The 230,686-nt window shown below is 62.4% G+C and carries 180 protein-coding genes and 1 pseudogene (1 of these 181 cut by a window edge); 69 read left to right on the plus strand and 112 right to left on the minus strand.

Annotated elements, in window-relative coordinates; translation table 11 throughout:
- Positions 1-123 precede the first annotated feature (123 nt).
- From hutU to IPM84_08630, 3 genes are all read right to left on the minus strand, one after another.
- The gene (gene hutU / locus IPM84_08620) at positions 124-1,785 is read right to left on the minus strand and encodes a urocanate hydratase (protein ID MBK9092824.1); all 1,662 of its coding nucleotides are present in this window, start codon (positions 1,783-1,785) and stop codon (positions 124-126) included.
- Between the two features lie 28 nt (positions 1,786-1,813).
- Positions 1,814-2,350: a hypothetical protein gene (locus IPM84_08625; protein MBK9092825.1), complete on the minus strand. Its 537-nt coding sequence runs from the start codon at positions 2,348-2,350 to the stop codon at positions 1,814-1,816.
- Positions 2,351-2,525: 175 nt separating this feature from the next.
- Complete coding sequence (locus tag IPM84_08630; protein ID MBK9092826.1) at positions 2,526-3,494, minus strand: hypothetical protein; 969 nt, start codon at positions 3,492-3,494, stop codon at positions 2,526-2,528.
- 425 nt (positions 3,495-3,919) lie between these two features.
- Between IPM84_08630 and IPM84_08635 the strand changes: the two genes are divergently transcribed.
- On the plus strand, positions 3,920-7,261 hold the full coding sequence (locus IPM84_08635) for a hypothetical protein (GenBank protein MBK9092827.1): 3,342 nt from the start codon (positions 3,920-3,922) through the stop codon (positions 7,259-7,261).
- A 140-nt stretch (positions 7,262-7,401) separates the two neighbouring features.
- Here IPM84_08635 and IPM84_08640 read toward each other — a convergent pair whose 3' ends face one another.
- Together IPM84_08640 and IPM84_08645 are read right to left on the minus strand one after the other, a co-directional pair.
- Positions 7,402-7,644 carry a hypothetical protein gene (locus IPM84_08640; protein ID MBK9092828.1) on the minus strand — a complete coding sequence of 81 codons (243 nt, stop codon included), beginning with the start codon at positions 7,642-7,644 and terminating at the stop codon, positions 7,402-7,404.
- 101 nt (positions 7,645-7,745) lie between these two features.
- Complete coding sequence (locus tag IPM84_08645) at positions 7,746-8,036, minus strand: hypothetical protein (protein MBK9092829.1); 291 nt, start codon at positions 8,034-8,036, stop codon at positions 7,746-7,748.
- A gap of 285 nt (positions 8,037-8,321) precedes the next feature.
- Here IPM84_08645 and IPM84_08650 point away from each other — a divergent pair, with 285 nt between their 5' ends.
- Both IPM84_08650 and IPM84_08655 read left to right on the plus strand, forming a co-directional pair.
- Entirely contained in the window at positions 8,322-9,491 is a 1,170-nt protein-coding gene (locus IPM84_08650) for an AAA family ATPase (protein ID MBK9092830.1), read from the plus strand.
- The gene (locus IPM84_08655; protein ID MBK9092831.1) at positions 9,485-10,084 is read left to right on the plus strand and encodes a DUF4276 family protein; all 600 of its coding nucleotides are present in this window, start codon (positions 9,485-9,487) and stop codon (positions 10,082-10,084) included. Before IPM84_08650 ends, IPM84_08655 begins: the two co-directional genes overlap by 7 nt.
- A gap of 115 nt (positions 10,085-10,199) precedes the next feature.
- Here the strand turns inward: IPM84_08655 and IPM84_08660 are convergent, their stop codons facing one another.
- The 3 genes from IPM84_08660 to IPM84_08670 form a co-directional block, all read right to left on the minus strand.
- Positions 10,200-10,676, minus strand: a complete 477-nt coding sequence (locus IPM84_08660; GenBank protein MBK9092832.1) for a restriction endonuclease — start codon at positions 10,674-10,676, stop codon at positions 10,200-10,202.
- Positions 10,677-10,739: 63 nt separating this feature from the next.
- Complete coding sequence (locus IPM84_08665) at positions 10,740-12,632, minus strand: DEAD/DEAH box helicase (GenBank protein ID MBK9092833.1); 1,893 nt, start codon at positions 12,630-12,632, stop codon at positions 10,740-10,742.
- A gap of 13 nt (positions 12,633-12,645) precedes the next feature.
- Positions 12,646-13,200 carry a hypothetical protein gene (locus IPM84_08670; protein MBK9092834.1) on the minus strand — a complete coding sequence of 185 codons (555 nt, stop codon included), beginning with the start codon at positions 13,198-13,200 and terminating at the stop codon, positions 12,646-12,648.
- 520 nt (positions 13,201-13,720) lie between these two features.
- Here IPM84_08670 and IPM84_08675 point away from each other — a divergent pair.
- The 3 genes from IPM84_08675 to IPM84_08685 are packed head-to-tail and all read left to right on the plus strand — an operon-like array spanning position 13,721 to position 16,654.
- Entirely contained in the window at positions 13,721-15,034 is a 1,314-nt protein-coding gene (locus IPM84_08675; protein MBK9092835.1) for an alpha-glucosidase/alpha-galactosidase, read from the plus strand.
- An 11-nt stretch (positions 15,035-15,045) separates the two neighbouring features.
- The gene (locus IPM84_08680) at positions 15,046-15,390 is read left to right on the plus strand and encodes a hypothetical protein (protein ID MBK9092836.1); all 345 of its coding nucleotides are present in this window, start codon (positions 15,046-15,048) and stop codon (positions 15,388-15,390) included.
- A 22-nt stretch (positions 15,391-15,412) separates the two neighbouring features.
- Positions 15,413-16,654 (plus strand): alcohol dehydrogenase catalytic domain-containing protein, encoded by a 1,242-nt coding sequence (locus IPM84_08685; GenBank protein ID MBK9092837.1) that lies wholly within the window; start codon positions 15,413-15,415, stop codon positions 16,652-16,654.
- A gap of 49 nt (positions 16,655-16,703) precedes the next feature.
- Here IPM84_08685 and IPM84_08690 read toward each other — a convergent pair whose 3' ends face one another.
- The 15 genes from IPM84_08690 to IPM84_08760 all read right to left on the minus strand — a co-directional run bounded on the left by IPM84_08690 (position 16,704) and on the right by IPM84_08760 (position 29,909).
- The gene (locus IPM84_08690) at positions 16,704-17,897 is read right to left on the minus strand and encodes a HAMP domain-containing histidine kinase (protein MBK9092838.1); all 1,194 of its coding nucleotides are present in this window, start codon (positions 17,895-17,897) and stop codon (positions 16,704-16,706) included.
- 10 nt (positions 17,898-17,907) lie between these two features.
- Positions 17,908-18,423 (minus strand): GTP-binding protein, encoded by a 516-nt coding sequence (locus IPM84_08695; protein ID MBK9092839.1) that lies wholly within the window; start codon positions 18,421-18,423, stop codon positions 17,908-17,910.
- Between the two features lie 136 nt (positions 18,424-18,559).
- Positions 18,560-20,029 carry an SH3 domain-containing protein gene (locus IPM84_08700; protein MBK9092840.1) on the minus strand — a complete coding sequence of 490 codons (1,470 nt, stop codon included), beginning with the start codon at positions 20,027-20,029 and terminating at the stop codon, positions 18,560-18,562.
- A 26-nt stretch (positions 20,030-20,055) separates the two neighbouring features.
- Positions 20,056-20,451, minus strand: a complete 396-nt coding sequence (locus IPM84_08705) for a hypothetical protein (protein ID MBK9092841.1) — start codon at positions 20,449-20,451, stop codon at positions 20,056-20,058.
- Between the two features lie 53 nt (positions 20,452-20,504).
- On the minus strand, positions 20,505-21,227 hold the full coding sequence (locus IPM84_08710; protein ID MBK9092842.1) for a response regulator transcription factor: 723 nt from the start codon (positions 21,225-21,227) through the stop codon (positions 20,505-20,507).
- A 174-nt stretch (positions 21,228-21,401) separates the two neighbouring features.
- On the minus strand, positions 21,402-22,505 hold the full coding sequence (locus tag IPM84_08715) for an aminopeptidase (protein ID MBK9092843.1): 1,104 nt from the start codon (positions 22,503-22,505) through the stop codon (positions 21,402-21,404).
- A gap of 482 nt (positions 22,506-22,987) precedes the next feature.
- Complete coding sequence (locus tag IPM84_08720) at positions 22,988-23,491, minus strand: DsrE/DsrF/DrsH-like family protein (protein MBK9092844.1); 504 nt, start codon at positions 23,489-23,491, stop codon at positions 22,988-22,990.
- Between the two features lie 127 nt (positions 23,492-23,618).
- Complete coding sequence (locus IPM84_08725) at positions 23,619-23,939, minus strand: TusE/DsrC/DsvC family sulfur relay protein (protein ID MBK9092845.1); 321 nt, start codon at positions 23,937-23,939, stop codon at positions 23,619-23,621.
- 118 nt (positions 23,940-24,057) lie between these two features.
- On the minus strand, positions 24,058-24,750 hold the full coding sequence (locus IPM84_08730) for a DUF1641 domain-containing protein (GenBank protein MBK9092846.1): 693 nt from the start codon (positions 24,748-24,750) through the stop codon (positions 24,058-24,060).
- A 10-nt stretch (positions 24,751-24,760) separates the two neighbouring features.
- Complete coding sequence (locus tag IPM84_08735) at positions 24,761-26,011, minus strand: NAD(P)/FAD-dependent oxidoreductase (protein ID MBK9092847.1); 1,251 nt, start codon at positions 26,009-26,011, stop codon at positions 24,761-24,763.
- 30 nt (positions 26,012-26,041) lie between these two features.
- Positions 26,042-26,854 carry a PocR ligand-binding domain-containing protein gene (locus tag IPM84_08740; GenBank protein ID MBK9092848.1) on the minus strand — a complete coding sequence of 271 codons (813 nt, stop codon included), beginning with the start codon at positions 26,852-26,854 and terminating at the stop codon, positions 26,042-26,044.
- Between the two features lie 362 nt (positions 26,855-27,216).
- Positions 27,217-27,777 (minus strand): lysophospholipid acyltransferase family protein, encoded by a 561-nt coding sequence (locus IPM84_08745; protein MBK9092849.1) that lies wholly within the window; start codon positions 27,775-27,777, stop codon positions 27,217-27,219.
- A gap of 153 nt (positions 27,778-27,930) precedes the next feature.
- Entirely contained in the window at positions 27,931-28,920 is a 990-nt protein-coding gene (gene mgrA, locus IPM84_08750) for an L-glyceraldehyde 3-phosphate reductase (protein MBK9092850.1), read from the minus strand.
- A 96-nt stretch (positions 28,921-29,016) separates the two neighbouring features.
- Entirely contained in the window at positions 29,017-29,493 is a 477-nt protein-coding gene (locus tag IPM84_08755; GenBank protein ID MBK9092851.1) for a virulence RhuM family protein, read from the minus strand.
- A 98-nt stretch (positions 29,494-29,591) separates the two neighbouring features.
- A complete protein-coding gene (locus IPM84_08760) occupies positions 29,592-29,909 on the minus strand; it encodes a DUF2442 domain-containing protein (GenBank protein MBK9092852.1) in 318 nt (105 codons plus the stop codon).
- Positions 29,910-30,157: 248 nt separating this feature from the next.
- Here IPM84_08760 and IPM84_08765 point away from each other — a divergent pair, with 248 nt between their 5' ends.
- Positions 30,158-30,346, plus strand: coding sequence for a DUF1059 domain-containing protein (locus IPM84_08765; protein MBK9092853.1), 189 nt, complete (start codon positions 30,158-30,160; stop codon positions 30,344-30,346).
- A 191-nt stretch (positions 30,347-30,537) separates the two neighbouring features.
- The gene (locus IPM84_08770; protein MBK9092854.1) at positions 30,538-32,493 is read left to right on the plus strand and encodes a hypothetical protein; all 1,956 of its coding nucleotides are present in this window, start codon (positions 30,538-30,540) and stop codon (positions 32,491-32,493) included.
- Between the two features lie 13 nt (positions 32,494-32,506).
- On the opposite strand, the gene IPM84_08775 is transcribed toward IPM84_08770, so the two are convergent.
- Positions 32,507-34,069, minus strand: coding sequence for a glycosyltransferase (locus IPM84_08775; GenBank protein ID MBK9092855.1), 1,563 nt, complete (start codon positions 34,067-34,069; stop codon positions 32,507-32,509).
- Positions 34,070-34,276: 207 nt separating this feature from the next.
- The gene (locus IPM84_08780; GenBank protein ID MBK9092856.1) at positions 34,277-34,717 is read right to left on the minus strand and encodes a DUF3054 domain-containing protein; all 441 of its coding nucleotides are present in this window, start codon (positions 34,715-34,717) and stop codon (positions 34,277-34,279) included.
- 212 nt (positions 34,718-34,929) lie between these two features.
- Between IPM84_08780 and IPM84_08785 the strand changes: the two genes are divergently transcribed.
- The 3 genes from IPM84_08785 to IPM84_08795 all read left to right on the plus strand — a co-directional run bounded on the left by IPM84_08785 (position 34,930) and on the right by IPM84_08795 (position 41,771).
- A complete protein-coding gene (locus tag IPM84_08785) occupies positions 34,930-38,619 on the plus strand; it encodes a DEAD/DEAH box helicase (protein MBK9092857.1) in 3,690 nt (1,229 codons plus the stop codon).
- Positions 38,620-39,609: 990 nt separating this feature from the next.
- A complete protein-coding gene (locus tag IPM84_08790; protein ID MBK9092858.1) occupies positions 39,610-41,025 on the plus strand; it encodes a sensor histidine kinase in 1,416 nt (471 codons plus the stop codon).
- A gap of 86 nt (positions 41,026-41,111) precedes the next feature.
- Complete coding sequence (locus IPM84_08795; GenBank protein ID MBK9092859.1) at positions 41,112-41,771, plus strand: response regulator transcription factor; 660 nt, start codon at positions 41,112-41,114, stop codon at positions 41,769-41,771.
- A 70-nt stretch (positions 41,772-41,841) separates the two neighbouring features.
- Here IPM84_08795 and IPM84_08800 read toward each other — a convergent pair whose 3' ends face one another.
- Together IPM84_08800 and IPM84_08805 are read right to left on the minus strand one after the other, a co-directional pair.
- Positions 41,842-42,183: a hypothetical protein gene (locus tag IPM84_08800; protein ID MBK9092860.1), complete on the minus strand. Its 342-nt coding sequence runs from the start codon at positions 42,181-42,183 to the stop codon at positions 41,842-41,844.
- A gap of 31 nt (positions 42,184-42,214) precedes the next feature.
- On the minus strand, positions 42,215-42,745 hold the full coding sequence (locus IPM84_08805; protein MBK9092861.1) for a hypothetical protein: 531 nt from the start codon (positions 42,743-42,745) through the stop codon (positions 42,215-42,217).
- A 443-nt stretch (positions 42,746-43,188) separates the two neighbouring features.
- Between IPM84_08805 and IPM84_08810 the strand changes: the two genes are divergently transcribed.
- The 6 genes and pseudogenes from IPM84_08810 to phnC all read left to right on the plus strand — a co-directional run bounded on the left by IPM84_08810 (position 43,189) and on the right by phnC (position 51,257).
- The gene (locus tag IPM84_08810; protein ID MBK9092862.1) at positions 43,189-44,223 is read left to right on the plus strand and encodes an ABC transporter permease; all 1,035 of its coding nucleotides are present in this window, start codon (positions 43,189-43,191) and stop codon (positions 44,221-44,223) included.
- Between the two features lie 132 nt (positions 44,224-44,355).
- Positions 44,356-45,366, plus strand: coding sequence for an ABC transporter permease (locus tag IPM84_08815; GenBank protein MBK9092863.1), 1,011 nt, complete (start codon positions 44,356-44,358; stop codon positions 45,364-45,366).
- 12 nt (positions 45,367-45,378) lie between these two features.
- Positions 45,379-46,959, plus strand: a complete 1,581-nt coding sequence (locus tag IPM84_08820; GenBank protein ID MBK9092864.1) for an ABC transporter ATP-binding protein — start codon at positions 45,379-45,381, stop codon at positions 46,957-46,959.
- A 426-nt stretch (positions 46,960-47,385) separates the two neighbouring features.
- Positions 47,386-48,468 (plus strand): annotated as a pseudogene (locus tag IPM84_08825) (BMP family ABC transporter substrate-binding protein).
- A gap of 865 nt (positions 48,469-49,333) precedes the next feature.
- Positions 49,334-50,386 (plus strand): phosphate/phosphite/phosphonate ABC transporter substrate-binding protein, encoded by a 1,053-nt coding sequence (locus IPM84_08830; GenBank protein ID MBK9092865.1) that lies wholly within the window; start codon positions 49,334-49,336, stop codon positions 50,384-50,386.
- 106 nt (positions 50,387-50,492) lie between these two features.
- On the plus strand, positions 50,493-51,257 hold the full coding sequence (gene phnC / locus IPM84_08835) for a phosphonate ABC transporter ATP-binding protein (protein ID MBK9092866.1): 765 nt from the start codon (positions 50,493-50,495) through the stop codon (positions 51,255-51,257).
- Positions 51,258-51,357: 100 nt separating this feature from the next.
- Here phnC and IPM84_08840 read toward each other — a convergent pair whose 3' ends face one another.
- The 3 genes from IPM84_08840 to IPM84_08850 form a co-directional block, all read right to left on the minus strand.
- Positions 51,358-52,167 (minus strand): DUF1670 domain-containing protein, encoded by an 810-nt coding sequence (locus IPM84_08840; GenBank protein ID MBK9092867.1) that lies wholly within the window; start codon positions 52,165-52,167, stop codon positions 51,358-51,360.
- A complete protein-coding gene (locus tag IPM84_08845; protein ID MBK9092868.1) occupies positions 52,164-52,991 on the minus strand; it encodes a DUF1670 domain-containing protein in 828 nt (275 codons plus the stop codon). Before IPM84_08845 ends, IPM84_08840 begins: the two co-directional genes overlap by 4 nt.
- Before the next feature lie 635 nt (positions 52,992-53,626).
- Positions 53,627-54,022, minus strand: coding sequence for a DUF433 domain-containing protein (locus IPM84_08850; GenBank protein ID MBK9092869.1), 396 nt, complete (start codon positions 54,020-54,022; stop codon positions 53,627-53,629).
- Between the two features lie 917 nt (positions 54,023-54,939).
- Between IPM84_08850 and IPM84_08855 the strand changes: the two genes are divergently transcribed.
- The 5 genes from IPM84_08855 to IPM84_08875 all read left to right on the plus strand — a co-directional run bounded on the left by IPM84_08855 (position 54,940) and on the right by IPM84_08875 (position 61,831).
- Positions 54,940-56,079: an ABC transporter permease subunit gene (locus IPM84_08855; protein ID MBK9092870.1), complete on the plus strand. Its 1,140-nt coding sequence runs from the start codon at positions 54,940-54,942 to the stop codon at positions 56,077-56,079.
- 198 nt (positions 56,080-56,277) lie between these two features.
- Entirely contained in the window at positions 56,278-58,944 is a 2,667-nt protein-coding gene (locus IPM84_08860) for a hypothetical protein (protein ID MBK9092871.1), read from the plus strand.
- Between the two features lie 177 nt (positions 58,945-59,121).
- Positions 59,122-59,790, plus strand: a complete 669-nt coding sequence (locus IPM84_08865) for a protein-L-isoaspartate(D-aspartate) O-methyltransferase (protein ID MBK9092872.1) — start codon at positions 59,122-59,124, stop codon at positions 59,788-59,790.
- A gap of 200 nt (positions 59,791-59,990) precedes the next feature.
- Positions 59,991-60,872 (plus strand): dTDP-4-dehydrorhamnose reductase, encoded by an 882-nt coding sequence (gene rfbD / locus IPM84_08870; GenBank protein ID MBK9092873.1) that lies wholly within the window; start codon positions 59,991-59,993, stop codon positions 60,870-60,872.
- Positions 60,869-61,831, plus strand: coding sequence for a glycosyltransferase family 2 protein (locus tag IPM84_08875; GenBank protein ID MBK9092874.1), 963 nt, complete (start codon positions 60,869-60,871; stop codon positions 61,829-61,831). Before rfbD ends, IPM84_08875 begins: the two co-directional genes overlap by 4 nt.
- A 17-nt stretch (positions 61,832-61,848) precedes the next feature.
- Here IPM84_08875 and IPM84_08880 read toward each other — a convergent pair whose 3' ends face one another.
- Complete coding sequence (locus tag IPM84_08880; GenBank protein ID MBK9092875.1) at positions 61,849-62,808, minus strand: hypothetical protein; 960 nt, start codon at positions 62,806-62,808, stop codon at positions 61,849-61,851.
- A gap of 147 nt (positions 62,809-62,955) precedes the next feature.
- Here IPM84_08880 and IPM84_08885 point away from each other — a divergent pair, with 147 nt between their 5' ends.
- From IPM84_08885 to IPM84_08900, 4 genes are all read left to right on the plus strand, one after another.
- Entirely contained in the window at positions 62,956-63,690 is a 735-nt protein-coding gene (locus tag IPM84_08885; protein MBK9092876.1) for an NUDIX hydrolase, read from the plus strand.
- A 215-nt stretch (positions 63,691-63,905) separates the two neighbouring features.
- Positions 63,906-64,124 (plus strand): hypothetical protein, encoded by a 219-nt coding sequence (locus IPM84_08890; protein ID MBK9092877.1) that lies wholly within the window; start codon positions 63,906-63,908, stop codon positions 64,122-64,124.
- A 174-nt stretch (positions 64,125-64,298) separates the two neighbouring features.
- A complete protein-coding gene (locus IPM84_08895; GenBank protein MBK9092878.1) occupies positions 64,299-64,994 on the plus strand; it encodes a response regulator transcription factor in 696 nt (231 codons plus the stop codon).
- 11 nt (positions 64,995-65,005) lie between these two features.
- Positions 65,006-65,851 (plus strand): class I SAM-dependent methyltransferase, encoded by an 846-nt coding sequence (locus IPM84_08900; GenBank protein MBK9092879.1) that lies wholly within the window; start codon positions 65,006-65,008, stop codon positions 65,849-65,851.
- A 710-nt stretch (positions 65,852-66,561) separates the two neighbouring features.
- Here the strand turns inward: IPM84_08900 and IPM84_08905 are convergent.
- Both IPM84_08905 and IPM84_08910 read right to left on the minus strand, forming a co-directional pair.
- Positions 66,562-67,053 (minus strand): hypothetical protein, encoded by a 492-nt coding sequence (locus tag IPM84_08905; protein MBK9092880.1) that lies wholly within the window; start codon positions 67,051-67,053, stop codon positions 66,562-66,564.
- Positions 67,050-67,253 (minus strand): hypothetical protein, encoded by a 204-nt coding sequence (locus tag IPM84_08910; GenBank protein ID MBK9092881.1) that lies wholly within the window; start codon positions 67,251-67,253, stop codon positions 67,050-67,052. The genes IPM84_08905 and IPM84_08910 overlap by 4 nt, the downstream gene beginning before the upstream one ends.
- A 524-nt stretch (positions 67,254-67,777) precedes the next feature.
- Between IPM84_08910 and IPM84_08915 the strand changes: the two genes are divergently transcribed.
- From IPM84_08915 to cax, 6 genes are all read left to right on the plus strand, one after another.
- Entirely contained in the window at positions 67,778-68,956 is a 1,179-nt protein-coding gene (locus IPM84_08915) for an amino acid ABC transporter substrate-binding protein (GenBank protein MBK9092882.1), read from the plus strand.
- Positions 68,957-69,033: 77 nt separating this feature from the next.
- Positions 69,034-70,224, plus strand: coding sequence for an ABC transporter permease subunit (locus tag IPM84_08920; GenBank protein ID MBK9092883.1), 1,191 nt, complete (start codon positions 69,034-69,036; stop codon positions 70,222-70,224).
- A gap of 3 nt (positions 70,225-70,227) precedes the next feature.
- Complete coding sequence (locus tag IPM84_08925) at positions 70,228-71,433, plus strand: amino acid ABC transporter permease (GenBank protein ID MBK9092884.1); 1,206 nt, start codon at positions 70,228-70,230, stop codon at positions 71,431-71,433.
- 32 nt (positions 71,434-71,465) lie between these two features.
- Positions 71,466-72,227, plus strand: coding sequence for an amino acid ABC transporter ATP-binding protein (locus IPM84_08930; protein MBK9092885.1), 762 nt, complete (start codon positions 71,466-71,468; stop codon positions 72,225-72,227).
- A gap of 54 nt (positions 72,228-72,281) precedes the next feature.
- Positions 72,282-73,415, plus strand: a complete 1,134-nt coding sequence (locus IPM84_08935; GenBank protein MBK9092886.1) for a tetratricopeptide repeat protein — start codon at positions 72,282-72,284, stop codon at positions 73,413-73,415.
- Positions 73,416-73,438: 23 nt separating this feature from the next.
- Positions 73,439-74,482: a calcium/proton exchanger gene (gene cax / locus IPM84_08940; protein ID MBK9092887.1), complete on the plus strand. Its 1,044-nt coding sequence runs from the start codon at positions 73,439-73,441 to the stop codon at positions 74,480-74,482.
- 58 nt (positions 74,483-74,540) lie between these two features.
- Here the strand turns inward: cax and IPM84_08945 are convergent, their stop codons facing one another.
- On the minus strand, positions 74,541-75,350 hold the full coding sequence (locus tag IPM84_08945) for a hypothetical protein (protein MBK9092888.1): 810 nt from the start codon (positions 75,348-75,350) through the stop codon (positions 74,541-74,543).
- A 105-nt stretch (positions 75,351-75,455) separates the two neighbouring features.
- Between IPM84_08945 and IPM84_08950 the strand changes: the two genes are divergently transcribed.
- Both IPM84_08950 and IPM84_08955 read left to right on the plus strand, forming a co-directional pair.
- A complete protein-coding gene (locus IPM84_08950) occupies positions 75,456-77,138 on the plus strand; it encodes a sulfatase (protein ID MBK9092889.1) in 1,683 nt (560 codons plus the stop codon).
- Between the two features lie 2 nt (positions 77,139-77,140).
- On the plus strand, positions 77,141-78,310 hold the full coding sequence (locus IPM84_08955; protein ID MBK9092890.1) for an aminotransferase class V-fold PLP-dependent enzyme: 1,170 nt from the start codon (positions 77,141-77,143) through the stop codon (positions 78,308-78,310).
- A 172-nt stretch (positions 78,311-78,482) separates the two neighbouring features.
- Here the strand turns inward: IPM84_08955 and IPM84_08960 are convergent, their stop codons facing one another.
- From IPM84_08960 to IPM84_09015, 12 genes are all read right to left on the minus strand, one after another.
- Positions 78,483-86,225 carry an RICIN domain-containing protein gene (locus IPM84_08960; protein ID MBK9092891.1) on the minus strand — a complete coding sequence of 2,581 codons (7,743 nt, stop codon included), beginning with the start codon at positions 86,223-86,225 and terminating at the stop codon, positions 78,483-78,485.
- A gap of 5 nt (positions 86,226-86,230) precedes the next feature.
- Positions 86,231-86,404: a hypothetical protein gene (locus IPM84_08965; GenBank protein ID MBK9092892.1), complete on the minus strand. Its 174-nt coding sequence runs from the start codon at positions 86,402-86,404 to the stop codon at positions 86,231-86,233.
- A gap of 183 nt (positions 86,405-86,587) precedes the next feature.
- Positions 86,588-86,905, minus strand: a complete 318-nt coding sequence (locus tag IPM84_08970; protein ID MBK9092893.1) for a HigA family addiction module antidote protein — start codon at positions 86,903-86,905, stop codon at positions 86,588-86,590.
- Positions 86,906-86,987: 82 nt separating this feature from the next.
- Positions 86,988-87,446 (minus strand): ATP synthase F1 subunit epsilon, encoded by a 459-nt coding sequence (gene atpC, locus IPM84_08975; protein ID MBK9092894.1) that lies wholly within the window; start codon positions 87,444-87,446, stop codon positions 86,988-86,990.
- 12 nt (positions 87,447-87,458) lie between these two features.
- Positions 87,459-88,871 (minus strand): F0F1 ATP synthase subunit beta, encoded by a 1,413-nt coding sequence (atpD, locus tag IPM84_08980; protein ID MBK9092895.1) that lies wholly within the window; start codon positions 88,869-88,871, stop codon positions 87,459-87,461.
- Between the two features lie 42 nt (positions 88,872-88,913).
- Positions 88,914-89,828 carry an ATP synthase F1 subunit gamma gene (gene atpG / locus IPM84_08985; protein MBK9092896.1) on the minus strand — a complete coding sequence of 305 codons (915 nt, stop codon included), beginning with the start codon at positions 89,826-89,828 and terminating at the stop codon, positions 88,914-88,916.
- A gap of 77 nt (positions 89,829-89,905) precedes the next feature.
- Positions 89,906-91,417, minus strand: a complete 1,512-nt coding sequence (locus tag IPM84_08990) for a F0F1 ATP synthase subunit alpha (protein MBK9092897.1) — start codon at positions 91,415-91,417, stop codon at positions 89,906-89,908.
- A gap of 76 nt (positions 91,418-91,493) precedes the next feature.
- Entirely contained in the window at positions 91,494-92,024 is a 531-nt protein-coding gene (atpH, locus tag IPM84_08995; GenBank protein ID MBK9092898.1) for an ATP synthase F1 subunit delta, read from the minus strand.
- On the minus strand, positions 92,021-92,521 hold the full coding sequence (atpF, locus tag IPM84_09000; GenBank protein MBK9092899.1) for a F0F1 ATP synthase subunit B: 501 nt from the start codon (positions 92,519-92,521) through the stop codon (positions 92,021-92,023). The genes atpH and atpF overlap by 4 nt, the downstream gene beginning before the upstream one ends.
- Positions 92,522-92,541: 20 nt before the next feature.
- On the minus strand, positions 92,542-92,784 hold the full coding sequence (atpE, locus tag IPM84_09005; protein MBK9092900.1) for an ATP synthase F0 subunit C: 243 nt from the start codon (positions 92,782-92,784) through the stop codon (positions 92,542-92,544).
- 151 nt (positions 92,785-92,935) lie between these two features.
- Complete coding sequence (locus IPM84_09010; protein ID MBK9092901.1) at positions 92,936-94,012, minus strand: F0F1 ATP synthase subunit A; 1,077 nt, start codon at positions 94,010-94,012, stop codon at positions 92,936-92,938.
- 75 nt (positions 94,013-94,087) lie between these two features.
- Positions 94,088-94,327: a hypothetical protein gene (locus IPM84_09015; GenBank protein ID MBK9092902.1), complete on the minus strand. Its 240-nt coding sequence runs from the start codon at positions 94,325-94,327 to the stop codon at positions 94,088-94,090.
- A 204-nt stretch (positions 94,328-94,531) separates the two neighbouring features.
- Between IPM84_09015 and IPM84_09020 the strand changes: the two genes are divergently transcribed.
- Together IPM84_09020 and IPM84_09025 are read left to right on the plus strand one after the other, a co-directional pair.
- Entirely contained in the window at positions 94,532-94,828 is a 297-nt protein-coding gene (locus IPM84_09020) for a BrnT family toxin (protein MBK9092903.1), read from the plus strand.
- Complete coding sequence (locus tag IPM84_09025) at positions 94,815-95,141, plus strand: hypothetical protein (GenBank protein MBK9092904.1); 327 nt, start codon at positions 94,815-94,817, stop codon at positions 95,139-95,141. Before IPM84_09020 ends, IPM84_09025 begins: the two co-directional genes overlap by 14 nt.
- Before the next feature lie 71 nt (positions 95,142-95,212).
- On the opposite strand, the gene IPM84_09030 is transcribed toward IPM84_09025, so the two are convergent.
- The 5 genes from IPM84_09030 to IPM84_09050 form a co-directional block, all read right to left on the minus strand.
- On the minus strand, positions 95,213-96,166 hold the full coding sequence (locus IPM84_09030; GenBank protein MBK9092905.1) for a flippase-like domain-containing protein: 954 nt from the start codon (positions 96,164-96,166) through the stop codon (positions 95,213-95,215).
- A gap of 32 nt (positions 96,167-96,198) precedes the next feature.
- Positions 96,199-97,164, minus strand: a complete 966-nt coding sequence (locus IPM84_09035) for a glycosyltransferase (protein MBK9092906.1) — start codon at positions 97,162-97,164, stop codon at positions 96,199-96,201.
- A 212-nt stretch (positions 97,165-97,376) separates the two neighbouring features.
- The gene (locus IPM84_09040; GenBank protein MBK9092907.1) at positions 97,377-97,736 is read right to left on the minus strand and encodes a hypothetical protein; all 360 of its coding nucleotides are present in this window, start codon (positions 97,734-97,736) and stop codon (positions 97,377-97,379) included.
- Positions 97,737-97,809: 73 nt separating this feature from the next.
- Complete coding sequence (locus IPM84_09045; protein MBK9092908.1) at positions 97,810-100,050, minus strand: right-handed parallel beta-helix repeat-containing protein; 2,241 nt, start codon at positions 100,048-100,050, stop codon at positions 97,810-97,812.
- Positions 100,051-100,264: 214 nt separating this feature from the next.
- Positions 100,265-100,648 (minus strand): cytochrome c, encoded by a 384-nt coding sequence (locus tag IPM84_09050; GenBank protein MBK9092909.1) that lies wholly within the window; start codon positions 100,646-100,648, stop codon positions 100,265-100,267.
- 208 nt (positions 100,649-100,856) lie between these two features.
- On the opposite strand from IPM84_09050, the gene IPM84_09055 reads away from it, so the two are divergent.
- The 7 genes from IPM84_09055 to IPM84_09085 all read left to right on the plus strand — a co-directional run bounded on the left by IPM84_09055 (position 100,857) and on the right by IPM84_09085 (position 109,539).
- On the plus strand, positions 100,857-102,674 hold the full coding sequence (locus tag IPM84_09055; GenBank protein ID MBK9092910.1) for a hypothetical protein: 1,818 nt from the start codon (positions 100,857-100,859) through the stop codon (positions 102,672-102,674).
- A 177-nt stretch (positions 102,675-102,851) separates the two neighbouring features.
- Positions 102,852-103,634 (plus strand): SAM-dependent chlorinase/fluorinase, encoded by a 783-nt coding sequence (locus IPM84_09060; GenBank protein ID MBK9092911.1) that lies wholly within the window; start codon positions 102,852-102,854, stop codon positions 103,632-103,634.
- Positions 103,635-103,650: 16 nt separating this feature from the next.
- Positions 103,651-104,946: a UDP-N-acetylglucosamine 1-carboxyvinyltransferase gene (murA, locus tag IPM84_09065; GenBank protein ID MBK9092912.1), complete on the plus strand. Its 1,296-nt coding sequence runs from the start codon at positions 103,651-103,653 to the stop codon at positions 104,944-104,946.
- A gap of 625 nt (positions 104,947-105,571) precedes the next feature.
- The gene (locus IPM84_09070; protein ID MBK9092913.1) at positions 105,572-105,916 is read left to right on the plus strand and encodes a recombinase family protein; all 345 of its coding nucleotides are present in this window, start codon (positions 105,572-105,574) and stop codon (positions 105,914-105,916) included.
- Entirely contained in the window at positions 105,909-106,697 is a 789-nt protein-coding gene (locus IPM84_09075) for a recombinase family protein (GenBank protein ID MBK9092914.1), read from the plus strand. The genes IPM84_09070 and IPM84_09075 overlap by 8 nt, the downstream gene beginning before the upstream one ends.
- Positions 106,685-107,155: a hypothetical protein gene (locus IPM84_09080; GenBank protein MBK9092915.1), complete on the plus strand. Its 471-nt coding sequence runs from the start codon at positions 106,685-106,687 to the stop codon at positions 107,153-107,155. Before IPM84_09075 ends, IPM84_09080 begins: the two co-directional genes overlap by 13 nt.
- Before the next feature lie 143 nt (positions 107,156-107,298).
- The gene (locus IPM84_09085; protein MBK9092916.1) at positions 107,299-109,539 is read left to right on the plus strand and encodes a 6-phosphofructokinase; all 2,241 of its coding nucleotides are present in this window, start codon (positions 107,299-107,301) and stop codon (positions 109,537-109,539) included.
- A 401-nt stretch (positions 109,540-109,940) separates the two neighbouring features.
- Here IPM84_09085 and IPM84_09090 read toward each other — a convergent pair whose 3' ends face one another.
- The 6 genes from IPM84_09090 to IPM84_09115 all read right to left on the minus strand — a co-directional run bounded on the left by IPM84_09090 (position 109,941) and on the right by IPM84_09115 (position 115,383).
- Positions 109,941-110,936, minus strand: coding sequence for a ketoacyl-ACP synthase III (locus tag IPM84_09090; protein MBK9092917.1), 996 nt, complete (start codon positions 110,934-110,936; stop codon positions 109,941-109,943).
- Between the two features lie 22 nt (positions 110,937-110,958).
- Positions 110,959-111,747: an alpha/beta hydrolase gene (locus tag IPM84_09095; GenBank protein MBK9092918.1), complete on the minus strand. Its 789-nt coding sequence runs from the start codon at positions 111,745-111,747 to the stop codon at positions 110,959-110,961.
- A gap of 182 nt (positions 111,748-111,929) precedes the next feature.
- A complete protein-coding gene (locus IPM84_09100; GenBank protein ID MBK9092919.1) occupies positions 111,930-112,376 on the minus strand; it encodes a universal stress protein in 447 nt (148 codons plus the stop codon).
- Positions 112,377-112,438: 62 nt separating this feature from the next.
- Positions 112,439-114,007 (minus strand): long-chain fatty acid--CoA ligase, encoded by a 1,569-nt coding sequence (locus tag IPM84_09105; protein MBK9092920.1) that lies wholly within the window; start codon positions 114,005-114,007, stop codon positions 112,439-112,441.
- A 14-nt stretch (positions 114,008-114,021) separates the two neighbouring features.
- Entirely contained in the window at positions 114,022-114,315 is a 294-nt protein-coding gene (locus IPM84_09110; GenBank protein MBK9092921.1) for a Dabb family protein, read from the minus strand.
- Between the two features lie 60 nt (positions 114,316-114,375).
- Complete coding sequence (locus tag IPM84_09115; GenBank protein MBK9092922.1) at positions 114,376-115,383, minus strand: aminopeptidase; 1,008 nt, start codon at positions 115,381-115,383, stop codon at positions 114,376-114,378.
- Positions 115,384-115,674: 291 nt separating this feature from the next.
- Here IPM84_09115 and IPM84_09120 point away from each other — a divergent pair, with 291 nt between their 5' ends.
- Together IPM84_09120 and IPM84_09125 are read left to right on the plus strand one after the other, a co-directional pair.
- A complete protein-coding gene (locus IPM84_09120; protein MBK9092923.1) occupies positions 115,675-116,697 on the plus strand; it encodes a LysM peptidoglycan-binding domain-containing protein in 1,023 nt (340 codons plus the stop codon).
- Positions 116,698-117,311: 614 nt separating this feature from the next.
- Complete coding sequence (locus tag IPM84_09125) at positions 117,312-121,397, plus strand: hypothetical protein (GenBank protein ID MBK9092924.1); 4,086 nt, start codon at positions 117,312-117,314, stop codon at positions 121,395-121,397.
- On the opposite strand, the gene IPM84_09130 is transcribed toward IPM84_09125, so the two are convergent.
- Entirely contained in the window at positions 121,375-121,575 is a 201-nt protein-coding gene (locus IPM84_09130) for a hypothetical protein (protein ID MBK9092925.1), read from the minus strand. The two genes, IPM84_09125 and IPM84_09130, sit on opposite strands and share 23 nt — an antisense overlap.
- Here IPM84_09130 and IPM84_09135 point away from each other — a divergent pair.
- Both IPM84_09135 and IPM84_09140 read left to right on the plus strand, forming a co-directional pair.
- Entirely contained in the window at positions 121,562-122,365 is an 804-nt protein-coding gene (locus tag IPM84_09135) for a hypothetical protein (protein ID MBK9092926.1), read from the plus strand. The genes IPM84_09130 and IPM84_09135 overlap by 14 nt on opposite strands.
- A 174-nt stretch (positions 122,366-122,539) precedes the next feature.
- Positions 122,540-124,021 (plus strand): hypothetical protein, encoded by a 1,482-nt coding sequence (locus IPM84_09140; protein MBK9092927.1) that lies wholly within the window; start codon positions 122,540-122,542, stop codon positions 124,019-124,021.
- A gap of 156 nt (positions 124,022-124,177) precedes the next feature.
- On the opposite strand, the gene IPM84_09145 is transcribed toward IPM84_09140, so the two are convergent.
- The 12 genes from IPM84_09145 to IPM84_09200 all read right to left on the minus strand — a co-directional run bounded on the left by IPM84_09145 (position 124,178) and on the right by IPM84_09200 (position 138,160).
- Positions 124,178-124,903 (minus strand): amino acid ABC transporter ATP-binding protein, encoded by a 726-nt coding sequence (locus IPM84_09145; protein MBK9092928.1) that lies wholly within the window; start codon positions 124,901-124,903, stop codon positions 124,178-124,180.
- A gap of 41 nt (positions 124,904-124,944) precedes the next feature.
- Positions 124,945-125,787: an amino acid ABC transporter permease gene (locus tag IPM84_09150; GenBank protein MBK9092929.1), complete on the minus strand. Its 843-nt coding sequence runs from the start codon at positions 125,785-125,787 to the stop codon at positions 124,945-124,947.
- Positions 125,788-125,871: 84 nt separating this feature from the next.
- Positions 125,872-126,396, minus strand: coding sequence for a thiol peroxidase (tpx, locus tag IPM84_09155; GenBank protein ID MBK9092930.1), 525 nt, complete (start codon positions 126,394-126,396; stop codon positions 125,872-125,874).
- A gap of 30 nt (positions 126,397-126,426) precedes the next feature.
- Positions 126,427-127,356 carry an ABC transporter permease gene (locus IPM84_09160; protein ID MBK9092931.1) on the minus strand — a complete coding sequence of 310 codons (930 nt, stop codon included), beginning with the start codon at positions 127,354-127,356 and terminating at the stop codon, positions 126,427-126,429.
- A gap of 11 nt (positions 127,357-127,367) precedes the next feature.
- Positions 127,368-128,444 carry an ABC transporter permease gene (locus IPM84_09165; protein MBK9092932.1) on the minus strand — a complete coding sequence of 359 codons (1,077 nt, stop codon included), beginning with the start codon at positions 128,442-128,444 and terminating at the stop codon, positions 127,368-127,370.
- Between the two features lie 273 nt (positions 128,445-128,717).
- A complete protein-coding gene (locus IPM84_09170; GenBank protein MBK9092933.1) occupies positions 128,718-129,491 on the minus strand; it encodes a basic amino acid ABC transporter substrate-binding protein in 774 nt (257 codons plus the stop codon).
- Between the two features lie 167 nt (positions 129,492-129,658).
- The gene (locus IPM84_09175) at positions 129,659-131,353 is read right to left on the minus strand and encodes a peptide ABC transporter substrate-binding protein (GenBank protein ID MBK9092934.1); all 1,695 of its coding nucleotides are present in this window, start codon (positions 131,351-131,353) and stop codon (positions 129,659-129,661) included.
- Positions 131,354-131,445: 92 nt separating this feature from the next.
- The gene (locus tag IPM84_09180; protein ID MBK9092935.1) at positions 131,446-132,162 is read right to left on the minus strand and encodes an ABC transporter ATP-binding protein; all 717 of its coding nucleotides are present in this window, start codon (positions 132,160-132,162) and stop codon (positions 131,446-131,448) included.
- Positions 132,159-132,986 carry an ABC transporter ATP-binding protein gene (locus IPM84_09185; GenBank protein MBK9092936.1) on the minus strand — a complete coding sequence of 276 codons (828 nt, stop codon included), beginning with the start codon at positions 132,984-132,986 and terminating at the stop codon, positions 132,159-132,161. Before IPM84_09185 ends, IPM84_09180 begins: the two co-directional genes overlap by 4 nt.
- 12 nt (positions 132,987-132,998) lie before the next feature.
- The gene (locus IPM84_09190) at positions 132,999-134,405 is read right to left on the minus strand and encodes a branched-chain amino acid ABC transporter permease (protein MBK9092937.1); all 1,407 of its coding nucleotides are present in this window, start codon (positions 134,403-134,405) and stop codon (positions 132,999-133,001) included.
- Between the two features lie 17 nt (positions 134,406-134,422).
- Positions 134,423-135,424 carry a branched-chain amino acid ABC transporter permease gene (locus IPM84_09195; GenBank protein MBK9092938.1) on the minus strand — a complete coding sequence of 334 codons (1,002 nt, stop codon included), beginning with the start codon at positions 135,422-135,424 and terminating at the stop codon, positions 134,423-134,425.
- A gap of 336 nt (positions 135,425-135,760) precedes the next feature.
- Entirely contained in the window at positions 135,761-138,160 is a 2,400-nt protein-coding gene (locus IPM84_09200) for a branched-chain amino acid ABC transporter substrate-binding protein (protein ID MBK9092939.1), read from the minus strand.
- A 681-nt stretch (positions 138,161-138,841) separates the two neighbouring features.
- Here IPM84_09200 and IPM84_09205 point away from each other — a divergent pair.
- Both IPM84_09205 and IPM84_09210 read left to right on the plus strand, forming a co-directional pair.
- Positions 138,842-139,693 carry a DMT family transporter gene (locus tag IPM84_09205; protein ID MBK9092940.1) on the plus strand — a complete coding sequence of 284 codons (852 nt, stop codon included), beginning with the start codon at positions 138,842-138,844 and terminating at the stop codon, positions 139,691-139,693.
- 13 nt (positions 139,694-139,706) lie between these two features.
- Positions 139,707-140,006: a hypothetical protein gene (locus tag IPM84_09210; protein MBK9092941.1), complete on the plus strand. Its 300-nt coding sequence runs from the start codon at positions 139,707-139,709 to the stop codon at positions 140,004-140,006.
- A 26-nt stretch (positions 140,007-140,032) separates the two neighbouring features.
- Here the strand turns inward: IPM84_09210 and xseB are convergent, their stop codons facing one another.
- The 3 genes from xseB to IPM84_09225 are packed head-to-tail and all read right to left on the minus strand — an operon-like array spanning position 140,033 to position 142,804.
- On the minus strand, positions 140,033-140,266 hold the full coding sequence (gene xseB / locus IPM84_09215; protein MBK9092942.1) for an exodeoxyribonuclease VII small subunit: 234 nt from the start codon (positions 140,264-140,266) through the stop codon (positions 140,033-140,035).
- Positions 140,256-141,473, minus strand: coding sequence for an exodeoxyribonuclease VII large subunit (gene xseA / locus IPM84_09220; GenBank protein ID MBK9092943.1), 1,218 nt, complete (start codon positions 141,471-141,473; stop codon positions 140,256-140,258). Before xseA ends, xseB begins: the two co-directional genes overlap by 11 nt.
- 17 nt (positions 141,474-141,490) lie before the next feature.
- Positions 141,491-142,804 carry a nodulation protein NfeD gene (locus IPM84_09225; protein ID MBK9092944.1) on the minus strand — a complete coding sequence of 438 codons (1,314 nt, stop codon included), beginning with the start codon at positions 142,802-142,804 and terminating at the stop codon, positions 141,491-141,493.
- A gap of 225 nt (positions 142,805-143,029) precedes the next feature.
- Between IPM84_09225 and IPM84_09230 the strand changes: the two genes are divergently transcribed.
- The 3 genes from IPM84_09230 to IPM84_09240 are packed head-to-tail and all read left to right on the plus strand — an operon-like array spanning position 143,030 to position 145,010.
- Complete coding sequence (locus IPM84_09230) at positions 143,030-143,515, plus strand: nucleotidyltransferase domain-containing protein (protein ID MBK9092945.1); 486 nt, start codon at positions 143,030-143,032, stop codon at positions 143,513-143,515.
- 57 nt (positions 143,516-143,572) lie between these two features.
- Complete coding sequence (locus IPM84_09235) at positions 143,573-143,779, plus strand: DUF951 domain-containing protein (protein MBK9092946.1); 207 nt, start codon at positions 143,573-143,575, stop codon at positions 143,777-143,779.
- A 46-nt stretch (positions 143,780-143,825) separates the two neighbouring features.
- Positions 143,826-145,010 (plus strand): aminopeptidase P family protein, encoded by a 1,185-nt coding sequence (locus IPM84_09240; GenBank protein ID MBK9092947.1) that lies wholly within the window; start codon positions 143,826-143,828, stop codon positions 145,008-145,010.
- Between the two features lie 154 nt (positions 145,011-145,164).
- Here IPM84_09240 and IPM84_09245 read toward each other — a convergent pair whose 3' ends face one another.
- The gene (locus tag IPM84_09245; protein ID MBK9092948.1) at positions 145,165-146,319 is read right to left on the minus strand and encodes a hypothetical protein; all 1,155 of its coding nucleotides are present in this window, start codon (positions 146,317-146,319) and stop codon (positions 145,165-145,167) included.
- 250 nt (positions 146,320-146,569) lie between these two features.
- Here IPM84_09245 and rocD point away from each other — a divergent pair, with 250 nt between their 5' ends.
- From rocD to IPM84_09260, 3 genes are read left to right on the plus strand one after another with little or no spacing between them, the layout of a single operon-like run.
- Positions 146,570-147,805: an ornithine--oxo-acid transaminase gene (gene rocD / locus IPM84_09250; GenBank protein ID MBK9092949.1), complete on the plus strand. Its 1,236-nt coding sequence runs from the start codon at positions 146,570-146,572 to the stop codon at positions 147,803-147,805.
- Positions 147,806-147,844: 39 nt separating this feature from the next.
- Positions 147,845-148,819 (plus strand): UV DNA damage repair endonuclease UvsE, encoded by a 975-nt coding sequence (locus tag IPM84_09255; protein MBK9092950.1) that lies wholly within the window; start codon positions 147,845-147,847, stop codon positions 148,817-148,819.
- A gap of 24 nt (positions 148,820-148,843) precedes the next feature.
- Positions 148,844-149,674: a hypothetical protein gene (locus IPM84_09260; GenBank protein MBK9092951.1), complete on the plus strand. Its 831-nt coding sequence runs from the start codon at positions 148,844-148,846 to the stop codon at positions 149,672-149,674.
- Positions 149,675-149,728: 54 nt separating this feature from the next.
- On the opposite strand, the gene IPM84_09265 is transcribed toward IPM84_09260, so the two are convergent.
- The 17 genes from IPM84_09265 to IPM84_09345 all read right to left on the minus strand — a co-directional run bounded on the left by IPM84_09265 (position 149,729) and on the right by IPM84_09345 (position 191,064).
- Positions 149,729-151,927: a carboxypeptidase regulatory-like domain-containing protein gene (locus IPM84_09265; protein ID MBK9092952.1), complete on the minus strand. Its 2,199-nt coding sequence runs from the start codon at positions 151,925-151,927 to the stop codon at positions 149,729-149,731.
- Between the two features lie 163 nt (positions 151,928-152,090).
- Positions 152,091-153,302 carry a hypothetical protein gene (locus tag IPM84_09270; GenBank protein MBK9092953.1) on the minus strand — a complete coding sequence of 404 codons (1,212 nt, stop codon included), beginning with the start codon at positions 153,300-153,302 and terminating at the stop codon, positions 152,091-152,093.
- 90 nt (positions 153,303-153,392) lie between these two features.
- Positions 153,393-154,088 carry a hypothetical protein gene (locus tag IPM84_09275; protein MBK9092954.1) on the minus strand — a complete coding sequence of 232 codons (696 nt, stop codon included), beginning with the start codon at positions 154,086-154,088 and terminating at the stop codon, positions 153,393-153,395.
- Positions 154,089-154,251: 163 nt separating this feature from the next.
- Positions 154,252-155,337 (minus strand): hypothetical protein, encoded by a 1,086-nt coding sequence (locus tag IPM84_09280; protein MBK9092955.1) that lies wholly within the window; start codon positions 155,335-155,337, stop codon positions 154,252-154,254.
- Complete coding sequence (locus IPM84_09285) at positions 155,267-155,941, minus strand: hypothetical protein (protein MBK9092956.1); 675 nt, start codon at positions 155,939-155,941, stop codon at positions 155,267-155,269. Before IPM84_09285 ends, IPM84_09280 begins: the two co-directional genes overlap by 71 nt.
- Complete coding sequence (locus IPM84_09290) at positions 155,874-157,073, minus strand: peptidase S8 (GenBank protein ID MBK9092957.1); 1,200 nt, start codon at positions 157,071-157,073, stop codon at positions 155,874-155,876. The genes IPM84_09285 and IPM84_09290 overlap by 68 nt, the downstream gene beginning before the upstream one ends.
- Positions 156,977-157,393, minus strand: a complete 417-nt coding sequence (locus IPM84_09295) for a hypothetical protein (GenBank protein MBK9092958.1) — start codon at positions 157,391-157,393, stop codon at positions 156,977-156,979. Before IPM84_09295 ends, IPM84_09290 begins: the two co-directional genes overlap by 97 nt.
- A complete protein-coding gene (locus IPM84_09300; protein ID MBK9092959.1) occupies positions 157,279-158,025 on the minus strand; it encodes a hypothetical protein in 747 nt (248 codons plus the stop codon). The genes IPM84_09295 and IPM84_09300 overlap by 115 nt, the downstream gene beginning before the upstream one ends.
- 154 nt (positions 158,026-158,179) lie before the next feature.
- The gene (locus IPM84_09305) at positions 158,180-158,434 is read right to left on the minus strand and encodes a hypothetical protein (GenBank protein ID MBK9092960.1); all 255 of its coding nucleotides are present in this window, start codon (positions 158,432-158,434) and stop codon (positions 158,180-158,182) included.
- A complete protein-coding gene (locus IPM84_09310) occupies positions 158,410-158,967 on the minus strand; it encodes a hypothetical protein (protein MBK9092961.1) in 558 nt (185 codons plus the stop codon). Before IPM84_09310 ends, IPM84_09305 begins: the two co-directional genes overlap by 25 nt.
- A complete protein-coding gene (locus IPM84_09315; GenBank protein ID MBK9092962.1) occupies positions 158,897-162,067 on the minus strand; it encodes a S8 family serine peptidase in 3,171 nt (1,056 codons plus the stop codon). The genes IPM84_09310 and IPM84_09315 overlap by 71 nt, the downstream gene beginning before the upstream one ends.
- 2,019 nt (positions 162,068-164,086) lie before the next feature.
- On the minus strand, positions 164,087-167,455 hold the full coding sequence (locus IPM84_09320; GenBank protein ID MBK9092963.1) for a hypothetical protein: 3,369 nt from the start codon (positions 167,453-167,455) through the stop codon (positions 164,087-164,089).
- Between the two features lie 5 nt (positions 167,456-167,460).
- On the minus strand, positions 167,461-173,556 hold the full coding sequence (locus tag IPM84_09325; protein MBK9092964.1) for a DNRLRE domain-containing protein: 6,096 nt from the start codon (positions 173,554-173,556) through the stop codon (positions 167,461-167,463).
- A gap of 1,097 nt (positions 173,557-174,653) precedes the next feature.
- Positions 174,654-178,502, minus strand: a complete 3,849-nt coding sequence (locus IPM84_09330; protein MBK9092965.1) for a hypothetical protein — start codon at positions 178,500-178,502, stop codon at positions 174,654-174,656.
- Between the two features lie 25 nt (positions 178,503-178,527).
- Positions 178,528-181,254 (minus strand): hypothetical protein, encoded by a 2,727-nt coding sequence (locus IPM84_09335; protein MBK9092966.1) that lies wholly within the window; start codon positions 181,252-181,254, stop codon positions 178,528-178,530.
- An 838-nt stretch (positions 181,255-182,092) separates the two neighbouring features.
- Positions 182,093-187,249: a hypothetical protein gene (locus IPM84_09340; protein MBK9092967.1), complete on the minus strand. Its 5,157-nt coding sequence runs from the start codon at positions 187,247-187,249 to the stop codon at positions 182,093-182,095.
- A 320-nt stretch (positions 187,250-187,569) separates the two neighbouring features.
- The gene (locus tag IPM84_09345; protein ID MBK9092968.1) at positions 187,570-191,064 is read right to left on the minus strand and encodes a hypothetical protein; all 3,495 of its coding nucleotides are present in this window, start codon (positions 191,062-191,064) and stop codon (positions 187,570-187,572) included.
- A gap of 522 nt (positions 191,065-191,586) precedes the next feature.
- Here IPM84_09345 and IPM84_09350 point away from each other — a divergent pair.
- Positions 191,587-192,924: an alpha-amylase gene (locus IPM84_09350; protein MBK9092969.1), complete on the plus strand. Its 1,338-nt coding sequence runs from the start codon at positions 191,587-191,589 to the stop codon at positions 192,922-192,924.
- Between the two features lie 19 nt (positions 192,925-192,943).
- On the opposite strand, the gene IPM84_09355 is transcribed toward IPM84_09350, so the two are convergent.
- From IPM84_09355 to IPM84_09370, 4 genes are read right to left on the minus strand one after another with little or no spacing between them, the layout of a single operon-like run.
- Entirely contained in the window at positions 192,944-193,894 is a 951-nt protein-coding gene (locus IPM84_09355) for a hypothetical protein (GenBank protein ID MBK9092970.1), read from the minus strand.
- A gap of 47 nt (positions 193,895-193,941) precedes the next feature.
- Positions 193,942-194,349, minus strand: a complete 408-nt coding sequence (locus IPM84_09360; GenBank protein MBK9092971.1) for a hypothetical protein — start codon at positions 194,347-194,349, stop codon at positions 193,942-193,944.
- Complete coding sequence (locus IPM84_09365) at positions 194,346-194,756, minus strand: HNH endonuclease (GenBank protein ID MBK9092972.1); 411 nt, start codon at positions 194,754-194,756, stop codon at positions 194,346-194,348. The genes IPM84_09360 and IPM84_09365 overlap by 4 nt, the downstream gene beginning before the upstream one ends.
- Complete coding sequence (locus tag IPM84_09370) at positions 194,756-195,106, minus strand: hypothetical protein (GenBank protein ID MBK9092973.1); 351 nt, start codon at positions 195,104-195,106, stop codon at positions 194,756-194,758. The genes IPM84_09365 and IPM84_09370 overlap by 1 nt, the downstream gene beginning before the upstream one ends.
- 1,256 nt (positions 195,107-196,362) lie before the next feature.
- Here IPM84_09370 and IPM84_09375 point away from each other — a divergent pair.
- Positions 196,363-198,024, plus strand: a complete 1,662-nt coding sequence (locus IPM84_09375) for a DEAD/DEAH box helicase (protein ID MBK9092974.1) — start codon at positions 196,363-196,365, stop codon at positions 198,022-198,024.
- 56 nt (positions 198,025-198,080) lie between these two features.
- Here the strand turns inward: IPM84_09375 and IPM84_09380 are convergent, their stop codons facing one another.
- Both IPM84_09380 and IPM84_09385 read right to left on the minus strand, forming a co-directional pair.
- A complete protein-coding gene (locus IPM84_09380; GenBank protein MBK9092975.1) occupies positions 198,081-199,451 on the minus strand; it encodes an MFS transporter in 1,371 nt (456 codons plus the stop codon).
- A 9-nt stretch (positions 199,452-199,460) separates the two neighbouring features.
- The gene (locus tag IPM84_09385) at positions 199,461-199,847 is read right to left on the minus strand and encodes a hypothetical protein (protein ID MBK9092976.1); all 387 of its coding nucleotides are present in this window, start codon (positions 199,845-199,847) and stop codon (positions 199,461-199,463) included.
- A 195-nt stretch (positions 199,848-200,042) separates the two neighbouring features.
- Between IPM84_09385 and IPM84_09390 the strand changes: the two genes are divergently transcribed.
- From IPM84_09390 to IPM84_09400, 3 genes are all read left to right on the plus strand, one after another.
- A complete protein-coding gene (locus tag IPM84_09390; GenBank protein MBK9092977.1) occupies positions 200,043-200,780 on the plus strand; it encodes a hypothetical protein in 738 nt (245 codons plus the stop codon).
- A 450-nt stretch (positions 200,781-201,230) separates the two neighbouring features.
- Positions 201,231-201,692: a hypothetical protein gene (locus IPM84_09395; protein MBK9092978.1), complete on the plus strand. Its 462-nt coding sequence runs from the start codon at positions 201,231-201,233 to the stop codon at positions 201,690-201,692.
- Positions 201,692-203,767: a hypothetical protein gene (locus tag IPM84_09400; GenBank protein MBK9092979.1), complete on the plus strand. Its 2,076-nt coding sequence runs from the start codon at positions 201,692-201,694 to the stop codon at positions 203,765-203,767. Before IPM84_09395 ends, IPM84_09400 begins: the two co-directional genes overlap by 1 nt.
- Before the next feature lie 57 nt (positions 203,768-203,824).
- Here the strand turns inward: IPM84_09400 and IPM84_09405 are convergent, their stop codons facing one another.
- Positions 203,825-205,363, minus strand: coding sequence for a YifB family Mg chelatase-like AAA ATPase (locus IPM84_09405; protein MBK9092980.1), 1,539 nt, complete (start codon positions 205,361-205,363; stop codon positions 203,825-203,827).
- Positions 205,364-205,589: 226 nt separating this feature from the next.
- On the opposite strand from IPM84_09405, the gene IPM84_09410 reads away from it, so the two are divergent.
- The 5 genes from IPM84_09410 to IPM84_09430 all read left to right on the plus strand — a co-directional run bounded on the left by IPM84_09410 (position 205,590) and on the right by IPM84_09430 (position 213,450).
- Positions 205,590-207,074 (plus strand): hypothetical protein, encoded by a 1,485-nt coding sequence (locus tag IPM84_09410; GenBank protein MBK9092981.1) that lies wholly within the window; start codon positions 205,590-205,592, stop codon positions 207,072-207,074.
- Between the two features lie 6 nt (positions 207,075-207,080).
- The gene (locus tag IPM84_09415; GenBank protein MBK9092982.1) at positions 207,081-208,694 is read left to right on the plus strand and encodes a Na+/H+ antiporter; all 1,614 of its coding nucleotides are present in this window, start codon (positions 207,081-207,083) and stop codon (positions 208,692-208,694) included.
- A 146-nt stretch (positions 208,695-208,840) separates the two neighbouring features.
- Complete coding sequence (locus tag IPM84_09420) at positions 208,841-210,760, plus strand: glycosyltransferase family 39 protein (GenBank protein ID MBK9092983.1); 1,920 nt, start codon at positions 208,841-208,843, stop codon at positions 210,758-210,760.
- A gap of 222 nt (positions 210,761-210,982) precedes the next feature.
- On the plus strand, positions 210,983-211,552 hold the full coding sequence (locus tag IPM84_09425; GenBank protein MBK9092984.1) for an NUDIX hydrolase: 570 nt from the start codon (positions 210,983-210,985) through the stop codon (positions 211,550-211,552).
- Positions 211,549-213,450, plus strand: coding sequence for a hypothetical protein (locus tag IPM84_09430; protein ID MBK9092985.1), 1,902 nt, complete (start codon positions 211,549-211,551; stop codon positions 213,448-213,450). Before IPM84_09425 ends, IPM84_09430 begins: the two co-directional genes overlap by 4 nt.
- 9 nt (positions 213,451-213,459) lie before the next feature.
- Here IPM84_09430 and folD read toward each other — a convergent pair whose 3' ends face one another.
- The 3 genes from folD to IPM84_09445 all read right to left on the minus strand — a co-directional run bounded on the left by folD (position 213,460) and on the right by IPM84_09445 (position 215,334).
- On the minus strand, positions 213,460-214,344 hold the full coding sequence (folD, locus tag IPM84_09435; GenBank protein ID MBK9092986.1) for a bifunctional methylenetetrahydrofolate dehydrogenase/methenyltetrahydrofolate cyclohydrolase FolD: 885 nt from the start codon (positions 214,342-214,344) through the stop codon (positions 213,460-213,462).
- Between the two features lie 66 nt (positions 214,345-214,410).
- The gene (locus tag IPM84_09440) at positions 214,411-214,833 is read right to left on the minus strand and encodes a CBS domain-containing protein (protein ID MBK9092987.1); all 423 of its coding nucleotides are present in this window, start codon (positions 214,831-214,833) and stop codon (positions 214,411-214,413) included.
- A gap of 201 nt (positions 214,834-215,034) precedes the next feature.
- Positions 215,035-215,334 (minus strand): hypothetical protein, encoded by a 300-nt coding sequence (locus tag IPM84_09445; protein MBK9092988.1) that lies wholly within the window; start codon positions 215,332-215,334, stop codon positions 215,035-215,037.
- A gap of 148 nt (positions 215,335-215,482) precedes the next feature.
- On the opposite strand from IPM84_09445, the gene IPM84_09450 reads away from it, so the two are divergent.
- Positions 215,483-217,738, plus strand: a complete 2,256-nt coding sequence (locus tag IPM84_09450) for a DUF2142 domain-containing protein (GenBank protein ID MBK9092989.1) — start codon at positions 215,483-215,485, stop codon at positions 217,736-217,738.
- Positions 217,739-217,755: 17 nt separating this feature from the next.
- On the opposite strand, the gene IPM84_09455 is transcribed toward IPM84_09450, so the two are convergent.
- From IPM84_09455 to IPM84_09465, 3 genes are read right to left on the minus strand one after another with little or no spacing between them, the layout of a single operon-like run.
- Positions 217,756-218,799, minus strand: a complete 1,044-nt coding sequence (locus IPM84_09455; protein ID MBK9092990.1) for a LysM peptidoglycan-binding domain-containing protein — start codon at positions 218,797-218,799, stop codon at positions 217,756-217,758.
- A 45-nt stretch (positions 218,800-218,844) separates the two neighbouring features.
- Positions 218,845-219,693, minus strand: a complete 849-nt coding sequence (locus tag IPM84_09460) for a hypothetical protein (protein MBK9092991.1) — start codon at positions 219,691-219,693, stop codon at positions 218,845-218,847.
- A gap of 39 nt (positions 219,694-219,732) precedes the next feature.
- On the minus strand, positions 219,733-219,987 hold the full coding sequence (locus tag IPM84_09465; GenBank protein ID MBK9092992.1) for a hypothetical protein: 255 nt from the start codon (positions 219,985-219,987) through the stop codon (positions 219,733-219,735).
- A gap of 155 nt (positions 219,988-220,142) precedes the next feature.
- Here IPM84_09465 and IPM84_09470 point away from each other — a divergent pair, with 155 nt between their 5' ends.
- From IPM84_09470 to IPM84_09480, 3 genes are read left to right on the plus strand one after another with little or no spacing between them, the layout of a single operon-like run.
- Positions 220,143-221,300, plus strand: a complete 1,158-nt coding sequence (locus IPM84_09470) for a PD40 domain-containing protein (GenBank protein ID MBK9092993.1) — start codon at positions 220,143-220,145, stop codon at positions 221,298-221,300.
- Positions 221,301-221,317: 17 nt separating this feature from the next.
- On the plus strand, positions 221,318-221,971 hold the full coding sequence (locus tag IPM84_09475; protein MBK9092994.1) for a response regulator transcription factor: 654 nt from the start codon (positions 221,318-221,320) through the stop codon (positions 221,969-221,971).
- The gene (locus IPM84_09480) at positions 221,968-223,719 is read left to right on the plus strand and encodes a Cache 3/Cache 2 fusion domain-containing protein (GenBank protein MBK9092995.1); all 1,752 of its coding nucleotides are present in this window, start codon (positions 221,968-221,970) and stop codon (positions 223,717-223,719) included. Before IPM84_09475 ends, IPM84_09480 begins: the two co-directional genes overlap by 4 nt.
- Positions 223,720-223,745: 26 nt before the next feature.
- Here the strand turns inward: IPM84_09480 and IPM84_09485 are convergent, their stop codons facing one another.
- The 8 genes from IPM84_09485 to IPM84_09520 form a co-directional block, all read right to left on the minus strand.
- Entirely contained in the window at positions 223,746-224,231 is a 486-nt protein-coding gene (locus IPM84_09485; GenBank protein MBK9092996.1) for a DUF1801 domain-containing protein, read from the minus strand.
- A gap of 160 nt (positions 224,232-224,391) precedes the next feature.
- A complete protein-coding gene (locus tag IPM84_09490; protein ID MBK9092997.1) occupies positions 224,392-224,661 on the minus strand; it encodes a type II toxin-antitoxin system YafQ family toxin in 270 nt (89 codons plus the stop codon).
- Positions 224,661-224,921, minus strand: coding sequence for a type II toxin-antitoxin system RelB/DinJ family antitoxin (locus tag IPM84_09495; protein ID MBK9092998.1), 261 nt, complete (start codon positions 224,919-224,921; stop codon positions 224,661-224,663). Before IPM84_09495 ends, IPM84_09490 begins: the two co-directional genes overlap by 1 nt.
- A 430-nt stretch (positions 224,922-225,351) precedes the next feature.
- The gene (locus IPM84_09500; GenBank protein MBK9092999.1) at positions 225,352-225,846 is read right to left on the minus strand and encodes a DoxX family membrane protein; all 495 of its coding nucleotides are present in this window, start codon (positions 225,844-225,846) and stop codon (positions 225,352-225,354) included.
- A 201-nt stretch (positions 225,847-226,047) separates the two neighbouring features.
- Positions 226,048-226,812 carry a heliorhodopsin HeR gene (gene heR, locus IPM84_09505; GenBank protein ID MBK9093000.1) on the minus strand — a complete coding sequence of 255 codons (765 nt, stop codon included), beginning with the start codon at positions 226,810-226,812 and terminating at the stop codon, positions 226,048-226,050.
- Positions 226,813-227,099: 287 nt separating this feature from the next.
- On the minus strand, positions 227,100-228,368 hold the full coding sequence (locus IPM84_09510) for a glycosyltransferase family 1 protein (GenBank protein MBK9093001.1): 1,269 nt from the start codon (positions 228,366-228,368) through the stop codon (positions 227,100-227,102).
- 62 nt (positions 228,369-228,430) lie between these two features.
- The gene (locus tag IPM84_09515; protein MBK9093002.1) at positions 228,431-229,009 is read right to left on the minus strand and encodes a hypothetical protein; all 579 of its coding nucleotides are present in this window, start codon (positions 229,007-229,009) and stop codon (positions 228,431-228,433) included.
- Positions 229,010-229,026: 17 nt separating this feature from the next.
- Positions 229,027-230,686, minus strand: partial view of a S8 family serine peptidase gene (locus IPM84_09520; GenBank protein ID MBK9093003.1) — the 3' portion only. It continues 1,268 nt past the right edge of the window; 1,660 of the gene's 2,928 nt are visible here — the last part of the coding sequence; its start codon lies beyond the right edge, outside the window; the stop codon is at positions 229,027-229,029.

Here is a 230,686-nt window from a genome sequence, read left to right on the forward strand (position 1 = left end):
CACGGGGCGGTGTATCAGACCGTGAATTCATTCACGGGGCGGTGTATCAGACCGTGAATTCATTCACGGGGCGGTGTATCAGACCGTGAATTCATTCACGGGGCGGTGTATCAGCCCGTGAATTCATTCACGGGGCGGCATCATCGGCAGACGGATGCCGTGGCGGCGGGCCGCATCCTGGGCCTGGGCATAGCCGGCATCGGCGTGGCGCGCAATGCCCATGCCAGGATCGCTGGTCAGCACGCGCTGCAGGCGCCGGGCCGCCTCCGGGGTGCCGTCAGCCACGATCACCTGGCCTGCGTGTTGACTGTAGCCGATGCCGACGCCGCCGCCATGGTGGAAGCTGACCCAGGTGGCGCCGCCGGCCGTGTTGATCAGCGCATTCAGAATGGGCCAATCGGATATGGCGTCGGAGCCATCCAACATGCCTTCGGTTTCGCGGTTGGGCGAGGCCACCGAGCCGCAGTCGAGATGATCGCGGCCGATGACGATCGGCGCCCTGACCTCGCCCCGCGCCACCAGGTCGTTGAAGGCCAGCCCAGCCCGCGCCCGCTCACCGTAACCCAGCCAGCAGATGCGCGCAGGCAAGCCCTGGAACGCAACCCGCTCACGCGCCAGGCGAATCCAGCGCGCCAGGTGCTGATTTTCGGGGAACAGTTCCAAAATGGCCTGGTCCGTGCGGTAAATGTCTGCGGGATCGCCGCTCAGGGCCACCCAGCGAAACGGCCCCTGCCCTTCGCAGAAGAGCGGCCTCACGTAGGCCGGTACGAAGCCCGGATAGGCGAAGGCATCGCTCACGCCCTGGTCGAAGGCGCGCTGGCGCAGGTTGTTGCCGTAGTCGAAGACGATGGCGCCGGCCTTCTGCATGTCCAGCATGGCCTGCACGTGCGCGGCCATCGAAGCCAACGCCTGGCGCTGGTACCCGGCCGGATCGCGCTGGCGCAGGCTGGCCGCCGCCGCCAGGCTGAGGCCGGCCGGTAAGTACATCAACGGATCGTGCGCGCAGGTCTGATCGGTGACGACGTCGGGCGTCACCCCGCGGGCCACCAATTCGGGCAGCACAGTGGCGGCATTGCCGATCAGCCCGATCGAGCGCGGGACACCAGCCTGCACGGCCTCTTCGACGCGGGTCATCGCCTCTTCCAGGTCATCCACGACTTCGTCCAGGTAACGCGTGGCCAGGCGCCGCGCGGCGCGCGCCGGATCCATCTCGACGATCAGCGCGACCCCTTCGTTCATCGTCACCGCCAACGGCTGCGCGCCGCCCATCTCGCCCAGGCCGGCCGTCAGCACGAATTTTCCCTTCAAACTGCCGCCAAAATGCTGGCGCGCCAGCACGCCCAGCGTCTCATAGGTGCCTTGCAGGATGCCCTGCGTGCCGATGTAAATCCAGGAACCGGCCGTCATCTGGCCGTACATGATCAACCCTTCCGCCTCCCAGCGGTCGAAGTTGGCCTGCGTGGCCCAGGCCGGCACGATGTTGGAGTTGGCAATCAGTACGCGCGGGGCATCGGGGTGGGAGGGAAAGACGGCCACCGGCTTGCCGCTTTGCACGAGCAGCGTTTCGTCGCCGTTCATGCTGGCGAGGGTCTGCAGGATCGCGTCGAAGCATTCCCAGTTGCGCGCCGCTTTGCCGCGGCCGCCGTAGACGATGAGGTTGTCCGGATCCCAGGCCACCTCCGGGTCGAGATTGTTCTGCAACATGCGATAAGGGGCTTCGAGGAGCCAGTTCTGGCACGTCAACTGCGTGCCGCGCGGGGCGCGGACGATTCGCTGCGGAGACATCGTTGTCACCTCCCAAGAAGTAAGAGGCCTAGCGCCGCAAGAAGCTGCCGCCCAAGACAGCGACGCCAACGATGATGAGCAGGAAGGGCGCGATGATGCGCACCACCGTGCCGCCAAAGAAGCTGCCGAACAGCACAAAGAAGAAGAGGCCAATGGCTCCCACGACGACGCTGCTCCAGAGCAGGCCGCTACTGCGAGTTTCCGGCTGGCCCAGCGCGTACATGGCAAACAGACCCAGGCCCACAGAAAACGGAATCAGGGACCAGGCGTAGGTCCAACTGCGCCAGTCATCGCTCAAACTCTGATAGAGAAAAAGCAGGCCGAGCACCAGGAAGATGGACGCAGGCACGGCCAGGCCGATGACCTTCGTGCGCTGGCGCCACCAGATGAAGATGGGCGCCCAGAACGCCGCCGACAAGAACAGGATGATCAACGGCCAAAACCGCCAGGCGTTGAATTCGATGCCCATACGGACCAGCAGCCAATCGGCCGTGGTGAACAGCAAGAAGACGATGCCGAGCAGAATCAACATCGTGCCGGCGTACAGCGTACCTCTATTTTGCATGTTGCCCCCTTAGGCGCCGGTCTCCTGACCAGCGCAAACACTGTCCCTGTGCCTATCTTGCAGGCTGCCGAATGAATTCGGGGCGAAGGGGCGTTCCACCGCAGGGCCAGCCTGCGCTGGCCGGCGCCGCGTCCCCGCAGGTGAACGCCTGGCGGTACTCCCTTTAGGTGCGATTTCAATCGCCGGCTGGTTGATCGCCGCCAGCGGAAGCGACCGACGACGCGGCCGCGCACCGTGCAGCCACCAGGTCGTACAACTGCTGGCGGTGGGTCACATTCCATTCGCCCGTCATCAACTGCTTGACCTCTTCCAACTCCAGGAAGAAGATATCGCTCGCCTCGCGCAGGCGCTGATCGGCCAGGGCTTCCTGCGCCGCGGCCAGGAGCCACACACGAGTGGCGGCCAGCCAATGGGCGCGGGCATCATCGGCTTGATCGAGCAGTTCGCCATAGCGCCGGCGCGCCTGCAGCAGGGCCTCGACACTGCGGCGCCGCAAGAAACGCAGGTGTTCCAGTAGTTTTTGTTCGGCCTGCGCCAGGCGAGCGGCGGGGTCCTGCCCCGGCGGCGTCAGGTAAGCCGCCAGCTTCACGCTCAATTTCGCGGGGTCTTCGCGCCAGCGTGGGCTGGACAACTCCGGCTCGTCAACGCCACGATGGCCGAAACGACCGATGAGCGCCTCATGGCTGTCTGTCCCACGCGCCACGCGACCCAGAGCCAGGTCATAGCCGGACACCGGCGTCATCAAATCCGCTACCTCCGCGGCTGACGCATCGCTCCACGCCTCCTTCTGCGCCAGGAGCACCTCCTGGCTGCTCTCCTGCCAGGCCAGATGCATCTGCTCCCAGGTTGTCAGCGCCAGGATGCCCTGCGGCTCGATCTCCTCCATCACCTGCAAGAGGTCGGCCTGCCCCCAGCGGGTGTCGCGCACACGCACGTACCAGCGCTGCACGCGTTGACAACGATCAGCCGCGGCCGCGGCCGCGGCGGTCAGCGCTTTGCTGCTGCGGCCGCCCAGGCCCACCTGAGCCAGCAGCCCACCGCGTCCGGCCGCGTCCGTCAGTGGGGCGGCCGCGGTCCGTCGCCGCTGGTAGGGGCAGCCCTCGACCAACTGCCAGAGCGCCCCGTCGGGAAGCTCCGTCTTCATGACCCCGGCCGTTTGCCGCTGCGGCCTCCAGCACCGGCACCACCACCGACCAGGTCAATGGCATGGGGTGCAGCGGCACCAACTGATTGTCACTGACCGGCTCCCAGACCGTCAGGTCTACATGACTCTCTGCCAACCGTCCTACTCCTTGCACACAGGCTCGACAGGCGTCGCGGGTGCGTCTGCATGTCTCATTCTAACAAACAACGCGCAGACGGTCAAGCGGGTTGCGCACCTGCCGACATCGAGGTGCTTCCTGCGCTTTTGTCCTGACCCATCCTTGCGCGCACCCTGATCACGTTTCTTTTCCTATCCCACCAGCGTCTTGATTCATACAGCCATACAGCCAGCCTGATTGCCCTTCATCAGCGCGGGCCTTTCGTGATGCCACCGTAAGCAACGGAGCTATGAACGGAGGTCATCTCATGATAGCTCAAAAATCACAGCCGCCGGCGCTGCGCCGGCTCATGCCTCGCACGATTCTGTTGATTCTGCTGCTTTCCCTGCTGACGATTCCTGCCCTGGCCCACCACGCGACGCAAGATTCACCGCCGCCTGCTGACCCGGCTGGCGAGCCGGTCGCGGCACCAGACACTCGCACCTTTCCCAACATTCCATCTCCCAATGGCCTGGCAATCGCCCCGCTCACCCAACGGCTGTATGTGACCAGCCGCAACAGCAACCAGGTCCTGATGCTGGACGCTCAGACCGGCGCCGTTCTGAAGCAGGCGGCCGTCGGCGTCCTACCCTGGGGCGTTGCCGTCAACCCGTCCAACAACCGGCTCTATGTCGCCAACTTCACCAGCGGCGACCTGTATGTCCTGGACGCCACGACCCTGGCGAGGATCACGATCGCCTCGCTCGGCAGCGGCGCAGAGCCGGCCTTCATCGGTGTTCATCCCGATTCCGGTCGCGTGCTGGTGGCCGGCCACGGCCGCAATCAGCTCTGGGTCCTGACGCCCGACGGGGTCATCGAGCACAGCATCCCAACTGGCGGAAACGGAGCCTGGGGCCTGGCCGTGCATCCTTACCTCAAGCGCGCCTATGTCGGCCACCGGGACAGCGCCAACGTCATCACCTTCGATGGCAACAACAACTGGCAGCCCATCGCCGGCCAAAGCATCACCCCGTGCGGGGTCACAGGCCATCCCTTCGCGTTGAATTTCAACCCGGTCAATGATCGCCTCTACGTCGCCTGTGCGCCGGATCAGAACGTCTCGCAGGTGAAAGTCTATCGGGCCAGCAGCGGTGGGTTGACCCTGGTGGCCAGCCTGGCCGCAGGCTCCGGCGGGCCTGATGGCGGCGGCGGTATCGCGATCAACACGGCGACCAATAATGTCTTCTTCACCAACTCGACCAGCCGGTCGGTGACGGTGATTGGCAGCAACCCAGACCGCGTGATTACGACGGTCCAGGCTGGCGCCGATCCGTTTGGCGCGGTGGCTGACGCTTTTACCGGCAATATCTACATCGGGAACCGGGCCGGTAACACCGTCACGGTCATCACCGACAATGCCTATGGCGCGGATGCAACGGCACCCAAGCTGACGTTGTCACAGCAGGATGGCTGCGAGGGGCTGCAGATCACAGTGACCGGCCGCAATTTCCCGGTCACGCCGCCGCGCGGCACGGGTCATGTCTGGTTACGCTTCAATGGTGTCCACGTGGGCGCCGTGGCGCCGAATGGGCAGGGATCGTTCTCGACCACGTTCACCATTCCGGCCAGTCGCGGCGGAACCAATTACGTGGTCGCCGCGGACCTGTTGACCAACTGGCTGCAGGTGGGCGCACCCCTGCGCACCCCGCGCACCGACGGTCTGCCCATCATCTTCATCCCCGGCGCGGGCGGGTCCGAACTGAGGGCTGAGGAGACGTTCACCTTCTGGAGCGGCCTGATTGAGCAGCACACCTTCTTCGAGAACAGCATCCTGTGGCTCGATGGGTGGGCCGTGTGGGCCAACCTGACCGGCGATCCGGAATACATGGACGCGCTGGCCCTGGACCTGGACGGCGATTCGGCGCACCCCGATTTCTTCGGCGGCCGGCCCAGTCGTATCAAGGTTGGAGGGCCAGTCCGCCAGGTTCAAGTGGCCTGGATCGTGCAGGATGTCTACCAGGGGATGATCAACAAGCTGGAGTCGCTGGGTTACCTGGAAAATGTGCTCTTGTTCTACTACCCGTATGACTGGCGCAAGGACTGGGCGCATACCGACAGCGACCTGGCGGCCACGATTGACGCCGTGCTGCAAACCACGCAGATGGACAAGGTGGTTCTGATGGCGCACAGCACGGGCGGCCTGGTCGCGCGCAACTATCTGCTCCATTACGGCGCCGGCAAAGTGGATCAGCTCATCACCATGGGCACCCCTTACCTCGGCTCACCGATGATTGCCAAGTACCTGGAGGCCGGCGACGACATGAAGGCCCATCTGCAGCCTGCGGAAACCTGGTGGCTGGCGCAGAACTTCCTGGGGCTTTACCAACTGCTGCCCCAACCCACCTGGTTTGCGGCCGCGGCGCAGGATGGCATCTTCCCCTACTACCTGGTGCGAACCCGCGTGGACGCCAACCTGGGCACCGTCTACGACCCACTCAATTACGCCGATAGCGAAGCATTTCTAGCCAGCCGGCACAATCAGCTGCTGCTTGAAGTCAGCGAGACCGTGCGCGAGTCCGCGGTGGGCAACATGTCTGTGCTGACGGACCAATACTTCAATCAACGGATTATGGGCACAGGGATCGCGACACCCGGCATGATTCTTTTCACGCCGCACCAGGAATGTGCCGAGCATTGCGGCTGGTTCGGTGGACCCTGCACGATCAAGTGCAAAGACAAACGGGAAGTGCCGCTACCCCAACTCAGCCTGTGGGGTGATGACTCTGTACCCGAGACCAGCGCGCGCGGGGCCAATCGGCCCGCCGTTGATGATCGTTTTTACCCGGTGGCGGGAGTCAATCACGGAAAGCTACCCCTGGACACCACGGTGCAAGGTTGGCTCGAACAGATGCTGGCGGGACGTTTGTGTAGCAATACGCAGGTGCTGTCCGCAGAGGCGGCCACGGTCGAGCCGCAGCAGGTGACCGGGACCCAATTCACCCTCTTCGGCGACGCGCGTCTGCGTTTCTTCGATACCCAGGGACGACATACCGGCCCTCGCCCCGATTCTGGATTCGTGGTCGAATACGGGATTCCCGGCCTGAGTTACGTGGAGACACGTGGTGCGGCCGTGGCCATGATTACCGGCGGTGGCCCCTACACCGTGACCGTGACCGGTACGCAGGCGAACGACGCCGCGCTGTTGCAGGTCACCCAGATGGTCAATGGGGTCAGTGAACAATCCACCGTCTACACCAGCATCGCGATCAGCGGTACAACGGTGGCGACGCTGACGATCGCGGGGCCGAGCGCCGTGCCATCACCCCTGCAAGTCACCTATGCCCCGGACTGGCCCATCCAAACCATGCCCGGCGCCACGTTGACCGGGGATGCGGCCAACGATGTGGCCGCGCCCACCGGCATCTTGTCGTTGGACCTGCGCACACGCACCGTAACGGTCGCCGCGCGTGACGAGGCAGATGGTTCCGGCCTGGCATCCATTCTCTACAGCCTGGAGACGCCTCCGGTCAACTACCAGGTCTACACCGGCCCCTTCGTGCTGCCGCCCGGCGCTGGCAGTGTCTCCGCAGTGGCAACCGATCGCGCCGGCAACAGCGGGCCGGTCGGGCAGGCGCATCTGCGGTGGTTTCCGATCATCAAGCGCCATTGAGGAGAGTGTTGCAGAATTGAGATCAAGCGGCGGGGGTCAAGCCCAACCTGCGCTCAACACCCGCCGCTTTGGACATCGTGGCTGCAAAGCCGCCGATGATCATGTAGGGCGCGCCGATCCGTTCGAGAGTGCGCAAGATGTCAAGAAAGAGGCTGAGGTCGGGCCTGTCTTCGCTCGGCACGTTCGATCTCCTCCAGAACCTTCAGGTTGAGTTCGTACAGCGTCAGCTCGGGGTAGCGTCGCCGGAGACGGCCGCGGATGGCGCCGACGACCCATTCACGCGCCGCCAGCATCGCCTGCAGACGCTCACCGGGTGACAGTCGCCCGCGCAAGCGCATGAATTGATGATCTATCGGGTCAAAGCGATACCTCTGTACGTCCATCTTGATACCATCCCTTCATTCGCATTCCAAACCCGCCAGGTCTCTCTGATGCTCGTCCGCCCCGATTCGATACGCCACGTTTGGGTCGTTGGGAGAGCCAGTCAATTGAAGGCGGCCTTCCTCCACCACCACGCTTCACGGCCATCGGCGTCCCCCTCGCTAACGCGCAGCGCCTCGGCGCCGGCGCTGACCTCGGCAAACTCGCTGGCCTCGCCGGCATAGAAGCGATAGCCTTCCGCGGCCAGGCGCGTCTGTTCCTGCGCTTGCGCTGCAGTCAGCGCTTCACTGATGACCTGGCTGCGGCTGAGTCGCGCTTGACGGGCGCGGTGATCGGCGTAATCCAGCAGGTTACCGGGTAACGAAATCGTGATCTTGCGGTACTGGGCCGTCATGACGCACCTCCTGATTAGAGATGCTTTCAGTATATCTCTACCTGGGTGCTTCCGCAAGTCACATCATGGGAATGACCCAGACGGCTGCCGATTCGGCATACCGCCATGATCATTCCGCGCCGCGCCGGCCAGCAGTCTGGCGGCCGCGCCACCAGGGCCAGTCGCTGCGGGCTTGAAAGCCGGTTCAACCATCACGGCCGCGCAGCAGCATTCAATTGTCATTATCTTGATTCGATGCTACAATTCCGCAGCTTGTAGATTTGGCTGCTTGATCGAGGAAGGCCGATGACCACACCGTTTCTCCGTCAACTTACGTTGCGCAACCTGCTTTCATTTGGACCAAAAACTGAGCCGCTTCAGCTCGGCTCGCTCAATGTGTTGATCGGGCCAAACGGCTCAGGCAAGTCCAACTTCATCGAGGTCCTTTCGCTGCTGCGTGCCAGTGCGCGCGATCTGCGCAGCGGCCTGAAAGGAGGTGTCAGCGATTGGATATGGAAAGGCGACCCCAAAGGCGTGGCGAGCCTTGAGGCGATTCTTGCCAACCCACACGGACAAGAGCGCCAGGGCTTGCGCCATCGCCTTGCTTTCCGCGCTGAGCAGCAAACGTTTCAACTCGAAGACGAACGCATCGAGAACGAAGCCCCCTATGCTCACCAGTCCGAGGTCTACTTCTACTATCGCTACCAATACGGGCAGCCCGTGCTCAACATCAAGAACGGCCAGCGCCGCCTGACGCGTGAGAATGTCGAACTGAATCAATCCATCCTGCCGCAGCGGCGTGACCCCGAAACCTATCCAGAAATCTCGTATCTTGCCAGCATGTACGAGCGCATTCGCCTGTATCGGGAGTGGTCGTTTGGACGCAGTACGATCTTCCGCGCACCGCAGCAGACCGACTTGCGCAGCGACCGGCTGGAGGAGGACTTCTCCAACCTCGGCATGTTTCTCAACCGGCTGCGGCTCAACCCCAAGGCCAAGAGCAGCCTGCTCAACGCGCTGCGCGACCTGTACGATGGCTTGACCGATTTCGAGTTGAGCATCGCCGGCGGCACGGTGCAGGTCTTCTTCATCGAGGACGCCTTCACGATTCCGGCCACGCGACTTTCCGACGGTACACTGCGCTATCTCTGCCTGCTCGCCATCCTGTGCGATCCTGAACCGCCGCCCTTGATTGCCATCGAGGAGCCTGAACTGGGCCTGCATCCCGACATTCTGCCCAAAATTGCCGACCTGCTCATCGCCGCGTCTGCGAGGACCCAGCTTGTCATCACCACCTATTCCGATATGTTGGTGAACGCGCTCACCGAACACCCTGAAACCATTGTCGTTTGCGAAAAACAAGCCGGGCAGACGGTGATGCAAAGGCTGGATGCCGATCAGCTGGCGCACTGGCTGCAAGACTATCGGTTGGGTGAACTGTGGATGCGCGGCGAGTTGGGAGGAACACGTTGGTAAGCGCTTATCTTTACGTGGAAGGCGGCGGAGACAGCAAAGACCAACAAGCGCGGTGCCGTGAGGGCTTCCGCAGGCTTTTGGAGAAGGCTGGTTTTAGCGGCCGAATGCCACGCATTGTGGCCGGCGGCGGGCGGAGCGCAACCTATAAACAATTCAAAGCGGCCCTGCGCGATCCTGGAAAAATCGCACTTCTATTGGTAGATAGTGAAGAGCCGGTGACGCAGGCACCTTGGGCACACTTGCAAGCGCGAGATGGCTGGGAACGCCCCGCCGCTGCTGTTGATGATCAGGCGCAGTTCATGGTCACCTGCATGGAAACGTGGGTGATGGCCGACCACACGGCGTTGCGTGCGTTTTTTGGAACCTGTTTGAATGAGGAATCGCTTCTCCCCCTGGCCGATTTGGAACAACGCCCTCGCAACGAGGTGCAAGCGGCGTTGGCGCAAGCCACTCGCCCATGTGGACGTGACCGGCAATATCAAAAAGGCAAACGCTCATTCCAGGTCTTAGCCAGTTTGAGCCCAACAACACTGGACCGGTATCTGCCCTATTTTCGGCGCCTGATGGAGACTCTCAATATCTATCTCGCATGAGCCATACGCACCGATGCAGCGTCTCCCACAAACTCCACCGCAAAAAAGGGCGAGTAGTATGAAAAACGCCGACAGCTCGGAAGGCTACCGCACATCCTCCGATCGAGAAGCCCTTTCAGTCAACTGCATAGCGCCTAAGCAACCCTTCCAAATAGACTCCGTCCACCAGATCGATGCGCTCCTTTTTCGCAAGCTCGAGAGCGCCGCTGCTGAAGCGCCCAGTGGTAACAAGAATCGCTCGTGTAGCTTCGCGATGCGAGTGCCACGTGCCGATCAGATCACGAACGGTAGGCTCACCAATGACGCCATCTGGCCAATGTTTGCATTGAATAATCAGGTGTTCGCTTCCTATGTCGCTTAGTCGGCGCGCTACTACGTCGACACCGCCATCACGTGACATTGGCGTCACTTGAGTAGTAAACCCCATCTTGTTGTACAACCTGGCCACCAGTTGCTCAAACTCGCCTGGGCTTATCGTGTGCAATTTGACTCTTGGCTGAGGCAAGGGTACGGATGAAGTGAAAGTTGTCTGGGTAGTCTTTGCACTGGTGGGGGGCAGATCGAACAAACCGAACAACTCCTCGTCTGTCATCCACTTCTGAACATCCTGCGTGGATAGATCGTCAAACAGTGTCGAACAAATGCTGCTTATGTGCTAACAGATCGTGGATTTTTTCCTCAATGGTATTGGCGGTGAAAATATCATACACAAACACCGTTTGCTTCTGTCCTCGACGATGTGCCCTGGCTTCGGCCTGCCGTGCGACAGCCGGGTTCCACCAATGATCAAAATGAAAACATGATTTGCACGGGTCAAAGTCAATCCTAGCCCACCGGCTTTAACAGACATCAGCAACACACGTGGATGCTCTTGTGTTTCAAATTGAGTCATTGCGATCTCTCGAGCGGAATCGCTTAGGGTCCCGTCAAATACATCAGCCACAAATGACGAAAGGCGAGGTTCGATCTTGCGTAACGTTTTTTTGGGGAACTGGGAGAAAACCAGTGCCTTCTGACCATTCTCAATGATGCTCTCAAGTTGATCTTCGAGATAATCCAGCTTAGATGATGACCCAGAGCGGGGGTCCATGTTGCATATTTGTTTGAGCTGAGTTATCAAGCTAAAAACATGAATGCGGCTGGCACCTGGCTTTGAAAGCTCCGCCCGGCCTTCCCGATAGGCTGATTCGTAGGAGGAGCGCTGGTCATCGTTTAGATCTAGCCATATCTCATCAGAAACTTTCTCTGGCAACTCATGAAGAACATCGGCCACGCGACGACGTAGGAAGTAGGGTGCGATGCGATCCTTGACCATCTTCTCTTCATATGGAGGCCAAGTATGTTGGAACACTTTCGGGTTGATAAACCTAAAGATTGAGACTACGTCATCAATACGATTCTCAAGAGGCGTACCCGATAGCCCCCAACGGTAGACAGGCTGCAATCGCCGGACTGCCTGCGAGATGCCCGCATCGGGATTCTTAATCTTCTGAGCTTCATCCAGGATGATCGCTTGAAAGCGGTGGGTAAGGTCAAGACCCTGTTCCGTATCTTGACGCAGTGTCTCATAAGTGGATAGAAATACGTTGGCCGGAGACTCCCAAAGAAGCCTACGGCTTTCTCTATCGCCGCGAACTTTGATCACGTAGAGTTCCGGCGACCACTCCTCCAGATGTCGCTCCCAAGTGCCCAGGAGTGAGCGGGGGCAGAGTATCAAGGCGTGATGGATCTGGCCCTGTCTAAAAAGCCCTTGCAGACTGATAACGGCCTGAACTGTCTTGCCCAGACCCATTTCATCACCGAGAAGCGCTGACGGATGGGACAATAGGAATCGGATACCCTGAACCTGGTAAGGATCGGGTCGGCGATCCGGCGGAAAGAGCAAGGGTTGAGCCAACAACGATTCAAGGGGCGGCTGCAAATAAGCCAAAAGAATATCGAAAACGTCGATCGTGGGCTGTTTCGGCCTAGTTGAGGGTGCTGTCTGATGCCAGGAATACGATTTCTTTTCATTCGCGCAGAAATCACAGGTACTGCGCAACACCCCATGTTTGCAGCGATCTTGCCATGGCGGCAACCTCGCTGAAAAATCCTGCAACGGATCAAACAAGGACGCAGGTTTGCTTTCCGTGATTCTGTCATCCAGTCCATAGGCTTTTCCTGCACGATCAGGAGGATTCAATCGCTTGAAAAGATCATGAATGGGTGGGGAAAACCATAACGGAAACCCGGATAACCCATAATGCTCTGGTTTGAAGAGCTCAGAAATGCCAAACCATAGTGTTTGAGGAAACGCTCTGGCGAGCGACATGTCTGGGGAGCAAGTCGGTGCTTTATATAGCACGAAGTCGTCGGAGGCTGTCGTTACGAGTGACTCAAGGCAATTTGGGCTGAGCATGGGAGAGCTAACGCTTGGCAACGCCATTTCGCTCACCCGTGCAGGGATTGCGAGGCCAGCGAGGAGATCATCCAGACCTATTTCAACAACCTGTGGACTTCTTAGCGGAAACCGTGTCTGTCCCCACTGCTTCAGTTGCTCAAACGCCATTGGTGTAGACCTCTCAGCGGAATTTCTCATCCTGGGCAGCCAACGCCTTTGCCGCAGCATCAATCCGAGTGAAAGGCTCCAAGAGATCAATACTCACAAAGAATCGACTCAACTGGGCAAGAACCTCGGCTTGACGTTGGTCGTTATAATCAGTAGGGTAGGTCACTGCAAGTGGCTGGAAACGCGCCGATGTTGACTGCAGCTTGACGGGTGTCTGCCGATTGACATCTGAACTGCTGGCAACCTTGAACGTTTCGCCCAATCGCTCTACGTGCGCGACGAGGCTGGCGACGGAAATCGAGAGTGGCAGGAATTGTGTATCACCGACCAATACCAGGACTGGCTTGATTTTGAGCGCCTGATAGAGCGGCTCTCCACAGAGCTCGATCCCGATGTGTGGCACCATAGAATCGCCGTAGAGCTGTTTTTGCAGTAAAGTCGGCTTTACGGGATAGGTGACTCGGAATTCAGTAGGCTTGCCCAGATCATCAGTCACCAACAGCGCGCCAAGATAGCCTTTGCCGTCCTGGGTTGGAAGGAGAGAATAGAATCCGATAGTATCATTCATCACTTTGCCTATGTTGCCTTTTCGTGTTTAGCAAGTGAATGGTCATATTCACGTGAAAACATCTGATCAGGGGAGTGCCACAGCGTAACAGGGTTGGCGTTCTCGGCGCCAGGGAGGAAAACGGGAATAACCCGGACGCTGCAGGTGCGCCCGTAGCGCTTGACCGCTTGGAACTGCTGTCGAAGAAGAGAATGTCGTACTGAGTGACTGCGTCGGTCATACCGCCATCCACTGCCGATGTTCCAAATAGAGAAACCGCATTATCGAATGCAATTGTAACACATACCGGCAAATTGCATAATTCGTGCAAAGCGACCACCCCTCGATGTTAGGAGGTTCCCAGGTCAATGTTCAAGATCGTTAGGCAGATTTGTTGGAAGTGTAAGATACAGGCAGAGAACAATGGCTCGTTTGCCTGATTTCCGCGTCATTGTGCTAAAATTTCTCTCGGCTTGAAGTCCTCTGACCCCAGATGCCTCTCCGTCTTCCTGGGCGGATACCCTTATTCTGTGGAGTGCCTATGTCTGACCCTCACATCGTTCTAATCGGAGCCGGCAGCGCCGGCGTGGGACTCGATACCCTGTGCGATCTGTTCGCGCACCGCGATGATCTGGCCGGGGCGACCATTGGCCTGGTGGATGTGGATGCGCCGGCGCTGGCGAAGGTGGAGCGCCTGGCCCAGCGCCTGAACGCGGCCAGTGGCGCGCCCTTCACGATCCAGGCCAGCACGGACCGACGGGCGCTGTTGCCCGGTGCGGAATTTGCCATCATCGCGGTCGAGGTCAACCGCCTGCCGCTCTGGCGCCTGGACTGGGAAATCCCCCGGCGGCATGGCGTGCGCCACATCCTGGGCGAAAATGGCGGGCCAGGCGGGCTGCTGCACGCGCTGCGCACCGTGCCCCTGGTGCTGGAGATTGCGCGGGATATCGAAGCGCTCTGCCCGGACGCACTGGTCATCAATTTTACCAACCCCCTCTCCCGCGTCTGCCTGGCTCTCAGCCGCTACACGCGTCTGAACGTCATCGGCCTCTGCCACCAAATCGGCGCCGGCCTGGCCAACGTCGCGCAGACGCTCGACCTGGACGAAACCGAGATTGATCTGCAGGCCGTTGGCATCAACCACTTCACTTGGATCACCGCGCTGCGCCATCGCCGCAGCGGTGCTGATCTCTACCCGACTTTCCGCACGCGGCTGGCGCTGCGCCCGCCGACCTTCGAACCGCTCTCGCGGCGCCTGTACGACGCCTTCGGCCTTTTCCCCGCGACCGGCGACGATCACCTCGGTGAGGAAATCGGCTGGGCCTGGGAGACTGATCCCCTGGCCGCGGACACGGCGGCCGCGGTCGAACCGGCTCTTTTCCGCAGCCAACAGGGACTCAAGGAAATGACCGCCGCCGCCCTGGATGAAGCCTTGCACGATGATGACGCGCTGGCCGCGCTGCTCGACCATCGTTCGGACGAACGCATCGTGCCGGTCATCTGCGGGGTCCTGCACAACCGCCTGCAGCTCGAACTGGCCGTCAATGTGGTCAACCACGGCGCGGTGCATAACTTGCCTGACTGGATGGTGGTCGAGACGCCGGCCGTGGTCAGCCGTGCCGGGGTGCAGCCGCTGGCCGTGGGCGATCTGCCGGCCGGCTGCGCCGCCCTGCTCCAGCAGCGCAGCGCCATCGCCAGCCTGACCGTGGAGGCCGCGGTGCATGGCGACCGCCAGGCGGCCCTGCAGGCGCTGCTGCTCGATCCGGTGGTCAACAGTTACACGGCTGCCGCGGCTCTGCTGGATGACCTGCTGGCGGCGCAGGCGGGCTATCTGCCGACCTTTGCGCCCACCTGAGGAGCCGGAAGATGCCCAAGAGCTGGCTGATGATCGCACTAATTGCCGTCAACGTGGTCAGCACTGGCCTTTCCGTGGTCGCGTTCAAACATGCCGGCATGGCCCTGGAGCCACGCGGTTTTCTCTGGCAGCAGATTCAGGGCAACTTTTGGGGTTTCGTCAGCGTGCTTGCCTTCACGTTCCTGACGCGGCACCTGGCGCTGAACGTGGCCTACCCGCTGACGGTTGGGCTGGCGGTCTTGCTCGTTCAACTGGTCTTTGCCCGTCTCTTTTTTGGCGAAGCGCCCACCCCGACCCAAATCACCGGCGCGCTGCTCATCGCCGCGGGCATTGTGTTGGTGGCCAGCCGGCGGTAGCTGGACACCACAGGAGGTTTCTATGCAAGCCATCGTCTTTCGCTACAGTCTGCCGCGCTTTGCCCTGGCGACGGTGCTGGGCGCGCTGACGCCGCGTGCCTACACCGGCCCGCTGGCGCCGACCTCCCTCTTGGACGTACCCGAACCGACGTTGCCGGCCGACGATTGGGCCATCGTGCGCACCGCGCTGTGCGGCATCTGCGGCAGCGACACCAAGCAGATCTACCTCGATGGCGCGTTCGACAACCCGCTGACCTCGCTCATCTCGTTCCCGCACATCCTGGGCCATGAGGTCGTGGGCGTCATCGAAGCGGTGGGGCCGGGCGTCAGCACACGCCGGGTGGGCGAGCGGGTGGCGGTCAATCCGTGGCTCTCTTGCGGCCCGCGCGGCATCCAACCGCCCTGCGCGGCGTGTCAACAGGGCCAGGTGACGCTGTGCGAGCATTTCACTGAAGGACACCTGGCGCCGGGGATTCACCTGGGTAACTGCCGCAGCGCGGGTGGTGGCTATGCGCCGCGCCTGGCCGGTCACGAGTCGCAGTTGATGCCCATTCCCGACGCGGTCAGCCCCGAGCAGGCGGTCTTCGCCGATCCCTTTGCGGTCAGCCTGCACGCAGTGCTCAAGGCGCGGCCCGCGCCCGGCGCCGCAGTGCTGGTTTATGGCTGCGGCACGTTGGGACTGCTGGCGATCACCATCCTGCACGTCCTTTTTCCAACCGCGCAGATCATCGCCGTTGCCCGCTATGCGCACCAGGAGCAGATGGCGCGGGCGCTGGGCGCACAGCGGGTGATCCGCACACGCCGGGCTGACCAGATCATCGAGACCGTGGCCGGCCTCACCGGCGCGCCCATTCTGCGCCCGCGCCAGGGCCTGCCGTGGCTGCGCCAGGGCGTGGACATCATCTACGACATGGTTGGTTCGCCGGAATCGTTGGAGGTGGGCGTGCGCGTGACCAACCCGCGCGGGCGCATCGTCATCAGCGGGGTGGATCGGCCGGCGCGCTTCGAATGGACGCCGCTCTACTTCAAGGAAGTGCAGTTGATCGGATCGAATGCGTTTGGGGTGGAAGAATGGGACGGGGTGCGCCAACATGCCATGGCGTTCTATCTGCAATGGGCGGCCGAGGGCCGGTTCGACCTGGCGCCCCTGCTCACGCATCGTTTTCGCCTGGCGCAGTACCGGGACGCGTTTGTCACCGCGCAGCGCAAAGGCAGCCAGCAGGCGGTCAAAGTGGTGTTCGATTTGCGTGCAGAGGATGCCTGACGACTGGGACTCGTCGCGCTGCCTGCGGTGTGCAAACGACCGCTGACGATCAGGTCGGTTCTTCGTCGGCGATGGGGAATGTCACAAAAAAGGTGCTGCCCTGACCCAATTGGCTCTGCAGCCAGATGTGGCCGCTGTGAAGTTCGACCAGACCGCGCGTGATGTGCAGGCCCAGCCCGGCGCCGGTTTCACCGGTCAGATGGGCATTTTCCCCGCGAAAGAAGCGATTGAAGATGCGCCCCTGGTCGCTCTCCGGAATGCCAACGCCATTGTCGCTGACAGCCATCTGCACAAATCCAGACTCTGCCGCCAGGGTCAGGCTGACAGTGATGCGGCCGTGGTGACCGGTGTACTTGACGGCATTGCCAAGCAGGTTGCCGATGATCTGGGTGGCGCGCGTGCGGTCACACAGAACCGGCGGTAAGTCCGGCGCAACGTCGAGAGTGAACTGCTGCTCCCTGGCTTCCATCTGCGGCATCATCTCGGTGGCAACTGCACGGACCAACCGCGACAAATGGGCCGGCACCAGAACCAACTCAACCCGGCCCGCTTCCAAACGCGTAGCGTCCAACAGATTGCTGGAGATGGACAGCAGGCGCTGCACGCCGCTTTCGACGATATGCAGAATTTCCGTTTGTTTGTCAGACACGACGCCGAACATGCCATCCAGGAGCATCTCGACGTAGCCGGTGATCGAAGCGAGCGGCGAACGCAGCTCATGCGCCGCGATGGAAACGAACATGGACTTCATCTCATCCAGCCGTTTCAGCTCGGCATTGACAGAAGCCAGGCTTTGGTTCTGATGCAGCAGCTGATCGCGCAGCAGACGTAACTCATTGCGCTGCTGCACCACGCGTTGGCCCAGTTCGCCCTTCGAGGTGCTGTCTTCCATGAGATGCACTACCCCCGTGATGCGCTGCTCGGCATCATGATGCGGCAGGTTGATCAGATTGAGATAGGTTGTGTGATCGGCGTCCGCGCCGCGATTCAGCCATGAAAGCTCGAACCGCGGCAGTTTTCCGGCCATAATAGCGGCCATCTCCCCCTCGCTGCCGATCAATTCTGGCACCAGGTCGTAAATGGATACGCCCACGCCGCTCTTGTCGGCGCATTCGAACAGCGCCGCAACGCCGCCGATCTGTTGCACCTGCAGTGCTGCGTTTGTGATGGCATAGGCCAGGCGGCGCTCTTGAAACAACAAGAGCGCCACCGTCACCGTCATGTTCAGATCATCATTGGTCATTTTGTGCTGCCTATGCCAGCAGGGCGCGACCCAAATGGCGAAAAACGGTTTCGACCTCATCACCGTTGCGCGCGCTGGTCAAATACCACTGAAAGTTATGCTCGGTGGCAAAGGCTTCGATCTGCGCTGCCGCCAGTTGACGTTGATCGAGCAGATCACGCTTGTTGCCGGCCAGCACGATGCGGGCATGCGGGCTGATGGAGCTGAGGTCACGCAGATAGGAGCGCAGGCTGTCCAGCGTCGAGGGTCGGGTCAAATCGCACACCAGGATGGCGCCAGCCGTGCCGCGCAGATAGCTGGCCCGCACACGATCGAATTCCTCGCTGCCGGCCAGGTCCCACAGCATCATGGTCATCTCGACCATGTCATCCTGGTGGGGCACCATGACGGTTTTGCGGCTGACTTTGACGCCGACCGTGCTGAGGTAGCGGTCGTCGAACAGGTCGTAGACAAAGCGGCGCACCAGGCTTGTCTTGCCGACGCCGAAATCGCCGAGAAGGCAGATCTTTTTGCTCACAGCTATCATGGTGATTGTTCCCAAATTCCTTTCAGAGAGTCTGCGGGGTCATGCCTTTCTGATGATTTTTCCCGTCAACTTCTTGACAAAGCGCAGGAGTTTTTTTGCCACGAATTACACGAAGACAAATAAGCGCACTTGCACATCATGGGGGAGATGCAGGGGTCAAGACGGGGACGCGCTCTGCCGCAGGCGCCTGGGATGATTCCTGGACTGTTGACCCAGCGCCGGTTGTGACGAAAACGAGCAGGTCGCCAAAAACCCAGCCGGGCAGCCCATCGGTTGAGCAACAAACGTAGTACCATGTGCGGGCGTCGTTGCGTCCGGTGATTTCCACACGCTGAGTCGTGCCGATGTTGCCGATGACCGCGTAGTCCAGGCCAGGCCCGCGGCGCAGATTCAAGCGCACCACGGTGGGCCTGGCGAACACAGGCGGCGTCGGCGTCGGCGTGACTATGGGCGTTGGCGTGGTCGTCGCTGTCGCCGTTGCTGTCGCCGTCGGTGTGTGAGTGGCCGTTGCGGTGGCCGTGGGCGACGGCGTCGGCGACGTGGTGGCCGTGGGCGGTGGCGTCGCCTCGACGTAGATCACGACCGGCTTCGATAGGTTGTTGGCCCACTGCACGACGCTGCGAGCCGCGAGACAGGTGAGCAGCAGACACAAGAACAGGCTGGCGGCCACCCCAATCAGGATGCGTTTCTGGCCGGCAGTCAGTCCCTGCGGCGCTGCCGGCGGCGATTCACGCCGGGCCAGCAGGTCGCGCATCTGCGCCTCCACGGCTGCCAACGGGGCAGGATTGCCATCGTAGTCACGCAGCACCGGTTCATACTGGTTCTGAGTGTCAATAATCAAGCCGCGCAGCGTGGCGCGAAACCCTGGCGGTTCGACGCCATCCACCACGACGGCCAGGTAGGCGTGCTGCGCCGCTTCGATCACAATGCGGCGCTCGCCATACTGAATCTCATCCAGTTCGTCTTCGCTATCGCCGCCGAAGGCATCCTGGGTAAAGTCGCGGATGGCCGTCAACATGCCGCTGATCACGTCCGAATCGCGTGTCTCGGCCGGTTGTGACGACACATACCAGAGCAGCAGACCGCTGGGTCGCTGAATGAGAAAGACCTCAGCCACGGCAAAGGGCAGCGCCTGGCGCAGCATCATTTCGCCTTCAGACACGCCGCCGAGACGCCCGCGCAGGCGCTGCCACACCGACTGTGGCGTCAATGACGTGCGCATCTGGGCATCCACGCTGCGCGCCAGATCACGAATCGCCTCGCTGACCGCGCGCACCACAACCTGCCCGATGATCGGATAGAGCGCCTCGACCATCTCCTCGCGTGCGTCACGGATTTTTTGGCGCAGAACGTCGCCCAACACCGGCATGAGGAGCGCAATGAGCGCGTCCTTGTCGGTGACCTGGCGCTCCAGGTCGGCTACCTGTGCGTGCAGGTCGTCGGTGCGCTGCCGGTCGCCGCGCAGGAGAATCTCGCGCAGAAGGTCAGCCGACGTATCCGCTGCCAGCTCTACTTCGTCAGGCGTCGAACTGCTGGCCTGCGCCGGTTCGGTGGGCGCGGATTCGCTCGACAGGTCACCAATGTCCTGCTCAGACCAAGCGGCCATCGCCGGCCGTGCTGACGGGGTTGGCATTACTCACTGGGCACGAGGCCCGTCAAGAGATCGGCCAATGAGCCACCCGTCTTCAGATGCGTACCCAGGTTGACGAAAAGCTCACCCAGGGAGAAACGATCCACCTTCTCGAACGACAGTGCCTGTGCGGTCTGGCGCAGCTCGGTGCGCAGATCGTCATCACCCTGACGCAGGTCGCGACGCACGGCCTGCAGGCGCTTGTTTTGTTCTGCGTCCTGTTCCGTCAACTCTTCATGCATACGGTCAAGTTCCTGCTGCAGCCGTTCCACATCGCGCTGCAGAGACTGAAAGCGCTGTTCGTACTCGCGAATTTGGGGGCCGAAGATGATGTCGCGGATACGATCTGCTTCTTGGGGGGTACTGGCGGCGGTCGGCTGGCTTGCTTTCTGCGTCATGAGATTCTCCCGTGGCTAAGATAAAGTATGGACACCGAATCTAACGAAAACGATTACGCGGAGGTGTGCGTTTGCAGGAAACTGTAGCCCTGCCCGCGATCGGTCACAATGTACATTGGCTTGGTGGGATTGGCTTCGATCTTCTGGCGTAAGCGATAGATATGCACACGCAGGGTGTCTTCGAAGACTTCGTCCAGCGGCCACAAGCGGCGCAGGAGAAAATCGGTGGAGACCGTGTGCCCGGCGTTGCGCATCAGGATGAAGAGGAGCTTGGTTTCTGTTGGGGTCAGGCTGTTGACCTGGTTCTCGACTGTGACCTGTTGATGAGCGAAATCAATCGCCAGGCGCTCATCAATGCGAATGAGGGGATCGAGCGCATAGGCGAAATCACCGATGCGTCGCAGCACGCGTTCGACGCGCGCCACCAGTTCGCGCGGGCTGAAGGGCTTGGTGACGTAGTCTTCGGCAAAATACTGAATGCCGCGGATGATCGTTTCTTCTTCATCCACGGCGGTCAACAGGATCACCGGAAAATCGGTGAACTGCTGCACGGCCTTGCAGAACTCGAAGCCATTCATGCCCGGCATGTTGATGTCAACGATGGCAAGATGAGGCAACCCGCGTTGGGCAATGACCTCAAGTGCAGACTGTCCTGAGGTTGCCGCGACCACTTCGTAGCCGGCATACTCCAGGCGGTCCTTGACCAGGCGCAGAATGGCCGGATCATCATCAACGACCAGGATGCGTTGCGTGCGGTCGAGTGAACGCTCTTCCATGATGGTTCCTTCAGCGGTCTTCCTTCAGCGGTCTTGCTTCAGCGGCCCTGCTTCGGCGACCTTCTCTGAGCGTATGTGCGCAGCCCGGTAACCAAACAGGCCAACATATCATCATTTTAACATGTCAACCCCAGTTGGGCAATTCACTTCCGAAGGCCGCGCCCGCCATTTTTCTCACACCTGGAACTCACCGTTCTTGTAGAAGAGATCGCCGTCCACCCAGATTTCGCTTTGCTGGCGCATGTCGCAGATGAAATCCCAGTGGATGGCCGAGATGTTGCGGCTGCCCGCCTCGGGAAATCCGCGCCCTACGGCCATGTGCATGGTGCCGCCGATCTTCTCATCGTAGAGGATGCTCTTGGTGAAGCGTTTGATGCGGTAATTGGTGCCGATGGCCCACTCGCCCAGGAAGCGGGCGCCGGCGTCGGCGTCGAGCTGACTGAGCAGAAAGGCTTCGTTTTTGCGCGCTGTCGCCTTGACGATCTTCCCCTGTTCGAAGTAGAACTCCACATCCTCCACCTCGCGCCCCTCGCGAATGGCGGGGTAGGAAAAACGCACCCAGCCGTTGACCGAATCCTCGACCGGGCTGGTGAAAAGTTCACCGGCCGGCATGTTGTGGCGGCCGTAGTCGTTGATGAAATCGCGGCCGGCGATGGACAGAGTCATCTCTGCGTTCGCGCCTTTGATCACTATCTGCTGGCGACCCCTGAGCCATTCAACCCAGTGTTGCTGGCGGTTGAACACCTCACGCCAGGCCTGCACGGGGTCGGTCTGGTCGGCGAAGGTGGTGCTGTAGACGAAATCCTCATACTCATCCAGGCTCATGTCGGCCTCTTGGGCCAGGGCCGGGCAGGGGTATTGGGTGCCAACCCAGCGCAGGGAGCCATCGGCCGAGCGCTGCATGTAGGTTCCCATCAGCTCACGCCGCGCCCGCTGCTGTAACTGCTGTCGCAGGGGATCCACCCCACTGAGCGCGCGCGTATTGTCAGTGGCGCCGAGCACGATCAGGGCATCGGCATTTTCCAGGGTCATGCGCTCCATGGGCGAGATCCATTCGAGCTGCGCGTCGTTGGCCCCGCGCAGCAGGATTTCGCCCAACTGGCTGTCGCTGAGGACCGCGGTGGGGTTGCCGCCGGCACGCAAGATGCGCCGCGTCACGGCGTGCAACAGCGGCAAGGCCAGGATGTGACTGCGTACAACCACCCAGTCTCCCGGCTGCACGTCAATCGAAAAGTCTACCAGGATCTCGGCCAGTTTCTCGACTCGCGGATCTGCCATGCTTGTGTCTCGCTTTCGTCTTATGGAGTGGAGAGGAGTCTACACGGGAAAGGGGTTTCGTGTCAAATGGCGCTGCGAACCGAGAGACCGGGTGCGAGCGGCCTCACCTCAACCCCCGGCCCCTTCTCCTCTCCGCACAACGGAGAGGAGAAGGGGGGAAGAGGGCGGCCTCACCTCAACCCCCGGCCCTTTCTCCTCTCCGCACAACGGAGAGGAGAAGGGGGGAAGAAGGCGGCCTCACCTCAACCCCCGGCCCTTTCTCCTCTCCGCACAACGGAGAGGAGAAGGGGGGAAGAGGGCGGCCTCACCTCAACCCCCGGCCCCTTCTCCTCTCCGCACAACGGAGAGGAGAAGGGGGGAAGAGGGCGGCCTCACCTCAACCCCCGGCCCCTTCTCCTCTCCGCACAACGGAGAGGAGAAGGGGGGAAGAGGGCGGAACGGGGTTGGCGGGGATGTTGTTTTCAGGTCAGGTCAGCGTCGGGTCAGATGAAGATGATCTGTGCGCCTTCGGTCATGTCCATGAAGTCGCTGGCGGTGACGATGTCAATCACGCCATCCACGAAATCTTCTTTTTTCAGCCCCATCATGTCCACCGACATCTTGCAGGCGTAGAGCTTGGCGCCGCCATCCACGAGCATCTGCAAGTATTCGCCCACCGGCGGCGCGCCGACTCCGGCGATCTTCTTCTTCATGATGCTCGTGGCAAAGGCGGTCATGCCGGGCAGCATACCAAGAATGTTGGGAATGCCCAGGTTGCCGGTCTTGAGGCCCATCATGCTCATCTTCATGCTGGTCTTGCCCACCGGGGCCAGTTCCAGCCGGCCCTGCCGGCTCTTGGTAATCATATCCATCCCCCAGAAGGTGAAGAAGATGGTGACATCAATGCCGTTGCCCAAGGCGGCCCAGCCCATGACGAGGGCCGGGTAAGCCATGTCGAGATCGCCCTTAGAACAAATAAACGCTACTTTACGAGTTTCGTCAGCCATGGTAAATTCTCCTTGATTTTCAGTCACGTGAGTAATGCAGTCCCTGATTTTTAGCCACGAATTTCACGAATTGACACGAAGAGTCCCTGAAATTCGTGCTGATCGGTGAAATCCTTGATTTTGCTTTTCAGACGCAGCCCTCAGGCTTGCCCAGGCCGGCGATGCGCGCCACCTTCTTGGCCGGGCCTTTGGGAAACAGGGCGAACAGTTCCTTGGTGGAAACGCCGGTGCCCGTGGTGATCTGGCGCAGCGTGGGCGACTTGCCGCCCAGCTTGGCGGCGCTCTCACGGCAGAAGTCAATCACCTTCCAATGGGCCGCCGTCAGATCGGCAAACCCCTCTTCAACCGCAATCGCGAGCGCAATCTCCTTGTTCCATTCGGCGGAGTTGGTCATGAATCCTTCATCGTTGACCTGGACGGTCTTACCAGCAATGGTACGCGTCGCCATACATCTTTCTCCTTTGTCTCTTTGCACACGTGGTGCGCATGAATTCACTCTGGCCGGTTCTCGACCGGGCCGTTTTTCTGCATTCGAATACTTCTGCGAGGTCGCAGATGCCTGATGTTCAATTGACGCTCTGTCCTGCCGGGGACATCTGCTGACCCAGGCTGTGCAGTACCCGCATCGTCAGGGCCAGGCCCCGGCGCACGTTGGGGTCGCGCATCTGACCGAACAGCGAACGGTAGGAAATGCTCACCTCCGCGGCGCTCTCGCTCTCGATGGACGAGACCATGTTGCGGGCGAAGTTCATCACCTCGGGCTGGGTCATCTCTTTGATCGTCCGCAGGATGAGCACGACGTTGTTGCCCAACTGACGCACGTCGTCCTCGCCAAACGAGGTCACGATGTTGTCCATAATCTGCCAGCCGCCCTTGGCAAAGGTGAAATAGCCCTTCCGCTCCAGCGTGGCTAACTCGGTGACGGCCCGGCCGAACGCGGCATCGCTCAGAGGCACGATCGTTTCCGCCAGGTCCATCACGCTTTCCAGTTGGTCGAGCATCTTCTCGATGTTGCGCCCATTGCGCGCCAAGCGCTTGACCAGGCGCAGCAGGTCGTCCAGGCTGACATACTGCTCGACTTCCTCCAACTGCTCGACCGTCAGCCGGTAGACATCATTGACGATCGGCGTCAGATCGCGCATCAGCTCAGTGCGCGACTCGCGCTCACGTTCTGCGCGTTGGGTTTGTTCGGTCAGATAGGCCACCTGGTTCGTCAGGCGGTCCAGTTTTTCGTTCAATGCAAGCAAAGCCTGATCCATGCCGCCCTCCTCAGTTGGACGCGCCGTTGCCGTCCCACTTACCCGCCATGCTCATGCGCGCCGGCAGGGGCAAAGGCTGCCCCTTGAGCAGCAGGTTCCAGTACATCCAGCGGAACATCACCTTGCCCCAGTGGTTCATCTCCGATTCCTGCAGGAGCGAGAAGGGGCCAATCCCGGGCAGCGGGTACTTGCCAGGCAACGGTTCCACATCGTAGTTGAAGTCAATCAGCAGCCCCTTGCCAAAGCCGGATTCGATGAAACAGTTGGCGTGACCATCGAACGTGGGCAGCAGCTCCAAGCCGTCTACATAACGCACGAAGTTCTCGGTGAAGACCTCTACCGCGAAGTGAGCCACGGACCCGGCCTTGGACGCCGGCACGTTCGTGGCATCGCCGAGAGCAAAGATGTTGGGGTAGGCATCGGCCAGGAAGGTGTGTTTGTTGACCGGCACGTAATTCAGATCATCCCCCAGGCCAGAGCGAGCAACGACATCGCTGCCCATGTTGAGTGGAATACTGACCAGAAGATCATAGTTCACCTCCTGCTCGTCGTAGGCGACAATCTTCTTGGCATCGGTGTCCACATGCTCGATCAGAAAATCGGGCACGACCTTGATGCCCTTCTGCTCCAGGATGTCGCCCAGGTATTTGGATGCAACCGGCTTGGTGAATGCGCCCGGCAGCGGCGTGACCAGGGTCAATTCCACGCGGTCGCGCAATTTGTGCTCGTGGAAGAACCAATCGGCCAGCATGATGAACTCCAGCGGCGCCACAGGGCATTTGATCGGGTTATCCACGATGTTGAGGACCAGACGGCCGCCCGGCCAGTTGCGCAGGAAGCGCGCCAGGGCCACGGCGCCATCCACCGTGTAGAAGTCGTGGATGGACTTGTGCCATTCATCCTCGTGCAGGCCCGGTGTCTGCTCCGGACGAATGTTGGTGCCGGTCGCGATGATCAGGAAATCGTAGTTCAGATAGCGATTGTCCCTGCTGATACGCACCCGGTTGTGCTCTGGCTCGATCAGCTCGATGGGCGAGATAATCATCTCCACGTTGCTCGGGATGAAATCACGCTTGGGCTTGATCACATCGCTCTTGCTGTACATGCCAAACGGGATAAAGAGGAAGCCCGGCTGGTAGTAGTGGGTTTCGTTTTGATCCACAATGGTGATCTTCCACTCGTCGGGGTCCAGCTCACGGCTCAGTTTGTTGGCGGCCATGGTGCCGGCGGTGCCGGCGCCGAGAATGAGTAGTTTCTTCATAGCTCTGCAAATCTCCTCAAGCCAGGGGGCTTATAGGGCGCACAGCGCGCCGATGGCCTGCAAACGGCCGGTGAGCGCCTGGCGGTCTTCAAGGATATGGGAAAAGACATCGGCGATGCGCTGTACAAATTCCAGCGTACGCTCCTGGGCGGGGCGATCCAGGCGATAGACATCGTTCACGTTGGCGGTGATGGAGGCCGGTTCCACATCCAGGCTGGCGGCCAGGGCATTGATTTCCTGGGGCGTGGGCGGCCAGGGCGAGGGCGCAATGCCGCCGATGAAAACCATGCCTTTGAGTTCGTTGCCGGCGCGAATCAGGCCGCGGGCGCAGAGGAGTCCCAGTTCACTGGCCGAAAACTTGGGCTGCAGCGTGGGCGTGCCGGCCAGGTGTTGCCAGGTGCGCACACAGTGCGCCACCCCTTCGGCGTCCTGGATGACTGCGCGGTAGAGGCCGCACGCGTTGCTGACCTGGGTGATGGGCTGGCCCTGCATGTCGGTGATGACCATCATCACGCCCAGGGCTTCGGCGAAGGTGTCCTGGATCATCTGCGCGCAGGCCAGCGGCAGCAGATCGGCCAGGCCCGCCTGGTGATTGTGGCGGCCGGTGGTGGGCAGGGGCGCCGCCGGGTCGGGTGGCGTGGGGATGACGGCCAGCGTCTGGCGATTGGGCACGCCGGCCCGGGGCGCTTTGTGCAAGAGGTGGTCAATGTCCGTCTGCGCAAAACGCCACTGCTTGCCCACACGCACCGCGGGCAGTTGCCCATTCTCAACAAAGCGGTAGATCGTGGTGCGATCCAAGTGCAGCATCTCTTGTACTTGCCTGGTGGTCAGCAGGTCGGCCATGCGCTTGCTCCATATTTCACAATATGAGGCAAGAATACCGCAAGTTCGTTTTGATGTACATGACGCAAATCATACGCATCGAAAGCAGATCAAAGGCTATTCATGGAACTGTTCTTGAGGTATTCGCTGTATCTGATGCATCTGTAGCGTGGTGTTCGTGGGGCGCGGCCATGCCTGGAGAGGGACGCCTCGAACTGAAGTTCAGGCTGTTATGGGGGAGGAGTGCGGTGGCTTGAGCGGCGGCGCTGTGGCGCGGAGTGGGGTATTAGCGCGGGCGCGAATTGAGTCGGCAGAAACGTCGGCCAGTATGAACGCTGTAGATTGTTACTGGAAAACTGCTGCGACAGGGATGGGCGCCGGCCCTACTTCAGCGCAATCTGTGCCGTTTCGTGGGGATACTTGCCGGTAGCAGAGCTGAAGTAGGTGCGAATTTGCGCCATGTCGGCGTCTATGTCGCCGCTGGGCGTTATCACCGGGCCAAAGCCCACAACCTTACGGCCGTAATCCATGGATACGAGGGCCAACGGCACTTGGGCGCCGCGGGCAATGTAGTAGAACCCGCTCTTCCACGTCTGCAGCTTCTTGCGCGAGCCTTCGGGTGGAACGACCAAGATCAATTTATCGCGACGATTGAAAACGTCTACCAACTGGGCCACCAGGCCATTGGCTTGGCGGCGGTCCACTGGAATTCCGCCCAGCCAGCGAAACAGGCGACCGAAGGGCTGGCGAAACAGGGTATGTTTGCCCAACCAGTGCGCCTCCAACTGCACGGTGAAGACGACGCCCAGCATCACCAGGAAATCCCAGTTGGACGTGTGCGGTGCACCCACAATGACATATTTGGCTAGCGCGGGGGGGCGTCCCTCGACCCGCCAACCGGCCCTGTGCATGAAAAATGTCGCCGGACGCGCCAACGATTTCATCAAGAACGAATTCCCATACAAAGTTCGCTGCATTGCGTGATCTCCCTCTTATGTAATTTGGTCAGTATAACACGCACCCGCTCACCCTACAAGTTTGTGTGTCACCAACCGGCAAGCCGGCAAGACACGGGTTGAATTCTAAACTCATTCGTGTTACAGCAGTGATTCGATCTGCGCCAGCTCTGTTTCGCTGAACGTGAGGTTGTCGAGCGCGGCCACGGCCTCTTCGATCTGACGGACCTTGCTGGCGCCGATCAGGGCCGAGGTCATCTGCGAGTGACGCAGCACCCACGCGATCGCCATTTGGGCCATGCTCTGCCCGCGTGCCTGAGCTAGTTTGTTTAGTTGGCGCACCGTGGCCACGCGCGCCGCGCTGACGGTGTCGCCCCAATTGAAGCGGCCGCTGAGCTTTTCCGCACGCGAACCGTCGGGGATGTCCCGCAGGTATTTGTCGGTCAAAATGCCCTGATCCAGCGGCGAAAAGGCGATGCAGCCGATACCTTCGTCCGCCAGCGCGTCCAGCAGGCCATCCTCGATCCAGCGGTCGAACATGTTGTAGCGCGGCTGGTGGATCAGGCAGGGGGTGCCCAGACTGCGCAGGATGCCGGCGGCTTGACGGGTCTGTTCTGGGCTGTAGGTGGAGATGCCGGCATAGAGGGCGCGGCCGCTGCGCACGATAAAGTCGAGCGCGCCCATCGTCTCCTCCAGGGGCGTGTTGGGATCGGGCCGGTGGCTGTAGAAAATGTCCACGTAATCCAAGCCCATGCGTTCGAGGCTCTGATCCAGGCTGGCGACCAGGTATTTGCGTGAACCCCATTCGCCGTAAGGGCCGGGCCACATGAGATAGCCGGCCTTGCTGGAAATGACCAACTCGTCGCGGTAGGGGGCCAGGTCTTGGGCCAGGATGCGGCCAAAAGTCTCCTCCGCGGAGCCGGGCGGCGGGCCATAGTTGTTAGCCAGATCGAAGTGGGTGATGCCCAGGTCGAAGGCGCGATGGATCATGTCCCGGCCGTTTTCGATGGAGTCAACGCCACCGAAGTTGTACCACAGGCCCAGCGAGACCGCGGGCAGCAGCAGGCCGCTGCGGCCACAGCGGCGGTAAGTCATCGAATCGTAACGGGTGCTAGCAGGTAGGTAGGTCATTGTTTGTTTCCATCTCTCTTACCAGACGAGCCGTTCGTTTTCAGCATCGTCAGTTTCATCGCCCAGGCAAGGCGAGGCATCAAAAACAGGTGCTCATTAGTCAGTGACCAGGGCGTGCGCGGTCAGCGTGCGTGCCAGCAACCCCACGGCCTGTTTGAGGTCTTCGATCCCACGCTCCCGCAGGCTACGCTCGTGGAGTGTGTAACCGCGAATCAGATGTTCCTTCAGGGTGCGCGTGGCCCAGATACGGAACTGGGTACCGCGTTTGGAATTCACGCGATAGCCAACGGAAAGGATGGCGTCAAGGTTGAAATACTCAACCTGGTAGGTTTTTCCATCCGCTGCAGTTGTTGCAATTTTTGCAACAACTGCCTCTCGCTCAAGCTCTCCAGTGAAATAGACATTGTGCAAATGCCGCGAAATCACCGACTTGTCCCGCGCGAAAAGGTCAGCAATCTGGTTCAATGAAAGCCAAACGGTCTCCTGTTCCAGGCGCACGTCAATCTGAACATCTCCCTCGGGCGACTGGAAGAGAACAACCTCGCCGCCCGGCGCCGTAGTTTGTTGCGTCATTTCACGCCTCTCCGTTGATCTCGGCTCACTGTTCGCACTCCTCCAAGAACCGCGCGGCCTCTCGCACCCGTTCGTGCTATCTCTCTTTGGCGCCGTTGTCAGATCGGCACGGAACGCGCCCATAGCGTCTCCGGCGCGATGTCAATGTTTCCCGGCCAGGTCACCGTTCCATAGTGGATGGACGCCTTGAAAAAAATCGGGGAATTGCGGAGTCTGTCGAATGGCTTTCTATCGAGAAACGGATTCATATCGAACAGTCGTTTCTCATCATTCTCGAAAACAAGCTCCAGGGTATAATCATCGTGAGCCTTGACGCTGATGATGTCGAGCAATTCTCCGACCGGTTCGGCGTCAACATCGGTGTCAACGTAATCATCGTGAGTCTGTACCGAGACGATATCGAGTAAAGTATCCATATCGCGATTTTACCGCGATTGGACAAAAACTCCAACATTTTCGTGCCAGACCCCAGGCCGGAAGCCGGTTGACAGCGGTCAACCTGGCTGCTAGAAGAGGCACTGCGCACGGCGGTGGAATGGTATCAGACATATGGCTATGCAACGCACATTGTGCTACAATAGGCCAGCCATGGTCCAACACATGGTGTCGTTGTTTCTTGGTTTTCCCTTGCAGGGAAGATCGCACTGTCAGCAGGAGGTTCAAGATGCTCGAGCTTGCTTGTCGTGATTTGGGAATGGATTGTGATCATGTCGTACATGGCGAATCTGTGCCAGAAGTAAAACAGAAAGCCATGGTCCACGCCGCCGAAGTGCATGCGGAGATACTCAAGACGATGTCGTCACCAGAACAGCTTGCCGACATGGATAAGCTGATCGAAGCGAAGATCAGATAGCACCCTGACAAGTCTGAGAAAAGCACAAACGAGGCAGTCCAGGGACTGCCTCGTTTGTTGCCGCAAGGGCGCCTGCAGCGCCAAAGCTATCGTGGCGCCAGGTTTTTTTGACGCCGGTCGCGGGGGGCGCTACCATTGCGCCAGGAGCGTCGCTTCACTGTGACCCACATCAGCTGTACACCGAGCACGATATGACCAGTCAATTCTTGCGGAAGGCGCCGCTCAGCACCCTCCTGACCGTTCTGCTTCTCATCTCTTCGTTCCCCGCTTCGCTTGCCCAGGCTGATCCCGCGCCGGTCACTTCTGGCGCCTGGCAGTGCTGGAACCCCAACCAGGTCAACCCCTGCCGCCATCACCTGGCGGATGTCGCCCTCCTCCCCACCGGCGAAGGCTGGGCCGTGGGCGGGATGCCCGGTCATGGCACGATCTTCCATTGGATGGAGCATGACGGCGCCTGGCAGGAGGCGCCCAACCCGGCCAGCACCGGCCTGGCCGCGGTGGATGCGCTCTCGCCCGCCGATGCCTGGGCCGTCAGTGACCTGGGCGACATGCTGCACTGGGATGGGCAAGCCTGGACCCAGCAGCGCCCCTTCACCACACTGCGCCTGACCGCGGTCAGCATGGTGGCAAGCGACGATGTCTGGGCCGTGGGCTATGTTTTCTGGCAACGCTACTGGGCGCTGATGGCGCATTGGGATGGCAGCGCCTGGACCGACATCACGGTGGCCGGCGTCAACCAGCGGCTGAGCGCGGTGGACATGCTGACCACCGCTGACGGCTGGGCTGTCGGCGCGCAGGGCGTCATCGTGCGCTGGAACGGCGGCGCTTGGGCGTCGGTTGCCAGTCCCACCACGGCCTGGCTGAAAGGGGTGGACATGGTGACGCCCAATGATGTTTGGGCGGTCGGCGCCGAAGGAACCATTTTGCACTGGAACGGCAGCCAGTGGACGCCGGTTGCCAGCTCCACGACCGCCGATTTGACCTCCGTGTCCATGCTGAGCGCCACGGACGGCTGGGCGGTGGGCGGCGGCGGCGTCATGCTGCACTGGAATGGCAGCGCCTGGCAGGCGATGACCGGGCCGACGACGGGCGGTCTGCTGGCGGTGGACCTGCTGCCCGGCGCGGTGGGTTGGGCCGTGGGCAGCGGCGGAACCCGCTTGCAATGGGACGGCAACACCTGGACAGCGCCGGATGGCGAGATGCGCGTGGATCATCTGCGGGCGGTACACATGCGCACGGGTCAAGATGGTTGGGCCGTGGGCGACAACGGCGCGATCCTGCACTGGGATGGGATCACCTGGACGCGCGTGGCTGCGCCCACAACCGCAGGGCTGCGCGCAGTCCACGCGCTGGCGGCCAACGCGGGTTGGGCCGTGGGCGACGCGGTGACGATTCTACGCTGGAATGGCGCCGCGTGGACGCAGGTTCCCGCGCCGACCAGCAAGCAACTGAACGCCATCGCCATGCTCTCTGAGAGCGACGGTTGGGCGGTGGGCGCAGAGGGGACCATTCTGCATTGGGATGGTCAGATCTGGGCCTCGGTTGCCAGCCCCGACAACCATTCTTTGTTCGCGCTGGACATGGTCAGCGCGAGCGCGGGCTGGGCGGTGGGCGCGCAGAGCACCGCTCTGCAATGGGACGGCAGCGCCTGGCAGATGCTGCTTCCGCCCGCCGCCGAAGACCTGCTCAGCCTGGATATGCTCAGCGCCGCGGATGGCTGGACCGTTGGTCGCCATCTGACCGTCGCGCATTGGGACGCGACCCGCTGGACGCAGGTGGTCAATCCCGCCAATCTCGACCTCGTTGCCGTGCGCATGATATCGGCCACGGATGGTTGGGCGGTCGGCAACTGGGTTGGCGCCAATCAGTTCTTCCACTGGAACGGCAGTGGATGGACCGAAGCGCCCACCCCCTCCAGTTGGATCATCACGGCGCTGGACATGGTCTCGGCCACGAATGGTTGGGCTGTCGGTGAAAACGGCGCCCTGCTGCGCTACATCCCGCCGCCCGCGCCCGTCTCTTTTCTGCCGTTCGTTCCGGCTGTCAGCGCGACAAGCGTTCCCGTAGGTCCGGCCTCCTGGCCGGACGACGTTCGACGAGGGAAGCAAGCTCTGGGGCCGAGGGGTGTCGTCACGCCGGAGGCGTGACCTACGGTGGGGGTCAATCGGCGTGCCAGGCGCGGTGGACAAGCGGGCGCCGCGGCCGACGATGAATGCGGCCAGCCTGCCATATCCCCACGGCCGCGGTGCTGCCAAAGGCCAATGCGTACAACGCCAGGAAGGGCGCCGCGCCCAGGTTGTGGCGCAGCACGGCCACGACGACGGCCGTCAGCGCGTAGAGTGCCAGCACGATCTCACCCACGGTCGTCCAGTCGAGATGCAGCGCGTAGGCGCTGTCTGTCCACGCATCGGCCTGCTGCTTGACATGAAATTTGGGCGTGCGCTGAAAAGCGCCGCCGCGACCGGTCAGCCCTTCGATGGCGGCCTGCGTGCAGTTGAGCGTCAGGCCGATGCCCAACAGCATCAAGCCGGGAAAATAGGCGAAGCGACGTAACCAGCCCCCGGACTGATCGGCGTAGAGATGACGCTGCGCCAGGGCGAAGAGCAGCGGCGGCCCCAGGCTGGCTAACCCGAACACCCCCAGCGTGGCCTGCGTGGTCTGACCCAGCCACAGCATCGGCAGCGACAAGAGCAGCACCAGCAGCATCAGGGGATGCACCAGGTAGCCGCTCAAATGCAGCAGACCCAGCAACCGTATTTTGTAGGAAAGCGAGGCCGGCTGTCCGCCGGGCGCGGTGAGGCTGGCGCCTTGCGCCACGCGCCGCCCCAACTTGCGCAGTGTCTGCACGGAGCCTTTGGCCCAGCGGAACTGTTGGCGCTTGAAGGCCAGCAGTTGCGGCGGCAGCTCCGCGGGCACGGCAATGTCGGGCCGGTAGACCCCGCGCCAGCCCTGCAACTGAGCGCGGTAGCTCAGATCCAGGTCTTCGCACAGGGTGTCGGCCTGCCAACCGCCGGCCGCCTCGATGCAGGCGCGCCGCCAGATGCCGGCCGTGCCGTTGAAGCTGATGAACGCGCCGAGCTGTTGCCGCGCCGTTTGCTCGATGACGAAGTGACCGTCCAGCGCCAGCGCCTGCGCGCCCGTCAGGCCCGAATAAGTGGCGTTGAGATGCGCCCAGCGCGTTTGCACAAAGCCCAGGTGAGGATCGGCCAGCAGGAAGGGCAGCGTTCGTTTGAGAAAATCGGGGGTTGGCACAAAGTCGGCGTCGAAGATGGCGACAAAATCAGCCTCAGTCTGCTCCAGGCCCGCGGCCAGGGCGCCGGCCTTGTAACCGCGGCGATCGTCGCGGTGCAGATATTCCACCTGCAGCCCGCGGGCCTGCAGGCGGCGCACCTCGGTCTGCAACAGAGACGTTGTGTCGTCGGTCGAGTCGTCCAGCACCTGGATGTGCAGCGCGTGATGCGGGTAGTCCAGGCTGGCCACGGCCGCCAGCAGCCGACGCCCGACATGCCGTTCATTGAAGATCGGCAGTTGTACCGTGACGGTCGGCCACGAAGCCGGGGCGGCCGGGGTTGGTTGCGTTCGCGCACGGCGCCCAAAAACCAGGCTGAAGAACAGCGCTTGCAGGCTGTAGAGCGACAGCCACACCACGGCGACCGTGTACAGCACCGTGAGTCCGCGCACAAGAAAAACGGTCATGATGTCAATCAAACGAACCTCGGACAAGAATAGACCTTATCGGGAATAAGCCGAGTTGTAGTCCGAGCCACAACCAGTAGTTTCTCTTGACGATTTGACTACTGCGTGTAGTGGCGCGCCGTTATTCCCGATAAGGTCTAATAAGTGCGACGCACAACTCATGCGTCGCACCCGGATGCAAAATTTGGATTCAGATAGCGAGACACGACCCCGTTGGTGGCGCCTCTGTTGACGTCACGCGAGACGCGAGCGGTTCCACCAGGCAAACAACGTGCGCCAGCCCACGAGCATCGGCGCCACCATGCCGAACGTGACCAGGGCAAAGGTGGGAATGATCTCCCGCTGCAGCCAGGCCGAGCGGATGTAAAGGCCCAGGACACAGGCCGCAATCCAGACAATCAACGTTTGCATAGCCATGGGCAGCGGCTGCGTCAACAGGCCGGGCCGGTAAGCGCCCAGCAGCGGGGCCACCGCCAACCAGGCCACCAGGAACGGCGCCGCGGTCTCTACAATCGCCAGCAGCGGCAGCGGTTCTGCATGGGTGGCGCGTCCCCACGCCGCAAATAACAAGAACATCAAAACATCGCCCACAACCAGCGCAACCAGCAGGCTTCTCGCCGGCGCCGTCGCCGTCGCGCCCACCTTCGCTTGTCGTTCAACCGCCGCCTGTTTCACAGATTCCCCTTCACCCTTCCTCATTCAGCATTCACCCTTCATCCTTCATCCTTCACCCTTCACCCTTCACCCTTCACCCTTCATCCTTCATCATGTTACCACAGGCGTAGTCAAAACTCAAACCGGTGCAGTTCTGATGTTTTTCAGTCAGACGCCGATTTCAAGCGGCTGTGCTATAATGACAGCCTCATTTTCTCACGCGGAGTAGTGTCATGTCCGATCTGTGGACTCCATTCGCCCTGCCGGTTCGCACCTGGTTTCGTGAAACCTTCGCTGAACCGACTTCGCCGCAGGCGGCGGCCTGGCCCGCGATCCAGGCTGGCGAGCACACCCTGATCCTGGCGCCCACCGGTTCCGGCAAGACGCTGGCCGCGTTCCTGTGGGGCATCAACCAGATTGGAACCCATCTGGCGCCGCCTGGCCCCGGCGACGAACTGAACCGCCCGCGTCTGCCGGACGGCGTGCAACTGCTCTACATCTCGCCGCTCAAAGCCCTGAACAACGACATCGAGCGCAACCTGCACGCGCCGCTGACCGGCATCCGCGCGGTGGCCCAACGGATGGGCGTGCCCTGGCCTGAGATTCGCGTCGCGGTGCGCACCGGCGACACTTCCACACACGCCCGCGCGCTGATGGTCCGGCGGCCGCCGCACATCCTCATCACCACGCCCGAATCTCTCTACCTGCTGTTGAGCAGCCCTCGCGCCCGCGACATTCTGCGCAGCGTGCGTGCGCTGATCGTGGACGAGATTCATACCCTGTGCGGTAACAAACGCGGCGCGCATTTGGCCCTCAGCCTGGAACGACTGCAGCACCTGGCCGGCCATCCCATCCAGCGCATCGGCCTGTCCGCAACGATCAAGCCCCTGGCCGAGGTCGCGCGCTTCCTGGGCGGGCAGGTGGAGACCGCGGACCCGGCCGCGCCCGCGGACAGCTACACGCCGCGGCCCGTCACCGTGGTTGATACTGGCTATCGCAAGGCGCTCGATCTCGCGGTCATCACCCCCGTGGCGGAGTTTCGCGCCATGCCCGGCGATTCGGTCTGGCCGTCGGTCATTCCCCAGGTGCTGCAAGATATCTTACGCCACCGCAGCACCCTGATCTTCTGCAACAACCGCCGCCTGGCCGAGCGCACGGCCGACCGTCTCAACGCGCAGATCGAAGCCGAAATGTCCGAGGAGATTCCGCCCGGCAGCTCGGAGGGGCTGGCGCCCGGCGGGTTGATGCGCGATCGCGGCCTGTTTGCCATCGGCGCGCAAGGCCCCATCCGCGCGCACCACGGCAGCATGTCCAAAGAGGCCCGCCGCGAGATGGAAGAGGCGCTCAAAGCCGGCCGCCTGCCCGCGCTGGTCGGCACCAGTTCCCTGGAGTTGGGCATTGACATCGGCGCGGTGGATTTGGTGGTGCAGTTGCAGTCGCCCAAGAGCGTCAGCCAGGCTCTGCAGCGGGTGGGTCGCGCCGGGCACCTGGTCGGCCAGACCAGCAAAGGACGCATCTACGCCACCTTCCGCGAGGACATCGTCGAGGCCGCGGCCGTGGTGCGCGGCATGTTGGATGGCGATGTGGAGCCGACGCGCACGCCGTCGAATCCGCTGGATGTACTGGCGCAGCAGATCGTGGCCCTGGTGGCGCTGGAGGATTGGGACACCGCCGCGCTGCTGGCCCTGCTGCGCCGCGCCTACCCCTTTGCCAACCTGAGCCGCCACGCGTTCGAGGCCGTGCTCGACATGCTCTCCGGCGGTTTTGCCCAAAGCGCTGGCCCCACCGTCCTACGCGCGCGCTTGGCCTGGGACCGCGTCAACCAACGCCTGCTGGCCCTGCCCGGCGCTCGTTTGCTGGCGGTTTCCAACGCGGGCACCATCTCCGACCGCGGCGCGTTCAGCGTCTACCTGGCCGATGGCAAGACCCGGATTGGCGAATTGGACGAGGAGTTCGTCTTCGAGAGCCGCCCTGGCGATGCCTTCCTGTTGGGCAGCCAGACTTGGCGCGTCCTGAGCATCGAGGACGATCGTATCGTCGTGGGCGAAGCGGCCGGTGCGATGCCGCGCATGCCCTTCTGGCGCGGGGACTATCCCTGGCGCCCCTACGAACTGGGGCTGCGCATCGGTCAACTGCGCCGCAGCGTGGCCGAACGCCTGGCAGCCGGCGATGCGCAGCCCGACGCCATCGAGCACTGGCTGCGCACAGAGTTCTGCCTGGACGCCAACTCGGCGCGCATCCTGCTGGACAGCGTGCGCCGTCAATTGGAAAGCGCCGGCGTCATCGCCAGCGATCGCACCGTGGTGGTCGAAACCTTCAGCGATGCCATCGGCGATCAACGCATGGTCATCCACACGCCCTTTGGTGGGCGCATCAACGGCGCGTGGGCGCTGGCCCTCAGCAGTGCCCTGGCCGACCATCTGCGCATCACCATCGAGGTGCAGGCCAACGATGACGGCATCCTCTTCCGCTTTCCTGCGGCTCTGCAGGCCCCGCTGCCCTCGTTGGTGGCCCTGGTGCGCATGAGCGCCGATGAAGCGCGACGCCGTATCGTCGCCGAACTGCCCAATTCCGCGGTCTTCGGCGCGCATTTCCGTATGAACGCGGCCCGCGCCATGCTGTTACCCAAGGCGCTGGGGCGCAAGCGCACCCCCTTCTGGCTGCAACGCCTCAAAGCCCGCGATCTCCTGGCCGCCACGCGTCAACTGCCCGATTTTCCCATCGTCATCGAAACCTACCGCGAGTGCCTGCAAGATGTTTTCGACATGCCGCACCTGGAAGAACTGCTGACCGCGATCGCGGACGGGACCATCGAAGTCGTCGCCATCGAATCAGTGGCGCCCTCGCCCGTCGCGGCCGGCCTGCTCTTCAACTTCATCAGCGTCTACATGTACGAATGGGACGCGCCTAAAGCTGAACGCCAGTTGCAGGCGCTGGCCTGGCGCAGCGATTTGCTCGACGATCTCCTGCAGAGCAGCGAGATGGCGCGCCTGCTCAAACCCCAGGCCATCGCCGCGGTCACCAGCCAGGCGCAGCACACCGCGCCCGGCTTTCAAGCGCGCACGGTCGAGGAACTGGCGGTCTACCTGCAGCAGGTGGGCGATTTGACCACGGGCGAAGCGGCCGACCGCGCCACGGGTGATGCCGCGGCCTGGCTGGCGCAGTTGGCCGGCCAGGGTCGCATCGTCGAAATCCATTTGCCCACTGCGCATGGATCAGAACTGCGCTGGATTGCGCAGGAGTTGTTGGCCGAATACCGCGCCGCGCCGGCGCGTGATGGCGACGCCGAAGAAACGGCCGCCGCCTTCCCTGGCGCGGCCGCCATCCTGCGCCGCCTGCTGCGCCACAGTGGCCCCATCAGCCGCGCTGACATCCTGGCCCGCTACGCCTTCGACTCTGCCTGGCTGGATGACGAACTCGCCCGCCTCATCGCGGGCCGCGACATCGTGCAGGCAAATTTCAGTGAGCCGGGCGCTGAGGCCAATTTGCCCGCCGTCTTGCAGGTGCTCGACCGCCACAATCTGGCCTCGATGCACCGGCGCACATTGACCCTGCTGCGCCAGGAGGTGCAGCCGGTGTCGCTGGCCGTCTTCAGCGACTTTCTCCTGCGTTGGCAACGCGTCCAGCCGTCCACACGCCTGGTTGGCGCGGCCGGTCTGCGCATCGTGATGCAGCAGTTGCAGGGCTATGCGGCGCCGACTGTGGCCTGGACGCGCGACATCCTGCCGGCCCGCGTGGCCGATTTTGATCCAGATGATCTGAATGCGCTATGTCAGAGCGGCGCCTGGGCCTGGGTGCTGGCCGGACAGGAGGCGCGACGGGCACGCGCGCGCTTCGTTCCACGCGGCGATGGCCGGCTCTTGCTGGCGCCGGCGGACGACCCGCGGCGAGCGAGTCAACCGCCGCGGTCTACGCTTTTCTGAAGAACGAAGGCGCATCCTTCCTGGCCGATATTCAGAGCGGACTGGGCCTGGCAGCCACGGCTGTGCAAGGCGCGCTGGTTGAACTGGCGCTGGCCGGCCTGGTGACGAATGACACCCTGGCCGCGCTGCATGTGCTGCAACAGTTCAGCGTGCCCGGCGCGGCCCCATCTGCCCCCGTCAGCGCGCTGGAGGCGGAGTTGGCCGCACGCCTGGGGCCGCGTCCCGTCATGCTGGGTCAGCGGCCCGGCGTTGGCGCCCTGCGCCGGGCGCGTCAGCAGGTGGAACAACGCCTGCGCCGTGAGGAAGATGCCTCCGCCTGGCCGGGCCGCTGGGTGATCGTGCAGCGGGCCGCGCTGCTCGGCCCACCGTTGACCGATGAAGCCCGCGCCGAACGCCTGACGCGCCTGGTGCTGGCGCGCGAGGGCGTCATCCTGCGCGAACGGCTGGAGCGACCGGAGGCGGCCGGCGTCTGGGCGCTCATCTACCCGGTGCTGCAGCGCCTGGAACTGCGCGGGGAGGTGCGCCGCGGCTACTTCGTCAGCGGCCTGGCGGGCATCCAATATGCGCAGCCAGACGCGGTCGAAATGCTGCGCGCGGCCGCGGCGACGCCTGACGAGGCATTGATCGTGATCAGCGCCAGCGACCCGGCCAATGTGTGGAGCGGTGAAACGGGCGACGAGGCCTGGCGGATTGCGCAACTGCCTTCGACTCACCTGGTGTTGAGCGGCGGTCGCCCTGTGCTGGCGGCCGAGGACAGCGGCGAGCGTCTGCGCCCGGCCGCGGACGTTGACCCGGAACTTGTGCGCCGCGCGATCGCCGCGTATTTGGCGCGGCCCTTTGCCCCGCGGCGGCTGCAGGTCAACCTGTGGGACGGCGCGCCGATTCTGGGCAGCGCGGGGCAGCCCATCCTGCAGGCGCTCGGCTTTCAGCGGTTACCCGCGGGTATGGAGTGGTGGGCCGGGCGCGTGCCCTGAGATCGCTGAACAAATTATGATCGAATTTATTCGCACGTTCTTTCGGGCCAATCAGATCATCATTCTGTCCATCTACGGACAGGTGTTTTTTGTGTTGGGGCTGGCCATCGCCCTGCAATCGTGGCGCCACAGTCGCCTGCGCCTGGCGCGTAGTCTCAACTGGTTGGCCGCGTTTGGAATAACCCATGCGTTGGTGGAATGGGGAGACGTGTTCATCCCCATCCAGGCCGGCTACCTGTCGGCGCCCATCGTCGAATTGCTGCACAGTGTTCATGTCATTCTCCTGGCGTTCTCCTTTGTTTGTCTCTTTCAGTTTGGCGCCGAAGCGCTGCGCCCCTTGCCGGGACGCCGGCGTTGGTTACGCGCCGTGCCCGCCATCGCCTTCGGGCTGTGGCTGCTGTGGAACTGGGGGCCTGGGCCGCTGTTGACGCCGGATATCCGGTCGTGGTTCAACCTGGCCAACATCCTGGCCCGCTACGGCATTGGATTTCCGGCGGCCTTGCTGGCTGCATTCGGCCTGTGGCGCCAGTCACGCGACATGGAAGCCAACCTGCACATGCCGCACCTGCAGCGCACCCTGCGCCTCGCGGCCCTGGCCCTCGTTGGCTACAGCGTGTTTGGCGGCTTGGTGACGCCGCGCGCCGATTTTCTGCTGGCTGCCTGGTTGAACACAGAACGCATGGAACAACTACTGATCGTTCCGGTTCCTCTCGTGCGCAGTCTGCTCGGCTTGATCCTCACCGTCTCGATTATCCGCTCCCTGGAAGTCTTTCGTGTCGAGCTTGACCGGCGTCTGAGCAGCATGGAAGAAGAGCAGGTGCTGACCACCGAACGTGAACGCATCGGCCGTGAACTGCACGACGGAACGCTGCAAACCATCTACGCCGCGGGGCTGCTGCTGCAAGCGGTTGAACGTGAGGTTACCCTGCATGACGGCGCGCCAACCGCGGCACACCTGCAGCAGAGTATGCAACTGCTCAACCAGGCCATCGCCGATATTCGCAGCTACATTGGTGCCTTGCGCAGCCAACCGACCGGTGTCAGCCTGGCGGCCGCCCTGCATGACCTGGCCGGCCATCACCACCTGCGTTCCCTGGGCGACCTGGAGGTCAAGCTGGATTTGCCGGATGAGCCACCCCTGGCGCCGGTGCATCTGGGGCACCTGCTGGCCATTGTCAATGAGGCGCTGAGCAATGTGGCCCGCCACGCACAGGCCACACGCGTGCAACTGAGCGCCGCGGTGGTTGAGCAACAACTGCATCTGCAAATCAGCGACAACGGACATGGCCTTTCACCTGATTACGTTGTGGGGTATGGTTTGCGCAACATGCAGGATCGCGCCCGCCTGCTTGGCGGCTCCATGCAGATCGAATCGCACGGTAGGGGCATGACCATTCGGGTGACAGTGCCCTGGGATGAACAGACAAGGTGACCGGGATGAACAGACAAGGTGACCGGGATGAACAGACAAGGTGACCGGGATGAACAGACAAGGCAAAAAAATAACAGGCGGGCAGCATGACACGTCACTTGCGCTTACTGTTGGTGGATGATCATCACATCGTGCGCTTAGGTTTGCGTGCCTTGCTCGGCGCGGAACCCGATCTGGAAGTCGTGGGTGAAGCCGGCGCCGCGGCGCAGGCGATTGAACTGGCCGAGCGCCTGCGCCCCGACATCATTCTGATGGATGTGCGCCTGCCCGATCAAAGCGGCATCAGCGCGTGCCAACGCATCCGGAGCCTGTGGCCGGAGATCCAGGTCCTGATTTTGACCTCATTCGCCGATGAGGCGCTGGTGCTCGAAGCCATCAATGCCGGCGCGGCGGGCTATGTGCTCAAACAAGTGGGGAGCGATGACCTGGTGCGGGCCGTGCGCGCCATTGGGCAAGGCGACGCGGTGCTGGACCCCACGATTACCCGGAAGGTGCTCAACCGCGTGCGGTTGGCCGAACGCGAGGCGCAGTTGACCGCCTTTCGCGACCTGTCCGAGCGTGAAGTGCAGGTGTTGGCGCAGCTAACCGAGGGCAAGACGAATGCTGAAATCGCGGCGGTGTTGATGCTGAGCGAGAAGACCGTGCGCAACCATGTCAGCGCGATCTTCGAGAAACTGGGGCTGACCAATCGCATCGAGGCGGCCACCTATGCGGTGCGTCACCACATCGAACGCTACACAAAATAAACCGTTTGGCCCGCTCGCGGATGGCGGACCAAACGGCAGATTATCCGGGGAGCCTTAGCGGTCGCTGGTGCTATTCACCTGCCAGCCCCTGGAAAATGGGCGGGAAGGTGAGCAGAAAACCGACGCCGATCAAAACGAGCGTGGTGGTGAAAATCCGCTGCCAGGCTGGATTCTTGTCCTTCCACATGTTGTTGAGGACAAACCATGAGATGAGCCAGACTGCCACACCGACGAGGGTCTTGCCCGTCAGCGGGCCGGCCGGATTGTACCAGTTCAGCGCGTTCTTCAGTCCGGCGCTCAATTCGGCGCCCGTGGTCAGGAGACCGATGACGAGATTACCAATACCGGCGGCGATCAAGGCCGCGGCTGCCGGACCATTCGGAACTTTGTTTGTCATTGCTTGCGTTGCCATGTGATTCACTCCCTATATTGTGAGTAGTTTTCTAAAGAATGGGGGCAGCCTTGGTAATCAGGGCGCCAAAGAGACCGGCGATCGCGGCGGCGATGAAGGCCAACATGAAAATCAGCATGACGAAGCGGCGCAGACGATCATCCTCGGCCAGTTGGGCGCCGTATTTCCAGACGATGAAGGCCACGGCGGTTGCCAGGATCGGTGCAAACCAGGCGACATGCTCCTTCCATTCCATGCCAAACCCATGCCAGGCCTTCAGGCTGTCGCTGGCCAGCAAGAAATAGCGTGGATAATCGGCCAGGTTAGCGCCCTCAGGCGGTTTGGCGCGATACCAGGGATAAACGACGAAGGTGCCGGTGATGACCGTGGCCCAGGCCACCAGCGCCATACCCCAGGCGCCCAGATCAAGGCGACGCATGCGCTCACGAATACCCTGCGCTGTCACCAGTTCTGGTCGCAAGCTGTACAGTCCGGCCATCCCGCCGGCAAACGCCAGTAGGAACAGACCACCCAACCCGATACCGTGGACCAAAGCCCACAACTCTCGACCCGTCAGAGACATAAGAAAGAATCCTCCATCCTCGATCATTCGGTAGGGGAATTTCTGGCTCAACGTACAGGGCAATTATCGTTGGCAGCCGATTCGTTTTCCAGGGGCAGATGACCCATTTTTCAGGGGACATAGACGCGATCCCGTCAAATGGCGCACGGCGTTGCGCTCGCAACAGGGTCAAGGGCGCGCCACATGTGGAGCACCTGTCTGCTACTTGGCTTGAATGACAGTTTTGGGATATAATGAATTCATTGTAATCCTGCCCCCTCGTGCTGATTCCTCCCATGAGCACGCCGCTTGCTGTTCTCATCTATTGTTCCAGATCATTCCGACCGGGAAGGAGCATTATGACCAGATCGAGTCCCTCCGTCTTCAATCCACGTCCTCTGCTGCGTGCATTGGCAATTCCTGCCCTTGCCCTTGTGTTAGCCCTGGCATTAGGCGCCATTCTCATGCTGTTGTTTGGCGACGATCCGCTCAAGGCCTACAAAGGCCTCTTCGATGGGGCTTTTGGGACCGGACGCGCCTGGGCCACCACGGTGCGCAAGATGACGCCCGCGATCCTGACCGGCCTCTCGGTGGCGGTCGCGTTCAAGGCTGGACTTTTCAACATCGGCGCCTCCGGCCAATTCATCATCGGCACCGTCTGCTCGGTCGCCATCGGCATCAACTTCCCCGACATGCCGGCCATCATCCATATCCCGCTGGCCCTGCTCGCCGGAATTGCGGGTGGCATGATTTGGGGCGCCATTCCCGGTCTGCTCAAAGTCTACACCGGCGCGCACGAGGTGATCACCACGATCATGCTCAACTACATCGCCAGCCTGCTTGCCGGCTGGACGGTCTATGCGGGCGGCACGCAAGGTCAAACGCCCGGCCCGCTGTGGGACCGCACGGCCGGACCGATTTCTGAGACAGCCGATGTGGTGGCCAGCGCCCGAATTCCCTGGATCTTCGGCCCGCCCTACCGGGTACACTGGGGCGTACTGATTGCCATTTTGGCTGCCGTCCTCATCTGGTGGCTGCTCTACAAAACCACGATTGGCTTCGAGATTCGCACCGTGGGCGCCAACAGCAAGGCGGCGCGCTATGCCGGCATTCGCGTGGGTTGGACGGTGGTCCTCACGATCATGATCGCCGGCGGTCTGGCCGGGCTGGCCGGCGGCATCGAAACCCTGGGCCTCAATCACAAATTTGCTCCTGAATTTGGCGGGTCCGTCGGGTTCGACGGCATCACCGTGGCCCTGCTGGGGCAGACCCATCCCTTAGGTGTCGTCCTGGCCGCGTTCCTGTTTGGTGCGCTCGATGCCGGCGCGGCCAACATGCAATTTCAATCGGGCGTCGCGGCTGACATCATCCAGGTGATCCAGGGCCTCATTCTGGCCTTCGTGGCCGCACCCACGATCATCCGTTCCATCTTCCGCATCGGCAAGACAGCCGATGAGGTCGAACAACGCAATCTCAGTTCCAGTTGGGGACGTTCCTAAGCGTGGGGGTTGGGGGGGGTGGTGGGGGGTTTTTTTTTGGGGCGAGCCAAGAGCCAGCAAAACTGGTTCTTGCATGGATGGAGGAGACACATGTCCACGAATCGAATCTGGAAGACCACGTCCATCATCTCCATGGCACTAGCCGTGCTGCTCGTGGTGATGGTCATCCTGGTCAACACGACCGGACTAAAAAGTGCAACCTGGCTGCGCGTGCTATTTGGCATCAGCGCCCTCAACTTCACCCTGCGTGCGGCCGTTCCCCTGATCCTCGGCGCACTCAGCGGCATTCTGTGCGAACGATCGGGCATCATCAACATCGGCATCGAAGGCATGATGCTGGCCGGCGCCTTTGCCGGTTTTGTGGCCAAGGTCGCGACCAACCACTGGCCATTGCTGCTCAGCCTTCTCTTTGGCGTCGTGATCGCCCTGGCCGTGGGCGGGCTCATGGGCCTGCTGCATGCCACCCTGTCTACCCGTTTCAAGATGGACCAGATTATCTCCGGCACGGTCATGATCATTCTGGCTACCGGCTTTTCTTCGTATCTGTTCGACCGCAACGCGATTGCGGAGGGCAAGTTCTCTGCCGTACACATTCCGTTCCTGGCCGATATTCCTGTGATTGGGCCGGTGCTGTTCAAGAATCCACCGATTACGTTTCTGACCTTGATCCTGGTCTTCGTCGTTCACTACGCGCTTTTCTACACGCGCTGGGGTTTGCGCACACGCGCCGTGGGTGAGCATCCCCGTGCCGCGGACACCGTGGGCATCAACGTCAACCGCTACCGCTATGTCAACACCGTCATTGGCGGCATGTTGGCGGGCCTTGCGGGTGGGTTCCTGGTGCTGGAGGCCGTGGGTCAGTTTCAGGAAGGCATGACCGCCGGTCGCGGCTTCATCTCGCTGGCCGCCATGATCTTTGGCAACTGGAACCCCTTCGGCGCGCTGGGCGCAGCCATCCTGTTCGGCTATACTCAGGCCCTGCAAAACGAGCTGCTGTTGGCCGGCGTCACCACGGTCCCGCGCCAGTTTATCAGTATGTTGCCATACGTGGTCACCATCATCGCCGTATCTGGCTTTGTCGGCCGGGTGCGACCCCCCGCGGCCGAGGGCAAGGTCTACGAAACAGAAGGTGGGAAGGACTAAAGGGGGTGACGCATGGGCCAGAATTTTCAGAACCAAACGCCGGTGCTGGAAGTACGCAACATTACCAAACGTTTCCGCGGGGTCGTCGCGAACAGCAATGTCAATCTGAAGCTCTACCAGGGCGAAATCCTGGGCCTGCTGGGCGAAAATGGCGCGGGCAAATCCACCCTGATGAACATCATCTACGGGCTGTACCACCCGACCGAAGGCGAAATCCTGGTCAACGGCAAGGTGGTGCGCATGAATACGCCCAAGGATGCCATCGCCCTGGGCATCGGCATGGTGCATCAGCACTTTCAGTTGGTGCCGGTGATGACGGTGGCTGAAAACATCATGCTCGGCAGCGAGACCACTAAGAACGGTTTCTTGGACACGCGCACCGTTGCCAAACGCATCCAGGAACTATCGGACCGCTACAACCTGTCGGTTGACCCCTACGCGCTGATCGAGGATTTGCCCGTGGGCATTCGCCAGCGCGTGGAAATCGTCAAGGCGCTCTACCGCAACGCCAGCATCCTGATCCTGGATGAGCCGACCGCCGTGCTCACCCCGCAGGAGATCGAGGGCCTCTTCCAGGTGATGGAACTTCTGCGCCAACAGGGCAAATCCATCGTCTTCATCACCCACAAGCTCAAGGAAGTCCTGCGCATCACCGACCGCATTGCGGTGTTACGCGGCGGCAAGACGGTGGGTGAAGCCGATCCCAAAACGGCCACACAGTCCAGCCTGGCCACCATGATGGTCGGGCGCGAGGTGATCCTGGTGGTGAATAAGAAGCCTGCGACCCCCCAACAGGTGGTCCTCAACCTGCAGCAGGTATCGGCGACCAGTGATACCGGCGGCACCGGGCTGCACAAGGTCTCGTTCGATGTCCGTGCCGGTGAAATCATGGGCGTCGCGGGCGTACAGGGCAACGGTCAGACCGAACTGGTCGAGGTCGTCACTGGCCTGCGCTCGGTAACGGGCGGCAAGATCCAGATTGGCGGCAGCGACATGACCAATGCCAGCCCGCGGCGCGTCACTGAAGATGGGCACAGTTGTCATATTCCCGAAGACCGCCATGCGTACGGCATGGTCGAGTCCTACAGCGTTGCCGACAACATGGTGCTCAACACCTATTACAAGGCGCCCTTTGCCCGCGGCATCAACGTGCAGCCGCAGGCCATTCGTGAAAACGCCGAAGCGCTGGTCAAGAAATTTGATGTGCGCACGCCCTCCGTCGAAAAGGCGGGCGGCGGGCTCTCCGGCGGCAATCAACAGAAGATGGTAGTCGCACGCGAATTCAGCCGCCCCATCAATCTGCTGATTGCCGCACAGCCCACGCGTGGCATCGACGTGGGTTCCATCGAGTTCATCCACAATCAGATTGTGGCCAAGCGCGATGAAGGCGTGGCCGTGCTGCTGGTCAGTGCGGAACTGGACGAGATCATGGCGCTATCGGATCGCATCGCCGTGATGTACAAGGGCGAGATGATTGACATCGTACCACGGGAGAAAGCCACACGCGAGGGCCTGGGTTTACTGATGGCGGGCGTCCACCCGGAGGGAGAAGTCACAGGCGCCGCTTCCCCAGTGGCACAGGCGCAAGCATGAGGCGCCGTGCCGGGGACGTGTAGTTGCTTGAGTCGCCTTGCCCTGGCATCGCACATGCGCTATAATCAGGGAACTGCGGGCAAGCGCCTGGTGGTACCTTCTCAATGATCCAGGGAGACGGCGGTCGCAGACCGCCTACGAGCCTGTTCAAAGGGGATCTGTGACCCCCATCGCCTCCCGCTTCTTGAGAAGATACTCATGAGTTGTTTTACGGGCCGGCGCCAGGGCAGGCATCACTGCCAGCACAAGAAAGAAGATTAGAAAAGAAGATTAGAAAGGAGGAGTTAGAAAGAAGAAGTTAGAAAGAAGGATTGCCCCAGACGCGATCAAGGTTCAAACGGGGACGGCCATGCGCAATGTCCATCATGCAGAGCCGCCCTCTCGATACTTGCCAGTTGCAGAATTACTCAAAGAGGAGACAGAGAAATGCGTAAGCACGTCTTTACTGTGTTTTCGGTGTTAGTCATTGTGGCCATGCTGTTGAGTGCCTGCGGTGGTGGCGCAACGCCCACCGCAGCACCCAAAGCCACTGAAGCGCCCAAAGCCACCGCAGCGCCCAACGCCACCGAGGCGCCCAAGCCGGCGGCCGGTGGATTCAAGATCGGTCTGGTGACCGATGTCGGTCGCGTCAATGACCGCAGCTTCAACCAGTCAGCCTGGGAAGGCGCGCAGCAGGCGGCCAAGGAACTGGGTGTGGCCGATGCAGATGTCAAGTACGTCGAGACCCAGGACTCCAAGGACTACGCCGACAACATCCAGCAGTTCGTTGACAATGGCTACAACGTCATCATCACCGTGGGCTTCGCCCTGGGTGATGCCACCACGACGGCGGCAAAGGCCAATCCGGGGATCAACTTCGTTGGTGTAGATCAGTTCCAGGGCGCGACCCTGCCCAACCTGACCGGACTGATCTTCCATGAGGATCAGTCGGGCTACCTGGCCGGTGCGCTGGCCGCCAGCCTGACCAAGACCGGCACGATTGCGGCCGTGCTCGGCACGGACCTGATACCGCCGGTTGTGGCCTTCAAGGAAGGTTACGAGGCTGGCGCCAAGGCCATCAAACCTGACATCAAGATCCTCTCGACGTATCATCCGGGCGAGATTTCGCAGGCGTTCGTGGACCCGGAGTGGGGCGCGGCGACGGCGAAGCAGGCGATTGACCAGGGCGCGGACGTGGTCTTCGGCGCCGGCGGGCAGACGGGCAACGGCGCGCTGCAAGAAGTCGCGACGCATGCCGGGCTGTACTGCATCGGTGTGGATACGGACCAGTGGGAAACTGTCCCCGCGGCGCAACCGTGTCTCGTCTCCAGCGCCATGAAGCTGATCACCCCTGGTGTGGTGGATCTGGTCAAGATGGCGAAGGATGCCAAGTTCCCGGGCGGCAACTACTTCGGCGGTTCGGGTCTGGCTGCTTTCCATGATTTCGATGCCAAGCTGCCCAAAGACCTGAAGGACAAGCTGACCCAACTCAAGGCGGACCTGGACAGCGGCAAGGTCAAGACCGGCTATCCCAAGACAGCCAGCACCGAACCGTTCAAGATCGGTCTGGTGACTGATGTCGGTCGCGTCAATGACCGCAGCTTCAACCAGTCGGCCTGGGATGGCGCACAGCAGGTGGCCAAGGAACTGGGCGTAGCCGATGACGACGTCAAGTACGTTGAGACCCAGGACTCCAAGGACTACGCGGACAACATCCAGCAGTTCGTTGACAATGGCTACAACGTCATCATCACCGTGGGCTTTGCCCTGGGCGATGCGACGACCGCGGCGGCCACGGCCAACCCCAAGATCAACTTCATTGGTGTGGATCAGTTCCAGGGCGCGACCCTGCCGAACCTGACCGGTTTGATCTTCCATGAGGATCAGTCGGGTTACCTGGCCGGTGCGCTGGCCGCCAGCCTGACCAAGAGCGGCACCATCGCCGGCGTCTTCGGCACCGACCTGATTCCGCCCGTCGTCGCCTTCAAGGAAGGCTACGAAGCCGGCGCCAAGGCCACCAAGCCGGACATCAAGATCATCTCCACCTACCACCCTGGCGAGATCTCGCAGGCGTTCGTGGACCCAGAGTGGGGCGCGGCGACGGCGAAGCAGGCGATTGACCAGGGCGCGGACGTGGTCTTCGGCGCTGGTGGGCAAACAGGCAACGGCGCGCTGCAAGAAGTGGCGACCCATGCCGGGCTGTACTGCATCGGTGTGGATACGGACCAGTGGGAGACGGTGCCTGCGGCGCATCCGTGTCTCGTCTCCAGCGCTATGAAGCTGATCACCCCTGGTGTGGTGGATCTGGTCAAGACGGCGAAGGATGCCAAGTTCCCCGGGCGGCAACTACTTCGGCGGTTCAGGTCTCGCGCCTTTCCATGATTTCGATGCCAAGCTGCCCAAAGACCTGAAAGACAAGCTGACCCAACTCAAGGCGGACCTGGACAGCGGTAAGATCAAGACCGGCTATCCCAAGACGGCTGCGCCCACAACCGACATTGGCACCGAAGCCAACCCCATCAAGGTTTACTTCGTTCCGTCGGTGGACGCCAACGTCATCGTGACCGGCGGTGACATCATGGCCGCTGCGTTGGAAAAGGCGACTGGCCTGAAGTTCAAGGTCTTCGTGCCCACCTCCTACGCCGCCACCATCGAAGAGATGTGCGCCTCGCCCACGGACAGCATCGGCTTCATCCCTGGCCTGGGCTATGTGCTGGCCAACCAGCGCTGTGGCGTGGATGTCTCGATGAAGGCCGTGCGCCGCGGCCTGGACTGGTACGCCGCGCAGTACATCGTGCAGCGCGACAGCACCATCAAGACCCTGAAAGACCTGAATGGCAAGAAGTGGGCTTATCCCGATGCCGGTTCCACCTCGGGCTATCTCTACCCGCTGTACCAGATGCAGACCGAAGGCGTCACGCCCGGTGAAAAACTGGCCGCCGGCGGGCATCCGCAGGCCGTTCAGGCCGTCTATGACGGCAAGGCCGACTTCGCCACCACCTTCTTCAGCCCGCCGGCCAAGCCGGAAGGCGAGACCGCCTGGAAGTGGGGCGATGCAGCGGACATTCCGGACGACAAGATCAAGGACTGCCAGATCAGCGAAGACAAGAAATCCCTGATTTGCGGCGGCTGGACTGTGCTCGATGCCCGCACCAACGTGCGCGAGCAGGCGCCCGACGTAGTCGAGAAGATCAAGATTCTGGCGCTGACCGTGCAAATCCCGAACGACACGCTGAGCTTTGGCCCGGACTTCCCGGCCGAGCTGCGCGCGCAGATCGAAGCCGCGATCGTGGCATTTGCCAAGACCGACGAGTGGAAGACCTCCATTGGCGACAGCAAGTTCTACGGCTGGTCCAGTGTGACGGCCGCCACCGATAAGGAATACGACCCGATTCGTGGCGCGGTCGTAGCCAGCGGCCTGAAACTGGAAGACCTGGGCAAGAAGTAAGCTGCACAGGCGTTCTGCCAAATGAACGGAATTGGGCAGAGGGAGTTCTCCTTCTGCCCAATTTTGTAGGCCGTCATCAACAAGTGGTACCGAGGGGAGTTTCACCGTGCTTGAAGTGCGCAACCTTACGAAGGTGTACGACGGCAAAGTCCGCGCCCTGGACAATGTCAGCTTCACTGTCCCGGACGGCCAGTTCCTGGTGGTCATCGGCCTGAGCGGATCGGGCAAATCTACCCTCCTGCGCTGCATCAACCGCCTGGTGGAGCCGACCAGCGGGCAGATTCTGTGGAACGGGATTGACATCACCGCGGCGCCGGCGGAAGAGCTGCGCCGCATTCGCCGTCGCATCGGTATGGTCTTCCAACATTTCAACCTGGTCAATCGGTCCAGCGTTTTGACCAATGTGCTGGCCGGGCGCCTGGGCTACATCAACCCCGCCTTCAGCCTGATCAATCGTTTTCCCAAAGAGGATATAGACAAGGCGCTGCAGAAGCTGGAGCGGGTGGGGATTCGTGACAAGGCTGCGGTGCGCGCGGACGAGTTGAGCGGCGGCCAACAGCAGCGCGTCGGCATTGCGCGAGCGCTGATGCAAGACCCTGACCTGATTCTGGCCGATGAGCCGGTCGCCAGCCTGGACCCCGTGCTGGCGCACAGCATCATGACGCACCTGGAGCAGATCAACAAGCAGGATGGCATCATGGTCATCTGCAGCCTGCACTTCCTGGACCTGGTGCAACGCTACGCCGACCATGTGATTGCCCTCAACCAGGGCGCGTTGGTCTTCGAAGGCAAAGCGAAGGATATTGACGATCAGCGCTTCAAGGAGATTTACGGTCAGGAAGCAGAGCGCGTCGGCGACGCCAAACACTGATGCATAAAGGAGTGCTGGAGAACAGGAAACGTGTAGGTTCGGCCTCCTGGCCGGACGGCGTTCAGGAATTCCAAATAAGGTCAAATGAGCCTCGGGGCGCTCAGGCGGCCGCTTGTGCGGCCACCGCCGGTTTAGGCGAGTAGAAGACCAAGTTGGGTTCATACTCGCGGATCAACTGGACGTGTTCCCGCACGAGTGACGCGGCGTGCTTCGCGAGCGCCGGAATCTCGTGCAGCGGGAACTTCTGCGCGAGGGTGCGGGTGACTTCGTAGTCCTTGATGTAGCGATCTACGGCGTGCTGCGAGTGGTTAAGTTCGCGGGCAATGTCGGCTGGCGATTGCCCACGCAGATAACGGCGGATCACCTCGGCCTTGTGCGACACCGAGGGGCCGATATCATGCACTGTACCACGGATCGGCACGGTCATGGCATGTTCCTGCTCATATTGGCGCAACAATTGCCCCGCGTAGGACTCGGCCAGGCCGCTGAGCAACGACAAATCCAAGAGGGTCAGGACACCGCCTTGGTCATACGCCTCCTGACACCAGCGGACGAAACGCTGTTGATTGAAGGTGCGGCGCGCCGGCGGCTGATCGACGCCCTGATCCGCACTGAGCAGCGCCACCTCCGCGTCGGTGACCAGGTGCAGGCGGACATGCACCAAGTCGCGAATCTCGGGCGTTTTGCCCGTGGCCCCGTTGGCCACCGCCACCGCGGGCCAGTAGACATGCCGGGGCGGCAGGTCGGTGGCGTAGGCTTGCTCCACCAGCGTCAGAATATCGGCGATGATGGCGTGCGCCACGACGGGGCCGCGCTCGTAACCGTACTCGTTAAGAAACTTGTGGAGCAACTGCTGGTGCAAGGAGCGTTTGGCCCAGCGCGTTTCAGGCGTACTAGTCTGGGTTTTCATCGGATCAAACGCCCCCTTTTAATCTCGGCCGGCGTGGCTGTGGCCGCGTCGGGCGTGCCGAGCAGAATCTGCAAGCGGTCGTTGGCCGCCGGGCATTCTTGATACAGCGTCAGGTACTCCTGAATGAGGCGTTCAGACAGCCCGGTGGCGCTGCGGATGGCGGCGCGGTCCAAGTGCTGCGCCTGCAAGCGAATGATGCGCACGAAGTCGTCGCAATAACGTCGAATGGCGCCGATACTGTGATGCCGCCGGCGCTCGATCTCGCTGAAGGTGTAACCGGCGAGATAATCACCGACGATCTGCACCTTGTGACTGACGCCCTTGCCGATGTCTTTGACTTGGCCGCGTGTCGGCACGCGCAAGTCCTGTTTGCGCAACTCATGCACGTCGCGTTTGATCGTCGCCAGACTGCTGCACAGCAAACAGGCCAGGTCTTCGTGGCTGAGCAGCCCGCCTTGCGCCTCAGCCTCTTCGGTGAGCCGTAAGAGCCGCTGCTGCCGCAGCGCCGCGACGCCAGTGCCCAAGGCGATCAAATCATCCGGGCTGTGCAACGTCAACTTCACGGCCACCCGCTGGCATGCGGTCAGCTTCTGGCCCGCCGGACTGGCCTTACTCACGGCCAGGTAGGTCAACTGGCCGTTCTCACGCCGTTGGGGATAGTAGTCCTCGTCATAACGGCGCAACTGCTCGAGCAGGTGGCGCCACCAGCGGCGCCAACTGAAAATCGCGCTGGATACGTTCGATGATGGCTTCCCCGCTTCTTTGGTCTGTAAGCGGGCAATGGCTTCCAGATTCCATGTGCTCCTCCTGGGATGCTGCGTCATACGCTATTCTAGGTGATGATCTTCGTTTGGACCATTTGCTCGGCTGGGATTGCCAAATCCTCGCCGTGGCCGCCGGATTGCCAAATCCGGCGGGAGCGCTGGCCGAAACGAAGATCGTCGCCCTATTCTACATCCCGAGGGTCATTTGAGCCTAACGTAAATGTGAACGGAATGGCTGCCCGTAAATGGGCCTGCGCTCCTCGTTCGGGCGGTTTTGGCCCAAAATCCCTGAGATAGGTGGGCAGCAAGAGGGATTGTGGGCGTTGGAGAGCTACATTTGGAAATGCGGCGCCCCGTAGGGGCACCCTGACTTGAGCGAGCGATGCCCCCCACACCCGTCGTCCCGTAGGGACGATTGAGTGAGGCCGCCCCGAGCGCAATCCGTCGCTATACCACGACCGCGGGGGATGGATTCAACCGTCCCTACGGGACGGATACGGCTCGTGCGATGATGGATGGCTAAGGTCAGGTGTCCCTACGGGACGCGTCGCGCCCACCAGGACGGCCTGGCGCTGGCCAGTCACATGGATGGCTACATTTGGAACTGCTGGACGGCGTTGGCGTGGGAAAGGATGCTCCAGCGCAGACAGCGTCGTCACGCCGGAGGCGTGACCTACGGTTTGGGAGCGCTGTTTTCAAATCCTTATCGTCGTGTAATCCAAACGCCCCTTGTCATCCATCTCTGCACCGGTGTCTGCCAGGACCTGCGCGATTCGATTCTGACGAATCTCAGCTTCGATCTCTTGGCGGTGATCGAAGTAGTAGCTAATCGCGTCGTAGAGCGCAGCCGGATTGAGATAAGGATAGGCCTGTCCGATGTCGTCGAGGCTGTCGCCGGCCCGCCACATCGCGACGATCAACCAGATCGGGATGTCGCTGCCGCGTATGACGGGACTTCCGCCGCGTTGACCTCCGCGTCGCACCACGTAGGGATGATCCGTAGGTTGAATTTGAGCGCGAAGCAACGTTTCGGCGAATTCATTCAGATCACGCTGGGCCGCGCATGCACGTTGCGACAAATGGTCGTACATTTGTTTTGATATCGTTAGAGCTGTAACCGGCGCCATAAACCACCTCGCAGGCTTATCGGATAGTAGAATCCGACTGCTGGAATCAGGTAATCAGTTCGTTGGTCATTATAGGATGGCGTTCAAGCCATGTCAAGCCTGCGTCAACTCGTAGGGTCATTTCTGGCAAAGTTGCTGCCAGGCTCTCTTATCAGACACCGAGCGCGTTCGATTGAGCAGATCAAGGAGCGTTGGAGACCGTGAAACCTACACAGAGATCTTTTAGACGTAGCCTCTTGACCGTTGTCATCATCGTGGCTGCCATTGTAATTTATGCCTACGGTTTTCAGGTCACCCAGGTCAACCTGGAAGAGACGGCCAAGCCCCAGCGTCAGCAGCAGTTGGTGCGCATCATTCGCGCCCTGGCGCAACCAGATCTGCTGACCTACCAGCAGGAAGTCACCAAGGCACAGGCGCCTGTTCTGATCCCCTGCCCTGCGACGCTGCCGACCGTACCGGCCGCGGGCGACGGGCCGAGTCTCACGCTCTCCAAACCGTGCGCAAACGGAGGTGAGCAGATCACCATCGTCGGGAGCGGCTTTCCAGCCAATGCCGATGTCGCGGTACGCTTCCGGCCTGAGAGTCTGGCCACCCTGCCGGGTATTTCGATCAGGACCGACGCCAAAGGCGCGTTCAGCACGACCTTTACCCTGCCACGCAATCGCGAGGCCGCGGTGGCCCAAAATATGGAGGCCGAATACAAACGCAACATCGGCCGCCCAGCCTTCTCAGATACGTCGCGTGAGACCTGGAACAAGATCATCGAGACGATCTTCATGGCGCTGCTGGCTACGACTCTCGGCACGGTGCTGGCGTTTCCCATCGGTTTCCTGGCTGCCAACAACCTGATGCGCTCGATCACCTCGCCCTTCACCGCCATCATGCTCTCGTTGTTGACTCTACCCATTGGCCTGCTCGTCGGTTCGCTCCTGGGTGGACAGTTTGGCCGTTGGGGCATCAGCCTGGGAGGCGGCAACGTCCTGCTTGGCGTAGGCGCCCTGGCCGCACTCGGCGCCGTGATGCTCATCGCCCTGCGCGTGGGTGTTGGCGGCGAGGAAGACTCGCTCCCCACCAGGCCGCAGCGCGTAGGCCGCGTGGCCGGTCTGATGATCGCCGGGCTGACCCTGTTCATCAACCTGGGCTTGATCTCCATCTTGAGCCAGAGCCTGGGGGCCTATCTCTCCACGCGTGTCGGCAGCCTGGGCTTCCTGGGCTTATTCCTGGCCAACGTGGCGCACGTCTTAGAACTTCTGTTGCCCTTGATCGGCGCGGCGGCCGGCATGGCGCTCGTTAGCGCGCTGACCAGACCGCTGGGCGCCAAAGTCCTGCCATCCCTGGCCTATGCCCCGCGGCGCGCGATTGCGGTCGCCCTGGCCGCATTGAACGGCGCGCTCTACGCCAGCCTCATCGGCGCCGCCCTCGGTTGGCTCTACCGACTGGAAAATCCGACGAACTATCTTGTGCTGCCCGCAGTGGTCGGCGCCGTGGTGGGACTGATCATCGGTCTGCGCGCAGACGTGGAGACGCCGACCCCAATCGGCCAAGTGGTCTACTTCATCACGCGTACGGTGCTCAACGCCCTGCGCGCCATCGAGCCGCTCATCATGGTCATCGTCTTCGCCGTCTGGGTCGGCATCGGGCCGTTTGCCGGGGTGTTGGCGTTGTGCCTGCACACCATCGCCTCCCTGGGCAAACTCTACTCCGAGCAGGTCGAAAGTATCCAGTCCGGGCCGTTGGAAGCCATCACCGCCACCGGCGCCACGCGCCTGCAAACGATCGTCTATGCCGTCATCCCGCAAGTCGTTCCGCCCTTCATTTCGTTCACCCTCTACCGTTGGGACATCAACGTGCGTATGAGCACCATCATCGGCTTTGCCGGCGGCGGCGGCATCGGTTTTCTCTTGCAGCAGAATATCAACCTCCTGCAATACCGCCAGGCCAGCGTGCAGATGCTCGCCATCGCGCTGGTGGTCGCGTCGCTCGACTACCTGAGCGCGGCCATTCGCGAACATTACGTCTGAATCTGTACCGGTATACTGCAAGCGGGCACGAATTGCGCCTGTTTCCTTAGGCGAAAAAGTAAAGTCTATTCCCGCTTGCAGTATAGTACCATTCTACTATCCCGCTTTGCACTGCTCCAGGCGCGCCGTTGACTCCCATGCGGCGTCTTGAGTAACGTCAGATTTGCCTTGTGAACCGACGTTACGTGAGGAGCAGCTATGTCCAATTTCTATCACCGCGCAGCCCGAATGCTCTTTCCCCTCGTCTTGACCCTTGCCTTATTGCCGTGGCGGCCAGCCCTGGCCCAAGCCGCGCCGCCCGGCGCTGGCGTGCCCAACGTCTACGCCCAGATCCTGACCCCGGCGACGGGCGCCACCCTCAGCGGCCAGATCACCATCATGGGCATCGCGGCCGCGCTGGAATTCGACCATTACGAAATCTACCTCACGCCGGCCAACAGCCTGCACGGCACCCTGATCGCGCAAGGTCAGGACTCGGTGCGGCGCATGGGCGCGCTCGCCACCTGGAACAGCGCCGATGTGCCCAATGGCGAGTACGACCTGCACCTGTTGGTGCTCAAGGCCAATCGCACCTATGCCGACAGCGCCGTGCGCGGGTTGACGGTGAGCAACCTGACCGCGGCCGCAGCCCCGCGGCCGCAGCCGCTGCCCCGCCCGCCGTCCGCGGCTGCCGGGGCACAGGCCGGGCTGACCGCGCCACACACGGGCGACCGGCTGCAGGGCCAGATTGCCATCAAGGGCACGGCGATGCACCCAGCCTTTGCCCGCTATGAACTGTACGCCGCGCCCAGCGGCAGTAACCGCTGGCAGTTCTTGAGCCAGAACAGCTATGAGGTCAGCAGCGGGGTTTTGTGGGTATGGGACACCTCCACGGTACACGACGCGACCTATGACCTGCGCCTGCGCGTGGTAAAACAGGATAGCAATTATGACGATTACCTGGTCAGCGGCGTGCAAGTCGCCAATCAGGCGGCCGCACGGCGTGCTGTTCCCGCAGCGGCCGACCTGGTAACGGCTACCCCAGTGCTGCCCGCGCCGACGCCGGACATTTCCGGTTTCATGGCGCCTGCCAGTGGCGCGGCCATTACCGGCAACGTGGCCGTGCGTGGCGCCGCATCTGCGGCAAACTTCCTGCGCTACGATCTGCACATGGCGCCCGCCGGCGCCACGCTCTGGACCTGGTTGCACAGCGGCGAAGCGCAGGTCAGCGATGGCATCCTGGCCGATTGGGACACCTCCGCCCTGCCCGACGGACGCTATGATCTGCGCCTGCGGGTGGTGCGGCAGGATGGAAACTATCACGAGTATTACCTGCGCAACCTGGCGCTGGAGAACCGGGGCGCCGGCGTGCAGCCCGCTCCATCGGCTGACGACCGTGCCACCACCAGGCTCCTTTCCGGTTTCATTACGCCCGTGGACGGCGCGGCCGTCCACGGGCTGGTCAGCCTGCATGGCTCGGCCACAGATGCGCATTTCAACCGCTATGAAGTCTACGCCGCGCCCAGCGGCAGCGAACGCTGGAGCTACGTAGGCGGTCAGTCGCAAGCGCTGATCGAGGAGGAGTTGTGGCGCTGGGATACGACAGGCTGGCCCGACGGTCAGTATGACCTGCGGCTGCGCGTGGTGCGCGCGGACAGCAACTACAACGAATACTTTGTGCATAATCTGGCGGTGCGCAATGGCCCACGCCCAGGCGCCACGGCCACCCCAACGGCCACGCCCCGCGCGGTGAGCGCGGTTGGGCCGTTGCCCACGCCCAGCCTGGCCCGCTCAGGCATCAGCGCGCCGCAGGCTGGAGCCACGGTGAGCGGGCCAATCACCATCAAGGGCACCGCCACCGATCCGGCTTTTCTGCGCTATGAGCTGTACGTGCGCCCTGCCGGCGACGCGCATCCCTGGTGGTTCTTGAGCGCCACATACGACCAGGTGCATGAAGCGGCGCTGGGGGTGTGGGACACAGCCCTGTTAGCCGACGGCCGTTATGATTTGCGTCTGCGGGTGGTACGCCGCGATAGCAATTACAGCGAGTATTTTGCGGACAACCTGCTCGTGCGCAATGGCCAGACCACAGCGGCGCCGACGGTCACACCGACCGCGCCGCCGCTGCCGCGCGCCACGGCCACTCCCATCCCTGCGCTGGCGCCCGCGCCAGGCGCCAGCATCAGCAGCCCGGCGCCCTTGAGCACGGTCAACGGCGTGGTGTCCATCCGTGGCCTGGCCGCGCACCCGCAGTTCCAGCGTTATGAAGTGTACATTACGCCGGTGGGACGCGATGAGTGGGTCTTCTTGAGCATGGGCGGCAGTCCGGCGCCGGCCAACGGTGAGCTGCTGCGTTGGGATAGCGCATCTGTGCCCAACGGACGTTACGACCTGCGCCTGCGCGTGGTGCATCAAGATGGGAACTACGACGAAGCCGTCGTCAGCAACGTGACGGTGGCTAACGCCGCGTCGCGTGCCACCAACACGCCAGCGGCGCCGGCCACCAACACGCCAGCGGCGCCGGCCACCAACACGCCAGCGCCAACGGTTGCCGCGCCGCAACCCACCGGCTCCAGCCCACGCATCAATCAACCCCAGGCGCAAGCGCGCCTGAGCGGCGTTGTGACCATCAGCGGCGCGGCCCATCATGCGCAGTTTGTGCGCTACGAGTTGTGGGTGGCAAAGACCACCTTCCCCGGTGCACAAGACTGGCAGTTGATGCTGACTGGCAGTCAACCGGTCAACAGCGGCGTCCTCGGCGCCTGGAACACGGGCGCGTTTGCCGACGGGCTGTATGATCTGCGCCTGCGTGTGGTGAAGGAAGATGGCAATTATGACGAAGTCATCGTCAAGCGCCTGACGATCCAGAATCGTCCTGCTTCGTAACGCCCGCGCCGGCGTCTTTGCCTTGCCCCGTCATCGGTGCTACAATCCCGCCATCTTGGATCGAGACCATAGTAGGGGCATGGCCTTGCGCCTGCCCGTGTGGGCGACCGCAAGGGTGCGCCCCTACTGTGGCCACGGCGGTTTACGGACCCATCACAAGGCACAGAGCGGGACAGGATGAATGAACGGCCGGACAGCGCCGAAAGATCAAAGGCAGGCCGCGAGCGGCATTATCGCCCGGAATGGCCGCCACCCTGGCCGGAAATCACCGACGAAACAGTGCGCCAGGTGATCGGTCGCGTTCCGCGCGAACAGTTCGTGGCCGAACCGTATGGCGCCTGGGCGCATGACGACCGCCCCTTACCCATCGGTCATGGCCAGACCATCTCCCAACCATTCATCGTGGCACTGATGACCCAGGCCCTGCGCCTGCGCGCCGACGAACGCGTGCTGGAGGTGGGCACCGGTTCCGGCTATCAAACGGCCATCCTGGCCGCCCTCTGCGCTCATGTGGACAGCGTAGAAATCGTGCCGGAACTGGCCGCCGGCGCCGCGGCCCGTCTGCTGAAACTGGACTGCCACAATGTGGACATCCATGTGAGCGACGGCTACCTGGGCTGGCCGGCCGGCGCCCCCTATGACGCCATCATCGTCACGGCCGCGCCGGAGCAGGTACCGCCGGCGCTGGAGGAGCAATTGGCGGTTGGGGGGCGGCTGGTGATCCCGGTAGGCGCCGCCCTGGACGATCAGACCCTGTGGTTGATCGTAAAAAACAACCACTCCATCAAGCGCACCCCGTTGACGCTGGTGCGCTTTGTGCCCCTGGTTGCCAACCGTCCCGAATAGGCTCACCGATCAAGGCTGTGGCCAGGCCCGTCGCCTGAACCGGCAAGAATCGTGTCTTCTCAATAATCCGGGGTAGGGGCATGGCCTTGCGCCTGCCCGCGTGGGCGACCGCAAGGCGACCGCAAGGGTGCGCCCCTACAAATCGAGAAGATACCAAGAATCGGTGCGTTGAAAACAGACGTTGAGTATGGAAGACCATCATGAAACTCACATCGCTGCTCGTCCCTGAAAACCCCGTTCCCCACCCCCGTCGTGTGTTGATCACCGGCTGCCTGGGCCAACTGGGCCGTACCCTACAGGCAACCCTCACCGATCATGTACGGCTTGGAATTGACCTGCCGGACTGTGATATCACCGATCCGGCCGTAGTACCGTTCATCGAAGCGCACGCGCCAGACATCATCATTCACACCGCTGCCTACACCAATGTGGACGGCGCGGAAAGCAACCCCGACCTGGTCTTCCGTATCAACATGTGGGGGACGCACAACCTGGCCCTGGCATGCCAACGCACCGGCGCTCCTCTGCTCTACATCAGCACCAACGAGGTCTTCGACGGCACACGCACCACCAGCGCATATTACGAATGGGAGACGATCAACCCGCTCAGCGTGTATGCACGTTCCAAAGCCGCCGGCGAGGCGGTGGTCAGAACCCTCCTGCAACGCTTCTACATCGTGCGCATCGCCTGGCTGTTTGCGCCAGGGGGCAACAACTTCCCACGCAAGATCATCGAAAACGCAGACAAGCATGGCCGCCTGCGCGTGGTCAGCGACGAATTCGGCAATCCCACCTACGCGCCTGACCTGGCTGCCGCGATCAGCCAGTTGATCACAACCGAGCATTTCGGCATCTATCACCTGGTCAACGGCGGCTCTTGTTCGCGCTACGAATTTGCCAGCGAAGTGCTGCGCCAGGCCGGCCGTGGCCACATACCGGTGACCCCCGTCGCGCACAGCGAGTGGGAGCGGCCAAGCACGCCGCCACTGCACGCCCTGCTGGCCAACACCAACGCGGCGGCCCTGGGCATCACCTTGCGTCCCTGGCAAGAGGCACTGGCCGCTTTCTTCCAAACATCATGAGTGAAACACTGAACTTTCCGCTGGCTTCGATCATCATCCCCACCTACAACGGCCTGCGCTTCTTACCCACCTGCCTGGAGGCGTTGCACGGACAAACCTACACCCGCCATGAAATCATCGTGGTGGACGACGCGTCCAGCGATGAAACGGCGAGCTATTTGCAGGCCACCGAGCCGGCGGTGCGCGTGGTGCAGATGGTGAACAATCGTGGGCTGGCCGCCGCGTGCAATGCCGGCGCGGCCGCAGCCCAGGGCGACATCCTCGTCATGCTCAACAATGACACCGAGGTCGAACGCCCGTGGCTGGCCGAGCTGATTCTGCCCTTTGCCCATCCTGAGGTGGGCAGTGTGGCCAGCAAGATGCTGCTCTTCGACCGGCGCACGGTGTTACACAATGCCGGCGACATGATGGGCACAGATGGCATCCCGCGCAACCGCGGTGTGTGGGAAGAGGACCGCGGGCAGTACGATCAGGACATGGCGGTATTTGGCGGCTGCGGCGGCGGCGTGGCTTATCGTCGCGCCATGTGGGAACAGGTGCATGGCTTCGACGAAGACCTGTTCATGTACCTGGAAGATGTTGATCTGGCCTGGCAGGCGCGCCTGGCTGGCTGGACCGCCGTCTTCGCGCCGCGCGCACGTGTTTATCATCACCTGAGCGCCACCGGCGGCGGCGTCCTCGCCAGCTACTACACCGGGCGCAATACCATCTGGGTGTTGTACAAGAACATGCCGGCCAGCCTGCTGCGCCGCTACTGGCCGCGGATCGTCGCAGCCCAACTGCGCATCGCGGGCGCTGCAGCCTGGGCGGGATTACGCGGCGGCGCCGCCGCCCGCGCCCGTCTGCGCGGTCAACTGGACGGCCTGCGCACCCTGCCCCGGCTGCGTGCCAAACGGGCGGTCGTGCAAGCCGCCCGCCGCGCCACCGATGAGGAGATTGACAGCCTGTTGCTGAGATAGGGTTTTTCCGATTTTTCCTATCCCGCGTCCCACCAATCTTCACTCACAACCGAGGTGGGGATGCGGATGGGTTGACGGGCCTCACGAGCTTCGGGCGTGGTGGCCGGATGCACCCAACCCAGGTGACGCAGGCCGACTTCGACAGCCTGGGTGACCGTGGCGAAGTGGTCCAGCCGCTTGAGCAGCGCGAGGGGCGCCCCGGGTTGCAGAGTCGCAGCGGCCGGTACGCGTGCCAGCACCACCTTGCAATTGGCCACGTTGCGCGCCGCCTGGGTGAGGCGCTCGATTTCGGTCGGCGTTACAGGCGTGGAGGTCGCCAGGTCCAGCACCAGCCAGCGTACACCGCTGTTATCGGCCTGACGCCGCAATAGTTTCGCGAGGACTTCGGTCGGCGTCTCGAAGATCGCGTCATTGACCGTCACCACCGTCAGTCCGTTGGCGATGGAGGCAGCCGCATCGAAGGGGGTGCGCTGACGTCGTTCTTCCAACACAAACTGGCGTAGAGCCAGCGCCTGCAACCAGATAGCGCCCACGGTCAGGGCGGCCCAGGTCACCAGAACGGGCGCGCCTTCTCCCAGCAACTGCCAGGCCAGCGCCATCGCGGCCACGGTGGCGAGGGTGGCCAGACCGGCGGCTGCCAGGACGGCCACGCCCGAACCGAGAGCCACGGCCGCCACAGCCGGGAGCGGCACATTGAACGCCAGCAGCAGCGGCGCCAGGGCAGGGCGATCATAGAGAGCAGCCAGCACGAGCAGAGCGGTCAACAGCAGCGTGGTCAAAACGGCTGCGACCGGTTGTCTCTGACTAAGCCGTGGATAAAGCAACCAGAGGATGGCGACATCGGCGCTGAGCACGAGCAACGGTAGCCATCCCCACCCCTGCCAAAGTAGCAGCGCGGCGACGAGCAGATCGAAAATTAGCTTGGCCGATCGCAACAGGCCGATACGGCGAATCATCTCTTGACGCGAAAAGAGCATAGCAACTCCCTGACCGAGCCTGGTAACAACGTACCCTGGATTATAACCGACAAACGACGACTGGGCAACGCGCCCCACCGGGCGCAAGCGCAGATGATTCAGCCAACTGGCCATGATAAAAACCTCGAAGCCTGAAAGTGCAATCGTATGAACAAAGATGCCACTGCAACCGCTCCGGACGCTTCTCCGGGAAGCTACAATATCCGCCAGTACCGGCAGGTCTCCGTCACGGTGGACGTCATCCTGTTTCGTTTTGTTGACAACGATCTCAAAGTGCTCCTCATCAAGCGCAAGAACTGGCCTTTCGAGGATCACTGGGCCATTCCCGGCGGCTTCGTTGGCTACGATGAACCGCTGGAAGAGGCCGCCCTGCGCGAACTAGCCGAAGAGACCAACGTCCGTGACGTGTACCTGGAGCAACTGTACACCTTCGGCGATCCCCTGCGTGACCCGCGCACGCGCGTGATCACCGTGGCCTATTTTGCCCTTCTCAGCGCCGAACAGGCCGCCCACATTCAGTTGCGCAGCGCCACCGACGCGTCCGCTGCCGCCTGGTGGTCCATCTACAACCAACCCCCGCTGGCGTTCGATCATGCCAAGATCCTTGAATATGCCTTGCGTCGCCTGCGCTGGAAGCTCGAGTACACCGCGCTCGGCTTCATGCTGCTGCCCAAAGCCTTCACGCTCAGTGAATTGCAGGCCGCCTACGAGATCATCCTGGGCGAGGGCCTGGACAAACGCAATTTCCGCCGCAAGATCCTGGCCGCCGACGTGCTTGAAGAAACAGGTGGCACCAACGAAGGGCCTGGCCGGCCCGCGCGCCTCTATCGCTTCAGCGCACAGGCCATCGAGATGGAGCAGGCCCGCCGCCGTTTCCCGTGATGACCGCTGCCGTGGCGCGTTTGACAATTCCACACGTCTGAGATACAATTAGTGTCATAGATACACAAATCAATCTGACCCAGCTTTTGCTGGTTTTTTTCTCATGAGTCTTCGTGTTAATTTGACACAAAAGGAACGGTTTAGGGTATGACCCATCACCCATGTAACGCATCGGTCAATCGGCCGGTTACGGCGCACGCGCAGGAGGTACTCATATGCCAACGACCCTGATCTTGACCATTCTCGTGGCCCTGTTGCTCATCCAGGTGGCTCGCCAGCAGTTGCATCTGTGGGCCGATCGGCAGGTCATCGCCGCGCTGCAAAGGCACAAACTGGAGGCTGACCTCAAGTCCAGGAAAGCCGCGCTGCCGTTGGCCGATGCGGCCGCCTGGAGCCTCTTGATCGCCGCCCTACTCTGGGCGCTGCGCGGCTGACAGGGCAAGCTCATGACGGCAGATTGACCGCGCCGGCGGCCAATCTGCCGCCCGACTCCGATGTGCGTGGTATTTGGAGTTGCGGCCTGCTTGGTAGAACGGCCATTTTCGATTATAATGCTGCCAGTCTTTGGCCCGCTGTTGGGCCATGCAGCCTGATGCACGGAGGATTTCATGCGCATCCTGGTCGTTGATGATGATGCACCCAGTGTCAAGATGATCTCGTTCCTACTGCGCGAAGAGGGATACACCGTGCTCACCGCGTCCAATGGCCCCGCGGCACTGGACATTGTCGAGCGCGAGGCGCCTGACCTGGTCATCCTCGATGTCATGATGCCGCACATGGACGGCCTGGAAGTTTGCCGGCGCATCCGGCGCACGATGCAAGTGCCTATCCTGATCCTGTCCGCCAAGGGCGAAACGGCCGATCGCGTGGTAGGCCTTGACGTGGGCGCGGATGATTACCTGTCCAAGCCCTTCGACCCGACCGAGCTTCTGGCTCGCGTGCGCGCCGTACTGCGCCGAGCCGAGGCTTTTGGCTTTGGTGACGGTGACGCCGGTTTTCTCACCGTGGGCAATTTCCGGCTCGATCCGGTGGGCAACAAGGTGTTCATGCCCAGCGGCAAGATCGCCGAACTGACCCCCATCGAGTTCCGCCTGCTGCACTACCTGGTGCGCAACGCCGGCCGCATTCTCAGTCACGACCAGGTGTTGGACAATGTCTGGGGTTATGGCTACGACGGCTACGCCAATCAGATTGCGGTTTACATGCGCCGCTTGCGCAGCAAAATCGAAGTGGATCCCAACAATCCAACCTGTCTGCTCACCGTGCGCGGGCTTGGCTACAAATTTGACGCAGAGACCGCCTGAGAGGTGATCCGATGCAGAACGCACTGACCGTGACGCAACCGATCTCCCGTCGCGCCCAATTGAGAACCCTGTGGAAAGTGCTCAGGCTGTTGGCACAAGATCCGCGGCGTTTGGGCAATTTGATTGACCATCGCGCCGAAGAACGCTCCTACGTCACGCAGACTTACGGCCTGGGTGATGGCCTGCCGACGGTGGACCTGCTCGATCTGCTGCCCGGTTTCGAGGAGACCGTGGAACCGGTTAGTTTCCTGGAAGGCACCTCCCTCCTGACCGACCTGGCCCTGCTCAAGGCGTTGGCGCGGCGCTTCCCCCAATGTCGTTACCTGGAGATCGGCGCCTGGCGCGGCGAGAGCGTGGCCAATGTGGCGTCGGTAGCGGCCGCCTGTGTCTCGATCAGCCTGTCGGCGGACGAAATGCGGCAGAGCGGCTATCACCAGGAGTTGATTGCAGCCCACGGCTTCTACTCCAAAAGCCTGCCCAACATCACCCACATCGGGCACGACTCGCGCACGTTCGATTACGCCAGCCTGCCGGAGAAATTCGACCTGATCTTTGTGGATGGCGACCACACCCATGATAGTGTGCGCATTGACACCCAAAACGCCTTCAAGATGCTGCGCGGCCCTGACGCCATGATTGTCTGGCATGACTACGGCCATACCCGTTACAGCATCCAATGGCACATCCTGGCCGGCATTCTGGATGGCTGCCCGCCCGCGCAGCGTCCCCATCTCTATCATGTCTCCAACACCCTGTGCGCCATCTATTCCCCGCAGCCGCTGCCGGCCGCCATCGTGCAGACCCCGCAGATTCCCACTAAAACCTTTCGCGTCAGCCTTTCTGCCATCCGCACCTGACGTCAGCACCGTGCTGCCGAGATGATCGGTCGCCAGCCAGCGCACCACCCCGTTGACCCGCAGCGCAATGCGCTGACCGCCGGCCTGGTAGTACTTCGTGATCGTCGTGCTGCTGCCGCTCGTCATCTTCTCGTAAATCGCCCCCACGTACACCGTCGTGCTGCTCCCCATCACCGCCTTCGCCCGGTTGCCGTCCGCGTCATAGGTGTAGCCAGGCGCCGTGCTTCCCTGCTTCACCTGCTGCACGCCGGTTCTCCGCATCATAGACCAGCGTGTAGGTCACGCCGCCCACCGTGCGCCCGGCTTTCTTTGCCACGAATTACACGAATTTTCACGAATTTCAGGGGCTTTTCGTGTCAATTTGTGCAATTCGTGGCAAAAATCCGCCCGGCTTTCTCTGCCACGAATTTCACTAATTTGCACGAATTCCAGGGTCTTTTCGTGTCAATTTGTGCAATTCGTGGCAAAGATCCGCCCAGCTTTCTCTGCCACGAATTTCACTAATTTGCGCGAATTCCAGGGTCTTTTCGTGTCAATTCGTGCAATTCGTGGCCGAAAACCGGGCCGATGGTCTCCTTGACCCGGTTGCCGTCCCCGTCGTACACATAGCTGGCCGTGACGCCGCCGGTCATCGCAGTCAGCCGGTTGTCTGCACTACAGACCAGCGTGATGTATGATGAGGGCGCACCTCGCTGTAAGCGTAGCGATCACTAATCATCACCTATTGTGCCGGTCATGCGCCAGACAACATCGTTATCCAAAAAAAAGATCACCATAGGGAATACTCGATCACCTTTAAGATCGTAGCTGCAGACGTAATAGGTCAGTTCCGAACTTGGCTCATAAGTGGGTGGTTCACATCCATACTCATAACGCCCTAGTTTGGCTTTGACGTCATCACGCGTGGATACCCCGCGTTCGAATGTCGAAAGAATAATCGGGAAGAAATCAGGAGCATACACGGGCCGATCTTGTGTGCATAAACGGTTGTCCTTGATCTCGAAGTTCATACAGATATCCTGGATCGTTTCCGAGTCCAGGGGCGTGGTGTATTTCGACAAGTCTGGTTTTCGCAACCTGGCGATCGAAATCGGTAGGGTGCATCCGCATGAGATCGCCAGCAACAATGCCAGGTTGACGATGAATAAACGCCTGCTCATGCCGTTCACTGTGGTTTCGCCAGCAGCCATCTGCTTGTTCATGGTGAACCTCGCAATTTTCCGTAGTTCGCTTCCATCTGCTGAAGCCTACCGCGGCTGCCAGGGCCCAGTGGGCCGAGATCTCGTCTGAGTGTGTCACCCAACTCCGCAGGGGATGTAATCAGGCCATAGGTAATCTGGTAACCGATCAATACCACCAGCCCGCGCAGGTCGCGGTCGGCCAGGGTGTTGGTGATGACCACGGTGAATTTAGCTGCAAACCACCAGCAGATGGACGACCAGCAGCGGACGCGCCGTCAGTCGCGAGACAGGAAGGTGTGGTGAAGATAGAAAAGAGAAAGTAGAAGAGCGACGTAACATAACAACGGACTCCTTTCGTGCAGCAATCGAAACGGATGGGGTCAGGGACATTTTCCTGACTGCTGTAAGGAGGTCGCGGGCGGGAGAGAGAGAACTCTCGCCAGGGACTTCCGGCGGCGGGGGGCGACTCGGAAGGCGGGGGAACAGAGTTGTTGACTGGTCATAGCATACCACGCGCGCGGCGATCTGTCAAGAGGCAAAATTTGGGGGCAGTTACCAGTAAACTTGACTTTTAGTTTCATGTCTCTATAATTCACCCATCCTTTTCCCCTGCCCCAAGATGAAACCGAATGCGTTTCCCCCTCAAGTTTCCCCCTCAAGAAAGGAGATGGCTGCGCGCACAACGTCTGGTCCCATGTCTCGCTTGAACCTTTGCGAACCTATTTACCCTCACGGAGGAGAACCGATGTCTCGTAAACTCATTCCTGTTCTGTTGGTCCTGGCTATTTTGCTCACCGCATGCAGCAACCCGAGCACTCCCCAAACGGTCGAAGTCACGCGTGTCGTCGAAGTGACACGCATGGTCGAAGTGACGCGCGTGGTCGAAGCTCCCGCGCAGCCCGCGGCAACCGTGGCGCCGGCAACCCCGGCCCCGGCGCCTCCGGCGCCCCAGGCGCCCGGCTTCGGTGAAACACTCAAGAAGGTCACCGCGCGTGGCAAGTTGATCTGTGGCGTCAACTCGCAGGTGCCCGGCTTTGGCTTCGTGGATTCGTCTGGCGCCTATGCCGGCTTCGATGTTGACTTCTGCAAGGCCCTGGCCGCCGCCATCTTCAACGATGTTAGCAAGATCGAGTATCGCCCGGTGACCGCCGAGCAGCGCTTCCCGGCCCTGCAGAGCGGTGAGATTGATGTGCTCATCCGCAATACCACCTGGACGCTCGTGCGCGACACCGACAACGGCGGTAACTTCGTTGCCACCACCTTCTACGACGGCCAGGGCATGATGGTGCCCAAGAGCCTCAACGCCACCAAGCTGGAAGACCTCGCCAGCGGCACCATTTGTGTCCAGAAGGGTACCACCACCGAGCTCAACCTGGCCGACCAAATGACGGCACGTAAGATCCAGTACACACCGGCCGTCTTCGACGATGCCAATTCGACCTTTGCCGCCTACGCCGAAGGCCGCTGTGATGCCGTCACCACCGACAAGTCCGGCCTCATTTCCCGGCGCTCGGTCCTGGCCAACCCCGACGACAATGTCATCCTTGATGTCACGATGTCCAAGGAGCCGCTCGGCCCCATGGTGCGCCAGGGCGACGACCAGTGGTTCGACATCGTCAAGTGGACGGTCTTTGCCACGATCGCCGGCGAGGAGTTTGGCGTCACTACCGCCAATGTGACCGACATGGCAGCCAACCCGAAGACGCCGGAGATGCGGCGCTTGTTGGGCGCGGACGAAAAGGTTGACCTGGGCGCCAAACTCGGTCTCAGCAAAGATTGGGCGGTCAATGTCATCAAGGCCGTGGGCAACTACGGCGAGATCTACGATCGCAATCTTGGCCCTGCGACTAAGACAGCCATTCCCCGTGGCTTGAACAGTCTGTACGCCAACGGTGGTCTGCTCTACAGCCCGCCGTTCCGTTGATTCCCGACCCACTCTGCCAGGAGCAGATGGCCGACTGGTCATCTGCTCCTGGCTTTTTCCACACACGGTGAACCGTCATGTCCGCTCAACCATCGCCTGGCCGCCCGGCTCTCAGTCGCTCGTTTTGGCGCGATGAGCGCTTTCTCAAGGTTGCCACCCAAGTTCTGGTGGTGGTCATCATCGCCGGCTTCGCTTTCCTTCTGGCGCGCAACATGGTCGCATCCTTGCGCAAGCAGGGCATCGCCCTCGGCTTCAACTTTCTGAGCGATTCCGCCGGCTTCGACATCGGCGAGATGCTGATCACCTACACCAACACCGACACCTTTGGCCGTGCCCTGCAGGTTGGCCTGCTCAACACGCTGGTGATCTGTGCGGTCGGCGTCCTGCTCGCCACCGTGCTTGGCATCCTCGTGGGCCTGGCTCGCCTATCCGAAAACTTCCTCGTCAATCGCATGGCGCGCCTCTTCGTCGAAGCCATGCGCAATGTGCCGCTGCTTGTTCTGCTGATTTTCATCTACTCCGCTTTCTTTCTCAAACTGCCCCGCGTCCGTCAGGCCATCGAGTTGCCGGGACCGATCTTTCTTAGCAATCGCGGGGTGTCCATGCCCTGGGGAATTCCCACCGCATCGGCGCGTCTCTATCTGCTCATGCTGGCTCTGGCCGTTGTTGGTGCCATCGTCACCGCGCTGATGGTCCGCCAGCGCAGCCGCCGCCTGGACCGTCCGCAGCCGGTTTTCTCTCTCAGTCTGCTCGCCTTCGTCGTGATCGCCGTCCTCGGCTGGTTTGTCATGCCTCAGTCACCCCTGCGCCTTGATCTTCCGGCCGTCCAGGGCCTCAACTTCAGCGGCGGCCGCGTCTTCACCCCCGAATTTCTCGCCCTCCTCTTGGGCCTGGTCATCTACACGGCCGCCTTCATCGGCGAAATCGTGCGCGCCGGCATCCAGGCCGTCTCCAAAGGGCAACGTGAAGCCGCCAGCGCCCTGGGCCTGACTGGCAACCAGATTCTGCGCCTGATTATCTTCCCCCAGGCGCTGCGCGTCATCATCCCGCCGCTCACCAGTCAATATCTCAACTTGATCAAGAACTCAACCCTGGGCGTCGCCATCGGCTACCCCGACTTATTTGCCATCTCAGGCACCGTCATCAATCAAACCGGTCGCGCCGTCGAAATGATCGCCATCATCATGGGCCTTTACCTGGCGGCGAGCCTGCTGACAGCCGCGGCCATGAACTGGTATAACCAACGTGTACGCCTGGTGGAGCGCTGAACCATGAGCTATTCCAACGCGACGACTGCCGTCTTACCGCCGCCTACCGAGCGCTATTCGGCGCTCGGCTGGCTGCGCAAAAATCTGTTTGGCGCCTGGTACGATGCGCTGTTCACCCTGGTCGCGTTCTACCTCGTGTTTACCCTCGGTCGCGGCCTGTTGATCTGGGTCTTCACCCAGGCGCGCTGGGCGGTGATCACCACCAACCTGCGCCTGTTCATGGTGGGCCAATACCCGGCCGCTCATATCTGGCGGGTCTGGCTGTGTGTCGCCATCCTGGCCTTCATCATCGGCGTCACCTGGGGCATCTGGGTGTATGGCCGTCGTATTCCCGGCCTGCTGCTGCTGGCGCTTCCCGTCGCATTCATGCTCCTACCCAGTGCCCTGGTCAACCGGATGGCGCTGGCCGCGGTCGGTGGAGCCGGCTTGCTCGGCTTTGGCCTGGGCCGCCTCAGCCCGAGACTGACCCGTCGCGCCGTCCCGTTCATCTGGGCAATCTACTTCCCCCTGGTCATTCTCCTGATCAGCGGCTTTGGCGGTGACAAGAGCGTGCTGCCGCCGGTGCCCACCAACCTGTGGGGCGGCCTGCTGCTGACCTTCCTGCTGACCGTGGTCGGTATCGTGTTTTCGTTTCCCATGGGGGTGCTGCTGGCGCTTGGCCGACGCTCGCAGTTACCCATCATCAGCGCGCTGTCAGTCGCCTTCATCGAACTGGTGCGCGGCGTGCCCTTCGTCAGCATCATCTTCATGTCGCAGTTGATGCTGCCGCTCTTCCTTCCGGAAGGCATGACGATTGACCGCGTGATTCGGGCCATGGCCGGCGTCACGATCTTCAGCGCAGCCTACCTGGCCGAAAACGTGCGCGGCGGCTTGCAGTCCATTCCGCAGGGGCAAGTTGAAGCAGCGCACGCGCTGGGCTTGAGCGGCTTCAAGACGATGCTGCTCATCGTCCTGCCGCAGGCGCTGCGTGCCATCATTCCTGTGCTGGTCGGCCAATTCATCTCCCTGTTCAAAGATACCTCGCTCGTGGTCATCGTCGGCTTGCTGGAACTGCTGGGCATTGCCAAGGCGGTGCTGGCGCAGCCTGACTTCCTGGGCCTGCAGACCGAGGTCTACCTGTTCATCTCTGTGCTGTACGGCATTTTCTGTTATCTGATGTCGGCGGTCAGCCAACGCCTGGAGACGGCGCTGGGCGTGGGCGTGCGCTGAAACGCACACCCCATCAAGGAGTAAGCAAGAGCATGAGTCAAAGCACTGAAGGCACGCACGATCCAATCATTGTCTGTCGGGATGTCCACAAATGGTACGGGCAGTTTCATGTCCTGCGCGGCATCAACATGGAGGTGAGCAAAGGCGAGGTGATTGTCATCTTTGGCCCGTCTGGCTCCGGCAAATCTACCTTCATCCGCACCCTCAACCGCCTGGAGGAGCATCAGCGCGGGCAGATCGCGATAGATGGTGTCGAATTGACTCACGATGTGCGCAATATCGAGCGCATCCGCAGCGACACCGGCATGGTCTTTCAGCAGTTCAATCTGTTTCCCCACCTGACCGTGCTGGACAATGTGGCCCTGGCGCCCGTTTGGGTGCGCCGCTGGCCGCGCGCCAAAGCTGAGGAGACCGCCATGCAGCTGTTGGTGCGCGTCGGCATCCCCGATCAGGCGCGCAAATTCCCCGGCCAACTGTCTGGCGGCCAGCAGCAGCGTGTGGCGATTGCGCGGGCGCTTGCCATGCAGCCCAAGATCATGCTGTTCGACGAACCGACCTCTGCGCTCGACCCGGAGATGATCAAGGAAGTGCTGGATGTGATGGTCGAGCTGGCGCGCAGCGGTATGACCATGTTGGTGGTGACACACGAGATGGGATTTGCGCGGGCCGTTGCCAACCGCATGTTCTTTTTCGACAACGGGCAGATTGTGGAGAGTGGCACGCCCGCGGACATCTTCAATCACCCCACCGAAGACCGCACCAAGCTCTTCCTGTCACAGATTCTGTCACACTGATGGCAGGCACGAGGGATTTACCAGTCATGTTTGTCGCACTGACGCTGGCTGTCCATGTATATTGATCGCCGCCGGCGCAAGCGCCGTTCACCTCTACTCCTCCTGGTAGGCCTGATCTTGCTGGTGGGGGCTGCCTACGCCATCAATCAGCAGACCGGCCTGATCGAGCTGCGCAACCCGTTGGTGCCACCGGAGCCGACCCCCACGCCTACCCGTAGTGCGCTCTCGTTTCTGGCGGACGCCGAATCGTTGTACGCCAACGGCCAGATCGTCGAGGCGAGCGAGGCGTACGCCGCGGTCGCAGCGCTGGAACCGGAGAATGACGAAGCTCTGCGCTGGCAGGCCAAGCTGGAGGCGCTGCGCGGCCATGCTGGCAAGGCCGTCGCGCTGGCGCAAAAGGCGGTGGAGATCAATCCGCAGAGCGCCCAGAATCTGGCCGTTCTCAGTATGGCGCAAGACTGGAACAAGCAGTACGATGAGGCCCTGCAGACCGCGCTGGAGGCGTTGGACAACGACCCTAATCTGGCCGAGGCCCATGCCTACCTGGCGGAGATCTACATTGACAAAGGTATCTGGGCGCTGGCGCTGGAGGCGGCGCAGACGGCCGTCAAGCTCGACGAGAAGAGCATCGAAGGCTGGCGCAACCTGGGCTACGTTCTCGATCAACAGGGACGTCGCGAGGAGGCGCTGACCGCGTATCAAAAAGCGATTGATCTCCACCCCAAGCTAGGCTACCTGTACGTGGGCAAGGGCTGGGTTTACCTGGCTTTGAGCGACTACGAAAAGGCGCTGGCCGAGTTTCAACGCGCGGTGAACGTCAACCCCAAGAGCGCAGATGGCTACGATGCCCTGGGCTGGGGGCATATCCTGGCCGGAGCACCAGATCGGGCGGTGATCTCCCTGGAAAGGGCGCTGCAGGTTGACCCGGAGTATGGGCCGGCCTACGGGCATCTCGCGGTGGCCTACTACCTGCGGCGCAATTACGAGAAGGCGGTTGAGTATTTCGAGCGCGCCATCGCCCTGAACCAGGCCACCACCGAGTATTACTATGAATTGGGCCTGTCCTACCTGTACAAGGAGCCGGAAGACTGCCAGAACGCGGTTCCCTGGCTACGCAAGGCTTTGGACATCAACCCTGAGATTCCGCAGGCGCGGCAGGGCCTGGACTACTGCGCCCGCAAGAAATGAGATGAAGAAGAGGAGACGGTTGGATGAAGTATTTGAAGATTCTGCTCGTGTTTGTGCCGCTGGCCATTCTGGGCGAATTGCTGCACTGGAACCCGCTGCTCGTGTTCGCGCTGTCGGCCCTGGGGGTTGTACCGCTGGCCGGGCTGTTAGGTGAAGCCACAGAGCACCTGGTGGTGCATACCGGGCCGCGCGTGGGCGGTTTGCTCAACGCCACGTTGGGCAATGCCGCTGAACTGATCATTACCATCTTCGCCCTGCGCGCCGGACTGTTTGACCTGGTCAAGGCTTCGATTACCGGCTCGATCATCGGCAACATGCTGCTCATCATGGGCCTTAGCCTGATGGTGGGCGGACTCAAACACGGCCATCAGCGCTTCAACCGCAGCCTGGCCGGGGTCAACGCCACGCAGCTTTTGCTGGCCACGGCCGCGCTGGCGATTCCATCGCTCTTCGCATTCAGCACCGATCAGGCCCACCCCCTGTCGGTGGACGCGCTCAGCCTCTGGATGGCCGTCGTGATGATCGTCCTTTATCTCTCCGGCGTTCTGTTCAGCTTCCGCCAGAAAGATGAAGGCCATGACCAGCACGATCAGCACAACGGGCCGGTCTGGAGAGTGCGCACCTCGCTGCTGGTCCTGACCGTCGCCACGGTTTTCATCGCCTGGCTGAGCGAAATCCTGGTAGGCGCGGTGGAGCCAACGGTGGCAGTCCTGGGCGTGTCCGAGTTCTTCCTGGGCATCATCATCATCCCGCTCGTGGGCAACATCGCCGAACACCTGGTGGCGGTGCAGGTCGCGTTCAAGAACCAGATGGACCTCAGCCTGGGCATTTCCGTCGGCTCCAGTTTGCAGATTGCGCTTTTCGTGGCGCCCATCCTGGTCTTCATCAGCCTGCTCTTCGGCAATGAGCTGACCCTCGTCTTCAACGCGTTCGAGATCATCACGCTGTTCGCGGCCGCGCTGATCGCGGCCTTCGTCTCGCTCGATGGAGAATCGAACTGGCTGGAGGGCGCACAGCTCCTGGCGCTCTACATCATCGTCGCCCTGGCCTTCTTCTTCCTGCCGTGAGGTAAACCCATCGTAGGTCATGCCTCCGGCGTGACGACGCCGTCGGCCAGGCTTCGGATTAAAACCAGGTCTTCCAATCTGCGCCCAGCGCGCCGCGGCTGCGTGACCCCGCCTGGCTCTGACTGCACGGACAGGTGCGCGGGCCTTGCAGGGCCGTCACAATACCCGGCAGTGCCTCCAACACACGGCGCAAGGCCAGGCGAAATTCGCCGCTGTGCTCGCCGCTGAGGGCCGACTGACCGCCGCCATGACCCACGCCCGGCAGGTGATCGGCGCCCGGCTCCACCACCGTGGTCAAGCCAACGAAGCACATCTCCAGCTCCTTGGCCAAAATGACCTCCGGCACCAGGTTGAGACCCAGGATGTCGGCGCCCCAGGCCCGAAACAGGCGCGCCTCGGCCGCAGTTTCGCGGCGCGGACCGTCGAAGCCCAGGTAAGTGCCCACGGTCGCGGCCTCCGGCAGCGCGTGCAGCAGCGCCTGGCGGCACTGCGGACAAAAGGCCGGCATCTGCGCCAGGTAGCCCAGGCCGCGACGCTCGAAAAAGGTGGTCGGCTGATGGCGCGTCCAATCAATGAAGTCGTCCGGCACGAGCAGGCTGCCCCGGTGCAGCAGCGGGTTGAGACCGATGACCGCGTCCCAACCGATCAGCCGCGTGATGCCCACGTCTTTGGCAGCCCACAACGTGGCCCGCGGGTCGGTGCGGTCAGGCAAACCGGAATAGGGCAGTACGAGGACCTGGTCGCGGCGGGCAAATGGCCCGGCCGGGCCGTAGGGCGTCTGCACCGTGAACTCATCACGCACCGCGCCCAGCATGTCCAAGGCCGGCGGCGGCAAGATGACGCCGATCAGAAGGAGAATATCGCTCATGCCGATTATGATAACACGTTTGGCAGGGGAGAGCAACTCATCATGCTTGGCGATGCTGGCGCTTCGTGCTATACTTGCCGCCGCAATCCAGTACACGGAGACATCATGCACAGATCGAGCCATGCCACCTGGCCCTTGCTTCGCTTACTCACCCTGGTCATTCTGCTCAGTTCCTGTATTCAACCCGCTCAGCCGGTCACGACGCCTGACCGACCGCTGCTGACCCCAACCGCCGCCAGCATCGCGCCGACGCCGACTCCAGCGGTGACGCCCACCCCGGCCGCGGCGCCTGCCTCTCGCCCCAACATCCTCTTCATCGTCGCCGATGACCTGGACGCCGCCAGTGTGAGCGCCATGCCGCAGGTGCAGGCTCTGCTGCGAGGGCAGGGGCTGACGTTCACCCAGGCGTTCGTCACCAATTCGGTCTGTTGCCCCTCGCGCACCACGTTTCTGCGCGGTCAGTACACGCACAGCCATCATATCTACACCAACCGCGCGCCCGATGGCGGCTTTGAGTTGGTCTATCAGCTCGGGTTGGAGCAGTCCACAGTGGCTACCTGGCTGCACGATGCTGGCTACCGCACCGCCCTGTTTGGCAAATATCTCAACAACTACCCGGAGACGGCCAGCGAGACCTATATGCCGCCGGGCTGGGACGAGTGGTATGCGACGGTGCGCAACGGCCCCTATCAGTTCTTCGACTATGATCTCAACGAGAATGGGGCCATCGTGCATCACGGCACGGCGCCGGAGGACTACCTGACCGATGTGCTGGGCCGGCAGGCCACCAGCTTCATCACGCGCAGCGTCGCGTTGGCGCAGGAGATGCCCCAGGGCGCACCCTTTTTCGTCTACCTGGCGCCCTATGCGCCGCACAAGCCGTCCACGCCGGCGCCGCGTCATGCACGCCTCTTCGCCAATGTGCAGGCGCCGCAAGGCCCCTCCTTCGACGAGGAGGATGTCAGCGACAAGCCGGCCTGGGTCAGTACACGACGGCGCCTCAACCGCAGCGACCTGACCGAAATTGACCGCGAGTATCGCAACCGCCTGCGCTCGCTGCAGGCCGTTGACGAGATGGTCGCCAGCCTCATCGGCGCCTTACAGGCCAGCGGGGCCATCTCCAACACCTACCTCTTTTTTACGTCGGACAATGGCTATCACCAGGGACAACACCGCCTGCCGGCCGGCAAGACCACCGCGTATGAGGAAGACATTCGCGTGCCGTTGTTTGTGATTGGGCCGGGCGTGCCCGCGGGTGCAAGTCGCGCTCATCTGACGCTCAACACCGACCTCGCGCCCACCTTCGCCGCCCTGGCCGGCGTCGTCCCACCCGCCTTCGTCGAAGGGCGTTCCCTGCTTCCGCTGTTGGCATCCGATCCGCCGGCTGTGGAGGACTGGCGCGCCTGTGTCCTCATCGAACATAAGACCCTGGAGATTGGCGATCCGCCCACCTATGAGGCTTTGCGCACGCCGCAGTTTTTGTATGTGGAGTACACCACCGGCGAGCACGAGTTCTACGACCTGATCCTCGACCCGCACGAACTGGAAAACCGTTACGCAAGCGCCGATGTCGGCCTGCTGCGCGGGCTGCATCAGCAGTTGAGCGCGCTGCGGCAGTGCCAGGGCGCCGCGTGTGGGCCGCTGGAAGATGCACCGCTGCTGGCGCAAAGCTGGTATTTCCCGGTCATTGCCTCCCAGCAAACGGGCAAGTTACCCAGTCAATCAGCCTGGGTCAATCTCGGTCCGCTGCGGGCATTCAAGCAGATCTGGCTCGGAGAACTGGAATAATCATGCACCTCGAAGAACTGTTCCTGCTGCGCCCGGACATGACGTTTCTCAATCATGGCTCCTTTGGCGCGTGCCCGCGACCCGTGTTCGCGGCCTATCAGGCCTGGCAACGCCAGCTTGAAGCGCAGCCGGTGGAATTCCTGGGGCGACGTTTCAACGGGCTGATGGCGCAGGCGCGCGCCCGCCTGGCCGCGTACGTGGGCGCGGGCGCAGATGACCTCGTCTTCGTGCCCAACGCCACCACCGGCATCAACATCGTGGCGCGCAGCCTGGCCCTGGCGCCGGGCGATGAGGTGCTGGCGACCGATCACGAGTACGGCGCCATGGATCGCACCTGGCGGCTGCTGTGTCGCAAACAGGGCGCCATCTACCGCAACGCCCCGATCACCCTGCCAACGACCACGCCTGAGGCGATGATCGCGCAACTCTGGGCCGGCGTTACCCCGCGCACGCGCATCATCTTCCTCAGCCACATCACCTCGCCCACCGCGCTGACCTGGCCGGTCAAGGACATTTGTCAGCGGGCGCGCGCGGCCGGCATCCTGACCGTGGTGGATGGCGCGCACGCGCCGGGCCAGATTGCGCTCGACCTGGCCGGCCTGGGCGCGGATTTCTACACCGGCAACTGCCACAAGTGGTTGTGCGCGCCCAAGGGCGCAGGCTTCCTCTTCGGCCGGCCTGAGGTGCAGCATCTGATCGAGCCGTTGGTGGTGAGTTGGGGCTGGGAAAGCGAGACGCCCGGCCCGTCACCGTTCGTGGATTACCTCGAATGGACAGGCACGCAGGACATTGCCGCCTACCTGGCGGTGCCGGCGGCGATTGATTTCCAGGCGACGCACGACTGGGAGCAGATGCGTCTGGCCTGTCACGAACTGGTCAGGGAGGTGCGGCAACGCATCAACGGCCTGACCGGCCTGGCGTCCATCTGCCCGGACGCGCCGGAATGGTTTCGCCAGATGGCGGCGATCCGCCTGCCCGCGTGCGACACGGCCGCGCTCAAGGCGCGCCTGTGGGATGAATGGCGTGTCGAGGCGCCGATCATCACCTGGAATGGGGAGCCTTTCGTGCGTGTGTCGGTGCAGGCGTACAACGACCAGGCCGATATTGAGCGCCTGATCGCGGCGCTGACCGCGCTGCTGCCGGTGGTGCAAGCGCCGGCGCCGAATGGCTAACCCGAGAATAGGCCGCGGATGAACACAGATCGCCACGGATTGCCTGTTTTTATCCCCGGTCGCGCCCGCGGGGCATGGGTAACTGACTTGGAAGCTTCCCTTCAGGAAGAACTGCCATGCGGGCTGAGCGCCTGCGTGACAGCTCTTCCTGAGATTCTGACCACCCGCGGCGCTATGCCTTCCTGGTCAATAGTTGATCCAGCTTCTCATTGATCTCTTTCTGTAGAGTCGCCACCTTGCCCTGCAAATCCGTCAGTTGATCACGCAGCGCCCGGATGTCGTCAGCAGCTTCGTCGCTCTTGACCACACTGCGGCCAAAGCCCATCAGCGCCGGGCGCTCGACATAGGTCACGCGGTGGAGCACCCGCCAGACTTTGTTGGGCCGCGCGCTCTGCGCTTGCCGCAGCGCGCGCGCCTCCTCATCGTTGCTGGCCAGCCATTCGGGGTCTATGACGTAGTTGAAGAAGTCATGCCAGTGGTTGGTGGTGTTCTCCAGAAAGAAGCTCATAAAGCGGTAGCGATCGACCTTCTCGCCGGGCAGAATCGGGTAGTCGCGATAGTCGGTGATGCCGCGGCTCTCGACGCCGCTGAGATCAACGTGCAGCTCCAGCCCCTTGCTGCCGCGCTCGGTCTTGTTCATGGTCTGGGTCATGCTGACCTTAGCCATGGCAGTCAATCCAACTGCGACCCCACCCACTGCGAATGCCCCTTCACCCCCGATGGCAAAGCCCATATCAAACGACCCACCCACCGTGTGTTCCACCGTGCTGGCAAACTGCTGCTCTTCGGCGTGGAAGCCACCATCGCCATCCCAGACGTAGGTGTTGACGATGTTGCGTTTGCCGGCGCGGACTTGCAGATTCTCCATCTTTTTCTGCCAACTGGCAAAGCTCTCCGAGGCATTGGCGCGTGCCGAGAGATCGCTATGTTTCTTGGCGATGTCGTTCTGGCGTTGTTCGCCCTCTTTGGTGCGGCCAGCCTGCTCGTGCTCGCGTCTATTCTGTTGCAGACCCTCTAGTTCTTTTTGCTGTTTGTCCACCTCCGGTTGATTGAGTGGGCTGGCCTTTTTCAGCTCGTCAATCTCCTTCTGCTTGGCTTCGATCTTCTTGTCCAACTCTTTGATCGCATCATCGCTTTCGCCACCGCTGCGATCCGAGCTGTTGACGCCCACCGCGCCGCCATCGCGGCTGGAGTCATCCACCTGGCGGTTGAGCGATGTTTCATCCACCAGGCCGGCGTTGAACTGATTGAAGTAAGCCTGGTGTAATTTGTCCTGCTCATCGATCTGCGCCTTGAGATCATAGGCCTCTTTCAAGCGGAAGTAGCTGGCCGGGTAGAGCGAGCCATACTGGCTGCGCATCTCCGGCACATGGCGGAAGAAGCGCTCGCTGGTGGCGCGGCTGCCGGTCATGCCGTCGAGACTACCCGCCATGGTGTAGGCCGGGTTGATCAGGAAGGTGATCGTGTTGACATCCAGCGGCACCCCTTCCACCGGCAGCACCTGGTAGCCGATCATGCGCCCGCTGCGTTTGAGCTTGCTGACAAACACATCCGCCAGACCGCTGGTGACCACGGCATAACCGATATTCTTGGGAATGAACCGTTGGCCCAGGTGCGGGAAGTGCGGCTCCGGCTCCTGACTGCCACGCAGTTCCAGCCGGTCACTGCTCATCAGGCTGTGGCTTGCGCCCACCGTGCTGGCGTTCTGCCAATGGTAGGCAAAATCGGCGGCGACATTCATGCCGGCACGCGTATCGAGCAGTTCCGTCTCGACCCCAAGCCCGGCAGTCACCGTAGTATCCACGCCCACAAAGAGCGCTGTCTCCGCCCCCAGGCTGACATCCTGCTCGCGCGTCCAACTGTACTCCACGTCTGAGGACTGGATCAGCTCGACGGAGGTTGCGCCATTGTAGTCCTGCTCTTCGGTCAGGTTTTCGCCGGGCAGCGGCGGCGCGCCTTCGATGTAGCCGATCAGCGTCGGCTTGATCTGGGCGTTGCCGATCCACTGCATCTCCAGCTCTTCGATGCGTTGTTCGTCGACCAGCCGCAGCCCTCCGAACGTGGGCAGCGCCAGGCAGCGCAGCATCATCACCGACTTGCGCCGCTGAGCATCCACACGCACGCGGCTGTACTCGGCGCAGATCACCGAGCGCTCGAAGCTGCCGTCCATCAGCCCCTTGACTTCCTGGCTGCTTAGTGCATGCGTGTAGAGCCGCACCGCCTCCATTTCGCCCTGGAAGTACGGGTCGTTCCAGCTACCTCTGCCGAGATAGTTGTGGACGCGTTCAACGTTCGCCGGCAATTCCATCTTGCCGCTGGCGTTTTCGGTGCCGTCCACATAAAGATGTGCCAACCCATCTTTCTCGATGGTGGCGACGACGTGCATCCATTGACCCTGTGGCAGATCGGTTGGCGATTCGAGTGTGAAGACAGCACCGTCGCCTCTGTAGACCTGGAAGATGAGATGGCGGCTACTCTCTTTGTTCGCCAGCAGGATGTTCTTCTTGTTGCCGGAATCACCCAGGTCGATGATGCGCGACCAGCGGTTGAACTGGTCGAAACGCACGCGTGCTTCAATTGAGATGCCCTCACTGAAATCTGGAGTCATCGTCGGCAGTTGTTCATAGCTATTCTGTCCGTCAAAGCTCTTGCGCTGGCTGAGCAAAGAAATGGGAAGCTTGTGAAGCCGTCCAATCGGCGCGGTGCAGGGCGCCCATGCGCCGCCAGTGATGCTGAAGTTTTGACCGCGCCCGCTGTGGTCACGCGCCAGATCGCCCTGCGCCTCGTTGAGCGGGTAATAGGCGATCAGCCCTGGTTCGTTGCCGCTGAGGGTGAGCACGCTGTTGGCCTCGATCTCGCGCTCGCCCAGCGCCACGTTCCAGATGCGCAGTTCGCACAGTTGCCCATGCCAGGCAGGGCTCTGGCGCGGGAAGCCGCCCATCCCCGCTTCACCGATGCCGCTCAGCGATTGGGTGCGCGGGCCACCGCCATCCTTGGACTTGGGGTCATTCTTACACCACAGCTTGCCGTCCACGTAGATGCGCATCTCGCCCGCGTTGCTGTCCTTGACAAAGGCCCAGTGCGTCCAGCGCCCACGATAGAGGCTGGCATCGGCCGGTTGGATCAGACCGTCAATGGCGCCGTTGGCCGGCTTCTGACCGGCTTGCCAGACGATTTCGCCCTTCTCGTTGGGCAGTTGAATGCACAGCCGGGGGTTGTTATTACTATCCAGCGCGCCCAGCAATGCGTTCACCTTGGGCAGATCGCTGCCGCCCTTGGCCCAGAACTCAATCGTGACCTGGTTGCTCAGGCCGGCAAAGACGGAAGCGGGCAAAGGCAGCGCCGGGCTGCGGCCATCCAGGGCCAGGGCAGCGCGATAGCCATCGGGCAGCCACTCTTCACCCTTGCCGTCCGCGTCGTAGGCCGCGTCGTAATGGGTCTGGCGCAGGTTGCCGTCGCCATCTTGATAGCTGAGGGTGACGCGCCCGGTGCAGCTTTCCAGGGCATGCAGGCGGGTGGAAGACACGGCGAAAGGCAGCAGCGCGCCCTGCACCCGCAGGCCGCGCGGGTCTTCCTGGTCGGGCAGGTCGGGCATGGTCTGGGCAGTGTTGTTGGCCTTGGCGATCAGCTCGAGATAGCTGGTCGTCAATTCGGCGATGCGCTGGCGGAGCGCCGCGAGCTGGCGGTTGATCTCGTCCAGTTCAGCCTGCCACTGCTGGCGCTGGCCGTCGCTGCTGTTCAGAGCCTGGTTCAAGCGGGCAAGTTCTGCCTGGGCGGCAGAGAGTTCGTAGTTCGCGCTGTTCAGGGCGTTTCTAGTCCGGTTGATCTCCGCTACGCTGTAATAGGCCAGTTGCGGCGCAATACGGTTCCCATACTGGCGGATCTGCAACCCGGAAATAACCTGGTCCGCGCCAACCATCACCGGGTGCAGGTCGATGAAATCGTTCTGTTCGCTGCGGCGCGAGCGAAAGAAACCAGCGTCCGCGTCATTTAGTACCCATTCATCGCCGCCGCCCCACGGATAGCTGCAGCGGATCCTGATGGCGCTGCGGTTCCCCTTCTTGTAGAACTGCACGCCGGTCACCACTTTGTCCTTGGGACACTTGACCGGCGCAGTGTCGACCCAGTCCTGGTGATCGGCGGCATTGCCGTTCAGATCCTCGTTCACGACCCATTCCTCAGCCGAGCCATCGGGATTGGCGCAGCGGATTTTGACGGCCAGCCGGGCGCTCAGATTGTAGAACTGCACGCCCGTCACCCGTTTCCCGGGGGGCGCGAGAATCTCCGCCGTATGGATGTGCCAGTCGATATGGGTGGCATCATTGCCCTCGCCCCACAGGTCGGTCTTCACTTCGCCCTCAGGGGGCGTGGCCATCGCCGCATCGTATTCACGCTGGCGGGCGTCGCGCGCCCAGGTCAGCGACTGCACAAGGCTCTGGTAGTCATTGCGGCGTCGTTCAGTCTCGTTGCGATTGGCGATGTCGCCCAGCAGCCGCTCCAGCTCCTTCTGGCGAGTGACGAGCGGCGCTTCTTCTTTTTCCTTGCTGTCGAGTTCGCGCAGCAGCTCGGCGGGTTGGGCAGGATTGGCCAACGAACTTGCCAGTGCGGTCAGCTTGGCGCTTTCGTCGGATGTGCTCAACGTCACCGTGTCGGAGACCAATCTGAGCGCATGGCGGCGCACCTCCAGGGTGGTCCAATCGCCCACCACGCCGGCCACCTCGAAGCAGCGCAGCAGGCGCACGCCTTCGGGGACGATAAAGCGGCAGGCGGCGCGCTGCCAGCCGTCGCCGAGATCCTCGAACAGGAACTTCTCCTGCATGGGGGCAAAGCTCAGTTCTTCCTCCGAGTTGCGGCTCAGGCGCCCCCACAGCGATGGCGCGAAGATGACGCCGTCCTTGCCGTCGGCGTTGGTGGGAGCAACCGGCTTGTCGCTGCGGAACTCGAAGCTTTCGACGTAGACCGCGCCCTCACGCACAGCGAAGAGGTCGCCATTGCTGAGCTTGACGGCTTCAGTCTTGCCGTCACGCAGGGTGCGCCCCAGCGTCACGCCGCCAGCATAGGGAGCGCCTTGCACCTCGCCGTGGTTAGCGTTGACCGAAAAGTCGAAGACGCGCTGGCTGCCATCCTCCTCCAGGGCAACGCCACCCAGCCGCCAGTAACCGGCCAGCCCGGCCTCGCGGCCGGTCAACTGGAGATGCATGGCGTTGGCGATCGCCTTGTCGCTGCGCCCGCTGGTCCAGAGCCGTACATCCGCCAATTCCCCTTGCAGCAGGTCGGCCGGCTGTACCTTGCCCGCTTTAATCTGCGGTGTGGCGGCCAGGCTGATGGTGCTGACGCTGAGGCTGAAAGTGGGTTTGCCCTGGTTGCCCTTGCCTTGCAGTGCATCCAGCGCCGCCTGCACTTCGACGGCCAACGCTGGCCCCACTGTCACCAACCGCCACTGCTGCCAATGGGCGTTGGTGGTCTCCGCCGGCCAGGGATTGCCCACGACGAAGCCGCCGAGATAGCCGTCCAGCACCTTGCCATCCGTCTTGGTGTGGAAGGTGTAGAAATCGTTGGTGTTGGCCTCCAACGTCCACTTTTGGCTGTCGGCGTTGCGCCATTCAGTCTGCTGGACGGGACGGTCTGCGGCCACATACTCCAGCACACGGTTGGTCGCCTTGTTGCGAATGGCAAAGGCGCCATCACCCTGCGGTTCCAAACGCCAGAGTTGCTCGGCGCGGTGATCAACCTGGTCCCGGCTCATACCTGTCTCCATCCCGGCGGTTACCACTTTGCCATCGGCGCGCTGCGCCATCCGGAACCAGTAGTTGGCGGGGTGGTTGGGGTTGGCCGTGTAGGCAGCCCGCAACTCGGCGGCTTCTTTCTCCAGTTGTTTGGCCAGCGCATCCTGGCCGCTCCTGGCTTTGCGGTTCAGTTCCTCGACAGTGACCGTGGCCTTGACCCCGCCATTTTCCAGCAGATGCAATTCCTTGCCGTCGAAGCTGCACGCCACATGCACCCATTCGCGCAGCGGCGCCGGCGTGGCGGATTCAATCCGCAGCGCGCTGGTGCGCCCGAGCAGCGGACGGGTGATAGCAACGGTGAATTTGCCATCTTTCAGCGCCAGGGTCGCTGCGGTTCCTGCCGGGGCTCCCCCGCTCTGTTTGCTGTCCGGCTGGGTCATCAGCAGGGTTTGATCGTCAGCACTGTTCAATTTGACCCAGGCTTCCACCGTGAAACCTGCGCTGAGATTGATCGGCTGCGAAAAGGGCGCGCTGATCCAATCGCGCTTGCCGTCCAACACCAGGCCGCGGCGCTTGCGCGACTCCAGCTTGATGTTGACCGCCTCGCCGCCAGCCCAGAGTCGCTCGATGGTGAAACTGTCTTCGTCGTGCTGGAGCACCGGGTACTCGCCGCTGTAATCGCCGTCGCCCACGATCTGCACCAGGTCGCCGGCCGCCAGCCCATGGTTGACCGCGTGGACTTTGAGCTTGCCGTCGCCGGTCTTTGCGTAACCGGTCAGCATGCCGTCGAAGATCAGTCCGCTCTCTTCTTCCTCCACCTTCTCCCAGTCGCCCAGTTCGCCGTACTTGAAGGGCGCGTCGATGACAAAACTGCCGTCGTCGGCCTTTGCGACCCGGTAGAGACCGTTATAGCTGGCGGTGTTGCTCAGCTTGACCGTGTCACCGCTCTTGAGCTTACTCACCGCTTGCTTGTCATCGGCGCTCACCTGCACGCGCACCCGGTCAGCGCTGTCGTCGTCGTCGGAGCGGCGCATGGCGGCGATTACGCCGGCCGGCGCGGCTGTGCTGTCGCCCACGGCTCGAATGTTGTCGAGCAGGTTGAGCGGCAGCAGGATCTCGCGCTCCTGGCTGCGCAGCAGCTCGTCCTTGCTGTCGCCGGCAATTTGCGCCAGGCGCCCGTCCACGCCAATCGCAAAGCTGAGGGTCGCCGTGCCCGCAGCTGTGGGCACAGCCAGCAGCACCTTGCTGGCGTCGCGCACCAGCTGCGGCCCATTCTGTGTCTGCTGCTCCCGCTGCACGTCGTATTTGATGACCGCCAGCCCGTTGATCGCGGCTAACGGCGTGCCCGCACTGTCTTGCAGCTCTAGCTGGCGGTGGATGAGTCCGGGAATGCTGTCGTACTGCACCTGGTCGGTGATGGGGTCCATCGTGCGAAACCAGTAGTCTTGCAGGTCGAAGAGCTGCTCGCTGCCCGCGCGCAGCGTCACCAGGTCAACCTTGCCGCTGCTGCGGTTGTGGGCGAAGATGTGCCAGCGGTAATTTTCCTGTTCATTGGTGGGCGTAACCACCACGCCGAACCAGCCATTCTGCAATTGGCTGAGCAGCTCGGGACAGAGCTCCGTGGACGGCTCGGTGAAGGGCCGATTCTGCATGTCTCGGAAGTCCAGCGAATCGAGCGATTCCATCTGGCCGCCGCTGTTGATCTTCATGGCTTTGAGCGGGGTGTACCGTTGGCGGCTGCGTTTGAAGCGCACTTCCAGTTTGGGGGTCAGCGTGTTGGTCATGCCATCGAGCACAAAGCGGTCCACCAGCAGCGTGCCGCGTGTGGATTGGCGGAAGACATAGAGATGGCCGTCGTGCGAGACAAGCTGCACCGGCGCGTCGGCGGTCAACGCGGCGCTGTCGTAGATCGAGCGCAGCAGGTACTTGCCCTGCTTGTCGGTCAATTCCGCCTGCTCCTTGTCCGCAACCGAAGCGTCGCCTAAGCGATCATTAGGCAATTCCAGCGTCTTGAACGCCTCCCAGCCGCTGCCGTTGGGGTTCTGTAGGGCGCTGTCTTCGAAGCCGTCCTGCTTGACGGTATAGCGGAGTGTGGCTGATCCATTTTCAACCACTGTGGCCATGATCAGCACTTTGCCTTCGTGGGTGACGGTGTTGATATGTTTGGTTTTTGACTGTGTGAGTAGCATTCGCCCTACCTTGTTTTGCCCGGTTTTCCGGCAACCGGGTCTGTTGGAACTACGAACTGCTGACTATTGATGGTGTCCAGGCCGAGCACGATGAACATCGTCCACAGCATCGGTTCGCCCCGTCCAATATGGTCCGCTTTTTTAACGACGGTGAGTGTTGCCGCCTGGAGATCGAGCATGATCTTCCTCCTGCGCGCTTAAGTCGAGTGTACGTATGGGAATGGGGGGTGACAAGTGGTTTAGAAAGAGGTACTATGCCAACAACGACGTGCCGCGTGCGTAATCTGTATTCCGGTTCATCTGACCGTCTACGAAGGCGGGAGGGCGCCAGTTCACAAGGATATAACCACGTTTAGCGATTCTCAGGCCACATGGCCTACACGAGATGGCGCTCCCTGCCAGGGCTTGATCTTCGCCAGCGTTTCCGCCAGCCTGCTCTCAGCCACCTCTGTATCATGGGCCGCCTGCGCGCGCAGCCAGTAGCCATTAGAGAGACCAAAGAAACGGCACAATCGCAAATCAGTGTCCGCCGTAATCGCGCGCTTACCCGCCACAATGTCACTAATCCGCTGCGCGGGCACACCGATCTCCTTTGCCAAACGATACTGCGAGAGACCCATTGGCTCCAGAAACTCCTCGTACAGCAGCTCTCCAGGCATCATGGGATTAAGTCGCTGCATGGTTTCACTCCTTTAACGCCAACCGCGCCAGTTGATGCTCCATAAACAAAGGGCGCTTGCAGCAGCAAGCGCCCTTTGTGAGTTACTGATTGTTGTTGTTTGGGTCGCGGAAGTGCGCCCCGGGGGTGTGCGTCGCGCTGCGCTTTTGCACAACACGCAGACGCATGATGGAGCGCCGCAGCGCGGCTTCCATCATCTCCCGGCGTTCAGCGCCCTTCGGATGGCTCGTCAGCCACTGCTCGGCGCGCTGACGGGCTTCCTCGGCCCGCGCCGCATCAATGTTCTCCGCGGACTCGCCCGAACGGGCCAACAGCACCACTTTATCGGGCCGCACCTCGATGAAGCCTTCAGCCACCGAGAAGAAGCGGTCCGGGCTGCCGGCCTTCTTGATGACGACTTCGCCGGGCTGAATGAGAGCCATCAGCGGCGCATGTTTGGGTAGGATGCCCAGCACGCCATCGGCGCTCGGCGCAATCACCATATCCACATCATCGCTGAAGATCCGTCCAGACTGCGCCACAAACTCAAAGCGAATCGGCATAATGGCCTCCGCTCAACCGCCGGTCAGGGTCTTCGCCTTGGCCACCACCTGCTCGATGGTGCCCACCATGTAGAACGCCTGCTCCGGCAGCGTGTCATACTTGCCTTCCAGGATTTCTTTGAAGCCCCGCACGGTCTCTTCGATCTTGACATACGCGCCGGGCTGACCGGTGAACTGCTCGGCCACATGCATCGGCTGCGTCAGGAAGCGCTGCATACGGCGCGCGCGCGCCACCACCAACTTGTCATCTTCGCTCAATTCTTCGACACCGAGAATGGCGATGATGTCTTGCAGATCGCGGTAGCGCTGCAAGGTGCGCTGCACGCCGCGGGTCACGTCGTAGTGTTCCATGCCCACAATCAGTGGATCCAGAACACGGCTGGTCGAGGCCAGCGGATCCACGGCCGGGTAAAGGCCCTGCGCGGCCAGGGCGCGTTCCAGCGAGACGATCGCGTCCAGGTGGGCGAAGGTCGTCGCCGGGGCGGGGTCGGTGTAGTCGTCGGCCGGCACGTAGATGGCCTGCATCGAGGTGATGGAGCCGGTCTTGGTGGACGTGATGCGCTCTTGCAGTTCGCCCATTTCGGTGCCCAGGGTGGGCTGATAACCGACGGCGCTGGGCATACGGCCCAGCAGAGCCGACACTTCAGAGCCGGCTTGCACAAAGCGGAAGATGTTATCAATGAACAAGAGCACGTCGCGGCCCTCGTCACGGAAGTACTCCGCCATCGTCACGCCAGTCAGGCCCACGCGCAAGCGGGCGCCGGGCGGCTCATTCATCTGCCCGAAGACCATGACGGTCTGCGGCAGCACGCCCGATTCCTTCATTTCGTGGTAAAGGTCATTGCCCTCGCGGGAACGCTCGCCCACGCCGGCAAACACCGAATAGCCGCTGTGGAACTTGGCGATGTTGTGAATCAGTTCCTGGATGATGACCGTCTTGCCGACGCCGGCGCCGCCGAAGATGCCGGTCTTTCCCCCCTTGGTGAAGGGCGCGATGAGGTCAACGACCTTCATGCCGGTCTCGAAGACCTGGGTCTGTGTAGACTGCTCGACGAACAGCGGGGCCAGGCGATGAATGGGGTAATAGGTGACGGCCTTGACATCGCCCTTCATGTCAATCGGCTGGCCGAGAACGTTGAAGATACGGCCCAGGGTGTCGGGGCCGACCGGCACGCTGATGGGAGCGCCCGTGTTACGCACAGGCATGCCGCGCCGCAAGCCGTCGGTGCTCGACATGGCGACGGCGCGCACACGGCCATCACCCAAGTGCTGCTGCACTTCGCAGACCAGGGCCGACCCGCTGCCCAGCGGGATTTCGATCGCGTCGTAAATTTGAGGCAGTTGATCAGGCGGAAATTCGACGTCTACCACCGGCCCGACTACCGCGAGGATTCTACCTTCGACTCGCGTTCCGTTATTTCCCATAAATCATTATCCTCCGGTCACGGCATCAGGATCATGTCAGATCTAGGTGCTCGCCTGCGCCAAGGCAGAGGCGCCGCCCACAATATCCATCAGTTCTTTAGTAATTTTTTCCTGGCGCGCCTTATTGGCGCTCAGGGTCAGTTCGCCGATCAGGTCGTTGGCGGCATCGGTCGCGTTGCGCATGGCAACCATGCGTGCCGAATGCTCGCTGGCGATGGCCTCATACAGCCCCTGCAAAATCTGCACTTCGGTAAAGCTCTCCATCACCTGCGTCAAAACCGACTGCGCATCCGGTTCGAAGATGTAATCCTTCGTGATCGGTATCGTCGGCTCATCGGGTTCGATGGGCAGGAGCTTTCGGATAACCGGCTTCTGCACCACAGCGTTGACGAAGTCCATGAAGCCGATGTAAACCGCATCAACGGCCTGACTGACGAACTCGTCAATCACGACGCGTGCAATCGGAGCTACGGTAGCTTCATCTACGCCGACCTTCTGAATGCTGAGCGCCTGGCTGGTTGGCCGATCGCCCACTCTGCTGAACTCCGCTCTACTGGGCGGGCCGTAACGGCGCATGAAGTCACGCCCCTTGCGCCCCACGGTGACCAGCGACACCGTCTTACCCTCTTTTTCCCACTGCCGAATCGTGCGCGAGGCCTCGCGCAGCATGTTGGCATTGAGGCCACCCGCCAGGCCGCGGTCAGAGGTGATGAGCAGAAGGAGCACCTTCTTCTCCGGCCGCGCCTGCAACAGGGCCTGCTGATCGGCGCCGCTGCGCCGGATACGCGCCAGGAAGGTTAGCATCTCCCAGGCCTTTTCCGCATACGGCCGCGTCGCCAGCACCTGGGCTTGCGCACGGCGCATCTTCGACGCGCTGACAGCTTCCATCGCCTTCGTCACCTGGGCGATGTTCTTCACGCTCTTGATGCGTCGTCTGATTTCACGGTCATTGGCCACGATTTATCTCTCCTGCAAAGACGAGAAGCGAAGGACGAAGGCCAGCTCTTGGCCTGAGATCATGCGTCCTTCGTTGCTTACGCCGTGAACGTGGCATTGAAGTCGCCAATGGCCATCTTCAGGCGATCAGCCGTTGTCGCGTCCAGGTCTTTGCTGCGCAGGATGACATTGCCGACGTCTGCGTGCTGTGCGTCCATGAACTTCATAAACTCATCTTCCCAACGACGCAGCGCGCTGACCGGCAGCTTGTCCAGGAAGCCGTTGGTGGCGGCGAAGATGGTCATCACCTGGTGATCGAGCGACACCGGCAGATACTGCGGCTGCTTGAGCACCTCGGTCAGGCGTTGACCACGATCGAGCTGCGCCTGCGTGGATTTGTCCAGGTCGGAGCCGAACTGGGCAAACGCGGCCAGTTCACGGAACTGTGTCAGTTCCAGCTTCAGGCGACCGGCCACCTTCTTCATGGACTTGGTTTGCGCGGAGCCACCGACGCGCGACACCGAGATGCCGACGTTCAAGGCCGGGCGAATGCCGGCGTAGAACAGGTCGGCCTCGAGGAAGATCTGGCCGTCGGTGATCGAGATGACGTTGGTGGGGATATAGGCCGACACGTCACCGGCCTGCGTCTCGATGATGGGCAGAGCCGTCAGTGAGCCACTGCCGTAATCGGCGTTGAGGCGCGCGGCCCGCTCCAGCAAGCGCGAGTGCAGGTAGAAAACATCGCCGGGATAGGCTTCACGGCCAGGCGGTCGGCGCATGAGCAGCGATACCTGGCGATAGGCCTGGGCGTGCTTGCTCAAGTCGTCGTAGACGATCAACGCGTCCTTGCCCTGCTCCATGAACTCCTCGCCCATGGCACAACCGGCGTAGGGCGCAATGTACTGCAGGGCGGCCGGGTCGGAAGCTGTAGCCGCGACAACGATGGTGTGATCCATCGCGCCGTACTTTTCCAGGGTAGCCACCAGTTGCACCACCTGGGCGCGCTTCTGGCCGATGGCTACGTAAATACAGATCAGGTCTTTGCCCTTTTGGTTGATGATGGTATCAATCGCAATGGCCGTCTTGCCGGTCTGGCGATCGCCGATGATCAGCTCGCGCTGGCCGCGACCAATGGGAATCAACGCGTCGATGGCCTTGATGCCGGTTTGCACCGGTGTGTCCACCGACTTGCGGGCGATCACGTTGGGTGCGATGCGCTCCACGGGGCGCATGCCGCTGGCGTTGATGGGGCCTTTGCCGTCAAGGGGCTCGCCCAGCGCGTTGACCACACGGCCGATCAGGGCTTCGCCCACCGGCACCGACACGATACGGCCGGTAGAACGGACGAGGTCGCCTTCTTCGATTTCGGTGTGCTCACCCATGATGATGACACCGACGCTGTTCTCTTCCAGGTTGAAGACGATGCCCATGACACCGTTGGCGAATTCGACCAGCTCGCTGGCCATGGCATTGGCCAAGCCCTTGATGCGGGCGATGCCATCGCCCACCTCGGTGACGGTGCCCACATCCACCATATGCACCGGCGCTTCGAACGCCAGGATTTGCTTCTTGATGAGATCCGCGATGCTCTCAGTATGAGAGGCAGTCATTACCGCCATCTAGTTTCTCCTCATGCCTCTGGGTCACGTTGACGGACGCACAGATAGGACGGTGCTCGTGCATACACTAACGCACCGCGGCGGCCAATTGTTCACGCATGCGACTCAGGCGGCTGGCGACGCTGGTATCAATCAGTTTGTCCCCCACGCGCACGATCATACCGCCCAGGAGCGCCGGGTCCTCAGTGTAGTGAAACTCAAGGCCGGCGCCAAACTGCGCGCTGAACTTGTCCTGCAAGGCGTTGCGGTCGCTCTCGCTCAACGGCTGGGCGCTTGTCACCGCCACCGTTTGCGTGCCGGCCACCGTGCGCTGCAGGATCGCATTGAGTTCTGCCACCACCTCGCGCAGCTTGCTCAAGTCGCCACGTGACAACAGCACTTGCAGCAAGTCCACTTCTAACTTGCCGAAGTCGGTTGGTAAAAGACCGGTCAGCGTCGCGTTGCGCCCGGCAAACTCTTGTGCCTGGTCGCTCAGCGGGCGCAGCAACGCATCATTCTCCAGCCGGTCAGCCAAAACCGTCAGGTGCTGTGACCAGTGTTCCACAGCCGCGGCCAGAAAGCCGCTCGCATAGTCGCGTGCGCTGGTTTCGGCTTTCACTGTAGTTTACTCGCTAAGAACTCATTGACCATGCGCTTCTGTTCGGTCGGGCTTGACAGCTCATGGCCCAGGATGCGCTCCGCGGCCAGGACGGCCAGATCGGCCACCTGGCGCTGCATATCGCGCAGCATTTGCGCGCGTTCGGCCGACGCCTCTGCGCGCGCCTTTGTCTTGATGTCCTCAGCTTCCGCTCGCGCCGTTGTCAGGATGCTTTCACGCACCTTTTCGCTGTCGCCGGCCACCGCCGCAATACGCGATTGCGCCGCGCGGCGTTCCTCGTCCAGCTTCTTCATCAATTCCGTCCGCTCGGCTTCGGCGGCTTGGCGTGCCCGGTCGGCGGCCTTCATCCCGTCCTCGATACGCTGGCGTCGTGCGTCCAGCATGTTCATCACGGGCTTCAGCAAGAAGCGCCGCAGCAAGTAGAACAGGATCAGGAAGTTGATGATTTGCGCAAGCAGGAAGGCACCGTTAATTCCAAGTTGTCCAAAGATATCCAAGCTGGCACCCCCTCAAACCCCTACTTAAAGGTCGCGAGACCCGGCGCGCCCACGAAGACCAACAACAGGGCAACCACCAGCGCGTAGATGGCGATTGCTTCAGCGAACACGATACCAAGAATCATGTTCGTGCGGATTTCGCCGGCCGCTTCTGGGTTGCGACCCATAGCCTGCAGCGCACCCATCACAAGCAAACCGACGCCGATGCCGGGGCCAATGGCGCCCAAGCCAATCGCAAGACCCGCAGCCAGAACTGCATTCATAATTTTCGATCCTCCTCAATGATTCTGTTAAGTGTCAATGCGAACAGTTCACTCAGCGTCACACCCCAAGTGTGACCTCCACAAAATCAACGTTTGACTGGCCTGCCCGCGCGCTGCGTACCCGCCTGCGGATCAAACCCAGACAAGTTGCTCAATGCGCCGTCACAGGCGCCTCTTTTCCGTGACCATGCTCCTCGTGCCCTTCGTGGCTGACTACCGCCGACGACAGGAAGATCAGGGTCAGAATGGCAAAGACGAAGGCTTGCATAAAGCCCACAAACAGTTCCAAACCGTAGAACGGCAAGGGAATCAGGTACGGAATCAGAAATGGCATGACGAACAGGAGAACCTGCCCGGCAAAGACATTGCCGAAAAGACGAAAGGAGAAAGAGATAATTTTTGCAAACTCGGAGATCAGCTCCAAAATTCCGACGAAGGCGTCCACCGCTTTCATGCCGGTGATGGTCGGCAAGAAGAACTTACGCCAGTACTTCATGCCGAGGACCCGCATGCCCTCAGCTTGCGTTAGAATGACCGAGATCAGCGCCAGGGCCAGCGGCACGTTGAGATCGGTGGCCGCGGCGCGGAACAGCGGCTTCAGGACATAGGCGCCATACTTGCTCTCATGACTCTCGCTCTCGGTGGCTGCTTCTCCGCTTGCAGCCGCAGCTTCGTGCTCAGCCAGAATCTCATGCACTTGCTCATCGTCCAGGTTGACCTGCACCTTGATGAGCGACGGAATGCCCAGGAACGTTCCCAGCTTGTAACCGGTGCGCACCGTGCCGTTGGTGTGGGCCGTGGCAACTTCTATCGGTTCGATCACGCCGATGCTGTCGAAGCCGGGGATCAACTCCCACCAGTTCGCCACCATCAGGAACATCATGATGGTGATGAAGACCGGGAACCAGCGCTTAGCGTTGACCTTGCCGGCGATGTCTTCGGTCATACGGTAGAAAGTTTCCAGGAACCATTCGATCAGGTTCTGAAAACCGGTTGGAATTTCTTTGAGATTGCGACCGACCGCGAAGGCAATGACCAACAGGGTGATGTCGGCGATCAGGGTGGTGATCAAGGTGTTCGTAACCGGGAAGCCAGCCACGGAGAAGATTACTTCCGCTGGCAGCAGAATGGTGGGCAGGGGCACCGGAAAGAGAATGGCGCCGCCCAGCATCACCGCGAGGACGACAACGATCATGAGAAGGTTGCGTGGTTTGAACAGATTGCGCACTCTGCTATATCCTCCTTCTGGTTCTTTCTGATAGAGGCGCAAAGTCCACGCGGGAGCCTTCACACCTCGGAATGCCTACTTTTTTCCCTGGTCAATTTCGGTATCGGGTGCAATGGCCCGGTACACGCTTCCCAAGCGACGAACGAGGAAGAATGTAGCAGCGGTGGCCCCAGTGCCGATACCGATCAATAATCCCCAGGGTGTGGAACCGGTTGCCATGTCATACCACAGGCCAACACCGAAGGGAACAAACAGAAAAAGCCCGACGACAATCAGTAAGATAAGGGCTTCACGATACCACGGATGTCGCATCACGATGACTTTTCCTGCGTCAACACCCGCATCAACGTCGCCACGGCTCCAAAACGAAAGATCGCCCCGAAACCTGAATCTCAGCGACCACGTTTGGATTATAACATATTGTACTAAGCGGCGCAAATGATGAACAGACCAGTGTTTTTGCGCAGCATAGCTCAAAACGTATTGACATTGTAAATACATTGAGTTATACTAATGATCATGGACGCTCGTTACCGGCTTCACGGCATTACTTTTGAATGGGACATCGCCAAAGCAGTTGTTAATCTGCACAAGCACCGTATTTTGTTTGAATCAGCATGCGAGGTCTTTCATGATCCGTTTGTTTATGTCGTGGAGGCGGACGAGGCGGAAGAAGAGTCAAGGGACAAAGCAATTGGCATGACACAGAACTGGCAATTACTGCACGTCGTGTATACCATGCGTGGTGATACGATACGCATTGTTTCTGCCCGCATGGCTGTCAAGTCAGAAAGAAGAATCTATGAACATCAATGATCTAAAGAACCGCCTGCGCCGTGACCGTCCGATGAAGACGATTACCGTTCGCATACCAGAGGATGTGTTGGAAGACCTGAAACGAATGGCCCCACGCCTGGGATTCTCCGGCTATCAGCCGCTCATGCGTGCCTATATTGGACAGGGCCTGCGCGCCGACCTGGCTCGCTTCGAAGCAGATGCACCCGAAATGGCACGCCTGCTCGATGGTCTGCGTCGCCATGGGGTTGACGACAAGATCATTGCTTCAGTCGTGGCGGAAGCCACGGACGACGTACGTTACATCACTACCGCCACACCGCCATTGGCTTGAGTTCAGGCAAATGCTGGCGCTTCGATACTCGGTGCTTGCTGAAAAGGCGCTACCTGTTCAAGCTGCAGCTCCTACCGCGTGATGTTCCTACCGCGTAACCACAACAGCCCACCGGGCAGGCTGGAGATGATGATGAGCGCCTGTATCAGCAGCGACACCGCCAGGGCATGGTCGTGCGGCACACCCACCAGGCCATAGAAACCGACGTACGCGTTCTGATTGACGCCAAGCCCGCCCACGGAAATGGGAATCAGAAGCACGAGGGCGATGAGCGGGTTGAAGAGGGCAATCGCCAGGAACGAGATACCGCCGCCCAGCGCCTGGGACAGCAGGTAATTGACCGCGTTGGTCAGCATCAGGCCGGTCATGCCGATCAGGTAGGCAGCCAGCAGTGTCTTGTAGCGAAAACGATAGGCTCCAAAGGCATCGGCCAGGCGACCGTAGACAGGAGCCAGCGGCCGCAGGAGTGACCAGTCGAACAGCCGGGCCAGGACGATGCGCAGACGCCGGCTGAAGAGCACCGCAAAGGCAAAGACGAGCGCCGCCAGCGCAACAATCGCCACTGCGCCCACCACGACGAGATCGGGCAGGTGCGTGGTGTAGATGGCGATCAGTGCGGCCACCACCGCGGACGAAACGAACGCCATCAGCCCCACCAAGCGATCTACGATGACCGAGGCCGCGGCGTCGAGTTTGCTCTCCGTGTACGCGCTCAGGCCGTAGCCGCGCATGACATCACCGCCAATGTTGGCCGGCAGGATATTGTTGAAGAAAACGCCGATAAAGGTGTAGCGCAGCAGCGCGCCAAAAGGAACCCCGGGCACCTGGGCACGTAAGAGAACGGCCCATTTGGCCGTGTTCATGACAATGGCGCCGAAATAGGCGATCAGCGCCAGTAGAACAAGAAGACCGTTAGCGCCGGCCAGGCGAGCGCCCAGCGCAGCCAAATCTGCACGACTGAAGATGAAAGCGATCAGCGCTGCACTGACCACCAGTTTGAGCAGCGCCGTTAGTTTGTCACGCACAACTTGCTCCCTGCAATGATGGAGACCGGAGATCAGAGATTCGTCGTTGTCGCCATCGGTGCGGTGTCCTGGGCGCCCAGACGGCGCTGGGCCTCTGCGCCAACATCGGCTTTCTGCGTCCAGGCCATGTCCCACACCACATGACGGTCCTGCTTGACCTTGAAGTCGTACCAGCCCAGAACGCGCGCATAGCCCTCCAGAAAGGCCATCAAGAAGAGGGTGTAGACCAGGCGTATGGCGCCCCAGATCTCCTTGAGGGCAATCTTGAGGACGCGTCCGTTCTGAATGCTGGACACCTGGTAGCCGTATTTGTGCTGTAAGTAGAGATGCCCGGCATGGTTGCGCCGGCGTTGGCGCACGAAATCGCTCACGGTGTCCGGGCCGGTGTTGAAGACCACGGCATCCGGCGCATAACGCACCTGCATCCCGCGCTTGACCACCAGCGCCTCCACAAACGCTTCGTCCATCGCCACATCAGGTGGTATCTGATCGAACACCTTACGGAACGCAATCATCTCGCCCAGGCGCGGAATTTCCAGGCACAGTTCATGCTCCATGCGCAGGCGCAGATGAGAAAACAGGCCAACGATGTGATCGGGCGTGTTGACGGGGATCTTGTGCGCGCCGGTCATCCCGACGTTCGGGTCGGCGAACATACGTACCATGTGCTCCACCGCATCCTCGCGCGGCAGGGTGTCGCCGCTCTCCAGGACGCAGATCGCTTCGGTCGCCGCCTGCAGAAACAGGTTGATCGCGGACGTCTTGCCCTCACGCCGCGGCTGCACGATCAGCCGGATGCGCTCATCCTCGGCCAGCTTGCGTTCGATGATCGGTACCGTGTCGTCGGTGCAGCCACTGGCTACGACGATGATCTCGCTAATCTCCGCCTGATAGAGATGTTGGTTTATCAGCGCGTCCAGGAGCGCGCCGATGTTGGCGGCTTCATTATGCGCCGTCACGCCGACGCTGCAACGGATACGTGATGCTGGATGTTCCACAAGCTTGGCTCCTGCTGATCTCTGCGCCATCGGCTCTGATCTCGCGGGTACGCACAGCGCACGCTTACTCAGGCACAGGAAGCGCCATTATAAGGCGTCAACGCCCGAAATAGCAAATGCCAACGGCCCTGAACTTGTTCAGGACTCCCGCACCCGCCAGGCTTCCGAACTTGTTCGGGGCGCACCTGCCGGATTCGCGTCCCTGAACAGGTTCAGGACTCCGGGTGCGCCTGCTGCGCCAGGTAGCGCGCCATCTCCGGTGCCCCGGTCTCCAGGGGGTGACGGGTATCCGCCTTGACCATGCCTGCCCGCAATGCATCCTCGACATCCACGCCGCACTGATAGGCCAGCTTGAACAGAAAGACGAAGACGTCCGACAACTCCTCGCGCAATTCAACCTGCCATTGATCGGGAAAAGCCGACGGCTTGTAGCCCTCGCGGCGCAAAATGACCCGCGCCACCTCGCCCAGCTCCTCCATCGCGTGCAGCAGCGTATGGGCAGGCGCGACCTGGTCCCAGCCCCGCGCGGCGTCCCATGCCTGCAACCAAGCCTGGTAGTCTCGAATTTTCATTTGACCCCCACAGGGCATGCATGAGCCTGGGTGCTGGCCCGCGACTCTGCGCCCAGGCAACGCCCCCCTGGATTTACATCACTCTCTCGATCACAAAATTCAGCAGGTTGCCATAGGCGCGCTGCAAAAAGCCCGGCCAGCCTTGACTCGGCAGCAGGGGCGGGAAGGCCGATGCGCCGGGCTGATCGAACGTGTTGCCGGCGCCCGAACCGTCCCAGATCAGGTCCGAACCGGGAACGCCGAGCTTGGTCAGGAATTCGTCCGGGGCGAAGCCATTGTGCGCCAGGGTGTTGCCGTGGATGCGGTTGCCCTCCGGCAGCGGGCCAATGTCCAGCTCGTTTGGCTCGAACAGGCCGGTGCGCGTCAGGCTGTAGATGCCGATGCCGCCGGTTTTGTTGTCCTTGATCTCGTTGCCATAGATCTCAGCCCGGTCGGCGCCCATCAGCAGCACGCCGATGCCGGACGGGACGAAGCGCACGACGCCGCCGCGCGCAAAATTGACTCGATTGTTGTTTTCGATGATGTTATCGTGAACGCGTGTGTTGGCCGAGATCTTGGAAGTCAACTGTGGCAGTACGAAGACCAGCAGCCCCGCTGTGTTATCGTAGGCGTGACAGTTCGTTACTTCACCGTTGAGGGTATTTTCCAACTCGATCCCCGCAACGTTGGCGTAGGCGACGCAATCGCGCACGACAGCGTTTTCCGACTGACCAACGTAGATGCCGGCGTCCTCCACCCCCGTCACCGTCACTCGTTCGATCAGAATGTTGGTGCTGCGCACCGGATAGACCCCGTAGGTGCCCGTTTTTTCGGCATAGATGTCGTACAGATGCACACCGGTCGCGCCCTCGACCAGCACGCCGTTGTCGTTGTAGTTCTTGAACGCCAGCTTGCCTAGCTTGAAGTTGTTGCCTGAAGCGACGATCCCGTCGGCCAGCTTGAACTCGCCGTCCAACGTGGGGAAGTCGCCTTGCCCATCGGGAATTCCCTCGATGGTCAGATCGCTGATGTCAACGGCTACGGTTTCGTGATAGACGCCCATTGGAATCAACACTGTGTCGCCTGGGCGCGCCCGATCTACCACCGCCTGGATGGTCTGGCCCGGTTGCACAGTCAGGGTGACGGCGGCGCGCGGAGGAACCACCTGCCCGTCTCCGCCGCGGTTGTGATCTGCAACCCGTTGGTGTGCCGGGTTGTCAATCGGCTGGACGACGGGCAGGCCAGAGGGGACCGCCGCCGGAATCTCTGGCTGTTGCGATTCGTCGGTCAAGGCATAGAGGAAGGCGACCAGGTCAGCCCGCTCTTGCTGGCTCAGATCGAAGCCGTTGACGAACACGTCCACGTTGGCGATGTCGAAGGCGTGACCGCCGCCGTTGGCATAGAAATCCACCACATCTTCCAGCGTGGCCAGGGCGCCGTTGTGCATGTAGGGGGCCGACAGGGCGATGTTGCGCAGGGTTGGTGTTTTGAACGCGCCTTTTTGTCCATCGGCGACGATGCCAGCGCGGCCCGGGTCGTCGTCGGGCACGCCAACGACGCGAAAGGTGTCGCTGGCGAAGGTGGGGGCGGTGTGGCATTCGAAACAGCGTGTGGCGCCGGAACGGAAGAGGGCCAGGCCACGCCGCTGCTGCGGCGTCAGGGCGTCGAAATCCCCGACGGCGTAGCGATCGAAGGGGCTGTTCTGACTCAAGAGGCTGCGTTGGAAGGCGGCCAGGGCCTGCATCAGGTGCTGCACGGCGACGGCTTGGGCGCCGCCGCCAAAGGCGACATCGAATAGCTCGACATAAGCAGGGATGGCGCGTAGTTCTGCTTCCAGCGCCGAGGTGTCGGTGACGCTCATTTCGTTGGGGTGGGTGAGCGGAAAGATCGCCTGGGCTTCCAGTGAGTCGCTGCGACCGTCCCAAAAGAGCTTCTGCGTAAAAGCAGCGTTCCAGAGCGTCGGCGCATTGCGCGCCAGCGGGCCGGACGGCCCTTTGGGCGTCGGCTGACCGTCGCCAAAGCCCAGGTCGGGATGATGGCAGGTTGCGCAGGATGTGTCGTTGGCCTGCGAAAGGACGGAATCGAAGAAGAGCAGACGGCCCAACTCGATTTTTTCTGGCGTGGAGGGGTTGTCGGCCGGTTCGTTGCTGGCAGGCCATTGGCGCTGCAAACCGGAGTAGGACGGCTCGACGCTGCTGGCGCCGGCCCCGTGACGGGTCATGTCAATGGCTGGATCGGCCACCTCGGGCGCAATGGCCGCCACGATCACGACAAGAACGAACGCCGCCAGAATGGCGCCAACGATGATGGCCAGGGTCCTGAGCACGGTCTTCATGGGTGTCCTTCTTTCAGATAGCATCGAGATAGCAGCGTTGCCCATGCGCCATTTTTACCAGCAGCGGTGAGCCGCGGCTCCCGGGTCGCTCCTTCGTTTGTCTGCAATGCATCGTCCGTGACGATCATCGCTGCTCGGCCTGGGGGAAAGAAGGCCTGTCTGTACGGGCTGCGACCCGGTCAGAGCAGGCAGGGGGTGCAACGTGGGGGTTCGATCACTCTTGCGCCAGGAGGTAGGCGACGACGGCGTCAATTTCTTCGCCGCTGAGGGTTTTGGCCAGGGTCGAGGGCATCAGGTTGTCGAAGCCTGCGACCAGGAAATTGCTGGGTCGCATGATCGAGGTGTAGAGATAGGCGCGGGCATCCAGCCCATCAATGCGCGTCGCGCCCCGTTGAGCGATTCCAGCCAGCGAGGGGCCAACCAGGGTTGTATCTGGCGACAGGCTGTGACACGCGCCGCAGTGCTGCTCGAACACACGCTGGCCGCGCGCCAGCGCAGACGAGACTATCGGCATGCGAACGGGCGTCGGTGGGCTGCCGCAGGCGGTCAGCAGCGCGGCGAGAAGGAGAATCAACGGAACGAGAACGGATTTGCACATCGGAGTGGCCTTCGTATCATTGGTCTGGGAATGAAGCTATTGTACCGCAACCCATGACGAATTGCGAATTGTTCCCCTTGACTTTTCCCCCCACACCCATTATAGTTTTGTTATGACCATCTCTTCACGCATTCGTCGTCTCATGATTTTCTCCATTGTTCTCCTCATATTTCTCAGTCTACTGGGCCTGACCGGAATGGCGTTGGGAGTGCCGGGAGCGGGAGCGCCGGGATCGGCGACGCTCGCGGCGCCCGATTACGCGCTGGCGCCTGGCGGGGCCATGCTGGTGGATCGCGACAACTTCAACGGCGCCGCGCGCGCCATCCCTGGCATCGAGTTGGGCAGCCATCTCGATGTGCTGTGGGCTGAGATCAACCCGGCCAACTGCGCCACCAACCCCACCGGCTGCACCGACTTCAGCGTCATCGAAGATCGCCTGCGGCAAATGGGGCAACAGCAGGTCACCACGGTGGACGGGCAGGTGCTCTCCCCACGCCCCTTGTGGCTCAGCCTGCCGCGCTTCTGGTCACAGGGCAACGAAATGGACGGCATCCGCTATTGTAACAACAACGTCCCATCCTGGCTAGGCAGCAGCAACGGCGTGGCGCCCAACTACGCCATCAGCGTCACGCGCACAGTCGGCGGCCAGGCGCTCACCCACACCGAATACGTGCCGCGGCTTGACAGCGCGGCGCTGCAGGCCGCGTACAGCACCCTCATTCAACGCCTGGGCGCGGCGTTTGGCAACGATCCGCGCATCGCCGGGCTGTTCATCGCCGGCGGCTATGACAACGAGACCAACCTGGCCGCGCCCTGGTGCGGCATTACCCTGGAGTTGATCGCCAACTGCGCCAACCCCGCGTCGCCGCAATGCCTGATCTCAGCCTACGCCGACGGCGAGTACGACCAGTTCGTGCGCAACGCCCTCGATGCCTTTCACCAGGCCTTCCCACGCAAACCGGTCTACCTCCTCTTTGCGCCCGCGCCCGATGATTATCTGCGCTGCAACTGGGTGTACGGGGTACCCGGCCAGTTCACCGGCATCGCCCAATACAGCAATCGCCACATCGGCCTGGGCTTCAACGGCATGCGCTATGATGTCCCCGGCTTCATCCGCCGGCCCCCGCCCGCGCCCCCGCCCGCCTCAGCCCGCTGCTCCGTCTTCCAACTGCTGCTCGACAACCGTGGCCTGTTGCCCATCAAGCTGGAGCCGTCGCAGAGCTGGTCAGGCGTGGCGCGGCGCCAGATCGAATACTGGAGCTGGCTCTTCGGCCTGGGGCCGTTCTGGCCCGATTTCATAGACACACAGCCGGAATGGTTCTGCGCCAACACCGACGGCGATGGCAATTGCGGCACACCGGCGGCCAGCGAACTGCGCGCCTTCAACACGCAGTACGGCTTTCCTGCCATCACGACCCCGCGCAACGGCAACCAGGGCGATTTTGGCGACTGGTTGGAGCGTCAGTTTGGCGACAGCCCCACCAGCGCCCGCGATCTGTGGACCGCGTTCCACCGCACCGAATTTCCGCACACCGGCAGCTATTGTCAGGGCTACTGCGAAGGCTTCGACGACAACTTCAACCACTTCCTGGCCGTGGCCTACGGTCCGTACAGCGTGCGCTGCGGCGATAGCAGCCTGCCCTGCTATGACCCCGTGCCGCTGCCGCAGGCCGCCACGAACATCTACTCGCGCTTTGCCGGCCGCATGGATGGCGCCGCGCTCGCCTTTGCCATCAGCAACACCCTCAGCTATTACGGGCAAACGTTGGACAATGTACACATCCGCCTGGCCTACGTCAACGATAGCGACGCCGATTTCAGCGTGACCCTGCCCACCGAGTTCAGCAGCATCACCCTGCCGGTGGATCGCACCGCGGCCGGCAACTGGGCCTGGTTCGAGACCACGCAGCGCATCAAGCTGGCGAATGATCTCAATGGCGCTATCCTGCGCATTGACTACAACGGTCCCGACCCCCGCCCCACCCTGCACATGGTTTGGATTGATGTCAACGATGCGGCGCCCTGACCTGGTCGTTCGGTCTCTTATTGTGGTAAAAGTGTGGTAAAATAGAAGTAACACTGCCAGGGGTGGCGGAGCCTGTAACTTCGTCCTTCCTGGTGCGTTGTGTTTGGCAGTAGGATTCGTTTCTGCGCCGGCGGCATCCACCCTGCGCCGCCCATTCGACTCGAAGACGAGGAATCCGTGCCCATCATCACGCTGCTGACCGATTTTGGCAACCAGGATGGCTATGTGGCCGCCATGAAAGGCGTCATCCTCAGCCGTGCGCCGGACGTGACCCTGGTTGACATCACCCACGCCATTGCCCCACAGGCCGTGCTGCAAGCGGCCTATGTCCTGGCGCAGGCCGCGCCCTTTTTCCCCACAGGCGCCATTCATGTTGCCGTAGTTGACCCTGGCGTCGGCAGCGCCCGGCGTCCGCTCGCCATCCAGACCTCCACCGCCATCTTTGTGGGACCTGACAACGGCCTGTTTACCGATGTGCTCGACAGCGGCGCCGTCACGGCCTGCGTTCACCTCGATCGGCCTCGTTTCTGGCGCGACAATCCCAGCAGCACCTTCCACGGCCGCGACATTTTCGCGCCGGTCGCTGCACACCTGGCGCAACAAGTGTCCCTCAACATCCTGGGCACGCCGATCAACGACCCTGTGCGCCTGCTGCTGCCCAAGCCCCAGCGGCAGCCCGACGGAACCCTGACCGGCGCCATCATTCATGTGGATCATTTTGGCAACCTGATCAGCAACATCCCCGCGGCCTGGCTGAGCGTGGCGCGCTGGCAAGTCCACATCGGGCCAGCCACGATTGACGGCATCCAGCCCAGTTTTGCCGCGGCGCCGGTTGGCGCCCTCCTGGCCTACCGCGGCAGCGCCGGCACGCTGGAGATCGCTGTGCGCAACGGCAGCGCGGCGCAGGCGCTGGGCGCTAAGGTGGGGCAAACCCTGGCTGCGGAACCGCACAGCCACTGAATAAAGGAAGAAAACCATGTCTTGCTTCAAGATCGTCGGCAAACAACCGCTGCATGGCGAGGTGACGCCATCCGGCAACAAGAATGCGGCGCTGCCCCTGTTGGCCGCATCGCTCCTCACCGATCAACCCCTGACGTTGCGCAATGTGCCCGCCATCGGCGACGTCAAAACCATGGTGCAACTGCTGCGTGGCCTGGGCGTCGAGGCAACCTGGCCCGACGAGCATACCGTGACCCTGCACGCGTTCGACCTGAATCGGGGCAAGTTGGACAGCGAGCTGTTTCGCGTCATCCGCGGCTCGGTCATGCTGGCGGGATCGCTCCTGGCGCGCACCGGTCGCGCTGAACTGCCCATGCCGGGCGGCGACAAAATTGGCCGCCGGCGCATTGACACCCATCTGCTGGCCCTGTCCGCGCTGGGCGCGGAGGTTGAGCACGGCCAAAACTTCACCCTGTCCGCGCCCTATCTGACCGGCGCCGACATCCTGCTGGACGAAGCCAGCGTCACCGGCACCGAAAACGCGGTGATGGCGGCCGTGCTGGCGCGCGGCGCCACTATCATTCGCAACGCCGCATCGGAGCCGCACGTGCAGGACCTGTGCAACTGCCTGATGCAGATGGGCGCGCAGATTCAGGGCATCGGCAGCAACACGCTGGTCATCGAAGGGGCGCGCCGTTTGCATGGCGCGGAGTTCAGAGTCTCGCCGGACACGACCGAAATCGGCTCCTACATCGGCCTGGGCGCGGTGACCAGCGGCGAAATTCGCATCCGCGACATTCCGGCTGAGCAACTGCGCATGATTCGTCTGATTTTCGGCGACCGCCTGGGGGTGCGCATGCGCCAGGAAACGACGGCCGGCGGTTTCGATCTCATCGTGGAAGATCAGCAGGACTTAGCGGTGCGCATGGATGTGGGCGGCGCGGTGCCCAAGATTGACGACGCGCCCTGGCCCGCCTTCCCGGCCGACCTGATGAGCATTGCCATCGTAGTGGCGACGCAGGCGCGGGGCACGGTGTTGATTCACGAGAAGATGTTCGAGAGCCGGCTCTATTTCGTGGACAAGCTGATCAGCATGGGTGCGCAGATCATCCTGTGCGATCCGCATCGCTGCGTGGTCGTGGGGCCATCCACCCTGCACGGACAGGAGCTTAGCTCGCCGGACATTCGCGCCGGCATGGCGCTGCTGATTGCCGCCCTGGCCGCGGATGGCGAGAGCACCATTGCCAACATCGGTCAGATTGATCGCGGCTACGAACGCGTGGAAGAAAAACTGCGCAGCCTGGGCGCGCAGATTACGCGCCTGGAAGATTGACAAAAAGGAAACGCCGCAGCCCTTGCGCAGGCTGGCTCCACCACACATCGCCGGGCAAGTCGCAATCGCCCGACCCGTGAATGAATTCACGGTCTGATACACCGAAACCTGCTGAAGCAGGTTGGTGTTGGGTGTGTCAGCTCGAGGCGTAAAATTCATGGCAGAACGAATTCACGGGCTGAACCACCCGTGAATGAGCAGGCCCGCTGCGCTGTGGCGTGAATGAGGGGGTGGTTGGTGTGTGTGGCGTGAATCGTGGCGCGAATCAGCTGAATCACCCGTGAATGAGCAGCGCTCTCCCGAATATCCTTTGCGTCTTTGCGCCCTGGCGTCTTGGCGTTATGGTTACAAACGACAAGAAGGTGGTGAAGAGAAGGGACTTGCACTTTGACAATCGAATAGAACTTCCTATCTGTTTCGGGCGCAAGCGAGAACGCTGAAGTTACGGTGGCTGAAATGTGCTATCCTGAATAAAGTCATGAGGCGAAATTCAGGAGGCAGCCAATGAAAGCAAAAACAGAATGGCGAGTACGGATGGAACGCCAAGCCCATCGAGATGCCATGCACAGACTGAAAGCCGCTTATCAGAAATTGAGTCAAGAAACAGAGCCGAAGGAGGTTCGTAATGAAACAGACAGCTGCGTTGTATGCCCGTGTTTCGACGCAACGCCAGGAAGAGGAGGCCACGATAGCCAGCCAGGTGGCGGCGATTGAAGAATATGCCACCCACGAGGGGTACGCCTTGCGAAAGGACTTGTATTTTCTGGACGAGGCGGTGAGCGGGGCGAAATTGGATCGTCCGGCGCTGGATCGGTTACGAGACCGAGAAGGTGAAGGCTGTTACCAGGTGGTGATCTGCCTGAGTCCAGATCGGTTGGCAAGGGTGTACATGTTGCAGGTGCTTCTGCTGGAAGAATTTCGGCAAGCCGGGATACAAATGTTGTTTGTGAACCAGCCTCCCGGTGAGTGATAGCCCGCAGAGCCAACTGTTGTTCGGCATTCAAGGGTTGTTTGCCGAGTATGAACGGGCTGTGATTGCCGAACGGATGCGGCGAGGGCGTCTGCATTGCGCACGTCAGGGAGCAATGGTCAACCCAAAGACCCCATATGGGTATGATTACGTGCCCAAAACAGGGAGGGAAGGCGGGCGTTGGGAAATCAATGCCGAAGAAGCCAGGGTCGTGCGTCAAATTTACGCCTGGTATACCCAATCCGAGCCGATGACTATTCAAGAAATCACAGATCGCTTGAATCGAGACGGCCTCCAACCGCGTCGCGGGAAGTGCTGGCGCAGTAGCCTGATTGGAAACATCCTGCGACAAACCCAATATACCGGATTGGCTTACTACAATCGCACCGAAAAGGTGTATCATGAGGTGGGGCGATTGCGTAAAATTGGGCATGGCAAGCGTCTTTGCCCGGTGAGTATGCTTCGCCCCACAGAAGAATGGATTGCCATTCCCGTCCCCAGCATTTTGGACAAGGATATCTGGCGCATGGCACAAGAACGACTGAAAACGAACCAGCGATTCTCAATGCGCAACAATCGCAACCACCGCTATCTCCTGCGCGGCTTGTTGATTTGCGCCACTTGTGGCCATACACTCACCGCCCGCGCTGGGAATGGCTATTTTTCCTACAGTTGTGGCTATGGCGGTGTTCACCGTGCCCCGATACGCCTGAGCATACCTGCCGCATTGACGGCAACACCGTTGAAACCCTGGTTTGGAACGCAGTGGTGGAGCTTTTGAAAAATCCCAAACTGATTTCCCAAGCGTGGGGCTGCGATGAAGCTGCCAACATCGAGCAAGGTGAGAAAGAGCGGTTGGAAAATCGCTTGCGATCGCTCGACCGTCAGCAAGAACGTCTGCTGGACTTGTACCAAGATGAGCAGATCGAAAAGCCATCCTACCTGGTGCGCAAACAACGTCTGGATGAGGAGCAAAAAAACATTCAAACGCGCCTTCTGCAAATCGAGCAAGAGGCCAAGTCCGAACAAATCAAGCAGGAATTGATCGAAGATTTCCAGCAATATTGCCAGCGTATCCAGGAAAACCTTGCAAATCCCAGCCCGGATTTACAACAGGAAGTGATTCGGTTGTTAATTGATCACGTTGTTGTCGGAAAAAATGAAATCGTGATCAAGCACATCGTCCCGACCGATGATGATTGTCGTTTGAAACCACAACGTCTTGATGTGGAACCCTGAATCTGTGCAGGCAGAGCCGGATTCCCTGGGCGCCTGTGGTATACTTGATAGAGAAGAAGCCAAAGTAATGCCCATGGGCGCCCGCTGGCCCGCACAGGCAGCGCCCGAAGCCTGACGCCCCGGGATGAAGGAGAATTTGTCGTATGTCAACAAATGTCAGACGTGTTGGGATTTTGACCAGCGGCGGCGATGCGCCCGGAATGAACGCCGCGGTCCGCGCGGTGACGCGCGCAGCTCTGGAGCGGGGTGCGGAGGTGTACGCGATCTACGAAGGCTACCAGGGCATGGTGGATGGCGGCGACCGCATCCGCCCGCTGACGTGGGAATCGGTGGGCGGCATCCTGCAAAAAGGCGGCACGATCATCGGCACGGCGCGCTGCCCCGCGTTTCGCACGCGCGAGGGACGGCGCCAGGCGGCCCGCAACCTGGTGCGCTTCGGCATTGACGCCCTGGTGGTTATCGGCGGCGACGGCAGCCTGACCGGCGCCAATCAGTTCCGCGGGGAATGGCTGGAACTGCTGGCCGAGTTGGTCAAGACGGACGAGATCAGCCCGGAGAGGGCCGAACGGCACAAGCACCTGGCGATCGTGGGCCTGGTCGGCTCGATTGACAATGACATGTACGGCACCGACATGACCATTGGCGCGGACACGGCGCTGCGGCGCATCACCGATGCCGTGGACGCGATTGCCAGCACGGCCGCCAGCCATCAGCGCACCTTCGTGGTCGAGGTGATGGGGCGCCACTGTGGCTACCTGGCGTTGATGGGCGCCATTGCCGCTGGCGCCGATTTTGTGCTGATTCCTGAAAGCCCGCCAGACGTGGACAATTGGGAAGACAGCATGTGCAGCCTGATGAAGGCTGGCCGCGCGGCCGGGCGCCGTGACAGCATCGTCATCGTGGCCGAAGGCGCGCAGGATCGCAACGGCAAACCGATCAGCGTGGACTACGTCCAGCAGGTGTTGGAACAGCGTCTGGGCGAAGATGCGCGCGTGACGATCCTGGGACATGTGCAGCGCGGTGGCTCGCCCACCGCGTTCGATCGCAACCTGGCGACGCTGACCGGGTTTGCGGCCGTGGATGAACTGCTGGCGATGACGCCAGAGAGCGAGCCGCAGGTGATCGGCATCCGCGGCAATCGCATCAACAAGGCGCCGCTCATGCACTGTGTCAAGCAGACGCAGGCCGTGGCCGAGGCCATTGGCGACAAGGACTTTGGCCGGGCGATGGATCTGCGCGGCGGCAGCTTCAAGGATTCGTTCCGCATCCTGCGCACGATGGTGCGCGCCTTGCCGCACGAGCCACAACCAGAGCAACGCCGTCTGCGCCTGGCCATGCTGCACGGCGGCGGCCCGGCGCCCGGCATGAACACCACCATCCGCGCGGCCCTGCGCCTGGGCCTGGATCAAGGGCACATCATGCTCGGCGTGGAGCAGGGCTTCGAGGGGTTGATTGCCGGCAAGGTGCGCGAAATGAATTGGATGAGCGCCAACGGCTGGGCCTCGCTGGGCGGCGCGGAGCTGGGCACGAACCGCAAGGTGCCGTCCGGCCGCGATCTGTACGCGCTTGCGCGCACGATCGAGGAGCAAAAACTCGACGGCCTGCTGATGGTGGGCGGCTGGTCAGGCTATCAGGCGGCTTTCAAGCTGGTGAGCGAGCGCAAGAACTATCCCGCGTTCAACCTTCCGATCATCTGCCTGCCGGCCAGCATTGACAACGACCTGCCCGGCTCGGAGCTGAGCATCGGCGCGGACACGGCCTTGAACAACATCGTCGAGGCGGTGGACAAGATCAAGCAAACGGCCGTGGCCTACCGGCGCTGTTTCATCGTGGAGGTGATGGGGCGCTACTGCGGCTACCTGGCGCTCCTCAGCGGCCTGGCCACCGGCGCGGAGCGGGTCTATCTGCACGAAGAAGGCGTGACCTTGCGCGACCTGGAGAATGACCTGGCGAATCTGCGCAACGGCTTCGAGCACGGTAAGCGCCTGGGCTTGCTCATCCGCAATGAAATGGCGCACCCGGTGTACACGACCGGCGTCATGTGCGCGCTGCTGGAGGCGGAGGGCAAGGGGCTGTACGATGTACGTCAGGCCATCCTGGGCCATTTGCAGCAGGGCGGCAGTCCGACGCCTTTCGACCGCATTCAGTCCATGCGCCTGGCCGCGCGCTGCATCGAGTGGCTGATCGCGGAGGCGCAGAAGCCGGAGCCGGGCGCAGCCTTCATCGGCCTGGAGGCGGGTCAAGTGCGCTTCCACGATCTGATTGACCTGCCGCGCATGGCCGACGAACCGTTCCAACGCCCCAAGGAACAGTGGTGGATGAACCTGCGCCCGATCGTGCGCGTGCTGGCCCAGCCGGGGCCGAGCGGAGGACATGCGGAATAGTGCAATGCGTTTTCGGAGAAAACGCAGAAAGTGCAATGCGTTTTCTCCGAAAACGCAGCGTGCAAAAGGTAGGGGCTGAATGCTGAATGCGCAGCTGGGAGATGGCGACCTGACTGCACCAGCCAAAACCGGTTCGCCCACAGGGTGACGCAGGAGATTGAATGAATGTCATTCCGGCCCGCCCGACCATCTACCACATCACGCATGTTGATAACCGGGGGCAGGCTGGAGCTGCTCGCGACGGTTCATTGGGTCGTAACGCACGAAGGCATAACGGATCGAGAGCAGATTACGCGTGCAGTTCATACGTGGAATGCACGCAAGCAGCAGTTTTCTTCTGCACAGATCACACTGGCCCTGGATCGCCTACGAGAACAAGGTTGGCTGAAAATGGCTGTGGCCTAAACCGTCCATCGGAAGAGCACACAGCCGATCGCCATGCCGCCGCCGGTGGCGCAGAAGATGACGTGGTCGCCGGCGTGTGGGCCTTTGCCGCGCTCCACGGCGTCATCCAGGGCCATCGGAATGCAGGCCGAGCCGGTGTAGCCCCACTTGTCCATGATCCAATGGGTCTTGCTCAAGGGCTGTCCCAGGTTCGCCATGACGGTCTTGATGGTGTTGACGTTGAGCTGCGTGAAGAAGAACCAATTGACGTCGTCCACGGTCAGGCCGGCGCGTGCGGTCACCTGCCGAATCAGCGGCGGCCAGCGCTCGCTGTTGAAGGTGGCTGGGAATTTGCGCACGAACTGCACCCGCGGCTTGCCCTGCGCGTTGACCACCTCAGGCGTGGCCGGGCGGAAGGTGCCGCCGGTGTAGACGCCCAGGGCATCGTGAAATTCACCCATCGCCAGCAGCTTGCCGCCCAGGAAACCGGGCTGCTCCCCCGCCCCCAGGATGACCGCGCCCGCGCCGTCGGCAAAGAGGGTGCCGGTCTGCTTGTCGTGCCAGTCGAGGAAACGGGTCATGCCATAGGCGCCGACCACCAGGATGTGGCGGTAGTTCGTGTCCGTGGCGATGTAGCGGCTTCCGATGTCGAGCGCCGTGACCCAGGCCGCGCACGCACAGTTGACGTCGAAGGCGCCGGCGTTGGTCGCGTTGAGCTTGCCTTGCACCACCGAGGCCGTGGCCGGACTCAAATAGTCGGGCGTGTCGGTGGCGACGATGATGAGATCGAGGTCCGCGGCGGTCAGGCCGGCGCGCTCCAGCGCCTGCTGCGCCGCGGCCACCACCAGGTCCGACGTGACCTGCTCCGGCGCCATGACATGGCGTTCTTCGATCCCAACCTTCTCGATCAGCCAGGGGCCGACATCCTGACCCAGGATGGCGCTGACATCGGCATTGGTGACGACACGTTCCGGCACATAACGTCCGGTAGACAAGATTTGCGCGTAGGGCATGGGTCAACTCCTCAAAACTGGACTACAAAAGAAAATCGAGCAGCGCCTGCACGGTCGCGGCCGGGTCTTCGATGGGGAAGATGTGGCCGGTGTGGGGAATGATAGTCACACTGGCCTGCGGCAGGAGACCGGCCAGCAGCGCGGCGTTGGCGGGCGGCGCCACCTTGTCGTGTTCGCCAAAGAGCACGTTGACCGGGCAGGTGATTTGTCCCAGGCGCGCTTCTGCGTTGTGCTGAGCGCCGGCCATGACCTGCGCCTGGTAGTGCGCCGGGGCAATCGGGCCGCTGAGGCGATACGCCAGCAGTTCGGCGACGACGTCCGGATGGGTCCCGGCAAAGCCCGGCGCACAGGCGACGGCGATGCCGCGGCGGATCAGCTCCAGCGGGTCGCCGCTGCGATTGAGCAGCACATCGAGCGCCTCCGGGGTGATGGGCACGACGTTGGGGCCGCCGCTGGTGGTGGCCGCCAGCACCAGTTTGCTGACCAGGGCCGGCCGCGCCAGGGCCAGTTCCTGCGCGATGAAACCGCCCAGCGAATGACCAACCACGTAGGCCGACTCGATGCCCAGCGCGTCGAGCAGGCCGGCCGCGTCGGCCGCCAGCAGCGCGGTGGAATAGGGGCCGTCCACGCGGCTGCTCTGGCCGACGCCGCGGTTGTCAAAGGTGATGACGCGGTAATGACGACTAAGGTCGGGCGTCAGTTTGTGCCAGAACCAGGCGCCATAACCCACGCCGGTGATGAGGAGCAGCGGCTGCCCCTGCCCGGCGCTCTCGTAGTGCAAGGTGATTTCGTTTGCAGCGATTTGTGACATAGTTTCCTCATGCAGATTAAGAGCCTCACCTCAACCCCCGGCCCCTTCTCCTCTCCGCGTGGTGGAGAGGAGAAGGGGGGACGAGCCTCACCTCAACCCCCGGCCCCTTCTCCTCTCCGCGTGGCGGAGAGGAGAAGGGGGGACGAGCCTCACCTCAACCCCTTGCATTGGGGCCTGCATTCTCAGATGCGGACTTGTTCTTCGGCTGTGGCGTGTGCGATCAGGATCGGTACATCGGTCAGATGCAGCACGTTGTCGCTGACGCTTCCCAGCAGAACCTGCTCCATGGGGGAAAGGCCGCGGCGGCCCATGATGATGAGATCGCAGCCTTGTTCGGCGGCCACGCGCACGATGGCTGCAGCGGCCGGGCCTTCGACAATGGCGGGGTGTACGACAACGCCGGTGCGCTGCGCATTGATGATCGCGGGGGACATGATGCGCATGGCCTCGGCCTGTTCCAGGTCGAGAAACTCATCCGCATCGTCCAACGGGGATGAACTGGTAATGGGGGCATACGCATGCAGAATGTAAAGCTCCGCGTGGAGTGCTTCTGCCATGCCGATGGCGTAGCTCAGGGCTTCGCGGCTGTGGGTCGAGCCGTCGAAGGCGAGCAGCAAACGCTTGAACATAAACATGCTCCGATGACGCTGCCATTCGTTGACGTGCGTTCGGGGGCCGGCGACCGCGGGGGTCAGTCGCGACCGTACAACGCCAGCAGCGCCTGTTTGTTGACTTTGCCCGCGCCGGTCAGCGGCAGTTGGGGCGCCACCACCACCGATTTGGGCACTTTGTAGCGCGCAAGACGGCCGCGCAGATAGGTCATAAATTCCTCACTGTTCCACGCGCCGGCCGCGTCCTTGCGGCCATCCTGGTCAGCCAAGATAACGATCAGGCGCCCGACCTCGCCCCAATACGGATCAGGTACGCCGATGAGCGCGGCCGCGGCCACGGCCGGATGTCCGCAGGCCACGCTTTCGATCTCCGCCGGATAGATGTTTTCACCGCCGGAGATGATCAAATCCTTGCTGCGGCCGGCGATCGTGTAGTAGCCTTCTTCATCACAGATTGCCAGATCACCGGTGTGCAGCCAGCCGTCGGCGTCAATGGCCGCGGCGCTGGCAGCCGGATTGTTCCAGTAACCGGCGCAGACGTGCGGCCCGCGGATGAGCAGCTCGCCTGGCTCTCCGGCCGCGCAGGGCTGACCGTCCGGCCGGATCAGCTTGACCTGCACATGAAAGAGCGGAAAACCCACCGCGCCGGGCTTGCGCCGCACATCCGCCCCGGGCAGCCAGAAGGTGTTCGGGCCAGCCTCGGTCAGGCCGTAGCCGGACTTGAAATCCACCCCTTTGGCCCAAAAGCGCTCGAACACGGGTAGGGGGCAGGGCGCGCCTCCGCTGATGACCAACTTGAGACGGCTAAAATCGGCGGTGGGCCACCGCGGATGCTGCTGCAGGGCGTTGAACATGGTGGGCACGCCGAAAAACAGGGTGGCCGCAACTCCGCCCGCGCCCTCGGCCACCAGGTCGAACACCTGACCGGCGTCGAAGCCCTGGCAGACGATGGACGCACCGCCGATGTACACCAGCGGTGCGGTGAAGACATTCAGCCCGCCGGTGTGAAAGAGCGGCGCGTTCAGGATGGCAACATCGTCGGCCGTCAGCCCCCAACTAACCACCGTGTTGACGGCGTTGGCGGTGATCGCGCGATGGGTCAAGATGGCGCCTTTGGGCAGGCCCGTGGTGCCGCCCGTGTAGCAGATGACCCAGGGCTGTTCCCAGTCAAAACCGGCTTCGGGGAGATCGGCGCCGCTGCACGCCTCGCGCTGGCTGAAGGACTGATCGCCTGGCCGGTCGGGCTGTCCCAGGGCCACCCAATGGCGCACGCTGGGCGCCAGACCGCGCAGGTCGGCGACCACGTCGCGGAACTCCGGGCCGTAGATGAACACCGCCGGCGCGGCGTCCTGGACAATCCCTTGCAGCTCGGCCGCGGTCAGGCGCCAGTTGAGATTTTGCAGCACCGCGCCCAGCTTGCCCAGGGCAAACCAGAGGTCCAGGTACTCCACGCAGTTCAGGGCCAGCATCGCCACACGATCGCCGGGCCGCACGCCCAGCGCATTCCGCAGAAATGCCGCGGTACGATTGGCCTGCGCGTTCCAGGCGCGATAGGTGATGATGGGGCGTTCCTGGTGCAGGGTATCAACCAGGGCCACACGGTCAGGCGTCAGGCTGGCCCGGCGGGCCAGCCAATCCACGGCAGGAATCGTCATGATCGGGGTCAGGGGGCGCTGTAGTCCACCGAAACGCGGCTGGCGCACAGCTCTTCGATCCTCTGGAGCAGCGCTTGTACCGCGGGATGTTTGAAGTAGCGCAGGAGCGCGTCCTTGTCGGCAAAGTCGCCGACCACGGCCATGTCGTAGGCCAGGTCAATGTTCAGTTCATTGCAGCCTGTGGACCAGTTGACAATCTCAGGCACTTGGTTGGGCAGCGCGGCCAAATCAGCCACCAACTGCCCGCACGCGAACTCCGGTGCGTGCGACTTGAATTTGAAAAGAGCCACATGTCGAAACATACGTGATTTCCTTCGTCACTTTCTTGTGCATTTCGTTCTCACCAGTTGCGCTGGTGAGATTTACAGTGTAAACTTCCCATCTACCATGATCGTGCGCCCATCCAGTTCGATGGTACACGACGTGGGGATGACATCCACATGAATGCTGGCCGACCAGGTCGCGCCGGTTTCATGCGGATACGAATCACCAAATGCGACGTGAATGCCCGGCAGCTTTTCGTCCTGCAGCAGATTGCCGGTCAACCCGTTGAGGCCGATGTTGGTGCCGATGGCAAATTCGCCCATGCGCCGTCCGTTTTCGGCCGAAGAGAGATAGGCGGTGACTTCATCCACCAGCGCCTGGTTGGCGCCTGTCACGCGGCTGATCTCGCCGGCGCTGATGTGAAAGAAGATCGGCGTCGGCAGCACGCCGTATTTCTCGCTGAAGTAATCGCCCAAAACGCTGGCCGCCACCACGCCCTCGGCTGTCGCCGGGCAGGTGAAGGTTTCCCCTTCGGGTAGATTGCCCCATTGTCCCGCCCGATGATAGATTCCCGTGCAGGGCACCCAACGCAGCGCCGGATCGAAACGCGCGGTCAGGTCGGTGCCGGCCGGCGAGGTGACGTGAATCTCATGGGCCTGGCGTGCCAGTTCGTAGACCTGCTCGGTCAGGCGGGCAATCTGATGGTAGTCCGCGGTCATACCCTGGGTCATGAGCTGCTCGGTGATGCCGATCATATGGGCATGGCGCACGTGCAGGTCGTGTACCAGGAAGACGCGCAGGCCGATGCGGAAGGTGATCTCGCCCTTCTGGCCGGTGGCTGCATAGAAGGTCACGCTGGGCGCAAAGGTCACCAGATCTTGATGCAGGGCCACCGGCACGGCCACAATGGGCCGCGGGGCGTAGTCTTCCAACTGCACGATGCGCACAACCGCACCGGCCGAACGCGCTGCTTCGGCCAGCGCTTCAGCGATGGAGGCGCGGGCGCGATCGGTGAGAATGAACACGCGGTCCTGGGCGGTGACGCCCATGCAGGTGAACACCGCGCTGTGCGCGCCCGGGCGCAATGCTGCCAGTGGATCAATCACGCTTTCGTCGCTCCTTTCGATCCGTGTACGATTTCGATGATCTACTATTCATTATACCCACGAACGGCCCAACCGTAAAGAACACACCCGGTTACGGAATGAATCCAATCACTTTGACAAATCCAAACGACCGGCGTATGATGATGCTGTACGCCCACTGGGGTGTACCGGATGCCCCGCAGGTCAGCTACTTCCTCAAACCATCGCGCGCCGGCCTCATCCGATCTTCGTCAGTAGTCGTGCATCTGAGTGGCACAGTATATCGGTCAATGACCAGGAGAAAAGAATACTATGGGAGTTTTTCAATCGCAGAAGACAGTTCCCGTCCAGATGACGGACCTGGCGCCGGTGGCCCAAGCGGTCGCCAGCCATTTTCAAGCCAAGGGCTTCGAGGTGAAGAGCCAGCGCACGGACAAGGGTTGGCATGTCAGCGTCAGCAAGGCCGACACGTTCAAGGTGGTCATGGGCACCAAGACAGCCCTGAACGTGGAGCTGGAGCCAAAGGGCGATGGCACCGAGATCAGCGCGGGGATTGGCGTCTTCGGCCAGCAGAGCGGCGGACTCGGTTCGATCATGGCGGGGCCACTGATGATTACCCAACTGTGGGGCATGGTGCAGCAGTCCAAGTTGGACGACGAGGCGCTGGCCGTGGCGGAAAAGGCGCTGCAGGATGCCAAGTCCGCGGGGGCCACATCGGAAAAGGCAGCCGCGGATCGCGCAACGGCCGCACGCGCGGCGGCTGAGATGCAAGCTGAGATGGAAGCACGCCGGCACGAAGAAGAGGCGACTGCGGAAGCGGAGGCCAAGGCTCAGGCGGCGGCCGCGGCCAAGGCGGCCGCGGCTGCGAAGGCCCACATGGAGGCCCAGATCGCAGCCCGCGTGCAGCAGGAAGCCGAGGCCGCCACCCGCGCACAGGCTGCGGCGGCGGCGAAGGCCCACATGGAGGCCGAAATCGCCGCCCGCGTGCAGCAGGAACATGCCGAGGCCGAAGCCCGTGTGCAGGCTGCGGCAGAGACAGCAGCAAAAGCGGAAGCAGAGGCCAAGGCGAAGGCTGAAGCAGAGATGCAGGCCAAGGCCGAGGCGGCTGCCCAGGCCCGCGACGCGTTGGGGCGTGGGTCCCAACCGGTGGGCACACGCGGTGTCCTCGGCGGCAGCGAGCGGACGCACGTCGTGGTCGCTGGCGACAGCCTGTACAAGATCGCGGCGCACTTCTATGGCAACGGCAACCGCTGGCCTGAGATTTTCGAGGCCAACAAGGATATCATCAAGAACCCGCGCATCATTCGCCCCGGCCAGAAGCTGCGCATTCCCTGATCTGGCCAGCCCCCCGTGCAACGCAGGTCGGCCATCGTCCCACCGAAACGGAGCGAGAGGCGTTCCTGTAGGTCCGGCCTCCTGGCCGGACGACGCTGGACGAGGGAAATAAGCTCTCCGGCGGCGGGCGTCGTCACGCCGGAGACGTGACCTACGGCTTGGGCAATACGGCAAACAGCAGCCACGAATTACACGAATTAGCACGAATTTCAGGATCTTTTCGTGTCAATTCGTGCAATTCGTGGCCGAAACGCGGTTCAGTCGAAGGAGACGACGCCCACCCCTCTCATGAGCCGTTTTGCCAATTGGGTCAGGTTCTGGTACAATTTTCCTACTTCAAGCAGACCGCCTAATTTTTTGGCCATGATTCCCGGATACACCTTCTTCTTTGATTCGGCTGCTGCCTTCTACGCCTGCCTGCTGCGGTTCAACGCCAGTTGAACGCTGGTCTGCTTCCTGGATTGTGTTCGGCGCCCATTCCAACCGGCGCCCAGGGTCTAGCGGCCCCAGATCTTCGTCGTTCGTCAGCTCAGTCCCCCAGCATCGGAGGAATTCTTTTATGTCACATCGTCGTCCGTTGTCGAAGCGCCTGTCCAGTCCTTCTCCTGTTCAGCATGCTGGCTGCAGTGTGTACGCCCGCGTTGGCGCACACCAACGCCCAGGTTCCCCAGGCCAAACCCGCGGCGCGGGCTTTTGCCCCGACCGTCACCAAAACCGTGGGCGGCGGTGGCGACTATGCCACCCTCAAAGCCGCGTTCGATGACATCAACGCAGGGGTTCTGACCGGCGCCATCCAACTCGATGTCATCGGCGACACCACCGAGACAGCGACCGCATCGCTCAACGCCAGTGGGATAGGATCGGCGTCCTACACGTCGGTGCTGATCCAGCCCTCTGGCGGAGCGCGTACGATTACAGGCAGTATCATCGGCGCTATCATCAAACTGACAGGCGCTGACAACGTCACCATTGACGGCCGGATCGCTGGCGTCGGGCGCAATCTGACGGTCAGTAACACCAGCACGTCCGCTTCGACCGCGGCTATCTGGCTGACCAGCACCGGCGTTGGCGCTGGTGCGACCAACAACGTCATTCGCAACCTCGAAATCGCTGGCGGCGCGACGCAGAACACCAGCACCAGCTCGACTTTCGGGATCATCCTGGCCAGCAACAACACTTCGATCAGCACTACCAGCAATAGCGACGACAATGACAACAACAGTTTCATTGCTAATCGCATTATCCGAGCGCGATACGGCATTGTCACGCGAGGAACGACAACCAACCTGACGCTCAACACGATCGTAACCGACAACCTCGTCGGACCGAGCTCGTTTGGCGTGGACCAGATTGGTAAGGTCGGCATCCTTATGCAAGCTGACCAGGGTGCAACCGTCTCGCGCAACACTGTTCAGTTCGTGGGCGGTGACTTTGCCAATACAACCGGCGGCGCGGACCGCGTGGGAATCGGCATCGGACAAGAGTCATGGAGCACCGCACCCAGCACAATAACCTCAAACACATACATTGTGACGAAGAACATCATTCACGATGTTGTCGAGGAGAGGACTTTCTCCGCTGTCGGTCTGCTCTTGGGCACCACCGGCGGTGGTTCGGCGACCAGTAATGTGGTCGCCAACAACTTCATCTACAATGTCAAGGCCAACGGGACGGCCGGCGATAACGCCGCCGGACTGGGGATTGCAGGCGGACATACCGACACGGTCGTTTTCAATTCCATCTCCATGACTGGGGACGTCGATCCCAACCCGAGCGCGTCTGCCACGACGAACTTCGGTAGCGGAATTCGTATCGCTAACGCAAGCGGCGCAACGCATGCGAATTTGACGCTTGAGAACAACAGCGTCTACATGGACTTGAGCTCGTCAAGCACGGTAGCCGTGCGTTACTACGCCATTAGCGGAAATTCGGCGGCCTACAGCTTCGGCACAGGCGCTGAGAACAACAACAATTACTACATCAACCCCTTGAATACGCAGCTTCAGACGGGCGGTTTGGGCAGCACCTCCGGCAACACCCTGACGACGCAGTTCGCCACGCTCGCCAACTGGCAGACAGCGTATACGGTTCCGCAAGATGCCGCGTCGATTCAAGCCAATCCCAACTATAACTCTGTCACGTCGGATTTGCACATCAACGGTGCATCGCCGAACATCGATGTCGCCGTAACCATCGCGGGCATTGCGGACGATATTGACAACGAAGCCCGTCCGAATGGTGCGTCTCCAGACATCGGCGCGGATGAGTTTTATGCTCTGCCCGGTCAACTGAGATTCAGTTCCGCAACCTACAGTGGAAATGAAGGTACCACGGCGACGATTACAGTGCAGAGAGTCAGTGGTTCGTCCGGAACGGTCACGGTTGATTATGCCACAAGCAACGGAACGGCCACGGGCGGAACGTGCGGCACAGATGACTACGTTCCCGCAGCCGGCACTCTAAGTTTTGGCGATACCGTCACTAGTCAGACCTTCAACGTAACCCTCTGCTCAGATGCAGTTGTTGATCCACTCGAAACAGTCAACCTTGCTCTGTTAAATCCCACGGGTGGAGCGACGTTGACAGCACCCAGCACCGCCGTATTGACAATCGGCGACGTCCCACCGCCGTTCAGTGGCGCCTACACGGTGGGCTCGGGCGGAACGTATCCGTCGCTGACCAATACCGGTGGTATCTTCGAGGCAATCAACCTGGCAGGTGCGACTGGCAATGTCACGATCAATATCATCTCGGACCTGACCGGAGAGCTTGGAACCCATGCCTTGAATGAAATCGCCGGCGGGTACGCGGTCCTAATCAAACCCAGCGGCGCACCGCGCACCATCACGGGCAGCAACACCGGCGCGTTGATCAAGCTCAACGGCGCGGACGGTGTGAGGATCGACGGCTGGACAGGGGCCACGGTCGCCGGAGACGCTGGCGGCAATCCGGCGTTACGCGAGCTGACCATTCAGAACACCAACACAGGCACGTCGGCAGTCGTGATCGCAGTCCAATCCGGTACCAACGGTGCCCAGAACGATACCATCAAGAACGTCAACGTACTTGGGCAGGACCCGACGACGACGCTAATAGGTATCGCGCTGGGCGGCAATACACCGGGATCCCTTGGTACCGACAACGACGGCAACCGCGTGGAGAACTGCTCGGTCAAGCGCGCGATCTACGGTATCTACTCGGCGGGCGCCAGCGCAGCCAATCCCAACCTCGGCACGGTGATTACCCAAAATGACCTGTCGGCGACGACGACCGACCGCATTCGCCGGGTGGGCATCGTTGTTTTCAATGAGGACGGCGTCCAAATCAGCGAGAATAGCGTTGGCGGGCTGGACACCAACGAAAGCGCCGATGCCATCGGTATCGGCGTTGGCACGCAGGGCGTGGATACCACGAACACGACGAGCGGCGGCGTGGTCAACGCCTTCGTGTCGCGCAACAGGGTCAACGGTGTCAACAGCGCCAGTACCGTCGGGTACTCCGCAGCCGGTATCGCGGTGGCCGGTTGGCAAGGCGGCGCCAACACCATCGTCAACAACATGATCTCAGGAGTCACTGCGCCGGCGACCTCACCTGATATCGTGGCGGGCATCTATGTGGTGGGAGCAACCGGTTCCATCACACAACTCTACTACAACTCGGTTTCCATGACCGGTGACCGCAGCGCAGTGGCCAGTCAAACACCGAGTTTTGGCATCGCCGTGACCGGCACCGACCCGACAGTGGTAGCAAAGAACAACATCTTCTACACCACGCAAACGTCTGGGGGCGGTGTGAATGCCAAGAGCTATGCGATCGGCATGGTGACCACCACCTTCGTCAACCTCGACTCGAACTACAATGACTTCTGGTCAACCGGGGCGAACGACGGTGGATTCCGCAGCGGTTCCCTGACTACTGCGGCAGGAACGGACTATGCCACGCTGGCGCTTTGGCAAGCGGCGGTTGCCGACGATGCGAATTCGATCGAGGCTGACCCGGTCTTCGTCTCTCCGACCAACGATCTGCACATTAGCAGCGCCTTGTCACCGGTCAGCAATGCCGGCACGCCGATTGGCAGCGTCACCACCGACTACGACGGCGAAGCGCGCGACGGCACGACGCCTGAAATCGGAGCGGATGAGCTGACCGTGGTTGCGACGGATACGCCGACCCCGACCGACACCTCAGTGCCGCCGACCGATACGCCGACCCCGACCCCAACCGCAACGCCGGTGCCACCCACGGATACGCCGACCCCGACCGCAACGCCGGTGCCACCGACGAATACGCCGACCCCGACCCCGACCGCAACGCCGGTGCCGCCGACGAATACGCCGACCCCGACCCCGACCGCAACGCCGGTGCCGCCGACGAATACGCCGACCCCGACCCCGACGCCGGTGCCGCCGACCGCGACCCCAACCGACACCCCGGTAGCACCGACGGCCACCCCAACCGACACGCCGGTAGCGCCCACGGCCACCCCGACCGACACGCCGGTAGCACCGACGGCCACCCCAACCGACACGCCGGTAGCGCCCACGGCTACCCCGACCGACACGCCGGTAGCACCGACGGCCACCCCAACCGACACGCCGGTAGCGCCCACGGCTACCCCGACCGACACGCCGGTAGCACCGACGGCTACCCCAACCGACACGCCGGTAGCGCCCACGGCTACCCGACCGACACGCCGGTAGCACCGACGGCCACCCCAACCGACACGCCGGTAGCGCCCACGGCTACCCCGACCGACACGCCGGTTCCGCCTACGGCCACGCCAACGCCAACCGCAACCTCAGCGCCGGCCACTCCGACGCCGACACGTACTCCAACCCCAACCAGTGTGCCCGGTAGCCCGGTGTTGACCTTCTTCACGGCCAACGGCTTCACGGTCGCCTCGGTAAACTACAGCGGCTTCACGCCTGGCGTAACTTACCGCCTCAAGGTGTTCCGCTCAGTGGATACGACTGTCAGCGTGGGTGACATGGGTCTGGGCTTTGTGGACTTCGTCTCCGCAACCAGCAGCGGTGTGTTCAACTTCCCGATTGGAGACGGAAACAACTTCCCGCTTGGAGCCGGAATCAACTTCCCGACCACCGATCCCGGGTTCGACTACTATCTGCTGGCGCAGCTGCGTGAATCGCCCTCTACCGCAGTCTTCTACGGCATCTATCACCTGCCGGCCAGCCCGGTGTTCGTGCATGGCGGCGCTGCGCTCGCGGACAGGGTCACTGTTCTGTCGGTCTCTACCGCGGAAATTGCCGACGGTGTGCGTGTGAAGCTGGGCAACCCCTCCTTCACCTACGCCACCGGCGATGTGACCGGCATCAACATTCACACCTATGCGGGCAATGAATTCATCAGCGCGGTAAGCCTCGCCGCCCCCATTGCGCTCACGGTCTACGCAGGCGATGGCAACGACACGGTGATCACCGGGTCTGGCGCAGACATCATACGCGGCGGCGCCGGCAGCGACGTGCTGAACGGTCAGGGCGGCGCGGATTCCATCACCGGCGATGCGGGTAACGATACCCTCTACGCGGGCGGCGGCTGCAGCGGCGACGGCGCGGTTGACCGCCTGGACGGCGGCGCGGACACCGACACAGCCTACCATGTAGGCGCCGGTGACCGCCTGTTCAACATCGAAACGATCATCGGCTGCTAAGGCAGCCCTGTGGGCCTCTACCGGGATGCGGCGCATGGTGGCCGCATCCCGGGGAGATCGGGACATCGTTCAAGATCGGCGCCGCTGACACAGGTAACTATCATACTCGTGCCAGCGGCGTCATCATCGAGATGCACTTTTTATCACATCTATCACATCAGGAGGTCGTTCGCAATGTCCACCAAGTTGTTCCGTTCCCTCACCCTCGCCCTGGCTCTTGTGCTCATTCTATCCCTCACCGCCTTCTCGACCCTGGCCGCTGCCCTACCTCCGGGCGATGAGGCGGAGATCACCGCGGAAGTGAACGGCTGGAGTGCGCCGGCCCCTCGCTCCCTGCCGGTCCCGGATCAAGCCGCTCATGCCCGCGCCCTGCAACTGCTTGGCTCGACCGGCATCCTGCTGGCGCCTGATTCGACCAACAAGCGCGTCATGGCCTTCGACCCGCTGAATGGCGACCTGGTGGATGCTGACTTCATTCCCGCGGACACGGCCCATCTCAGCACGCCCAAGCATGCCATGCTCAGCGCGGACGGTCAGAGCATCCTGGTGGCCGATCAACTCACCGATGGCGTTTATCAGTACGACTTCGACGGCAACTACATCGGCCTGTTTGCGCCGGCCGGGGGCGTCAACACCGCCATCCTGGACAATATCCGCGGCATGGCCCTGCGCCCCAACGGTAATCTGCTGGTCACCGTGGGCAGCAGCGGCAACGCCAACGCCATCGCCGAATTCGATACCTCCGGCAACTACCTGGGCAACTTCATCGCGGCCGGCTCTGGCGGTCTCAGCAGCCCCTTTGCCATCCTGCACCGGACCAGCGACGTCCTGGTTGATGCCAGCACGAGCGACAACGTGCATCGTTATGACACCAGCGGCGCATACCTGGACAATCTGATCACGGCCATCGCCTTCGCGCAGCAAATGGTCGAAGCGGCCAACAGCAACATCCTGATCGCCAACTTCAGCACACCCAACTCAGGCGTGCAGGAATACACGGCCGCCGGCGCTGCTGTCGCCACCTACACCATCGTGACAGGCAACCGCGGCGCCTATGAGCTGGGCAATGGCAACATCCTGACCTCCAATGCCAGCGGGGTCCATGAGATCAGCCGCGCCAATGTCCTGGTTGCCACGGAGATCAGCGGCGTGAGCAGCCAGTACATCGAGTACGTGGTTTCGCCCTCCGCCAGCATCAGCCTGGACAAAACCGTTGGTCTCGATCCCAACGCGTGCGCGCTCACCAACGAGGTTACTGTCGCCGCGGGCACTACCGTCGTCTACTGCTACACCGTCACCAACACCGGTTCGGAGACGTTGGGTACGCATACGCTGGTGGACGATCACCTGGGCACGCTGCTGAACAACTTCGCCTACAGCCTGACGCCCGGCGCCAGCGCGTTCATTACCGAGTCGGCGACCATCAACGCAACTACGGTGAACAGCGCCACCTGGACGGCCAGCAATGCGGGCGTCGGAGGCGTGGAGGCCAGCGATACCGCGACGGTCACGGTACAGGGGCCCACCGCCCTGACCCTGGTCAATGCACAGGCTGCCCCTCTGCCCGCGCCGTGGAGCGCCTTCCTGGCATTGGCCCTGGCCACCTTGCTCGCCGCCGCCCTGACCTGGCGCCTGCGGGCTGCGACGCAGCGGTAACATCGGAACCGATACCGCCAATCAACAAGAAGAGGGCTGGCAACGGATTGCCAGCCCTCTTCTTGTTGAGAAGGGCGCCGCCACCCCCTCGCAGGGCTGCGGCAAGATGACGACCTCAGAGGCACACGACGTCGTGACTTGCGCAAGGGGGGGGCGTTAGTGGAGAATTTTGCTCAGGAACTGCTTGGTGCGCTCGTGCTGTGGGTTGCTGTAGAGTAATTCGGGCGTGGTGTCTTCCAGCAGTTGACCGGCGTCCATGAAGAGAATGCGCGTGGCGGCGGCGCGGGCAAAGCCCATCTCATGCGATACCACGAGCATGGTCATGCCATCACGGGCCAGGTCCTGCATCACGTCCAGGACTTCGGTGATCATCTCCGGGTCGAGCGCGGAGGTTGGCTCGTCGAACAGCATGATCTTGGGGTTCATGGCGAGGGCACGGGCAATGGCGACGCGCTGCTGCTGTCCGCCGGAAAGTTGGCTGGGGTAGCTGTCGGCCTTCTCAGGAATGCCTACTTTGTCCAGCAGATCACGCGCGACCTTTTCTGCCTCGGTCTGAGAGCGTTGGCGCACCACACGCTGCGCCAGGCTGATGTTTTCCAGCGCAGTCATGTGCGGGAACAGGTTGAACTGCTGAAACACCATGCCGACTTCCGCACGGACGGTGTTGATGTTGACCTTCGGATCGGTCACCAGCATCTTGTCAATGTAGATCTCGCCGGAGGTTAGCGTCTCCAGATGGTTGATGCTGCGCAGCAGGGTGGATTTGCCCGACCCGCTTGGCCCGATGATGATGACAACCTCGCGCGGCCGCACCGTCAGGCTGACGTCGTTCAGGGCGTGTACCCGGCCAAAGTATTTTTGTGCATGACGCACTTCGATGATCGTGTCGTTCATGATGGTTCAACTCCTCAGCGCAAATGCCATTAGCGGTGCCCAACAGTCAAGCGTTGCTCGAGCCAGCGCGCCAGACGCGTAAAGATCAAGGTCATCAACAGATAGATCAGCGCAATCATGGTGAAGGTCTCGAAGCTCAGGAAGGAGCGCGAGACATACTCGCGCCCGCGGCGGGTCAGGTCCGAGACGGCCAACACCGACACCAGCGACGAGTCCTTGAGCAGCGTCACAAATTCGTTGCCCACCGGCGGCAGGATGACACGGATGGCCTGCGGCAAGATAATGTAGCGCATGGCCTGGGCGTAGCTCATACCTAACGAGCGTGCGGCTTCCATCTGCCCCTTGGAAATGGACTCGATGCCGGCGCGGAAGATCTCGGTCATGTAGGCGCCATAGCAGACGGTGAAGCCAATCACGGCCGCGACGAAGGGGTCTATGCGCAAGGTGCTGATGAAATTGCCGGCGGCCGGAATGATCGGCTGCAACGCTTTACCCAGCACCTGCAGCACTTGCGGCAGGGCAAACCAGATGTAGAGCAACCACACCAGGAGAGGGATGCCGCGCACCACTTCGACATACAACGAGGAGACGCCGCGCACGATGCGATTGCCGGAGATGCGCCCCAGGCCGCCCAACATGCCGACGACGAGAATTGTGAAGAAGGATGTAATCGAGATGCGCAGCGTGACGGCGATGCCGTCTTGAATGAAACTCCAGATTTCGGCGTAGGGCTTGGCCACGAAGACGATCATGAAGACGATCAGGGCCAGTACCGCCAGCACCAGCAGCCACCAGCGGTCAATGCCCGCCAGGCGACCCCGTGTATCAACGGCACGCGGGCCAGGTCCCAACGAGGGAGCGGTTGCACTCATAGATACCTCCTCAAATAATCAGCAGCGGCGCTCCCGCGGGCGGGCACAAGACCACACCCCCAAGGCCACGCCCCTACGGCGTTCCTACATCAACTCGCGCACAGCCGCCAGCGCCGCCTCGTAAGCGGGATGCTGGGAGATCTCCGGCACGTATTCGACATAACGCACAACATCCTCCTCATCTACCACGAAGATGGCGCGCTGCTCGATGCGTAGCTCTTTGATGTGCGTACCATAGGCGTCGCCAAAGGCCATGTCATAGTGATCGGAGAACATCAGCACCCGATCCACGCCTTTGGCGGCGCACCATTCCACCTGTGCAAATGACAAATCAACGCTGACCGTGACCACCACGACCTTGTCACCGAAGGTGGATGCTTCCTGGTTGAAGCGCCGCGTCTGCGCATCGCAGATGCCGGTGTTCAGGGAGGGCACGACGTTGATCAGGCGGATTTTGCCTGCGGTGGAGGCCAACAGCGGCTTGCGTCCGTCGAAGCCCTTGTCGTTGAGAGTCACCTCGGTGGCCATGTCGCCGGGCAGCAGGGCCACACCGAAGACGGTCAGCGGTTTGCCTTTGAAGGTGACATCACCAAAACGTTCTTGCAGCATGGAAGTTCGTAACTCCTTGTTTATGATTGTCTACGCCTTGTGCAGGCGCGGGTCAAGTGCGTCGCGTAAGCCATCACCGAGCAGGTTGAAGCCGAGCACGGTCAGCATGATCGCCAGGCCAGGGAAGAAGACCAGGTGCGGCGAGGTAAAGACCTGGTTGCGTTCGGCGCCTAACATCGAACCCCACTCCGCCATCGGCGGCTGCGCGCCCAAGCCGAGAAACGAGAGCGCTGCGGCATCGAGGATGGCCGTGGCAATGCCCAGGGTGCCCTGGACGATGAGCGGGGTGAGGACGTGGGGCAGAATGCTGCGAAACAGGATGCGGTTGGGCGTGGCGCCGACGGAACGCGTGGCGTTGACGAAATCAAGCTCCTTGATCGCCAGGACACTGGCCCGGCTGACGCGCGCGTAGGTGGGAATGGAAACGATGCCGATGGCAAGCAGCGCGTTGGTCAGCCCCTCACCCAGCACCGTGACGATGGCAATCGCCAGGAGCAGGGCGGGGAAGGCCAACAGCACGTCCATCAAGCGCATGATGAGGTTGTCGGCCCAGCCGCCGGCATAGCCGGCGATGGCGCCCAGGAGGGTGCCGATGATGATGGCGAAGCCGACAGTGCTCAGACCGATCAGCAACGAGACACGCGCGCCAAAGACCATGCGGCTAAACAGGTCACGCACGTTGCCATCCACGCCCAGGATGTGCTGCGGAGTTTCGGGCGCACATCCCAGGAGGTGAATACACGGGCCCGAGCGCATCTTGATGTTCTCGATGCCAATCAGAACCTGGTCAGGGTCATAGGGCGCAATGAGCGGGGCAAAAATGGCCGTCAGAATCAAGACGCCTAAGATGACCATGCCCAGGATGGCCGACTTGGTGCGTAGGAGGGTATAGAGAGCGTCCTGCCAGGGGCTGCGGGGTGGACGAGCCAGTATTTGTTGGGTGACGGTAGGTATGCTCATGCCATTCTCGTCTAACTGAGGCGGATACGGGGATCCAGGAAGGCGTAGGTCAAATCTACAATCAGGTTGACCACCACAAAGACAACGGCCACCACCAGCGTTACCGATTGCACGATGGTGTAATCACGGGCCTGGATGGCGTCGAAGAGCAGGCGCCCCATACCGGCAAAATTGAAGATCGTCTCCGTCAAGACAGCGCCGCCGAGCAGGCTACCCAACGAGAGTCCGATGACGGTCACAACCGGCAGCAGGGCATTGCGCATGGCGTGACGGTAGACCACGACGACATCGCGCAAGCCCTTGGCCCGTGCCGTGCGGATGTAATCCTGGCCCAGAACCTCCAACAAACTGGAGCGGGTCATGCGCGCAATGATGGACATGGGAATCGTGCATAACGCCGCGGCCGGCAAGATGAGATGTTTGATCGTGTCCCAGAAAAATGCCCAGTTGCCGGTGACGAATGCATTGAAGAGATGCAGATTGGATAAGAACATCAGGATCGAATAGCCTGTGCCTTGCGTAGCCGAGACATTCCAGGCTTCGACCAGGGAAGGGATGGTCAGGCCCGGCGTATTGCGCCCGGATGGGGCCAGCCAGAAGGGAGTATCTTTGAGCAGTAAGGCAAAGACATAGGCCAGCATCAAGCCCAACCAGAAGACCGGCATCGAAACGCCCACGTTGGCCATGAGCATGGTGCCCACATCAATCGGCGAATTGCGCCGGTACGCTGAGAGTACGCCGGCCAGGACACCCAAGATAGAGGAGAGGGTCAACGCGGCCAGGGTCAATTCCAATGTCACCGGCAGACGTTCGATCATCAAATCCAGCACCGGGCGGCCGTAGCGGAAGGAGCGGCCAAAATTGCCATGCGCCATGTCGTTCATGTAGATGCCAAACTGCGAAATGATCGGCCGGTCGAGGCCGAAGCGCTTGATGTAGGCATCGCACAGCTCGTCGGTGGCGCGCTCGCCCAACGCGGCCCGGCAAGGGTCGCCTGGCAAAACACGGGCCAGGGTGAAGGTGACAAAGAGAATACCGACCAGGACCGGAATAGAGGCCACGAGGCGTTGGGTTATGTAACGAAACATGGATCAACCTTGAGACGGAGTCTTGACGGCAACATTTGTCAGGTCACAGAGATCACAGAGCAGCGAGCGATTGAAATCGCGCCTGATGGGCGTACCGCCGGGCGTCCACCTGCGTGGACGCAATGCCGGTCGGCGCAGGCGAGCGATTGAAATCGCGCCTGATGGGCGTACCGCCGGGCGTCCACCTGCGTGGACGCAATGCCGGTCGGCGCAGGCCGACCTTGCGGCGGCACGCCCTTTCGGCCCGAATTCATTCGGCGGCCTGCGCAGATCCTACTTCGCCGGGCTGGCGCCAATCCACTTGGCATAGATTTTGTCATAGGTGCCATCGGCCTTGATCTTCTTCAAGCCCTCGTTGAACTTGGGCAGGAAGCCGGTCGGGTCACCCTTGCGCGCCACTACGCCGTAGTACTCCTCGGTAAACGAGGCGCCCACGGTCTTGAGCTTGCCCTTGAAGTTTTCAGACGCCAGGACATAGTTGGCCGCCACCGGCGTGTCAACCACTACGGCATCCACGTTCTTGTTGAGCAGATCGAGCAGGGCCAGGTCAATCGAGTCGTACTCCTTGAGCGTGGCGCCCGCGATCTTTTGCACGGCAAAGGCGCCGGTCGTGCCAATCTGCGCGCCGACCACCTTGCCGCTCAACGACTTGTCGCCGGTGATGGCGGTTTCCTCGGCGCGCACGACCACGATCTGGCCGGCGTTGACGTATGGATCGCTGAAGTCGTACTTCTCCTTGCGCTCGTCCGTGATGGTGACGGCCGACAGAATGGCGTCATACGCCGCCCCTTCCAGCCCGGCGAAGATGCCGTCCCACGCGGTGTTCTTATACTCCACCTTGAACGCCATCGCCGCGGCAATGGCGTTCATCATGTCCACATCGAAGCCGACGATGGCCTTGCTCTCGTCCACGTACTCCATCGGCGGGAAGGAGGCGTCGCTCGCAATGACAAATGGCCTCGTCTCCGGCGCAGCCGTTGGGGCAGCAGTTCCGGCGCTGCTGCAGGCTGCCAGCATGGTTGCGAGGATGATGACCACAAGCGACAGACTAGCAATTTTGCGCGAATTCATTCTTTATCTCTCTTTCTCTCCACACGGTGGGTTCGCCCTATTTGACCAGGCGCCGCAGGGGGGCGCCTGGTCAACATGACAGACAACATTTCCCATTCGGACCGGGCGCCGCCCTGTTGCGGATCCCGGCGTACTCTTCACGCTTACTTCGGCGCGTTGAGGAAGGCGCCGAACAGCGAATTGAAGTAGGTGAAGGTGCCTGTGCGGCCCTTGTGCAGCGGATTGGCGGCGTCCCACTGCACGGCATAGCTCGCCACCACGTCGTTGGCGTCGAAGGCGCTGCCGTCATGGAACTTGACGCCCTGGCGCAGGTGGAAGGTCCACTCGGTCAGGTCCGCATTGGCTTCGTACTTCTCGGCCAACGACGGCTCCACGGCCGTGCCGCCGACCTTGTACGCCAACAGCGATTCGGTCATCTGCTCGCACACGCGCAGCGACTCGCCATCTTCTTCATCGGCGCAGTAGAGGCTGATCGGTTCTGCGTTCTGCATCCACACCAACTGCTCACGGCTGCCGGCCTTCATGCTGGCGAAGTGCTCATTGCCCAGCGGGCTGGAATGGGCGCCGGTCACGTCTGCGCGGAACGCGGTGCCCGAGCCGCCATGGGCGACCGGGATCATGGGAACGTGCTTCTTGATCAGGCCATTGGCATCGGCGTAGATCTTGTTGCGCTCCGCCTGGTCGGACAGCGATGCCGCACGGCTGAGGGCGTCATGGACATCGGTGAAACCAGTGCCGAACTGCTGGCTGGCGCCCTTGCCAAAGTGATAGTCCAGGAAGTTGGTCTGATCGGGGTAGTCAGCGCCCCAACCCAGCAGATACATCGGCAGGGTTCCGGTCTTGGCCGTGTCGAGGAAAGCGCCGGACTCCATGACGTTGATCTTGACCGTGACGCCGAGATTAGCCTTCAACTGCGCCTGGAGGTCCTGGGCCACGAGCGCCGGCTGCGGCAGATAGCCGCGCACGACATCGCGGAAGGACAGTTCGGTCTCGAAGCCGTTGGGGAAGCCGGCATCGGCCAACATCTTCTTGGCCGCGGCGGCATCGAACTTGTACCACTCCTCGCCATCGCAGCCACCAGGGATGGCGCACGGCGTGAAGTGGCTGGCGACAACCGATCCCACCGGATAGAAGTTGTCCACGATGCGCTGGCGGTCAATGCCCATCGCGATGGCCTGGCGCACCATTTCATTGTCGAACGGCTTGACCAGGTTGCTGAAACCGAGATAGAAGACGTTCAAGGCTTCGCGTGGGTAGAGCTTGAGTGCGCTGTCGCCCTCGATTACCTTGAAATCGTCCGGGCCAGGGTTGTCAATGCCGTCGGTGGTGCCGGACTGCAGCTCCAGCAAACGGGCGGCCGCTTCCTTCTGCCAGCGGAACACCAGCGTCGGTGACTGCGCCTTGTCGCCCCAGTAGTTGGGGTTGGCCTTCATGATGACGCTGTCGCCCTTCTGCCACTTGTCCAGCATATAGGGGCCGGTGCCAACCGGCTTGTCCAGCAGATCGCCGGTGCCGCCGGTCTTCTCCAGGTAATCCGAAGAATGGATGGCAAACGCGCTGAAGGCAACCTTGGAGGGGAACGCCACGTCAGGCGCGCACAGGGTGAACTTGACGGTGTTGGCGTCCAGCGCCTCGATGCTCTTGAACGCGCCGCCATAGGCGCAGTCCGCGGCTGATACCTTCATCAGCTCCACGGGGACAGCGGTCGGTACGGGGGCTTTGGTCGGCTCAGGCGCCTTGGTGGGGGTGGCAGCGCCGCCACAGGCGGCCAACAGGGTCGCCAGCAGCATCACGATAACCAACAGACTAATCGTTCTTACTGTACTCACTGTACGCATACGATCTTCTCCTCTTAGCAGATCAAGATATTCGACACGGGGGCGACAGGGTCAGAGCACGGGCATGCGCCCGCCGCTATCGGGTCAATGGATCATCCGCCCAGGTAAGCCTGGGCAACCTGGGGGTCGTGTAACAGCTTATCGGCGTCCCCTTCCAGCACGATATGGCCCGTTTCCATCACGTACCCGCGATGCGCAATGGAAAGCGCCATGCGTGCGTTCTGTTCCACCAACAAGATGCTGGTACCTAGACCGTTGATTTCCACGATGATGCGGAAAATCTCCTCAACCAGGATGGGAGCCAGCCCCATCGAAGGCTCGTCCAGCAGCAGGATGTGCGGATTGCCCATCAGGCCGCGGCCGATGGCCAACATCTGCTGTTCGCCGCCGGAAAGGGTGCCGCCCTTCTGGTTGATGCGCTCACGCAGCCGCGGGAAGCTGACGAAGACGTGATCCAGCCGGCGCTTGATCTCCTTGAGATCGTTGAGCAGGAAGGCGCCCATCTCCAGGTTTTCCCTGACCGTCAGCTTGGGGAAGATGCCGCGGCCCTCCGGCACATGACTGATACCGGTCGCCACAATTTTGTGCGGCGGCACGGCGGCCAGGGAACTCCCGTTCAGCTTGACATCGCCGTGACGCGGGCGCACCAGGCCGGAGATGGCGCGCAGGGTGGTGGTCTTACCCGCGCCGTTGGCGCCGATCAGGGTGACGATCTCACCCTTGTTGACGGTCATCGAGATGCCTTTGAGGGCATGAATCTGGCCGTAGTAGGTGTGCAGGTCTTGCAACACCAGAATAGGATCGCTCATGCTGCACCTCCGACCGCGGGCGCAGGCGTGCCAGGCCGCACGGCGTTCATCAATTCCTCCTGCGCCTGGCGTCCCAGGTAGGCTTCGATCACCTGGGGGTTCTTGCGCACGGCGCCAGGGTCGCCTTCGGCAATCTTCTGTCCGTAGTGCAGCACGGTGATATATTCGGAAATGCCCATGACGACGCGCATATCATGCTCGATCAAGAGGACGGTGATGCCCAGTTCATCGCGCAGGCGCCGAAAGAGGCCCATGGCCGCCTCTGACTCACTGGGGTTCATGCCGGCCGTTGGTTCGTCCAACAGGATCAGCTTTGGCTCGGCGGCCAGGGCCCGGGCAATCTCGATGCGGCGTTGGGCGCCATAGGGTAGATTCTTGGCCAGTTCATCGCCAACGCCTTTGAGACCTACGAAGCCCAGGAGGTCTCGCGCCTTCTCGGTGGCGGCGGCTTCCTGTTTCTTGAATGAGCCACTGCGCAAAACGGCGCCGAAGGCTGTGCTGCGCAGGCGGGTGTGCATGCCAACCAGCAGATTCTCGATCACCGTCATGTTGTGAAAGAGGCGGATGTTCTGAAACGTGCGGCAGATGCCGATTTCTGTAATCTGATCGGGGCGCTTGCCGCTGAGGGCATGACCGTCGAAGATGAACTGGCCTTCGTCCGGTTTGTAGATACCGGTCATGATGTTGAAAAAGGTTGTTTTGCCGGCTCCGTTGGGGCCGATGATACTGGCAATCGCGCCCTGTTCGATCTTGAAATCCACGCCATCCACGGCCACGAGGCCACCAAAGCGCTTGGTGATGTGTTGAGCTTCCAGTAAGGCCACCTGCATCCTCCTTTACGCGGCTGCGTCTGCCAGTGGGGCCGATTCATCCAGGTCCAACACCGGGCCTGCGTCGCCGTCTCCATGCTCCTTCAGCTCCATGCTGCGGCGCTTCGATGGCAGGATGCCGGCGGGGCGGAAGATCATCATCAAGATGAGGATGATGCCAAAGACCAGCTTCTGGTAGCGTGCCGGATCGAGTTGACTCGGCAACTGCGCCCAGGGCAGGCCAATCAGCGGAATGACGCCGGCGCCCTGGCGCAGACGGCTTAGTTCCAGGGACAGCGTCTGTAGAAAATCAATGTTGAGCAGCACGACCAGGGACGCGCCGAGCACCACGCCCGGAATACTGCCCAGGCCGCCCAGGATGACCATGACCAGGATGGTGATGGATTGCAGCAGGGAGAAGGTTTCCGGGCTGACGAATGTGCGATTGGCCGCGTAGATCACGCCCATGGCGCCGGCAAACGCGGCGCCGGTGGCGAAGGCGGTCAGCTTGGTGCGGGTCAGCGGGATGCCCATGGCGATGGCAGCGATTTCATCCTCACGCACGGCCGTCCACGCGCGGCCAAGTTTAGAATCTTCCAGGCGGCGGGCCACGATGATGACGATGATCAGGACGACCACGGCCAGGAAATAGAAGAACAGGCTGTACATGTCCCCGCGTGTCACCTCGCGCCCCACCAGACCAGACAGGAGGTGGCTGATCGGGCCATTCAAGAAGAATTCGGGCAGCGGTGGGCGTTGCACCGGGGTGATGCCTTGCGGGCCATTGGTCAGATTGATCGGTTTGTCCAGGTTATTGGCCAGGACGCGAATCACTTCACCGAAGCCGAGGGTCACGATGGCAAGGTAATCGCCGCGCAGGCGCAGCACCGGCAGACCGAGCATGATGCCGGCTATGGCGGCCAGGCCAATGCCGCCGAAGACAAAGAGCCAGAACAGATTACCGTTCAGCGGGAAACCGGTCTGGGTGGCGGCCGTGCCGGCCACCTCGTGGAGGTGCCAGAGCTGCTGCGAGCCGAAAATGGCCCAGGAATAGGCGCCGACCGCATAGAACGCGACATACCCCAGGTCGAGCAGGCCGGCAAAGCCCACCACGATGTTGAGGCCCAGGGCCAGGGCGGCAAACACGCAGACCTGAAAGCCAATTTCAAGCAGGAAGGGGTTACCCGATCCCACCAGGGGTACGAGCAGAAAGAGCAGAACGCCCGCCAATGTGAGCTTGGTGCGCTGACCGTTGGGCAGGGAGAAGATGAAGATCACAGACGCCATGAAGAGCAGGCGCCAGAGGAGCGCACGCGGGTTTTGCAGGAGGAAGAATGTGACCACGGCAATGTAGACGACCGTCAGGATCAACGCCACGGGACCGCGTCTCAGAAAGGCGAAGGGCGACGGTGACGTTTGCTGTGCGTTTGTCATACGTATTTCCTCCTTGCTCAGGCCTTCTGCGCCACTTGCTCACCCAGGAGGCCGGAGGGCCGGAAGATGAGAATGATAATGAGAATGCCGAAGGCGACAATGTCTTTATACTCAGCGCCAAACGCGCCCTTGGTGAAGATAGAAAGGTACGAAGCGCTGACCGATTCGAGCATGCCGAGCACGATACCGCCGAGCATGGCGCCGGTGATGTTGCCGATGCCGCCGAGCACTGCGGCCGTGAAGGCCTTGAGACCGGGGAAGAAGCCGACGAAAGGATCAATACGCGTAAACTTGAGAGCAAAGAGCACGCCCGCGGCTCCGCCCAACGCACCGCCGATGAGAAAGGTCAAGGCGATGATGGCGTTGACGTTGATGCCCATCAGGCTGGCCGTGCGCTGATCTTGCGCCACCGCGCGGATGGCCTTGCCCACCTTGGTCGCGTTGACCAGGTAATTGAGGCCAATCAGCATCAGCAGCGCCACAACGATCACAATGACCGATTTGATCTGCACGTCCATGATGATGGCGCGCTCACCCAGGGGCACCGAAAACAGCTTGATACGCGTGTCGAAATTGCCAAAGGTGGGAAACGAGCGATAGAACTGACCACTGGTGATGCTTTGGATGAAGCGCATGGCGTCCTGCAGGAAGAAACTGACACCGATGGCCGAAATGAGCGGCACCAGGCGCGGGGCGTTGCGCAGCGGTCGGTAGGCCACACGCTCGATACTCACCGCCAGCAGCCCGGCTATCACCATGCCCAGCACGATGGCCACAATGACAAAGGCGTAGCTGGTCAGCACGGGAGCACCCTGTAAGGCGCCACGGCCCTTGAGAAACAATAAAAATTCCACCCCTGCAAAGGCGCCGAACATAAAAATTTCGCCGTGTGCAAAGTTGATGAATTCGAGAACACCGTACACCATCGTGTAACCCAGGGCAATGGTGGCGTACACAAAGCCGAGCACGACGCCATCCAGGATGACTTGGGGAAGAATCAAGAGAGTGAGCTGCAGGATGTCCTGGTCAGGGCGCGTTCCCCTGAGGAGAAACGCGACCGACACGACAAACAGAGAGACGACAAGGCTAGTGCCGAGCACGAAGACCAGCATTTGGCCGAGGGGGCGCAGGATTTCGCGCAACGTCGTGTTTTGGAGCAATCGTTGCATGGGCGCATCCTTTTCTGAAAGAGTGTTTAGCCTCTCGCCAGCATGCTGGCGAGAGGCCCTAGACGAGCGTTTGCGCAACGCCATCCGAGCGTAACGGTCGGCTCACGATGGTCATAGGGCGGAAGCCGGGTGGCCGGTTGCGTACAAACTTGCAACTCGGCCTCCCGGCCCCGCAGGCTGTCAGACTTACTTGGCGGGCGGTGCGATGTCCAGCGTCTGTGCGACGGTGTTATCGCCCCACTTGGCCGCATCGGACGACTTGACCTGGATGACGAAGTACTTGGCCGAAGCCAGATCGCCCAGGTTATTGAAGCTCAGGTCGCCGGTGATGCCCTTGAAACCGGCGGTCGCACGCACGGCCGCGGTCACATTGGCGCGGGTGGGCTTGGCCTTAGCCGCAGTCGCGGCGGTTTCGATACTCTTGAGGCAGATGCCCATCGAGTCGTAGGCCTGGGCGCTGAAGGGTTCGGGGTTGGCGCTAAACTTGGCCTTGTAGTCGGCAATGAACTTGGCCGTGGCCGGGTAGACATTGGCCGGGCCGGCAACGGTGCTGTAGTACATGCCCACCACCGACTCGCCGCCCAGGTTGACCAGTTCGGAACTGTCCATGCCGTCAGGTCCCATGAACACCGACTTGACGCCCTTGTCCCGTGACTGCTTGAAGAAGATACCGGCTTGCGGATAGAGACCGCCAAAGTAGACCAGGTCGGGTGCATTGGCCACGATCGGGGTAATCAGGCTGTCGAAGTTCGCCTGCTCTTCCGTGCCCTCGAAGCCCAGCACCTTGATGCCGTCCTTCTCCGCGGCCTGGCGGAAGAACTCCGCCACGCCCTGGCCGTAGGCCGTCTTGTCATGTATGATGTAGGCGGTCTTGATCTTCAGGGTGTTGAGTGCGAACTGCTCGCCCACCACGCCCTGCACGTCGTCACGACCGACGATGCGGTTCACTTCGACGTAACCACGGTCCGTCACCTTCGGGTTCGTGTTGGCCGGACTCACCATCGCTAACTGTGCGGTGTGATACTCCTCGGAACTTGGAATGGCAACGCCTGAGTTCAGGTGACCCACCACGCACAGGATGTCAGGGTCGGCCACGATGTTCTTGGCATTGGCAACGCCCGTGTCTGGCGTCGCCTGGTCGTCGAAGGGCACCAACTGCACCTCGAAGCCCATCCCCTTCAGGGATCCGCCTAACTGCTCCAGCGCCAACTGCGCGCCGTTCTTGATCGCCACACCCAGCACTGACTGCGGCCCGCTCAACGGACTCTGCGTCGCAACCTTGACCATGCCGCTCAGCTTAGGCGCCGCGGGTGCAGCACCCGGCGGTGCGATGTCCAGCGTCTGTGCGACGGCGTTATCGCCCCACTTGGCCGCATCGGACGACTTGACCTGGATGACGAAGTACTTGGCCGAAGCCAGGTCGCCCAGGCTGTTGAAGCTCAGGTCACCGGTGATGCCCTTGAAACCGGCCGTGGCGCGCACGGCGGCGGTCACACTGGCGCGGGTTGGTTTGCCCGTGGCCGCGGCTGTCTCAATGCCCTTGAGGCAGATGCCCATCGAGTCGTAGGCCTGGGCGCTGAAGGGTTCGGGGTTGGCGCTAAACTTGGCCTTGTAGTCGGCAATGAACTTGGCCGTAGCCGGATAGACATTGGCCGGGCCGGCAACGGTGCTGTAGTACATGCCCACCACCGACTCGCCGCCCAGGTTGACCAGTTCGGAACTGTCCATGCCGTCAGGTCCCATGAACACCGACTTGACGCCCTTGTCCCGTGACTGCTTGAAGAAGATACCGGCTTGCGGATAGAGACCCCCAAAGTAGACCAGGTCGGGTGCATTGGCCACGATCGGGGTAATCAGGCTGTCGAAGTTCGCCTGCTCTTCCGTGCCCTCGAAGCCCAGCACCTTGATGCCGTCCTTCTCCGCGGCCTGGCGGAAGAACTCCGCCACGCCCTGGCCGTAGGCCGTCTTGTCATGTATGATGTAGGCGGTCTTGATCTTCAGGGTGTTGAGTGCGAACTGCTCGCCCACCACGCCCTGCACGTCGTCACGACCGACGATGCGGTTCACTTCGACGTAACCACGATCGGTTACCTTCGGGTTCGTGTTGGCCGGACTCACCATGGCCAACTGTGCCGTGTGATACTCTTCCGAACTCGGAATCGCAACGCCTGAGTTCAGGTGTCCCACCACGCACAGGATGTCCGGGTCGGCCACGATGTTCTTGGCATTGGCTACGCCCGTGTCCGGCGTCGCCTGGTCGTCGAACGGCACCAACTGCACCTCGAAGCCCATCCCCTTCAGGGATCCGCCTAACTGCTCCAACGCCAACTGCGCGCCGTTCTTGATCGCCACACCCAGCACTGACTGCGGTCCGCTCAACGGACTCTGCGTCGCAATCTTGATCATGCCGCCGGCAGGTTTGGGGGCGTCGGTGGCTTTGGGGGCTTCAGTGGCTTTGGGGGCGTCGGTGGCTTTGGGGGCCGCGGTGGCCGGCGCCGCGGTTGGCGTTGCAGCGCTGCCGCAGGCTGCCAACAGCACAGAGGCTATCAACAGCACGGCTAGTAGACTATACACTCGCTTGGACATACGTTCTCCTCCTGACTACAACTGACTCAACTGGCATATTTAGTGGGCACCTGCCCAGATAATGGCGATATTATCGTAGAAAACGGGCAACGTATCAGGAATCACTTAGACGATGGGTAGGCCGAGGCATAACGGCCAATGACAGGGGAGTTGATCCAAGTCGTTAGCGCCATCTCCACGCGCCGATGCGCAAAATCCTATGGCTAACGACAGAAAAAACAAAAGCGATGCTGCCTTGCGCGGGAATGAAGATTGGGCACGATTATAGGAGAGGGTGTCAATTTTGTCAAACACCTGTTGGAAGGGAAAAATCCCAAGAGCGCCTTGCGCGGCGCCGCAAGCGGGCACGAATTGCGCCTGTTTCGTTAGGCGGAAAAGTAGGGGCATGGCCTTGCGCCTGCCCGCGTGGGCGACGGCTTGAAAATTCGCCGCGGCAATGGTATAATGCCGACCATATCATCAATCCAGGAGGATTAGCGAAGAATGACTCGAAAATCAAACAACACCCCCAAACGTGATTGGCGCCAGGTCGTGCTGATCATTCTCAGCCTGTTTCTCATTTTGACCATGGCGCTTGGTTATGTGTTGCCGTATCTACTGCCGCAATAGCGCGGCGTCAGCACGGGGTGCATGTGGCAACTGCCCCTGGCCCAATGCTTCAGGCGACGCCGGTGTGGCCGCGTGACCGAACAACGTCAGGGCCTGTTCCTGGTCGCGCTGGCCGTTTTTTTCTTCTCCACCAGCCCCGTCCTGGTACGCTGGGCGGCTCCGCTCAGCGCGTATGAGATTGCCACGGGGCGCCTGTTGGTGGCCAGCCTGGCCGTGTTGACGTTGGCGCGGCTGCAGCAGCAGCCCCTGCGCGTGGCACGCGGTGATTGGGGACGCTTCGCTGTTTTCGGGTTGATCACCGCGCTTCATTTCCTGTTCTACATCGCCTCGCTCACCTACACCACCATTGCCCATTCGCTGGCCATCGTCTACACCGCGCCCATCTTCGTCAGCCTGGCCTCGGCCTGGTTCTTGAACGAACCGATGCCGCGGCGCAAATGGGGCGGGGTGGCGCTGGCGGTGGTTGGCGTTGCCATCTTAGCCAGCTTCGAGCCGACCTGGAACACACGGATGGCCTTTGGCGATCTGCTGGCGCTTGGCTCGGCCATCACCTTCGGGCTTTACTCGGTGGCCGGACGTTCACAACGCGCCGCGTATCCCCTGTTGACCTACGCCGGCCTGGTCTACGGCCTGGCTGCCGTCTGGGCCTTGCCGGCCGCGGTACTCAGTTTCAACCCGGCCGCGTACGGCTGGCAGCAAGTCCTGGCGGTCATCGGTTTGGGCATCCTGCCGCTGGGAATCGGGCACACGCTCTACAACGCGGCCCTGCGCCGCATGCACGCCACCTACGCCAACCTGGTCGCCACGCAAGAAATTACCGGTGGTGTCCTGCTGGGCGTTTTGCTCCTGGGCGAAATTCCCAGCCCTGCCAGCCTCATCGGTGCGCTGGTGACGCTGGCGGGCATCGCCTTTGTCATTCTGTAACGCTGGAGTGAACATGCCGACACGCATTGACTGTCGTTATTACTATGAGGATTATCACCGGGGTCGTGACGTGCAGGAGTGCCGATTGCCGCAGAGTCGGGAGTCAGCGGCCTGGAATCCGAACGTGTGTAACTCCTGCCCGGTGCCGGGGATTTTGCGCGCCACGAACACCCGTCATCTGGCGTTGGAGGGTACCATCAAATCCCGCTTTTTGCTGGGAAACCGCATGACCGTCTTCGCCATTTGCACCCGCCACAAGCAGCAGCTCAGCGATCCCCGCGTATGCCCAGCCTGCGCCAGCGAAAGCGCTTAGTGGCCGTTCATGGGAGCCGGTCTGCGCTACGCGTCGCGCTCGTTCCAGCCGCTAAAGTCCACGGCGCGCAGCGCGTCAGTGCCAGGTGTGGCCACAACCTGGCGCACCCGTAGGTCGGCCTTGTCCAGCCATTCGTTGCACACCGCGGCCAATGACACGCCCTCTTCGTACAGCGCCAGCGACTCCTCCAGCGCCAAGTCACCCTGTTCCAGCTTACGCACGACTTCATCCAGGCGTTGGAACGCTTCTTCAAATGTCATCTGTTGTTACCTCCGCTTCGAATGTGCCGCCGGTCACCTGTATGCGCAGGCGTTCACCGGGCGTGACCTGTCTCACCTGACGCACCACGGCTCCGCTGATCTTTTGCTGCACGATGGCATAGCCGCGCGCCAGCACTTGTCGTGGATTGAGCGCCTCGACGCGGGCCTGCTGCGCGCTGACCCGCGCGTGGGCCAACGTCATGCGCCCCTTGATACGCGCCTGGCCGCGCCACAGGAGTTCGTCAATGCGCTGCCGCCGATAGGCAATGAGCTGCTGCGGCGACACCCGCGCCAACAACCGCCGGTGCGCCTGCACCTCGTGCCGCATCGCCACCAGACGCGCCTGCAGGTGCGTCGTCAGCAGGCCGGAGAGGCCGGCCACCTGCTGGCGCAGGTCGCGTTGATCGGGCACAACCAGCGCGGCCGCGGCCGTGGGCGTCAGCGCACGCACATCGGCCACAAAATCGGCAATGGTATAATCAACCTCGTGCCCCACCCCGCTGACAACCGGCACCGCACTGGCGTCAATGGCGCGGGCGACGCGCTCCTCGTTGAACGCCCACAGCTCTTCCAGCGAGCCTCCGCCCCGCGCCACGATGATGACGTCAATCGGCTCCACCGTGGCCGACCAGCGATTCAGCCGCTGGAGCGCTGCCTCAATCTGCGCCGGCGCTTCGCTGCCCTGCACCAGGGTAGAGGCTAGTAGCACATCCACCAACGCATAGCGCGCCTTGAGGGTGCGCAGGATATCGCGTAGGGCCGCCGCATCAGCCGAGGTGACGATGCCCACGCGCCGCGGCCAGGCCGGCAGCGGCCGCTTGCGCGCCGGGTCGAACAGCCCTTCGGCCAGCAGCCGCGCCTTGAGCGCCTCGAAGGCCTGGTTCAACTGCCCCAGGCCCGTGGGCTGCAGCAGGTCCACCACCAACTGCAAACGACCCTGCGCCGGGTAAACATCCACCTTGCCATGCGCCTGCACCAAATCGCCGTGGGCGGGCACACGACGCAGATGCGCAGCCTGGCCGCGCCACATGACACACTCCAGCGTCGCCGCGCCGTCTTTCAACCGAAAGTAGCAGTGGCCTGAGCCGGCGGCCTGCGTGAACTGCGACACCTCCCCCTGCACCCACACATCCTGCAGCGCGTCATTGGCCTGCACGGTGTTTTTGATGTCGCTGATCAGTTGGCTGATGCTGATGACGGTCGGCATGAGTACGGTTTGCCTCCTCAGGCGCTGCGACGTACCAGCAGGCGCATGCCCTGACGGCCAATGACTTCAACCTGGGCGCCGGCGGCCGCGGCGCCTTCCGCAATCTCCGCCTGCCACAGCTCGCCGTTGAAAAATACCTGGCCGCGCGGCTCCAGTGCGCTGCGCACCTCGGCCCGGCTGCCGATGAGCGCCTCCGCACCGGTGGCCGGGCGCCGGCGCCGGGCGCTGAGGACCTTGGCCACGGCAAAGGCAAAAAAGGCCGCGGTACACAGCGCCAGCGTAATGATCGTCGGCCAGGGTACGGCCGTGTAAGGTGTATTGAACAAGATACCTGCTCCTACGACAAATGAAGTCACGCCCCCCAGGGTCAGTGCGCCGTGGGTGGGTGCTTTGATGTCCAGAATGAAGAGGGCGAAGGCCAGGATGATGAACCCCAGGCCGACCCAGTTCGCCTCCAGCGCGCCCAGGCCATAGAAGGCCAGCAGCAGCGCAATGACGCCAACGACACCAGCCGCATACCCGCCGGGGCTGGAGAGTTCATATAACAAGGCGTTGAGTCCCAAGGTCAACAGAATGGCTGCAATGGTCGGGTTCGCCACGGCGTTCAGCAGGTCTTCGAGCAGCCCGAATGGCACCTTGTTGATTTGCACCGCTTCCGTCTGGAAGGTCTGCTCGCGGCCGTTGACCGTCACCGTGAAACCATTCATCTGCGCCAGCAGGTCATCCAGGTCACGGGCGATGAAATCAATCACGCCCAAATCTTTGGCCTCATCGGCCGTGGCCGCGCGGGCCTCTTCCACGGCCTGGCGCGCAAATTCAACCGCCTTCTCCCCGCGCCGCTTGGACAGGTTTTCCGCATCGGCTGACAGGATGTTGACCAGCTTGCTCTTGATGGTGTCTGGCAATTCGGCGCCGCCTTCGCCCACGGGGCTGGCCGCGCCGATGCTACTGCCCGGCGCCATGGCCGCCACATGCGCCGCCAGCGTGATCAGCGTGCCAGCGGAGCCGGCATGAGCGCCGCTCGGAGAAACGTAAACCACAACCGGCACATCAGACTTCAACAATAACTGCACGATGTCCTGCATCAGGTCCACACTGCCGCCCGGCGTATCGAGTTGCAGGATCACCGCCTGGCTGCCGTTAGCCTGCGCCTGCGCAATGCTGCGCTCCAGATAGCTGACCAGGACCGGCGTCACCGGGCCGCGGAAGGTCAGCACTTCCACGGTCGGCGTCTGGGCGTAGGCTGAGCGCCCTCCGCTGAAGATGGTCAGCGTGACCAGGAAGCCATAGAAAGCCAGGAGTAAACGCTGGCGCCACGACGATTGTCGCATAGGTCTCTCCACAGGGGATAATCACATCAGCGGCGCAAGATCATCTGGCCGCTATGCCTGAATTATACCGCACACGCCGCGCAAAGTACAGAGGGAGGGCAGAAGTGCAAAGTGCAAAGTGCAAAGTGGCTGGTCTTACGAACGAGTGGCTGCATGAGTCCCCAACTCGTGACTTTGGGCACATGGGATGATCGGTGTATAATCTGCAGCGTGAGGAGGAATCGTATGACCCAAAACGCGTTGACTCAAGGAGATCGCTTGCCGTTGGCGGAAGTCGTCGCGGCTTTACAGGCTGGGCTGGGCGAGCGCCTGGTCAGTATCGTACTATTTGGATCGCGCGCGCGCGGCGATGCCCATGCGGATAGCGATTGGGATTTGTTGGTCATCGCGCGCGATTTGCCGCAAAAAACGTTGGCACGTCATCTGTGGTTGAAAAATATGCTGCCGGTATCCTGGCGAGGCGCGGTGGCAGTGATTGCTAAGACCCCGGAAGAGTTCACTGCACGGCTGTCGAGCCTGTATCTCGATATTGCACTTGATGGACTCATTCTTTATGATGCAGCTGGGTATGCCGCGCAACGCGTGTCCCAGGTACGTCGGCTGATTGAAAAGCAGGGTTTGTATCGCGAATCGCACCACAACGACATGCAATGGCACTGGCGACATTTCCCCGGACGAACGTGGTCGTTGGAATGGGAGGTATCTCCATGACAAGCCATCTCGATGCCCAGTATCGGCTAAGAGTGGACTTGGGGGTTCTGAAGGAATATGCCGCTCGAACTCTCTCTGGGTGATATCGTCCGCTTGCGCAAGCCGCATCCGTGCGGTGGTTATGATTGGGAGGTGGTGCGCCTGGGCGCGGACATTGGCATCCGCTGCCTCACCTGCCAGCACAAAGTTCTCCTCGAACGGCGCGACCTGGAACGGCGCCTCAAGACCTTCGTCAAACGGGCCGTCGTTCCCAAGCAAGAATAATATCTCGCTCGGACACGAACCATAGTATGGATAGTAGGATGAACCGATGACAAACCTTGTGGAAATTCAGCAAGCACTACAGCAAGCCGGCCTCGATGGCTGGCTCCTCTTTGATTTTCGCGGCATGAACCCCATTGCCCGCCAGGTGGCCGCACTGCCAGAGGAAGGAGTCTTCAGCCGGCGCTGGGTCTACTGGATTCCAGCCCGCGGCAAAGCCACCTGGCTCGTTCATCGCATCGAAGCCGGCCCTTTTACCGGCTCCGGCGCCCGTGTCTACACCTACGTGACCTGGCAAGAACTGACCCGCGGGATCCAGGACTTGCTCGGCCATGCCCAACGCATCGCCATGGAATTCTCGCCTGGCGGCGCCATCCCCTACGTGGCACGCGTGGACGCCGGCACCATTGATCTGATTCGCAGCCTGGGCGTGGAAGTGGTCTCTTCGGCCGACCTGGTGCAGTGGGTGCAGGCGCGCTGGACGCCCGCGCAGTTGGCGCAGCACCGTGTGGCCGCCCGCCTGCTCGATCAGATCAAGGACGAATGTTTTGCCTGGATGACCGCGGAACTGCGCGCGGGGCGTTCTCCCGGCGAAGTCGAGGGCCAACAGTTTGTCATGCGCCGTTTCGCCGAGGAGGGCTTGATCACCGACCACCCGCCCATTGTGGGCATCAACGCGCACAGCGGCGATCCACATTACGCGCCGACTACGCAGCGCCAGTTCTTTCTCAAGCCCGGCGATTTTGTCTTACTCGATCTGTGGGCCAAGCTCGATCAGCCCGGCGCGGTGTTTGCCGACATCACCTGGGTGGCCTTTGCCGGCGCTGAGGCGCCCGCCGCGCAGCGCCAGGTTTTCGACATCGTCGCGGGGGCGCGCGATGCCGCGGTGCAGTTCATTCAGCAGCGTTTGGCCGCGGGGCAGGGCGTGCAGGGGTTTGAGGTGGACGATGCCGCGCGCGCTGTCATTCAGCAGGCCGGCTATGGCGGGGCTTTCTTCCATCGCACCGGCCACAGCATTGACACCAACGGGCACGGCAACGGCGTCAACATGGACAACCTGGAGACGCACGATGAGCGCAAGCTGATCCCCGGCGTCGGCTTTTCCATCGAGCCGGGCATCTACCTGGCCGATTTCGGCGTGCGCAGTGAAATCAACATGATCGTAGGCGACGGTTTCGCCGAGGTGACCACCCAGCCTGTGCAGAAGGCCATCGTTTCCCTTCTCGCCGAATGAATTCGGGGCGAAAGGGCGTTCCGCCGCAAGGTCGGCCTGCGCCGACCGGCATTGCGCCCACGCAGGTGGACGCCCGGCGGAACGCCCACCAGGCGCGATTTCAATCGCTCTGCTGCGCCGACCGGCATTGCGTGGTCGCAGGTTGCCTGCATAGTTACCTGACGACCACGATGCCGGGCATGCGGTATTCGTCGTAGTTGCCATCGGGAAAGACGAGGCGCAGGCGCAGGTCGTAGCGGCCGGCCGCGTAGCGCCCCGTGTCCCACAAGGCCAGGGTGTTGCGTTCGATCGGTTGACTGCTGGAGGTCAGCCACAACCATTCTTCGCTGCCGGCGCGCGCCACGTGCAGATCGAAGCGCTCGAAGCCCGGCCCGCTCGCCCAACCCCAGATGCGCACCTGGCCGCTGACCGTCTGCTCGCTGCGCGGCCCGTAGATGCCCGGCCCGGCCAGCACCGGCGTCGCAGTCGGCGTTGGCACAGGCAGTGGCGCCTCGTTGATCGTCTCGAAGTCACTGACCAGCATCTCACGCACCTCGCCGCTGCGCAGATGGACGCGCAGCCGCAGCGCGTAGATACCATCAGGCCAGCGCCGTGTGTTCCAGACGCCAAGCACACCGCTTGACACCGTGCCCGACAGCGCGCGCAGGAGATCGAACCCTTCGCCATTGTCCAGCCCCAGGTACAGTTGATAGCTCAGTTGCCCGGTGACATTGGCCGTCCCCCGGATCGTCACCATCCCGCGCAGGGCCACGCCGGGCAGCGGTTCGGTGATGGTCAGGACCGTCGTGGCGGCCAGCGGGGTGGCGGTGGTCGTCGGCGTTGCTGTGGCCGTGGGCACAGCGGTTGGTTCTGGCGTAGTTCCCGGCGGCAATGCCGTGGCGGTGAGGGCAGCGGCCGTGGCGGTGGCGTGGATCGTGGCCTGGTTGACCAGGTAGCTGCTGCTGGTGTAATAGTCGCGGTAATCCCCGCTCTGCGTCACCAAGCGCAATTGCAGGCTGTAGCGTCCATCCGGGTAGGGCGGTGTGAACCAGGTGAACAGCGGCCCATCCACCACCACGCGCTCGACCGTTGTCAGCCAGATGCGCTGCAGCAGCGGACCGTCAGGGATCAGATAAAGCTCGTAACGCTGAAAATTGTCAATGGTGGCCGTGCCACGAATCGTCACGGCGCCCATGACCGCCGCACCCGTGGCCGGCGACGTGATGCCTGGCTCGGCCGCGGCCGGGCGCGCCAGAATCAACAGGGGCAAGGTCAGACAGCAAAGGAGGATGGCACGCGGCCATCTCGTGTCGAAAGTTCGTTTCATCACGGCCATTGGTTTTTCAACGTCGTATTATTTTACCACAGCGCCGGTCGGCCCGGCAATCATCGTTGAACGGTTGACTGGTCGGCGCGACCTGACGCTCGTCAGTGTCAGGCCGCGGCCAATCGGTTAGACTGCAACCAACCGCTGTGTTACAATCGAGTTCTAACGGCCCGGCGCTGCGGCGTCAGGGTGAGTTGCAGAAAGAATCGTAGAAATCACAGCCGATTTCAGCCTATCTCAAGGAAGAGAAAAAATGATGCTCACACAAGATTACATTCACCTCGATGAAACCTACGGCGCCCACAACTACAAGCCCCTCGATGTGGTCATCGCCCAGGGCCAGGGCGTTTGGGTCACCGATGTCGAAGGCCGGCGCTACCTGGACTGCCTCAGCGCCTATTCGGCGGTCAACCAGGGGCACTGCCACCCGCGCATCGTGCAGGCCCTCATCGCCCAGGCGCAGACACTGACGTTGACCTCGCGCGCGTTCCGCAACGACCAGATGGGCCTGTTCCTGCAAGACCTGTGTACCCTGACCGGCTATGAGATGGCGCTGCTGATGAACACCGGCGCCGAAGCGGTCGAGACCGCGGTCAAGATGGCGCGCAAATGGGGCTATCAGCGCCGTGACGTGCCGGAAGACCAGGCTGAAATCATCGTCTGCGCCGACAACTTTCACGGCCGCACCATCAGCATTATCAGCTTTTCCACCGAGCCGCAGTACCGGGCCGGCTTTGGCCCCTTCACGCCCGGCTTCAAGGTGACGCCCTTTGGCGATTTACGCAGCCTGGAAGCTGCGTTCAGCGCCAACACCGTCGCCTTCCTGGTCGAGCCGATTCAGGGCGAGAGCGGCGTTCATATTCCACCGGCCGGCTATCTCAAATGGGCCAAAGCCCTGTGCGAGGAGCATGAGGTCCTGTTCATCGCCGATGAGATTCAGTCTGGCCTGGGGCGCAGTGGCAAGCTCTTTGCCTGTGACTATGAAAACGTCAAGCCTGACGTGATGATTATCGGCAAGGCGCTGTCCGGCGGCTGTTATCCGGTATCGGCCGTGCTGGCCTCAGCCGACATCCTGAGTGTCTTTCGCCCTGGCGAACATGGCAGCACCTATGGCGGCAACCCGTTGGCCTGCGCGGTGGCCCGCGAGGCCATGAAGGTGCTGGTGGAAGAAGATTTGATCGAAAACTCGGCCCGGCTGGGCGCCTATTTCCAGGAGAAGTTGCGCGCCATCGCCAGTCCCTTCGTGCAGGAAGTGCGTGGCAGGGGGCTGTTCATCGGCGTCGAGCTGAAGCCAGAGGCCGGCGGCGCGCGCCGCTTCTGCGAAGCCCTCATGCGCGAGGGCCTGTTGTGCAAAGAGACGCACGAGCATGTCATCCGCTTTGCACCGCCCCTGGTCATCACCCAGGCGGAGATTGACTGGGCGCTGGCGCGCATCGGCTTGGTGCTCATGGGGCAGTTTGCCGGCGCACCCGCGCTGGCGCTGGCCTGAATCCGCCGCTGCATCTTTCTGAATCTGTGAGAAGGCCCAATGCATCTTGGCTTCCCGGTTGCCGTGCAGGGGCGCCCCGGTTTACGTGCCTATGACAGCCGTTCTCCCCAGGCGCCAGACGGATCAGGCCCGCACCTCAGTGTGAGCCTGACCTATCTGCGCGACATTCTGCGCTATCTGGCGCAGACGCACATCCGCTTCTATCGCCTCTCCAGCCGCCTGGCGCCGCACCTGGCCTTTCCCCGGCATCCTGAACTGACGGCGCAGGTTGATCAGTGCCAGGCTGAGCTGGCCCACACGGCCGACCTGTTGCGCCGTGACCGCGTGCGTTTCACCATCCACGCTGAGGCCAGCGTCATCCTCGACAGCGCGGATGCCACGCTGACGGACACCAGCCTGGCCCACCTGCGCGGCCTGGCCGGCCTGCTCGATCGCCTGGGCGCGGGGCCGGAGGGCGTGGTGGTTGTCCACACCGGCGGCGTCTACGGCGACAAGGCCGCGGCGCAGGCGCAGTTTTGCCGCAACTTCACGCGCCTGCCGCCGGCGGTGCAGGCGCGGATGGCGCTGGAGAATGATGATGACCGCTTTGGCCTCAGCGACGTGCTCTGGATACACCGCCAGACGGGCGTGCGCCTGGTCTTCGACCGCCTGCATCACCTGGTCTTCAACCCGGATGGCCTGGACGAATTCGAGGCCCTGGCCCTGGCGCTCAGCACCTGGCCGCGCGGGGTGCGGCCCAAGGTTCACTTCGCCTCCCCGCGCACCGCGTTCAACGTGCTGACCGCTCCTGAGCCGGGCGGGCCGCGCCGTCTGCTGGCCGCGCCGCGCTGGACGCAACATGCCGATTATGTCAATCCATTCGAGTTTGTGGACTGGCTGCGACGGGCCAGGGCGTTCGGGCTGCCCGATTTCGATATCATGCTGGAAGCCCGCGGCCGTGACCTGGCGCTGCTGCGCCTGCGTGCCGATCTGGAGCAGTTTGCCCCAGACGTACGAGGCTGGATCGAAAGCTAGAGGACCGATCACCAGGAGGTACCCATGCCTGTTTCGCTCAACCTGGACGATTTACCCGCGCCGGGTCATCAGCGCGTGCTGGTGGCCGTGCTGCCGACGCCCGCCGACTTGACGCGGGCCGCTGAAGAAGGGTGGTACCGGGTGCCGGTGGCCCGTGCGCCGGCACAGATGGGCGCCGACTACCTGGCGTTTTACCAGACCGGCGCCTTTGCCCCGGCCGACCGCTGGCAAATTGCGACCCTGGCAGCCGTGCGGCGCGTGGGCATCGCCCGCCGCGTGGACTTGCTGCCCGCGGAGCCGCAGCACCCGCGTGCGCACGACGAATACTACCGCATCGAGTTGGGGCCGCTGTGGCGCTTGCCGCAACCGATCCCCAGCCGGCGCCTGCGTCGCATCACCTTCATCCCCACCACGCTCGCGCGGCTGCTCAGCGCGCGCGAAATCAACGATCTGTGGGACAAGGGAACCGCGCAGGATCGCCTGTGGAGCGCCCTCTTGAACGCGGGGCTGGAAGCCGAGCGCCAGGCGCCGTGGGATGAACCGCCGGATGATGACGTGACTGATCTGGACGATGTGTGGGGCGTGGCCGAGACGCCTGAGCAACCGCCGATTGACTTCGCCCTCTACGGGCGCAGTGGCCGGGTGGCGGTCATCTACGCAGCAGATCTGGCCGCTCCGCTGCCGGCAACGGTCAGCCCGCGCAGTCTGCGCGAAGCCGGCGATCAACGTTACGCGCTGGCCGCTGCCGGGTGGACGCCCGTTTTCCTGGACCCCGAACATTGCTGGCGCCAACCCGACGCCTGCCTGCGGGAGATCACGCAGGCGTTGGCGCAGGTTCAGGATGCTAAGGAATGAGAATTAAATAAGTGTCCGCTCTCACTGCCTGGCTGAGCAGTTACGAATTTGACCTTAGTGACGACGCATCACCGTGGGAATGTAGACCGAAAGGGTGGTCGCGGGCGTGCCCTGGGCCACTTTGAGATCCCCGTTCGTGGTATCGTAATAGGCGGCGTAGGCCGTGTTGCTCTGATCCAACGCCAGGGCTACGTAACGCCCCACTTCGCCGGCGCCGTCCAGGATGTTGATGTCCCAACTGCCGCCGCGCAGTTGACCCACTTTGAGGTTGTGCGCGTTGTCGTCGTAGTAGGCCACCAGGGGAGCGTTGCGGCTGTCAAGCGCCAGGGCAGCAAAGCCAACCAGGCCGGTGTCGGCAACCGTTGTCACTACCCAGGAGGTTCCAGCCAGGTGTGCGTATTTCAGGGTGTACTGCGTCCAGTCATAATAGGCCAGGTGCGGATTGCCCAGCATGTCTACGGCCAGCGAGACGTAGCCGCCCACATCGCCGGCGCTGTCCACCACCTGGATGTTCCAGGGATAGGCGATCTTGCCGCGAGCCACCTTCAAGTCGCCGTTGTTGGAATCGTAGTAGCCGATCTGAACAACGTCGGCGCTGTCAATGTCCAGGGAAACGTAGCTGATCGAACCGACGTTGTCAATGAGTTGCAGATTCCACAGCGCGCCGTTGTAATACGCATACTTGAGCGTGGCGCTACCCGCATCAAGATAGGCGATGTGGGGGCGATTGGCCGAGTCCAGCGCCAGACTGATGGCGCCGCCCACCGTTCCGCTGCCGTCCACGGTCTGAATCTGCCAGGCGCTGCCGGTCCACTGCGCCAGTTTGAGGTTGCCATGGGTGTCATCGAGATAGGCGATGAACGGGCGATTCATCGAATCCACCGCGATCGCGGTCTGACTGCCGACGGCGTCGCCGTTGGCGCCATCCACGGTTTCGATGCTCCAGGCGCTGCCGCCCCAACGAGCGTATTTGAGATCGGCTGCCAGGCCGTCGTAGTAGCTGATGTGGGGTTGGCCGCCGTAATCCAATACCAGGCCGGTGGCCTCGCCCACGTTGCCGGCCGCGTCCACCACGCTGAACGACCAGTCTGTGCCGCTCCAGGCTGCGTATTTCAACAGGTTGTGCGTCATGTCCAGGTAGCTGATGCGGGGGCGGGCAGTGCCGTCAAGCACGATCGAGGTGTAGGCGCCGGTATCGTCGGCGCTGTCAACCGTTTGGATGGCCCAGGTGGCGCCGGTGCGCCGGGCGTATTTCAGATCGCCGTGGGTCCAATCGCGATAGCTGATGTAGGCGCGGTTGGCTGCGTCCAGGGCCAGTGAGGTTTGGCCGCCCACATCATCGGCGCTGTCTACGACTTCGGTCTGCCAGCCATTGCCCACCGCGCGCGTGTACTTCAAATCGCCGTTGGTGCTGTCGTAAAAGCTGATGTGGGGAATGCCGCTGCTGTCCAGGGCCAGCGAGGTATCGCTGCCCACTTCGCCATCCGCATCCACGAGCTGCGTGATCCAATCGCTGCCGGTCCAGCGGGCGTAGCGCAGATTGGCCGCGTAGACATCGTAGTAGCTGATGTGGGCGCGGTTGCTGCTGTCCAGGGCCAGGGAGATGTGCCGCGCGACCAGGGACTCATTGCCCACAGACTGGATTTCCCACTGGCTGCCGGTCCAACGCGCGTATTTGAGCTTGCTGTGAGTGTCGTCGTAGTAGCTGAAGTGGGGGCGGTTGTTGCTGTCCAGGGCCAGGGCGGCGCTGGAACCGACTTCGCCGTTGGCATCCACGATCTGGATGACCCAGGCGTTGCCCGACTTGCTGGCGTAGCGCAGATCGAAATTGGCGCTGTCGAAGTATCCAATGTGCGGACTGCCGTTGCTGTCCAGCGCCAATGAGGCGTAGGCGCCCACGCGCACACCGCTGTCCACCGTTTCGAGCTGCCAGGCGGAGCCGTCGTGCCAGGCGTAGTAGAGATGGTCGCCCCCGTAAGCGATGTGCGGCCGGCCCTGGCTGTCCAGGCGCAGGCTGCGTGTGCTCAGCTCATCGAGGGGCGCAGGGCAGTCCACGCAGCGAATGTCCCAGGTGTAGCCGGTCATGGGTGCGTGGTTGGCTCTGTGGGGAACGGCGCCAGCCTGCGGCGCGGGCGCCAGGCCAGAAAGGATGAGGAGCAAAACGATGGTCAATGCCCCTCTCTTGTGCAGGCGGCCGACGATCCAGGGGGCTTGGCGACGCGGTGGATGAGCATTGTGCAGGCGTGTGATCACGGTGAACTCCTCGCCAGGATGAACGATGCCCACATCCAACGGATATGGGCATCGAGGTGAAAGAAACAGCGGCCCCCCTGCCCCCCCAATCCTGGGGGAAAAGCATTCGGCTCCCCCAGGATTGGGGGCAGGGGGGCACTAAGGTAGTTATTCGGATAGGCTATTAGTAATCGAACACGATCTCGGCCGCATCAATCTTGATGTGCTCCGGATGCCCGCCATCGCCATCGGGATCGCGCGTGACCAGGCGAATCTCGGTGCTGACCAGCTCGCCAAGCGTGCTGACGCGCCACAGATCGAAGTGATAGTCGGTCTTGACGTCCTTGTTCCAGAACGGGGGGATGATCGTGCCCAGGAGCACCAGGCGGCCATCGGACAGTTTCTGGTAGGCGTCGAGCACCGCGCCATTGTAAAAGGCGTTGACGCGCACCCGCGCGCGCGGGCGAAAGATGTTGGTGGCCGGATCGAGGTTGCCGGGACTCCAGCGGGTCAGGTAGATCGTCCCATCGAGGGTCTGGTCAATGATGCTGCCGCCGCGCCGCAGCGCGGAGGTCACATCGCCGCCGCGGTAGGTGGCGCGCGAGACCACGCCCACCAGGGTCAGGCCGTAACCGACGCCCTCGCCCTTGTTGAGCGCCTCGGCCAGGCTCTCCACCCGGCGATAGGTGGTGTTCAACTGCGACGCGGGCGGGTTGAGCAAGCCTTCGATCTCGGTCAGGACGCCGCCCACAGTCGTGGCGGTGGTCAGCGCGGGCAGGTTGATGGGGGTGCGCGTCAGGAGCAGATTGCTGGACACATTCAGGCGCAGCGCCGCGTATTCCTTGCGCGCCCGTCCTTCATCGCCAGGCGCGGGTCGGAGAAGCGCATCCTGCAGAGAGACGATCTCCGGGAAGACGGCAGAACTGCTCTGCGCTGAGGCAATGAACGCGGCAATCTCAGCCGCGGTGTAGCGAGGGTGCCCGCTGCGGTGAATTTCCTTCTTCCAGTCGGCAACCGTCATGGGGCCAACCGTCAGTGGATCGAAGTAGCCAAGATTCAGCTCACGAGTCTGTCCGGTCTCCAGGCTGAAGGCGAGCAGCGAAGCATCGTGCGATGGAATCCAGCCGGCCGGAATGGTCAGGTCGTCCACGCGCAGCACGTAGGCGCCGGCGTCGAGGCTGCTTGAAGCTGTAGGCGCCCTGGCTGTTCGACGTGGCTGGCCGACTACGCTCTCGCCGCTGTCAATCACGCCGTTGCCGTTGCTGTCGCGGTAGAGGGCCAGGGCGGCGCTGGCGATGAAGCCTTCGTCCGCGTCCAGCACTTCATCGCCATCCAGGTCTTTCCAGACGATGCCGTTGAGCGACGCGTCGCCCCGCGGGGATGAGGATGCCGACATCCTGGCGCAGGATGCCGCCGCCGTAGCGGCTGACGATGGGAACCGCGATTTGGGCCGGCAGCCCGATACCGCCGGGCGGCTGCACCCGCATCACGTACGCGCCGGGCCACAGGTTGGCAACGACGTAGTTGCCCTGGGTGTTGGAGACCGCGGGGCCGCCAACGGTTCGCCGCTGTCAATCAAGCCGTTGCCGTTTGGATCGTGGAAGACCTCAACCAGGGCGTCGGGGATGACGGTTTCGCCCAGGCCGCGCACACCGTCCTGGTTGGCGTCATCGAAGATGGTGCCGCTGAGGGTCATCAGCAGGGTGCCGCCGAAATCAACGCCGAGCGCAACAACGCTGCCAACCACCACGGTTCGAGTATTCGGAGTCGTGCGGGTGTAGCCCAGGGCCTCCAGACTGAGTTCCGTGACCAGGTAGGTGTTGGCGTCCAGCGCAGTGAAGGCGTAGGTCCCATCCAATGCGGTGGTGGTGACGGTCAGGAAAACCTGGCCGTTGGTGGCGGCGTCGCGAATCTCGACAGTGAGACCCGCGTCCAGGCCGTTGTCGGTGGCATCACGGATGCCATCGGCATCGGCGTCGAAGAAGACGGCGCCGATGATCCCGCCTGTACCGGCAGCATGACCAGGGGCCGGGCGCGCCAGGAAGCTGTAGCCCCCACAAGCAATGCCGTCAGCAGTACAAGCCGAAGTAGGTTTTTCATAACATTGACTCCTCTCTATGCCGCGCCATGATACGCTCTCTAAACGGTATCTTTTCAGTAGGGGTCGGCCTGCCTGCGCCATGAAGGTCCCCCTACAAATTGAGGCGCTACGTGAAACGCACCTGATTCTAGCGAAATTTACGAGGTCGGGGGCGCGCTCGTGATTACAATTCGCTGACAATTCGACGGCTGACCGGCAACGACTGCTGTGTCAAGACAGCCGTCGAATGTTCAGGGCTTAATCCTCACCCGATTCTGCGCACTTGAATGGCCGAAACGATCGGATTCTTGGTGCCACTGACCTTGACGAAGCTGATATTGAGTACGCCATCGGTCACGGCGATCGTGTACACCTTGTCGAGCGCCACGGCCTTGCCGGCCTGACCATAGACGCTCATGTTCGGTTCGACGATGGTCGTTTCCAGCGTGATCTTCATCACACGATCCGTTGACTTGGAAGACTCGAAGTCAGCAAACTTGAACGTCACTTCGTACGTGCCGCTGGGAACGGTGAACTTGTACTCGCCGGGCGCGTCGCGCCATTTCTGGTACAGCGGGTCATCGGTGGTGCCGGCGACGGCCGTGGTGCTCGATTTGGCTGTGCCGCCGGTATAGCCCCAGCCGTTGGTCAGGTAGGCTTGATCGGCCGGCCACACCTGGCTGCTGCCGTCAGTGTACGCGGTGCCGCCGGCGTTGACGCGCTGGGTGGTGTAGGGCAACGGCGTTGGGGTGTTGGTTGGCGTCGCGGTCGGCGTGCGGGTTGGCGTTGGCGTTGCCGTAGGACAGGTCGCGCACGGTGTGTTCGTCGGGGTGGCAGTCGGTGTATGGGTCGGCGTGTTGGTGGCCGTGGGGGTCGGCGTGGGTGGAGGCACCTGGCGCACGCCCACCGCGGAAACTACCGGCACATTGCTGCCGCCATTCTGGCTGAAGGCCACATTGAGAATGCCGTCGCTGACGGTGGTCTGATAGACTCGATTCAGGGCCACGTACTGACCTACCGCGGAATACAGGCTGAGTGCATTTTCGACGATGACGCCTTCGATCGTGATACGCATGATGCGCGACGTGGCCGATGTCGCGGTAAACTCGCAGAAGCGCAGGGTCACCTCGTAGTTGCCGTTGGGTACGGTGAACTTGTATTCGCCAGGCGCCTCGCGATATTTCTGATACAGCGCGTCTTCGGTGGTGCCGCCAACCGATTTGGTGGACGACTTGGCCGAGCCGCCGGTGTAGCCCCAGGAGTTGGTGGCAAAGGCCTTGTCAACGGCCCACACCACGGCCTGGCCATCGGTGAAAGCCGAGGTGCCGCCCGGAGTTGACCCGCTGCGCATACGGCACCGGTGTGGCCGTGGGCGTGGGCGTCCTGGTCGGGGTATGGGTTGATGTTGGCGTTGCCGTGGGGCAGGCCACACAAGGCGTGTTCGTGGGGGTGGCAGTCGGGGTGTTGGTGGCTGTGGGGGTCGGCGTGGGCGGAGGCACCTGGCGCACGCCAACAGCGGAAACCACCGGCGCGTAGGTGCCGCCGTTCTGAATGAACATGATGTTGAGAATGCCGTCGCTGACCGTCGCCTGATAGACCCGATCCAGGGCCACGTACCGTCCCACCGTGCCGTAGATGCTCAGGGCGCTCTCTACGATGACGCCTTCCAGGGTAAGTCGTATGACGCGCGACGTAGACGATGTCACCGAAAACTCAGCAAAGCGCAGGGTCACTTCGTAGTTGCCGTTGGGCACGGTGAACTTGTACTCGCCAGCCGACTCGCGATACTTCTGATACAGCACGTCGTCGGTGGTATTGTCAACCGATCTGGTGGACGACATGGCCGTGCCGCCGGTGTAGCCCCAGGAGTTGACAGCAAAGGCCTTGTCAACGGCCCACACCAGGCCCTGCCCATCGGTGAAGGCGGTCGTGCTGCCCGCATTGACCCGCTGCACATACGGCGGAGGTGTGGCGGTTGCGGTTGGCGTGCGGGTTGGCGTGGGCGTCGGTGTGCCGGTGGGCGTGGCGGTGGCCGGCAGCGTCGGCGTCGGCGTCGCGGTGGGGGTGTTGGTCGCTGTCGGCGTCGGCGTGATCGTCGGCGTGGAGGTCGGCGTGTTGGTGAAGAGCGGCGTTGGCGTGGCGGTGGGCGTCGCGGTGAAGGGGGGCCCAACTTCGCGGCCGCGGCCAGCTGGCGCCGGCGTCTATGCGGCCAAAGCCGTAGTAGATGTCGTAGCCGGCCGCGCCTTTGTCCACCGCGGTTTGCTGGATGATGGCGCGCACGTCGGCCGCGGAAAAGCTCGGATGCGCCGAAAGGATCAACGCGGCCAGGCCGCTGACATGCGGCGCTGCCTGTGAGGTGCCGCTGAAGTACTGGTACGCATTGGGATTGCTGGCGGTCCAGTTGGTGCTCCACACCGTGTCGCCCGGCGCGGTCACGTCTACGAACGTGCCGTAGTTGGACAATGTCCACCACACATCGTAGTAGTCGGTGCCGCCCACCGCAATGACTGCGGGATAGCCGGCCGGATAGTACGTCTGATTCAGGCCACTGTTGCCTGAGGCAGCTACCATCACCACATCATGACTTGCGGCATAGGCCACGGCATCGGTCATCAGGTAGGAGGTGCCGGCGCTACCAAGCGACATGTTGATCACATCCGCGCCATGATCGGTGGCATAGATCACGCCATCGGCCACCCACACCCAACTGCCGTAGCCGGTGTAGTCCATGACCTTCAGCGGCATGATCTTGACGCCCGGCGCAATGCCCGTGTTGCCCTGTCCGTTGTTCATGGCCGCGGCCACGATCCCCGATACGTGGGTGCCATGCCCTTCGTCGTCGCTGGGGTCGCTGTCGTTGTGTACGAAGTCGTAGCCGGCCACCGTTTGCCCGCTGAACTCCGGGTGCGTGAAGGAGATGCCGGTGTCGAGCACGGCCACAGTCACGCTGGCGCTGCCGGTGGTGTAGTTCCAGGCCGTTTCAGCGTTGATCATCTGCGGCGCGTAGACCTTGCTGATGTCGCTGTAGTCGGGGTCGGTGGGCACCACGGCGATCTGCGCCAGGGCGTTCGGCTCGGCGTAGCGCACATCCGCGCTGGCGCAGCGCGAATCAGAGCCAACGCCTGTCCTGGCTGGCTGCGCAGCACCAGGGCGTTCAATGGCTTGATTTCACGCACGACCTGCGCCTGTTGTTCCGCCAGGATGGCCGCGACGGCGTCGGCGCTCATTCCTTCGCGGAAACGCACGATCACCTCATCGGCCGCCACGGGCGTCTGTTCGACCTGGGGCGGAATCACGCTGTTGCGCCCCGGCGCCAGGTCCAGCAGTGCGCCAAAGCCGCCGACTTCGCCGCTGAGCAGATCGAGACCGGTCTGCCCCGGCTCGCCAATGCCGCCCGGCGGCTGCACGCACCACGCTGGCCCGGCATGATGCCGCCGATCGCGTAGTTGCCCTGGTTGTCGCTGCCATCGCTGCCCAGCAGCGGTTCGCCGATGTCCACCAGGCCGTTGACGTTCAGGTCGTCGAAGACTTCGATCAGCGCATCAGGGATGCGCATCTCGGTCAGGCCGCGCACGCCGTCGTGATTGGCGTCGTCATAGATCGTGCCCGCCACCGCGCGCGGCAGCACGTCCAGGAAATCTACATTCGTGACGGCTGCCCCGATCACTTCGACCACCTGGGTGTTCGACGTGGTGCTCACGTAGTTTTCCAGGTCGGTTTCGGTGACGGTGTAGGCGCCGTCAGCCACCGCAGGAAAATGATAAAGGCCGTCCGGCGACGTGATCATCGTCGCGTAAACCACCTGGCCGCCCGTGGCCTGATCGCGCAGTTCGATGAGCACCCCGGCGATGCCGCGATCCTGCGGATCACGCACGCTGTTCGCGTTACGGTCGAAGTAGACTGCGCCGCTGATCTCGCCATTGGTAGCCGGCTGCGCGCTGTCTCCGCTGCGGATAATGACTTCCTGCTGGCCGTCGTGCGCCAGCGCAACTGAGAGGATCGGCACGGCCAACAAGGCGCCGATCAACGCAACGATCAAGAGATGTCCTATTCTTACAGTTATTTTCATCGTGGGTCCCCCTGGTCCTTCCCTTATTCCTGGATGAACACTCATTCATGCTGGTTCATCATATCCAATGACTGTGACAATGCTGATAACGAGTCTGCCCGGAGGGCAAGCACAGGCTCTCTGTTCAACGAATCTCGATGGCCGCAACGGCCGGGTTCTTCCTGCCGCCATTCCTGACAAAACTAATGTTGAGCGCTCCGTCGTTGACGGTCACGGCGTAAACGCGATCAAGAGCCGTGGCGCGCCCCACCAGGCCGTAGATGCTCAGCGCCGACTCCACCGTCACCCCTTCGATGGTGATCTGCATCAGGCGGTCGGAGGCTCGCGTCGCCTCGAATTCGGCAAAACGCAGGATCACGTTGTAAGCGCCATTGGGCACGGTAAAACGATACTCCACCGGATTGTCGCGCCACCGCTGGTAGAGCGCGTCGTCCAGGGTGCCGGCCACAGCCAGGGTGGTGGATTTGGCCGCGCCGCTGAAGTAGCCCCAGGCGCCGGCCACATACGGCGCATCGGCCGCCACACGACGCCCTGCCCATCGGTGAAACTGGGGCCGCCGCTGTTGACGCGCTGAACGTAGGGCGGGGCCGTGGTCGTTGGTGTTGGGGTGGGGAAGCGTGCGCCGGCAAAGCTGACCTCGATGGCATTGATGATCGGGTCATAGCTGCCGCCGTTGGCGGCAAACAGGATGTTCAACTCCCCGTCATTGACCACGGCCTGGTACACCTTGTCGAGCGCGGTATAGCGGCCGGCGCTGCCGTAGATGCTCAGCGCCGCCTCCACGGTGGCTCCTTCCATTTCGATGCGCATGACACGCGCGCTGGCATTGGCCACATTGAATTCAGCGAAGCGCAGCACCACAGTATAAGCGCCGTTGGGCAGGCTGGAAGCGATACCGACCGGGCGCTTCACGCCAGGCCTGGTAGAGCGGCTGATCTGCGGTGCCATGAACCTGTTTGGACGAACGCTTGGTTGTGCCGCTGTCATAGCCCCAGGTTCCATTCCAGGCCTGGTCCGCGCGCCACAGGTTGCCCTGGCTGTCCTGGTAGGCCGCGCCGCCGCAGTTGACTCGATAAACCGCAGGGGCAGCGGTGGGCGCGGGCGTTGGCGTGGCGGTGGCTGATGGCGTGGCCGTGGCCGTGGCCGTGGGCGTCATCGTTGGCGTTGGCGTCAGGGTGGCGGTCGTTGGCGTTGGCGTAACCGTGGGTGTCGAGGTTGACGCGGGCGTTGGGGTGTCAGGCAGCGGCGTCCAGTTGACGGCCGCGGTCATGGCCGCGCTGGCATTGATGCGACCGGCGCCGAAAAACGGATCTCGGCCTGGCGCTCCCAGGTCAACGGCTGTTTGTTCGATGATGGCCCTCACAGCAGCCGGCTGCAGATCGGGACGCCGCGCCAGCAGCAGACCAGCCAGCCCACTGACATGCGGCGCGGAGGTGGAAGTGCCGCTGGCAAAACCATAGCCGCCCGGCGTGCCGACGCTCCAGAGCGTGCTCCAGATCTCCACGCCCGGCGCGCCGATGTCCACGAAACCGCCATAATTCGACAGGATGAAGCGCTCATCGGACCGGGTGGTTGCCATCACCGCAATCGTTTCATCGTAGGCGGCCGGGTAGTAGGGCAGTTCGAGGCCCAGGTTGCCCGCGGCGGCCACGAGCGTCACCCCATGACCGGCCGCGTAGCGCACCGCATCGAGCAGAAGTTGGGAGCCGGCGTAGCCGCCGAGCGAGAGATTGATGATGTCGGCGCCCTGATCCGCGGCAAAGACGATGCCGGCGGCCACATCGGCCCAATCGGCCAGGTTCGAGGCGTTGAGAACTTTGACGGGCAGGATGAGGGCGCCGGGCGCCAGGCCAGTCGTGCCCTGGCCGTTGCTCATGGCCGCGGCAATGACGCCGGCCGCGTGGGTGCCGTGACCCGAATCGTCGCTGGGATCGCTGTCCTCGTTGACGAAGTCGTAGCCCGGCAGCAGGCGGCCGCTGAATTCGGGATGAGAGAGCGCGATGCCCGAATCGGCCACGGCAATCACCACCTCTGCGCTGCCGGTGGTGATGTCCCAGGCTGCCTCAGCGCCGATGAGCTGCGGGGCGTAGACGCGATCGGGCAGGCTGTAGTCGGGATCGGTGGGCGTCAGGGCCGCCTGCGCCAGGTAGTTCGGCTCCGCATAGATCACCTCTGTCCGGCCTCCTAACTCGTCCACCAACTGCATCACTGCGCCGGGTTGAGTCCTGAGCACATAGGTATCGAGGCCGGCCAGGTAGCGCATCGTCTGCATCCCGTAGTGCGCCATCAGCGTCGCGCGGGTCTGTTGGTCGGTTGGCGCAAAGCGCACGATGATTTCATCGGCCACGAAGCCAGATGTGACCTCGGGCTGAGCCTGCATCGTGACGGCTCGCGCCGGCCATGCTGCGGCCAGCAGGATGATACTGAGGCGCGAGGAGGAGCGGGTGGCCTCGAACTCAGCAAAGCGCAGCGTGATCTCGTAGGCGCCATTGGGCGCTGTGAAGCGGTACTCGCCTGGTGCGCTGCGCCACTTCTGGTACAGGGCGTCATCCGTGGTGCCGGCGACCGCGGTGGTGGTTGACTTGGCTGTGCCGGCCGTGTAGCCCCACGACCCGCTGGCAAAGGCCTTGTCGGCCGCCCATGCCTGGCCCTGCCCATCGGTGAAGACGGCGCCGCCGTTGTTGGCGCGCTGCGTGTAGGGCGCGCTGGTGGGGGTGGCAGTGGCAAGCGGCGTCGGCGTCGCGGTGGGGCAGGTCACACAGGGGGTGTTGGTGGGCGTCGCGGTAGGCGTGGATGTGGCGGTGGGCGTAGGGGTGGGAGGCACTGTCTGGCTGATCATCACGGCCGAAACCACCGGCGGCTTCGAACCGCCATTTTGGTCGAACTGGATATTCAGTTGACCGTCGTTCACAGTCACCTGGTAACTCTTGGTCAGGGCTGCATAACGCCCGACCTGGCCGAAAATACTCAGACCGCTCTCGACGACGACCCCCTCGATGGTAATGCGCATGACCCGGTCCGTTGACTTGGTTACGTCGAATTCGGCAAAATAGAGACCCACCTGGTAGGCGCCGTTGGGCAGGTTGAAGCGGTAAGCGCCAGGGCTTTCGCGGCGTTTCTGGTAAAGCGCGTCATCCTCCGTGTTACTCACCGCGCGCGTCGATGTCTTGGAAGTGCCGGCGGTGGCGCCCCAGTTCCCATCCCACACCTGGTCGGCTGCCCACATGGCGCCCTGCGAATCAACGAAGAAGGTGCCGCCGCTGTTGGTCCGGCGCACATAGGGCGTCGGGGTAGACGTGACGGTGGCGGTCGGCGTCGCTGTCGGCGTGGGGGTTTGGGTGCGGGTGGGGGTAGGCGTCATGGTGGGGGTCGCGGTGGGAATCGGCGTCGCCGTCGGCGTGGAGGTCGCGGTGGGCGTCGGCGTTACCGTGACCCAACTGCCCGCGGCGCCCAGGGCGCGCCCCGCGTTGATGCGTCCCCATCCGGAGTAAGAATTGGGCTGCGGCATGGCCAGGACATCGGCGCTTTGCTGCAGCAGCAGGCGCACATCGGCAACCGAGAAGTTGGGCCGGTCGGCCAGGATCAGGGCGGCCAGTCCGCTGACGTGCGGCGCTGCCATCGAGGTGCCGCTCAAGTAGTCGTAAGCGCCGGGGTTGGTGGTGGTCCAGAGGGTGCTCCAGATGTCAACGCCGGGCGCGGTCAGGTCCACCGCATCGCCGTAGTTCGACAAGCCCCACACCTCATCGCTGCGCGTGGTGGCGCCCACGGCCACGGTTTGGGGATAGTAGGCCGGGTAGAAGGGCGCATTGGTGCCGGTGTTGCCGCTGCCTGTGACCATCAGAACGCCGTGCGCCGCCGCGTACTCGATGGCGTCTTCCAGGATCGCGGAGCCAATCGGCCCGCCCAGCGAGAGGTTGATGATGTCCGCGCCCTGGTCCACCGCAAAGACGATGCCGGCGGCGATGTCGGCCCAGGTGCCGCTGTTGGAAGCGTTCAGCACTTTGACGGGCATGACAGAGACGCCGGAAGCGATCGGCCATGCCCTGGCCGTTGTTCATGGCTGCGGCCAGAATGCCGGTGACATGCGTGCCATGCCCGTTGTCATCGCTGGGATCGTTGTCGCCGTTGATGAAGTCGTAACCGGGTACGAAGTGGGTTTGTGCAAACTCAGGGTGAGTGAAAGAGACGCCGGTGTCTACCACGGCCACCACGACGCTGAGGACGCCGGTGGTTGCGTCCCAGGCGCTCTCGGCCGAGATCTGCTGCGGTGCGTACACCAGCGCCGGTGTGTTGTAATCTGGGTCGTTCGGATGCAGGGTGCCGCCCACCACGTAGTTGAGGTCGGCCCACAGGACCGCGGGTTCCAGCGTCAGGGTCTCCACCAGAATCTCGACAACCCAGGCGTCGGTTCGATACTGATAGACATTGATGTCCGCCAGGTAACGCGTGAGCTGCAGGTCGTAGCGAGCTTCCACATCGTCAATGACCACAGCCGGGGTTTCCGGCAGATAGCGGATCAACACATCGCGGTCCTTGTACGCATGTTTGGCCAGCCCAAAATTGTTGCTGGTGTCAATCAGTCCAAAGGCGTCGAAACTGGCCTGTTCCTTGTTATCGGTGGTCAGGGCGTGGTGTTTGGGCATGGATGAAATATCAATATCCAGAACGAACTGCCCCATGCCGGCGATGACGAAGGTGTAGGACCCGCCCGAGGAAGATTCTTGCGTGGCCAGAAGGATGTCGCCGTAGTTCGGGAGGCCGTTGTTGTCCACGTCACGGAAGAGACGCACTGTGACATCACGGATGCCCGCTTCTGTGGCCGAATCGAACATGCCGTCCAGGTTGCTGTCTCGAAAGACCATGCCGGTGATCACGTTTGACTGTTCGCCCTGGCACGCCAGCGCCCGGTAGGCTGAGCCGTTGTCCAGCACACGCAGGTTGCTGGCCAGGCCGGTTTCCAGGCTGATGTCGGCCAACAAACCGCCCGCGGTGACCGCCATGAGCGAGCCGGTCGTGGAGAAGCTGATGCCTTCGAGCGCGTCAAGGCCGGTGCTGCCAATGACCGACGTCATGCCGGTCGTCGTTTCGATTTTGATCAGAGAGCTGGCGCCGCTCGTCTCAGCGGCGATGCCGATCATTTGCCCGTCATCGGGGTGGAGGGTGATGTCGGTCACGAGTTGTCCGGCCGGGAGTTGAATGACGATGTAGTCCGCATGCCGGCCGAACGCATCATGGATGAATTCGCCGGACTGGGGTTCGATCTGGAAAAGGAGACTGCCCGCGGGTTCGACGGCCACGGCGTAGAGCGCGCCGGAGAACGGATCGAAACTCAAGCCCTGGATGTTCTCGAATTGCTGCCGCCCGGCGGAGCCGTTGCCTTCGCCCAGGGTTCTTTGGAGCGCAGTATAGACCCCAGAAGCGGCGTCCAGTTTGCCGAGCTTCTGACCGTTGACAGCCCACAGTTGACCGGTCCCGGGCTGGCGGGCCAATGCTGTCGTTTGTGAGACGCCGGCGCCGGCGCCGATGTTGGTTTCGTTGCTGGCCGGATTGCCGTCCGAGGGGAAGACAAGGGTCAACAGGCTGCTGCCATTGCTGCCGCCGGCTGCGGCGAGCGCGTAACAGGTATTCGTGTCCGTAGCAGGCATGCGAGGGTCCGGCGCTGATTGCCCGATGATTGCCAGCGCGCTGACAATCAAGATATTCATCAGGGTGTACAACATATTCATTTCTCCTTCGTAATGCCGCGACCACTCGTGCGCAACAGAAGGGATCGGGAGACTTCAAGTGAGCGGTTATGGTTCCATTATAACATAACCGGCTAACAAGTCACCTTACGAACAGATGACAATGCCAGGTGTCTCATAACGAAACCATAACGAAAAGACAGACGAGAAAGCTGCCTGAGCCTTCTCGTCTGTCTTAGGATTAGCGCACCCTTGCGGTCGCCCACGCGGGCAGGCGCAAGGCCATGCCCGCTCCGTGCGCTGGCTGGCTTTCCAACCAGCGCACGGAGTTGCCAGGCGTCGAACGGTTAGCGGCGCATGAAGGGCACGAAGAGCTGCATACCCCACATCCGCGCCGACACCGGCCCGATCATCTGACCGGAGGGCAGCGCCTCCAGGCGGTAGAAGTAGGCCTTGCCCGCGACGGCCGACTCGTCTATCCATTCGTAGCTGGCTCCGCTCCCGCCAACCGCCTGGCTGGCAACCGGCGCACTGGTCATCCGCTGATAGACGCCATCCGCACTGGTCGCACGCCACACGTCGAAGCCGGTGTTGCCACCTTCCGCCAGCGTCGTCCAGGCCAGGGTCACCTGCCCGCTGCTGTGCTGCGTCGCGGTGAAGTTGGTCACCAGGACGCTCGTCGGCGAGATGAACGGGAAGTCGAGCGTCAGGTCGCTCTGCCCGCTGAGCAATACGACGCTGGTCAGCGTGGTCGGGCCGGAGGGCAGATAGCCGTTCGGCTGCGGGAGCACGGTGGCGGTGTACTGACCGGGCGGCAGTCCACTCACCAGGTAGGTGCCGGGCGGGAAACCACCGGCCGGGCCGGTCGTCACCGTGGCCACCACGACGTTGCTGCTGTTCCTGACCTGCACCACGACGCCGCTCAACGGCTGCTCCTGGCCCGGGTCGTAGACATTGTTGCCGTTGGTGTCCACCCAGGTGAAGTCACCGACCGTCACCGGCTGCCAGTAGCCGAAGTCAGCCGTCAGGTTGGTGTCGCCCACACCCGTCGGGTTGAAGTTCTGGATGCAGTACGGGTTGACCTGGCTGTTGTTGTCCTGACCCGGATTGGGGCCGCTGGACTTGGTGTAGGTGTTCAGCACCTGGTTGGCGTCGGTCACGATCACCACGTAGTTGCCAGCCGGGAACTCACCGCTGAAGCGGTAGTTGCCGCCCAGTGCGATGCTGCTGCTCGTCAGTTTGGTGTCCACCAGGAAGTCGAACTGATCGCGAGTGCAGTTGCCGTTGACGTCGTACCACAGCTCCACGGTGACATTGCCGATGCCCGGCTCACCGCCCTGGTACAGTCCGTCCGCGTTGCGGTCCACCCACACCAGGTTGCCGATCGTGCTGTCCTTCAACACGGTCGGGCCAGGGGCGTAGCCAAAGTCCGCGGTCGGGTTGAACTGGCCCTGCGCCAGATTCACTGCGTAGGGTTGAGCCTGGTTGTTGTTGTCCTGGCCGGGGTTGGGACCCACCACCGTGGGCGCATAGCCGGTGAGCACACCGAAGGCGTCACTGACGCGCACCTCGTAGCTGCCCGCCTGCAGACCGACGAAGACGTAGTCGCCGCTGGCGCCCGTCGTCGTCGTGGCAATCACTACGCCGCCCTGGCGCAGTTGCACCGTCACGCCGTGCTGGCCGTAATCGCCGCTCGCCACCGCGAACAAGCCATTGTTATCCTTTTCGATCCAGACCTGGTTGCCGATGGCGCCCATCGGGCGGTCGGTCAGGTGGTAGCCGAAGTCGGCAGTGAGATTGTCGCCGCCCACCGGCAGGATCACCGCGTAGGGGTCGGCCTGGTTGTTGTTGTTCACCCCGGCCGCGCCCAACGGCGACTTGGTGTAGCCGTAGAGCACCCCGTTGGTGTCACTGACATGCACCAGGTAGCGTCCAGCGGTCAACCCGCTGAACAGGTAGTTGCCGGTGTTGGCATCCAGGCTGCTGGCCGTGGTCACGGTCGCGATGATCGGCTCGCCCGCGTTCCACACGCCGTTGCTGTTACTGTCGCGGATCAGGTCCACGCTGACGCCCGCGAACGGCGTGTCGCTGCCGTTGTACACGCCATCCTGGTTGGCATCCAGGAAGACCAGGTTGCCGATCGTGCCCAGCAGGTTGTTGCCGGTATCGTCGTAGCCGAAGTCGGCCTTCAGATACTGATCGCCGGCCAGCACCACGACCGGGCTGTGCGGCACCGGCGTGGTGGCCGTGTACCCGGCGGGCGGGTTGATCGGCGCCACGCTGTAGGAGCCGGCCGGCACTTCGATCAGGTAATGACCGTTGCTGTCGGTGGTGTCGCAGATCGCGGCGCCGCCGGCCATGGGGGTCGCGCAGACCTGCACATTCGGGATGCCCGGCTCGCCCGGCTGCTGCACGCCGTCGCCATTGTCGTCGTACCAGACGGTGTCGCCGATGATCGCCTTGCCCGTCGTCGGCGTCTGGTAGTAGCCGAAGTCCGCGTCCTTGTAGACATCGCCGGCGCCCAGCACGATCGCGCCTGTCGGGTCAGGCTGGCTCTGGTTGGCGATGACATGGGTCAGCCCGGCCAGCACATTGTTGGCGTCGGTCACATCCACGAAGTAGGTGGCCGGCGGCAGGTTGTTGAACAGGTAGCCGCCATCCGCATCGGTGGTCAGGGTACCCACCAGGGTGTCGCCGCCGCTGAGCGTGCCGTTGCTATCATCGTCGCGGTAGAGCGCGACGGTCACGTTCGGGATACCCGGCTCGCCCACATCCTCGATGCCGTCGTGATCCTTGTCGTACCAGACGAAGTCGCCGATCGCGCCGAGCTTGATGTAGCCAAAGTCGGCCGTCAGGTTGTAGCCGCCCTGCGGCAGCACCACCTGGTAGGCCTGCGCCTGGTTGTTGTTGTCCTGGCCCGGATTCGGCCCGATTAGCGTCACCACGTAGCCGGCCAGCACGCCGAAGCTGTCGCTGACGCGCACCTGGTAGGCGCCGCCGGGCAGACTGACGAAGGCGTAGTCGCCGCTGGCGCCGGTCGTCGTCGTGGCGATGACCGCGCTGTTCTTGAGCAACTGCACCGTCACGCCCGCCTGGCCGACATCGCTGCCGTTGGCGTCGAACAGGCCGTTGTAGTCCTCTTCGGCCCAGACCTGGTTGCCGATGACGCCGATGTTGCTGCGATCGAGCGGATAGTAGCCGAAGTCGGCCGTTGTGTTGCTGCCGCCTGGCGCCAGGTTGATGGCGTAGGGGTCAGCCTGGTTGTTGTTGTTCACTCCGGCCGCGCCCAGCGGCGACTTGGTGTAGTCGAACAGCACCGCATTGGTGTCGCTGACATGCACCAGGTAGCGGCCGCCCGGGACGCCGCTGAACAGGTAGTTGCCCGCGCTGCAGGCCGTGCCGCCCACCGTGGTGACCGTGGCGATGATCGGCTCGCCCGCGTCCCAGGCGTTGTTCGCGTTGCTGTCGCGGATCAGATCCACGCTGACGCCGGAGAGGGCGCTGTCGCCGCTGTTGCAGACGCCGTCCTTGTTGGCGTCCAGGAAGACCAGGTCGCCAATAGTGCCCAGTAGCGGGCCATTCTTGTCGTCATAACCGAAGTCGGCGTCCAGGTACTGCTCGCCAATCTGCACGGTCAGCAGGTGCGGGACCGGCGTGGTCACGGTGTAGTTCGCCGGCGGGTTGATCGGCGCCACACTGTAGGAACCGGCCGGCACTTCGATCAGGTAATGACCGTTGCTGTCGGTGGTGTCGCAGATGGAAGCGCCGCCGCCGTTGGCGTCGCGCAGACCTGGATGTTCGGGATACCCGGCTCGCCCGGCTGCTGGATACCGTCGCTGTTGTCGTCGTACCAGACGGTGTCGCCGATGATGGCCTTGCCGCTGCCCGGCTGCTGCACATAGCCGAAGTCCGCATCCTTGTAAACCTGGCCCATGCCCAGGTTGATCACGTTGGTCGGGTCGGGCTGGCTCTGGTTGGCGACGATGTGCGTCAGCCCGGCCAGCACGTTGTAGGTGTCGGTCACGTCCACGAAGTAGGCGCCGGGCACCAGGTTCTTGAAGATGTAGCCGCCGTCCGCATCGGTGGTGGTGGTTGTCACCAGGGTGTCGCCGCCGCTCAGCACGCCGTTACCATCGGTGTCCCGATAGAGCGCCACGGTGACGTTCGGGATGCCCGGCTCGCCCACATCCTCGATGCCGTCCTTGTCGGTGTCATACCAGACGAAGTCGCCAATCGCACCGTACTTGGTGTAGCCGAAGTCGGCCGTCAGGTTGAAGCCGCCCTGCGCCAGGCTGACCGCATACGGCTGCGCCTGATGGTTGTTGTCCTGGCCCGGATTGGGGCCGAGCACCGTCAGCACGTAATCCTTGAGCACCTTGAAGGTGTCGCTGACCCGCACCTGGTAGTTCCCGGCAGGCAGGCTGACGAAGGCGTAATCGCCGCCGGCGCCGGTCGTCGTGGTGGCAATCACCACATTGTTCTGCAGCAGCTCCACGGTCACGCCGGCCTGGCCGACATCGGTGACCAACGGGTTGAAGATGCCGTTGCTGTCGTATTCGATCCAGACCTGGTTGCCGATGACGCCGATGTTGGTGCGATCGAGCGGGTAGTAGCCGAAGTCCGCGGTCTGATTACTGCCCGCTGTGGGCAGGTTGATCGCGTACGGATCGGCCTGGTTGTTGTTGTCCACACCCGCAGCGCCCAGCGGCGACTTGGTGTAGTCCACCAGGACTGCGTTGGTGTCGCTGACATGCACCAGGTAACGGCCTGCGGGCAAGCCGCCGAACTGGTAGTTGCCTGCGGTGCAGGTAGTCCCCGCGGTCGTCGTGGTCGTGGCGATGATCGGCTCGCCCGGGTTCCAGGTGTTGTTGGCGTTGCTGTCGCGGATCAAGTCCACGCTGACGCCGGCCAGCGGGCTGTCGCCGCTGTTGCAGACGCCATCCTTGTTCACGTCGCGGAAGACCAGGTTGCCGATCGTGCCCAACTGCGGCTGCGTCGGGCTGTCGTTGTAGCCGAAGTCAGCATCGAGGTACTGATCGCCGACCGCGACCGTCACCGGATGCGGCACCAGGGTGGTCACTGTCAGACCGGCAGGCGGGTTGGTCGGCGCCACGCTGTAGGAGCCGGCCGGCACCTGCACCAGGTAATGGCCGTTGCCATCGGTGGTGTCGCAGATGGCCGCGCCGCCGCCAACCGGCGTCGCGCAGACCTGGATGCCCGGGATACCCGGCTCATTCGGCTGCTGGATGCCATCGCCGTTGTCGTCGTACCAAACGGTGTCGCCGATGATGGCCTTGCCGCTGGTAGGCTGCTGCACATAGCCGAAGTCCGCATCCTTGTAGACCTGGCCGGTGCCGAGCACAATGGCCGCGGTCGGATCGGGCTTGCTCTGATTGGCGACGATGTGCGTCAGTCCGGTCAGCACATTGTTCGTATCGGTCACATCCACGAAGTAGGTGGCGGTGGGCAGTCCCTTGAAGATGTAGCCGCCGTCCGCGTCGGTCGTGGTGGTCGTCACCAGGGTATCACCGGCGGTCAGCGTGCCGCTGCCATCGGTGTCCCGATAGAGCGCCACGGTGACGTTCGGGATACCCGGCTCGCCCACATCCTCGATGCCATCCTGATCGCTGTCGTACCAGACGAAGTCGCCGATGGCGCCCAGGGCGGGCAGGATGGCCGCGCAGGCCTTTGCCTGCTGATTGGGCAGGGTGGTGTTGGTGTCATCAATCACGCCGCTGGCGATCGCCAGGTTCGGCGTGGCGTCAGTACACTGCGTGCGATAGCCGAAGTCCGCGTTGTTGTAATCCTGGCTGGTCGCCAGCACCACCGTCAGCGGTTCGTTGGCCGTCGTCAGGTTCCAACCCGCGGGCACGGTGGTCTGATCCACATCCACGCAGTAGGTGCCGGCCAGCAGTTGGGTGAAGTCGTAATCGCCGTTGCCGCTGGTCACCAGGGTCTTCTTCGGCGAACCCGAGGCCGGGCACGCGCCTTGATACAGCTTGACCGTCACGCCGTTGATGCCGGGGTCGCTGTCGTTGTCCGGCAGGCCATCGCCGTTCAGATCGTAGAAGACACGATCGCCAATGCTGGCGGTGCCGGCCTGCCAGTAACCGAAGTCCGCGGTCAGGTAATCCTGGCCGCTTGCCAGAACCACCGTCAGCGGCTCGTTGTTGGTGGTCAAGACGAAACCGGCCGGCAGCGTGGTCTCATCCACGTTGACCGTGTAAGTGCCGGCCGCGAGGTTGTTGAACAGATAGTAGCCGGTAGTGCCCGGTTCGGTGATGGTGGTGCGCACCAGGGTTGCGCCCTGGTACAGATTGACGGTGACGCCAGGCAGGCCCGGTTCGTTGGCATCCTGTACGCCGTCGCCATCCAGATCGTGCCAGACGCGATCGCCAATGGTGGCCAGGTTGCTCGAATCCTTGCTGGGCGAGTTGTGCGCCGAAACCAGGGTGATGGCGCCGCAGGCGCCGTTCATCGCGCTCTTGGGCACCGAGAACTCATAGATCAGGTTCCACTCCCAGTAGTTGCCGGAAGTGGCGTTGTAGTTGAAGGGCGGCGAATGCTTGAGCTGACCGCCCCAGGCGCTGCCGGTCCAGTTGGAGTTTTCAAGGTTCCAGTGCAGCGACGTCATGGCGTCGTGGACTGGCGCAGTGCCGGGGTTGGGGCTGTTGTCATGCCCGGTCTGGCCCGAGGTCCAATTGCCGGTGCTGCCGTAGAGCAAATCGAGGTCCACCGAGCTGTAGCTGCCGCCGGTGTAGGTGATCTTGAACGCGGCCTGATCGCTGCCGAGCAGCTTGCTGAAGTCGTGTCCGGTGCTCCAGCCGTCCTGCAGCATGTAGGCGTTGTCCAGACCACTGTCGGCATAGACGTTGCTGTTGAACTTACGGTCCATGACGAAGGACCAGTAGCACATGGTGGAGCCGGCGTAGGAATACAGGTTTCCGCCGGAGGAGCTGTCGCTCGTCATGATGTGAGACGTGTAGCTGTAGCTGCTGTCGAGCAAACCGTCCACCAGGGGATCCGACTGTGGGCCATTGGCGGCGGTGGTTCCCAGCGCCTCGGGCGCGCTCATCGGCGCGCTCATGCTGGTGGCCTGCATTGCCAGGAAGTGAACCACGATCTGGAACGATTGGCCGGGGCTGAGGTCATGCCCGAAGCTGACCGTGAGGTCGCTCCAGTTCAGGGCGCCATCGTCCACGTTGTTATCCGTGGCCGGCGTGGCGCTCACGAAATCGAGCACACCGGTGTCATACCAGTCGCTCAGCGGCAGCTTGTTGATGATGGTCGTGCCGGTGTTGGTGATCCGAATGGTGAAATCAATCTGCTGGCCCAGGTACGCAGGGTCGGCGCTGGTCAGCGTCTTGCTGATCTGCAGGTCGCCGAAGGGCGTGGTGTAGCCGAAATCGGCTTCCAGGTAACTTTCGCTGTCTCCCAGGCTGATCATCGGCGTGGGGTCGTTGTGCGTGGTGATGACATAGCCGTTGGGCACGGTGGCGTCAATCACATCTACGAAGTAATCGGCCGGCGCCAGGTTCTGGAAGATGTACTTGCCGCCGGAGCGCGTGGTCTGCGTGCCGATGACGGTATCGGTGGCCGGCGTGAACAAGCCGTCGCCGTTGTCGCGGTAGAGCTTGACCTGCACACCGTCAATGCCGGCTTCGCCTGCCTGCTGCACGCCGTCGTGATTGGCGTCGTACCAGACCGTGTCGCCGATCTCGCCGGGGCAGATGCCCGGCTCCGCGTAAATCGTGTTGGTGCCCAGTTTGCTCGGCGAGGCGTGAATGTAAGGCACTTCGATGGCGCCAAAGCCAGCGGCGCCGAAGGCGGTCTTCGAGACCTTGATCTCGTAGATCACATCGTAAATCCAGTCGGGATAGGTGGGATTCGGCGTGTAGAACTCATCGCTGGCTGGCGAGTTGACTTCCAGGTCGGTGCCCAGGATGGCGCAGTTGCCGCCGCTGCAGTAGCCCAGGTTGTTCATCGTATACTCGAACGACGTGCCCCAGGCCTGGATGTTGGCTGCGCTGCCGGTGTTCATACCACCGTCGCCGCCGGCCACGCCGAGCGAGCCGTAGCCCGATGGCGTGCCGCTCTTGGCCGAGATGTAGTCCAGGTCGAAGTCGAGCACCTTGGCGCCGTTGCTGTCATAGCCCCAGAACTGGGCGTGATCGGAACCGGTCAGGTTGCTGAAGGAATGACCGCTAGGCCAGTTGACGGCATTCGTGCCGTAGGTGTTATCCACGAAGTCCTTGTCAATAGCCAGGACCATGTAGACCGAATCGCCGGATGCCTGGTAGAAGGTTGCCAGCTTGCCGAACAGCGTGCCCTCGGGGTTGTTGTAACAGAGCTCGGTGGCATCGGGCGAATTCCTGTAAATATCGTCGTAGCGGCCATCAATGACCGGCGGCGTGTTGTCGAAGACCGTGGTGGTGTCGGCTACGCTGTCCGATTTGCTCGGCTCGTTGCCTGACGTCGCGGTGATGATCGTTTGATCCACGGTGTTCTCTGTCGCGCCGGCCGGGACACGGATCTCAGCCACCAGGTAGTAGGTTGCGCCCGCGGCAATACAGACCGGGTTGGTCAGCGCCGGCTCATTGGGGTTGTTGGTCTCATGGACGCCGTTCTGATTGGTGTCTTCCCACAGCAGCACGGTCCATCCCTGGGAGGAGGACTTGGTCACATTGACGCAGTCCTGCGAGCCGCCGTTGTTCGTGATGGTGTGGCCATAGAAATTGACCGAACCAGCCACCGCGTAGCGGGTGAAGTCCGGCTGTACAACCAGCAGTTGGCCGACGCGGGTGCTGTCGGTGGCGGTCGCAGTGGCGCCGGTGGCCTGCGCGGTCGCGGTGATGGTGGTCACATCGGTGATGCCCAACGCGACGACGTTCGGCACATCTACCTGCACCAGGATGGGATAATCCACATTGGGGCCGATGGAAGGCGTCTGGCTGATGATGGTATCCTCAGGATCCTTGACGCCGTTGCCGTTGACATCTTTGTAGATGCGCGTGACCCAGCCCTGCGCTGAAGAGGCGCCCAGGTTGACCACGGTGGTCAGGTTGCCCACGCGCACGATATGCGCATAGGTCTTGGTTTGTCCGGCCACGCCCTCGCCGCTGTTGTTCGGAGAGACCGTAACCCCTGCGGTGAAGCAAACGACCAGCTTGGGACGCTGGGTGGCGGTGCCGTCATCGCTGCTCTTGAAGATCTTCTCGGTCTTGGGGTTGGTCACCGGCGACTCCAGGATCACGCCCAGGTTGGTCGCGGGCGACGCCAACCATCCGCTCGCCAGGCTGGTGATGTTCCAGGAACGCCAGACGCTCTTCGTGTCATCCACCGCGGTGGAGGCCGCGACCGCAGCATCGTAATCGCCGCCCAGGGTTGTCCACAGACTGTTGGCCGCCTTGTCACGCGCTTTCCAGGTCACTTCGGATTCAGTCCACGAGGCCGTGACCCGGTGTGCATTGATCGTCACGCTGCCACCGCTGGCGCCCTTGACGTACAACGACAAGGTTGCGCTGTTGATGATGGCCGTGGGTGTGATGCTGGACAGATCGAAGCGCAGGAGCGCCCGCGTCAGCTTGCCGTTTTCGGTCTTGATTCGCATTTCCGAATCGCCGCCGCGGCGCTCGTCCTGCTTCTCTTGCTTGATATACGCGTCTACCCCAGTGACAGAACTGGGCTGCAGCGTTGTGCATGTCTCACCGGCCGAAGGCGATTCGGCCGACTGAGCGACTGGGACTGCGGGCGCGGCCTGGACTGCACTAGGGTTAAGCCCTGCCAGCGACGCCGACATGAGTAATGTAATTGTCATTACAACGCTCAACCAAGTCATCTTGCTTCTATTCTTCTTCATTTCGAACTCCTTTGACGTCCTGCATAATCTAGTGCGCTACCGAGGCTCCGTGGGAACAGTGAGGGTGATAGAAGCTATGGGGAGCCGAGGCCGTAAAATCCAGCCAATAGGCGGTTTGCTTACAGTTTTCGATGCGCCAGGCATCCTGGTCGAACCGGCATTTTCGTGAAAAGGCTGTGTTCGCAAGGGACGGACGCCGTCTCATCCCCTTGTACAACCCTCCACATGACCGGGGTACTATTCATTATAGTCATAATGACCGCGCACGTACAGGGTCTAACCTTTCAATTGCCTTACGGTTTCGAGGAAGATGCGACGGTGGAGTAATGACCTGGGCAAATCGAACTAATTTGTGATTATAACATGGTTTACAGATTAGTCCAATGGAGAATTGGCGGTGCGACGCCTGATGACCGAGAAAAGTAATTGGGCCTACTTTAGCAGCACGGCAAACGAAACCGGCCCGATCAAGAGATCAGGCCGGTTTCGCCGTTGCCGAAAGCCCCACCGAAAGCCCACCGAATGAATTCGGTGTCTGATATGTCAAACCCGCTCAAGCGGGTTGCGTTGGTGGGAACCCGTTTTGCCAGGTTCTGGTGGTTGAGGCCGTGAATTCGCCCTCCGCAAATTTTACGGATTCAGCCACCACACCCCACACCAACCTGCTTCAGCAGGTTTCGGTGTATCAGACCGTGAATTCATTCACGGGTGTGTATCAGACCGTGAATTCATTCACGGGTGTGTATCAGACCGTGAATTCATTCACGGGTGTGTATCAGACCGTGAATTCATTCACGGGGGTGTATCAGACCGTGAATTCATTCACGGGTATCAGCCGGCTGCCGCGGCCATGCCCAACACCACCGAATGAATTCGGTGTCTGATATGTCAAACCCGCTCAAGCGGGTTGCGTTGGTGGCCCCACCGAATGAATTCGGTGTCTGATATGTCAAACCCGCTCAAGCGGGTTGCGTTGGTGGCAACCTGCCTCAGCGGGTTTGATTATGTCAGCCCGTGAATTCGTTCATGGGCGGATCAGTTCATTTCTTGCCTGTTCACCAACCACTCATGCGCACGACGGGCACGAAGAGCTGCATACCCCACAGCCGCGCAGACACCGGCCCGATCATCTGACCGGAGGGCAGCGCCTCCAGGCGATAGAAGTAGGCCTTGCCCGCGACGGCCGACTCGTCTATCCATTCGTAGCTGGCGCCGCTCCCGCCAACCGCCTGGCTGGCAACCGGCGCACTGGTCATCTGCTGATAGACGCCATCCGCACTGGTCGCACGCCACACGTCGAAGCCGGTGTTGCCACCTTCTGCCAGCGTGGTCCAGGCCAGCGTCACCGGCCCGCCGCTGCGCTGCGTCGCGGTGAAGTTAGTCACCAGGACGCTCGTCGGCGAGACGAACGGGAAGTCGAGGGTCAGGTCACTCTGCCCGCTGAGCAATACAACGCTGGTCAGCGTGGTCGGCCCGGAAGGCAGATAGCCGTTCGGCTGCGGGAGCACGGTGGCGGTGTACTGACCGGGCGGCAGTCCACTCACCAGGTAGGTGCCGGGCGGGAAACCACCGGCCGGCCCGGTCGTCACCGTGGCCACCACGACGTTGCTGCTGTTCCTGACCTGCACCACGACGCCGCTCAACGGCTGCTCCTGGCCCGGGTCGTAGACGTTGTTGCCGTTGGTGTCCACCCACGTGAAGTCGCCCACCGTTACCGGCTGCCAGTAGCCAAAGTCAGCCGTCAGGTTCGTGTCGCCCACGCCCGTCGGGTTGAAGTTCTGAATGCAGTACGGGTTGACCTGGCTGTTGTTGTTCTGACCCGGGTTGGGGCCGGTAGACTTGGTGTAGCTGGTCAGCACCTGGTTGGCATCGGTCACGATCACCACGTAGTTGCCGGCCGGGAACTCGCCGCTGAAGCGATAGTTGCCGCCCAGCGCGATGCTGCTGCTCGTCAGCTTGGTGTCCACCAGGAAGTCGAACTGATCGAGAGTGCAGTTGCCGTTGACGTCGTACCACAGTTCTACGGTGACATTGCCGATGGCCGGCTCACCGCCCTGGTAGAGGCCGTCTGCGTTGCGGTCCACCCACACCAGGTTGCCGATCGTGCTATCCTTCAACACGGTCGGGCCGGGAGCATAGCCGAAGTCCGCGGTCGGGTTGAACTGACCCTGCGCCAGGTTCACCGCGTAGGGCTGCGCCTGGTTGTTGTTATCCTGGCCGGGGTTGGGACCCACCACCGTCGGCGCATAGCCGGTGAGCACACCGAAGGCATCGCTGACTCGCACCTCATAGCTGCCGGCCTGCAATCCGACGAAGACATAGTCGCCGCTGGCGCCTGTCGTCGTCGTGGCAATCACCACGCTGTTCTGTAACAGCTCCACCGTTACGCCCGCCTGCCCCACATCCGCGCCATTGGCGTCGAATAGACCGTTGTTGTCTTTCTCGATCCAGACCTGGTTGCCGATGGCGCCCATGGGGTGGTCGGTCAGGTGGTAGCCGAAGTCGGCGGTCAGATTGTCGCCGCCCACCGGCAGGATCACCGCGTAGGGGTCGGCCTGGTTGTTGTTGTTCACCCCGGCCGCGCCCAACGGCGACTTGGTGTAGCCGTAGAGCACCCCGTTGGTGTCGCTGACATGCACCAGGTAGCGTCCAGCGGTCAACCCGCTGAACAGGTAGTTGCCGGTGTCGGCATCCAGGCTGCTGGCCGTGGTCACGGTCGCGATGATCGGCTCGCCCGCGTTCCACACGCCGTTGCTGTTACTGTCGCGGATCAGGTCCACGCTGACGCCCGCGAACGGCGTGTCGCTGCCGTTGTAAACCCCATCCTGGTTGGCATCCAGGAAGACCAGGTTGCCGATCGTGCCCAGCAGGTTGTTGCCGGTATCGTCGTAGCCAAAGTCGGCCTTCAGATACTGATCCCCGGCCAGCACCACCACCGGGCTGTGCGGCACCGGCGTGGTGGCCGTGTACCCGGCGGGCGGGTTGATCGGCGCCACGCTGTAGGAACCGGCCGGCACTTCGATCAGGTAATGACCGTTGCTGTCGGTGGTGTCACAGATCGCCGCGCCGCCGGCCATGGGGGTCGCGCAGACCTGCACATTGGGGATGCCCGGCTCGCCCGGCTGCTGCACGCCGTCGCCGTTGTCGTCGTACCAGACGGTGTCGCCGATGATGGCCTTGCCCGTCGTCGGCGTCTGGTAGTAGCCGAAGTCCGCGTCCTTGTAGACATCGCCGGCGCCCAGTACGATCGCGGCCGTCGGGTCAGGCTGGCTCTGGTTGGCGATGACATGGGTCAGCCCGGCCAGCACGTTGTTGGCGTCGGTCACATCCACGAAGTAGGTGGCCGGCGGCAAGTTGTTGAACAGGTAGCCGCCATCCGCGTCGGTGGTCAGGGTACCCACCAGGGTGTCGCCGCCGCTCAGCGTGCCGTTGCTGTCATCGTCGCGGTAGAGCGCGACGGTCACGTTCGGGATGCCCGGCTCGCCCACATCCTCGATGCCGTCGTGATCCTTGTCGTACCAGACGAAGTCACCAATCGCGCCGAGCTTGATGTAGCCAAAGTCGGCCGTCAGGTTGTAGCCGCCCTGCGGCAGCACCACCTGGTAGGCCTGCGCCTGATTGTTGTTGTCCTGGCCCGGATTCGGTCCGAGCAGCGTCACCACGTAGCCCGCCAGCACGCCGAAGCTGTCGCTGACGCGCACCTGGTACGTGCCGCCGGGCAGACTGACGAAGGCGTAGTCGCCGCTGGCGCCGGTCGTCGTCGTGGCGATGACCGCGCTGTTCTTGAGCAACTGCACTGTCACGCCCGCCTGACCGACATCGCTGCCGTTGGCGTCGAACAGGCCGTTGTAGTCCTCTTCGGTCCAGACCTGGTTGCCGATGACGCCGATGTTGGTGCGATCGAGCGGATAGTAGCCGAAGTCGGCCGTTGTGTTGCTGCCGCCTGGCGCCAGGTTGATGGCGTAGGGGTCAGCCTGGTTGTTGTTATCCACCCCGGCCGCGCCCAGCGGCGACTTGGTGTAGTCGAACAGCACCGCATTGGTGTCGCTGACATGCACGAGGTAGCGGCCGCCCGGGACGCCGCTGAACAGGTAGTTGCCCGCGCTGCAGGCCGTGCCGCCCACGGTAGTGACCGTGGCGATGATCGGCTCGCCCGCGTCCCAGGCGTTGTTGGCGTTGCTGTCGCGGATCAGATCCACGCTGACGCCGGAGAGGGCGCTGTCACCACTGTTGCAGACGCCGTCCTTATTGGCGTCCAGGAAGACCAGGTCGCCAATCGTGCCCAGTAGCGGGCCATTCTTGTCGTCATAACCGAAGTCCGCGTCCAGGTACTGCTCGCCAATCTGCACGGTCAGCAGGTGCGGGACCGGCGTGGTCGCGGTGTAGTTCGCCGGCGGGTTGATCGGCGCCACGCTGTAGGAGCCAGCCGGCACTTCGATCAGGTAATGACCGTTGCTGTCGGTGGTGTCGCAGATGGAAGCGCCGCCGCCTGTGGGCGTCGCGCAGACCTGGATGTTCGGGATGCCCGGCTCGCCCGGCTGCTGGATGCCGTCGCCGTTGTCGTCGTACCACACCGTATCGCCGATGATGGCCTTGCCGGAGCCTGGCTGCTGGACATAGCCGAAGTCAGCATCCTTGTAGACCTGGCCGAGGCCGAGGGTGATTGGATTCGTTGGGTCAGGCTGGCTCTGGTTGGCGACGATGTGCGTCAGCCCGGCCAGCACGTTGTAGGTGTCGGTCACGTCCACGAAGTAGGCGCCGGGCACCAGGTTCTTGAAGATGTAGCCGCCGTCCGCGTCCGTCGTCGTGGTCGTCACCAGGGTGTCACCGGCAGTCAGCGTGCCGCTGCCATCGGTGTCCCGATAGAGCGCCACGGTGACGTTCGGGATGCCCGGCTCGCCCACATCCTCGATGCCGTCCTTGTCGGTGTCATACCAGACGAAGTCGCCAATCGCACCGTACTTGGGTGTAGCCGAAGTCGGCCGTCAGGTTGAAGCCGCCCTGCGCCAGGCTGACCGCATACGGCTGCGCCTGATGGTTGTTGTCCTGGCCCGGATTGGGGCCGAGCACCGTCAGCACGTAATCCTTGAGCACCTTGAAGGTGTCGCTGACCCGCACCTGGTAGTTCCCAGCGGGCAGGCTGACGAAGGCGTAATCGCCGCCGGCGCCGGTCGTCGTGGTGGCAATCACCACACTGTTCTGCAGCAGTTCCACGGTCACGCCGGCCTGGCCGACATCGGTGACCAACGGGTTGAAGATGCCGTTGCTGTCGTACTCGATCCAGACCTGGTTGCCGATGACGCCGATGTTGGTGTGGTCATCGGGGTAGTAGCCGAAATCGGCGGTCAAGTTACTGCCGGCGGTCGGCAGGTTGACGGCGTAGGGGTCGGCCTGGTTGTTGTTGTCCACACCGGCGGCGCCGAGCGGCGACTTGGTGTAGTCCGTCAGGACCGCGTTGGTGTCGCTGACATGCACCAGGTAGGGGCCGGCCGGCAGACCGGTGAACTGGTAGTTGCCCGCCGTGCAGGCCGTCCCGGCGCTGGAGGTGACGGTGGCGATGATCGGCTCGCCCGCATCCCAGATGCCGTCGGCGTTGCTGTCGCGGATCAGATCCACGCTGACGCCTGCCAACGGGCTATCGCCCGCATTGCAGATGCCATCCTTGTTGGCGTCCAGGAAGACCAGGTTGCCGATCGTTCCCAGTTGCGGCTGCGTCGGCGGGTCGTTGTAGCCGAAGTCGGCGTCGAGATACTGCTGGCCGATCTGCACCGTGACCGGATGAGGAACGATGGTGGTGGCGGTGTAGCCAGCCGGTGGGTTGGTCGGGGCGACGTTGTAGGAGCCGGCAGGCACACTGATCAGATAATGACCGTTGCTGTCGGTCGTGTCACAGATCGCAGCGCCGCCGCCCGTTGGCGTGGCGCAGACCTGGATATTCGGGATACCCGGCTCGCCCGGCTGCTGGATACCGTCGCCGTTGTCGTCGTACCAGACGGTGTCACCGATGATCGCGTTGCCAGAGGTCGGCGCCTGGTAGTAGCCGAAGTCCGCATCCTTGTAGACCTGGCCGGAGCTGAGCGCGATCGCGGCGGTGGGGTCGGGTTTGCTCTGATTCGCCACGATATCGGTCAGGCCCGCCAGCACGTTGTTCGTATCAGTCACATCAACAAAGTAGGTCCCTGATGGAAGGTCGGTAAAGAAATAACCCCCATCGGCGTCGGTCACGGTATCAGCGAAATACTCGTCACCTGGATCGAGGATATTATTGCCATTGCTGTCTCGCCGTAGCTGGATCGTCACATTCGGAATGCCCGGCTCGCCCACATACTCGATGCCATCCTGATCCCTGTCGTACCAGACGAAGTCGCCAATTGCACCCACCGGCGTTCCATAGTAATGGGCTTTGTCCGTATCGCTGTATGTCGCGCCGCCGTAACTGCCTTGCACCGTTGCCGTGTTCTCGTGTTGCCCAACCACCGCTGTCACCGGGCCATACACACAGGAGTAGCTCTGGCCAGCATTCAACGTCGCCGGGACGGTACAGCCGGTCAGCGGGCTGAAGTCGCTGTCGCTCAGTGTGACATTCGTCAGCGTCACATCACCCGTGTTGGTCACCTCGAAGCGAAAATAGACGCTGCTGCTCTCGATAGCAGTTGGTCCTGGGGCACTCTCCGCATCATCCCAGGTTGCCTGGTTATCTACCGACACGTACTTCTTGACCGCAATCGCGGGCGCAGCCGGCGGAGATACATAGACCCCGCTCGTACCGGAAGTCATACTGAATTTCGTGTTGATGCTGTACCAACCACCGACAAAGATGCCGTTGCTCAGCGAAGAGCTATCGCCATAGGGCACCGAGTGCGTTGCATCGGCAGGGTTGGTGGGTGACCCTGTGGTCAGCCAATAGCCCGTGAAGAAACCGCCGCCGCTGAAATCTGCACAACCCGTGCAAAGAGCGCTCTGTCCATCGTTCAGGCGAGGACCCTGCGGGTATGGCGCTGAAGGCGTGCTGCCACCGCCGGACGCATTGATGTCCCCGGCAACGTGGATGAAGTTAGTCGGTTTCAGCCCGCCATGCGGCACGATTGCACCGCCGCTCTGAAACTTTACCTGGCCATCATAGCCGTTGCTGAAGTTGGCGTCCGTATCCCAACGAAGGATGAAGGCATCATTGGCATCGCCAGTTATGTCAATTTGGCTGGAAATCCCGAACCCGGAAGTCACGTTGATCACAAGGGTCTGTGCGACACCATTGGTCGTGTCAATGCCATCCAATGAGGTGGATGAAACGCTGGCGTATCCCAGAGTCGCCGGAAGTGCATTGATCTGGAGAAAGGCGTTGTTCAGATCGCCCTCCAGTTGCGAAATCAGCGCAATATTCCCGGTGCTGCCAAACGCTTGCCCCGCGTTCTGATTGACAATGCCCTGCCAGGCGCTGAGAGTCGTGTCATTGGTGAAAATCGTCCCGGCATAGGGCACACCGCCAGAAGTGCGCTCGCTGGCCTCGACGCCATCCACAGCTACATCTCCAACGAAACCTTTTGTTGCTCCTTGCCAGTTGGCATCGGTGTGGGCATCAGCAAAGAAGAACAGATAGTCCGGTAGGTTGCCCAGGTTGACACCGCCGATCTGGACTGTAGGCTCAGTCGGTATCATTGAGGGAAATCCCAATCGTTGCCGTTCTGTCGCAGCCTGCACCGATGTGAATGGCCGAAACGACAGCATCGCAATAACTGCTACAAGCGCAAATCCTAGCAATCGCCTACTTGTGTGGTGTCTACGCATAACATCCTCCCCTTCCATATCGTCCGATGTCATTCTGCCAGGCCGCCAGTTGACCTGGCGCTTTCTTTGCTGGTCAACTGAAAACTATTGAATGACCGCGAACGGTGCGATCTTCTGCCCGGTTATTGTCGTGCGCTCTGTCAAGCAGCTAACTGCCCTGACTTAGTAGGTGTTTCTGCGTTACCTTGCGCAGAATCTTCAACACGACCCGGGTATTTTTCATTATAGCCACTAATGATGGCGCACGCATAGGCTTTAACCTTTCGATTGCCTTACAATTTCGAGAAAGGTGCGGCGGTGGAGCAATGACCTGGGGCAAACTGAACTGAACGGTGATTATGATACGGTTTACAGATTAGTCCGATGGCAAATTGGCGGTGGGGCGCCTGATGAGCGAGAAAAGTAATTTGGCCTACTTTAGCAGCATGGCAAACGAAACCGGCCCGATCAAGAGATCAGGCCGGTTTCACCGTTGCCGTAGGTCACGCCTCCGGCGTGACGACGTCCTCCGCCGCGTGACAGGCCCCAAGCCGTAGGTCACGCCTCCGGCGTGACGACGCCCTCCGCCGCAGAGCTTGCTTCCCTCGTCCAACGTCGTCCGGCCAGGAGGCCGGACCTACGCCTCTCGCGCCGTTGCGGCGGAGCGATGGCCGACCTCGGCCCCCCCAGCCTTCGCAAGGGGGGCCGAGGCCCGCGTTACCGATTCATTTCACCAACCACTCGTGCGCACGACGGGCACGAAGATCTGCATGCCCCACAGCCGCGCGGACACCGGCCCGATCATCTGACCGGAGGGCAGCGCCTCCAGGCGGTAGAAGTAGGCCTTGCCCGCGACGGCCGACTCGTCTATCCACTCGTAGCTGGCGCCGCTCCCGCCAACCGCCTGGCTGGCAACCGGCGCACTGGTCATCTGCTGGTAGACGCCGTCCGCACTGGTCGCGCGCCAGGCGTGGAAGCCGCTGTTGCTCCCCTCGGCCAGCGTAGTCCACGCCAGCGTCACCGGCCCGCCGCTGCGCTGCGTCGCGGTGAACTGCGTTACCCACACACTGGTCGGGGCAATGAACGGGAAGTCGAGCGTCAGGTCGCTCTGCCCGCTGAGCAATACGACGCTGGTCAGCGTGGTTGGCCCGGAGGGCAGATAGCCGTTCGGCTGCGGGAGCACGGTGGCGGTGTACTGACCGGGCGGCAGTCCACTCACCAGGTAGGTGCCGGGCGGGAAACCACCGGCTGGCCCGGTCGTCAGCGTGGCGATGACCGTATTGCTGCTGTCCTTGACCTGTACCACGATGCCGCTCAACGGTAGTTCCTGAGCCGGGTCGTAGACGTTATTGCCGTTGGTGTCCACCCACGTGAAGTCGCCCACCGTCACCGGCTGCCAGTAGCCGAAGTCAGCCGTCAGGTTGGTGTCGCCCACGCCCGTCGGGTTGAAGTTCTGAATGCAGTACGGGTTGACCTGGCTGTTGTTGTCCTGACCCGCATTGGGGCCGCTGGACTTGGTGTAGGTGGTCAACACTTGGTTGGCGTCGGTCACGATCACCACGTAGTTGCCGGCCGGGAACTCGTCGCTGAAGCGGTAGTTGCCGCCCAACATGATGCTGCTGCTCGTCAGTTTGGTGTCCACCAGGAAATCGAACTGATCGAGGGCGCAGTTGCCGTTGACGTCGTACCACAGCTCCACGGTGACATTGCCGATGCCCGGCTCGCCGCCCTGGTAGAGGCCGTCTGCGTTGCGGTCCACCCACACCAGGTTGCCGATCGTGCTGTCCTTCAACACGGTCGGGCCGGGAGCATAGCCGAAGTCCGCGGTCGGGTTGAACTGGCCCTGCGCCAGATTCACTGCGTAGGGTTGAGCCTGGTTGTTGTTGTCTTGCCCGGGGTTGGGACCTAACACCGTGGGCGCATAGCCGGTCAGCACTCCGAAGGCATCGCTCACGCGCACGTCGTAGCTGCCGGCCTGCAGACCGACGAAGACGTAGTCCCCGCTGGCGCCCGTCGTCGTCGTGGCAATCACCACGCTGTTCTGGCGCAGTTGCACTGTCACGCCGTGCTGGCCGTAATCGCCGCTCGCCACCGCGAACAAGCCATTGTTATCTTTCTCGATCCACACCTGGTTGCCGATGGCGCCCATGGGGCGGTCGGTCAGGTGGTAGCCGAAGTCAGCGGTCAGATTGTCGCCGCCCACCGGCAGGATCACCGCGTAGGGGTCGGCCTGGTTGTTGTTGTTCACCCCGGCCGCGCCCAACGGCGACTTGGTGTAGCCGTAGAGCACCCCGTTGGTGTCGCTGACATGCACCAGGTAGCGTCCAGCGGTCAACCCGCTGAACAGGTAGTTGCCGGTGTCGGCATCCAGGCTGCTGGCCGTGGTCACGGTCGCGATGATCGGCTCGCCCGCATCCCAAACCGTGTTTGCATTGCTGTCGCGAATCAGGTCTACGCTGACGCCCGGGAACGGCATGTCGCTGCCGTTGTAAACCCCGTCCTTGTTGGCATCCAGGAAGCCCAGGTTGCCGATCGTGCCCAGCAGGTTGTTGCTGGTATCGTCATAGCCGAAGTCGGCCTTCAGGTACTGATCCCCGGCCAGCACGATCACCGGGCTGTGCGGCACCGGCGTGGTGGGGCTGTAGCCGGCGGGCGGGTTGATCGGCGCCACGCTGTAGGAACCGGCCGGCACTTCGATCAGGTAATGACCGTTGCTGTCGGTGGTGTCGCAGATCGCAGCCCCACCGGCCATGGGCGTCGCACAGACCTGCACATTGGGGATGCCCGGCTCGCCCGGCTGCTGCACGCCGTCGCCATTGTCATCGTACCAGACGGTGTCGCCGATGATCGCCTTGCCCGTCGTCGGCGTCTGGTAGTAGCCGAAGTCCGCGTCCTTGTAGACATCGCCGGCGCCCAGCACGATCGCGCCTGTCGGGTCAGGCTGGCTCTGGTTGGCGATGACATGGGTCAGACCGGCCAGCACGTTGTTGGTATCGGTCACATCCACGAAGTAGGTGGCCGGCGGCAGGTTGTTGAACAGGTAGCCGCCATCCGCATCGGTGGTCAGGGTACCCACCAGGGTGTCTCCGCCGCTCAGCGTGCCGTTGCTATCATCGTCGCGGTAGAGCGCGACGGTCACGTTCGGGATACCCGGCTCGCCCACATCCTCGATGCCGTCGTGATCCTTGTCGTACCAGACGAAGTCGCCGATGGCGCCGAGCTTGATGTAGCCAAAGTCGGCCGTCAGGTTGTAGCCGCCCTGCGGCAGCACCACCTGGTAGGCCTGCGCCTGGTTGTTGTTGTCCTGACCCGGATTCGGCCCGAGCAGCGTCACCACGTAGCCGGCCAGCACGCCGAAGCTGTCGCTGACGCGCACCTGGTACGTGCCGCCGGGCAGACTGACGAAGGCGTAGTCGCCGCTGGCGCCGGTCGTCGTCGTGGCGATGACCGCGCTGTTCTTGAGCAACTGCACCGTCACGCCCGCCTGACCGACATCGCTGCCGTTGGCGTCGAACAGACCGTCGTAGTCCTCTTCCGCCCAGACCTGGTTGCCGATGACGCCGATGTTGGTGCGATCGAGCGGATAGTAGCCGAAGTCGGCCGTTGTGTTGCTGCCGCCTGGCGCCAGGTTGATGGCGTAGGGGTCAGCCTGGTTGTTGTTGTCCACCCCGGCCGCGCCCAGTGGCGACTTGGTGTAGTCGAACAGCACCGCGTTGGTGTCGCTGACATGCACCAGGTAGCGACCACCCGGGACGCCGCTGAACAGGTAGTTGCCCGCGCTGCAGGCCGTGCCGCCCACGGTGGTCACCGTGGCGATGATCGGCTCGCCCGCGTCCCAGGCGTTGTTCGCGTTGCTGTCGCGGATCAAATCCACACTGACGCCGGACAGGGCGCTGTCACCGCTGTTGCAGACGCCGTCCTTGTTGGCGTCCAGGAAGACCAGGTCGCCAATCGTGCCCAGTAGCGGGCCATTCTTGTCGTCGTAACCGAAGTCCGCGTCCAGGTACTGCTCGCCAATCTGCACGGTCAGCAGGTGCGGAACCGGCGTGGTCGCCAGGTAGCTCGCCGGCGGGTTGATCGGCGCGACGCTGTAGGAACCGGCCGGTACTTCGATCAGGTAATGACCGTTGCTGTCGGTGGTGTCGCAGATGGAAGCGCCGCCGCCCGTGGGCGTCGCGCAAACCTGAATGTTCGGGATACCCGGCTCGCCCGGCTGCTGGATACCGTCGCTGTTGTCATCGTACCAGACCGTGTCGCCGATGATGGCGTAGCCGGAGGTGGGCGTCTGGTAGTAGCCGAAGTCGGCGTCCTTGTAGACCTCGCTGGCGCCCAGCACGATGGCGCCCGTCGGGTCAGGTTGGCTCTGGTTGGCAACGACGTGTGTCAGCCCGACCAGCACGTTGTTGGCGTCGGTCACATCCACGAAGTAGGTGGCCGGCGGCAGGTTGTTGAACAGATAGCCGCCATCCGCATCGGTGGTGCGGGTGCCCACCAGGGTGTCACCGGCGGTCAGTGTGCCGCTGCCATCGGTGTCGCGGTAGAGCGCCATCGTCACGTTCGGGATGCCCGGCTCGCCCACATCCTCGATGCCATCGTGATCGCTGTCGTACCAGACGAAGTCACCGATGGCGCCAGGCAACGGCGTTGGGGTATTGGTGGGCGTCGCCGTCGGGGTGTTGGTGGGCGTAGCCGTCGGCGTGGCTGTCGGGGTTTTGGTCGGCGTAGCCGTCGGCGTGTTGGTGCGCGTAGCCGTGGGCGTGGCCGTCGGCGTAGCTGTTGGAGTGTTAGTGCGCGTCGCCGTGGGCGTGGCTGTTGGGGTCTTGGTGGGCGTAGCCGTCGGCGTCGAAGTTCGGGTCGGCGTGGCGGTGGGCGCTGATTGGGTAAGACACATGGCGTCGGCCTTGGTGTAGGCGTTGCCGGAGCTGTCGGTATCGCGCAAGATGACCTTCAAGTGGGCGACGTTGGCCGGCGCGGTGGCGCTGAGCGTGTAGGGGCCGCCGAGACTGGGGTTCGCCCCGCTGCTCTCCATGTCCCAAATAACGGTATGGACGGCAGCCGTGCCGATTTCTGTGCCTCCCGCGTTGTAGAAGCGGATCGCGATGGTGGTCTTCCAACTGGGTTCATGCGAGCCGACGTAGAAGGTCATGTTGTACGTAACGCCGACCGCGGCCGCGGCCTGTTGAGAGAGCACGCCGGACTGCCCGCCGCTGTAGCGCGACCAACCGATGCGCGCGCCATCTGGCTCATTGGGCAGATAGTTCGTGGTCGAGGCCTCGCCGCTTTCCAGTGTCCAGCCGGTAGGAAAACCGGACCCGTTCACGGTCTCGAAGCTCGGATTGGTCAACAGACCGGACGGACAGAAGCCCACCGGTGTTGCTGTTGGCGTTGCCGTGTTCGGCGAAGTCGGTGTTGCGGTGGGGGTTCTGGTTTTGGTTGGTGTTGAGGTAGGGGTTCTGGTTTTGGTTGGTGTTGCGGTGGGGGTTCTGGTAGCCGTGGCCGTACAAGGGCCAAAGCCGTCGCTTTCGTCGCGCCCCAACCAGTTGCCGTTTTCGTAGATTTCCACACGAAAACTGTGATGGACAGACAGATCAATCGAGCCGGACCACGTCCCTTGCACCGTTTCGTTGCCATGGGTCGTGCCGGTGGCAATAATTGTGCCATCCACCTTGACGCGCCACGATTCGGCCGTGGAATTCCAGCCCACGAAGTTTACCGACCAGCCGCTGCAGTCGGCCGAGGGCCATGCCTCGATGATCCACTGCACGCCGCTTGCTGCCGGGGCAGCTTGCACGATCCTGGCACTCCCCAGGCCCAATCCCGCCCAAATCAGCAGGATCAGACCCGCGCTGAATTCCAACCAGTGATGGTTGTTCCTCATGTTGTACACAAATGACTCCTTTGATTTCCCGGTATTCGCTTCGATACCAGGTTACACCGATTACCAAAGCTCCGTCACTTGTGTTTGGATTGATGAAAAGGGTGTCAAATGAGGCAGCTTCAGCCTTGACGATTATTTTCCTGGCTCCATTCTGTGACAGTGAACTCCCACTGCCACAGAAAATCGCCAACCTTGAAAATTAGCGGAGGGCAAGGCAGAAGCGCAGAGAGGCGCGACTACTGATGTTCATTATAAATCCAGTCCCTACGAAATGTGTAGGTATAAACCTTACAATTTCCTTACAGGGCTTCTCATTTCTTGTGTGTTCATCAACCGCCGATGCGCATCAGGGGTAAGAAGAGCTGCATACCCCACAGTCGCGCGGACACCGGCCCGATCATTTGACCGGAGGGCAGCGCCTCCAGCCGGTAGAAATAGGCCTTGCCCGCGACGGCCGTCTCATCCACCCATTCGTAGCTGGCGCCGCCAATCTCCTGACCCGCGATGGGCGCGCTGGTCAGCCGCTGGTAGATGCCGTCCGCACTGGTCGCGCGCCAGACGTGGAATTCCAACCCGGCCGCGCCGGCCGCGGTCTGCCAGGCCACCCTCACGCGGCCATCGGCCAACTGCCAGGCAGCAAAGTCAACGACCTGCACCGCCGTGGGGTTGATGAACGGAAAATTGAGGTTCAGATCGCTCTGCCCAAGCGCCAGGTACGCGGTGGTCAGGCTGGCCGGCCCAATCAGGGTGTAGCCCGGCGGCCCGGCCAGGAAGGCGGCGGTGTACTGCCCCGCGGCCAGGTTGCCCAGGCTGTACAGGCCGCTGGCAAAGCCGCCCGCCGGCCCGGTGATCACATCGCCCATCGTGGCGCCGCCGCTGTTGGTGATGCGCAGATTGACGTTGTTCATCATCTGCTCGCCCGTGTTGTAGATACCGTTGCCGTTGCTGTCCAGCCAGGCAATACCGCCAACGGTCACGCCGGCGCGGCGATAGCCAAAATCGGCGCTGACCACCGCGCCGCCGTCGGTCAGGGTGACGCTGAATGGCTGCGCCTGGTTGTTGGCATCCGCGCCGGGCTGCGGGCCGAGGGCTGTCACCATGTAGCCGTTCAGAACCCCAAAGGGATCGGCCACGCGCACCTGGTAGGCGCCGGCCGCTAAACCGGTGAACGCGTACGCGCCGCCAGCGCCGCTGGTCACCGTGCGCGTCACCACGTCGTTCTGCAGCAGCTCAAGCGTCACGCCGGCCAGTTCATCATCGCTGCCGCCGGCGCTGTACAGGCCATCGCCATCGTTGTCCATCCACACTTGATTGCCGATCAGCCCAACGCTGGGCTGAATGCGGACATAGTAGCCAAAATCGGCCAGCACGCTGCTGTCCCCGCTCGCCACGACAACGACATACGGGTCGCTCTGGCTGTGATTATCGGTGTCCGGTTGCCCCAACGAACCCTGGTTGTAATCGAGCAGGGCGCCGTTGGTGTCGCTGACATGAATCAGGAAGCGTCCGGCCGGAACGCCCAGAAAAATGTAATTCCCGTTGTTGGCGTCCAGGGCGGCATTGGTCGTCACCGTCGCCAGGATCGGCTCGCCCGCATCCCAGGCATCATTTTCGTTGCTGTCCTGGATCATGTCCACCGTGACGCCGGCCAATGGGCTATCGCCCGCGTCGAAAACGCCATCGTAATTGGCGTCGTTGAAAACCAGGTTGCCGATGCTGCCCAGCGGGGCTTCCGTGGGGTTGCCGTAGCCCAGGTCAACGCCAAGCGCCTGCTCGCCCGCGACCACGGAGAACGGCGTCCCCACCGCTACGGTAGCCTGTAAACCGGCCGGCGGAGTGGGTGGCGCCACGCTGTAGGCGCCGGGCGCAAGGGCCAGCAGAAAATGACCGTTGGCGTCGGTCTGGCCGCAGATGGCCGCGCCGCCGGCGGTGGGCGTGGCGCAAATCTGCAGATTCGCGATGCCCGGCTCTCCCCGCTGCTGGCGCCCGTCGCTGTTGCCGTCGAACCAGACGCTGTCGCCTACGATGGCCTGGTTGGGGCCGGGCTGCAGGACGAAGCCAAAATCAGCATCGCGCCAGACCTGACCGTCAGTCAGCGTCAAGGGGCCGCCAGGATCCGGCAGGCTCTGCGGCCCGCTGACTGAAGCGGCGCCGCTGGTCGCGCCGGGCAGTGTCCCGACATCTACGAAGTAGACGGCGGGCGCCAGCGCGTTGAACAGAAAACTGCCATCCGCGCTCGTGACGCGCGTGGCGATCATCTCATCCAGGCCGGGTTGCAGCGTGCCATTGCCATTGCTGTCACCGTAGAGGGTCAGCGGCACGTTGGGCAGGCCCGGCTCGCCGATGTTCTGGATACCGTTCTGATTGGCATCGTACCAGACCCGGTCGCCCAACGCGCCCAGTCGCACCAGCCCGGCATCCCAGCTGGAATCGGCGCCGCCGGCCGTCAGCGTGATGGTCGCGGTCTCGCCGCTATCAGGATCGGCGTCGCTGTCGAGATCGGCGTTACCGCCCATGGCCGGCGCGGTGAAGCCGTAGCCATCCACCAACTCGAACTGAATGATGTAATCGCCGGCGTGCAGCCCGTCGAAGGCGTAGTAGCCATTTTCGTCGGTCAATTGCACATCTACCAAGGATTGCCATTCGTCGTACAGGAACACGCCGACATCGGGCGCGCCTGGTTCACTGCCATCCTGCACGCCGTTGTGATTGCGGTCGTACCACACGCGGTCGCCCAGCGACGCGGCCAGGTGAAGCCCCGCGTCCCAGGTCAGGTCGGCCGCAGCGCCCAGGGTAAAGACCGGCGTCTGCCCGGACAGAGGGTCGGCGTCGCTGTCGAGCGCCGGATTGGCGCCCTGGTTGGGCTGCGTGAACACGTAACTGGCCGGCGCCACAAACTCCAGGTAGTAATCGCCCGGCGCCGCCAACAGCGCGAAAGCGCCGCTGGCCTGGGTCATGGTGGAGTCGAGCAGCACGCCGACAGCGCTGAAGAGATTGACCTGGACGCTGCCGAGACCGCTCTCGCCGGCCGTCTGCACGCCATCGCCGTTGGCGTCGTTCCAGACAAGATCGCCGATCTGGTACAGCCGGCAGGGCGTCACCGTGCGATTGCCGGTCCAGGAGCCGGTGTAGTTGGAACCGCCGTTGCCGGTGGCGCCGGCTGTGACGGCGCCTTTGTAATTTTCGGGTGTGCCGGCCTGATCGTTGTTGTCATAGGGATTTTGGGTGTTCCCGTCCACCGGTTTGACGCCGACCGCGTTGTAGTTCGTGCTGAAACTGGTGTAGACCGCGGCCGCCCAATTCCAGGTAAGGGTGATGCCCGGTTGATCCACGGTAAAGGTGGCGGTCCAGGTCACGGGGCCGGTGCTGCCCGGAAAGCCGCCGGCCGGGACCGTCAAGGCCAATCCACCGGCAAAGACATTGCGGCTAAAATTCCCCGGCGAGACACGCGTCACCCACTGCTGCGTGGCGCTGTCGAAACTGGTCGTTGTGGTGCTGGCGGCTGGGTCGAAGATGATGCGGGCGTCGGGCGCCGGCAGGGTGTAGGGCGTACCGTTGGCGGTAAATGAAATTGTGGCCTGCCGGGCGTAGATCGTGGTGACGTTGGCACCCATGCCGCTGATCTTCAGACGGTTGACAAACCAGAGCGTGTTGCCGGCCGCGATGGCGGTGCTGTTGAAGGTGGCGCTGACGGCCGTTGCCGTATCGCACAGAGGAACGAGCGGCTGAGCAACCGCGCGTGGGGTATGGTGGAGGGGCATCCCTGGCTGTAAAACGAACACCATGACGAACGTCACGGTTACTGCGCGCATCCATTGTTTCATGGGGACACCTCCGTGTCACGCACCAGGCGCGCAGCACTGCCGGCAGTGCGGAGCACGTCTGGTCGAATCTGCGGGGGAACATAACTGCCCAGGCTGCGCCCCGCCGCAGGCGAACGATTGAAACCGCGCCTGATGGGCGTACCGCCGGGCAACAGGATTAGTACACGGATCAACACGGATTCACACTGATCGTTTTCATATCCGTGTCCATCGGTGTTAATCCGTGTACCAGTAATCTGCGTTGACGTCACGCCGGTCGGCGCAGGCCGACCTTGCGGCGGAACGCCCCTTCGCCCCGAATTCATTCGGCGGCCGCAGCCGCCAGCGCTGGTCTTGTTTGGCTGGACGGGTCTGCTGGCGTATAATGACATGGCGCCGGAGGCGCGCAAGGCGAGGGACTCTCGAACGTTGGGGGATGTTGGGGGAGTATATCTTACCATGACCGCCCAACTCGATCAACTCGACCGCGGCCGATATACTATCAGAGACGCCATGTGCGCCTCACCTGGAAAGAAACGAGATATGGCATTCGATACACCAAAAAACTACCGTAACCTGGTCATCTACGAAGTCTACGTGCGCAATCACGGGCCGCACGGCGCCTTTGCCGATGTGGAGGCTGACCTGCCGCGGCTGGCAAGCATGGGCGTGGACATTGTCTGGTTCATGCCCATCCATCCCATCGGCCAGCTCAACAAGAAAGGCAGCCTCGGCTGTCCATACTCTATCCTGGATTATCGTGCAGTCAATCCCGAATATGGTACCAAAGCAGACTTTGCGCGCCTGATCGCCGCGGCGCATCGCTTGGGCTTGAAGGTGATGATTGATGTCGTTTACAATCACACCGCGCACGATTCTGTGCTGGTGCGCCAGCATCCCGACTGGTATCATCAGGACGCCAGCGGCAAACCAATGACGACCGTGCCGGATTGGAGCGATGTGATTGACCTGAAGCATCCCAATGAGGAACTGGCGCTGTACCTGATCACCACGCTGCAAATGTGGGCCGAGTTTGGGGTGGATGGTTTTCGCTGCGACGTGGCTTCACTGCTGCCGGTTGATTTCTGGCGCCGGGCGCGCGCGGCCGTCGCGCAGGTCAAACCAGGCGTGATCTGGCTGGCGGAGTCGGTGCATGCCGCCTGGGTGGCCCACCGCCGCTCCGTGAATCTGAGCGGACTCTCCGACGGTGAGCTGTACCAGGCCTTCGACCTGACCTATAACTACGACATCTGGCCGGTCTGGCAGGCAGTCGTCTTGGGGCAGGCGTCCGTGGCGCGCTATCTGGAGATGCTGCGCTTTCAGGACGCCATCTATCCAGACAATTTCATCAAGCTGCGCTGTGTGGAGAATCATGACCAGATGCGCATCATGCGTCTGGCGCCATCGCTCGACCAGGCGCTGGCCTGGACTGCGTTCGAAGCGTTCAACCGCGGCGCGTTCCTGATCTACGCGGGGCAGGAGGCCGGCGCCACGCACACGCCTTCGCTGTTCGACGTGGATAAGGTGGTTTGGGGCGACTACGCCTGGCAGCCGTTCCTGACCACGCTGGCGCGGCTCAAGAAACATCCGGCGCTGACCACGGGCCAGTTCGTGCTGACGGCCGCCGAGCCGCTGATCCAGGCGGCCTGGCAGGGTGAGGGCGGCAACCTGTACGGTCTCTTCAACGTGGGGGCGGAAGCGGGCCTGGTGCAGGCGCCGCTGCCCGCCGGCGACTACGTGGATCTGCTGAGTGGCGCGACCGTGAGCGTGCGCGACGGCCAGATGGACATGCCGGCCAGCGCCGTCGTGCTTGCCTACGCCGAGGCTTTGTTCCTGCAGCCCTTCCACTCACCCCTGCTCGATTTTCATCTGCCCGCGTGAGCCGCAATTCGGACACTTATTAAATTCTCGTTCCTAAGCGCCCAAAATACGCCAGGGCGCGGCGCAGGCTGGTCTCGAAATCAGGCGGGTAGCGATGTCTCATACCGGGATGCAGTTCCAATTCACAGGGGAGGTTGTGGCCCCGCAGCGCGGCGATAAGCGCTTGGGCGTGAGGCAGGCACGATTGATCGGCGTCGCCGATGATGACGTACGTGCGCGTGCCGGTCTCCGCGAGGCGCGGCAGCAGTGGCGCCCAGGCCGATAATTCGGGCAACCAGGGGCCGAGCAGGATCAGCCCGCGCGCCGGGAAAATCCCTTCCAGCACCGACCACAACGCCTGCCGTGCGCCCATCGAAAAACCAGCCACGGCACACCGGCTGAAATCAACGCGGGGATGCTGACGCAAGGTCTCGGCATGAGTGCGCATCTCGGCCGTGGCAAGCGCAAGGTCGTTCCACACAAAGGCATTGGGGCCGGCCATCTGCGATGATTGCGGGAGCGCAACGCACCAGCCCGCCGCGGTCAGCGGTTCCCAGGCCGGGGCCGTGTCGGCCACGTTGTGCTGGTTGCCGTGTAAGGCCACCAGCAAGGGCGCGGGCGTGGTGACGGGCCACATCAGGCGCAATTCGGGTTGCGCCGTGCGCTGGGCCGCCGCCTGCTGGCCGCGACAGATGTCGAGGAGGCGCAGGAATTCGACATGATCCCGCAGCGTGAGCAGATCCTCATCTGCCAACATCTGGTCCGGGTTGCTCCAGTAGCCCTGGGCCAGGGCTTCGGCAAACAGGCGCAGGGCCAGGTCTGACTGTCCGCTGAGATTGGCCAGGCAGATGCGAAAATTGTAGATCTGTCCCGATTCCAGGCCCTGCTGTTGTACCTCGGCCGTCACGAAAGCATACGCTTCCGCATAGGCTTCCTGCTCATAGAGCTCCAGGGCCGTTTCCAGGACATCATCTTGCGTCAAGGCGGTCATCGAGTCATCTCCTGGGAGTTGAATGTCACGCTCGACATCGTCTGCGGTCACGCTTCACCCCGTAAGCTGGCCAACTGGCGTTCGACCGTGTGGATGCCGTCAACAGCCAAGTCCCAATCTTGATGGTCATTCTCGACTTCGAAGGAATACCCGAGCGTCTTGACAACCTCGGCCGCCTCGAACTCGTCCAGGGTTATGCCGTATTTTTGCCGAAAGAGACGATCCGTCAATTGGTAGCGCGCCAGACGGCGGCGCAACTCTTGTTCGGCGAGACGCACCACCTGCTGCTTTGGCGCGGCGCCCGGCTCGAGTGAGTTCAGAACGCTGAGCAATCGGTTGGGTAGTTCAACTTGTAGCATGGGGTCACCTCCGTATGGCTGACCAGACATAGCCAGAAAACGCATAGACCAGGCGATCAATCTCCGCTTCCACACCATGACCTTCGTGGTGATCACCAGTATAGCCTGGCTTCAATTAGCCGCTGGCGCTCTGCCAGGCGATCGGGATCGTTGAGCCGAAGAACCAAAACGGTGACGCGTCCTTCCGGAGTGAGCGGCCTGATCTCAGCACCGACGACGTGGAAATGCTGGTCCCAGCTCTGTAAACGAGGGTGAAAAAGGGGAACTAACAGACCCGTCAGTGGATCAAAGGAGCCAACATTTGGTCCCTTGTAGCGATTGCAGCGCAAACAAGCGAGGGCAAGGTTGATGGCTTCCGTGACGCCGCCATGCTGAAGGGGGACAATGTGATCGGGTTCATGTCGGTGCAATGCCATGGTTTGGGGCAGTAAACAGTACTCACACCGATACCTTGCTCGTTCTGCAACTAATCGGCGTAGATCAGACGGGATAGGAGTGGCCATCAGTTGCCGAGCCGCACCTGGTCAGCGAGTTGCGCCTTGAGCATGATGAGAATGTGCTCGAGCCGCTCCATCTCAGCCAGCTCTTCCTGCTCTGTCTCGCTCAGTAGGCCTGCCTCGTTGAGCGCCAGCAGCCTTTGTAGCCGGCGCTGCGCCCGATCTGATGCGTGGTAGGCGAGAACATTTTCCAGGCTTGGGTTGAGCAAGAAGAAGTCCATGATCTCGGAAGACGTCTCGGCAGCCGGCGTCTTCAGTCGCGCCAGGCTCAACTCAAGCACGACAGGCAGCCAGCGGCGTGCTGGTAGAATTTGGCCCGCCAACTGGTCAGGAAGTTTCATCGTGATCTGTACCATGTTCATACCTCTGACAGTTCCATCAAATGGCCGCTGGACTGGAATGCCGAAACGATCAGGCATCTCCTGGGTTGATTTTAGCACACTCCACCTGACCTGCCAAGCGTTGCGGACCGCACTTACCCACCCTCCACGATCCTGATCTCCGCCGGCGTCAACCCGTAGAGCGCATAGACCAGGCGGTCAATCTCCGCTTCCAGCGCGCTGACGTCGGCCGCGGGGTTCGTGGCCCTGGCGGCGAGGATGGCATTCACGGGTCTTCATCCCACGGTTGCGGTGGCGGGGGCGTGGGCGGGGGGGGCGGTGTTGTCCGGTAAACGCGCCAGGTACCCACCTCGCACCCGTGGCGTGGGGGGGGCGGGGGGCCGGGGGGCAGGTGGCCGCGCCCCGGGCGCGGCCGCGCGCCCCCCCCCCGCCCCCCCCCGCCGCCCCCCCCCCCCACCCCCCCCCCCCCCCCGGCGGGCCCCCCCCGGCCGCCCGGCCGGGCCCCCCCCCCCCCCCCCCCCCCCCCCCGCCCAACCGCGCCCCCCCCCCCCCCCCCCCCCCCCCCCGGCCCCCCCCCCCGGGGGGGGAAAAGGGGCAAAAGAGGGAAAAGAAAAGAGGGAGGGGGGGCCCCCCCCGCCCCCCCCCCCCGCCCCCCCCCGCCCCCGCCCCCCCCCCCCCCCCCCCCCGCCCCCCCCCCCCCCCCCCCCCCCCCCCCCCCCCCCCCCCCCCCCCCCCCCCCCGCCCCCCCCCGCCCCCCCCCCCGCCCCCCCCCCCGGCGCCCGGGGGGGGGCGGCCCCGGCGCCCGCCGCCCGCCCCGCCCCCCCCGCCCCGGGGGCCCCCCCCGGGCCCGACACGGGGGGCCCCCCCGCGGGCCCCCCCCCCCCCCCCGCGGGGCGACGGCGGTCACGGTCATTCAACGCAGGGCGGTAATTTCCCAATTTGGCTGCGCTGTGGCATAATGCGCCCTCTTGTCCGCCGGAGTGCGGCAAGAGGTAATCGAATTCTGTTTTGATCATTCCAACGGGTTGCCTGACTTATCATGGTCAGGCGCTTTTCTTGTCCGTGGCAGGCTCACGCGCGACAGCGGGTGGGCCGAAGATGGCGGTAGGGGCACGTGCGGCGCAGCGGAGTCATCGAAACAGTGAGTAAATCGGCTGAAGAACAGCCAAGATAGAAACGAGAATTGAATAAGCGTCCGAACATCGCCCCCGCGGGCCGTCGAACCAGGCGATTAGAAAATTCTCGTTTCATCAAAGTAGAGTGAAAAAACGATGACATCCGAATTCTCGCAGTTAGACCTGCATCCGCAGTTGGTGCAGGCCGTAGAAGCGCTTGGCTTCACCACGCCCACCCCCATTCAGGCCGCCTTGATCCCCCTCTTGCTGGCCGGTCACGACATCATTGGCCAGGCCCATACCGGCACAGGCAAGACCGCCGCCTTTGGCCTTCCCATGCTCCATCATCTGCAGGCTGACTATCACGCCGTCCAGGGCCTGGTGGTGGTGCCCACGCGTGAGCTGGCGATCCAGGTGGCCCAGGCGCTGCACGACTACGGTCAGCAGCGCGGCGTGCGCGTCCTGCCCATCTATGGCGGTGAAGCGTACGCCCGCCAGATCAACCGCCTGCAAAAGGGCGTTGACCTTGTGGTCGGCACCCCTGGTCGCTTGCTCGACCTGATGGAGCGCAAGGTGCTCGATCTGAGCCGGGTGCGTGTGGTAGTCCTGGATGAGGCCGATGAAATGCTGAGCATGGGTTTCATCGAGGACATCGAGACCATCCTGGCCGCCACGCCGACCGACCGCCAGACCGCGCTGCTGTCCGCGACGCTGTCGCCGGAGATCCGACGCCTGGCCGACCGCTACCTGCGCGATCCCCGCGCCATCACCACCGAGCGCGAACAGGTGACGGTGGCGGCCATCGAGCAGCGCACCTACCTGGTCAACAACGCCGAAAAGCTGGCCGCCCTGACCCGCCTGTTCGAGATGGAACCGATCACCAGCGCGCTGATTTTTGTGCGCACCCGCGCCGGCGCGGGTGAGTTGGCGGCTGAGCTTTCCACACGCGGCTTCCCGGCCGAAGGCTTGAGCGGTGAACTGGAGCAGGATGAGCGCGAGCGCGTGCTCAACCGCTTCCGCCGCGGCCAGACCAAGGTGCTGGTGGCAACCGATGTGGCGGCTCGTGGCCTGGACATCGAGAACATCTCGCACGTCTTCAACTTCGATCTTCCCGAAGACCCGGAAATCTATGTCCACCGCATCGGCCGCACCGGCCGCGCGGGCAAGACCGGCATCGCCATCTCCCTGGTGACGCCGGCCGAACGCTGGCGCCTGGGCCGCATCGAAGGCTTCACCAAACAGCGCATTTCAGCCGCAACACTGCCCACGGTCGAGCAGATCGAACAGCACCGCGAAGAGCAACTGCTGGAGCAGGTGACGGTCTGGCTGAAGCGGGGACGCACGGGCGGCGAACGTCGCCTGGCCGCGACCCTGGTGGACGCCGGCTACGATCCGCTGGAAATTGCCGCGGCCGCGCTACGCCATGTGCGCACCGTCGAAGGCCAGCGCTCGATTCTGCCGATCACCGAGGTGCAGGAACGACGCCCGCGCCACGCGCTGCGCGAGGTAGAGATGCGATCGCGGCGCGAGATCAGGCCGGGCGAGCAGAGCAGTCGCCCACGACGAACGCAAGGCGCGCCCGAAGTTGGCATGGTCAGCCTGAACTTGAGCAAAGGACGGCTGCACGGGGTGCGGCCGAGCGATGTGGTGAGCACCATCGCCTATCATGCCGACATTCCCGGTCACGTCATCGGCAAAATTTTCATCCAGGATCACCACACGGTGGTTGACGTGCCGGAGCGCTTTGTCATCCAGGTGCTGTCCAAAGCGCACAACTTCCGCATCAACCGCCAAACCATCACCGTCGAACGCGCTTGAGGGGCATGATCTGCACTGGTCAGATACCTGTGTAAAGAAAGAGATGACCCTCTGCCCTAACCCGCCGCTTCCGATTTCAGCCCGCGCCCCACGCCGAGCAGATAGAGGAGGACACCCCCCCCCAGGCGCAGTGCGCTGGCGATCAGCAGGCCCCAACCGAGACTGAAATGATCGGCGAGCCAGGTGCCGGTGAGCGGCGCCAGAAACATGGCGGTAAAGACGGTCGTTTGGTAAAGACCGATGTAGCGCGCCTGGTTCTGCGGCGGGCAGGTGTCGAGCATGATGTCGAAAAAGACCAGGTCCACGCCGGCCTGAAAAAAGCCGTTGATGCCGGCGTAGATCGCCAGCGGCCCTGTGCTGTGCGTCAGCGCGGTCAGGAAGGGGTAGAAACTGGCGCCGAACGCGCAGATGAGCAATACCCGGCGTTCGCCAGTGCGCTTTGCCAGGCGCGTCCACAACAGATAGGCGACCAGCAGCACAACGGTCTGCGCGGTGTTGATGAAACTGATGGTCATGTCCGACGCTTTCAGTTCGCGCACCCAGTAGAGTGGCAACAGCGGCATGGCCATGCTCAGGCCGGCGCGGAAGATGAACTGGCTGGCCGTGAAGCGCAGGAAGTCGGGGTATTGGCGCAGCACGCCAAGCTCCTGGCGCCAGGGTGAGCCGCGGCCGCTGGGCGCGGGCGGCGCTTCCTGGTCCGGCAGGCTGATGCGGATGGAGAAGCTGTAGCTGACCAGCCCGCCGATGGCCGAGATCAGGAAGATGATCTGGTAATTGAGGGGGAAATCCCAGTGTTGCAGGAGTTGACCGGCCAGCAGCACGGCCAGGGCATTGGCCAGGCCCAGGGTTGACCAGCGTTGACTCATCAGGGCGACGCGGCCGCGTGGCCCGGCCACCTGACCCATCACCACGGAAAAAGCGACCGACACCACCGTTTGCGGCAGCGTAGCCAACGCCCAAATGCCGACGATAATCTCAGGCACATGCTGATCGAACAGGTAGGGGACCAGGCCGGTCAGCACATAGCAGGAGAGGACGAACAGACGGGCGCGCGAAAACCAGGGCACCACCTGGCGCTGGCGCGAGAGAAAGGCGCCGACCTGGAATGCCAACAGGATGCCGGTCAACGCGGGCATGGCGGTGAGCAGGCCCACCATGAAGTTGGATGCACCCAGGCGCACCAGGAAGACCGAGAGAAAGGTGCCGATGCCCGCAGCAAAGCCAACCCCGATGCCGTCAATCAAGACATTCTGGCGATTGCGCGCGGCCAGGTCATCAGGCCCGCGCAGCCAATGGCGGGAGCGTTCGAGCAGCGATGGATTGCGGGGCTGATAGCCGTCGGGGGCCTGATTTTCGTCCCAGTGCCCCGGTGGGATGCCATCCGGGTGGCGTGGCGGCCGTGTGGATGATGTAGCACGACGTGACATGAGCTGTCTCTATGCGATCGAATGTGATGGCGCCCCGGGGAGAGCAGCCTGCGGGGAGTGCGCCAGCACGGTAGTCCAATCTGTCGTCCCGCCGGCGGACAGCAATGCGGTGCGCGCGGCGGCGCCGAGCCTTTCACCTATTGCGATCAGCATGGCATCCTCCTCGCGGCGTTCGCTGGGCGAAAGCGCACGGTTGGCGCCGGCCCGCAGGGGCTGTGCAGCTCCCCATAACGCCGCGGCTCGCTCGGCGCCGAGCGGGTGCGGCGTCTCCGCCAGCGCCAGCCAGGCTGCGAATTGCAGCGCCAGGGAGATGCCATGCCGATCGTTGAGCGCCTGATAGCAGCAGGTCAGTGGCAGGCAGGGTGTTTGGGCGTTGGCTTGGCATACCCCCATCATACCACAAATGGTCGTCTTCGCTGTGGTGCAACATCCGTTGCGCTGACGGCAAGTCACAATCAGCGCCGGACATGTGTCACAAAATGTCACCTCTTGACCAGGGCGTGCGTGCATAATCCAGCCATGTCCTGTTGTTTTGTAGTTAGATGGGCGTAGGCCCGCATTTTGTAAGTTTCTGCAAGGAGATCCATACTGATGAAACGCTTGCTAATTTCGTTGTTCCTGTTGTCCCTGCTGCTGACCGCTTGCGGCGGCAGCTCTGCCTCGCCAACCGCGGCGCCCCCCGCCGCCACGACCGCGCCGGCTGCCACAAGCGCAGCAGTTGCCACGACCGCGCCGGCTGCCACGCCGGTTCCTGCGGCCACCGCTGCGCCCGCGCTGCCCGGCGACCCCAAGTCCGCCATCATCGCGGCCATCCAAAACCAGATGAAGGCCGGCCCCTATCGCACCACGACCAATATCGTGTCCGACAGCGGGACCATCGAGATGACGGGCGAGATTGTGCCGCCCGACAAGATCCATACCGTGATGAAGATGGCCGATTTCGAAAACGAGAACATTTTTATCGGCGAACAGGGATGGACGAAGAAGGAAGGTGTATGGGAAGTGTCGCCCGTGTCCGGCAGCATGATCCTGGAACAGGTCGGCCTGCTGGCGACGGAGGACTCGCTCAGCAAAACGATCAGCAATGTCCAGGCCGTCGGTACCGATGAGGTGAATGGCGAACGGGCACGCGTCTACACCTACACCTCTACCTATATCTTTGGCGAAGCCGGCGCCGATCAAATCATCAGCCAGGTCAAGCTGTGGGTGAGCGAGAAACGGGGTCTGCCGGTCAAGCAAGAGATCGAAGGCGAGGCTGGCGGGATCAAATCCAAGACCGTACAGATAATCGAGTACGATGCGACGATCACCATCAAGCCACCGATGTAACTGACCCCGAATGAATTCGGGCGAAGCCGCCGAATGAATTCGGGGCGAAGGGGCGTTCCGCCGCCAGGTCGGCCTGCGCCGACCCGGATTGCGTCCACGCAGGCGAAAGGGCCGCCGAATGAATTCGGGGCGGCCGCCACCAGGGGGGGGGGGGGGGGGGGGGGGGGGGGGGGGGGGGGGGGGGCCCCAGAATGGGCGAAGGGGCGTTCCGCCACCAGGTCGGCCTGCGCCGACCCGGATTGCGTCCACGCAGGTGGACGCCCGGCGGAACGCCCGTGAGGTGCGATTTCAATCGCCAACCGGCGGAACGCCCGTGAGGTGCGATTTCAAGCCAACCGGCGGAACGCCTGTGAGGCGCGATTTCAATCGCCGCCCGGCGGAACGCCCGTGAGGTGCGATTTCAATCGCTCTCTGCTGCGCTCTACTACGCATCGAAAAAAGGAGACATCCATGTCGCACCTGCTGCTCAGTATCATGATGGCAGTTTTCCTGTTGACGGCCTGCGCCGATCGCCAGGCAACGCCAACCGCGATCGAGGCGCCCGAGACGCCATCGTCGGCCGAGACCTCTGTCGCGCCGGGCACGCCGCTGCCCACCGCGCCCGCCTCCGCAGCGGCCGGCAAACAGGCCACGGGCGAGCATCCGCGCCTGTGGCTGACCACGGCCGATCTGCCGAGGCTGCGCGCCTGGGCCAGTGACAGCAACCCGCTCTATCGTGATGGGTTGGCCGTGGTGCTGGCAAATGCCACGGATGCCATGGACCGCGGCGATGTGCCCGACCAGGATTGTGGCAGCCGTGAGTACGAGGAGTATGCCACGGAGATGTACGCCGAACTGTTCGCGTTCGCGTCACTGGTGCATCCTGACGCCGCGGCGCGGGCGGACTATGCGGCGCGGCGCGCACCCTGCTGATGACGGCCATTACCGAAGCGGCCAAAGGCCCGGCCACGCAGGAGAACTACAACTGCAACGGCAGCAGGGGCTACCCGCCCTTTCGCCATCCGGAGTTCTTCACCACCGACTCCAACCGCGCGCGCTGGCACGGCGAGGCCTTCCCGTTGGTGGTAGATTGGATCTATCCCAGTCTGAGCGCCGCGGACAAGGCCAAGATTCGCACCGTCTTCCTGCGCTGGTCCGAGGAGATCAAGCAAAGCGGCTACCATCACCCGGAGCCGGTCGGTTTGGTGAACGATCCGGCGCTGCTCGCAGACCGGCTGCAGGTGCGTTGGGCTGGCAACAACTACTTCACCGCGCACATGCGCAACCTGGGCCTGATGGCGCTGGCGCTCGATCCGGCCGATGATCCGGGCCAGACCCTGCACGCCTATCTCGATCAGGCCACGGGCGCCTGGCTCTACATCTTCCATCACCTCAGCGGCACCGATAGCCAGGGCGGTTTACTGCCGGAGGGGCTGGAGTACAGCCCGCAGACCGCCAGCTACGCCATTCAGTTCCTGCTGGCGCTGCACACCGCCGGCGAAGATGACCCCAACCGCCGCGGACCGCAGGTGGTTCTGAGCGCCAATCCGTTCTGGGACGACCTGGTGACCTCTTACCTGCACGGTCTCAGCCCGGCGACGACCATCCTGGACAGCGCGCCGGAGCTGGGGCCGGTCTATCAACCCGCCTGGTACGGCGATGCCCAGCACTACCGCCTGCCTGATTTCATTGATGCCTTCGGCGCGCTCGGTCTGTACGATCAGGCCGTGAGCAACGCGCCGCGCCTGGCGTCCTTGCGCTGGATCGAAACCCAAACCCCCGCGGGCGGCGCCGACCGTCTGCTGGAACGCGTCGCCAACCCGGACGACTTCCGCCAGGCGATCCTCTACTTCCTGCTCTTCGATCCGGCTGCGGCATCAGCGCCTGATCCGCGCCCCGCCCTGCCGACCGCTTTCCTGGCGCCCGGCATGAACAAGCTGTTCAGCCGCACCGGCTGGGGCGCGGACGCAACCTGGTTCATCTACAGCCTGAGTTGGAATCAGATTGATCATCAACAGGCGGATGGCAATCATTTCGAGTTCTATCGCGATGGAGAATGGCTGACGAAGGCACGGCTGGGCTATGCGGACATCGCCGAGGGCATCGCCAGCACCGAATTCCGCAACGCAGTGGCGTTGGCGAACAACCGCCCGCCCGATCGTGACGATGACGATTGGCGCATTGATCTGTGGCGCCGCGGCTCCCAGTGGAACTACGTCGCCAGCGGCGACCCTACCCTGCTGGCACACAGTACGGCCGCGGGCTACACCTATGCGCTGGGCGACGCCACTAACTTGTACAACTCGGAAAATGAAAGCGCCGTTGACATCACCCATGCCAGTCGGTCCATCGTGTGGCTCAAACCCGATCATATCGTGGTTTACGACCGCGCCCAATCGCAGACGGCCGGGCGCTTCAAACGCTGGTGGCTGCAATTACCGCAGCCGGCCACGGTCAGCGGTGCGCGCGCCACCATGCAGACGACCGCGGGCCAGCAGCTCTTTGTCACCTCGCTGCTGCCCGCCAACGCGGTCCTGAGCGCGGTGAACACGGTGGAGCAGCACATCCTGGATACGGCCGCCGACGATGACCCGATGCAGACACGGCTGAAGGTGGAAGCGCCGGGCGATCCGACATCGGTGCGCTTCTTGCAGGTGCTGCAAGGCGCGGACGCGGGCGCCGGCGCGGACACTGCCGTGTTGATCGGCAGCGACGATGGGACGTTTGCAGGGGCGGCTGTGCGCGGGGCCGCGGTGTTGTTCCCGGTCAATCTCGGCGCACCGCTGAGTTCGCTGGTCTTCACCGCGCCGGCCAGCGTCACGCGCTTCCTCGTCACCGGGCTGACGCCCGACGCCGGCTACACGGTGCAAACCGCGCCGGTCGCAGGCGGGACGCGGGTGACGATCGGGGCTGGCGGCGCGCAACATGCGGATGCTGGCGGCGTGCTGGCGATTGGGTTCAGCGCCAGTCAGGCGGGCGCAGTGGCCTACCTGCCGATGGTGCGTTGAGGTTCGAATATCCTGTGAATCCTGTGAATCCTGTCTGAATTCCAGGCAGGCTGAGTCCTAATTCTGCTGCCGTGGCCGATACTGGATCGCTTCCGCCAGATGCACCGTTTCGATGCGCGGGCTGGCGGCCAGGTCGGCCACGGTGCGCGCCAGCTTGAGGATGCGATGATAGGCGCGGGCGCTGAGTTGTAGTTGGCGCATGGCCGCCTTGAGCAGGGCGCGACCGCTGCTGTCCACGCCGCAGAATTCACGCACCTCCGCCACGCCCATGTCGGCATTACAGGTGACGTGGGCGTGCGCCTGAAAGCGTTTGGTCTGGCGCTGCCGCGCGGCTTCCACGCGTGCCCGAATCGTCTTCGACGGCTCACCCTGGCGCTCATCGGTCAGCTTATCGAAATCTACCGGCGGCACCTGCACATGGATATCAATGCGATCGAGCAGCGGGCCGGAGATGCGATGCTGGTAGCGCGCAATCAGCGCCGAGGAGCAGGTGCATTCGATGGTCGGATGGCCGTAATAGCCGCAGGGGCAGGGATTGAGCGCGGCCACCAGCATGAAGTTGGCCGGAAAGGTCAGGCTGCCCTGCGCACGAGAAATCGTCACCACATGATCCTCCAGCGGTTGACGCAGCACTTCCAACGTGCGCGGGTCGAACTCAGGCAGTTCATCCAGGAAGAGCAGGCCCCGGTGCGCCAGGCTGATCTCGCCTGGCCGCGGCCAACGCCCGCCGCCCACGAGGCCGGCATGGCTGATGGTGTGATGCGGTGCGCGGAAGGGGCGCTGGCGAATCAGGGGCAACCCGCTGCCGCTGGTGTGCAGCAAATCGCCCACGGAGTAGATGCGCGTGATGTCCAGCGCCTCGCTCAAGGTCAGCCGCGGTAGGATGGACGGCATCGCGCGCGCCAGCAGCGTCTTGCCTGCGCCGGGCGGCCCGCTCATCAGCACGTTATGGCCGCCGGCGGCCGCGACCTCCAGGGCGCGCTTGACGTGCTCCTGGCCGCGAATCTCGGCAAAGTCAGTGGTGGACGGCGCCTCCACCGTTTCGTCATCGAAGCCGATGGTGGATTCGAAGCGGCGGATGGGCAGCAGGCCGCTGAGATGAGCGACGATGGCGTTGAGCGATTCCACGGGCAGGACATTGATTTTTTCGACGAGGGCCGCTTCGGGCGCATCACTTTGCGGCACATACAGCGTTTCGATGCCACGCGCCGCGGCCAGCGCGGCCATGGGTAAAACCCCGTTGATGTGACGCACACTGCCATCGAGGCCCAGTTCACCAACCACCAGGCACTTGTTCAGGCTGTCGGATGGAATCTGGCGCGTGGCAGCCAGGATAGCCAGGGCAATGGGCAGGTCATAGGCCGGGCCTTCCTTGCGCAGATCGGCCGGAGCCAGGCTGATGGTCAGGCGGGTGCCGGGGAAATGATAGCCGGAGTTGACGATGGCGCTGCGCACCCGTTCGCCCGCCTCGCGAATGGCGGCATCGGGGAGACCGACAATCGTCACCTTGGGCAGCCCAGGGGCGATGTCTACTTCGACTTCGATGGTGGCCCCTTCCAGGCCAATCAAGGCACAACTGGTGACACAAGCGAGCATAGGGTACCTCCGTTGGGTGAGAGGTCGGTTGATCTTCGGTAGAGCGGGTCAGCAACATCAGGCGCCGCGGGCCGCACTTCACGCTGAACGCAGCGAAATCATACATGAAGTGGAATAGTCTGTCAAGGATACGCAAGCTGACAAAATGGTCGTTCTGGATTATACTAATCGCAGACTACCATTGGGAGTGGGAACACTTCTGACCTTTCCTGTGAGAGTAGATGACATGTTGAAATCGTCGGGCGGCTGGCTGCTGCTCGTTTTCCTGATGATCGTACCGGCCTGGGCGCCGCTGACCGCGCCCGGCTGGTTCGAACTGCACAGCGGTTTCAGCCCGCTCTATCATCTCAACGAGCTGGCGGGCGGGTTGCCCATCCTGACCGCGCCGGCCGACCCCTGGCGCGGCGAAGGGCCGCTGCCCTACGCGCTGGCGCTGCCCTGGCAGGCGCTCGGCGCCGCGACTGCCCTCAAGCTCACCCTGGCCCTGGCGGTGATCGCGGGGCCTCTCGGTCTTTTCCTGGCTGTGCGCCGTCTGCTGGACAAGCCGGCTGCGCTGGTTGCCTCCGTCCTTTTTGCCTACCTGCCTTTCACCCTGACTGCGCTTTATCGCCGCGGCGCGGTGGCCGAAGTGCTGCTCCTGGCCCTCCTCCCGTGGCTGGGGTGGGCCATGCTGCGTGTCTGCGGCCGCCCGTCTGTGCGCAGCGGGTTGGTTGTGGCTCTGTTGGCGGCCGCGCTCATCTGGACGCAAACCGGGCTGGCGCTGCTCAGCCTGTTGACCTTCAGTCTGCTGCCGCTGTTGATTGCGGCGCCCTGGCGACTGCGCCGCGCCGGCTGGCTCAGCCTGGCGCTGGGCGCGGCGGCCGGCCTGCTCAGCCGTTTCACCTGGCCGGGCGCGTTCGCCGCGGCGCCCGTCACCTTCGCCGATCATGCCGTCTATCTCTTTCAGCTCATCACCGGCAGCAGCGGCTTCGGCCTCAGCCAACCTGGCTGGCAGGACGATCTCAGCTTTGCCCCCGGCCTGGCCGCGCTGGGGCTGGCCCTGCTCGCCTGGTGGCCGGCTGACCATGCGGACGTGGCCGCGTCCACGCTCAACGCCTGGCGCCGGGTGTGGACCGCGGTTGCCGTGGTCGGCCTGGCCGCGGCGGTCGTTCCCCTGCCGTTGGGCGGCCTGTTGACCTACCCCTGGCAGAGCCTGGGCCTGGTCGGACTGGCGCTTTGCGGCCTGGCGGCCGTGGGCATGGCGCGCCACCCTGTGCTGCATGCCTGGCCGCTGCTCGGCGCCTGCCTGGCCCTGATCGTGCTCAGCGCCTATCCCAGCCTGACCCCGCGTGGCGTCCCTGCGCCGCTGCGGCCCGCGCCCGTCGCCATCTACGGCGGGGCTGACCAGCAGATCATCCTGGTGGACATGGCAACCACGGGCGATCTGCAGCCGGGCGGAATGGTGAGCGCCACACTGACCTGGCAGGCTTGGCAGCCGCCCGATTTCGATTATAATTTTTACCTGCATGTCCTCGACGCTAACGACCAGCGCTGGGGACAGACCGATACCCAACCGGTGTCAGGTCAACCCATGACGCAATGGCGAGTGGGTCAGGTCATCACCGGCACGGTGGCAGTGGCGGTCAGCCCTGACGCACCCTCGCCGCTGCACTTGGCCTTCGGTCTCTACGACTGGCGGACCGGCGCACGTTTGCCAGCCCTGCTGAGGTGAACTTTCGTGGATCGCTTCATTTCAACCGAAACCCTGATCATCGAGCTGCTCCTGGTCGCCTCCCTGGTGGCGATCCTGGTGCGACGCCTGCGCGTTCCCTACACGGTAGCCCTGGTTCTGGTCGGCCTGGTGCTCACCCTACAGCAGCCGTTGGAACTGAGCTTGACGCCGGAGTTGATCCTGGCGCTGCTGGTGCCCCCGCTGGTGTTCGAAGCCGCGTTTCATATCAACTTCACCGAGCTGCGCCGCAACCTGCCGGGTATCCTGCTGCTGGCCGTGGTTGGCGTGATCCTTTCCACCCTCATCGTGGGCGGCGCGGTCAGCCTGGTGACGCCGCTTTCCCTGCCGATTGCACTCGTCTTCGGCGCGCTCATCTCGGCGACCGATCCCGTGGCGGTGGTGGCCCTCTTTCGCGCCCTGGGCGCGCCGCGGCGGTTGGCGCTGCTGGTCGAAGGCGAAAGTCTGTTGAACGACGGCACCGCCATCGTCCTCTTCAACCTGGTTTTGGCCGCGGCCCTGACCGGCCACTTCGACCTACTGAACGGCGTGGCCGACTTCTTGCGAGTCTCCGCGGGCGGCGTCGTCGTGGGGCTGGCGCTGGGCTGGATCGCCGCACAGATCATTGCCCGCGTCGACGATTACTTGATCGAAACCACCCTGACCACAGTGCTGGCCTTTGGCGCGTACCTGGTGGCGGAACGGCTGCACTTCAGCGGCGTGCTGGCCGTCGTCGTTGCCGGCCTGGTCAACGGCAACATAGGCCCCCAGGGCATGAGCCCGACGACGCGCATCGTCCTGTTCAACTTCTGGGAATATGTCGCCTTTCTTGCCAACTCGTTCATCTTCTTGCTGATCGGCCTGCAAGTCAACGTGCCGACGCTGCTTGCCAACTGGCAGCCTATTGCCTGGGCCATCGTGGCCGTCCTGGCGGCCCGTTCTATCGTCACGTACAGCCTCGGCTGGGTGGTCAATCGCTTCTCTGACCCACTGCCCCTGCGTTGGCTGCACGTGTTGAACTGGGGCGGTCTGCGCGGGGCCATTGCCCTGGCTCTGGCCCTCAGCCTGCCGGCCGACCTCGGCCCGCAGCGCGAACTGGTGCGCATCATGGCCTTTGGCGTGGTGCTGTTTACCCTGCTCGGGCAAAGCACTACCATGCGACCCTTGCTGCGCGTGTTGGCCATTGTGACCCGCAATCCGATTCAGATGCAGTACGAGTTGCGCCATGCTCGCCTGATGACCTTCCGCGCGGCCGCCACGCATCTCGACAGTCTCTATCGAGACGGCTTCATTTCGGAGCAGGCTTGGGAGACCCTGCGGCCAGAACTGCTCAGACAGGTGGAAACGATTGCGCACAGCGTGCGCGACTTGCAGCGCATGTATCCCGAACTCACCACCGAGGAACTGGAGAGCGCCCGCCGCGAACTGCTGCGCGCCCAGCGCAGCGCGCTGATGAGCATGCGCCGTGATGCGATCATCTCCGAGGAAGCGTTCGAACTGCTGGCCTCCGAAGTGGACACTCTGCTGATGAGCGAAGATTTCATGCCGCCAGAACCGCCGGTTGGCCACGCGGGCGCAAGCGCACCGACCAACGACAGCGCCCGGCCGAAGAATTCTTCCTGATGGCCTAAGCTGGGCGTCAGGCGCGCCGTTCTCTGTGACCCTGATTTGCGCCGGCCGCGATTGACGCCGGGCGTGCTTTGTGCTATAAGATGGGCAACGGAGGCCTGGCGCCTCCGTCATGTCAGCCATTCCAGCGGAGCAGATCAATGCCGATAGTCAGCCAACGTCGTGGGGAGCGACGCGCCCGTATCATCGCCCCACCCTGGTTGGCCCTGGGCCTTGTGCTTCTATTTTCCCTGCCTGCCCTGGCCCCCTTTGCCCAGCCCGGCTACTTCTGGGGCGCGCATGATGCCCGCCACAACGTCTATTTCCTCTTCGAATTCAACCGCGCCTGGCAGGATGGCATCTTCTTTCCACGCTGGGCGCCCGATTTTGCCTTTGGCTACGGCTACCCCTTCTGGATCGTCTACGCGCCGCTGGCCACCTACCTGAGCCAGGCCTTTCATCTGCTTGGCTTCGGCTGGGAAGCTGCGGTCGAACTGGTCTTCGGCCTGAGCATCATCGCCTCCGGCCTGGCTATGGCCGGTTTCGTGACCAGTTGGGCCGGACGCCGCAGCGGCCTGGTGGCTGGGCTGGCCTACATCTACATTCCCTACCACCTGGTTGACCTCTACGTGCGCGGCGCCCTGGCCGAATCGGTCGCCCTGGTTTTCCTGCCGCTCTGCCTGTGGGCCTTTCGGGAGACGGTCCGCCGCCCGCGCCTCTCCGCCTTCGGCGGCGCGGCCCTGGCCTTTGGCGGCCTGATGCTCACCAGCAACCTGGTGGCGCTCGTCTTTGCCTCTGTCCTGGCCGCGTACCTGCTGCTGCATGTGCTGCGCCGCCTCGCTGCCACGCAACCCTGGCGCGACTGGTCGTCGGAGTCTATTCTGCCGCTGTTGGGCAACCTGCTGCATCTGTCGCTGCCGTCACTCCTGGCCCTCGCCCTCGGCTTTGGCCTCAGCGCCGCCTTCAGCCTGCCGGCCCTGACCGAGTTTCGCTTTGTCAACCGCGAGCAGTGGTACGGTCAGTATTACAACCCGTTCAATCACTTTGTCACCTGGTCCCAGTTGTTCGACCCCACCTGGGGCTTCGGCATCAGCCAACCCGGGCCAAACGATCCGATCAGCTTTCAACTGGGCATCGTCCCGTTCGTTCTCAGCCTGCTCGGCATGGCGGCCCTGCTCAGCCGCCGTCCGCCGACCGCTGCCGCTGCCCGTGCCGCGTCTGCCGACCTGCGCGCCGAAGCCTGGTTCTTCGCCATCTTGACCCTGGTCGCCGTCTATCTGATGCTGCCGGCCTCGGCCTGGGCCTGGCAGTGGCTGCCCAATGTCAAGTTCGCCCAATTCCCCTGGCGCTATCTGATGCTAACCGCGGTCAGCCTGTCTGTCCTGCCCGCGCTGCTGGTGGCCGAGAGTCCGCGACCGCCGGCCGCCGAACAAACAGCCGCAGTCAAGACGCCATCCCCAATGGCCGGTCTGGCCGCCTTGGGCCTGTGTGGACTGCTCCTGCTGGGCAGCGCCGCGTATCTCCAGGTCCAGGTCCGGGAGCCAACGCCGCAGCAAGGCCCGGTGTCCTATGCGGCGCTCATGCGCTTCGAACAGTCCGCCAACGAGATGACCGGCGTCCCGGTGTTCAATCGTGAGATCCCAACCTGGTCGGCCATGGCCGAAGCGCATGTCCGCGGGCAACCGGTGACCACCCATGTGGATTACAGCCGCGTGCCGCAAGACCTGACCCTGGCCGTGGATGTGCGCGAGCACGGCAGCGCGCACGAACTGGTCTGGGTACACAGTGGCCTGCCCGATCAACGCCTGGCCTTCAACATCGCCTACTTTCCCGGTTGGACGGCCTATCTCTATGCGGATGACAACAACCGGCCGGGGCCTCTGCTGCGCACCGTGCCCCTCAGCGAGCACGACATCGTCGGCCCCTACGGGCAGATCGGCGTGCCCATTCCAGAGGGCGAGTATTTTCTTCTGCTGCGCTTCGAGGATACACCGGTGCGCATGCTGGGCAGAATGGTCAGCGCCCTGTCCGCGGCCGCTCTGCTGCTGGCCTGGGTCGTGCGCGGCCGCTGGCGGCGTTGATTCACCGACGCGACGCGGCGCATGACCATGATGATGAACGAAGGCGAAATGGTATCTTCTCAATTTGTAGGGGCGCACCCTTGCGGTCGCCCACGCGGGCAGGCGCAAGGCCATGCCCCTACCCCGGATGATTGAGATACACGAAATGCAGGGACGAGACCAATGAACCAACATCCAATAACTGCTGCTTGCAGAGACGTTACCGATGACTGGGGGCCGTACGTGGGGTCTTTAGTCGCCGCAACCGAAGTGGACACCCTGGCCGCGGCCTACGGCGCGCCGCTGCGCCGGCTCTACCTGCTGCCCGCGAACGACTATCTCTTTTATACGCGGCAAGAGAAGATGCTGGATCGCCGCGGCGAAGTCGGTATTTGCCTGCGTCGCCCCAACGGCAATTTTCTGCTGCACACCAAGAACCTCTATCCAGGCCTTTATCGCCTGCCGACCGGCGGTATCCACTGGCATGAGGGTGTCGAAGAGGCTGTGCATCGTGAAATGCACGAGGAAACCGGCCTGGCCCTGCACAACCTGCGCTTTCTGGCCGTCATCGGCTACGAGATGCACCTGCATGACTATGTGCTGCCCTTTGTGACCTACCTCTGGTATGCCGAAGAGGCCGGCGGCACGCTGCGTGCGGATGGCGTCGAGGTCGCTGGTTTTAGCGAGCTGCCGCTTAGCAGCTTTGCCTGGATTGCCCGCCAGTTGCGCGCCACGCCCGCGCCACGCCTGGCCTGGGGCGCCTGGCGCGCCATCGCCCATGACATCGCATACGAGTTGCTCACCAGCCCATGACTCGCATCTCCTCCACGCGCAACGTCCTGACCTGGTTGGGGCTGCTGCTGGCTCTAACGATACCGGCCTGGGCGGCGCTGCTGGCTCCCGGCTACTTCTTCGGCGCGCACGACGCCCATCACAGCGTTTTTTACCTGGTGGAGTTCGATGCGGCCATTCGCGATGGGGCCTGGTGGCCGCGCTGGGGGCCTGATCACGCCATGGGCTACGGCTACCCCTTCTGGGTGGTCTATGCGCCGTTCGCCTACTACGTGGCTGAAGCCTTCCACCTGCTGGGGCTGGGCTTCACCGCGGCGGTCAAAGACACCTTCTTGCTGGCCTTCTTGCTGAGCGCAGCCGGCATGTTCCTGCTCGTGCGGCGCTGGTGGGGTGACGCGGCTGGGTTGATTGCGGGGCTGCTCTACACCTACGCGCCCTATCATCTCGTCAACATCTACGTGCGCGCCGCCCTGGCCGAGTTCTGGGCCATGGTCTGGTTTCCCTGGATTTTGCTGGCCTGGGAGCGCTTGCTCGAAAAACCAGGCGATCGCCGCCGCCTGGCGCTGGCCGCGCTCAGCCTGGCCGCGCTTTTCATCAGTCACACGGTCGCCATGCTCTTTTTCACGCCGTGGCTGGTCGCCTATCTGCTCTTTCGCCTGCTTCTGCCCCTGGCGCAGGGCAGACGCCCCCGGCGTCATGCTGCCGCAGGCGAGCGATTGAAATCGCGCCTGGTGGGCGTACCGCCGGGCGTCCACCTGCGTGGACGCGATGCCGGTAGTACCAGGCGGGTCAACCCCGCTGCACGCAGGGATGCCTGGCGCTCGGACCTCCGCGCCGTCGTGCGCGCGGCGCAGTCCCTGCTGGCCGCGGGCCTGCTGGCGGTGGGGCTGGCGGCCATCTTCTTATTCCCCCTGCTGGCTGAACAACGTTACATCGGCCAGGCCGTCTGGGTGCGCAACTCCTATCAGGTGGAGACCAACCTGATCTATTTCCACCAGCTCTTCTCCACGTCCTGGGGCTTCGGCTACAGCGTGGCCGGGCCAGATGATGGCATGAGCTTTCAGCTTGGCCTGGCCCCCTTGCTGCTCGCCGTGGGTGGCGTGGGGTACAGCGTGCGTCGCCGGGGCCAGCACCGCGGCTTACTGGCCTTTTTCCTGCTGACCACGGTAATCATCGCCGGCATGATGCTTGTGCCGGCCGCCGCTGTGTGGCAATGGCTGCCCCTGGGCGACCTCATTCAGTTTCCCTGGCGGCTGCTGACGCTGACCGCCCTCGCGCTGGCTATCATGGGCGGCGCCAGTGTGCAGATCCTGGCTGTCGCCATCGGCGACGAGCGCAGAGACGTTGACCATGCATCCGCAGCCGAGACGAATCGGCGCCCGGCCGTTTTTGTGCTGGCGCTATTCATCATCATCGCCAGCGCCGCTTTCTTGCAGCCACAGTGGACTCCCATCACCGCGCGCGACGAAAGTCCCCTGGCGATCATGGACTTCGAAATGGAGCATCCCGACATGATTGGCGTCATGCAAGGGACGCAACAGCCCTTCGAGGAGACGCCGCTGCTGGCGCAGTACCTGGCCGGTGAGCCGCTGCAGAAGGCGGCCATCGTGCAGGGCGCGGGCACGGTCACCATGCTGGCGCATGGCGCTCGTTCAGGCCGCCTACGCGTGGACGCCGCGACGCCGGTGCAACTGGTCTACTACACTTACAACTTCCCTGGCTGGACGCTCACCGCGAACGGGCGGCCGCTCGAAATCATCACGCGGCCGCCCTATGGCCTGATCGGGTTCGAGCTGCCGGCCGGTACGCACCTCGTCACCCTGCGCATGGGCACGACCCCTGCGCGCCGCGCCGGCGACATCGTCTCCGGGCTGAGCCTGCTGATCGTTGTGCTGCTCCTGTGGCGCCGGCGCAAATGACTGCGATGCCTACGCCAGCCCGTGCGTTCGCTTGAAACCAGTGACCGTATTTTGCAGCAGCATGGCGATCGTCATCGGCCCGACGCCGCCCGGCACCGGAGTGATGGCGCTGGCGACTTCCTTTGCCTCGTCGAAAGCCACGTCGCCCACCAGGCGCGACCCGCTCTTCTTACTCGCATCCTCGATACGGTTGATGCCCACATCAATCACCACCGCGCCCGGCTTCAGCCAATCGCCGCGGATCATCTGCGGCCGGCCAATGGCAGCCACCACAATGTCTGCCTGGCGCACCCTGGCCGGCAAGTCACGCGTGCGGCTGTGGCACACCGTCACCGTGGCGTCGTGATTGCGCAGCAGCGCGGCCATGGGAATGCCCACGATGTTGCTGCGACCGACGACCACCGCGTCGGCGCCGCTGATGGGCACACCGACGCTTTCCAGCAGCGTCAGGCAGCCCAGCGGTGTGCAGGGCACAAAGAGCGGCGGCCGCCCCTTCATGTTCAACCGCCCAATGTTGATCGGATGAAAGCCATCCACATCCTTCTCCAGGCTGATGGTGCTCAGCACCGCCTCTTCATCCAGACCCGCGGGCAGCGGCAGCTGCACCAGAATGCCATCAATGGCCGGGTTGGCACTCAGGTCGCGCACCAGCGCCTCCAGGTCCGCCTGGCTGATAGACGCGGGCAGTTCATGTCCAAACGACTCGACGCCGATCTCGGCGCATGCCTTGCGTTTAGAGCTGACATAAGCCTGCGATGCCGGATTCTCGCCCACAAGCACGGTGGCCAGCCCGGGCACGCGACCGGTCTTTTCGCGTAGCGCGGCCACTTCCAGGGTCAGATCCGCGCGAATGCGCGCGGCCACAGCTTTGCCGTCAATGATAGTTGCCGTCATGATGATTCTCGCTTCTCGGTTTGATGCGGTGACGCGCGCCATGCCGGCGACGTTCACCATCCTGGATCAGGGATTAGGGCTGAAATACCACATCCAGCGCGACCCGCGCATCTCGCGCACGATGTCGGTCGTCGAAAGGACGCCCACCGGGACGTGTATCCCGTTCGGCCCGGCCTCGGTCACCACCACGCGATGGATGTGCTTCTCGACCATCAGCTTCATGGCCTCGGTCACTGTGCTGTCCAGGCTGGCCGTGACGACACTGCGGGTCATGATGTCGGCCGCTGTCTTGCCTTCCAAAGGCTGCCCATAGTGCGGAATGACGTCCATGTGCGAGATGATGCCCGTCAAATCACCGTCGGGACTGGTGACGACAATCGCGTGAACTTCCGTGTCTGCCAGCACGCGCACAACCTCCGTCACGGCCGTGTTGGGATGGCAGGCAATGACACCCTTGTGCATGATGTCTTTGACAATTTTGACCGACATGAAGTCCCCCTTTCTATTGCTGTGGAATCAGGTTGGGGCGCACCCCTGTGGTCGCCCCGGTGGGTGGGCACACAGCCGCGCCCCGCCTATGGCTCACAGTGTAGCAGGTTGTCATCAGGACGCAATGACGCAGGTCAGGTCAATCATGAGAAACCCGTTTGCAGAAATGCAGAAACCCGTTTGCTGCGAGAAAACGGGTTTCTAGACCTGGTGAACGTCCGTGCGATCCAGATAGGTCAACAGATAGGCCGTGCGACCGGCCGGCACCGATTCATAAAACACGGTAAAACCGGCCTCTACCTCCAGGGCGAACGCGGCCTGTGCCTCGACCACCACGCTGATGCCACCGCCGTGGTCGGCCAGCGCATCCAGCCGAATGCGGTTGTCGCCCAGGCGCGCATCCACCCGCGACGGCACCGCTTCGATGCGCCAGACGACGCGATTCTCAGCCGCCACGATCTCGACTACAGCCTGCGCAGCGCTGATTTGTAAACCAGTCATAATTTATCGTTTCGTTTCGCGCCTGTGGGCGGCTTGTGCGTCCTTTTGGCGAGCGCTTCGCCCTTCAACGCGCCCTTCAACGCGCCCTGTGCTATAATTGGGTAACGCGGCCATGCGCGGGCCGCCAGACAACCTGGGACAGGCAAATATGCTCGCTCAACAATCACCGGCGGCACGACGCCCCCTCATCCTGATCTTGACCGCGTTCCTGCTCCTGGGCCTTGTGACCAGCAGTATCAACCCGTTGTTCGAGTCACCGGATGAAGACCTGCACTTTCAATACGTGCGCTGGCTGCGCCAGGGTTATGGTTTGCCGCCGGCCCAGGCCGCCGCGGACCTGCCCATGCGCCAGATCGCGGCCCAACCGCCGCTCTACTACCTCCTGGCTCACTGGTTGACCCTGCCCATTGACATCAGCGACGCCGATCAGGTCATTCGCCCAAATCCATATGCCAGCAGCGATCAGGTAGGCAGCACCGCCAACCTCAATCACGTCATTCACGGGGCCGATGCGACGTGGCCTGGCCGCGGCGCCGTGCTTGCCATGCGCGTGCTGCGCTTGTTCTCCTTGCTGCTCGGTGCGGTCACAGTGGCTGGCACGTTTGCCCTGGCCTGGCAGGTTTTTCCCAATCAGCCTTCGATCGCGCACCTGGCCGCACTCTTCGTGGCTGGCAATCCGCAGTTCATCTTCATCAGCACGTCGGTCAATAACGATAACCTGGTCATCGCCGCCACCACGCTGACCTTGCTGCTCCTGGCGCGCACGCTCAATCGTCCGCCCACCACCCGACGCCTGGTCATGCTTGGCCTCGCGTTGGGCCTGGCAACCCTGACCAAGCAAAACGCCTTGCCGCTGCTCCCCCTCACCTTCATCATCCTGACCGCCTTTGCCCTGGTGGAGCGTTCCTGGGGATACTTTTGGCGTTGGCACGGCATCACCTTTGGCCTGGCCTTTCTCGTCGCAGGGTGGTGGTATGTCCGCAACCTGCTGCTCAGCGGCAACGTTTTTGGTCTGCGCAGTCTCTTTGATCTTCTCCCCCCGCGGCCTGACTGGCCGTCCTGGAGCGAATTCGCCATGCACGGCGCCCGCGCCTGGCGTTCGTTTTGGGCGCTGTTCGGCTGGCTCAATGTGCCCCCGCCGGCCTGGGTCTATGTCGTCTACAATATCCTGGCCATCATCGGGGCCATTGGCTGCCTGGGTGCATTGATCGTCTGGTGGCGTTTCAATCGCGGTCGTCTCAACGAGCATACGGCCGGCGAACACCTGGCGCGCGCCGCACGCGGCAGTTCACTTCAGTTATGGCTGCTCATCATCTGGTGCGCCATCGTTTTCGTATCGGTGTGGGGCTGGACCACCCTCTACCCGCCCCAGGGTCGCTATCTGTTCCCGGCCCTGGCAGCCTTTGCTGTGCTCTGGGCCGCCGGGGTCAACACGTTGACGCCCTTTGTTTGGCGCCACCGCGTGGGCCTGTGGCTCGGCGCTGGCCTGGTGACCCTGGCCCTCATCATCCCCTGGCTCAGTATCGTGCCGGCCTATGCCGTACCAGCCGCGCCCACGCCGGCGGCTGTCGCCGCGGCCAGCGCCGTGGAGACCACTTTCGATCAAACCCTGCGCCTGCGCGCGGTTACGGTAACGCCCAACGACCTGACACCCGGCCAAACCGTGGCGGTCACGCTCTTCTGGCAGGCTCTGACCGCACCTGGCGCCGATTACAGCATCAGCCTGACCATCGTGGACGATGCCGGCCTGGTCATCTTGCGCCAGGACAGCTTCCCCGCCCGTGGCAACTACGTCACCAGCCGCTGGCGGGCCGGCGAGCAGGTACGCGATGAGCATCTGCTCACGCTGCCGCTCAGCGCACCCGCGCCCTGCGTGTGTCGCCTGGTGGTCAGCGTAACCCGCGCCGCTGACGGGACGCCTGTCAGCGCCAGTCCGGCCACCCTCTTTCAGGTGTCCCTGGGCGATCTGCGCATCCACCCGCGGCTCGGCCTGGCCGGCATACCCAATCCGGTGGCCTGGAATTTCGATGACCAGATCGAACTGGTGGGCTACGATGTCAATCGTCGCAGCCTTGCGCCCGGCCAGACCCTCGACCTGGCCCTGTTCTGGCGGCCGCTGCAACGGCTGCGCACCAATTACGTTGTGGTCACAAGTTTGCGCCCGCCGGCCAATGGCGCGGCGGCAGTTGACGCCGAGCCGATCAGTACCACCAATGTCACCCCGGCGCAAGACTGGCAGGTTGGACGATTGCGCGAGGAACACTATCGCCTGACCATACCGGCCAACGCAGCCATCGGCGAGTACGACATCCTGGTCAGCATTTTCGACTCATCCACGCAGTTTCAGTTACCCGTCAACCTGACGGCAAAGGCTGCCATGCTGGGTCGCGTGCAGATACGGTAAAAACCGCGCCCTGGCGGCTAGAAATCCTTCGCCTCCGGCGCCACCAGCACAATGCCGGTCCAGCGCATTTGTCCCTGCTGTGCGCCCAGATAGAGGAATGCTGACCACGTACCGTCTTCGCCCCACCCGGTGCTGTAGGCAACATGCTCGACCCCCGGCGGTACTCCACCGCTGTCTTGCAGTAACGGGCGCGCGTCCACCGAAAAATCTACAAATACGGTGGAGTTGTTCAGGCCGTACGACGCCAGCAGATCCATGACCTGCGCCGGGTCTTCACTGAGCAATGCCTCGCTGCGATAAAGTCCAAACAGGAAAGGGCGGCCCAGCAGTTGGCGCAACGCCTCCGCGTCGGCCTTCTCCAGCGCGGTCTTGAGCTGCTCCAGGGTAGCATCCAGCCCGGAGCCAGGCAATTGCACTGAAACCGAGTTCAGGTGCTCGAACGCGCCATCGCGTGGGCTGGCGGCAAACACCTGGATGCGGCCAGGCTGCGCATTGGCCGGCATGGTAAACGTGATCACGCCGGTGTAGGGGCCGCGCTGCCCCAATTCGCCGCTAATCATGGCATTGCCGCTGCCGATCTCGAAACCGCTGGCGTCCAGGATGCGCACGCCCAAGTTCTGCTCGAAGCCGCGCCCCACACCCATCACCGTCACCGGGCTGGTAATCGTCATCCCCATGGAGGGTTGGATGATCGTAATTTCCTCCACCGGCTCGCCGGGTACCGTGGTGGGACCGGGCGTTGGTGTGGGCGTCGGCCCGGCGGTCGGGATCAGCAGGCGCTGACCGATGTAGATACGATTGGGATTGCTGATATGGTTGACCCGCATCAACGTGGCGACAGATACGCTGAAGCGCCGGCCAATGGCTGACAGCGTATCGCCCCGACGCACGACGTAGACGATGGCGCCAGCTTGCGCGGCCTTGCCTGCGCTGATCACCTGCGGTGCATGGCTCACCGGTGCGGCCAGGGCCACACCCTGCCCGGCCGCCAGCAGCAGCAGCGCGCCCAGCAAGATGCCACCCACAGCCAGCGCCAGCCACAATCTGTTGATCGCTTTCATCCTATTTTCTCCTCTCTGGTTGCTCTGATTACCTGTCATTACCTGTCATGACAAACACTGCAGAACCTTGCCCGTCCGCCCTTCGATCGTCGCATCCTGCTGCAAACGGCCATCTGCGTGGAGGCGCGTCACAATCTGATCCAACCGCCAGGCCTCCCAGTCGAACAACCGGCAGACCGCGCCTGCTGGCGCCGTCACCACCGTGTTCAGGTAAGCGAGCAAGATACGACTCATGGCTTCCGTGCTGTTGATATGACGAGCAACCGTGATGATGGACGCGAAGCGGCGCGGCAGCAGGTCATAGATGTAGCAGTATTTCCAGGCGTTGGTGTCCGCGATGCCCACTTTGACAATTTGCCACTTCATTTGCAGTTCGGCCAGGGCACGATCGAAGCGACCCATGTTATCTTCACCGGCCAGGCGGGCCGCGCGGCGCAGTTCGCTGGTGGGCAGTGCGCCCTGCAAGAGCAACGCTTCCGCCACCTGGCGCGCCTCGGCCGTGAGTTTGGCATCGTGATACAGCTCACGGAAATCGTCCGGCTCCCCAAAGCTGCCGCTGAGGGCATAGAAACTTGGGGCGAGGCTCAGGCTGATGAAAACCGGCTTGCGTTTGAGAAACTTGCCGTACAGCACATCGCCGGCAATCGGCAGATCGTCCTTCCACTGCCAGGCCAGGCCCAGCTCGCGCTCGTTATGATGGGCCGGCGGCGCCTTTTCCATACCGCACAGCGCCCCATACAGCGTCGGCAGTTCCATGCCCTTCGCCGAAAAGAGCAGGCACATCCCCACCTGGTTGATGAACGCCAACGCTTCCGCCGGCGTGTTGACACGCAGGTCTGCTCGCTGGCGATAGCGGCGCGCCCGCTCCGTCGCCAGGGTCACCTCGTTCCACACGTGCGATTTTCCTCCATGTCCTCGCGGCTGCAGGCAGCATCAGCGCCTGTTCGATCGGTAAACAAAAAGACCGGCGCGCCCAAAGGGCAGACCGGTCTCGGCGCTGCCGCGGGCGCCATGCACCGTCAGAGTGAAAAACGCGGCGCTCAGCTCTGGCGGAAGCTGTATCACCCAGTCTGCTCGATAGTCGAGCAACTTGACAACAGGAAACTTGATGCCGACTTCGCAGCCCCACAGGTTGTACGGATGACGAACAACCAAATTGTAGCACAGGTTGTGGCAAAGCGGCAACATGGATGCACCGAAAAAAGCGAGGCGTCCTTGTTCCCCTCTACGCCGTTTCGCCTACCTCGCCTGCGCCACTTACCGGTTGACCATTCACCACGAACCGGGTATACTGTACAACCAGAATCCAGTCAGGCATAGGCCATACCGGAATTCAGGATGACATGACGATTCTATTCGAACCTTTGCGACATCACCGCTGCCCCTGGCGGATCATTACGTTGATCGTGATTGCCACCGTCGTGCTGAGCGGCTGTTCTGCGGCAACCAAACCGCGCGATTTACGCAGTGTGCCGCTGGAAAGCAGCGTGCTGTATCTGCAGAACGGGGCCTTGCGCACCCAGACCCTCAATGACGGCGCCGCGCGCGTGCTGGCGACCAGCGTGCGCGTCGGCTGCGCGCCCTATGCCATCGCGCCAGACGGCAGTCGCGTCGCGTACCAGGATCAAAACGGCGTCTGGTGGGCCATCTCCACCGCCGGCGGTGCAGCCGTGCAGATCAGCGACAAGCCGGTGCAGATGGTGGCGTGGTTGCCCAGCAGCCAGGGCGTTTACTTCAGTGACGGCGCTGACATTCGCGCCCTGCTCTTCGATCAGACGCGCAGCAGCGCGGTGCTGCCCGGCGGCGGTCAGCGTTTCGTCTCGCCCACCTGGGCGCCCAACGGGGAGCATATCGCGCTCATTGAAAACCCGCGTGCCAACGTAGCTGAAGTCAAGCTGGCCAAAGCTGACGGCTCTGGCATGCGCAGCCTGGGTCGCGTCTTGCTTTCCCCCACCGAAGCAACGGAGCTGTGTCCGCCGCAGATCATCTGGTCGCCAGACAGCACCCGCTTTCTGTTCAATCCTGGACGCAGCGCTACCATCTTCTACCTGACCGGCGGAACCCCTTTGCCTCTGCCCGCGCATGGCGCCGACGCAGTCTACGCCTGGGCGCCGGATGGCAGCCAGGTGGCGTTCACCGATGGTCAGGGCACGCTGTGGCTGGTCAGCAGCGGCGGCACGGGCGTGCGCAACGTGGCAGACGCCGTCGCCGGCCCGGCCTGGTCGCCAGATGGTAAGCAAGTGGCTTACATCAGCCAGGATAAAGGCGGCTACGCATTGCGCACCTATGATCTGAGCCGCAGCAGTACACGCCTGCTGGTGCAGGTACCGAATGATGCGTTGCTCAACCCGCAGTGGTTCCCCGCTGCTGAGGCGCTCCTGTTCACTCGCCAGGCGCGTGATGGCAGCAGTACCATCTGGACGGTGCCGGCCAGCGGGAGCGGCAGCGCGCAGCAGATCGCATCTGGCGCGGCGGCCACGTTGTTCCAGAAACCCAAATGACCGGTGGTAAGCTCACGATGTCACCCATTCGCTTGATCCTCGCGGACGATCATGTGATGCTGCGGCAAGGCACTCTGGCCCTGCTGGCGCGCGAACCGGACCTGATAGTGGTCGGTGAGGCCAATGACGGCGCCGAGGCTGTGCGCCTGGCCGAAATGCTGCGCCCAGATGTGGTGGTGATGGATGTGCGCATGCCCAACATGAACGGCATCGAGGCTACGCGTCAGATCTGCAGCCGCACGCTGGGCGTGCAGATCCTGGTGCTCACCGCGCACGAAGATGATGAGTATGTCTTTGCGTTGCTCGAAGCCGGCGCCAGCGGCTATCTGCTCAAAACGGCTCCGGTATCCGAGCTGGTCCGCGCCATTCGCGGCGTGATGGCCGGCGAATCTGTCATGGCGCCCAGCATCGTGCGCAAGCTGGTCAACCGCGTCAGCGGGCGCAAAACCCATCCAGCCGAAGACGAGATCGAAGCCCTGACCGGCCGCGAGATGGAAGTGCTCAGGCTGCTGGCGCAAGGGATGACCAACAAACAGATAGCTGATACCCTGGTCATCAGCGACCGCACGGTGCAGACTCACCTCAGCAATATCTTCGCCAAATTGGCAGTCAGCTCACGCACCGAAGCCGTTCTGGTCGCCATGAAGCGAAACCTGCTGCAAGCACCGTGAAACCTGCTGCTGATCGTGCCCATTCGCCGCACTCCCTGTCTGATCGCCTGAACAGCCTGCGTGTTCAGGCCGTCCTGTGGCTTTTACTTCCTTTTGCCCTCCTGCTCTTGATCATCCTGGCTGTCACCACCCTGGCCTATCAGCAGGTCGTCAACTCATTGATTATCGCACGCGACCGCGAGATCGCCGTAGTGGCGGCCGAACGGATCTCTGAGAAACTGCAGAATTACGCCGACATCCTGACCGTTCTAGGCAACGACCCAGGCTTGCGCGCCGATGACGAGGCGCGACGCCTGGCGGTGCTGCGCGGCGCGTCCGAACAGCTCGCGCCCTTCGATGGCGGCGTCTTCATCCTGGACGCCTCCGGACAGCTCGTCGCCAGCCTGGCGCCGGCCGGCGTCAAGCAAGCGCCGGTGAACCTTGAACCCTATTTTCGCAGCGTGCGCACGCTGCAAGTTCCGGCTTTTTCTGACATCCTCGACCAGCCCGATCAGGCTGATAGCGTACTGGCGGTGCTGGCGCCGATCGGTGGGTCAACAGGCGATGTGGTTGGCGCGCTGGTGGGCGTCTTCCAACTCAAGAACCAGCAGTTGGGAGGCGACATCCAGCGCCTGCGCATCGGTGAGCGGGGCCTGGCCTACCTGGTAGATCGTCAGGGCCGCGCCATTTACCACCCCGATGCCTCGTTGTTGGGGCAGGACCTGCGCCGCGAGGCGGTGGTGCAGCGCGTGCTGCAAGGGGACCACAACGCGCTGGTCGCCACGGCCGGCGACGAGCAGGTGGTCTACGGCTATGCCAGCGTAGCGGCGAGCGGTTGGGGTCTCATCACGCGCGAGTCGTTTGCCACCCTGACCGCCCCTGTGCGCCCCTACCTGGGCACCGCGCTATTGGTGCTTGGCCTGGGTTTGCTCCTGGGCCTGTTCTGGCTTGCTCTGGGCGCGCAGCGCATCACCGAGCCGATCAATCGCCTGGCGGCCCAGGCGGTGCGCCTGGCAGCCGGCGCCGAGGTGACGCACGTGGACGGCGGCGCCATCCGCGAACTGCAAACCCTGGCGCAGGCTTTCGATGACATGGCGCAGCAGGTGGCCGGTTCGCGGGCCGCGCAGCGCAGCTATGTGGCCGCGCTGACCCGCACACAGGAAGACGAGCGCCGCCGCATCGCCCGTGAATTGCACGACGGCACCGTGCAGGCGTTAGTCGCCATTGGGCGCCGGTTGGAGTACCTGGAAGGCAGCGCGCAAAACCCGGAGCTGGTTGGCCAGTTGGCCGCGCTGCGTCAGGAGGTGGGGGCGGCCGCAGCCGAGGTGCGGCGATTCAGTCATGAATTGCGGCCGCTGGTGCTGGAAGACCTGGGGCTGACGCCGGCCCTGCGCTACCTGGCGAATCAACTGCACGAGCAGCACGGCATCCAGGTCACGCTGACGGTGCGCGGCGCCCTGCGCGGGTTGACCGGCGATCAGGAGCTGGCGCTGTTTCGCATCTTCCAGGAAACGCTGACCAACGTGGCCAAACACGCCCAGGCCACGGGGGCCAGCGCGCTGCTCGAAAGCGATGCTGAGGGTGTTCTCTTGCAGGTGAGCGACAATGGCCGCGGTTTCACGCAGGCGCTTTCAACCGACGATTTTGCGCGTCGCGGCCATTTTGGTCTGATCGGCATCCAGGAGCGCGCCCAGCGGCTGGGTGGCCGCCTGGAAATTGAGTCGCAGCCCGGTCAAGGAGCTACCGTCCGCGTCTGGCTGCCCGTTTGATTGCCATCTACCGGCTACGGCCGCCCTCAGCTCACTGCTTTCTGCACGAGCGCGGCGATTGCTGCCTCTTGCGTGGCGGTCAACTCCTTCAGCGCGAAGGAGGCCGGCCACATGGCGCCTTCGTCGAGCCGCGCCTCGTCGGTGAAGCCGAGCGTTGCGTACCTCGTCTGGAACTTCTGCGCGCTTTGGAAGAAGCAAACGATCTTGCCGGCCCTGGCATACGCGGGCATCCCATACCAGGTTTTCGGCGAGAGGGCTGGCGCGCTGGCCTTGATAATCTCATGAAGCCGCATCGCCATGGTGCGCTCTGGTTCCGGCATCTCCGCGATCTTTGCCAGCACGTCGCTTTCGCCGGCCGCCTTGTCCTTGTTCGCGCGCGCTTCCGCCTTCAGCTCTTGGGCACGCTCCCTCATCGCCGCTCGTTCCTCAGCCGTGAATCCCTTCGACTCTTTGCTGGTCGCGGCAGCGTCCCGGACGGACTTCTGCGTGTCTTGTTTTGCAGGTTGGGTCATAAAAACTCCTCATCCTTTCGGCTCAGTCAGGTGGCGCAGTTTCTTTGCAACTCGTGTTGGGCTGCCCCCGGCTCTGGCCCACCCCGCAACCAAACGACACCCGCCGCCCATGACGGCGAACCGTGCGGCCTGCCCATCGCCAGCCCACGAACCTGGCGGGCTACTCAAACAGGTCAGAATGCCTGCCCGTGCGCTCGAAAATGATTTCGTTGCCCTGCAGCTTGTAGATCAGCAGCCAGTCTGGCTCCAGATGGCATTCGCGCCGGTCGCGGTAATTGCCCTTCAGTGGGTGGTCATAGTAGCGCTCCGCCAGCGACTCCTCGTTGATCAGCGCCGCCACGACCTGCTTGAGCTTCTCGATGTCTTTCCCGCGCCGCTGTGCCAGCCGGAGGTCGCGCTCGAACTGGCGCGTATAGTTCGGCGTGCGCATCAGATGCCCAGCCGAGTGAACATGTCTTGCGCACTGTCACACCGGACGATATTCTCACCGGCATCTGTCTCGGCAAAGGTGCGCTGCGTGACCGCGTTGGGGATGCGTACATCGAAGGGCAAGCCGCGGTTGAGCTTGACCTGCTGATAGAAAAGGGTAATCGCTTGGGTCGCCGAAAGCCCCAGTTGCGCGAAGACGTTCTCGACCTCGTCCTTGAGATTGGGATCAACTCGTGCCCGAATCATGGCTGACTTGTTCATGGACACCTCCGTTCCAAGCGGTAGTGTACCACGAATGGGATACAAAGACAAGTCCGGAAAAACGAATTCGGGTAGAAAAGAACGCGTTTCTCTGCCCGCTGTCAGGCTTCAACGGCGAATCGTCGGCCTTTCTGGTGGTTAACCGGCCGTGTTGGTTTTGGATGCCTAACGGTTTCGAGCTAAGCCTGTTTTCGACACCCCAATGGGTAGTAGGTCATCAGGCACTTGCCACAAGCCGTCGCGTAGAACATTTGAGCGAAAACAGGACTGTTCCTACAGGTTGTGTGCGATTTGCCAATGACCACAAGCTGTTGTATGGAAACATCTGTTCTATGTCGAAAACAGGCTAAGCTGCCCGGCGGAAGCGGACAGGCCGGCGGGCCAGGCGCCCCACCCTATCCGCCAGCCCGAGGTCAGCTTCAGCGAGTTGTCAGGCCGCATCTTCGCTTGGAGGTCGCGCAGTGAATGGGCCTCCCCTGACCGTTGCCCCGATGACAAGTCCGGCCGTCACCAAGACCAGGTTCTTGATAATGTATTGACCCTCGAGAGTGGGCGCAATCGGCACTACAGTGAAGCATTGCTCAGGAAAGAGGAACAAGGGAGTAATCGTGCCGAGCATCTGGAGCCATAAGAGGAGGAGCGTTGCCCGGAGGAGGTAGCCGACAATCAACCCGATCCCAATTAGGCACTCCCAGACTGCGAGAATGAACACAGCCAGCTCGGGGGTGAGAAGACCGAAGGACAGGATTGAGATAGTGTTGCCGGCGAGCGTCTGGGCAGGGCTCAGCCCGGGGAAGAACTTGAGGACGCCAAACCACAAAAAGACAACGCCAAGGCTGATGCGCAAGAAACGGATACCGTTCCGAGCCATCCACGTTGTCAACGCCGTATCTATCCGGTCGTAGCTGCGCAAGAGAGTGCTCATCTGGATTCCTCAACCGAGTGAGAGGCGGTTATTGAAAGACCCCCAAGACGGAGCTGGCGCCGCCTAACGGTTTGCGTTACCTGCGCTGGGGCGGGGACGGCAAGGCCGTCCAACTGGGAAAATGCTCAGGCGTAGAAAACTGCTTGAGATTGCCGCAGAATCCCCAGCGTCAGGTGCATGCTTTGTTAGGCGGCGTGTGCTTTAGACCGGGGCCAGCGTGCCAGTCCAAATCAGCCAGCACAGAACGCTCTTGGCTAACAGGCTCAGAATGATGTAGACGCGTTCTCCGTATAGATAATCCTTCCACGGCCCCACTTTTTTGTACTGCAACACCATGTTGATAGCGAAAATGTTGAAGAAGACAAACAGTGTGGGAACGATTGCGTATACAAAGGCTGGCGGCTTGGCGTCGCCAGAGTTGACCGCGCCCACGAAATACAGCGCGATGACCACCCACGGGACGAACCCGGCAACGCAACCGTAAATGAATGCAGTCCAGTCCGTTTTGGAAGTATGTTGGTTATGCAACTCCATCATAATGCCAAACAGGTTCATTGTGGCATTGAGTGTGAAGATCAAGATGAGCGCGCCCAGATCCCAAAGCCCAATCAACATGCCGATCAGCACGATCATTAGCGAAGAGCTCAAGGCATATTCATAGAAGCGGACTGGATTCATGCCTTTCTTCAGATTCTCCACATAACGTCCATAGCCAATCGTCGCCAGGTAGAAGTGCGCCACGGCTGAGATAAGTAGGAAGCAGGCAACAGCCGGTCCAAAGGGGAGTTCATAGAAGAGTTGGGTGTTCGGTTTCAGCGAGCGGGTTGCAACATCAAAACTCAGGTAATTGGTAAAGATAGGATAAGTAGTGGCCCTGCTGACCACGATCATGAAGATACCTTGAATGAGATGCAGGAATCCCATGATGGCGTTGAAACGCCGCAACCCTGTGAACTTGCGATCCATTACGCTGGTTGAACTGACTGTTTCGATACTCTTGGATGTCATTTTATTGTCTCCTTGTCTCCTTTTGTGCAACTGATCTGGTCAATCGCAGCATTAGCCTGAACGTTCGTATCCGCTTGCAGGATGTAACCTGCTACTCAATATCTTACCATTGGAACAACTTGCTCGCAAAAAAGCTGATAGCACTTACGAATGTCAAGCATAGAATTAGCTCCTGCCTGAAGCAGCCCAACTTCTGGCATCAGCGGCGAGCGTAGCGAGTCCGTTGCATGCCGGGGCTGGGCGGATTATTTAGGGTGCCTATTCTGCTCAATAATTGTCACAGCCCGTGCAATTCCATTCTCGGCGCGAATATGCTCCCCCAGACTGGATGCGTTCTTCCGCATCGTCATGTCGTACACAGCACACTGAATTGCGTCCGCCAGGTTCTTGAGTGTTAGGCGCTGGCGCGAAATGGGCTTAGGGCCAACCCCCAACTCATACACCCGGTGTCCCCAAAACGGTTGGTCACCAAAAAATGGTGTGATAATGGATGGGATTCCAGCTTGCAGTCCTGCGCCGGTGGTCCCCGCACCCCCATGATGCACAACCGCAGCCATCTTTGGAAATAGCCAGCTATGGGGAATTGAGCCAACGATAAATACGGTCGTCGGAAAATTCTCTTTTTTTAGCCCGCCCCAGCCCGACGATAACACCGCACGCTGACCGGTGCGCGCCAACGCTTGCAAAACCAAATCGGCGGTTTCTTCTGGTTTTCGGCTGAGCATACTGCCAAAGCCAACATAGACTGGCGGTGGGCCAGCCTGTAGGAAATTTACCAAGTCACTCGGTGGTTCCCATCCGGCGGGCGGCTCCAAAAACCAGTACCCGGTGACATGAATGTAATCCGCCCAATCGGCAGGAGGTGGTATCACTTGCGGGCTGTACCCATAGATAATCGGTTGTGATTCCCGTTGCAGGGATGCAAATGGTCCCCAGAATGGGGCGGGCGCCATCTGCAAGATCTGGGTACGAGCTTTGTTATCGGCTGAACGTAACATCTGCCACATCATCTGTTGTGCCAAGCGATGCGACCAGCCATTTGCCCATGGGGTCAACCGTGTTTGTGGTAACTGCGGCGTCAGGACACCGGGGAATTCGCTTGTCGGCGTAAACGGCATTAAGTAAGCCTGAAGAAATGGGATACCCAGCTTTTCCGCAAGAGCTAATCCGTTGGAAAGCCCGGTGAAGCCGGCAAGGATCATGTCAGAACCCTGACAAGCCACCAGCCCATTTATGGCTGATTGAAGGGCAAGTTGTTGCGCACCTTGTCCTGTAACCGCCAGAATTTTCAGGATATTGCCTTGCTCGACGATATCCTGCATCTGGCTTTGCGTCATTGTTTTCACCCCGCCGCCCATGTCAAAGAATTCCAAGCCATAGGCTGTTATCAGGTCTTGGTAATCCTGAGGAGCCAGGACCCGAACCGTATGCCCCGCTTCCTTCAATCCCTTTCCTAACGCCACATAGGGCTGAACATCGCCGCGGCTTCCTCCTGCGATTATAGTTATTTGCATAACAGGTGACTCTTCCTGACTATAGAACCAGGGGTGGATGTGCGCGCCAAGAACAGCGCCGCCTAGCCCCATTTCCAGTCAGCATAGAACAGACCGGCGATCAACAGAATGGGAAAGACGAAAATCAGCAGGTTGGGCAGGGACTCGGCATCACGCACGAAGAAGAGGGCGAACAGGACGCCGGCGACCAGGAAGGCCACGAACCCCACCGCGGGGCGTTTCCAGGCCACGATCAGCAGCGCCAGCATGCCGATGGACGGGATGTTGTGGATCAGGAAGCCGCCCAGCAACTCCAGCGGGGGCGCATCCATGCTGAACACGTCGAGGGAGAAGAGGCTGATGAAAAAGATGATCAGGATGGCCGCGATGCGGGGCGCCCAGTGGATGATCCTGGTCAGGCGGGGGCTGACCTGACCGAGGGCCTTGCGCTCGCGCCAGGCGACCACCAGCACATAGATCGCCCCATACAACAGCACCAGTGGGATAGACAGCAGCACGCTGTTGACCAGCGTCATCCACCATTGCATGAACTCCGGGTCCGCAGCCCAGTTGGCATAATTGAACGCGGCAAGGGTGAGCACGTACAGGACGATCAGGACGGTCAACAGAATCCGGTTGAACTGAGATTTCTGAGTGTCCACAGCAAAGACCTCCTTCATCATTCATCCTTCATCATCATCGGCATCCACACCATACCCGGTGCGCTCGCTGCGGCCGTGACGGTGCGCGCCTGCCCGCTCTGATCGCTAATGGTCGCGGTCGTCAGGGCCTGGGCGCCGTGCGGCCGCACCGTGAACCAGGCCTGCCCACTGGCCCGCGGGCGCAAGTTACCCAGGCTCCAGGTCAGCACACCGCCCTGCGGCTGCACCCCACCCGACGCGGCCACGAAAGTGCTGCTCGCCGGCACCGTGGCGGTCAACACGGCCGACGCCGCGCCGCCAAAACCGACCTCGTTCCAGTGCAGGTGATAGGTCACCGTGTTGGCCGCAACCACCGGCGCCGCGGTCAGCGTGTACGCGTGATCGCAGCCCCAGGAGACCCCATTGCCGCTGGCGGGCGTAAAGCGCACGGCCCGGCCCCCTTGCAGCGCCGCCGAGTTGGCATACGAGTAGAGCTGACCCACGCTGCCGGCCGCATCTTCCAGCCCCACCGTGGTGTAATCCGGCCAGCTCAACGTCTGATACTGATAGGTGACGGCGCCGGTCGGCAAATCCAGAATGATCTCGAATGTCTCCGGGTCGCCGCTGGCCCAATGCTCCACGGCCTGCCACTGCGCAATGAACGCGTTGGCCGTGGACTTGACATGTACCAGCCCCTGCGTGCCCTGCGCCGGGTTCAGGTCTTCGCCCAGCGCGGTGAGCGCGGCGTTGGGCGGGCCTTCGAAGGGAAGCATCATCTGCACGCGCGACCACCACGCGTTCGTGAAATAGATGTAACCGTTGGAGTTGACGGTGACGGTGGTGTAGGGCGTGCCGAAGTAGGTGAACGGCTGCGCCAGGGGCAAGAATGCAGTGCTGGCGTCATCGCCCAGGTGGTAGGTGACGCCGTCGCTGGCGTCCTGCCAGTTGAAAACCGGGCCGCCGGGCTGGCGGTCGTCCAGGCAAGTGTAGTTGGGCCGCGCGCTCAGGCTGAAATCCAGGGCAACCGTCCCGCTGACCGCCGCCGATTGGGTGAGCGGGTGGAAGCCGGGGTGCTGCGCGGTGATGTCAACGGTCGCGACCGGGCCGCGGGTGGTCGCCGGCACGGGCAGCGAATACATCCCGCTGGCGTCGGCAAAGACCGGCGCCGCGCTGGCTTCGTTCGCCAGCATGACCAGCGCCGGCGCCCCCTCGCCGGTGACGCTGTCGGTGACGCGGCCATGCACGACGGCCGCAGGCAAAGCGGCAAGGTCAGCGTCCACGGCCGTGGTTTGATCCTGGCTCACGGTCACATGGGCATGGAGCGCCGGCGCGTAGCCGAACGCCTTCACCTCCACGGTCCATACGCCGGCGCCGGCCACCACGCGGAAATCGCCCCCCGCGTGGGTCATCGTGGTCAGGCTCTTGCCCATGCGACTGAAAGTGACGGTAGCGCCGGCCATGGGCAGGCCGCTGCTCGTCACCCGGCCGGCCAGGTAGCCCGCCTGCCAGACAAGGTCGGCCGCGGCTTTGACATCCAGGCGGCCCCAGCCAAAGGCGTTGTTGGGTACTGCGCTGCCGGCCAGGCCGCCGCAGGACTGCGTGCTGGTGCGGGGCACGGCCGTCTTGCGCAGCAGCTCTTCGATTTGCTCCACCTGTCCGGCCAGCCTCGGCTCCAGCGAAATCAGGAGCGCCACCGCG

The sequence above is a fragment of the Candidatus Amarolinea dominans genome (assembly GCA_016719785.1).
Classification (GTDB): domain Bacteria; phylum Chloroflexota; class Anaerolineae; order SSC4; family Amarolineaceae; genus Amarolinea; species Amarolinea dominans.

Coding starts and splice junctions, on each gene's coding strand:
- IPM84_08890 (MBK9092877.1), top strand. CDS start 63,906: ATGCCAACGACCCTGATCTTGACCATTCTCGTGGCCCTGTTGCTCATC.
- IPM84_09430 (MBK9092985.1), top strand. CDS start 211,549: ATGACTCGCATCTCCTCCACGCGCAACGTCCTGACCTGGTTGGGGCTG.
- IPM84_08785 (MBK9092857.1), top strand. CDS start 34,930: ATGTCCGATCTGTGGACTCCATTCGCCCTGCCGGTTCGCACCTGGTTT.
- IPM84_09375 (MBK9092974.1), top strand. CDS start 196,363: ATGACATCCGAATTCTCGCAGTTAGACCTGCATCCGCAGTTGGTGCAG.
- IPM84_08935 (MBK9092886.1), top strand. CDS start 72,282: ATGTATATTGATCGCCGCCGGCGCAAGCGCCGTTCACCTCTACTCCTC.
- IPM84_08630 (MBK9092826.1), bottom strand. CDS start 3,494: ATGAAGACGGAGCTTCCCGACGGGGCGCTCTGGCAGTTGGTCGAGGGC.
- folD (MBK9092986.1), bottom strand. CDS start 214,344: ATGACGGCAACTATCATTGACGGCAAAGCTGTGGCCGCGCGCATTCGC.
- IPM84_08685 (MBK9092837.1), top strand. CDS start 15,413: ATGCAAGCCATCGTCTTTCGCTACAGTCTGCCGCGCTTTGCCCTGGCG.
- IPM84_08740 (MBK9092848.1), bottom strand. CDS start 26,854: ATGGCCGACCTGCTGACCACCAGGCAAGTACAAGAGATGCTGCACTTG.
- IPM84_09070 (MBK9092913.1), top strand. CDS start 105,572: ATGAAACAGACAGCTGCGTTGTATGCCCGTGTTTCGACGCAACGCCAG.
- IPM84_08625 (MBK9092825.1), bottom strand. CDS start 2,350: ATGCAAAATAGAGGTACGCTGTACGCCGGCACGATGTTGATTCTGCTC.
- IPM84_08690 (MBK9092838.1), bottom strand. CDS start 17,897: ATGACCAATGATGATCTGAACATGACGGTGACGGTGGCGCTCTTGTTG.
- IPM84_09240 (MBK9092947.1), top strand. CDS start 143,826: ATGACAAACCTTGTGGAAATTCAGCAAGCACTACAGCAAGCCGGCCTC.
- IPM84_08680 (MBK9092836.1), top strand. CDS start 15,046: ATGCCCAAGAGCTGGCTGATGATCGCACTAATTGCCGTCAACGTGGTC.
- IPM84_09445 (MBK9092988.1), bottom strand. CDS start 215,334: ATGACTGGTTTACAAATCAGCGCTGCGCAGGCTGTAGTCGAGATCGTG.
- xseA (MBK9092943.1), bottom strand. CDS start 141,473: ATGCCGACCGTCATCAGCATCAGCCAACTGATCAGCGACATCAAAAAC.
- IPM84_08725 (MBK9092845.1), bottom strand. CDS start 23,939: ATGGCGACGCGTACCATTGCTGGTAAGACCGTCCAGGTCAACGATGAA.
- rfbD (MBK9092873.1), top strand. CDS start 59,991: ATGAAACTCACATCGCTGCTCGTCCCTGAAAACCCCGTTCCCCACCCC.
- IPM84_09390 (MBK9092977.1), top strand. CDS start 200,043: ATGAAACGCTTGCTAATTTCGTTGTTCCTGTTGTCCCTGCTGCTGACC.
- IPM84_08790 (MBK9092858.1), top strand. CDS start 39,610: ATGATCGAATTTATTCGCACGTTCTTTCGGGCCAATCAGATCATCATT.
- IPM84_09140 (MBK9092927.1), top strand. CDS start 122,540: ATGTCCACCAAGTTGTTCCGTTCCCTCACCCTCGCCCTGGCTCTTGTG.
- IPM84_08885 (MBK9092876.1), top strand. CDS start 62,956: ATGAACAAAGATGCCACTGCAACCGCTCCGGACGCTTCTCCGGGAAGC.
- atpE (MBK9092900.1), bottom strand. CDS start 92,784: ATGAATGCAGTTCTGGCTGCGGGTCTTGCGATTGGCTTGGGCGCCATT.
- IPM84_09095 (MBK9092918.1), bottom strand. CDS start 111,747: ATGTCACAAATCGCTGCAAACGAAATCACCTTGCACTACGAGAGCGCC.
- IPM84_09500 (MBK9092999.1), bottom strand. CDS start 225,846: ATGAGCACTCTCTTGCGCAGCTACGACCGGATAGATACGGCGTTGACA.
- IPM84_09260 (MBK9092951.1), top strand. CDS start 148,844: ATGCCTGTTTCGCTCAACCTGGACGATTTACCCGCGCCGGGTCATCAG.
- atpC (MBK9092894.1), bottom strand. CDS start 87,446: ATGCCGATTCGCTTTGAGTTTGTGGCGCAGTCTGGACGGATCTTCAGC.
- IPM84_08920 (MBK9092883.1), top strand. CDS start 69,034: ATGTCCGCTCAACCATCGCCTGGCCGCCCGGCTCTCAGTCGCTCGTTT.
- IPM84_09100 (MBK9092919.1), bottom strand. CDS start 112,376: ATGTTCAAGCGTTTGCTGCTCGCCTTCGACGGCTCGACCCACAGCCGC.
- atpD (MBK9092895.1), bottom strand. CDS start 88,871: ATGGGAAATAACGGAACGCGAGTCGAAGGTAGAATCCTCGCGGTAGTC.
- mgrA (MBK9092850.1), bottom strand. CDS start 28,920: ATGACCTACCTACCTGCTAGCACCCGTTACGATTCGATGACTTACCGC.
- IPM84_08670 (MBK9092834.1), bottom strand. CDS start 13,200: ATGAATGATACTATCGGATTCTATTCTCTCCTTCCAACCCAGGACGGC.
- IPM84_09345 (MBK9092968.1), bottom strand. CDS start 191,064: ATGAAACAATGGATGCGCGCAGTAACCGTGACGTTCGTCATGGTGTTC.
- IPM84_09475 (MBK9092994.1), top strand. CDS start 221,318: ATGTCACCCATTCGCTTGATCCTCGCGGACGATCATGTGATGCTGCGG.
- IPM84_09160 (MBK9092931.1), bottom strand. CDS start 127,356: ATGAGCATACCTACCGTCACCCAACAAATACTGGCTCGTCCACCCCGC.
- IPM84_08880 (MBK9092875.1), bottom strand. CDS start 62,808: ATGCTCTTTTCGCGTCAAGAGATGATTCGCCGTATCGGCCTGTTGCGA.
- IPM84_09405 (MBK9092980.1), bottom strand. CDS start 205,363: ATGCTCGCTTGTGTCACCAGTTGTGCCTTGATTGGCCTGGAAGGGGCC.
- IPM84_08810 (MBK9092862.1), top strand. CDS start 43,189: ATGCTGTTGTTTGGCGACGATCCGCTCAAGGCCTACAAAGGCCTCTTC.
- IPM84_09495 (MBK9092998.1), bottom strand. CDS start 224,921: ATGAACAAGTCAGCCATGATTCGGGCACGAGTTGATCCCAATCTCAAG.
- IPM84_09410 (MBK9092981.1), top strand. CDS start 205,590: ATGTTGAAATCGTCGGGCGGCTGGCTGCTGCTCGTTTTCCTGATGATC.
- IPM84_09365 (MBK9092972.1), bottom strand. CDS start 194,756: ATGGCCACTCCTATCCCGTCTGATCTACGCCGATTAGTTGCAGAACGA.
- IPM84_09270 (MBK9092953.1), bottom strand. CDS start 153,302: ATGTCGGCATCCTCATCCCCGCGGGGCGACGCGTCGCTCAACGGCATC.
- rocD (MBK9092949.1), top strand. CDS start 146,570: ATGATGCTCACACAAGATTACATTCACCTCGATGAAACCTACGGCGCC.
- IPM84_08815 (MBK9092863.1), top strand. CDS start 44,356: ATGGCACTAGCCGTGCTGCTCGTGGTGATGGTCATCCTGGTCAACACG.
- IPM84_08845 (MBK9092868.1), bottom strand. CDS start 52,991: ATGACGCAGCATCCCAGGAGGAGCACATGGAATCTGGAAGCCATTGCC.
- IPM84_09125 (MBK9092924.1), top strand. CDS start 117,312: ATGCTGGCTGCAGTGTGTACGCCCGCGTTGGCGCACACCAACGCCCAG.
- IPM84_08930 (MBK9092885.1), top strand. CDS start 71,466: ATGAGTCAAAGCACTGAAGGCACGCACGATCCAATCATTGTCTGTCGG.
- IPM84_08925 (MBK9092884.1), top strand. CDS start 70,228: ATGAGCTATTCCAACGCGACGACTGCCGTCTTACCGCCGCCTACCGAG.
- hutU (MBK9092824.1), bottom strand. CDS start 1,785: ATGTCTCCGCAGCGAATCGTCCGCGCCCCGCGCGGCACGCAGTTGACG.
- IPM84_09400 (MBK9092979.1), top strand. CDS start 201,692: ATGACGGCCATTACCGAAGCGGCCAAAGGCCCGGCCACGCAGGAGAAC.
- IPM84_08730 (MBK9092846.1), bottom strand. CDS start 24,750: ATGGATCAGGCTTTGCTTGCATTGAACGAAAAACTGGACCGCCTGACG.
- heR (MBK9093000.1), bottom strand. CDS start 226,812: ATGGATCGCAAGTTCACAGGGTTGCGGCGTTTCAACGCCATCATGGGA.
- IPM84_08715 (MBK9092843.1), bottom strand. CDS start 22,505: ATGGCAGATCCGCGAGTCGAGAAACTGGCCGAGATCCTGGTAGACTTT.
- IPM84_09385 (MBK9092976.1), bottom strand. CDS start 199,847: ATGATGGGGGTATGCCAAGCCAACGCCCAAACACCCTGCCTGCCACTG.
- IPM84_08865 (MBK9092872.1), top strand. CDS start 59,122: ATGAATGAACGGCCGGACAGCGCCGAAAGATCAAAGGCAGGCCGCGAG.
- IPM84_08860 (MBK9092871.1), top strand. CDS start 56,278: ATGTCCAATTTCTATCACCGCGCAGCCCGAATGCTCTTTCCCCTCGTC.
- IPM84_08915 (MBK9092882.1), top strand. CDS start 67,778: ATGTCTCGTAAACTCATTCCTGTTCTGTTGGTCCTGGCTATTTTGCTC.
- IPM84_08800 (MBK9092860.1), bottom strand. CDS start 42,183: ATGGCAACGCAAGCAATGACAAACAAAGTTCCGAATGGTCCGGCAGCC.
- IPM84_08875 (MBK9092874.1), top strand. CDS start 60,869: ATGAGTGAAACACTGAACTTTCCGCTGGCTTCGATCATCATCCCCACC.
- IPM84_08650 (MBK9092830.1), top strand. CDS start 8,322: ATGACCACACCGTTTCTCCGTCAACTTACGTTGCGCAACCTGCTTTCA.
- IPM84_08840 (MBK9092867.1), bottom strand. CDS start 52,167: ATGAAAACCCAGACTAGTACGCCTGAAACGCGCTGGGCCAAACGCTCC.
- IPM84_08765 (MBK9092853.1), top strand. CDS start 30,158: ATGCTCGAGCTTGCTTGTCGTGATTTGGGAATGGATTGTGATCATGTC.
- IPM84_09485 (MBK9092996.1), bottom strand. CDS start 224,231: ATGACCCAACCTGCAAAACAAGACACGCAGAAGTCCGTCCGGGACGCT.
- IPM84_09275 (MBK9092954.1), bottom strand. CDS start 154,088: ATGGCGCAGGCAGGCCGACCCCTACTGAAAAGATACCGTTTAGAGAGC.
- tpx (MBK9092930.1), bottom strand. CDS start 126,396: ATGCTGCAAGAACGTTTTGGTGATGTCACCTTCAAAGGCAAACCGCTG.
- IPM84_09510 (MBK9093001.1), bottom strand. CDS start 228,368: ATGCAAATAACTATAATCGCAGGAGGAAGCCGCGGCGATGTTCAGCCC.
- IPM84_09355 (MBK9092970.1), bottom strand. CDS start 193,894: ATGACCGCCTTGACGCAAGATGATGTCCTGGAAACGGCCCTGGAGCTC.
- IPM84_09455 (MBK9092990.1), bottom strand. CDS start 218,799: ATGAAAGCGATCAACAGATTGTGGCTGGCGCTGGCTGTGGGTGGCATC.
- IPM84_08970 (MBK9092893.1), bottom strand. CDS start 86,905: ATGCAGCGACTTAATCCCATGATGCCTGGAGAGCTGCTGTACGAGGAG.
- IPM84_09395 (MBK9092978.1), top strand. CDS start 201,231: ATGTCGCACCTGCTGCTCAGTATCATGATGGCAGTTTTCCTGTTGACG.
- IPM84_09025 (MBK9092904.1), top strand. CDS start 94,815: ATGAACATCAATGATCTAAAGAACCGCCTGCGCCGTGACCGTCCGATG.
- IPM84_09490 (MBK9092997.1), bottom strand. CDS start 224,661: ATGCGCACGCCGAACTATACGCGCCAGTTCGAGCGCGACCTCCGGCTG.
- IPM84_09465 (MBK9092992.1), bottom strand. CDS start 219,987: ATGTTGCCGCTTTGCCACAACCTGTGCTACAATTTGGTTGTTCGTCAT.
- IPM84_08700 (MBK9092840.1), bottom strand. CDS start 20,029: ATGGCCGCTTGGTCTGAGCAGGACATTGGTGACCTGTCGAGCGAATCC.
- IPM84_08640 (MBK9092828.1), bottom strand. CDS start 7,644: ATGGACGTACAGAGGTATCGCTTTGACCCGATAGATCATCAATTCATG.
- xseB (MBK9092942.1), bottom strand. CDS start 140,266: ATGACATTTGAAGAAGCGTTCCAACGCCTGGATGAAGTCGTGCGTAAG.
- cax (MBK9092887.1), top strand. CDS start 73,439: ATGAAGTATTTGAAGATTCTGCTCGTGTTTGTGCCGCTGGCCATTCTG.
- IPM84_08805 (MBK9092861.1), bottom strand. CDS start 42,745: ATGTCTCTGACGGGTCGAGAGTTGTGGGCTTTGGTCCACGGTATCGGG.
- IPM84_08720 (MBK9092844.1), bottom strand. CDS start 23,491: ATGGCTGACGAAACTCGTAAAGTAGCGTTTATTTGTTCTAAGGGCGAT.
- IPM84_09190 (MBK9092937.1), bottom strand. CDS start 134,405: ATGACAAACGCACAGCAAACGTCACCGTCGCCCTTCGCCTTTCTGAGA.
- IPM84_09370 (MBK9092973.1), bottom strand. CDS start 195,106: ATGGTACAGATCACGATGAAACTTCCTGACCAGTTGGCGGGCCAAATT.
- IPM84_08635 (MBK9092827.1), top strand. CDS start 3,920: ATGATAGCTCAAAAATCACAGCCGCCGGCGCTGCGCCGGCTCATGCCT.
- IPM84_08710 (MBK9092842.1), bottom strand. CDS start 21,227: ATGGAAGAGCGTTCACTCGACCGCACGCAACGCATCCTGGTCGTTGAT.
- IPM84_08905 (MBK9092880.1), bottom strand. CDS start 67,053: ATGAACAAGCAGATGGCTGCTGGCGAAACCACAGTGAACGGCATGAGC.
- IPM84_08760 (MBK9092852.1), bottom strand. CDS start 29,909: ATGGATACTTTACTCGATATCGTCTCGGTACAGACTCACGATGATTAC.
- IPM84_09325 (MBK9092964.1), bottom strand. CDS start 173,556: ATGACAATTACATTACTCATGTCGGCGTCGCTGGCAGGGCTTAACCCT.
- IPM84_09440 (MBK9092987.1), bottom strand. CDS start 214,833: ATGTCGGTCAAAATTGTCAAAGACATCATGCACAAGGGTGTCATTGCC.
- IPM84_09230 (MBK9092945.1), top strand. CDS start 143,030: ATGACCCAAAACGCGTTGACTCAAGGAGATCGCTTGCCGTTGGCGGAA.
- IPM84_08695 (MBK9092839.1), bottom strand. CDS start 18,423: ATGATAGCTGTGAGCAAAAAGATCTGCCTTCTCGGCGATTTCGGCGTC.
- IPM84_09280 (MBK9092955.1), bottom strand. CDS start 155,337: ATGCGCAGCGGGTCAACTCCGGGCGGCACCTCGGCTTTCACCGATGGC.
- IPM84_09050 (MBK9092909.1), bottom strand. CDS start 100,648: ATGTGCAAATCCGTTCTCGTTCCGTTGATTCTCCTTCTCGCCGCGCTG.
- IPM84_09470 (MBK9092993.1), top strand. CDS start 220,143: ATGACGATTCTATTCGAACCTTTGCGACATCACCGCTGCCCCTGGCGG.
- IPM84_09315 (MBK9092962.1), bottom strand. CDS start 162,067: ATGCCCGTCAAAGTGCTGAACGCTTCCAACAGCGGCACCTGGGCCGAC.
- IPM84_08795 (MBK9092859.1), top strand. CDS start 41,112: ATGACACGTCACTTGCGCTTACTGTTGGTGGATGATCATCACATCGTG.
- IPM84_08735 (MBK9092847.1), bottom strand. CDS start 26,011: ATGAAGAAACTACTCATTCTCGGCGCCGGCACCGCCGGCACCATGGCC.
- IPM84_09150 (MBK9092929.1), bottom strand. CDS start 125,787: ATGAGTGCAACCGCTCCCTCGTTGGGACCTGGCCCGCGTGCCGTTGAT.
- IPM84_08960 (MBK9092891.1), bottom strand. CDS start 86,225: ATGCTACTCACACAGTCAAAAACCAAACATATCAACACCGTCACCCAC.
- IPM84_09380 (MBK9092975.1), bottom strand. CDS start 199,451: ATGTCACGTCGTGCTACATCATCCACACGGCCGCCACGCCACCCGGAT.
- IPM84_08770 (MBK9092854.1), top strand. CDS start 30,538: ATGACCAGTCAATTCTTGCGGAAGGCGCCGCTCAGCACCCTCCTGACC.
- IPM84_09255 (MBK9092950.1), top strand. CDS start 147,845: ATGCATCTTGGCTTCCCGGTTGCCGTGCAGGGGCGCCCCGGTTTACGT.
- murA (MBK9092912.1), top strand. CDS start 103,651: ATGTCTTGCTTCAAGATCGTCGGCAAACAACCGCTGCATGGCGAGGTG.
- IPM84_09090 (MBK9092917.1), bottom strand. CDS start 110,936: ATGCCCTACGCGCAAATCTTGTCTACCGGACGTTATGTGCCGGAACGT.
- IPM84_09175 (MBK9092934.1), bottom strand. CDS start 131,353: ATGCGTACAGTGAGTACAGTAAGAACGATTAGTCTGTTGGTTATCGTG.
- IPM84_09045 (MBK9092908.1), bottom strand. CDS start 100,050: ATGAAGACCGTGCTCAGGACCCTGGCCATCATCGTTGGCGCCATTCTG.
- IPM84_08895 (MBK9092878.1), top strand. CDS start 64,299: ATGCGCATCCTGGTCGTTGATGATGATGCACCCAGTGTCAAGATGATC.
- IPM84_08745 (MBK9092849.1), bottom strand. CDS start 27,777: ATGAAATCGTTGGCGCGTCCGGCGACATTTTTCATGCACAGGGCCGGT.
- IPM84_09020 (MBK9092903.1), top strand. CDS start 94,532: ATGGACGCTCGTTACCGGCTTCACGGCATTACTTTTGAATGGGACATC.
- IPM84_08950 (MBK9092889.1), top strand. CDS start 75,456: ATGCACAGATCGAGCCATGCCACCTGGCCCTTGCTTCGCTTACTCACC.
- IPM84_09420 (MBK9092983.1), top strand. CDS start 208,841: ATGCCGATAGTCAGCCAACGTCGTGGGGAGCGACGCGCCCGTATCATC.
- IPM84_09350 (MBK9092969.1), top strand. CDS start 191,587: ATGGCATTCGATACACCAAAAAACTACCGTAACCTGGTCATCTACGAA.
- IPM84_08660 (MBK9092832.1), bottom strand. CDS start 10,676: ATGACAGACGAGGAGTTGTTCGGTTTGTTCGATCTGCCCCCCACCAGT.
- IPM84_08665 (MBK9092833.1), bottom strand. CDS start 12,632: ATGGCGTTTGAGCAACTGAAGCAGTGGGGACAGACACGGTTTCCGCTA.
- IPM84_08990 (MBK9092897.1), bottom strand. CDS start 91,417: ATGACTGCCTCTCATACTGAGAGCATCGCGGATCTCATCAAGAAGCAA.
- IPM84_08850 (MBK9092869.1), bottom strand. CDS start 54,022: ATGTACGACCATTTGTCGCAACGTGCATGCGCGGCCCAGCGTGATCTG.
- IPM84_08645 (MBK9092829.1), bottom strand. CDS start 8,036: ATGACGGCCCAGTACCGCAAGATCACGATTTCGTTACCCGGTAACCTG.
- IPM84_09450 (MBK9092989.1), top strand. CDS start 215,483: ATGCTCGCTCAACAATCACCGGCGGCACGACGCCCCCTCATCCTGATC.
- IPM84_09120 (MBK9092923.1), top strand. CDS start 115,675: ATGGGAGTTTTTCAATCGCAGAAGACAGTTCCCGTCCAGATGACGGAC.
- IPM84_09165 (MBK9092932.1), bottom strand. CDS start 128,444: ATGTTTCGTTACATAACCCAACGCCTCGTGGCCTCTATTCCGGTCCTG.
- IPM84_08705 (MBK9092841.1), bottom strand. CDS start 20,451: ATGACGCAGAAAGCAAGCCAGCCGACCGCCGCCAGTACCCCCCAAGAA.
- IPM84_09180 (MBK9092935.1), bottom strand. CDS start 132,162: ATGAGCGATCCTATTCTGGTGTTGCAAGACCTGCACACCTACTACGGC.
- IPM84_09200 (MBK9092939.1), bottom strand. CDS start 138,160: ATGTCCAAGCGAGTGTATAGTCTACTAGCCGTGCTGTTGATAGCCTCT.
- IPM84_08755 (MBK9092851.1), bottom strand. CDS start 29,493: ATGACGCAACAAACTACGGCGCCGGGCGGCGAGGTTGTTCTCTTCCAG.
- IPM84_08855 (MBK9092870.1), top strand. CDS start 54,940: ATGCTCTCGTTGTTGACTCTACCCATTGGCCTGCTCGTCGGTTCGCTC.
- IPM84_08965 (MBK9092892.1), bottom strand. CDS start 86,404: ATGCTCGATCTCCAGGCGGCAACACTCACCGTCGTTAAAAAAGCGGAC.
- IPM84_08675 (MBK9092835.1), top strand. CDS start 13,721: ATGTCTGACCCTCACATCGTTCTAATCGGAGCCGGCAGCGCCGGCGTG.
- IPM84_08820 (MBK9092864.1), top strand. CDS start 45,379: ATGGGCCAGAATTTTCAGAACCAAACGCCGGTGCTGGAAGTACGCAAC.
- IPM84_09335 (MBK9092966.1), bottom strand. CDS start 181,254: ATGATACCGACTGAGCCTACAGTCCAGATCGGCGGTGTCAACCTGGGC.
- IPM84_09235 (MBK9092946.1), top strand. CDS start 143,573: ATGCCGCTCGAACTCTCTCTGGGTGATATCGTCCGCTTGCGCAAGCCG.
- IPM84_09110 (MBK9092921.1), bottom strand. CDS start 114,315: ATGTTTCGACATGTGGCTCTTTTCAAATTCAAGTCGCACGCACCGGAG.
- IPM84_09225 (MBK9092944.1), bottom strand. CDS start 142,804: ATGCGACAATCGTCGTGGCGCCAGCGTTTACTCCTGGCTTTCTATGGC.
- IPM84_09210 (MBK9092941.1), top strand. CDS start 139,707: ATGCCGACACGCATTGACTGTCGTTATTACTATGAGGATTATCACCGG.
- IPM84_08955 (MBK9092890.1), top strand. CDS start 77,141: ATGCACCTCGAAGAACTGTTCCTGCTGCGCCCGGACATGACGTTTCTC.
- IPM84_09040 (MBK9092907.1), bottom strand. CDS start 97,736: ATGAAAATTCGAGACTACCAGGCTTGGTTGCAGGCATGGGACGCCGCG.
- IPM84_08945 (MBK9092888.1), bottom strand. CDS start 75,350: ATGAGCGATATTCTCCTTCTGATCGGCGTCATCTTGCCGCCGCCGGCC.
- IPM84_08900 (MBK9092879.1), top strand. CDS start 65,006: ATGCAGAACGCACTGACCGTGACGCAACCGATCTCCCGTCGCGCCCAA.
- IPM84_09085 (MBK9092916.1), top strand. CDS start 107,299: ATGTCAACAAATGTCAGACGTGTTGGGATTTTGACCAGCGGCGGCGAT.